This window comes from Rubripirellula tenax (assembly GCF_007860125.1).
Lineage (GTDB): Bacteria > Planctomycetota > Planctomycetia > Pirellulales > Pirellulaceae > Rubripirellula > Rubripirellula tenax.
The window spans coordinates 288,358-519,043 of the sequence record NZ_SJPW01000001.1; the positions used below are offsets into that span (position 1 = coordinate 288,358).

The following is a 230,686-nucleotide window of genomic DNA, read 5'->3' on the forward strand; positions in this document are numbered from 1 at the left end:
GAAAAATTTACACTCGAGCGTTGCAGTAATCGCTAGTGCAAGCGTCAAACACCTGAGACGTCAGTCCGATAACGCTAGTGATCACGGGGCCGGAACCAGTGATCTAACCATTTGAAAACGCACGCAAGTCCGGCTCCCGTGCATCACATTGTTATCGGGCTAATTATGGGTGCAACAAAGCAAGCACAGCTAGAGGAAATGGATTGGGAATCGTCGATCCATGTTGAGAACTTCATGCGTGCCAATGGCGTGGAAGTCGCGAAGTACGATCCGTCGCAGTTCGGGTTCTGCATCATTGACGTGGCGGGGAGCAAGGTGCAAGGCAGGTTGCAGGTCAATTTGTCTTTGACGCGGCGAGAAGCGGTTGGCTTGCTTCGCGGGCTTGGTATACCAGCTCTCGATGAAATGGCGGGCTAGTCCCGATAACGCTGGCGTTCACCGGGCCGCGGCGAACGACTTTCCATTGCCAAACCGCTCGGCTCCGCGGCTCCGTGTGCAACGCTTGGTTATGCAACTCTACATCTTGAGGCGGCCTTCGTCAGCATCAGTGCCGCGAGTATCCGGATCGGGCCAACAGTACGCACCATTGCTATGCTCGTCAATGCGCAACACGCAACTTGGTGCTAGGGGAAGACCGTCAAATACGCCTTTGTCCCGAGCCGAAAGCAATGCGTCACGTAGGGCATCGCCTATCAGTCCAGCCAACAAATTAGTGATTCGTTCTTCCGCCTCGCCGTCGTCATCGGGCTCAGAATGGGGTTCAATGACCTTTGAATCTCCATCAACGGTGGTGACAGTAACCGCACTGTGAATCTCCTCATCAAAAAGTGATTCGTAAGCATCAAGCCATTCGTCGATGTCGCAATCGCAATCCAAGCGGTTCTCTTCAATGTGTAACTGCCAATTGCCATCAAACGCTGCCGAGCCTGATGATCGAGTGTCGAAAACGAGGGCGACCCAAGCATCTTGATCGAACTGAAACCCAAGCGTTATTTGCTCAATTGGATCGCCAGCATCACCGGGACCGTCATTGGTTGACGAATCAAATTCTTCGCAACGTTTCACGATTTCCGCGGCAATTGGGGCAACGAATTTCGGGAGATCTAGGTTCATGGTTCACTTTGTTGCATAACGTGGACGATCACGTGGCCGCCGTGAGCGATTGACCACTTGAAACGACGTATCTCGGCGGCTCAGGTGCATCGTATGGTTCGTAGCGTACACGGCAGACCGCGAATTCATACGCGCCGCGTGCGTGCGGCATCGGATCATCGTATCCCGTCCCCAAAAGAGCCGCAAGCTATTTCGGGCGTTGTTCGCCAGGCGTTGGACCTCAGGCGATAGACATCAGGCGTTGGGCTTCAGGCGTTGGGATCAGAGACAGATTGAGACGTTGGGTTTGAGCACTCACTTCGGGCGTCAGATTCAAGCGTTGGGATAAGACACCGATAGAGACGTTGGGTTTGATTACTCACATCGGGCGTTAGATTCAGGCACACTTGTCAGGCGTAGCATTCGAGCAATGAACGCGAGCATGTCGAGCGAGTGGTCGGTCCAACGGGCACTACACGCTACGAACGTTAGGCATCACCGGGTGCCGGGAGAAAACATTGATTACAAAAGAAAGCGACCCACCGGCACTCCGTGTGCATGCCATTGTTATGCAGATTCTGGAGTTCATCGACGCCGAAGAATTGCACGGATTGATCTGGTGGCGAACGGACGGCGAGTATGCACCGATTACGTTTTGGACGAACAGCAACGACCTGCTGGCTTGGGGATGTGCTGACGGTGAGGAGATCAACGAAGAAACATTGCCGCTATTGAAGCGATCCGTTGAGGATTGCAAGGCGATTGATCCGGTGTGCGGAGCAATCACAGGCTGCGAGCTGTTTGCGTGCCGAATGAACAAGATGCGACCGCAAGGCGCGGCGTATCCGAAAGAACGTGAGTTGTGGCATTTGTTTGATGCGTGCGGACCGGAGCGGGAAGTTGGCACAGGCAATCCATACAAACCGGGCGAATACAAGTCTGCATAACGCTACGCGTAACCGGGCACGCGCGAAAGATTCTCAACTTCAAAGACGCCGACTCGCGTGCTCCGGTTCACGCGATGGTTACCCGCTGTCTTGGTTCGACTTGATGTCAAGCACGAGTTTGGATCCAAAAGCGGAAAAGCCGGCCGAATCAAACAGCCCGCGAGCCGCAGCGTTGAACGCCCAGACATCGAGAACCACACGAGGCAGCCCCAGTTTAGCCGAGATTAAGGTCGCGTCGTCAAGAAGACATTTTCCGACGCCGCGTCGACGATACTTGGGATCAACCTCGATCTGATGTAAATGCCCGAAACGTTGTGGATGCTTGAATATTGATTCGGGAGTTGATTCAGTAGCAAGTATGTAGTGGCCGACGATTTCGGTCGAGTCGCAAGCAACACGAATTGTGATGTCCGGCTTTGCGAGTGATGCGCTGAGGTGCGAAACTGCTTCCGCGCGGGTGAAGCGGCGGTAAATGGACGGGTACGCATCGGCGTGGAGACACTGAACGCGAACCAGCGCGTCGGCGATGCAGCCAATGTCACGGTCCGATGCGTCACGAATCATTGCGTCGGTTCTGTCGGGTAACGTTACCCGTCACCGGGCCGGGAAAGAAAAGTCAACCATTGCCAAAACGCTCGCAAGCCCGGCTCCGGTGCACGGGATGGTTCGCCGAATCATTGTTCGGAGAGGTCGGCATGTGTCGATCTCGCCGACCTAATGCAGATGTGATGCGAAGACCAAGCATACAGCGCGGTTGTTGCGATTCCAATTACGGCCATAACTTCGACTGAGAACACACCGAAACGAATCGGTTCCGTCAATCCCACGCTGTCGCGTTCGTACCAGTCGTGAGTCAGACGGTTGTAATACATCGAATATGTAACGCCGAAGCAGAATGCCCATGCGAGCGACAATGGGTAGTGCATCATAGATGCAGCAACCCAAGTCATCTGAAACCTGCGCTGCAACAATGCCGTCAGCGGAAGTGGTAACGCTAGCGCGACAATGGTCAATCCGAATTCTCGGATGGATACGAAAAACTTGGCGAAGGCAAAATGAAGTGCAACAATCAAAATCAACGCAAAGAGATCACGGGTGCCGAGCTGTCGAACGGTTGCCTTAGCCATTTCGGTAGAGATTCTTTTGTCGGCGAACGTCTCACATCACCGGGAGGCGGCGATTGACGTGATTCCAAAGAAACGTGACCACCGCCACTCCGGTGCATGTGTTGGTTATCGGCATTTATGAACGGGCGTTGGTCGAGCGCTGGGCAGTGGATAACGCGCCGCCACAGTTTAGTGGGCGATGGTTCACGCGGCAAGCAATCGGGCGTTGACCGGGTCAGCAAGTAAACGGGCATTGCATCCAACGGTCCCAGCAGACGGTATACGAAAGATCGAAAACGTTGTCGTTGGATCAGCAAACGACAACAGCGAGCAACATCAAGGATTGCGAGCGGCGTGGGTTGTGGCAATCGCCAACGGAGGATTAAGGCGTTTGAATCGGCGAGCAACTAACGCAAGAGCCGAAAGACGCGCCTAAAACCAAGCGTTGCAGCAATCGTTTGTGCAAGCAAACACGCGGAACATCTGAGGAGTCAGTCCGATAACGTTGCCCGTCACCGGGCCGGGAAAGTTGATTGACCATTCGTGAAACCCCGCAAGCCCGGCTCCGGTGCACGGGATGGTTACCCGTCGTTTTGTTGCAGCGGAGACGACCATAGGAAGCGATCCGTTCGTATGTTGCCGCCGCGAAGTCCTATCAACGTGTCGCGGACAGTATCCGCCGTCGTGTTTTCGGCGTCAAGGTAGAAGTGCGACGAACCAATGCACCGATCATTGAGATAGTCAGTGGTAAAGCAAACCCGATCGGCAATCACATCCATCACAAAGCGAGCAACGTCGTGAGCCGCAGCAAGAAGCCGCAAATCGTCCGAATCGCCGTCGTAGCTGTAGCCAGAGAAATGTGTGTGGTGCTTAGTGCCAAGTTCCAGAGTCAGTTCGTCGCCGTTGTCGTCGATGGAAAGTGGCCCAACATCGTTGTGTCGAGCGGGAAGGATTAGTGTTGGATACCGCGACCCGGCTTGCAACCAACGACTAGTGTCACCGCCAAGTTCCGCAAAGCGTTCCAGGAATGCGTTAAGTGCTGGTGTCATGCTTCGGTCGGGTAACGTCCGCCGTCACCGGGCGGCGAGAGTAAAGTGAGCCACCGGGAAACGCGATGACGCCGCTCCGGTGCACGGCATGGTTCGCCGCTATGGTGCATCATCAGTTTCCAGGTGTTCATCACTCTGTCAAAATGACTCTCCAAACAACTCAACAGAAAACATCGACTTCGGTCGAGACTTCATCACCAAACATCAACGAAGAACCCGCTCTGGCGCGTCGCCTGCCAGAGCGGGTTTTTTCGTGCGCGCACAGAACTACAGAACAATATCGGGCCACCCTACGTGGACCCGCGACTCCGCTCGCGGGATGTGAACTGCAAAGCAGTTCATGCAGAAAGCAAAGTACACCCTGCGAGCGGAGTCGCAGGGCCGCGTTGGGTGACCCAATTCAAGAATTTGACTACTTCGCTGCTACTGCGGGCGTTGATTTCGAGGCACCGTCCAGCTTGTAACACATCGCGATGGCTTGCCGTGCGTAGTCGACGGATTCGGCCAAGATGCGAGCCGCTTCCTGGCTGGCGTGGAAGCCCTTGCTGTTTTCGCTGGCGATGTAGTCGAGTCGCCACATGGCTTTCCGCTGTAGATCACGAATCGGTTTTAGCTGTTCTTCGGAAGCACCGGCCGCTTGCGCTGCGATGATGGCGTCGAACATTTCGGTCACGCCGGCAGCCGCGCGATCGATCAATGAACGCGTTCGGTTCTGGATCAAGTCGACACGGTCCTTGATCTCTTGTTCCGGGATATGGTGACACGTCTGGCACGCCTTGTTGATGTTCTGCATCGGGCTGCGAACCCAGTGGCTGCTGACCTTGGTCGCACCGACTTTTTCGAAAGGCATGTGACAATCGCTGCAACTGACGCCGGAACGAGCGTGAATGCCTTGGCTCCACAGTTCGAATTCGGGATGCTGGGCCTTGTAGACCTTTGTCCCTGTTTCTTTGTGGACATAGTCAAAGAACTCGCCGCCGCCTTCGCCTTTGGCGTCCTTGGGAAACTCGGTTTCGTTCCATTCCTTTTCCAGGTCTTCCATCCGCAGCCCGTTACTCCACGGGAACGTTAGCGTCATTTTGTTGGCACAGTAATACTCGACGTGACACTGTCCACAGACGAACGACCGCAATTCTTGCCGCGTCGCGTGGACGTTGGGGTCGTATTCGCCTTTCGATCCATCGTCTCGCCATTTTTGGATGCTGGGCAAATGGGGCACCGGATCGTCGCTCTTGGCCAGCTTGGCGATACCAAGAATGAATCCGGGGCGAGTCACACGGATCGACATTGTTTCCGGATCGTGACAATCGATGCACGATACCGGGTGTGCGTCACCTAAGTGCGGGTCGCCCTCGTTTGCATTGACGATTCCGTCGGGCGTCTTTTCCAGTTCGGCATGCACTTCTTCATAGGTCCGCTGGCTGACGGCCTTGAATCCTGCCATGACAGCTTCCTGGTTGAAGGATTCGCCCAAGGCAGCTTCGGTGGGTTCTTGTCCCAACTGTTCCATACCGATGCGTCGGTAGGTGGGAATGATGGATGCGTGGCAATGCAGGCACGCGCCCGATTGCTGGACATCGGTGACGCGTTTGGTCACCTCCTGGTCCGACAACATGTACGCATGACCACGGGCCTCGCGATAGTCGATGCTGAACGCGTATCCGGCGAACAGCCGCTTCAGCCACGGATGCTCTTCCAACTTGCTTGGTGGCAACGCGTGATTGCCACCGTAGTCAGTGTATTCGTCGTTGACTGTCTTTTGATAATCCTCGAACTGCTGGGGAAAATTCAATCCCCACGGCTTAGGGTCGGTACTGACTTCGTTGACTTCGACGACTCGCACGAAAGGCGCCCGCGCCTCTTGCTTTCGCTCGAAGATGTTGACCAATAGGGCTGCGACACCGATCGTCGCCAACGCGACCAATCCGGTAAGCACCGCCAGCAATCCGAAACCGCGTTTGTTTTTCGTACTCATCTAGCATCGCACCAATCGGGCATCGTTCAAAGGGAATTTGTGAGGGAATGACGGTTCAGCGTCCGGCGTGACCGACGCGGGCATGGCAATGCACGCACGAATGTGTGTCCTGGCCATCGACGGCGGGCAACAATGGATGAACAAAGTCTTTGTGACAGTGGATGCAGGCGTTCTGTGTCACCCGTTTGTTACGTGGCTTGATTTGGATCGGATCTTTGAATCCGCCTGTTGTGAACGCCAGCGAATGGAAAAATCCGTTGTCAGCTTTCGTGACCCACTTGCCGACGAAATCATGTGGCAAGTGACAACCGTTGCAGACGGCAACATTGTGATGGCTACTCTGCTGCCACGAATCCATGTGGCCCTGCATGACGTGGCAGTTAACGCATGTAGCGGGATTGTTGCTCAGATAGCTGGCGCCTTTGCCGTATCCGAATGTGAATGTTCCCACACCGACTAGCATTCCAACAAAAACAGCGAAAATCCACGCTCCCCAACCTTTGTGAAGGGAACGTTGCTCGCTCGTTTTGGCACCGTCTTCCGTCGTAACAGATTGCGGTTTAGGTTCCGGCATGAATGCTTCCTGCAAAAAGAATCGATGGGACAAGCGTGCGTTCGATCCGGTAACGACCAAGGCGATTCGAATCGAAGTCCAATCGAGCCCCGACGTTTCTGGCGGAATTTTGGAATGGAAGATCGGATCACCGGCGGTTGAGGACCCGAAACTTGGCGGTGTGGACACCCTTCGCATCGGCGACCAATACTCGATCAAGTTTGACACCACCGAGGTACCCAGTCTTCGCCAATGGGTGGTCGATGACTTGATGCCCGTCTGCAAAACTTGGTATCCACGGATTGTGGCGACGCTTGGCAGCGACAATTTCGAACCGCCGACCGAATTTTCAATCACGTTTCGGCGAAAGATGCGTGGCGTCGCCTACACAGCGGGCAAAGACATTTTCTGTGCTGGTGATTGGTACGAAGCGAACAAGGATGGCGAGGGTATCGGTTCAATCGTTCACGAATTGGTTCACGTCGTGCAACAGTATGCCGCGCCTCGGATCGCACCGGCGACTCCTGCGGCCGAGCGACCGCGTTGGTTGGTCGAAGGAATCGCGGACCAGATTCGATGGTTTCAATACGAGCCAACCGACCGACGTCGGAAGCTTGATCCGAAGAATGCCAAATACACCGACGGCTACTTTGCCTCAGCGATTCTGGTCGACCATGTCATTGCAGAACACGGTTCCGAATCGATGCCGCGATTGAACGAGGCGCTTCGACAAGGACGGTATCACCCCGGTCTATGGCAACAGTGGTTCGGAAAAACGGTCGATGAATTGTGGGCCGAATGCCAGAGCGATGGATCACCGCGATCGAAGTGATTCGACGATCTGCAAACGCACGGCTCGAAAGGCCGGCAAGATTCCGCCGATCAATCCCATCGCCAGCGCGAGTGCCATTCCCTGGGCCAGCACTTTGGGGCCGAATCGAAACGAGAAGGTGATCTCGCTGAACGTGGCCGCGTTCTGGGTCCCGCCGGTGATCCCGTTAAGCGGAATCGTCGCCAAGCATCCAAGCGCTCCACCCACCAGACACAGCACCAGCGATTCCAACAGGAACGATGACAGAATCGCTCTCCTTGGGAACCCCACCGCGCGAAGCGTTCCGATCTCGCGACCGCGGCTTGCGACCGCCGAATACATCGTATTGGATGCAGCGAACATTGCGCCGATCGTCAAGAATCCGGCGATCATGTAGGCAACGACCTTCAATGCGATCGATGAAGATTTTTGGCCTTCGAAGTAGTCCATTTCGCTGACGACTTTCATTTTGAATTGCTCGTCGTTGCGAACGCGTTCGACGATATCTCGACGCGCGGCTTCATCGGGGACTCGCATGTTGACCACCGATACAGCACCGTCGAATCGCTGGGCCGACGTCAGGTCGCGCAAATCGGTCCAAACTTCAGATTCGGCGGAACTGCCGTCGGCTTCGAACAGTCCGACGACCGTGAACTTGACGTTGTTGACGTCAAACGTCTCGCCCAGCCCAAGCGTTTCAAAGCGATCGGCGATGCTTCGACTGGTGATCAGTTCGTTCACGCCCGGTTGGATGTCTCGGCCCTCGACGATTTTGAAATTCGGTCGCAGTTGTCGTCCGACTTCGTCCAAACCTCGGACGATCACGTTTGCCGTGCCACCGCCGACCCGACGGGGTTTCATCAGAATCGTGATGAATTCGCGTGACGCCATCGGCACCCCGTCGGCTGTGGAAGCGATTCCCGGCAGATTCGCCAACTCGCGTGCCACATTCGGCGCCACCGTGCTGGACATTTCATCGTCGGATCCCTGCCGCATCACGATCAAGTCGTCGGGATCGCCCGACGAACCCAAGGCATGCTCGATGCCATCGATCATGCCAAAGGTCAGCACCGACGCGAACACGACGACGCCAATCGCGCCGCACGTCAACAGCGTCGTCGCCCAGCGAACGCGCAGCGAACGAATGTTGTATTTCAGTGGGATCATTTATACGACTCGGCGAAGACCATTGACCACGGACAATTGAGCGGCCATCACCGCGGGAACGACGCCGCTGATAAACCCGATCGCCGCGGCGACCAAGGCCAAACCGACCAACCACGTTCCGAACATGGACGAAATGGGAATCGGAAAAAACTGTGAGGCAATGGGGACTTTCGAGAACATGTGCAGCATCCCGAGACCGCCGGCAATGCCCAAGATCCCCCCGAGCATCGCGATCAACGTCGATTCGCCCAAGACCAAAGCCAACACACGTTGCTTAGAAAATCCGATCGCCTTCAAGACAGCTATCTCGGTTGTTCGCTCACGCATGGACATCGCCATGGCGGTGGCGGCAACCAGTGCCAGCGCGAAGACGACCGCCAACGAGATATAGCGGATGTAAGTTTGTACGTCGCCGAGCATGTCGGCGAACATTCGAGCAAACGCGGCTTCGGTGCGTGTGCGAGTCGAACTGTCGCTATTGGCAAACATCGTATCGATTTCGTCGCACACCTGTTCGACGTCCTTGTCGTCTTTGCATTTCACGTAAATCGATCCGGCACCTGGGCCGAACGCCGCCTCGCTCTTGCTGGACTCTTCGTCAAGGTATTTCCAGTCGAACCAGATCGATCCCGAATTGCGAGGCGAGTCGTAGGTGCCGACCAACTGTAAGTCCAGATCGACCTGATAGATCGTTCCTTGCAATGGGATGCGATCGCCAACCTTCCAATTCATCTGCTCCGCAAGCGCCTTGCTACAGACGGCGGCTTGGCGATTCGACTTAAACGCCGTCAATTGGTCCGTCGGAAGTTCGAATTCCTTGTAGATGTCGAACGCCACCTGCGGGTCGACGGCGAACTGGGCAAAGAGGGCTTGCTTGTTCAGGTAGTTGCCACCAAACCACGCGAACGGCATTGCGGTTTCGACGGAATCGAGAGCCTTGACTTTGCCCACGTGAGCGATCGGAAGCGGCGCGGCGAAACCCAACTTGTTCAGCACGACGACTCGGTCGTATTTTTCCGACTGCTCGGCCGCCACGGTTTGCATGGTCAAATAACCGTACAACATCGTCATCAGGGCTAACGAAAACCCGATCGATAGTACGGTTAGACTCGAACGCAGCTTGTTCCGCGTGACGTTCCGCCAGATATAGACGAGCAACTTCATACAACGGTCTCCTTAGAATCCACTTGGCTGTCGCCGACCAAACGTCCATCCAATAGCTGCAACGTCCGTTTCGCACACGCGGCGGCTCGCGGGTCGTGAGTCACCATGACGATCGTCTTTCCGAATTCTTCATTCAGTCGCCGCATCAGTTCCAAAATTTCGGCCCCCGATTTGGCGTCCAAGTCACCGGTCGGTTCGTCGGCCACGATCAGGGTCGGATCGGTCGCGATCGCACGTGCGATGGAGACTCGCTGTTCTTGACCCCCAGACAACTGAGTCGGGTAGTGGTCTTTGCGATCCGATAGCCCCACGATCTCGAGCGCCGTTTCAACCTGGGCCCGCCGTTGTTTTCGATTCAGCGGCGTCAGCGTCAACGGCAACTCGACGTTCTCGTACGCCGTCAACACGGGAATCAGATTGTACATTTGGAAGATGAAACCGACGTGACGCGACCGCCATTTCGCGAGCGCCGATTGAGAAGCCGCGGCAAGGTCTTCACCACAAACGTAGATGTGTCCCGAGGTCGGTTGGTCGAGCCCTGCAATTAGATTCAACAGTGTCGACTTCCCGCTGCCCGATGGCCCCATCAAAGCCGTGTAGTCGCCCGCTTCCAATTGCAGGTTCATGTCCTGCAACACGGGGATCACCAAATCGCCGCGGCGATACTGTTTGCAAACGTCTTGGACCAGGACGGTGGGCTGCTGGGGCGTCTCGGATGCATTCATGATCGAATAGACAGTTCAAAAAAGTGGTATCGGATTCGCCGACTCGCATGCACATCATGGGATCGACGAAGCCGCTTCAAGTCAACCGTGGCCAGCCGCCTTGCAGCCTGTTGAAAAAGGGGTCTGACCCTCTCCGACGTTTCGAATTCACAATATTTCAGCAACGTCTCCAAAGGGTCAGCCCCCTTTTTCAACAGGCTGCTAGTCGACGACTCGCACGGGCATCCCGGGTTCCAGATCCGACGGGTCGACGATGATCCGCTCGCGTCCAGACAGTCCGGCAAGGATTTCGGTGCGATCGTCTCGCGTTTCCCCGGCTTCGACCGCAATTTGCTGAGCCCGATCGTCTTCGTCCACAATCCAGACGTACGCTTCCGTATCGCCCCGCTGATCCACCGACTTTGATTCGCAAAACATTCGCGGCTCTTCGCTGACGACGACTTCGCCGCGTTCGGGTAAGAAGAAGACGGTGCCGCTCATTTCAGGAAACAGAAGCGAATCGGCGTCAACGATGCTGACACGAACTTTGATCGTCGCGCGAGCTCGGTCACCCATCGGAATGATCTTGGCAACGATGCCGTGATACTTTTTGTCGGGGACCGCGTCGACGGCAATGTCGACTTGTTGATCGGGACGCACCCGCGAGATGAAACCTTCTTGAACGTCGCATTCGATTTCCAAGTGATCCAAATCGGCGATCGTCGCAACGCTGCCGCGCCCCGAGTTTCCGCCGGTACCGCCCGGCAAGATCGATTCGCCTTCTTCGGCGTCCTTGGAAATCACCGTGCCATCGAAGGGGGCGCGGATGAACATGTTTTCGAGCAACTGTTCGCTTTGACGCATTTGCGCCTTCATCAAGTCCACGTCGGCTCGCAGTGAGTCCAGTCGAGCGACGGCCGACTCGTGCGTAAACCGAGACTGATCGTACTCCGACTCAGAGATGCTGCGCCCCTGCCGCAGTTTGACCGCACGTATCTTGTCCGCTTCGGCTTGTCGGATCAGGATCACTTGTTCGGCCAGTACCGCTTCGGCCTTGGCAACCGATGCCGCGGACGCCGCCAGCGATGCGTCCAAGTCCTTGTGATCGAGTTCGGCCAGCACGTCACCCTTCTTGACTTCGTCGCCCTCTTCGAACGTGATCACGTTGATGCGACCGGGTGTTCTCGCGCCAATGCCGGCTTGCCGGTGTGATCGTAAATAGCCGGTTGCCACGACAACGGCATCCGCGGATCGGCCCTTTTGAACTTCGATCGACGCCAAGCCGACGTCGACACGGTTCTGCATGATGTCGGGCATCCAAGTCGATCGCCCCAACTTGTCGCCGAACGGCAACGGACGCTTGGACATCACGTAGCCGGCCGCTGCACCGATTGCCAACAACAGCAACAAAAACATCGGCCAGCGTCGACGTTTTCGCGGCGCATCACGCTCGATTCTCAGCGACGCAAGGGCATCGGGCTTAGCGGTCGCCAATCGTACGTTTGCGGGCGGAGGATCTTTGACAGTCATGAGCACGCTATAAACCAAAAACACCTGAAGCGATCGAAGACTACCATCATAGTCGATGCTTCGTTTGCCCATCGTGCTTTTCGGCGCGATCTTGAATCCCGCTACACTTTGGTACTTAAGCAATGACACGTGAGGATCTGTACGGAAACAACTTCGTTAATTCATCCTCCTTTCTAAGAAGGGTCGAGCGTCAGCGAGGGGAGGATTCAGTGCTGCCCCTCCCCTCGCTAACGCTCGACCCTCCCGCTGCGCGGGCAGGGTGAAATGACGAAGTTGTTTCGGAACAACTCCTAAGCATTTCCGATTTGGCAGCGATGCCGCGTCAGGCTGGAAGCCTAACCTAAAGTTGTTAGCCCAGGTGCAACGCTGACCTTGCCAACTGCAACCAAGACGTTCCCACCGCGTCGACGTTCATGTTGTACGCCTTGGTCGGAATGTAGGCCCGTTTGTTGTCGACGATTCGGATCGGAATCTGTGTGTGTTTCTCGAGCTGTTCGATGCGACGTCGATTGGTGTAGTGCAAAACGATGAATCGATCGTTCGTCGTGATCGCCGCGATCTGCCAAGCCGCCGCGTCCATCCGCAATTCGGCCAGTTCCAACATTCGTATAGCCGACGGCGGGGGTTCGCCGAACCGATCCTCCAGTTCCTCACGAACCGCGCCGATTTCGCTCGCGTTGTTGATCTTCGCGATTCGTCGGTAAAGATCGATTTTGTGTCGAAGGTCAGGCACATAATCATCGGGCAAATAGGCTTCGACAGGCAAATCGATGTCGACGTCGGCGGATAATTTTGGCGGCAACTTTTGCAGCGTTCGCACGGCGTCTTCTAACAGCGAACAATACAACTCGTAACCGACCGCCGCGATGTGCCCGGATTGCTGGCTGCCCAACAGATTGCCGGCGCCGCGAATCTCCAAATCTCGCATCGAAATCGCGAAGCCCGCACCCATCTGGCTGAACTCTTCGATCGCCCGCAACCGCTTTGAGGACTCGGGCGAAAGGTGTTTGTGCTTGGCAACGATCAAATGGCAATACGCTTGGTGCTTGTAACGCCCGACGCGGCCGCGAAGCTGGTGCAGTTCGCTCAATCCGTATTTGTCACCGTCGTCGATGAACATGGTGTTTGCGTTGGGGATATCCAAACCGCTTTCGACGATTGTCGTGGCGACCAGCATGTCGAACTTGTGTTCGATGAAGTCGACCATGACTTGTTCGAGTTCGCCTTCGCCCATCTGTCCGTGACCGATGCCGATCCGCACTTCGGGAACGATCGACTTCAACTTCTCGACCAATTGCGGCATGTCGCCGATGCGGTTGTGGACAAAGAAGATCTGTCCGCCTCGATTGAGTTCGCGAATGATCGCCGTACGGATTAGGTTGTCGTCCCAGCGGACCACTTTGGTCTCGATCGAGCGACGTTCGGCCGGCGGTGTTTCCAAGTTGCTTATATCACGCACACCGACCAACGCCATGTGCAGCGTCCGAGGAATCGGAGTCGCCGATAGCGTCAACACATCGACGTTGCTGTGCAGCGTTTTCAGTTTTTCTTTGACGGCGACGCCGAACCGTTGTTCTTCGTCGACGACCACCAGACCCAAGTTGCTGAAGTCGACGTCTTTGCTGGCCAATCGGTGCGTGCCGACGACGATGTCGACTTTGCCGCGTTTCAAATCCTTGACCGTTTCGTTCTGTTCGGCGCGGGTGGCGAAACGCGACAGCTTCCGAATCTCGACCGGAAACTCAGCCATCCGCTCGCGAAAGTTGTGATAATGTTGTTCGGCCAACACCGTCGTCGGCACGAGTACCGCGACCTGAAACCCGCTGGTAACGGCCTTGAACGCGGCCCGCATGGCGACTTCGGTCTTTCCATAGCCCACGTCGCCACAGATCAGCCGGTCCATCGGGCGCGTCGATTCCATGTCGACCTTCAACGCGTCAATCGCGGTCAATTGGTCGGGCGTTTCCATATACGGAAAACTGGCGTCGAACTGTCGCTGCCATTCGTTGTCGAGATCGAACGAGATGCCTTGCCGGGTGGTCCGCTGGGCCTGCATTTCCAACAGTTCTTCCGCCATGTCGGTGACCGCCGACTCGGCCGCTTTTCGTTGCGACTTCCATGCTTGGCCGCCGATCTTGGCCAACCGCGGTTGTCGCGTGGTCCCGCCGACGTAACGTTGGATCAATCCGATGCGCGACGCCGGCACATAGATCTTGCTGCCCTCGTCGAACTCGATCGTCAAGTGTTCCAGATGCTGGCCGTTCTTGTTGATGTTTGTTAGTCCGCGATACAGACCGATACCGTAGGATAAGTGAACGACTAGGTCGCCCGGTTCCAACTGCATCAAACTGTTGATCGGTTTCCCGCGAGACCGCGAACGACCGCGGCGAACGGGGCTGCGGTGAAACAGTTCGGCACCGGTCAACACCAAGACCTTCGCCGCAACCAATCGGAACCCGCCCGACAACTCGGCAACCGTCAAGTGCAACCGGCCTTCACGAGTCGCGGCCGAATCGTGCAATAACTCGGTCAACCGTTCGCCGTCGGCGGGAGTGTCGCCGACCAGGATGACTTCGTGTTCGGCGGCAACCGTGTCGATCTTCACCAACGTTTCGTCCAGCGACGACGCGAACGCGTCGGCGCTGCTGGTGTTCAGGTCGACGATATTTTTCGCAGGCCCTTCGGCCAGTGATGTAGCCGTGATCACGGTGTGACCGGACAACGTCTTCATCAACTGGTCATAGGTGATCAAGTTGGCGTCGTCGCTGGTCCGCTTGATAAGGTCGTCGGCGGTTTTTCGAGTGTCTTGCGGATCGACGACGATCACGATCGCATCTTTGGGCAAGTAGTCGGCGATGGAGCCGAATGCGTCTTGGCCAGATGACTCGTCACTGCCGCTGACGCCAACGGCCGCGATCTCGATGTGATCAAGCGACTCGATGCTGCGCTGGCTGCCGGGATCGAAGCGACGAATCGATTCGATTTCGTCGCCAAACCACTCGATCCGAATCGGTTGCGGTTGATCGGCAGAGTAAACGTCTAACAATCCACCTCGCGTTGCAAATTCGCCGGGCAGCGCAACGGCGGTCGTCGCCGCGAAACCGGCTTCGGCCAACCAGCGGCGGATTTCATCGGGATCGATCTCGTCGCCGACGCTAATTCGCCGCGTCGAGTCGCGCAGCTTCTCGGGCGTCGGCACCAACTGCATCGCGCCGCCAATGAACGCCGTCACCAATAGCGGCCGCTCGGGGGACTCGTTGCGGTGCAGAAGCTGTTGCAACACTTGCAATCGATCGGCGTAGTCTTCGTCGCGGATCGACGATGCGGAAACGTCCGCGGCAGACAATGGCAATGGAACTGCGTCGGTCAATCCGAACGCGATCGCATCACCGGCAACGATATCGGCGTCGGCGGCTTGCGGCAGCAACATCAGGATATGCGGTCGCTCGATCGCAACGGCGGCCGCGAAGACTCCACGAAGGGCTCCCCAGACGCCGGAGAACGCGACCGTTTTCTTGCTCGTCAGCTTCGATAGGCGCGCGCTGATACCCGCGGCCTGGTCCATCAGACGGGGCACGTCGGCGAGCTTATGGGCGGTCGTCGCGGCGGAAGTTGCCATCAGGAGAAGCTTAGCGGATTGGCAAGCCGATGTGGCCCCGGAGTACCCTGTGTGGCCCTGCGACTCCACTCGCAGGGTGTGCTTTGTGCTTTGTAAACTGCTTTGCAGTTTACGTCCCGCGAGCGGAATCGCGGGTCCACGTAGGGTTGCCCGTTTTGGATCACCCTTCGTGGCCCTGCGACTCCGCTCGCAGGGTGTACTTTATGCTTTGTAAACTGCTTTGCAGTTTACGTCCCGCGAGCGGAGTCGCGGGTCCACATCGGGTTGCCCGTTAGTCTTGGACGGTAAGTTTTCGGCGGAACACGGTGTCTCCGTTGGTAACGTACAGGTACTGGTGATTCTGTCCCGCCAAGATGCAGCTTGTCAGCGGGTTGGCCGCGATGGGTTCGGGTAATACGCCGCATTGACGCCCCGTGGGATCGAAGATTTGCACGCCGACGTCGCTGGTCACGTAGTACCGCCCCGCCTTATCCACGGCCATGCCATCGCCACGTGATGCTTTCACGTAGGGCGGAGCTTCGTTGAACTTGAACTCTCCCTTCGCGTCGATCGGCAACCGCATTTCCATCATCGGCATTTTCGCGTCCAGCGAACCGCCCGCGCCGACTCGAAAGGTCCACGTGTGCTCGCCACCCGAATCCGAAACGGCTAGCGTACCGCCGTCGTTGGACAACGCGATACCGTTGGGACGAGTGATGCCTTCATCGACGACACTGACCTCGCCGGTCCGCGTGTCAATCCGTGTGACGCGATGGTGCTTCGTTTCCGTGATCAGCACTAAGCCATCGGCCGTCACGGCAAGGTCATTCGGTGCTAGGTCGCTGGCCAATTCCTTCACCTCACCCGTTTTCGGATCGATGGCGACGACTCGCTTCTTCGCCCCTTGGCAACCGTACAGCATCCCGTCAGGCCCAAACTCCAGTCCGCTGATCGATTCCTTTGCGATCACCGTGCGAGCCCCATCTGCCACATCGATTCGATAAACCGCCGGTGCCTTCATGTCACAAAAATAGAAGTTGCCATCCGCATCCGTACACGGCGCATCGGCGAACCCGAGTCCATCGGCAACGACTTCCCACGACTCGCCGGCGACCAACAACTTCAACAAGGTCAAGTCGCCGCGAAGATCACCATCGGTATTCAAGACGGGCGTGTGCGTTTCATTTCGCCACAACCACTTCATCGCCTCGGGGAACTTGAGCCCACCGAAGTCCGGCCCATGCTTGTACCCTTCGGCCCAATCGAAGCGAACGTCATAGCCCATGTAGCCCAACGCCGAAGCCATCAACTGGTTTGCCCACGGCCAACTACCAAACGCATTGTCGACGTCGCCGCTGGAATCGGCCATGTAGACGCGAATGGCCTTGGGTTCGGTCTTTCGCACCAGCGACGGATAAACATTGCCGCCGCGAAGATTCGTAAAGCTGCCGACGCTGCTATAAACTTTGCCGAACGATTCCGGATTTTCCCAAGCCGCCGTGAACGCACAGATGCCGCCACTGCTGGATCCGCCGATCGCTCGCATCTCGCGGTCCTTCGAAATGTTGTACTTCGATTCGACAATCGGCAGGATTTCTTCCAACAAGAATCGAGAGTATCGATCGCCCAATCCGTCGTATTCTAGACTTCGGTTCGACGGCTTTTTGTTGTTCGGCTTGGCTTTGCTGTTGCCGGGATTCACGAACACGGCAATCGTCGGCGGCATCTGCCCCGATGCGATCAAGTTGTCAAAGACGATCGGCACCCGCCATTTTTGCTTCACGTCAGCGAACCGCAATCCATCCTGGAACACCATCAAGGCGGTCGGCTTCGATGCATCGTATTGCGCCGGCACATAGATCGCCCAATCTCGCACGGTTCCGGCAAAGACTTTGGACTCGAAGGACTCCATCTTAGTGACCACACCTTTGGCAACATCCTCTCGAGCAACCGCGTCGGGATGCGGCTGCCACGCGGGGCTGGTTTCTTTGTTGACGGCCACGTCTGACTGGGACTCGCTATCCCACAACCAACGCAATGCATCGGAGAACACTTGTCCGGCGAATTGACCGCCGTGACCTCCCTCGGTCATCACAAGCTTGTGGTGATACCCGGCAAAGGCCAACGCAGCCGCCATGTCTTGATTGGCAAGCGGCCAGTTTCCGAACAGATTGTTCAGGTCGTCTTTGCCTTCTTGCAAGTAGACCTTGATCGGCTTCGCTTTGTCTTTGGTTTTTCGAATCAGTCCCGGATAGGCCCATCCACCGCGGATGTTGGTGAAGCTGCCGATGTGCGACATCACTTTGCCGAACTGGCCCGGTCGTTCCCAAGCCGCCGTGAACGCGCAAATCCCACCAGACGAGATGCCGCAAACCGCGCGGTCGGCGGGGTTGCTGGAAACATTGATTCCCTTCAGCGCCACCGGCAGGAACTCATCCAGCAGGAACGTCGCATAACGGTCGCCCATCGAATCGTATTCGAAGGATCGAGTGCTGCGATCAGCCGCGCCGGCTTGGGTCGCTTTGATGGTCCCCGGATTGACGAACACCGCGACCGTTGGCGGCATGGCACCGTCGGCGATCAGTTCATCGAACACCGCGGGGACATTGAATGAACCGCCGGCCTTCATGTAGTTCTTGCCATCCATGAAGACCATCAACGAGGCCGGCTTCGCGGCGTCATATTGAGCCGGGACGTAGACGGCATATTCGCGCGTCGTGCCCGGGAACACGCTGCTGGACGCAAAGACACCCTCGGTGACTTTGCCCTCGAGCGATTGGGCCGATGAATGAGAAACGGCCATCAACGACAGGGTGACGCAGATCGCGTTAAAGAATTTGATCACGGGGCGGGACCTGATGGGGAGAGAGGATCAACCCCAAGATCATCGTCGCCCAAGCATCACGAAGCAACCGCCTTGTTCGGCAGCCCGCCGCCGCAGGGCGTACCGTGCTCTCTCTGTTGGCTGCTTTGAAGCTGACATCCCGCGAGCGGCGTCGCGGGTCCACATCGGGTGGCCCGTTGGCTGGACTAGCGTGATCTGCGTCGGCCGGGGAATGCGCTGTCGTATTTGTGTTGCCACTGGAAATACGGATCTTGCATCAGATCGGGTGCGCGGAAGCTGCCGTAGCGGTATGGGTCGTAACCGAATCCGTCGAAGCGGTAAGGATCGGGGTACGACAGACCTCGATAGCCGCCGTATCCGTAACTGGGATACGCGACGGCCGGCGCGCCGAAACCGCGAGCGGCAAAACCCGGCTGAGCGAATCGGTCGTTGGCGAAACCGTTGGAACCGCCGATCGTGATTCCGAACGATGACGAATAACCTTGGGTTGGAAATCGCTGGGACGAGTGGCGGTGGCCGTTGTTGCCGTGGTGGTGTTGAGCCAACACGTCGGCGGCTTCCGTTGCCCACACGATGGCAGCGACGATAACGATCAGACGGAACATGCTTGAGCTTTCGTTGTGACGGTGACAAATACCGTCTGAACCCTACAACTTAAACGTCAACAGTCACTCGACAATGCCATGCGATTCGAGCGGCCCGGACAACGCCACCGTCACAACCCCATCGGTCGGCACGTTCGGCCAAGTCCGCTAGGAATTTCGCGACCGGTACTCCGTCGGCGAAGCATTCATGATGCGTCGAAAGCTTCGACTGAAGTGGGCGTGGTCGTAGAAGCCGCAGGCGAGTGCCACTTCCGAAACCGTCTTGCTGGTTTCCGACAGCATCGCCGCAGAGCGTTCGACGCGAATCCGCATCAGATACTGTCTTGGCGACGCATTGAAAGCACGCCGAAACCGTCGTTCGAATTGACTCTGTGAAAGCCCCGCCATGTCGGCCAAGTCAGCGGTCGATAAGTTCTCAGCAAAGCATTCATGTAGATGCTCGATCACATCCGCGAACGCCGCGACGGTTCCTTTCGCTTGACGAATCTGTTCGATCTGACGAGAGAAACCGGCAACGCCGATGACTCGTCCGCGGGGGTCACGCAGCGGCACCTTGCTGGTCATCACCAAACGCGGCGATCCGGCCGACTCGGGCGCGCTCTCGACGCGATTGATGATTGGTTCGCCCGACTGCAAGACAGTCAGGTCGTCGGCGCGATACTCGTCGGCCCGCTGCTTCGGAAAAAAGTCATGGTCCGTCTTCCCGAGGGCCTCGTCCTCGGATGTGACGCCGCAATATTCGCACCCACGCCGATTCAGCGCCACGAAACGGCCCTGCCGATCCTTAACGAAAAACGATAAGCCGGGCAGCAGGTCCAACAGCGAAAAGACCTGCTCATGAGAATCCAATCGGCGAAAAAATCGATCCCTCAAGTCGGTAGTTTTCATGCTCGGATTTTACACAGCCTTGTTTCCACCGTGCAAGACACCATGGTCGAAACAAGCGACAATGGGCGGACTTTGCCTATCCTCAGTGAACCTTTTGATCCGCGACGCTTTTGTCATTTGCCCGTCTTTCCACTCCAAACATTCATCGCCCATGCGATTCACGCGACTCCTAGCCTGCCTTGCGATTTTGTTTCCGATCGCGGTTGCCGACGCAGACGACATCAACTTCAACCGCGACATTCGACCGATCCTTTCGGACAAGTGTTTCTTCTGTCACGGTCCGGATGAAGCTGACCAAGAATCGGGACTGCGATTGGATTCGCGTGACGCGGCGATCGATGTGATCGAGTCCGGTGATCTGATGGAGCGGGTCGCCAGCGATGATCCCGACGTGCTGATGCCGCCTCCGGAATCGAACCTAGCGTTGACCGACGCCGATCGCGAGATGCTGAAGCGTTGGATCGAAGCCGGTGCGCCGTACCAGGGCCATTGGGCGTTCGAACCGTTGCCACAAAGTGTGGCGATTCCGACGGTGAACGACGGCGATCCGAATCGACATCCGATCGACCGATTTGTGTTGGCAAAGTTGGCCGAATCAAAATTGAAACCGGCACCGCCCGCCGATCCGCTTCGTTGGCTCCGACGTGTGACGTTGGACCTGACCGGTTTGCCACCGACGCCCACCGAGATCACGGCGTTCGAAGCGGGCATCGCGGATTTGGGCGATACGATGTACGCACAAACGGTCGACTCGCTGTTGCAGTCGCCGGCCTTTGGCGAACAGATGGCGGTTGCTTGGTTGGACGCGGCACGGTACGCCGATTCCTACGGCTATCAGTCCGACAAGCTGAACACTCAGTGGCCCTACCGCGACTGGGTCGTAAAAGCGCTGAACGACAACCTGCCCTATGACGATTTTCTGACGTGGCAGTTGGCGGGCGATCTGCTGGAAAATCCGACGCGCGAACAAATTCTCGCCACCGCATTCAACCGAATCCACCGGCTTAACAACGAAGGCGGCGCCGTCTTCGAAGAATGGCGAATCGAGAACGCGGCCGACCGAGTGCATACTTTCGGCACCGCGGTCTTAGGATTGACCATGGAGTGCTGTCGGTGTCATGACCACAAGTACGACCCGATCCCGATGCGAGACTATTACTCGCTTTCATCGTTCTTCAATTCTATCGACGAAAGTGGCGTCTACGACCGCACCGAAAAGGTACCTTGCCCGTCGCTGCTTCTGCCTACGCCTGAACAACAAACCGCCTTGGATGACACAAAGCGAGCATTAACCGCTGCGGAGGAATCCTATCGCGACGAGATTGACGCCGCAAAGACGCGATTCGACGCATGGAAGCCAACGATGCCTGAAACGATTGCGATCCCCGATCTTCGGCTCGCACTCAGTTTCGATCGTCCCTATGACAACTCGATCAAGGAAATCTATCATCCATCCGAGTCCGATCGGTCGTGGACTGCGATGCCCGCTCAAGTCGAAGTGAACGACATCGACGTTGCCCGATTGGACCCAAGTTCGGCGGCCGACAAGGGCGATGCAACGGATACGCTGCCACGACGAGCATTGAAGTTGGACGGCGAACGGGGCATCACGACCAAGGACATCGAACCGTTTGACCGATGGATGTCGCTTAGTGTTGTGGTGACGTTCCGCGAAACCAAACGAGTCGCGGCGCGAAGCCTGATCGCCCACCACACACGCGGAACCGATTGTGGATACAACGGCTGGGATTTGACGATCGAGGACGGCCACTTGGAATCGCGAATGGCCCGCGTTTGGCCGGGCAACGCAATCGCGGTTCGCACCGTTGACCCGATTCCGGTCGACCGGTGGCACCAAGTTGCCGCGACGTATGACGGTTCGTCCAGCGCGGCGGGAATGTCGCTCTATCTGAACGGTAAGCGACTGGAAACGGAAATCGTGCGTGATGAACTGAAAAAGAGTTGCAACGTCTTGGTCGACCACGGCGGACAATTCGTCGTGGGCCAACGCTTTCGTGCCCGTGGACTCGACGGTGGCCTGATCGACGACGTCCGCGTCTACTTCCGATCGCTGACCCATCCCGAGTTGGCACAGTTGGCAACCGGCATTCCTGGTTCGGTCGGCTTCGACTATTTCGTTTCCGCGATTGACGACGAAGCTCGCGGCGCGATGGCGCGTTTGACCGATGCCCGAAAGTCCTTCGTAATGGCAGAAGAAGAAATGATCGAAGTTCCGATCATGCGAGAGATGGACGAGCCGCGTGAAACGCACGTGCTGGCCCGCGGCGAATACAACGCACCGACAAGCGAGAAAACTCGTGTTGAGCGATACGCGTTGTCGGCGGTGCCGGTAGAGTTCCCCGACGATGCACCAAAGAACCGTTTGGGACTGGCCCGATGGGTCACCGACCCGAACCATCCGTTGACGTCGCGAGTGGCCGTGAACCGTTTGTGGGGAAACTTCTTCGCGTCGCCCCTGGTACGCACTCCCGAAAATTTCGGATCGCAAGGCGATTTGCCGACGCACCCCGAATTGCTCGACTGGCTGTCACGCGATTTTGTCGACAACGGCTGGGACGTCAAACGACTGTGCAAACAAATCGTTCTCTCGTCGACTTATCGACAAGATTCCAGGGCCGACGCAGCCACCATCGCGGTCGATCCCACCAATGCGCTGCTCGCACGCGGTCCTGCGTATCGCCTAGCCGCCGAACAGATTCGCGACGTGGCTTTGTCCGCATCGGGTCTTCTGGATTCGGAACCCGGTGGACCACCGGTGTCACCGTACCAACCTGGTGGCGACCTTTGGAAAGAGTCCAACAGCATGTCGCCGCCCTACCAACAGTCGGTCGGCCGTTCGCTGTACCGGCGTTCGCTGTACTCGGTGTGGAAGCGAACGGCGCCACTACCCAACATGATGGCGTTCGATTCGACGACGCGTGAGGTCTGCAGCGTCAAGCGTTTTCGCACCAATACTCCGCTGCAAGCCTTGGTCTTGCTCAATGACGTTCAGTTTGTCGAGGCCGCGCGAGTGCTGGCGGAGCAGTTGATGTCGATCGACGATTCGGACGACCGTATCGAAAACGCGTTCTTGCGATTGGCGGGCCGACGCCCCGATGGGCAAGAACGCGAAGTCTTACGCCGCCTGCTGAATGAGGAAGAAGCATTCTATTCAAAGAACGCAGAAGCCGCTAAGCAGATGCTGACGATCGGCGAAAAGCCCTCACAAAGCGACGTCGATCCGACGCAATTGGCGGCAATGACCAACCTTTGCCAAGCCATCATGAACCTCGATGCAACCGTTTGGAAACGATAAGAAACTCAACCATGAATCCATTCAACCCTATCGCCGCCAACCGACGAGTGTTTCTTCGCAACAGCGCTTCCGCCGTGGGCGTCGCCGCGCTGACGTCGATGCTGGACCGCGATGTTTCGGCCGACGAAGTCCCACGGACTCACTTCACGCCGAAGGCCAAGCGGATCATTTACTTGTTCCAGTCGGGCGGCCCGGCTCAACAGGACTTGTTCGACTACAAGCCGCTGCTTAACGAAAAGTATGGCGAAGAGCTGCCCGCCAGTGTTCGTGGCGAACAGCGGTTGACGGGAATGTCAGTGAATCAGTCATCGTTGCCATTGGCGGGATCGAAGTTCAAGTTTTCGCAGCACGGCGAATCGGGCGCCTGGCTAAGCGACCTATTGCCGTACCATCGCGACATCGCCGACGACGTGTGTTTCGTCAAATCGATGTACACCGAAGCGATCAATCACGACCCGGCCATCACAATGTTCCAGACCGGATCCCAGATCGCCGGTCGTCCGTCGCTGGGATCTTGGTTGTCGTATGGATTGGGCAGCGAGAACGAAGACTTGCCGGCTTTCATCGTGTTGGTTTCCGCTGGCCAGGGCGGCCAGCCGCTGTATTCGCGACTGTGGGGCAACGGATTCTTAGACTCGAAATACCAAGGAGTGCAATTTCGTGGCGGCAGTGATCCGGTCCTTTACCTGTCAAATCCAGAAGGCATCCCGGCCGCCCGTCGTCGCAGCCAACTGGATGCAATCAACGCATTAAACCAACACCAATTCGACAAAGAGTTTGACCCAGAGATCGAATCACGGATCGCGCAGTACGAGATGGCGTACCGCATGCAAACGAGTGTACCGGAGGTCAGTGATTTTTCGGACGAACCCGAGTCGACGTTTCAGCTATACGGCGACGACGCACGAAAGCCGGGCACGTTTGCGGCGAACTGTTTGCTTGCCCGTCGCTTGGCACAGCGGGACGTGCGTTTCATTCAACTGTATCACCAGGGCTGGGACCAACACTCCAACCTGCCGAAACAGCTTACCGAACAGGCCAAGGAAACCGATCAAGCGTCGGCGGCATTGGTCAAAGACTTGAAACAGCTCGGCTTGCTCGACGACACACTTGTGATTTGGGGCGGCGAGTTCGGGCGTACGTCGTACACGCAAGGTGTTTTGACGGCTGACAACTACGGACGTGACCACCACCCGCGATGCTTCACGACGTGGATGGCCGGGGGCGGTGTGAAGCCAGGGATCACCTACGGTGCGACCGACGAATTCGGATACAACGTCGTCGAGAATGGCGTCCACGTTCACGACTTCAACGCCACGATCATGCACCTGATGGGCATCGACCACGAACGCTTGACGTACAAGTATCAAGGGCGCCGGTTCCGATTGACCGATGTCCACGGCAACGTGCTGAACGACATACTGAGTTAGCGAGCTGGTCGAACACTCTATCGCCAACACATCAATTGAGTCTGAACGGCGCCGACCTCGGCTTGCCACCTACGAAGGTGGGCGGGCAGCGCATGCTCGTCCAAGCGAATTTCTTGTTCGATGGTGAATCCCGCGTCGGACAACAATCGCGTGATCGCGGCAACGCTGTTGCGTTGGAGGCTGTCGTCGGTTTCATGAACTTCGACGTAGATCGCTTCAATCCGAGGCAAACAGTCGGCGATCTCCTCAAGAACGCGTTGTTCGGCGCCTTCGATATCCAGTTTCAAAAAACTGACGTCACGGTCTGTCAGATATTTCGACAGCCGAACACCGGGAACCGTCGTTTCCGTTGTTCCTTCTCGCTTTGCCCACGCGGGGTCAATCGAGTTTCCGCGAGCGTCGCCGGCTGTTTTGATGTCGCCATAGAACACTACGGGGCCGTCTTGATCATCGACCGCCGCATTGATGCACTTCAGTCCTGGGATATCGTTGAATTCACAGTTCTTTTCCAGAACCTTGAAAGCGTACGGATCGGGTTCGAAGCAAAGCACATCGGCCGTCGGCCAGCGCGTCTTCCATTCCAACGCCGACACGCCAATGTTGGCACCGCAATCGACGATGAAAGGCCGTTCGCCACGCGGCGTAAAGAACGATGGAAACTCGTCGATCTGGCGCACCATCGACTCGGCCGCTTCACGGTGAAGGTGGAACAGTTGGTAGCCGCGGAACTTCATTCGTTGCATGGTCGCCCTCCCCTGGGTCGCTTCAATTCCGATAGAATCCTCGACGGGTCAACCGCAAATTTGCCGCCATCGGATCGATCGAGTCTAAATGTCTGACTTTCATCTGCACATCACGGGAACACTGGGCGTGCTGCTGGGCTTTTGCCTTGCCGCGGGAGTGTTCGCCGATCTGCTGCACCTGCCCAAGGTCACTGCGTACCTGCTGGTCGGGTTGTTGGTCGGCCCCAGCGTGCTGGATTGGATGCCGGGCGAGCACCTGGAGATCCTCGAACCGCTGTTGCTGTTGGCGATGGCGATCGTGCTGTTCAACCTGGGGTGCGAGTTCCCGTTCAAGAAATTTCGCCGCATCGGAAAGCGGTGCTTGGTCCTATCGGCCGCCGAGATTGCGACCACGTTCACGTTCGTGACAGCGGGTTTGTGGGCGTTCGGTTGTTCGCCCAGCATGTCGCTGCTGTTGGGTTGCCTGGCAGTCGCGACGGCACCGGCGACGACGATTCTGGTTTTGAAAGAGTTTCGTTCCGAGGGACCGGTGACCGAGAGCACCGGTTTCCTGGTCGCAATGAACAACTTCGCCTGCATCTTGATGTTTGAGTTCGGTTTCCTGGCCATTCAATTGTTCCAAGGAAAAGCTGAAACGTCCTTGACCGACCAAGTCGTCAACGTTGTCGCGCACTTGGCCGGATCGGCCGTATTGGGAGTCGTCGGCGGACTGATCATCAGCTACGGATGCGGGTTTCTAAACACCAAGCGATGGTTGGTGTTGCTGGTGGCAACGGCGACTTTCCTGCTGGGGCTGAACGAGTCGCTTGAAATCCCCTACATGCTGACGTTCTTTGTGATGGGTGTCACCGTCGCCAATACGTCGGACTACAAGTCGAAGATCACGGACGAGCTGGATCACATTTCCGGTCTGTTGGCCGTGCTGTTCTTTGCCGTTCACGGCACGGGCTTGGACATCCAACAGTTCATCGCGGCCGGCGTTTTGGGTTTGGTCTACATCGTCTTTCGGATCGCCGGAAAATGGGTCGGCGTCTACGTTGCCGCCAAAACGACGAAGCAACCTTTGGAGGTCCGGCATTGGTTGGGCGCCTGCTTGCTGGCACAAGCCGGCGCTGCAATCGCTCTGTCGGCAATCGCGGTTCAGCGCAATCCGGAGCTCGGCAAACCGATTCAAGACATCATCCTGGGTTCGGTTGTCGTTTTCGAAATCATCGGGCCGCTGTTCATTCGAAAATCGCTTCTGGAAACCGGCGAAGTCCCGTTGGCTCAGGCGATTCACCACACAACGCACTCGCCGATTGATCAAATCCGAAGTTTGATCGATCGTTTTCGGTCCAACGTTGACGACGATGAAATGCCGGCCAGCGGATCCAGCCGCGTGAAGGTCAGCGACTTGATTCGCAAGACACCGGGCATCCCTCAGTCGGCAAATTTCGATGACGTGGTGGATCATATCGAACATAGCCACGACAACACCTATCCCGTCGTCGATGACAAGCTAAGCGTCGTCGGCGTCATTCGTTATCCGCTGCTAAGTGACGTCATGTTCGACCACAGCGCTTCCACGCTGGTTAGGGCCGAAGACCTGGTTAGCGTGAACGACGTGGTTCTTCATCCGGACGAACCGGCATCGCGGGCTTTCGAGTTGTTTCAAAATGAAACCGACGATTGCATTCCGGTCGTCACTCGAACCGAGCCGAACGAATTGCTGGGTGTTGTCCGTCGCAGCGATGTCGTACACGCCTTGATCACCCAGCGGCGTAAGAACAAATGACATCACGGGCTCCATGTCGCATGCATGGGTAATCAGGTCGTCGCCGACAGACGCCGCAAATAGCCATCGACCCACACCCAAACGTGCTCGGCAATGCTGTGGTTATAGCGATCCGCTTGAATCCGACCTGTTGAACCCGCTGGAAGTGAATCGACACCACTGAGACGTAGCTCGGCTCGCCCCGCGAAATGTGGCTGAACCAACTCAGCCTCATTGGATGGTTCGGCGTTGTTCTCGCTTTTGGCCGGCGGCCGCACTGCTAAATCGCCGCCACCCGTTGCCGTCAATCGCGGATCCGTGACCACGTCCGCATGCGGCTGAACGACCCGCAAGGTTGCAGAGGCCTGGGTCAAGTTTGCCGTGGGAACGAACCGAACCGTCTCACCAACTCTCCCAGCAAAAGTCTCGAAATCGGTTTGCGCGATCGCAAGAACGATTTCTTTTTTGTTGACGTCAACGATCTGCATCAGCGGCGTACCCTCGCTGAGAAATCGACCTCGCTGCTGCTCGAAACGCGATTGAGAATTCATGGCAACGACCGTGCCCGACGCCGGAGCCGTCAGCACGAGTTTGCTAATCTGTTCGTTCGCTTCATCGAGCTGATCTTCGATCGCGTCACCCGTTGCAGATTCCGCTTGAGCGAGCGCAATGTCGCCGGCCAGTCGGGCACGACGCGCGCGCAAGCGAGAGATTTCCAGTTTCGCGAAAAGCTCCTTCGACCGCGATGCTAACTTAACGTTCTCAAGGACCGCCAAACGCTGCCCTGCTTCGACAGACTCGCCTTCGGCAACCAACATCTCAACAATGAAGCCGTCGGCCGCAGCACGGACCATATTTGGATTCGCGAACATCACGACACCGGGCGCCGTCACTCCCATCGGCCAGGGTACGAAAAATGCGCCAACGACGACCGCGACAGCCAACGGCATCAACCGAGTCAGCAAGTGCCTACGGCAACGGGCACCGGCCACCGACGCTTCGCCAATGACCTTGGCGACACGATACGCTGGAACGCCCCACCACAACACCAAGCTTGCGATCGCAAGGATCAATCCGAAACCGTGCAACAGATTCGACGCTGCGATTGCCAAACCCAGGCACACGACGACTCGCCATATTGCCGCCGCAACGCCGTAGCCGAATAACACGACAAACCGCCCGCGAATCTCCGGTGCAAGCCTGAGTCGCTTTCCCAGAAAGAAGCGGCTCGTCACATAGCGAACCGCTTGGGATGCCGACGCCGCCAAATTGGGCAAGTCCAGTACATCGGAAAGTAAGTAGTACCCGTCGAAACGCATCAGAAAGTTGGCGTTGAACAGAAGCGTCGTCAACGTACCCGTCAGCATGATATTGAACAAATGAAATCGAACGACCGGATCGACGCAATGTGTCCAAGCGATCGCCGCCACCGCTGCAATCGCCATTTCGACCATCATTCCCGCGGCCGACACCAACATCCGACGACGCTTGGAAACGAATCCCCAGCACGACGTCACGTCGACGTAGGGCACCGGCACAAACAGGATAAAGACAACGCCGAACTCGCGCACGCGGCCGCCGAATGCATAACAGGCGATCGCGTGACCGATTTCGTGGACCAACTTCAGTCCCACAAAAACGATCAACAGCCAAACCGCCGTGTCCGTCGACATGATCCCACGGAGCGAATCACCAATCGCGGCCGGCGATTGGGTGATCAATGCACCGGCGAATGTGAGTAGAGCAACCCATAGACCGATCGAAAGCGGATGCAGCAGGAATCTACCATGCTTGCAGGCGCGTTCGAACGACTCGCTGGGTGTTCCCCAACGCCATTTCAAAAACAGCGGATTCGAATTTCCGAGAGTGGCTGCCTGAGCCGATTTGAACCGGGCCGTTCGAATTCGGTCCACTCGATCGACGGAATTACCGTTCGCATCAACGGCACTTGCTAAACCATTGTCCAACATCCACCGGCATGTTTCCGCAGCTTCGATCATCGTGATTGCCGACGCGTTCATGCGTGTTGCAACGCGGCTGACTGCGACTTGTAATGGTGTCGAACCATCCAACACCGAAACGAGTGCGTACTGCGAAACGCCCAGTTGATAAAATCGCGATGCTACAGGATCTTCGACCACATAGATGGCTTCGCCACCCGACTGCGTCAGCGTCCATCGCAAATCATTTCGCAGCTTCAATCGAAGGTTCGCCAACTCAAACGTTTCCGCGTTCCATTCGTCGCTACGTTGCGTTGTTCGAGCATCGGTCATCGAATACTCCGATACAGGCTTTCGCAGGCATGGTGAAACATGACCCAGCCTAGACTCTTTTGGCCTGCGTCCACCTTCGTGCGACCGCGCATCCCGGGTCGCAGAAGTTTCGCTTCGTTTTCGAGTTCCACTTCCGCCAAGAAAATGTTCTGTCCATCGCGAATCTCTGACATCGGACGAATGCACTTGATGGAGGCATCAATCGATTCCAGAGGTTGCCCGTCGAGTGTCAATCGGATCGACTGGTCGATTCGGACGTAAGGCAATTCGCGTTCCGGGATTTCGATCTCGGCGCGCAAACGATCCAACGGCGCGATCTGCATCAACACATCTCCTTCTCGAATCATCGCGCCTCGTGCATCATGCCAATCGCCCTGAAGAACGACGCCGTCAACGTCGCTTGTGATGCTCAAGTGGGCCAACTGATGCTCGACCAAGTCAATCTGGGCGTCCAATTGATCGACTTCCAGTTTCGCAATTTGAGTCTCGGCGGGAAGTCGCAGCGTCCGCTGGACGTCGACTTGTTTGGAAGCCCGTTGGCGATGGGCGATCAACTCGGCTCTTCTCAGTTCCAATTCGACGCCATCCATTTCGGCGATTTGTTGGCCCGCGATGACGGCGTCGCCCGGCCGAACAAACGCTTGCTTTAGGATCCCCGAATGTGGAGCCGTTGCGAATCGCTGGGACATCGCCGAAAGAACGGTGCTGCAATCGACTCGATGAGGCACCGGAACCATCATCACCGCGCCGGCCACGACTGCGCCCAAGGCGATCGCTCGGACGCGGCTACGCGTGGTGGCGGTGACTCGGTTCCCCCAGCGCGCCAGCGGACTCTCACCCGCGCGGCGCGACATCGCCAGAGCTTCCGACAAGTACCCGCCGACGGAACTCGCGAACCGATCCTGGGAAGTATCGTCGCTAGAGTTGCCGTCGCGGATGACCATCCACGCTCCGATCACGATCCCCTTCGCCGTGATCAACGGGTAGGTATCGATCCGCGGAAGTGCAATCGAAGCGGCAAGTTGCCGATGCGCCAACTGCATCAGCCCCGATTCTACGTCGTCGCGGCGATAGCGAGTCTCGGTTTCGCCCAACGACTGAAACCGAACCAGACTCTCTGACATGGCTTCCACCATCAACCGCGTCACCTCACCGTCACGGCCGACGTCTGAAACCGACGAAATGGCTTCGATGCGGACGCGGGGAACTGCCGTCATCGACGCGTTATCGGAAATCGAGTCCATCGACCATGGAAACGGACGGCAGTGTCCGATCGCGACGAAACTTGCATCCAGATGGTCGGCAATTCGATTCGCGGCAACCAACGACGCGTCCTTCATGTCGGATGATGAAGCCAATTCGACCATCAACTCGGCGATCGCGGCCGAGTTGTCGGCCTGTTGATCGATCGCACGTAGGCTGCTTCGCTCATCGAATCGAGTGACGCATGCGGATGCAAGTTGTGCGACCAGCAGGAACGGCTCGACGTTACGCGAAGGTAACTCCATCGCCAAAGCGATCGCCTGACCCGGCGATGTTCCGATGGGAACGCAAAGTACCGTAAGAGGATCGGCGAAATCAGCTTTTTGCGTGCCGTCCTTCAAAGCCTTGCCGATGGTTGGTGTCACCGATGCGTGCGAAAGCCCTAGGTTCTGGGATGCCAGCGCGTTGTATTCGCTACGCACCGAAACCACGTCGGACGATCCCTCGGCGTAACCGACCCAGATCGCGCGGGTCAGGTTGCCCACGCTGTGTAGCAGCTCGGCGATCATCGTGGGACGATCAACCCCAGAAGTCGAGAGTCGATCGAGGTGTGCTTGGAATTCGTCAAACGAAGGGGCTGCGTGCCGATCGTGCGCTCCATCCATCCGACGATACGCATCGCCGTTGCCAGCGGAAACGAACTCGGAAGCCGACGCGCTGCGATTTCGCGATGTCGCTCTAGATGATTGAGTCGAAGTAGATGGATTCATAGTTTCTTCAATACTGCAGGTGATCGCGATGTCGAAGCGAAGACGGGCCGGGTTACCGCAGTTGCACACCACGGCGTTGTGCGATGTGACCGAACGAATCGGTGAGCATGCATCGCATGCCACTGCGAAATTCTCCGCTTCGGTTGTCGACCAGGACTTCGATGCGGACGGTTCCGCTGCCAGAATCCGTGACCGGAGAAATGAATTCCACGGTCGCCTGGGCGTCTTGATTCGTTTCTTGGAATTGCACTGCGATTCGATCACCCGCTCTCAATCGAACGGCGTCGGACGTCGGAACGTCGTAGCGCACGCGAAGCTGGTCCAAGCGAGCCAGCTTCGCGACGTACCCATCGGCGGCATTGACCCGTTCACCAACGGCGTGTGGTAACTCCAAGACGACGCCATCGAAAGGGGCGACGATCCAGTGACGGTCGATCTGTGCTTGGATCTGTGTGACCTCTTGGCCAACCACATTCAGCTTGTCTTCGGCCGACTGTTTTCCCGCTTCGGCGATCGCAACAGCCAACTCGGCGTCGATCACTTCTTGGTCACTTGCGTGTGATTTTTCTCGCAGTGAAATCAATTGTTCCAAGTGGTTACGTCGGTGGCGAAGCGTGGCTTGGGCCGCCGCAAGTTCGCCGCGGCTTCGGAAACGCACCTGTGCGGCGGCCAAGGAAGCATCCAGCACAGACGTATCGAAGCGACAAATCAATTGCCCCGCTCGCACCATGGCGCCCTCGGCCGTGGCGATTTCTGCAAGTACTCCCGAATCCGCCGCCGCCAAGTCAACCTGTTCGACGGGCCGCGCGAAACCTTCATGGACGACGTTGTCCTGCGGCGCCGCGGCAAACAAGCCGGGCGACGACGCGATAATCGCAATCGCCGTACAAACGATCGCTGATTGGATTGAGTATTTCATGGTTCACGATTCCGTTCGACAAGATCTAGGCGACGTGCTGGCGCAGTCCGTTCAGGTGAATTTCATTATTCAGGATTGACTCTCTAACTTCCGCCTGGTCCAACTCCACGGCACATTGCAAGTCTTCAATTGTCTGGTCCCAAGCCCGATTCGATGCCGCGTTTTTCAGGTTACGCATTTTCTTCGCAAGACCTGGCGTATAGCGTCGGATCAGTTCGTCATCGGGCGCGATCATGAACTGTCCCGATCCCGGTTGCCCCTGACGTCCGGCCCGGCCCAGCAATTGACGATCAACCCGCCGCGTCAGGTTGCGTTCGACGGCGATCACGTGCAGCCCACCCGCCAACAATGCGTCAGCGTCGGAAGTGATATCGGTGCCGCGACCGGCCATGTTGGTCGCGACCGTGACAGCGCCGCGGACGCCAGCGCTGGCAACGAGTTCGGATTCGCGTTGGTCCTGCAATCCGTTCAGCAAACGGTGGCCAACGCCGACGGTAGTCAACGCCGCCGATACCCTTTGCGACTGGTCGATCGAGCGAGTACCGACCAGCACCGGTTGCCCCGACCGACTGCGGCCAAGGACGTCTCGTCCGATCGCTTCCATACGAAAAACATCGGACGCAAAGTACATCGTCGCGTGCTCGATACGAAGGCATGGAAGTCGCGTCGGAATGGTCTCAACACCCATGCCGTAGTCGGCCTTCCACCGCTTCGGTTGGTTCCCAGCCGTACCCGTCATCCCCGACAGATGCACGTATCGCCGAAAATAGCTTTGCCTTGCAATCCGCGAGATCGTTACGCGTTCGTGGTTGATCGCAACACCTTCCTTCGCTTGAACCGCTTGGTGGAGTCCCTCGTTCCATTGACGATCGGGAACGATTCGACCAGTCGGGCCGTCAACGATCTGGACTTCGCCATCGCAAACGACATAGTCTTTGTTTCGAACAAGTAAATGCTTTGCACGCAGCGCCGCAGTCACGTATCCCGCCCAAGGCCGATCGAGTCGCCAACAAGCCTGAACCGACATGCGATCGCCTAGCCACTCCGCCGCCCGCCTTGCCCCCTCGGGAAGCAACCGGACAGACTCAGTATTTGGATCGATGACGAAATCGTCGTCGACGTGGAGCTCATCAACAAATTCGTTGGCCCACCGCACGACTTCGATCGCATCGTTATTGTCAAACGGCGATGCAGCACTGAGCACCAAGGGAGTCATCGCTTCATCGATCAACACGCTGTCGATTTCGTCGACGATGGCCACATGGTGCTGCCGCTGCACCCGAAGTGGTTCGCTCGCATCACCCGATAACTGGTCGCGTAAGCCACGACCGAGCCGACGAATCGGTCGATTAGCGATGCTCACCTGGTCTCGCAGGTAGTCGAAGCCAAATTGGTAACCTGTCGCGAACGTGATATCACATCCGTATGCAGCCTTTTTCGCGTCGATCGACTGCGTCGCTTCCGATAATCCGCACGTCAATCCGATCGTTTCGAAAGCCGGTGCGAGCGTCTGTTGGTCTCGTGCGGCAAGGTACGCATTGGTGGTCGCGACGTGTACTTGCCGACCCGACATGGCTAACACCATGGCGGGAATCGTACCGGCGATCGTTTTCCCTTCGCCCGTTTGCATTTCGGCGATTCCGCCGCGAATCATGGTCAACCCTGCAAGGATCTGAACGTCGTAGGGAACCACACCCAATCCGCGTCGAATGGCTTCACGTGAAATGGCCAGCGCCTCAATCAGCCAATTCGCATCTGTGACCGCAGAGTTCGAACGAGGAAGCCTCGTCGCTGAACTTCGAAACTCGCCCGCCGACCAGCGGGACATCACATCGGATCGTTCAGCCGATCGCGAGATCAAAAGCTTGTCCGCCAAGGTGTTTCCCCCGGGCCGCTTCGCCCAAGCGTTTCGCATTGCCGCGGCAATGGACTTTCTCATTCGATCAATCCCGCATCAATCAGCCCGACTTCGGTCTGATCGTTCAAGTAGTCCGAATCTGGGACAGCCATGCTTTCCGATGAAGCAACGTAGGGAAGTGATGGGGCCATGGAAGTGGATGCGATACCGTCTTTGTCAAGCATCGTCATCGGAAGCCCGCACGAGTAACCGACACCCGAGGTGATATTCTCGTGTTGCAGAAGCGTTCCCGTCGCACGCTTCAGATTCATCAACGAAAGGTTGTACGTCGTTTGCGCTTTTGCGAACTCAAATTCTGCGACGGTCAATTGCGACTGTGCGTCCAGCACGTCTTCCAAGTACAGGCCAACCGATTGGTCTACGCCTGGCAAGTGCGCCCAGCGTTCAACAACGTTGTCCAGCCGGTTGGCGGCCGCCATCATGGACACATACTTGGCAACCGAATCTCGCTCGGACGTACGGACTTCTCTGGCGGCAACCTTCGTTTCCATCAACAGCGTTTCAACCGTCGCTCGGAATTGATTTTGAAGCTGGCGTACTTCCAAGGTTCGCCGCGTCAACCGAGCACGTGCAGCACGATTGCCGATCGGCATTTCATAGGCCAAGCCCAGCGCATAGCTTGGCGTTCCCTCACTGAACTGATCCGCCCAAGCTCCGCCGAGATCGCTGCGACCCCGCAGTCCGGCGACATAGGTTTCGGCAATGAAATCGAATTGGGGCATCAATTCGTTCCGTGACATACCCAATCGAATGCACGCGGCCTTCACTTGTTTGATCGCTTGATTGACTTCGGGCCGCATCTGCAGTGCGGTCGTCAAGACATCTCCGATCTCTAGCGACTCGACGTCCTGGATCGGCATGTGAGTCGGGATCATTTCAAGATTCAAAGCTAACGCGAACTCGGGATCGTTCACCAGAGCTTGTATGCGGTCTTGCGAGTTGCGAACCGCCATTTCGGCACGCACCAGTTCCGCACGACGGTTTGCGACCGCCGCATTCACGCGAACGAGTTGACTTCCAACCACGTCAACCGAAGAACGAGCTTCCAAATTGGCGGCGATCTCGACGCCCATTTCAAGCAAACGTCTTTTCTGGATCAACGAAACGCGTTCCAGGTAGAGAGCCCAATAGGCTCGCGTGACCTCCAACAGATGAGACTGCAATTGTCGCGAAAACTCGTCATTCGCAACGCTCGTGTCAATTTTCGCAAGAACGACCAGGCTATTGTTGTAGACTTGGCCGCGACCACGCATCAGCGGCTGGACATAGCTGAGACGGATGCGTGACGTGCCCTGATCGTTGGGTTGGAAGAACGTACTGTTGGTGTTCTGGAACCCCAGATCTTGCGCGGCTTCGAAACGTCCGCCGTAGGTATTGCGACGGGCAACTCCGCCGGTTGCCGTCCATTGGTTGTTGTTGTAACGCGAGGCGCCACCTGTGGTCAGTGTGTTGCCAACGGGATCCGATGTATCGTCCCAGCGCGTGTTCATGAACGCCGACCAGTCGAACGACGCACACGCTTCGGTGATCGCGGTCTGTCGAATCAACGGCAGATCGCTGAACACCTTGACTTGAGCGGAATGCTCGAGAGTTCGAATCAACAGCGATTCGATATCGACTGGCTTAGAAGTCGCCTCGGGTTGCAGCGTCGACGTGATCGACTGATTCCACCAGGGCTGGAATCCCGTTGGTATCGAACCCACGTTCACCATGCTCGCCTGTTCTGCTGCGTCCGACATCGCGGCGGTATCAATGTGCGACTGATACGCTTCGACGTTTGCACCCCCGCTGGTGTACTGACCCATGCAATTGGAGGACAGAGCGGGAGCAACGATGGCGGCGAGAAAAAGACGACGGACCGCGGTCCCTGCTCGCACGAATTTGCGAACGCCTAAACGTAGGTGCATGGTGAATCCATTCAACAGTATGCAGGAGTGGGGCTTCGGCGAAGAAGGCACATTCCCACGCCGATGCTTCTCAATATCGGCCGCCTACATAGACATCCCTGAACATGTCACCACTATCGCCACTTGTGAACATTGCGACGATATTTTGCTTTGATCACCGTTGACGTGGTTGATCCGCAAAATCCGCTGCAGCATTCCGCACAAGCCGCATTTCTTTACTTCGATGCAGCGTTGGTGGACGCAACATTCAACTGGTACAAGTGGGCGCGGACTCCAACGCTAAGCGGATTCACGTGAGCCTGGTGCATGGCTTCGATCGTTTCGCTCGGCAATTCACGCATCACGGCTGCTACGCTGGGACGTTCCGTCATGAACAACGAATGGTGCGTCGCGGGGTGGAAGTACCGACGTAGATTGAATCCGGCATCCTTGACGTCATTTTGAATCGACGCCGTTTGCTCAATCTCCATCTTGTGGGGGTGCTTCCAAATCACCGTTCCCGGGAAGTTTGCCATCCAGTTACCACCCGCATCGGCGACGACTTGACGCTCGCCCATGATACGGCCGTTTTCGTCGTAGATCCTCAGACTGAGAGTCGTGCCGGGTTCTGCCAGACCGCTGAAGATCGGATCAACCGGAATCGGACGCAACATTCGGTCACGCGTCAAACCGGCCGGGCCATTTCCGTAAAAACCATCATCGCGAGCCGATTGAAACGGCCCCTGGCTCAGGTCGTTGAATGAATCGAATGCGAACGTGGTCAGGGGATCCAGCGTCGAAGCGACGTTGTTGTCGTACCTGGATTCCAAACCATTTGCGCCATCGTCAGCAACCACCGCAGTCGTCGCAATCGTGTCTGCCAACGGATCCGCCACAATCTTGAATACCGAAACGGTTATGACCAACGTTTGTGAATCGCCGTAGTCCAAGTCGCCGATGTTCCAAGTCAGTTCGCCAGTGATCGGATTCCAAATCGTGTTCGATGGGTCGTCGCTGATGATGGAGGCCGGATCCAAGATCCCGATCGGCAATGTGTCCGTCACGAATACGCCGGTTCCGTCACGTTGGCCCACGTTCGTTGCCGTGACCGTGTAGGTGAACGTGTCGCCGCCGCGGGCTGCCTTGGTCAACGATGACTCGTTCGTAACGGCATAGTCGACCTGACCCGGATAACCGAAGTCCACGTCGGTCGCACTCGTCCCGACCGGCAGTGTTACCAGCGTTTGATTGTCTGTGACTCCGTCACGCTCGTAGGTCGACGTCGTCACGATGCTGTTTCCCAGCATCGAGTTGTCAACGTTGACACGGTAGTCGCCCGCGATCAGATGATCGAACGAGTAGGCTCCGTTCGCATCCGTCACGGTGGTCAATTGATGATCGAAAGTTCCGTTGCCATCGAAATCAATGTCCAACGTCACGGTAACGCCACTGATTCCTCGATCGCCTTCGCCCGGATTCATGGCACCGCCGTCCCCGAGATGATCGACAAACACCGTGTCGCCGATCGAGAGTGTGCCCGTGAACGCGAAATCCTGGTCCAGGTTCAATCCGCCGTCCGACAGCGTCACGCTGGAGACACCAAGCCGTGCATCGACGCCGCCAATCGCTACCACGTCCGCTGGTAAGTCAGTGTCGGCCCCATCGACCGCGACGCGATACGATCCCGCTGGCAGCCGACCGAACGAGTACACGCCATTGGCATCGGTCGTGCGAGTCATCAAAAAATCATCCGCCGTGCCAAACGTGTTGTCGAATCCGGCAAATTCCAAGTTGACGGAAATATTTGCCAGTCCGGGTTCGCCGGATCGTCGCTGGCCTTCTCCGTTGGTGTCCAACCAAACGGTGTCGCCGATGCGGCCCGTTCCGGCGTATCCGAAATCGATCTCAAGCCGATCCCCATCCAAAACCGTCAGATGGGACGTTCCGTCGATCGCGGCGAGTGTATCGTCGGTTTCTGATGTTCCGGTTAGTCCGATGGGTAGCGTTCCGTCGCCGACAACCACGCGGTAGTTTCCGTTGAACCGTTCGGCAAACGTGTAGGTCCCATCTGCGGCGGTCGTCGTCGTCGAAGTGACATCGTCGAAATCGCCAAAGACTCCGTTGGAGCCCGCATAAATCAGCGAGACACTGACATTCCCCAATCCAGGCTCGTCCGCGTCAAAGTTGCCGTCGCCATCGGCGTCAAACCAGACTTGGTCGCCGATGTCCCACAAGGCTTCGCCAAAGTTCTGGCCGCTTAGTCCGGTCAACGGCAACGTCACGTCTAACGTATTGGCGGAGGTCGTCGTGTACAAACTCGGCTGCAACTGGACGATGCGATAATCACCCGCCGGCCGATTGACGAACAGATAGCTTCCGTCGGCGCCCGTGGTTTGAGACTCCAACAATACCGTGCCTGCCGAGTTCCACAACTGGACCGTCACGCCGGAAATTCGCGTCGACTCGCCAGCCTGCAGAACGCCATCGCGGCTGTCGTCAACAAAGACGGTGCCGCCGATACCGATTCCACGCTCGGCGAAGTTGTACTGCGTGCCGTCAACGTCCTGGTTGACGTTGATGCTGCTAATCACATTGCTGGTGGTGACATCGCCATTGGCAAGCGAGCCATCGGAATGAATGCCGTCGTTGAAACTCGTCGGTTGTGTTTCGGTGATCGTATATCCGGTCGCATTCGAAGGACGCAGGTTGTCAAACGAGTACGCACCGCTACTGGTCGTCGTCGTGACATCGACGGCGTTGCCAACATCGTCGACACCTGTCAATCGAATCGAAACGCCGTTAAGTAACTCATCGGTGCCGTTGAACAGTCCGTCGTTGTTCTTGTCGTTGAATACGATACCGGCAAGGCTGGAAGCCAACAGTTCGCCGAAGTTGTTTTCGGTACCGTTGGTGTCCGATACAATCACGCTGTCGACGCGATCATTTCCAAGTGTGCCACCTTGCGTACCAATCTTATCTTTGCCGTCCAGGTATCCGGTTGGCGTCGTTTCGGAAATCCGGTATCCAGAACCGTTGCTCGGTCGCAGATTCGCGAACTCGTAGTAGCCCTCGGATCCTGAAACCGCGGACGTCGTCGTCGTTCGATTGACAACATTTCCAAGATCGTCGGTGCCCGTCAATGTAATCGTGACACCGCCCAACCCCACTTCGCCCGTCCGTTCGCCGTCGTTGTCGGTGTCGTGGTAGACGTATCCCGAAACCGTTGATTCGACCACTTCGCCAAAGTTGTAGCTGACCGCTGTGTCGGCAGCCACCAATTCGACGGATGAGATGACGTTGTTGGCCGACGTGTCGCCGTTGGCAAGCGACCCATCCGTATCGCGACCGTCGATGTAGGCACGACCCGAGGGCGCGTTGCCCGTGGGTTGGGTTTGGGTAAGCGTGTAAGTACCCGGTCGCAGACCGTCGAACGAATACGCGCCGTCCGCCAGAGTCGTGAACGTCTGAGACGCGATTGCGCCTAAATCATCGGTGCCCGTCAACGTCACCACCACGCCGCCGATCGTAGCCTCGCCGAGATCTTTTACGCCATCGTTGTCAGCGTCGTGGTAGACGAATCCGCTGATTTCGGCTTCTTCGAGCTCGCCGAAGTTATTCGCCGTCCCGTCGACTTCGCTGTTGAGGGGAAGAACGATCGAAGTGAACGTGTCGTTGGCGGTAGCATTGCCGCCGGGTGTTCCAATCGTATCGCGTCCGTCCAGATAGTCCTTGCCCGAAACGGCCACGGTGGGTTGCGTTTGCGTGATCGAGTACGTCCCCGGTCTCAAATCAGCGAACAGATACGACCCGTTAGCTAGCGTTTGAATCGTTGTATCGACTGCTTGGTTCAAGTGATCCGTACCCTGCAGTCGGATACTCACATTTTGGATGCCCGTTTCGCCGGAATCAAAGACGCCATCATTGTCGGCATCGAAGTAGACGAAACCGGCAAGGCTGTGTTCGCGAATTCGCACCGAGTCGCTGCTGGTATCACTGCCGTCACCGTCGGGATCGGTCGAGTCTCGCTCGCCGGCGACCGTACCGCTAAGCGATGTCGCGTTCTCGATGGTGGCGGTATTCACAAGAACAGCGTCCGTTGCCACGGTATCGGTCAACTTAGCCGCGAACGTGAACGTGACGGTCTGGCCGACGCCGATCGTCCCACCCGAGTATCGCAGCAGCCCCGTCCCGGGAGTGTACGATGCGGTGAAATCCGAAGGGTATTCGCTGCCCGACGTTCCCGTTGCAATGCTGGTCAAATCGTACTGAGCCGCCAGCAGTGTGTCTTCGATGACGACGTCGTAAGCGTTGCCGAGTCCTGAATTGGTTACCGATAGAGCAATCGTCATCGTGTCGCCGGCGTTCGCCAAGGCAGCGACGATGTTCTTTGTGATCGCCAAGTTCGATTCGACGACCGACGTGTTGACCGTGTTTGAAGTGATTGGCCCAGCCCCGTCACCCGAAACGTCAAGCGTTGCGTTATTGGCAAGGGTCGTTTGACCGCTGCCATAGCCGACGTTGCCCGATACGTCGCTTACCGCAGCGGTCACCAAAATTAAAAACGCATTATTGTCGGCGACATTGTCAACGGTGGTCGTGATCGAACCGAATGTGAATGTAACATCATCGCCATCGGCGACGCCGCCGGAAACGGTGGGCGCAGTGAAGGTTCCGTTGTAATCCGACACCAACAGTCCGCCCGACGCGGCCGCGCTGGTCACGATCGAGTAGTTGCCATAGTTCAATCCGTCGGGCAACTGATCGACGACGGTCAAACCGGCTGCGGTTCCCTCTGGCATGCGAACCAGCAAGGCGTAGGTCACGTTCTCGCCGACCGTGACATTGCTGCCCGACGTTTCGATTCGATCGGTACCGAAAAGAGTCTTTGTGAAGATAGGCGGATTGACCGTGAAAGCAACAGGATCGTTAGCGACATAGTCGTGCGTTGTATCGGATGCGTTGGTGCCGTCCCGCTCGCCATCGTCCGCCGTCGTTGCCGCTGATCGTGAAACGACATCGCCGTTCATACTTGTCCAGGTCACGACGGGCGTGTTGCTAAACGATTGATTGGGGAAGACACCGCTGGCGACGGTTCCGTCAACAATCAATGTGACCACTCGTCCCGTCTGCGACTTCAACATGTCAAAGTCGACGCCACTCTTGAGCGACAACGTATATCCGGTTGCGTTGCTGCCCAACAATTCAAAGTCACTGGCTGTTAACAATCCGGCCGAGTCATTCAGCGAAAACGTCGCACCTGTGATCGCCGACGAACCGCCAGATAGCGTCGGTAACGCGTCGCTAAACCCAAGGTCAAACGCGTCGACGGGCCCCGAGTTTGCAAGCGTGATCGTGTAGCGAATCGTATCTCCGGCATCGCCGTTTGCTTGGCCGACGTTTCCATTGACGGTGATACCGGTATTGATCGCAATGACCGGCTCGACGACCGTCACATCGGCTGCGTCGACAGTCACCGCGGTTGCCGGGTTTCCGCCCCACGTAAAGGTTGCCGAGTTATCTAACGCTGTGCTGGTCTGATTTCCGGCAACGTTCAGCACCACCGCTTGATAGCGGAGCGTGACCGTCCCGTCGGTATCATTGCTCAGATTCGTGTCACTGACACTTCCAAGGTTCCACGTGACAATCCGCCCGTCACCCGTCACCGTTGGCGTCAATGAACCCGAGAAGCTTAAGTCGTTGACGCTACTGGAAACCATGCCAACGTACGCTAGACCTGAATCCAACGTATCGACCACCTGTGCCGACGGGATCGTGCCTTCGGGAAACGTCACAACGATTTCGTAAGTCACCAGTTCGCCGATCACCACATCGGATGCCCCGTTGAACGCATCGACGAATTCTGTCGAAATCAGAGTTTTGGTGACGGACGTCACACCGTCAATCGTGACCGAATGGGGATCGGTGTCCGCGTAGTCATTGGGGTTGCCCGTCGTTCCACCCGAACCGTTCCGTTCGCCACGGAACGAACCGCTGGTAGGGCTGTAAATCGTTGATCCCGTTTCTCCGGCCCCGTTGTTCGTGTTGACGCCACTGAGAGACGCCAGACTGCTGCCGGTCGCATTCGCCCCCGTGCCCAACGCACCCGGCAAGCTGGAATACGTGACCGAGGCGGTGTTCGTCAGCACTTCGTTGGGGTTGACGGACGCGTTGATCGTGGCCGTGTAGGTGATCGAAACGGTTTGTCCTTCGTTGACACGTGCGAAGGTCAAATCGATCGTGTTGCCTGCCGAGTTATTCGTTGGCGTGGCGGCGACCCCACCTACCGTGACCGAAGTGATCGAACCAAACGTCATCTTGCCAGGGATCGTATCAAGCAATCGAACATCAAACGCGTCGGAGTTGTCGACGTTGGATGTGGGCGTGAATGTGATCGTGTACGTCACCGTATCTCCGGCATCGCCCATCGTCACATCAGCGGTCTTGTTGACGTTCGTGATCAACGGCTCAACCACCGAAAGAACCGGACGATTGCCGTTGGGCAAATCGTACAACAGCGTCCCGCCGGTGTAGACATACACGTCGTTGTAAAGCAATTCGCCCGCATCGTTCCGGTTCGCTGCCGAAATGCTGTTGTTGTCCACCAGAGCGTTGAATTCAACGATCACATATTCAGCATTCGCGTCGCTTTCGGCATTCGTGACATCGCCCAATTTGAAGTAGACGTCGCTTCCTGTTTGATAGTTGTCGTTGTTGACCGAAGCGGAGATCGAGATCGCGGAATCGGTTAGCTGGTAGGTCGGAACAACCGATGACGATGTCGATGCGAGTCCGGCGCCCGACTGAGTGCTGGACGTGATCGTTCCGGAATCCGAAACGAAAGCCAGTGTCGCGGTGCCGTCATCGATAAAGGTCAAACCGGCTGGCAACACGTCGCGAATCTGCATGTTGGTGATGCTGCCCTCTGGCAACTCGACCGAGATTCGATATCGGACGATTTCACCGATGGTTACCCGTTCGATACCACTTTCAAAGGTGGTGAGAGCCTCGCTGGTCGTCACGATCGACTTGGTGGCAGCAACGTTCTTAGTCGTTACCGACGCATCATCGGTCAAATCCGTTGGTGTGTGGTCCTCACCACCTTCACGTCCGGCATAGTTGGCCAGCGTAACCGTGTTCACCAGCGTTGCATCTGGCGCAACGATCGTGCCGGCAACTGCATCGTAAAAGACGATGATCACGTTTCGACCGCTCGTGGCATTGTATCCGTCGATAGCGCCGGCGTTGGTTCCGTCAGCGGTCGCCGGAGTCGCACCCGGATCGCTCAGCTCGATTCCGTCGCCGAACAGCCCCGGATTGCCGCCGTTGACATCCGAAAACGCCACCGCGGCTCCGGTGCCATCAACGACTTGCAAACTGCCCGATACGTAGCTCATGCCGGTTGGCAACAGATCCTTCAGTTGGACGTCGAAGGCCCCGCGGCTGCTGTTTCCCGTGTTCTCAATCACAATCGCGTAACGCACGATATCGCCCGCATCGATGCCGCCTGTCAGATTGGCGTCGATCCCTGTCACCGCCAAGCGGTCCGAATGGATCACGCCGCCGCTGAACGGCGATCCAACTGTTCCGGCCGCCGCGAACGTGATTCCCGTCGGTCCGGTCGCACCGCTAAAGGTCGCTCCAGCCGCGTTCGTGCTGATCACACCTTTTTGAATATTCAGCTCTGGCTGAGTGACTTCGATCTGAATGATCCGGTCGATGACGTTCGGCGTTTGCTGCGTCGTGCCTTCTTCGACGCGAACAATGTTCGTCAAGAACAGTCCGTCTGCCGTCGGAGCATCTTGTGCCGTAACACTCAAGTACAACTCGATCGTGTCCCCACCGCTGGTCGGATCGTCGTAGTCACCGAAATACAGTTCTACACCGTTGCTGCTGTTGACGGTGATCGTTGGAACGATGTTTGAATTGGGTCCGTCGGAGTTGTAAAACGTGTCACCCGCACCGAATTCGATCACGCCGGACGCCGGAGCCGTCGCATCAAAGGATCCCCCCACGTTGAACGTCCAAGTATCGCCACCGATACCGTCGGCGTTGTGATCGTCCGCACTGAAGATCGGCAGCGGTAAATAATCGCTGATCCGCAACTGTTCAAAGTCACTCGTCGGGACGACGTAGCGAATGCGATACGTCACCACATCCCCGGCGACCAAGACCGGTAAACCGTTTTGCCCCATAGGCAGTGTCGTGTTGCCGTTGATGGCATACACTTCTTTGGTCAGTGTGCCGCTTTCTATCAGGATGCTGGCGGCGCTGGTGTCCTCTTCATTGCCGATGACTTGTGTGATGTCACCGGTCAATCCGTTTGCTTCCGCGTTCTGGCGAACGGTGCCCGTGATTTGCAACGAACTGTTCGTGATCACGTCACCTTGGTCAACGCTGCGGTCACCGGACAGGAACGAGTCCGTATAGTCCTCTTGGATCACGGTGCGGAAGCGAATCGTTCCGGTCGCTGCCCCGCGATTGATCGAGTCATTTCCGTCGATCGACAACCCGCCCTGCAAGACGCCGTCGGCGGCGCCGCTGTCTTGAAGGACTCTCGACACGTCAAACGTCAATGTTGTCGATCCATCGGAACCGTCGGGTGTGGTTCCGTCTTCCGAACCGTCGTCGGCCGTATCGATCTGAGTCTGGTCAACGACCAAGGTGGTCGTGCCGTCCACGTTGGCGACTTCGTGTACTGTGAACGTTCCAGTCACGTTGCCGTTAAAGTCGGTGATGTCGAAGGTCGCACCGTACGCGAAGTCAAAAGTTTGACCGTCTTGAAATGTATCCAAAATGACGAGGTCACCGAACGTGTAGTAGTCCGAGATTTGGAACGTCAACGTATATTCGAGCGTATCGCCTGGCGTTGCGCCCACGGATCCCGTATCCGTAACCACCGCAACCGACTTTTGGATCGCGATCGCCTTGTCATCCAGCACGTGCTCGTCACCGGCGGGGTCCGACACTGCATTGTTCGTGCCGCCCGTGTCGCGCGTGTCGATCGGTGTCCAGTCGCCCACGGCGCGAACGTTGTTGACAGATACCGATGACGCCCCATCATCTTCGCCGTTGACGGGAATGACGCGGGCAGCCGAAGCATCAAACTCCGCGACGTAGAAGCTGAACGTCACCAGCACGTCGGTGTCCGATGACGTGCCCGTTACCGCATTGGTTAGCGAAACGATCAATTCTTGGTTGGTGCCGGGCGTGGTCAGCGATCCAAGGTTATTGGTACTTGCTGCGGACGCTCCGTTGACCAATACGCTATCGACCGATGTCACCACAATGTTGTCGGGCAGCGAATCGATAATGTCCAATGCGGTGATTGTTTGGCCGTCCGCGATATCGACGGCGACGACGTACTGGTGTACGAAATTGGGACCCGTAGCGGTTTCGTCCTCAGGACCGACATACGTTTTGCCCACCGACATCAACGTCGGCGTGATCGCGATCTGCTCGGTCCAGTTTTCAGCCGCGATTGCCGGGTTGGTAACGTTCGTCCCCAAATCGCTGACCACGGACGGGTCCGTCGTCGGGTTATCCAACGCATCCTGGCCGTAGCGGAAACCACTACGTGTTTGAATGATCAAATCGCTGCCAAGGTCCGCTAAGTTGCTAACGGATGCCCTGATATTGATCGCGATTTCCGGTTGGGCCGACGTTACCGATCCGAAAGGCAACTCGACAACGACCAATTTGTCACCCGCAACACCGGTAACCTGCAATGGATTGCCAGCGGAATCGAAAGCGAACGGGTGGTCGACGGTGCCCGTTCCGCCACCATCGTCGGGAAAGATGAGTTCAACAACGTTCAGACTATGTCCGAGATACGACGCGGACACAAAGTCGATCCCGTCGGCGGTCCCTGTTCCCGCTAGTCCATCGATTCCGTTGACAGGAAATATCAAATCAACGAAGGGACCGTAGCCCGTGGTGCTGCCTGCATTGTCGAACGTGACCGTGAAATTGAAGTTTTCGCCGATCTGGACTTCTTGATCGCCCGAGATCGTAGCGGTTGGTCCGACGGCAAAGATCGATTGATACTCCGATTGCAATTGCGTCGAGAACGCGACGTTCGATTCGATCTCACCGACGTGGTATTCCAAATCCCAATCGCCGCCCTGTTCCGCAGCACCGGTATCGTCTGCGCTAACTGCGATATCGGCTGACATCAGCGCCGAAAGCGAGTTGACGAATCCTTGCCCCTCGCTCGACTGTGCGACTTCGCAACCGTAGATCAACACATCGCCACCGATCGATAGCGACGCGCCCCAATTCGCAACGTCACCGGCGTAGCCGGTCAGGCTTTCGGATGTCAACCAAGAGTTGCCAATTCGAATGGCGCCGTCTTCGCCGTGCGATATCAGATGGATCGCGTCGAGGTCGTTCCGAGTGGACAATAATTCGGTAATCTGATCGATACCGTTTCGGTCCGCATCCAAGAACACGATCTCGAGTTCACGGGACCCGGATTGCGACTGCATCAGATCGTCCACGAGTTGCTGATAGTTCGACACTTGCGTATCGATGATCAGCAGCTCTCGTCGCGTATCGAAAGCCGCGTAGCAAACCACTTCTTGGATGCCACCGGAAAGGTCGGGATACACCAAGGTCGAATCTTCAGCGAAGCTTGATGTCGGTGCGTCGAAAGACGACGCGGCAGCTTCCATGTCCATCTCTTCGGCTGCCATTTCCATTGCAGCATCGAAAAGTACGCGGTCTTCGAGTCTACGAAGTACCAGAGAAGACGCGGGAACGCGTCGGCGCGAAAAAAACGTCATGTCTAAAAACTCAGAGCGTCGTGCTACGGTCGGGTCCTACCCAACGGAAACTGATCGATCAATCCATATCGAATCAGGGGGCAATCAACCCTAGCTCGCATATTTGCCTGTGGCAAACCTTACGCATCAAAGAAGATCTCCTTTTTGCGAAACCCCGTCCGCTTTTGCGGCTCGCGCCGATTGCGCAATTCGAATCAATTGGTCGTAGCGAACTGAATCGATTTGTAACGAACCAATCCACGCCGCCCAGTCCTGCGGTACGGAACGGGCCTCAAAGATTCGATCGATGTTTGCCGTTTTCGCGTAGCGTCGCGAACTCCCGCGGACACCCGACGATCCGTTGGCCTCGATGGCGACTTGCAAACAACCAGACTGTCACGAATTGCAAACGCTAGTTCTGAATCAGCGATCGGTTTGGCCAGAAGTCGGAACACATGTTTCTGATCCTGTTCCATTTCCGTCGTTTCCAACTTCGTGTTTCCCGACATCACAACTTGAACGGTATCGGGAAAATGCTTGGCGAGCCAAGCGAGCAGGTCCATCCGGGAACGACTAGCAAGCGTACGATCCACGACGACGATGTCGAACTTGCACCGACGGAACATATCCATGGCCATTTCGGTGGAACTGGCGATGAACAAGTCGCACGGTTGGTCTCGCAGAAAACGCCGCATCGCACACAACAGGTCTCTGTCGTTGTCGAGTAAGAGAATCGCTGCCATCGAATCGTTCCCGAGGTACTAAATTGGAATGTGTTTGAACTTCACGGAAGCCGCGAAAGGCACTGCTTCAGGAAGCACTGCTCAGCGAAGCCAGATGTCGCTCTTGAAACTCGCTTCGTTGCCAACGTCCGCGGCGAAATCCCTCTAGGATCTGTCGCATCCGCTGAGAGTTTTTCCTCAGATCCGTGAAACGGGGTTCCGGGTGCGATTCACTGGCGGTGAATTCGGTCGGGTCGGTCCGAGCAAAGAAGTCGACGAAGCCCGGTAACTGTTCGATGACGTTGGGCTGATGGGCGAAACCCATGGGCCAATCGCCGAAATTCCGACTCTTGATTTTCTGACTGGACAACACGACGGTTTTGGCATGTCGTGGGTCGCTTTCAATGCGCTGGAACAGTGCGTCGACGGCGTCGACCGGTCCTTCCAATACTTGGAAAAACGTCGAGTCGCGATACAGAAGGACGCCCGTGATCGCCGCCATCTGGTTTCGATGGCGAGACCTTTCCAACAGGTGTTCAAGTTCCAATGGATCGAACGACGCGATCGCGGAACTGGTGTAGACCAGTTGCTTCAGCGGTCTGGCAGGTTGCAGATTAGATTTCATGAATAGATCGTTGGGCCAAGTACGTGTTTCCCCCGTGCTTAACTCAAACCGGCCAAAGTGCCGCCGTCATGCTAGGTGAAGCCTGTGTCAACTTCGCCTCTTAGGCAGGGAATGGCACCAGAATTCGTGTCAGGAATACCCTGACATGGTCGATTGCATCGGTTGTCCGGATTGCCAGCCGCAATCAGTCGGCCTGGTAAAGGTCGAACGTCTTCTGTGCGACGATCGTGTCACCCATCGACAAAAACAGGCACCAAAGACCGATTTTGTCGGCAACGGGTTCCCAAATCGTGTCGCCCAGATAGAAGTTCCAATCGTTCGACTTCACGTACACACTGCCGTCGAAAGGCTCGCGACGCTTGCCATCCGCATCCAGAATGCCGGGATGGTCGATACAAAAATCCAGTTCAAGATTTTTACAATTCTTGGCGTTGATGATGAAACCGAATTCCACACCCACTTTCGCTTCGACCCGCGTGGTCGCGTTCAAAAAGCGAGGTAACTCCTTTGTATCGGGATCCCAGTCCGCGTAGATGCCGAAACTTCGCATCTTGATTTCCGGTTTCCGTTTCGCCATCAGCTCTTCAGTATCTCAATCGTGAACTCCAGCACGCCACTTACGTGCTGCGAGGATGTTGCCAATCAAATTATCGCGATACGAGCGGCTCGATCCAGACACCCCAATCGCCCCCCGCTCCATCACCCCCTTCGTCGACTCGCAAGGTGAGCGTGTTGACACCGGCAACTGGAATGTCGAACGTAGCCGATTCACCGAGTTGCATTTTCTTGGCTCGCCAAAGAACTTTTCCATCACCAAGAATTTGAAATCCGACGCTACCAGGATGCTCGGCTTGCAAGCCGCATCGACCAGTCAATCGTTTCCATTCGCCGTCGAGATGATAGCCATGTTCGGCCGGCGCATGGGCATAAATCCCTCTCGCAAAATAGTCACCATCAATGGACAGCAAACGCTGCTGATCGGGGACGCAATCGTACGTTGGCTTCAACCACCCGACGGACTCGGAAAGGGGCGTCCACTCGCTCAAATACTTCCTATCGGGCGAGGCGTCGGTGTCTTCGAAACGATCGATAACGGCTTGGCCTATTTTACGCAGCGTTTCGTCGTCCCCCGACGACGCCGCTAGAAATGCCTTCGCCTCATCGAGCTTTTCGCGTCGGAGCGCCTCGATCATCGGTTCAAGCTCGACCTCCAACCGCGCCGAGGAAACGACCGGCTTCCCCGTCCCATTCACTTCGTATGAAAACACACGCTGAGTCGTGGATCCGTTGACATGACAGGTGACCAGTCGCAACTGGCCTCGGCGACCGGGCGGAAGATCGCCACATTGCAATCCGAACTCACCGCCTTCCCGGGGAACCGCTGAAGCCGTCGTTGCATCGTAGTCACCGTGGCCCTCGGGATCGAAATACGCAATGACTCCGTGTATCGCAATCGAAGACTCGACGGAGCCTCGAACCACAATCGACCGATTTGCATCCACGGACACTCGCAAATCGTTCCACTGCACACTGGATCTTGTGTCAACCGAACGTGGAACGCGAGACACCATCGCCGGATGCGCGGCCAATCGTATCGCATGCGTCTGGGTCAGAAACGTGCCCTTCCCTTCCCCACGCAACTGTTCGGCATAAGTCCGATTGCCCGATCCCATCAAGGATGTACCGCGAACCGCTTCGTCCTTTCGTTGGCGGCAATGGGGAAGCCCCAACGCGTGACCTAGTTCATGGATAACACCGCCGATAAAAATCGAAACGTGCTTTCCGATCGTGATATTTCCGTACTCTCCGTCTCGCAGCGGCGTCGTGTCTCGAAGTCGCAGCGGGTCCAGCAACTCTGAATCACACTGCCACGCGGTACCCGATAGACGATTGCCGCCGCCATAGTATGGGCTGTGATGTGAAATCGTACTTTTCGCCGCGTCGTAGTCCATCAGATTGCAAAACAACAAGAGCACGCTGCGATCCGGATCGATCTGACGCTGTCGCAAAATCGGTATCACTTCGTCACGAATTCGACCACCGTCAGGCTTTCCGTAGCTTTCATCGGCATCGTCCCCGACAACATCGATGACATCTACCTCGCCATCGGCGTTGCGCAAAACATTCATCGTGCGATCGGGGAATCCGTGGCGTTCCAATTCCGAGGAATAGAAACCGGCTGTTTCATTCACGATCCGCCGCATCCGAGCAACGTGGTCCGCCGCTGGCGTTCGATCCTTCGGGGTGAAGTAGACGACGACGACCTGACCCGGTGACGCAACACCGTCGGCGTTTGCCGAAGTCCGAATTCGGCGATCTGCGGTCGCGATCTCTGTCGCGTCAGCGCGGGGACGCGCATCAACCCCATGCACCGGAGCCGCAGCGGCAACAAAGACTGCAGTGGCGACTACAGCGAGAAAGAAATGATGAACTGACAGTCTGTTCGATCGTAAATTCATATCTGACTCAGTTCGCGGCAGCGGTGGGGAGACGTTCGCCGTAGATCGGCGGTGTCCAATTCTTGGGCAACTTGCCCTGCGGCTTCACACCCACAGCGTCGTCAGAGATCGGGTGATCCGCGGCCTGCATCAACGGCAGGTCGTCGGGCAAGTGCTTGATCATGAAGTCCTTGTATTGGATCTTCATCGCCGGTCCGACGTGAACCTGAACGGCCAAGACACCTTCGAGCGATCGGCCATTTACGTCCAAGTCGATCAAGTCAGCCGTCGGGTGACCATCGATCCAGTGTCGATGATGGTTGCCTTCGACCAAGACACGGTAGTCGTGCCACTGGTCCGCTTCGAACGATTTGACGGGGAAGTCACCAACGATCCAAGGTGATCCGTCGACGTCGACGATCACTTTTTGGCCCGTATGCGACAAAATTCGGCGACCCTTTTCTTCGTACAACATGCCGTTGTAGTTCGGGTTATCCGCGACGACATCGCATTGGTAGCCCGTCACGACGTCCAGCCCCATATCGGACCGCGACGTGCCACGGTACTGCAGTCCGCTGTTCCCACCGGCGGTCACCTTGACTTTGACTCGTAGATCAAAGTTCTGAACCGTCGACTGTTCCCAAGTGATGAAGTGGTTCATCTTCAAAGATCCGTCCGTCTTGCCCGTCATGGCTCCGTCCTCGACCGACCAATAGTCCGCGTCGGGCGAATCGGAAAGTGACGTCCAACCACGCAGCGATTTTCCGTCAAAGATTCTGACAAAACCATCTTTGTCCACTTTGGCACCCACGTTCGCAGCGGCTTCGGGATGCGGCACCGTTGAATCGGTGAACGGATCGGCCAACGGGTCCAACGGGCCCCCCAGTTCGGCAACGACAGCGGTCGTCCGATTGCGCATCGCCGTTAGCGTTTCGGCGTGATCCGGATCAGGGGCAAGGTTCACCAATTCGTCGGGATCGTTGACCAAGTCATGCAAGAACTCGTGGTTCCCGTCGTCAAAATAGCGGACATATTTGTACTTTTCGTTGCGCAGACCTTCGAAGGCGGGAATGCGATTTCGGACTGCAAAATGTTCGTGGAACGTTTCGCTTCGCCAATCGGTCGGCTTTGCGTCTTCGACAATGGGACGCAAACTGCGGCCCTGATAGCGGTTCGGTATCTCGCCGCCCGCCCAATCCACGAAGGTTGATGGAAGGTCCAAGTTGAGCGCCATGGCGTCGGTCGTCTTGCCTTGTTGGCTGGCCGGCAGCCGAGGATCGGCGATGATCATCGGGACTCGTAACGCTTCCTCGTAGTGAGACCATTTGCCCGCCAATCCGCGATTGCCCATGTAGTACCCGTTGTCCGCGGTGTAAACAACGATCGTGTTTTCCGCCAATCCGGCCTCGTCAAGTGCGTCCATGAAACGGCCGATCGCCCGGTCGATACCCGTGACCATGCGATAGTAGGCTCGCATGTTGGTCTGATATTTGGCGTCGGTATTCCAGCGCCAGAAAAAACGTTCGCGGTTGATCGTTGTTTTCAAGAAGTCGGGTAGAGCTTCGAAGATTGCCGGATCGCCCAGTCGCGGACTCGGGATCGTGATGTCGTCGTACATGCCGTCCAGTTCGCGAGGCCATGGGAAATGGCCAATCCCCGGTCGACGATCGCTGTCTTCGGCATGACATGCGTTGAACCACATGTTCAGCGCGAAAGGTTTGTCCTTGGGTTGCGATTTTACGAAGTCGATGCCTCGATCAACGATCACGTCGGTTTCGTGTCGCAGCGTTCCGTCGGCTTGTCGTTTGTAATACGGGTTGCGGCCAATCACTTCGACTTCGTCAAAATGGTCTTCGCGTTGAAACTCCTTCGGCATCTTTGCGTGCCACTTTCCGAAATAGCCCGTCCGATAACCGTTGTCTCGCAGCACGTCGGTGTAAAGTGTTTCGACGGCGTCCGCCCGCGCGAACTCTGGGTTGGCGGCGGTCCCGTAACTGCGTCCGGTTAGGCCAGTCAGAATCGTCGTACGACTGACCCAGCAGATCGACTGCGAGACGAACGCATTCTCGAACCGAGTCCCCCGTGCGGCGATGGCGTCGATGTTCGGCGTTTGTATCTGACCGTTGCCATAGCATCCAAGCGTGCTGGTCGTTTGGTCATCGGTGAAAAAGAAAACGATGTTCGGCTGCTTCGCGTCTTTCGAATCCTCCGCCAACACGTTTGTGACGGCGATCAAAACAAAAAGCATTGCAGGAAAAGCGACTCTCATGGCATCCAGGGGGCACAAAGGTGGGGGCGAAAGCAAGTTGCCAGCCGCATAGACGACGGGTGATCGGTGGCGCGGGCGATTCGGTGCGCCAGCACGCGAGGCTAGATTCTAACCCAATGCGAATAGCCCGGGTGGGCGGCACTGAGCGGGCGCATCTGAGCGACCGCATCTGAGCGACCGCAACTGAGCGACCGCAACTGGGCGGGCTACAATGGGCAACCGACCGCGAACGTCGATACTCAAAGCCCTATGAATTCAGGCGACAGATCACGATGCGTTTTCCAATTCGACCCGACCAGATATTCGCGACTGTCGCTTGCTGTCTTTTGACTCAAACGATGGCCGATGCTCAGGAACCGACATCGCCGCCGAGACAAGCGGTGATTGCCGACTTTGATCAACCGTTCTTGTTTGCCTATGGAACGTGGCAGGACAAAGCCAAGACGACCGACGGAATCGCAATCATCGCGGGCGTCACCAATCAAGGCGGCGCGGGATTGAACGTCTCGATCGATCTAACGGAAAATGAAAATGGGTCACCCGCGATGCGCGTTAGAACGGGCCCCAACAACCAAATGCAATCCGTTCGGTTGATCCTGGTATGTGAAAGCGACTACAAGCCCGTTTGGCAATTCGACTTGCCGCCTTCGGATGGCCAATGGCACTGGATCACGCCTCGCGATGGTGCTTCGCTGCAAGCGCCGAACTCCACCGAAGAACCTGTCGATGGTCCGATGGAGGTCGATCGTGTGGTGCAGTGGCAGATCACGGGCGATTGGGCCGGGAACGTTGCGGCAGATATCCAAATTGACCAAGTCGCCGTTGTAGCAGCAACGAAATCAATGCTGCAGGAACGACAACGATCCTCCGATCAAAAGTCGAAACAAGCCGAAGAAAAACTGCAAGAACAAAATCGTTTGCTGGAACAGTTCTCTGAACGAACCGAGAATTCGCCGCGCGTGGTGCGAACCAGCATGGCGGCGGCAGACGTCGTGGCGATCGAAATTCTTGCGGGGAAAATGTCGACTTGCAAGCATCAAGCATACCGATCCGAACCCGACGATACGATCGTCCAGCGCAAAGATCAGAACGGCGATGTGGTCGAGTATCAGTTGGTTCGCGGCGGCGAAACCATCGGTTCGTTGATCGGCAATGACCGAAATTGGTTGGTAACGTGGGAACGAGTCTCCGGAGATCCCTTGTTGCTGTTTGTCGCCGACGATCCCGAAAACTTCCAGATCCGAATCGACGGAAATCCTGCGTTCACGCCTGTGCGTGTTTCGCGAAAGTCACGCGTCAACGGTTGGGCACAAGGATCGCGGGAACTCTCGCTTCACCACACGCTCTATCTGCATCTTTCCGAACCGATCTCGGCGGGTTCGACGATGAATGTTGCCATGGGACGACTCAACACTCAGAAAAGCGAGGCCACGCTGACTTTCGATCCGCGTACCGTTCGTAGCGAATCGGTGCATGTGCATCAAATCGGCTTTCGGACTGACGATCCCGTCAAGCGAGCGTTCGTATCGTGCTGGTTGGGTACCGGCGGACCGCAAAAGCAACCGGAACGCTTTCCGTTTTCGATCGTCGACGATGCGACCGGACGCGTGGCTCATCGTGGAACGGGCGAGTGTCACTTCCCATCAAGCAAACCGGAAGCGATGGCTCGCTCGGCCAACTTCAATGGGACCGACGTCGCACGAATGGACTTCAGCGATTTTCGAACAGCCGGTCGTTACCGCGTTGTCGTCGACGGAGTCGGTTGTTCGTATCCGTTTACCATAGGGCAAGATGTTTGGACGTCGGCATGGCGATCGCAGTTACGTGGTCTGTACAACAATCGGTCCGGCATCGAACTCGGTCCACCGCTCACGAACTTTCGCAAGCCGCGCGACATGAATCCGGAAGACGGTTATCGCGTGACGCGTTCGACTTATCGAGCCGTCGAGGCAGGCAACGAAGCGTTCGAGCAACTGGTTGCCGGCGACACGGGCGAACCTGCGCCCGGTTGGGGCGGCTATCACGACGCGGGTGACTGGAACCCTCGCCGAGTCACTCACATGCGAGTGACGATGGCCATGTTAGAACTCTTCGATCAGTTTCCCGAGCGGCTTCGCACGTTCGACTTGAACATTCCGAAGGACGGAGATCTGCCTGACATGCTTGCCGAAGCGGTCTTTGAGTTCTCCTGCTTCCGTCGGTTACAGCTTGCAAACGGCGGTGTCGGCATGGGGCTAGAAAGTCGCGGCGATCCGAGGCCGATGGAAACCAGTTGGCACAACAGTTTTCCCAGCTATGCGTACGCGCCGGACTACTTATCCAGTTGGTGTTACGCATCTGTCGCAGCCCGCTTGTCTCGATTGATCGAACCGTTTGATGCGGGCCGAGCGGCGGACTTCCTTGAAAGTGGCAAGCGAGCCATGGCATTTGCGGAACTCGATTTTGATCGTGACGAAGCAGCGGGACTCACCAAAGATCGTCCGTCGACGTGGGAAGCCACCGACTATCGCAACCTTGCCGCACTGGAACTCTATCGCACAACACGCGACGAACGGTATCACGACGTTTTTCTCGAAAACACGGTGCTGACTGCCGATCAACCGGAGTTGTTCCGTTATGGAACGGCGATCCAGCGTGACCATGCGTTTCACTACGCGCGGCTTCCGCCGGGCATGGGCGACGATGGGATAAAAACAAAAGCCATTGCAGCAATCGAACGACTGGCCGTTCGCGGAATGGAGTATGCATCGAAGAACGCATTCAACGTGACCAGCGTTGATCCATGGAAACCGCAATTCATCGGCTTCTATTCGACTGCTGACGCGTATGACATGACACGCGCGCATGCGTTGACCGGCAAACTGGAATACCTGATCGGCGCCGTCCAAGCGACTCAGTTCCAAAGCGGGTGCAACCCCAACAATCTCGTTTACACGACCGGCGTGGGCGCCAACCCAGTCAAACATGTCTTCAAGTTGGACGCACGATTCACAGGCCAACCCGTGCCCGAAGGACTGACGCCGTACGGCAACATCGACTTCGAAAAATGGAATGACGAAGGAACCACTTGGCCGATAAAATGGGTCATCGGCAACGTCACTCAGCCCAACCCGTACGCCTGGCCGACGCACGAAGCGTACTGGGACTTGGGCGGTTGGCCGATGTTAGAAGAATTCACCGTCGACGCATGGACCCCCAACGTCCTTGTTTGGGGGTACTTGGCTTTTCGCTAGGCGGGCTCCCAAGAGTTACCGGGAGTTCCCACGAGCGACCCGTCGCGCGGTGCGAACAACAAGTGGGAGAGGCTTCCAGGTTGTCATTGAAACTCGCCTGAAATGACAGCCTGGAATGCTATCCCACGTTGTCAATCCGAACGCTTATCGCAGGTACGGTTCTGCGGTTTGTTCGCCCGCGGCTTGCTTGAATTCGCGGACCCAAATGTTGCGGAAGCGGACGGGGTTCTTGTGATCTTGGATCGAGATCGGACCCTTTTCGCCATGCGCCTTGTATTCCGGCGGACGATTGAAGGGAGTATCCCCCTTGAGTTCGAAGTGATTGTGGATCAACACACCGTTCAAGAAAACCGTCATGTAGGCCGGCGACTTCAGCGATCCATCTTCATTGAATCGTGGCGCTGTCCACGCGATGTCGTAAGTGTTCCATTCGCCCGGCTTTCGGTTGACGTTTGCCGCCGGTGGCGTTTGTTTGTAGATCGCACCCGCTTGGCCGTCGTGATAGGTTTCGTTCTCGTAAGAATCCAGCACCTGCAATTCGTATTTGCCCATCATGAAGATGCCGCTATTTCCACGACCTTGGCCGGTGCCTTCGGCGGGCAGCGGCGCCGACCACTCGACGTGAAGTTGGCAATCACCGAATTCATCTTTGCTGACGATGAATCCCTTGCCAACGATGGCCGCGCCGTCTTCGATCGTCCACGTTTCGGCGCCGTTCCAGTTCGAATAGTCCGTGCCATCGAACAGGACGACCGCGTCGGCCGGTGGCGCGTTGTCCGTTTCGCCGGGTGTCACAATCGGCGGAGTGTCCCAGGTGATGCCGTTGAGATATTCTTCCGCGCCGGAGAATCCGGCGATCGACAGGGAAAGGATGGCGGACAGGGTGAACGCAAAAGTACGTCGCATTGCAAAGAACTCACGAAAGCGAGGGAAAGTGGACGGGCACGATGTCCAACAGGATAGTCGGTAACGCGACGCTACTTTTTACCCATAGCTCGCTTTGACGCGAAAAAATCGGTCAAAATTCGTCCTGCCGCCTCGGCCATCACGCCGGACGTGACCAAACATTGATGATTCAGCCGGGTGTCTTCAAGCACTCGGTACAGACTGGTCACGGCGCCGCCTTTGGGGTCCGATGCGCCGAAAACGATGCGAGGAATTCGCGACTGCAAGATCGCGCCGGCGCACATCAGACAGGGTTCAAGGGTGACGTACAACGTGCACCGTTCCAACCGCCAATCCTCGATCGACGCGGCGGCTTGTGTGATCGCAATCATCTCGGCATGCGCGGTCGGGTCGTGAAGCGATTCGCGTTGGTTCGATGCCGACGCAATCAAGTCGCCGTCGCGGATGATCACGGCGCCGACGGGTACTTCGTCGGCCGTGGCGGCTTCATGAGCTTGCTCGAGCGCACGGGTCATCCAGTGGGCATCGAACTGAGCCAATAGGATTCCCTCGTCGCCGTCGCCACCACGATCACCTTCGTCATCCATCGGTTGGTCGCTACGCAAAATCATTCGTCTTCCGCCTTGCGTTTCTCGGCAGCCAGCTTCGCTTCCGCCAATTCGGTTTCGGTTAGCGAGCGGATACGAGGTTTCCGATATTCGACGTCGCACATGTAGGCGGCGATGCCGATCGGCATGCAGACTTCCATTTCATAACGCAAACCAAACGAGTGACCTTCGCGAGGCTGTTCGATCGACAATTTATCGTCGACCCAAGTTTGAATCTGATAGGGGTCCACACGGGCGCGGACCTTGTACCACGTACCGTTCTCGAAGGTTTGGTAATACGTTTGCGAATTCTCGCTGGCATCAAGCCCGTCAATGCTGCTGATGCCGACGACACCGCCGCCCCAACCGCCCAGCACATAGGTCACGTTCTTTTCGCCGACGGGAAAGGTCAAGCCACAGAAAAAATCGAAGCCATCGGTACGGCGCGCTTCCACTTCTATCTCGAAACTCTCTTTCGGCGCATCGCCTTCCCATCGCACGCCCGACAACGGATCACCGACCCCCAATTTGACCGAATCGCCGCTCTTTGCGTCTGGCTTGATTTCCAAAGACCCGTCGCCGCCGAATTGGCTACTGACCCACTTGCCCGTCATAGGCCGCCAATCGAATTTTGGGGCCGAGTCCGGTTTCTCGACCGTCTTCCCAGGCATATCCGCTTCAGCGACGGGGGCAGACACCGGGTCGTCACCGGTCGCTAGCGGCAAAGAAAACAGCAAAAACGAAAAAACGACGCATGTCGCAAAACGATTCACGAACGGCACCTATAAATATCGATGGAAGGAATGCGGACTCTGTCGATTTTGCCGGCCTTATGAGATGTGCCGATCGGAAATCTGGATACGACGACGGTTCCATTCCCAAACGAGTAACCACGTGCTGCAGTCTCGCCCACTCGTCCGAAAAAGTTTCCGCACGGATTGGAAACAACAGCCAGCCTACTTGATCGAAGCCTTGCCGATGCGTCCGGTCACCAAAATCTCTTTGCTAGGCGTTCGACTGGCAATCGTCGCACTCACAGTCTACTGGATCGCGATATTCACGGGTACACATTTGCCCGCAGTCCACGATTTTTCGCCGCGGGTGAACGATAAAATCAAGCATTTCAGTGCCTTCTTTGGCTTGGCGATGCTGATGTGTTACGCCACCACTTCCGAAAAGTTGGTGAAGCGATTCGGCATCATCGCGCTGGTTGCGATGGCCTATGCCGCCTTTGACGAATTGACGCAAATGCTGGTTCCGGGCCGCCAGGCGGACGTGATGGATTTCGTCGCCGATGCGGCGGGGGTACTGACCGCGATCTCGGTCTATGTCCTTGCACGCTATGTGACGGTCATGCGGAATCAGCGAATGCAGATGTTGTAGGCCGCAACTGGCGGCTGCTGCAGAGGTTCACTCGCTATTTCAGTCGATCACGTGCCGCAACGACGCGTTGCCTTGCGTCGGTCGCGTCACGACCGGTGATGGTCAGGTGGCCCATCTTGCGTCCCGGTTTGGCTTCGCGTTTTCCGTACAAGTGAAGCGACACGTCGGCGTCATCGAGTGCGCGGTCCCAAGCGGGCGACGAGGCTGCGCCGGTCCAAACATCGCCCAACAAATTCGCCATCGCCGCGGCCGGGCACTTCAGTTCCGTCGATCCCAATGGCAAGCCGCACACGGCGCGGACATGCTGCTCGAACTGGCTGGTGACGCACGCTTCGATCGTCAAGTGCGCCGAATTGTGCGGTCGCGGTGCGACTTCGTTGATCATCAGATTTTCGCCGTCGACAAAGAACTCGACGCACAACAATCCGACCACGTTCAAAGTCTCGGCCGCCGACGTGGCGATTCGTTTGGCCTCTTCGGAAACCGCCGGCGACACCGATGCGGGGACGACCGACACATCCAAAATATGGTTGGCGTGTGCATTTTCGAAAACCGGAAAGCACTTCGACACTCCGTCGGCACGTCGGGCGACGACCACTGAGACTTCGCAATCGAAAGGCACCCATTTTTCGGCGATCCATGCGTCACATGCGGTCCAATCGATTTGCTCCGCATCGGCGGCGGATTCCACTTTCGATTGCCCCTTGCCGTCGTAACCGCTGCGAGCCGTCTTCACGACCATCGGCCAACCCAGTGTCTTGCCAGCGGCGTTTAGAGATTCGGCATCGTTCACTTTCGCAAAGGGCGTGACCGGCAAGCCGGAATCTTGCAGTGTGTTTTTTTCGATCAAGCGATCTTGCGCGGTCGCCAACACGGATGCAGACGGATACGTCGACGCGAATTGCTCGCACCTCGCAATCGTTGCGGCGGGAATGTTTTCGAATTCGAGCGTGATCACATTGCACTGACTGGCGAAAGCATCCATCGCGTCCTTGTCATCTAGCTTCCCGACGACCGATCCGCTGGCGACTTGGGCAGCCGGCGTATCGACGCCCTCGCAAAAGACGACCACGTCATAGCCCATCGATGAAGCGGCGATCGCGAACATCCGTCCGAGCTGTCCGCCACCGACCATCCCGATGGTGGATCCCGGAAGAATCGTTTTCATTTTCATTTTCTTTTCATCGCGATTGTTCATGGGCTGGCTCATCAAAGTTCGGCTGATTCCAACACCGCATCGGTCTGTTGCTGGACAAACGTTTCCAAACGGATACGGAGGGCATCGTCGGAAAGTGCCAAGATGCGGGCGGCAAGGATACCCGCGTTCCGAGCACCCGACTTTCCGATCGACATCGTCGCAACCGGAATTCCGCCGGGCATCTGGACGATCGAAAGCAGCGAATCGAGTCCCTGCAGGGCGCGACTTTGCACAGGGACACCGATCACGGGCAAATTCGTCTCGGATGCAACCATCCCAGGCAAGTGAGCGGCGCCGCCGGCGCCAGCAATGATGACCTGCAAACCGCGGGACGCCGCGGAAGTGGCGTAATTGACCATCCGAGCGGGCGTACGATGGGCCGAAACGACCAATTTCTCGTGCTCGACGCCCAGTTCCGCGAGCACTTCCGACGCGTGCATCATCGTGTCCCAATCGTTGCGGCTGCCCATGATGACGCCGACGAGGGCTTTGGTGGGGCCAAATTCGGTTTCGGGCATGACGTAGTTCTTCGGAGGTGAATGAAACGTAATCGAGAGGCCGGTTTTAAGCGATGCGACGCCGGATGGCTACGGATGGAGAGCCATCAGGCCCGTGAAAAGAGCTTGCGAATCGGCTCGGCGGTAGCCGCTGCGATCGTGTCCCGGTGCGGCTGTCGCCTCTATTGTTTCCGATCGTGCCGGATATAGGTTTCGATCCGGGGCATGTCAAACAAGAGAAGCCTTTTGTTCCAGACAAAGTTTGGGTGAGGGGTAAAGTTTGCCGAACACGTAGTTCATGCGGCGGTCGAAGCGAGCTTTCCAAGCACGCTTTGAGCATCCGTGGACTTCCGATGGATCGGAGCTTTCCCATTTTTGCGCTATCGACGACGAAGGCGAGTCGTTGGTGGTGCGATAGACCCATCGAACTGGAATCATTTCCTGTGAACGTCCCCTCCACGCCTAACCCCATTTCGTCGGAAGCTGTTTGCTCGGACTACTTGCTGGTGTGCCAGGCCCAGTCCATCGAACTCAATCAAGGCAACTGGCGGTTCACGCTTGAATCGGCAAGCGGCGAATTGATCCTCGAAGCCAGCGACGACGACCTTGGCGATTTGAATCGCTTGACGTTGCTGGCCACGGTGCGAGGTCTCGAATCGATCGAGGGTGCTTCGCGAGTCACCTTGCTGAGCACGAACCGCTACTTGATCCGATCGTTGTCGGACTCGCTTCCACGTTGGCGCGAGAACAACTTCGTGTGGGAACACTTTGGTCGCCGCATCGACGTCCAACATGCCGATCTTTGGCGTCGCGTCGATCGCGCGTTGTCGATCCATCGCGTCGAAGCGTGTTTGGTTTCGTCACGGTTGGTCAGCACCGTTGCCGCACCGTCGGTTCACCGCACGCTCGAACCCAGCGAGTCGTTTGCAGGTGCTTCGAATACTGCGACCGATGGCGCAACGCACTTGCGAATCGACCAAGGACACGTCGGCGTACCGACACGGCGCGTCGATGCGGGCCCGAAAGACCAGCTTCGCCGATGGCTGCTCGGAACGGCTGCTTCATCCGAATCCAACACGGCAAGGCGACGGTTCTCGGCCGCTGACCTTTGCCAAACCTAGGACGAGACGTGGTCGCCGATGGCGCCCGCATGCTCGCGAACTCACCTGCCCCTCGAACTTCGTTACGTAAAATCGATCTCTCATGCAAACTCAAGTTTCGCTGTCAAGCATTGGACGCCTCATCAACGGGACTCACGAGAACCCTAGCAGTATCTTAGGTATCCATCCTGTGGATTATCGGGGACAAGCGGCTGTTGCGGTGCGCAGCTTCTTGCCAGATGCCAAGGCGGCGTGGATCATTGATACTACAAGCGGTACGCGTCGGCCGATGCGTCAGTTGCACCCAGGCGGCTTTTTCGAGGCAATTTGCGATATTTCCGACGATTCCAATGATGCGATCGACGCGCAACACCATGGAAGCGAAGATACTGCTAGCCTAGACGGTGAGCATGAAGCTGCGAAAAACAACACCAAGTACCGCATCCAGATTACCAACCGAGACGGTGAAATGATTGACATGCCCGATCCGCATTCTGTGCCTTCCATTCTGACGGATTTTGATCGCTATCTGATCGGGGAAGGTCGGCATCATCAACTTTACGATCGATTGGGTGCCCATCTTCGCACCGTCGATGGCACGGACGGTGTCAACTTTGCCGTCTGGGCGCCCAACGCGCAAACGGTCCAGATCGTCGGTGACTTCAACGGTTGGGACGGACGTGCTCATACAGCACAAGGCAGCGACCAAGGCATTTGGGAATTGTTCGTACCGGGCGCTCGCGTCGGCGATCGCTACAAATTCCGTGTCCGCGATGCTCACGGCCAGTGGATCGATAAAGCAGACCCGGTCGGGTTCGCGGCCGAGTTGCCGCCGTTGACCGCATCGATCGTCGCCGACCTGTCCAAGCACACGTGGTCGGACGACGAATGGATGGAGTCGCGTCGCGATTGGAATCCGATGCACGAACCGATGAACGTGTACGAAGTTCACTTGGGCAGCTGGCAACAGGGTGGCACACGTTCGCACGGATGGTTGGACTATCGCGATCTCGCCAAACGCTTGGTCGACTATTGCCATCGAATGAACTTCACGCACGTCGAACTGATGCCCATCAACGAGCATCCGTTCACGGGATCATGGGGCTACCAGGCCGTCGGATACTTTGCACCGACCAGCCGTCACGGTTCGCCCGATGACTTCATGTACTTTGTCGATTACCTGCACCAAAACAATATCGGCATCATCGTCGATTGGGTTCCCGCCCACTTCCCCAAAGACGGACACGGGTTGGCCAAATTCGACGGTACGCCGCTGTACGAACACGCCGACGTTCGCCAAGGCGAGCACCCAGATTGGGGAACGCTGATTCCCAACTATGGTCGAAACGAAGTCCGCAATTTCTTCGTCGCGAACGCTTTGTTTTGGTTGGAAAAGTATCACATCGACGGCCTGCGCGTCGACGCAGTCGCATCGATGCTGTATTTGGATTACAGCCGCGAAGAGGGCGAATGGGTACCCAATGAATACGGCGGTCGCGAAAACTTGGGCGCGATCGAATTCTTAAGAGAATTCAATTCCGTCGTTCACGAAAAATTCCCGGGCGTCGTCACCGCGGCCGAGGAATCAACCGCGTGGCCGGGCGTGTCGCGTCCGGTACACGATGGCGGATTGGGATTCACGTACAAGTGGAACATGGGTTGGATGAACGATACGCTTCGTTACTTCCACAACGAACCGATCCATCGTCAATTTCACCAAAACGAATTGACGTTCAGTTTGATATACGCCTTTACCGAAAACTTCATGCTTCCGCTGTCGCACGACGAAGTGGTCCACGGCAAAGGATCGTTGCTGTCGCAGATGCCAGGCGACATGTGGCAAAAGTTTGCAAACTTGCGACTGCTCTACGCTTACATGTGGACTCACCCCGGCAAGAATTTGCTGTTCATGGGTGGCGAACTGGGCATGTGGAACGAATGGAATCACGACGACGGACCGCAATGGGAGTTGCTTGATTTCGCAACTCACCGAGGCATCCAACAGTGCGTCGCTGACTTGAATCAAATCGTGATCGATAACAAATCGCTGCACGACTTGGACTTTTCGCACGAAGGGTTCGAGTGGGTCGATGCGATGAACCACCAGGACAGTGTTCTGGTCTATCTGCGAAAAAGCAGCGACGGTTCAACGCCGATCTTGGTCTGCTGTAACTTCACGCCCGTCGTACGCCAACAGTATCGCGTCGGCGTGCCTGCAGCGGGTTTCTGGAAAGAAATTTTCAATAGCGACTCGGAAGCCTACGGCGGCACGAATGTCGGCAACTATCCCGGCGTGAAGTCGATCGGCGTCGGGCATCACGACCGTCCTGACAGCATCGAAATCACGATGCCACCGCTGGGCGTATCGATCTTTCGCCTAGAATCCTAGAAGACGGGCAACCCTACGTGGACCCGCGACGCCGTTCGCGGGAAGTAAGCTGCAAAGCCGTGTCCAAAACCACGCACCCTGCGAATGGCTTCGCAGGGCCACAAACAGTCAACAAGGGTCCGTCCGGGGGCGACACGTACGCTATACTACGGCCTGCGTTGTCATCTCCTTCTCAACCTTTTGGCGAATCAACCGACATGCCCGTCAAAATGCAACTTGCGCGGATTATCATTTCCGAGCTCACCGAGAATCAGGTCATCTACTTGCAAGAAGTCGACGGCCAGCGCGAGTTCCCGATTCTGATCGGCATCTTCGAAGCCACCAACATCGACCGTCGCGTCAAAGAAGACTACGAACCGCCGCGACCGCTGACGCATGACCTGATCGTGACCATCGCGGATTCGCTCGGTGCGACGATCGAAAGCGTCATCATCAGCGACCTGAACAAGAGCACGTATTTCGCCAAACTCGTGTTGAGGAAACAGGACGGTACATCCATCGAAATCGACTCACGTCCCAGTGACGCGATCGCCGTTGCCGTTACGTTTTCACCGCCGCTGCCGATTTACGTGAGCGAAAATGTGTTGGACGAAGCGACGTCGACGATCTGATTCCTTCCATGCAAATCTTGTCTACGGGCGACCAAGCCCGCCAATGGGTATCGTCCATTCGCCGCCGCTCTGAAACGGTTGGACTCGTGCCGACGATGGGCGCCCTTCACGACGGCCACGTGTCGCTGGTTCGACAGAGTGCCAGCCTGTGTGACCACACAATCGTTACCATCTTCGTGAACCCAACTCAGTTTGCACCGGGCGAAGATCTCGACAAATACCCGCGGACTTTTGATGCCGATTCCCGGGCCGTCGAAGCGGCTGGCGCAACCGCAATATTCGCACCGTCGAACAATGAAATGTATCCGGACGGGTACAGCACGTTTGTCGAACCACCGGCCGTTGCCCAACCGCTCGATGGCGTTTTTCGCCCGGGTCATTTTCGCGGAGTCGCAACCGTCGTCGCCAAACTGTTCCATTTGATTCCCGCCACGCATGCCATCTTTGGCAGCAAGGACTATCAGCAATGGAAAGTCATCGAAGCAATGGTCCGCGACTTGAATTTCGGTATCCAGATCATTGCCGGCGAAACGGTTCGCGATCCCGACGGGTTGGCGATGAGCAGTCGAAATCGCTATCTGTCATCCGACGAACGTCAAGCAGCACTTACGTTATCCAAGGCTCTGCGAACGGCAAAACAAATGGCCGATCACGGCGACCAGAGCATTGCGAACATCGAATCGGCCATGCGAGAAGTCTTGAAACCGGTCGACGAACTGCAATATGCCGAAGTCGTCGACGCACACACGTTGCAACGCATCGACGACTTGAGTCGACCGGCACAGGCTTTGATCGCCGCACGTATCGGGACGACCCGATTGATCGACAACTGCCGGTTGAATTGACATGTTTCGACTTTTCTTTCCACGGCCTCCGTTGTCAACGTTCGCACGCGTCGATATCGAGTTGTTGCTGCGTCGCAACGTGGAAGTGCTAGGCCGTCATCGAGCCATTCGATCAGACATCGTCACCGACATCAGCGAACTGGGATTGGATCGCGATGGCAGCAATGGATTTGTGGATGCGGCGGTAGCAGAACTGTCCGAGCGATTACAAATCAATGGGCGTGACCTGCAATGGACAGTCCGCGACGACGACGAGTTTTCGTTTGCGTCAAAGTACAGCGACGACGAGGTGGAAATTCATCGCGATGCGGCCGCCGATCCGCTTCGAACGACGATCGAAGTCGCCAATCAGTTGGCGCACCACTTTTGGATCGGGCAGGCCGCCCCACGTCCGCTCGACCATCACCCGCGGACAACAACGCTGTTGCCCATCGCGATGGGTTTGGGCGTCCTGGCCAGCACGGCGTCGTTGCAAGAGTCACATTGGACGGCGGCGGGTTACTCGGGATGGTCGATGTCGCGAAGCGGTTACTACAGCGCCATGGAAATCGGATACGCGTTGGCGCTGATGGCACGGCTTCGCGGGGAAACGTCGCCCCGTTGGATGCAGTCACTGAGACCCGATGCGAAGAAGACGGCCGATGCGGCGACAAAGTTTTTTGCAAAGCATAAGGCGGGCGGCGGGCAACTTCTGTTCGACGCCGAGCGTATTCCCGGCACCGATCGAAGTACGTCGGACCTCACGACTTGGTTAGCCGGCGACGATCCCGCATTCGCAATGGCGGCAGCCTATGCGCTCGCCAAAGAGGACGCGCTGCCCGAGGTGGCAGTTGAGCCAGCGAAGCGTCTCGCGCAGTCTAAAGATCGTGAGATCGCCGTACTGGCCATTCGGTTACTCGGCCGATCCCCGGCGGGCGACACCGTGATCGATTCGACGATCCGCTCGCTGATTGGAAATCGAGTCAACGCCATCGCCTTAGCGGCGCTGCATTCCGCCAGCCAGCGGTCGATGCCCATTGGGCCGTTTCAACGACGCATCGAGAAACTGCTGAACGACCCTTCGTTCGACCTGATTCCGGTTGTCGAGTTGATCCAGCGGCATGCCGCCGACCTTGCGCCGCTATCGCCGTCCGTTTGCCGACAAGTCGAACTGGCGATCAAATTCGAAGATACCGAAGCGACGTCGGCGCTGTTGTCGGTGCTTGCAAAAATGAGTTCGGATCCGGTTTCGGAAGTTGAAAGGTGCGTTCGCAACCCCGATACTCGTAAGATCGCGACCGAACACCTGATGCGGCAAATGGCTGATGACAAACCCAACGACGACTCAGGCGATTGAATCAGAACCGGGCGGTGAATCCAAATTGACGCCAGACCAGATCGCCGTCGCAGCATATTTCGCTTCGGACCAATACAAACAATCGCGATCAAAATCCGACGAAAGCGACGAAGCGATTGCCGATCCAGGCAGCGGCCGCGTGCTTCGCGCGTACACCTTGGAATTGGAGAAGGAAGACGGACTTAGCATCGCGATGGCGTTCTATGGCTTGGGCGCGTTCTGGATCCTTTCAGCCATGGCGGCGGCCTACGGCATCTGGATCCTGGGCGGATTCATGAACCTGACGTTTGCGTTTTGGATCGCGATGGTGCAGTTCACGTTCGCACCGATCTTCGTTTGCTTGTCCATGATTGCGGTGACCAGTTCCATGTGGTACGTGTCGCTGGCCAAACGTTTTTTCGTCGCCGTGATGATGCTTACCCCAGGCGTCATGATGCTGATGTTCGGGCTCGAACCTCTAGCATTTTTGGATGCCGGCGATGTGTGGCCGAAGGTTGCGTTGCAAGTCCTTGCCTATGCCGTCGCCTGTGCGGTCGTATCCCTGCCGATGCAATTGTGGGGCGGATGGTCGCTGTCGCAGGCTCGCGAGACACCCCGCCAACTGCCGCGCCTCGGTACTTACGAAATTCTAGAGCTGATCACGATCGCATCGATACTCTTTGCCATCGCCGTGCTGGTTCGCAATCGGGACACCTGGCGGGAAATCGTTGTGGCGTCGGTTGTCGCGATCGTCACCACGGTTGGTGTCATCGCAGTCATTGCATCACGACTGAATCCGGATGGCCCACGGTGGTTCGGGACCTTCGTCGGATTCGTGTGCGGTTACATCGCGATGCTGATTGCCAGTATGTACGCGTTTTCGCGTTTTGATGAAACGATTTATTCGCTCAATCAAGACCAGCAATGGAACATCGTGATGATCGCAAGCGTCGTCGGCACGGCGTTGTTCATGCTAACGCTCACACTCGGTCAATGGTGGTTGCGGGCGTGCGGTTGGCAGTGCGTGATTCGGCGGGGCGGCGATCAAAATGGAGAACAACCGAGTGAGTGATTCGACGGATGATCCGAAATCCCTGTTGTCCGATTTGTCCGACGACCAAATCGCGATCTCGCAATACATGAGTTCGCGTTCGTATCGACGGTCGCTGCTTCAATCGGGCGGCCGCACGATGTACGCGCGCGAAAGTATCGTCGGCGGCGTTCTTTCGATCACGATGCTGGTGGTCGCGATCGGACTAACGGTCGCGTTGATGATCGCGTGGACGCAAGAATGGTTGGGATCGCTGGGAACATTCCTGCCGATGATGATGGCGATTCAAACCGTTTTGGTACCGCCGATGGTCGCCATTTCGTTCGCCGTCGCGATGGCAATGTTCTGGCATCGGCCCGTGATGTTGCGAGTTCTGGTGGCGATCGTGATGACGGTGCCCGGTAGCGCCACGTTTATCCTGGTTCTTTCGGCGGCGCTGGGCGAACCGTTGAATCGAGACTTTTGGATACCGCCGTTCGCTTGCTTGTTCGCGCACTTTCTTGCCGCCGGCACCGTCGCCGTTTTTGTCCAGTTGTTTACGCCTTGGACGCTATCGCACCAGAGCGGCCCGCGCGCCGTGTCGATCGCGCCGACGAATCTTTTGTCGTTGTTCGAGTTGACGGTGTTTTTCGCGATCGGATTCGCGGTGCTGTTGGCGATAAGCACCGAAGAAATGATTCTTGGCTTGGCGTTCTTTGCGATCTGGGGATCGCTATCGACGGCCGCCATCATCTACATCATGACCGTGACGTTGACGCCGGAGACGGAATCCAGCGACAGCCTCAGGCATCGGCGCTGGATTGCGATCGTCTTTATCTTTCTATGCGTCGTCGCGACGAACGTGTTTTTCGCGATGTCGATGTACAATTGGCAACTTTCGTTACCCAACCTGCCACGGATCGCCGCGTCATCGTTGTACGGAACCGCTCTCGGATCCGGCACGTGCGAGATTATGGTTTCGATGCTTCGCAGTTCGCGTTGGACCGTCGTCAATCGGCGTTCGTCGCCGGATGACCGATCGGCTACACGATGAAGCATGACCGTACCAGCATTCGCGCTAGGCCATTTCTCGCAAGAATGAAGGCATCGCACCGACATAACATTTGCAGTGACCACACACCGCAACGGCTTCCGAGATCGCGACGGAACACTTCGGACACGGACGTGTCTTGATGCGATGTTGCACCGGTGCCGGTGGCAACGGATCGGCATCGCCCAGAATCCGCATGATGCTGGATTCTGTCACGGACGACGATTTCGATGAAACGACGACGGCGCGGTCTGGTGGCGCGAATACGAAGGCGACGTCGCAATGCGGACAACGAACCTTACGGCCAGCCATCGATACGTCGCCACGAACATGGTGACCCGACGGGCAACAGCCTTTGATTTTGTCTGATCGAGCTTCCATCTTATTCTTCCCCAGTTCAAGTTTTGTCAGCACGTGTGTTTGAACACTGTCTCTATTGGCAAGTATCGAACGAAATCAAGGCGCGAAAAAAGAATCTCTGCCACACCCGTTTGGCGGAATTTTGACCAGGCGGCGCAAGAATCACCCAGCCGCGTCCGTTAGTCTTTGCAGACGGGCGTAGGCTTGCCCCCAAAAACGTTTCACGACAGCCGTTTTGCGCGCTGTCGCCGCGAAAAATATTACGCAATTTTGATGAGTGGACTGAAAATCCAGCCGACGACCCGCCCGAGCCTGTTGGTTCGACTGAAAAATGCGCGCGATCACGAGGCCTGGACAGATTTCCACTCAGTGTACGAACCGGTCATTTACGCGATGTGCCGGCGGCGAGGATTTCAGGACGCGGATGCTCGCGAGATTGTGCAAGAAGTTTTGATTTCCGTTTCTCGATCGATCGCACTTTTTCAAATCGACCAGGACGGAACGTTTCGAGGTTGGCTTGGTCGCATCACCCGCAACGCAACGATCGACCGATTGCGTAAATCTGCCTCGCGTCGCGAGACGATCGATGCGGTGGGTGTCGCCAACCATCTGGACCTCGTCGCCGTCGATGAGGCTGCGAGCGCCGAATTTGACACGGATCGCCGACGTCAGTTGTTTCGATGGGCGGCGGCGGAAGTTCGCCAACGTACCGGCGAGACGAACTGGATCGCGTTTTGGCGATCGTCGATCGATGGACACCCCATTGCCGACGTTGCCAAAGAACTTTGCATCGAAGAAGGTGCTGTTTACGTCGCCCGTTGTCGCATCATCAAAAGAATCCGCGAATTGGTCGACGACCGATCGAACGAGTGAACCGTCCCATGATTGCTCCGACTGAAAAACACTTCGACGATGAACTGCTGCGTCAGTTGTTGGACGAGACCTTGCCGCCGGATCGCAGCGAGGTCGTCCAGTCGCATTTGTCTCACTGCGAAAAATGCTGCCAGTCTCTGCAACGTCTGGCCGCAAGCGATCCGTTGTGGGATGAAACGATCGACGTGCTGCGACAATGTAATACCACTTCGGGTGAGACGGACGAATCGAGTGCAAATCGCATCGACGTTGATTGGCTGGTTCCGATCCTGCAGCCGACTGGATCGGGCATGGGAATGCTGGATCGGTATCCCGTTACCGAAGTCATCGGGCAAGGCGGCATGGGTGTCGTGTTGAAAGCGCACGACCGTGAACTCAATCGTCCCGTCGCGGTTAAAGTGCTGTCGCCGCATCTCGCCGGCGTCGGCGCAGCGAGGGCAAGGTTCATGCGAGAGGCCCAAGCTGCCGCCGCGATCGTACATCCGTCGATCGTGCCGATTTATAGCGTTGTGCCGACGGGTCGATTGCCGTATTTGGTGATGCCGCTGATCAAGGGCGGTAACCTTCAACAGCGGATCGATCGCGAAGGGCCGATTGATCTGATCGAAATCATTCGCATCGCTGCACAAGTCGCCGACGGGTTGGCCGCCGCGCATCGCAATGGTGTCATCCACCGCGACATCAAGCCGGCGAACGTGTTGATCGAGGAAACGGGCGGACGAATTTTGATCAGCGATTTCGGGTTGGCCCGAGCACTGAACGATGCGTCGCTGACGTGCAGCGGCATGATCGCCGGCACGCCGCAATACATGAGTCCCGAGCAGGCGCGCGGTGACGCCGTCGATGCTCGCAGCGATCTGTTTTCGCTCGGCAGTTTGATGTACGCGCTGTCCACCGGCCGACCGCCCTTCCGCGCCGACAACCCTTTGGCGATCCTGAAGAAAATTACCGAGTCATCGCCGACGCCGATTCATCAGGTCAACGAACGGATGCCGGCTTGGTTGAACACGTTGGTCGGCCGACTGATGACGATCCAACCGAATCACCGGATCGCCACCGCCGAAGATGCCGGTACTCTGCTGCGATCGGTACACGCTCACTTGCAGAACCCTTCGGTCAACCGATTGCCAAGCGAATTGACGACACAGCGAACGGGATTGCGGCGCGGCGCCGCCGTCGCCGCGATCGCCGTCATCGCGACGACGACTTGGTGGGGGTGGCCTGTCGAGAAAGTCCATCAAGCAACGGTTACCCGTCCACCGAAAGCGATCGCATTTGCACCCACGGTTCCGGATGAACTGCAATGGATTGATCCGCGAATTGATGCGCAACTGGACCAGATCATGGGCGACCTCGCCATTCTAGAATCCCAACTCAACTCTTCTCCCCAGTACCAAGGAAGTGAATGATGAAGTTATCACGCAATGTGAAGCTTGCAGCCGCTGCGACCGCGGCGTTTGCGATTCCCATGTCAGTGACGCGATGGATCAACGCGGACGAAAATGGTTTCCGAGGCACAGAGCAGTCTTTGCCTGCCGATTCGAATCCAGGATTTCGGACGGAAACTCGCTACGAGGAAGTGCGTGACACAAGAACTGGCACAGTGAGCCGAGTTCCCGTCACTGTGCAGACCTATCGTCCCGTTGACAATCAAAATGCGATTTTTGTGCCGGCAAGGGTCGCTGAAGCGTCCGAGACCGATCGGTTGAGGACCCAGTATCAACAGGTATCCACGGACGCCGAACGAGAGCCGATCAGACAGCAGCTCGTCGAAGTCCTGGAAAAACAGTTCGACACGATGCACGCCCAGCAAGCCGAATCGATTCGCCAAACCAGAGAACGATTGGAAACGGTCGAGGCTTTACACGAAAAACGAACCGCCAATCGCGATGCCATCGTTCAGCGCCGCATCGAAGATCTGCTGGGTGCTCCCGAGGATTTGCGTTGGCAGGTTTCACCAACACCGGTGGCAATGCAGTTAGATAACTACGTCCCCAGAACCTCGGCGGCGTTGTCCCAACCAGGATTCGGACCGCCTCCGGCAACCAGGATCAATCCACAGTCCAACCCGTCATTCGGGCAATCCCCAGGATATGAAACGTCGACGATTGAGTGGTTGCCTGTTAACCCGCCAACCATTCAAGGGTTGCCGACGTTACGAGAGAACGAGAATCCGCAGACTTACGACGCAACGGCGCAACTGCATCCGGGTCGCGCCGTCTGGCCCAGCCAGTCGGGACGTCGTCCGGCTTCGGATGTTTCGGCGGCGGAATCAGCGAACCGTTACTTCGAGATCCAACGGAACCTTGCTCTTCGATTGAGCCAGTTGGAAGTGGCCGAAACCAACCTCGACGCGTCGATTCAACTACGGGAAAAAGGAGCGATCCCGCCGGCGGAACTCGAAAAGATCAAAGCCGAAGTCAAGGGACTGAAGGGCCAGATCGAAGTCGACGAACGTCAATTCGAATGGTTGCGAGAAAGCGGTGAAAAGGAAATCGCGCGTTTGAAACAATCGCTCGAAAAGGTTCGCGACGAAGACGAGCGATCCAAAATGGAATCGGAAATCCAGAGCCGCGAGCGACTGCAACAGATGATGCGGCGTGACAACGACGAAGTCGACGGGGACAGGGAGCCGGAATTTTAAGTCGCGGCCAATCCTACGCGCCGGCGGTCGGCACTTGTTGGGTGACACAGTGGACACCGCCACCGCCCTTGCCCAGCACTTCCGCGTTGACGCCGATGACTTCGTAACGGTCGCCAAAGACATCTTCTAGCACGCCCATCGGGCGTTCGTCTTGGTCTGGGTCTTCGGTGATTGGCACCAAGACGACTCCATTGCCGATGTAGAAGTTCAAGTTCGAAACCACGCCGTCAAGCGGTACTTCGATGACTTCCAATTTACGACCCTTCGCATCGGTCGCTTCGCTCAATCGTCGCAGCGCGTCTTGCGAACTCTTGAAACTCGGATCACTCCGATTGTCGGTCGTGTGAACCAGGACCGTGCCCGGCGCCGCAAACGCTGCGATGCCATCGACGTGACCGTCGGTGACCGGATCCGGCTCCACTCCCTTCGCCAGCCAGATCACTTTTTCGGTGCCGAGCGAATCGTTGAGAATCTTTTCGACGGTCGCTTGGTCCAGACCCGGGTTGCGATTCTTGTTTAACAAACTAGAGAGCGTCGCGATACACGTGCCCTCGCCATCGACCGCAAGCGCACCGCCTTCGGTCACGAAATCGATCGCGTACATGTCGGCGCCGAAATGCTTGCTCAAACGAGCCTTTAACATCGCGTCGTCGTCGAACGGTGGAAACTTTGCACCCCAACCATTGAACGTGAATCCTGCGACGCGTCGGTTGCCCTTCCCATCGATGACGAACGACGGCCCGATGTCGCGGGACCAACCGTCGTTGATGGGCATTTCGATCAGTTCGATTTCGCTGCTGAAAATATTTTTTGCGGCCTTTCGGTCTTCGGGACGGATCACCATCAACACGTCTTCGAACGCCGCCAGTGCGTTGGCCACATCGGCCCATTGGATCCGAACCTTGTCCATCGAAATCCCATAGCCACTCCAGTTCTGAGGCGATGGCAGCACCATGATGGTCTTGTCGTGCGGGTGCCATTCGGCCGGGAAATAAAACCCGTCGGCCTTGGGGGTGGAATCTTCGATCAGGTTGACACCGGATTGCGAATAGTCGGGCATCGCGTCGGTCATCGAATGGCAGCTTTCAACGGCGGTAGATCGGACGAATCAATCCCGGGAAAGGGATGGGCTCGTGTAGGAAAAACGAACCGCTTTTTTAACGGATTCATTTCGATCTTGGCGAGACGTGATAAGTGCCGAGCGACGAAAATTTCGACCAAATTGAGTCTGCGGATCTATCGAAACGCTTCAAAGAACGCGTCTGGGCGGAACAATCGCGTTCGAAACCAACAAACCGCCCACCAAACTGAGTCCGATCACAACCATCGAAAAGCCCAGTTGCACGCCTTCCAGAGTCTCGCGTTCCAGCAGAGCAGCCAGCGACCGATACCCCAGCGATCCGGGCAACAGAATCAGCATTCCAGGCGTCAGCAGCACCATCGCCGGGATGTCGCGGACACGAGCATACAGATTGCTGACGCACCCGATCGTCAGCGCCCCCAAGAAAGCGCCGACTTCGACGCCGAATCGAAGTTCCATCGACCGGCTGACCAGCACGCCCAAGTACGAAACCAGCATGATGATCGGCCACTGCTTCGGACCGGCGCGAAAGACGATGGCGAAAGCGATCGGGGCAACGGCCAGTGCAATCCAAAACGCGCGTACGTTCAGATCCGCTCCTGCGTCGTCGGCGACCCGCAGCGGATCGATCATTCGCCATACGAATGCTACGCCGATGAACAAAGTCGCAAGGGAGACCATTGCCCCGGCCAAGCGGGCAACCCCGGCCGATAGATGCCCGACGGCCAGTTCGGTCAACGCGACGGTCAAACGCAGCCCGGGAATCAACAAGATCAATCCGGCCAGTGTCACCAACCGATCGTCCATCCCGACGAACGAGCGAGCAATCAAAATCGACGATAGCGATGCAACGACACCGGCGATTGGTTCGAGCAATCCCTTTTCCAGTTTCCATCGCGCGTGCAGCAATTCCATCACCGTCACCAAAATTCCGACGACGGCCGCAGCGATCCATTCTTGGACGGTTCCGCCAAAGAAGACAGCAACGGCCGCACAAGCCGTCGCGCAAGCCAACCCGTACGTCCATGGCCCATACATGCTCGGGGCCACGTCGATCCGATGAATGATGGGCATCGCTTCGTCGGCGGTCACTTCGCCTCGTGCGACTTGGCCCAGCACGCGCCCCAATTCGATCACCTTCCCGACATCAACGGAACCCGAATCGACGCGTCGGATGACCGTCATCTCACTGGCGGCCGAGTCTTCGTCCAACGAGATCACCAGCGCTGTTGGTGTATATAAAAAAGCGCTGTGGACATTCAATCCTTGCGACACTTCGTCCATCACTCGTTCGAGTCTGTGCGACGGCGTGCCGTAGCGATGCAGCATGATCGCCGCGTCGATCAGGAACTGTTGCTTCAGAGGTCGCTTGGCTGCTGTCGTCATTCGACCGGTTGCTCAACGAGAATGCAAAGGAGTTGGAATTCGAGTACGCTTGCAGTGTTTTATCCTCGAACTCGATCTTATGAGACTGCCGTGCGACCGAAATTTTGCATTCCGACCTTCCGCTTGACCGCGATCACGTTGACATCGGTGCTCCTGCTAAGCATCGCGACATCGTCGGCTCAAAATTTCTCCGGCAACGGCAACTTTCAAGTCGGGCCAGACTATGAAATCGATCCAGACCTGACGGACTTGGGCAAACGCAAAGGGCGATCGTTCGAGTTTTCGATGCCGCTTGCGGACAGCAACATCTTTCGAGGCGACGACAAGACGCTCGACCCGACGAAGAAGGTTCGCAGCGAAAGGAAAATCTTTGTCTACGTTCCTGCTGCCTATCGCGATGGAACCGAGGCACCGATTTTGGTGACGCTGGACGGGCCCAGCCGATTGGACTTGGTCAAGAATGCCCTCGACAATCTGACGATTTCTCGAAAGCCGAACCGCAAACTGCCGGCGTTCATTGCGATCGCCGTCGAAAACGGTGGCGACGACAGTAAGGGCAGCCAACGAGGACTGGAGTACGACACGATGTCGGATCGCTTTGCCCGGTTCATCAATGACGAAGTCCTGCCGGCTGTGTTGAACGATCCCCAAATCAAAGCCGCCTACCCCAAAATTGCTTTCACGTCGGACCCCTGGGGCAAAGCCGTCATGGGATGCAGCAGCGGCGGCGCCGCGGCGCTAACGATGGGATGGTTCCGCCCCGATTTGTTTCGTCGCCTGATCACATACTCGGGTACGTTCGTTGACCAACAAGACGACGACGCACCCGAGGAAGCCGAGTTCCCGCTCGGCGCGTGGGAATATCACTCCAGCATGAAGCTGATCGAAAACAGCGAGACAAAGCCGTTGCGGATCTTCACCCATGTTGCCCAGCACGACAACCGCGCCAACGACCCCGAAGAAACGTATCACAACTGGGTCATGGCAAATGAGCGGACGGCCGAAGCACTGAAAGCCAAGGGCTATGACTATCGCTTCGTTTTCAGCAAGGCGACCAAGCACTGCGATCGTCGTGTCTTTGAAAAGACGTTGGCCGACACACTGGTTTGGATGTGGAAGGACTATAAGCCTGCGTCGAAGCCGAAAGGCTGATCAAAACAGCTGCCATGCCTTGGCGTCTAGCTTGGCTTCCAGTTCGGCGTCGTTGGCACGCGAAATCAGATCGTAGTAGGCATACGGATATTTGAAGACGTGTCCGATGCCGAGTGTCTTGTCACCACGCGCTTGCCAGTATTTTGCGTCGTTGGGTCTCAAGTCGCTTACGGAATGATCCTTGATTTTGCGTTCGCCCGACTGCGGCCCTTTTCGCGTCACGGTCACGTACTTGCGAAACGCGGTCCGACAACTTTCGGCCCACTCGACGTCGCCCATTGCCGCCATCTCGACCAACGACTGGCCGAACGTCAACATGTGTCCGGCGAACCCTTGGCCGTAGCCGCTGAATCGATCGATCGCGTCGCTGGCCTCATTGAGCACGAATCGCGACGCCGCGACCGTGTCGGCGAAGGGCGGCGGGTCGACGTCGGCCGATGGTTCTTCGTCTCGCCACGGCTTGATCGCACGAATCAACCGACAAACGCCGTCGACACGATCGGCCGTTGCCGTTTCGGGCATCATCCGAAATCCTTTGATGGCGTGCATCGCAAAAATCGCGTCGTGCCCTACCTCGCGTAGCACACCGTTGCTTTCGGCAAGCGCCTTGCCGACCCGTTCGGCCGCATCCTCGATCGGGTCCGCAGACGGAAAGGGCTTGCACAGCTTCGACGAAGCCCAGTTCAAATCGAACAGCTCGACGATCCTTGCCGCGGTCACATCGTCCAACGAATTATCAGCGCACATCATGTGGGCCGAAATCATCGACGCGCCGCGGTGTCCGTCCGAAAAATAGCTCTGGTCGGGCGCCCGAGCCAGCGCGTTGAGTCCGAGTTCGACGAGTCGCTTCTCTGACAAGCTGCGTGATTCGGCAAGCGCAACTTGATCCAAATGGGTCAACGTCGAACCCAGTAGAGTCGTGCTGGCAACGGCAAACTGTCGGCGATTGATCATAGCGTTCTCGGCATCCAAAACGACCAAAGCGATTTCTTTGACCTCGCTATGCAGTATACCGCCTTCCGCCGCCCAATCGGGGACTGCACTGCCAACTCGGGCCAGATCGCTACTGCTGCAGAGTTCCGAACTGCTGTTTGAATGCGACTTGCGTGGCTTGTTGCAGCTGCTGCCCTTCGGCGAGAAGTCGCTCTGCTTCTTCTTCCTTGCTTTGGCCTTTGGCGATCAGCTTTTCGGATTCCGTTTTCAGCTTCGTACCCTTTTTGACCATTGCTTGCCCACGACTCCAATCGTCGCCCAATCCATCAGCGACTTTTCCATGGCTACTCATCATGTCACCAAGAGTGGGTGTCGAACTGCAACCGGCGCACGCAAACGCGGCCATGAGAACGGCGGTCGATCCAACAACAGTTTTCAAGTTCCATGACATCATTTCGTATCTCCAGACAAGCGTTCGACATATCGGAGTGGCCGCGTCAGTGAGACCCACTGAACGGTTCTTTCGCGCCATCCAATCACTATGATCGGCACTTCAGTCAGGAACGAACACGAATAGCATGAACGAAAACCAATTAGACTCTACGAATTGCGTTAAAGATGTTGCGATTCGTTGGACTCAATCGCATTGGATCGCGACCGGTTCGGTGGTCATCAGGACTTCTTGATGTCGCGGACGGGTCGCACCGCGCGGATCTCGTTGACAACCGATTTTACGCCCGGTGTCACTCGGGCGATCGCCAACGCCATCGCCTTATCATCTGGGTGCTTGGAGTCCCCCGTCAGCCGTACGTCGCGTCCCCCAGTTTCGCTGACCTCTGAAGCTTGATCGTCGACTTGATCGATCGGAGCCACGGCTTCGATGTGCGACATCCCCATTCGGTCGAGCCCTTGCTGGACTCGCTCGACGATTGACAGGGCATGTTCATTCTTATTCATGATGCAGTTCATTCTAGTTGTTGATAAATGTTCGTGCTGACAAAAACCGCGGGCGGCCAGAACCGGCGCGCCACGCGTGACTCAAATCGATCTTTAGCTCTCAAGCGTCATCCCACCCGCGCTATCCACCATGATGACGCGGGGCAGATCACCGGCGAGCAATTCGAGTGAATGATACATCGCTGCTTCTTGCCCTTCCTCGGGCGTTTGGAATCCCAACAACACAAGCGAGGCATTTCGCGACGTTGCGTGAATCACTTTGGGTACGGGTTCGTCGGAGATGACCACTTCGGTATCAAAATGTATCCGGGCGGACGCCGCGATTTCTTGCATGTGCTTGATGATCTCTGCTTTTGCTTGTTCGTTCTGAACGACGCGAAGCACGCGGACCGAGTTGGCTCGCCATTCGGGGTTTCGGTGCAATAGGTGAGCCAACAGCAACATCAGTTCGCCGTTCTCCATTCCTCGCCACCAAACATCAATGGTTCCGCGGGGCACGGTCCAATGTTCTGCGGTGCTGGTTGCCGTCGATTTTTCGCTGTCCTCGTCGTCTTCACGATGCGACAAGAATCGCGCCGCCAGAATGCTGCGTTTGGTTCTTGCGATCAAACGAACGGTCGCTCCGAACGAGTCGGCTTTGGATTCGTCGCGCGGCCAGCCTAGCAGCACCGTATTGGGCCGCAACCCGCCAATGCCGTGGCACTGGATCAAGGACTCGATGCCGTCGGACACATATTCGGCACAGGCGACGGCCGGAAACGCATCGATCTCCTCTCGCTTGATGAAACTTCGCAACAGCTTTTCGTATCGATCGCGAAGCACCGATTGTTCTTCAAGGTCGCCGGTGACGACGTGGGCCAACGACAGGATTCCGTGGCCCGAAGTCAACCAATGACCGTAAATCGGAATGTGTGGTCGCGTCCAACCGCTGCCACTAAGCGCCATCACAATCGGTCGCCAGTTCTTGGGGTGGTAAACCTCGTCTTCCAATTTCAGAAGCGCCTTGCGTGCGCGTTCAAAGATCACACCGCTTTGCAAGTTGCCCCAACGCGCCTCGACCTCCTTCGACCGGATGAACCAATAGATCGCTCCGATGAACAACAGCGACATAGTTGCCCACACTCCATTGATCAAGAACATCACACCGAAGCATCCGATCATTCCTAGCAGCGACGTGATCCAGTGCGAATACTTGAACGTCGGTCGATAGCTGGGGTTTCGTGTGACGGACTCATAGAACGTCGCAAGGTTCAATAGCCCGTAGGTGATCATGAAGAACATTGTGATGATCGGTGCGATCGCGTTCAGGTCACCGAACACGATACACACTTGCGCAATCGCAAACGTCAGCACCGTCGCCCGGCGCGGTTCGTTACTCAACCCGCTGCCGGCACCGAAAAACTTCAGCGACGTAAAGATCTCATCGCGGGCGAACGCTTGAAGGATCCGAGGTGCCCCCATCATGCTGCCCAGCGCCGACGATAGGGTCGCCGCAAATACGCCCGCGGTGATCAACATCGGCCAGACCGCGATGTCGCGGATCACCATATTGTTGCCGATCAACTCTTCGGCCGGCCGTGCGCAGCCGAGCAAAAATGCTTGCGAAAGATAAACCACACCCGTGACGACGACCGCCGCCAGGGTTCCGCGGGGAATCGATTTGGATGGGTTGGCAAGGTCACCCGACATATTAGCGCCCGCCATGATGCCAGTTACCGCCGGGAAGAACAACGCAAACATCGTGAACGTGTTTTCGCCTTCCAAGAACGAAGGCTGTAGATTCGTTTGCAAGTACTCAGGGTTGAAGTCCGCGATCGCACCGGCGTAAAACGAGCCCAGCGCCGCGGCCAGGATAGCCAGAATGAAGTACTGGACCTTGATCGTCCAACCGGCACCGATGTAGACGCAAACAAACGTGATCAGATTCACAAGCGTCGAGATTGCCATCGCGTTGTCAGCCATCGATGGAAACGTCGCCGCAAGTGCTTCGGTGAAACCGATGATGTACATCGCCACCGAGATCGCTTGAGCGGCGAAGAACAGCACGCCGATCGCGCCGCCAAACTCCACACCCAACGAACGAGAAATCAAATAGTATGCGCCGCCGCCTTTGACGCGCGTGTTGCTAGCGATCGCGGACAGCGACAGCGTGGTCAGCGTCGTGATGGTTTTGGCTGCTAACACGATCAAGACAGCGGTATAGATTCCCGATTGCCCGACCACTTGGCCGAACCTCAGAAACATGATCACGCCCAGGATCGTCAGCGTGCATGGTGTGAACACACCACCGAACGTGCCGAATTTCGTCGAACCGGTAAGATCGTTCTTGGAACTACCTGACATGAACTGCGTCCGTGATCGAAAGGACGGTTCGCGACATACGATCCGTTGTTTGGTTAGGAGTGATGATGGAAGCCACCCGTCGATGGGGGGTGCCGAATCGGGACGACGAAACTCATGGCGCGTTTCGCGGCTGAAACATCGAAGCTGGTGCAATTACAAGCTTGCCGTGCCTCCATAGCAATGGGGAACGAAAAAGATGGGTGCGTCGCGTTTTCGGCTATGACCGAATCCCTAGACGGGGCTGCTAAGCCGCTTTGAACGCCGAATCGGAACTGCTTGGATCGGACGCCACCAAGCGGAAATCGATCGGGCGAGGCGTTTGGATGTACAAATCCCGCTGGGGAAATGCGATCACGATTTGGGCTTCGCGGAACATCGCATCAATTTTCAGCCGAACGCCGGTTTCGATCATCCGCACCTGCGACATGTTCTTGGCTTGGACCCAAAAGTGCACCTGGAAAACGAGCGAGTTGTCGCCAAAGTCGTTGAACCAAACCATTGGTTTGGGTCGGTCCAGCACTCCGCTCTGCTCAGATTCCGCCCGCGCCAGCAACCGCAAAACCGCATCCAAGTCTGACCCATAGGCAACGCCGATGGTGATCGACGTTCGCAACCGGTCGTCACGGCGAGTCAAGTTGGTGACTTCGTTTTCAAGAAAGCTGCTGTTGGGAACAATGATGTCTTGATTGTCGCCGGTACGAATTTGCGTGCTGCGTGCACCAATCTTGGTAACGTTGCCGTGCGTTTCACCGATCTTGATCAGGTCGCCGACTTTGATCGGTCGTTCGGCCAGCAGAATCAAACCGCTGATGAAGTTGTTCAAAATGTTCTGGCTACCGAAACCGATTCCGATCGCAATCGCACCACCTAAGAAAGTGAACACGGTCAAAGGAACGTTCGCGTACCGAAGCGCCGTCAACCCCAGCGTCACCAACAGCGCGTAAAAGGTAAGCGACTCGATTGCGTCGGCGGCTGCTTCATCGACGCCCCATTTCGGAAGCCGGCGCCCTAGCCACATGCTCAACCATCGTGCCAACATGAAGCCAAAGAACAGCATCAGGATACTGCTGCAGACTTTCCCCACGGTCAACGATGTGTCGTCGATCGCGGCCAGTTCATAGTTCCAAAGCCGCTTGGCATGTGCCCAAGTGTCCTCAGCGATTTCACCCGCCGATCGCCCCGGTTCACCTTCGATTTGTGTCTTCAGCCGTTCAAGCGTTCGCTTTGAATTGTCCAGCGTCAACAGACTCTTGCTGTACACTTCGGCCTGTTTGTCAAAGGAGTCTCGTTTGGCCGCCAACCATCGCTTTTCTTCTGCGTTGTTGCTTGCCGCATCGATCTTCGCATCGACGGTCGACTGGCTGACGCGAAGCTCGTCGAGCTTGAAGCGTCGCGCCTGCCGATCTTGTGTGATTTGCTCGATTTGCTTGTTCGTGTCACTCGCCCATTCGTTTCGCTCTTTGCGCAGAACTTGGTTGGTGATCACCAAGTAGCGTCGTTCCCACGCTTTCTTCAGAACGGGAATCCGTTGAAGTTGTTGATTGGTGAGCGTCATTTCTTCCTGAATCGCCATTTGAGCGACTTTCAGCGAGTCGACGCGCTCGGTCAACTCGACCCCAGCATTGGATGTCGTGTCGGCTTCCTGCCGTGCCGCCAACCAACGTCGCTCGGCAAACTGCAGTTCGGATTGCAAACGGTACGCTCGCTGCTTCAACTCGATATCGGTCTTGTCCAGATCCGCGAGTTTCTCCGCCAAGTCATCTTTGGTGAAGACGATTCGATCGCCGACGATCGCAACCTTCCTCTCGTCGATTTCCAATTGCAGTTTCGCGATCGCTTGGTTCGCTTCGGCTATCGAGAGCTCTTGTCGCCGAAGGACGAAGATTTCCTCGGCCAATTTTTGCTCCAACTCGGCCAGTTGTATTTCGCCTTCCTTTGCGGTTCCGGATTTTTCCTTGAGCTGCCGCAGCGACTTGGCACGTTCTTCGGAATTGAGTTTCGCGGTCTCTGCCGAACTGCGAGCGGACACGACCGACGATTCTGAAGAAAGCAGTTTCGTCTTTGCGTTCCGAACGGACTCTTTCAACCCATCAAGGAAGATCACCGAATAGGGCGGCTTCTCGTCCAGCTCTCCGTCGGCCAATCGGGTCAGAATCGACTTTAGGTTGGCTACCTGTGCGTCGTGGTCTTCGTTCGACGAACTGGCCGACTGTTGTTGGGCAATGACAACGTCGATTTGTTTCAACAGGTCAACGCGACTGGCATCGGCCGTGGGCTGCGCCGAATCGCTTCCGCTGATGGCTGCTTCTTGCTTCTCCTCCAACATGGCGATACGAAGTTCCGCAGCAACCTCTTCTTGCTTCTCGTCTAATTCGGCCGCCGCCACTTCCGCCTTCAATTCCTCCTCGGCCGAAACCAGCACGATGTCGACGGATTCATTTCTCGCCGGCTGAGCCGCACCGACGGGAATCTCGTCGACTTGGAATTCGGCGGTGTGAACCGACGAAAGGTCCGGTGTTGTGACCGCGGCGCGCAGCAAACCACCCCGGGTGGATGAATCGGCATCACTCGCATGAGCCGCTGCTCGATCGCCTGTCGAATCGGATACGCCCGTTTCGCCCGCAAAAACGGACGCGATCGCGAAAAACCCTGATAAGGCGACGAAGCAACGATTAGCGTTCAATGGCATCCGAGCGTCCTTGCTGCTGAAATTAGTTTCATGCAGGAATACGCATTGGCGCGAATCACCGTCAAGACCGCAAAAAACGTTCCATCCGATGTGAATCCCGGTGCCGATGTTTCATGGAGTCGGAATGTCCGTTCACGAACTTCGTATTCGCAAGATCGCGGTCAAAGACCGCCGAATTATGGGCGTGGGCCGGGAATCCAGGTCAGACCAAAGTGGGCACGATCGTTGCGACCGACTCCATCGATATCCTCGATTCCGAAACCATAGTCGAATCGGGCGATGAACCGATCGCTGATCTGGTATCGACATCCGACGCCGGTGCTGAGTGCAAAGGTGGACGCGTCTTCGCCTTCAAGCGGATCGGCAATGTAGCCGTTGCCCATGTCCATGAATGTGTAGGCGCGAAAGGTACGAGCATCTTGCTCGCATCCGAAACGATAGGTTTTGGGTCCGAATTCAAAGTTCGCGATCCAGCCATGGTCGGCATTGTAAGACCGCTGATCCGTCCCACGAATCGTGTCAAAGCCGCCCAGCCCGAGCGTTTCGCTGAACAAAAGTCGCTCGGACGCGACCTGGCCCGTAAATTTGCTGGACAACAACCATCGTCCGCTCAGCAAATCAGCCCTGGCATAGTTCATCCGTGCATAGATGTAGTCGGGCGACGTGCCCGGACGAATCGTGTTGAACGCGGCTGCGGAATGCGATCCCGACATCCCGCCCCCGGGGCCGATGAAGGTGTCGAATCGAAACGATGCGAATTGATCGATGTCATGACGCACGTAGTCGTCGATGCCGAAACGTAATTGAAACAAGTCCGCCGTCGAACCGCTGATCGTGGTACCGTCGAACTCCAAGCTATTGTCCGTTGACTTGAAGTCGTAGCCGAAATTGAAGTTCTGTTGTCGAGTCCGATTGCGAATCAAATGGCGACTCAGCGTCGACCCAAGTTGATAGCTGCTTCCGTCCTGCAGCAGCCCCTGTGAGAGCTTCGGTTGCACGGTGGCATAGCTGCCGAACCCGTTGAAAGACCAGTCGCGGTTGAACGGTTGGTTGTAGCTAAGCGAGTGCGCATGAAGCAGTTGGAACTGTTCGTCGGTGGTGTATTGATACCCCAGTGTGCCGCCACGCCCGAGGACGTTTCCGTATTGAGCGCCCGCGAAAAAGCGACCGAAGTTAAGCGTCTCGACGCCGCTATCGTCGATCCCGACATAGCCACGGATCGGCACTACGTCTCGCATTTTGTATGTAACATCGGTACTTCCGTCGGCTTCGCCTTTGTCGAAATCAACGGTAACGCGGCGGAACGTATTTTGGTTCAGCCAGAACAAGTCGTCTTCGATATTGGGCTCGTAGATGCGGCAACCGGGCCGAGTGGACTCGATCCATTTTGCGGTCGATTCGAAATCGAAATAGCAACCGGGTTGAACTTTGACTTTGCCGATGCGCGACTCAGTGACTACCAAATGCAGGGTGCCACTGGTGATTCGTTGTTCGGGAATCACGACGTCGACAATCGGTTGTTTGCAGTCGCGATATTTCTTGATGATATCGCGAGACAACTCGTTCACACTGCGAAGCGTGATCGGACGACCAAGGTGTCCATGCACGATCGCGCAGATCGCAGACTTGTAAACCAACGAATCGGCTTCGTCAAAGTCATAGTGGACGCCCTCGAGCGAATCAATCGACTCGTCGGTGACGATCTTGCCGGCGTCGTCCACGATTCTGACGGCTTGAAGCGACTCGACCAAAACACGATCGTCTTCGACTCGCTCTGGCAAAATCGCTGTCGACCGACAGACTCGGCGCTTTCAAATCGCGAGAGTTGAGATCGAGCGGCTTGTATCGCTCGTAGTTCTGTGCAGATAGATCGGTCAAGCCGATTGCAAGAACGAAGTACGCTGCGAGCGCACCCTTAGCCGCATGGGAATCAAACATGTCGTCGCTTCCGTGCCCCTTTCTTCCGCTCGTGTCCGGCAATCCATTGCGAGACACATTTTCGTTACGACTTGTTTCGTCGTTCGCCGTATCGGGAAGCCACGCTCGGGTTCAAAACCGCGTTACTCTGTGCGCGCGCGGTCTGCTGGTGCGTTCTGTAACGGATGTAGGTGTACCTTCACGCCGAGGGTTCGCAGACGAAGTGGGACGAACGTCAGAACGTGCACCGATCGCGGATCGGAAGACTTTTCCCAGACGGGAACACTGATCCAAGCCGACGCAAAGACCGAACACGCAGTGCCCCCGCGATCGACACAACTTGCCAACCCGGGCGAAACCGCCGAAAGAGACGACGCCAAAGAAAAACACCCTTAAAAACAAAGGTTTTTAAGGGTGTCTTGACAACAGCGGAGGACACGGGACTCGAACCCGCAGCCCCTTACGGGGTACCTCAGTTCCAGTGAGGCCGCTCACCAACTCGCTTATCCTCCGAGTGGTTCTTGAGGAACATATCTTGGAGTCTGGGACAGAATATTACAAGGTCGGGTTAACGATTACGAAAACATGCCCAATGGCGTGCCGCTGGCACCGGTGCTGTAGAACTTTCGAATGTTCGGCAGAATCGTTTCTAGATCGGCATTGTTGCCAATCCCGAACCACATCGACAATTCCGCAGCATATTGATCGACCGAAACGGTCGGAATCAGTCGGCCGCGGCCGACGTCTAGCGGACTTCCGGGCGCCAACGAGAGTGGATAGTCGCCGTAGATTCGGCCGCCATTGACGCCGCCGCCCATCACGATTTGGTTGCCGCCCCAACCGTGATCGGAACCCTGACCGTTGCCGGCCAATGTTCGCCCGAAATCCGACGCCGTGAAGGTCGTCACGCAATCGGCCAAACCGAGCTCGACCATGCTGGCGTAGAACGCGGCCAATGCGGCATCCACTTCCGCCAAGTTTGCCGCGTGGGGCCCCAACAGGTCGCCGTGCAGGTCCCAGTTTCCATAGTTGACAAAAAACGTCTGGCGGTTGTGGTCCAGCGACTCATGTGCCGCGATTGTCCGGGCGATGCGTTCCATTTGCTGGCCCAAGTACGTTTCGGGAAACACGGTCGCCAGCGTGACGTTGGCCGTGGCCGCGTTGTAAGTCAGGGCCGCTTCAATCGCTTGCTTTGTCATCAGCGAATGGGTGCGTTTGACCAAGTTTTGTTCGTTTCGAGCCAGCATCTTTTCGTGCGCGGCGCGAAAGATTCGATCGCGACTCCATTCACTGAAGTATCCGTCGCGTTCTTCGGTACCACCGGCACCGACAATATAAGGATTGGCGTACGTCGCAGCTTGAAACAGATTGGTCGAATCGATCGCGATGCTCAATGCGATCGGATCGAAACGCCGCGACGGATCCGTCAAAATGTCGGCCATCCGGCCGCCCCAACCCGTGATGTCGTCACGCGATCGCGGCATCGCCGTTTGCCATTGCCGTGCCAAGTCGGCGTGGGAGAACAAACCGAGCGGCAGCCGGTTGTCGTAGGCTTCGAAAATGGCTTTATCGACAGGCTCGACGAGGCTGCCGACGTTGGCCACAAAGGCGACTTCGCCCGCGTTGTACAACGTTCGCAATTGAGTCATCGACGGGTGAAGGCCGAACGACCGACCCGTCACGTCACCAATGGGCAACAAATTGGATTGCGGGATTGCCAAGCCACCGGCGCCCGTGCCACCTCGCGCCGTCGAATAGTCCGTGTACTCGGACGTTTCATTGGGCATCAGCATGTTGAACGAATCGTTGCCACCGCCTAAGAACAGGCACACCAACGCACGGTAACCCTCGCCCGGACCGGCAGCGACAAGTGACTCCGCCATTTCTAGCTGCAACCACGCGGATGATGCCGATGCGCCAGCCATCGCGAGGCATCGCTTCGCAAATTGCCGTCTCGACGTGCCCGGTTTTCGACTGTGATTCGAATCTGAAAAATCGTTGGTGAACATGGCGAATGCCTTTGGGGAGATGAGTTAGGCCGCGGCACCGGGGCGTTATCGGGCCGGTGAATCCTGAACGTCTGCTTTTGACCTACGGTAGAACCCAACAGTCCGGCGAACTGATCACCAAGTACAGCATCGCCGTCAGCCGATCCATCGCGTCGGTGTATTCCAATTCGATGCTGATCGATTCGACGGCATCAAGAATGTCCTGGCGAGTCTCGTCAGGCATCGTGCCGCGGCAGAACTGCAAATCCAATCTTTCTAGCAAGCCTTCGCGATCGGCATCGACATCGATCAGCATTTGCGAATAGTCGAACACCAACCGCGACGTTCGCGTCGGGATAACCGGTTCCCACATCCAGTACTTCGCCTCGCCTTGGTACAAATCCCACTTGTATCGATTGCCCATTCGGTTGTTCAACACCGGCGTCAACAACGTGAACTCCGGCGCCGTGATCCGGTTTTCGGCCAGACGCCGCGATGGCACCACCGTCGCCAGCGGTCCCGGCGGCTGGTAATCGGGCAGATAGAAATTGAACACGTTCGGGGAACCGAACGGAGATTGCGCCAAGTCCCACTGCATGCGTGGCATGATCGCGTACGACGTCGGTTCATCATTGTGGTACATGTCGCCCACCAACCCGCGAATCATCGCCAAATAATGCAGTTGAGGTTCCTGCATCCGCGAGTACTCGGTGCCGCGATCGATCACGGTGTACTCACCACCGCCACCGGGCAAGCGCTTCGATCGCCCCCGCGTCGAACGCCACGCTTCCGGATCGATCAAAATCGCTTTGATCATCGCACCGATGTCGCCAACGTTACCGTTACCGCCTTCGTTGAATGCCGTGACGACGCGACGGATGTAGCCGCGCGATGGGTTCGATCGGACCAGACGCTGAATCAAACGCCGCGCCAAAAACGGTCCCACGTTGGGATGATCGGCAAGGTTGTCTAGCGTCGCGTTGATGTCCGCCATCCCCGACCCCGGTGCGCCGGAGTGCGCCGGCAACACGGTGCCGCCGAGCAACTCCTTCGCCGCTGTTTCGTGATAATCGTCCCACATTTCCATCGGATTGAGGTAGTCACGTGGTTCGCCCCAGTGGAAATACTCGGCACCCTTGAACGTTAGTCCCGTGAAGACGCTGGCCAACGATTGGATCGTGTCCATGCCATACGTTGGGATCAGATCGCCCCCGACGTCGTTTTTCGCCCGACCATCGGGATGCAGTTCGTACAAACCGATCGAAAACAACTGCATGATTTCACGAGCATAGTTTTCATCGGGGTAGTAATTGTTCGCCGGATCGGCTTTTGCGTTGCGAAGATGCGACAAGTAGTTGCCCATCATCGGGTGAAACGTCACCTCGCCCAACAACGGTCGGTAGTTTCCAAACGCGCCGCTGACAAACTTTTCATAGAAGTTCGTGGGGCCGTACCAATGCGGATTGCCGTCGGCGTTCTTCAGCGTTTCGCCAAACCCGTCTTCAATATCGCTGATGACAAAGATCTGGCTCAACGCCCACGCGACGCGCTGGCGAAGCTGATCCGGTGCACGCAGCGCACAGTGATAGAACGCGTGGTACCGGTATTGGCCCAAATACCTCGCATCGGAATCGTCGTTTGCGGCCCCATGCTCGGCAAGTAACGCATTGAGCGTGTCTTGGTGCAGTGTGGGCGGAAGCGCCATTTGGGCATCGATCCACTCGACACACGCCTGCCGGGTCCCAACTTGAACCATCCGCGTGGCCAACTCTTCGATCTCGTCGATCGTGGGACCAAACGTGGTTCGCGACAGAAACTGGGCCGCTTGAATCCGCTGTCTTACCAACCGCAAATCGCGGTAGGTTTCGGAAGTGAACGTGCCCGCCGAAACAACAGACAAACCGACGCACAGGCCCAACACGGCCACGACGAAGCGCAACATTCGACCGCCCTCCTAAGAAAGCGCACAGATGACGGCATCCTGCCCGAATAGATAAGGTCGAAGAACATCCGTCTCCGATGATCTTGAAGCTATCGGTGAATCGCGGATGCGTCAATCGAATTCTCTGGCGCTGCCGAACCTTTTTCGGGGGGAACCCGGCGTCCATGTATAGGAACATGGACGCAAGATCGAATCAGCCTAAAGCGATGTTTTCGCACCACTGATCAGCTTGATGAACTCGTCGTTGCTAACGAATCGCCCCAATTGCTTGGTCAGCTGTTCCATGGCGTCGCACGGGTGCATGCTCGAAAGCGTCCGCCGCAACATCGTGACGGCCTCGTAAGTCTCTTCGTCGTGCAAAAGTTCTTCGCGACGTGTTCCACTTTGCGAGATGTCGATCGATGGCCAAACGCGGCGATCGGCCAACTTGCGGTCGAGGACCAATTCCATGTTTCCGGTTCCCTTGAACTCTTGAAAAATGGCTTCGTCCATCCGACTGTTCGTGTCGACCAAGCAAGTCCCGACAATGGTCAGCGAACCGCCTTCTTGGAAAGCACGTGCGGTTGCGAACAACTTCTTGGGAATGTCCATCGCCTTGATGTCCAAACCGCCCGACATGGTTGCGCCGCCGCGACCACCGCGACCGACCCATTTATTGAATGCACGAGCCAGTCGTGTGATGGAATCCAGCATCAAGAAGACGTCTTGGCCCATCTCGGCAAGGCGTTTAGCTCGATCAATCACCAATTGGCTCAATCGAACATGGCTTTCGACATCCATGTCCAACGAACTTGCGATCACTTCGCCACCGACGATGTTTCGCTTCATGTCGGTCACCTCTTCGGGCCGTTCGTCGATCAGCAGCACCATCAATTTGACACCAGGGTGATTTTCGGCAATACCGCTGGCAATGTCTTGCAACATGATCGTCTTGCCGCTTCGTGGCGGTGCGACGATCAATGCTCGTTGTCCCAACCCCATCGGCGCCAAAAGGTCGATGACGCGGTTGGTCACCGGGCGTTGGCCCCGTTCCAGCCGCAACCACTTCTCTGGGTTGATGGCCGTTAAGGTGTCGAAGTTGGGGACTTGGGGATAGTCATCAGGCTTGACACCGTCGACATCCAGAATTTCGCGAACACGAGGCCCCTGTTGTCGACGGGCTTCTTGGACCATTGCCTTGATCTGAACACCCTGACGCAATCCGAACTTTTCGATCATCGTGCCGGGAACGAACGGATCCGACCGTTCGCGAGAATAATTATTGTCAACGGTACGCAGGAATCCGTATCCGTTGGGATGCAATTCGAGGATCCCCTCTCCCTCGAGCAGGGGTGCATCATTGTTGATTTCAGGTTCGCGATCGACTCCGCCATTGGCCGAACCGTTTCCGCCGCCGCCGTTCCCACCGCCTCCGCCTCCGCCGCCACGTCGCCGTCGCCGAACACGAGGTTTACCGTTCTGGCCACCGCCCGACGGTCCACCGCCGCCATTGCCGCCGTAACCCCCTCCTCCGCCGCCGCCGTTACCGTTGCCACCGGAGTTGCCATTACCAGAATTACCGGAACCGTTCCGATTGCGATTGGTGCGTTTCTTTGCCATTTGTCATCCAGAAGACTGAGCATTTTTGCTGGTCAGGACCAAGCGATCATTCGATCGATTGCGCGGGATAACCGCGTGCGCCAGCAGTGAGTTCAGCGAGATTTGAAGAAGTACCGCATCGTTAGAAAAACAGGAGTGAAGCTCCGAGTCGGGAAAGTGCGGTGCATTCCCATCGAAGAAACGGTGTGGCCTATCGCCGACCTGAGAGCGAACGGTGACCGCGGAATCAACATCCGCAACCCCCACCATCGCTATGCACCCGAAGGGCACATGCCGAACCAAAACCGGGTCGAAATCAAGTTTTCAAAGGAGTTTCAAAAGCTAGCCATCTTCGGCCGGCGGAAACAACTGAACCAAGCAAATCGGTGGAAGACTTTCTTCACCAAAGAGCATCCATCGTTGAAGCGCGGCAAACTGAGCCGCTTCCCATGCTTCAAGTTGATCGGACCTGGCCGGCGGTCTCAATTTCGATCTCCTGCCGTTTTCCTCAGCAGACTCTTCACAAATTCGTGAGATCGTGCGGTCGCGTCAAAATCCAGGTCGCGGGGTCGCGTATTGAGAGGGACGTTGCCAGGTCGTCCGGGGAGAGGCATCGGTCGAGATTTTTACGCGACGTCGATGTCAACGAGCTTCCAATCTCGAAGGAGTACCTTCATGACTTTGTTGAAATATACCCGTTTGCGGACACATGTCAAGTCGAAGGGTGGTTCGGGGGGGAAGTTCTCGATTTTGTGCCCGAGCAACGCATCGCCGGAGTCCATTGCTGTGCCCATCCCAACAGTTAACGACGAAACCGGCAAATGCAAGCATTTCATGATCGCCGCTTGGGACACCTGGTAATCGTCAAAGTCAACTTAATCTGCACTTTCGACAGAATCGTGTGAAGTGTTACCAGCGGGATGGCCGAAACGAAAGAAGCGGAAAGTGTTTTCGCCTCCCAAAACATTCTCACGATGCCGATGGCCGATTAGGAAGTAGATTTCATGAAAGCGGTAGCCCTCACACTGTTGACCACCTTGGCGATCACGCTTGTGGTTTCCAGCCCCGCCAACGCCGAAATCGCTTGGCAGACCAACCTTCGCACCGCACACGCCCAGGCGCAAGCGGAAGGCAAGTTGTTGCTGATGCACTTCTTCACTGACAATTGCAGTTGGTGCGACAAGCTGGAAGCAGGTGCCTTCAAGGACGCAAGCGTCGGTGGCGCGATCAGCCAGAACTTCGTCGCAGTCAAGGTCCACGCCGGCCAGAGCCCCAAGCTCGCCGAAATGTTCAAGGTCACGAAGTTTCCCACGGACGTGATCGTGACGACGGAAGGCAAAACGCTGGCTCACGGCGTCAGCCCCCAAGAACCATCACGTTACGTCGCAATGCTCGCCAGCACGCTGCCGAACTTGCCAACCCAAAATCCGGCTGCGTCCAATTCGATGATGGCATCGAACCCCATGCCGAATCCGCATGTTCAAAGTGCTCCGGGTTACGCATTGGCACCAGCCGCCGCGCCGACTCAACAAGTTGCCGCCGAATCGAATACGGGCTGGGAACTTCCAAGCGGACCCGCGTCGATTGCAGAAGCCGGCAAGCTGGCCAGCTCACGTACCGAGAACCTGTCGCTTTCGTTGCCCGAGCAAGTTTCGGCTCCCACTCAAAAGCAAACCACTGCACCTGAGATCAACGTCTCGGTCCCCAATGTGACTGCGGCTGCTGAGAAAGCGGTTGCCACGACGAAGCAGAAAACCGCCGATGCGGCCGCCAATGCAAAGAAAGCGGCTGCGGCTGCTGTCGCCAGCGTTGCAGGTGCCGTCGCTGGTGTACCGGCTGAGCCTGAACTTGCAATGGACGGATATTGTGCGGTCACCGTTGTCGACGATGCCAAGTGGGTCGAAGGCAGCCCCGAGTTTGGCGTCATCCACTTGGGCAAACTGTACTTGTTTTCGACTCAGGACAAGATGAAAAAGTTCTTGGCTGAACCGATCCCATACACTCCCGTGCTGAACGAAATCGACGTGGTTCGATTCTTCGAAGAACGCGTGATCGTTCCTGGCAAGCGTGAATACGCCATGCAGGATCCGACCAACCGTCGCATGTTCTTCTTTGCCGACGAAGCCGCCATGCTGCACTTCGAAAACACCTATGACCGCTACGTCGACGCGTCGCTAAAGGTCATGGCCGAAGCCGTACAAGAATCCAACCCACAGGGTTGAGACTAGGTTACAGGTGCCAGAGTACTGACGCTCGCGACAAAAACGAAGCCTCGTGGATCACGGTCCACGAGGCTTTTTTCGTTTTACGGTTTGCTGCTGCCTGTCACTTGTAACATATTTCCCGGTTACCTATTCCCGACTTGCTGTTCGGCATAGCTGGGTCGGATGCCGCCCAGGATGGCGACTCCGGATGAGAATGCGGCGACTGCGATTGCGATCCACACGCCTCTTGCGACCGGCTTGCCGTACCGAGCGCGAACGGCTCGGATGCTTCTCAAATCGTAGGGCTGGTCCCACGGGCCGACCGCAATGAATGTGGCAATCATCGAAAGGGCAATGGACAAGCCACCAACGAGAGGTTCGTCATAACTCATGGAAGATTTCCTCTAGGCTGTCAGGAAACAGGTCTTGTCCAAGATTTCGAACGGACGGCCTTTTCAGGAATCGTTGGCCTGACGCAACTTACGTTCGATGATGCGAATTTGGGCTCGCGCGTTTTCCAGATCCGGACAGATTTCCAGTCCACGCCGCAGCGCCGAAATCGCCGCCTCGCCGTCGCCAAGCATCAACCGACAACGGGCCAAACCCTGCCACGCCGGATAGTGATAGCGGCAATGCCAAAGGCATGCACTGTAGGCGGCTTCGGCCTGATAGAAGTTTTCCAGCCCATGCCAACAGATTGCCAACTGATGATGTGCTTCGGCGTACAAAGGTGCCTGGTCAACCAAAATCATGGTCGGCGCCAAAGCGCCGGCATGCTCGCCGCCGTCGTTGAGGTGCATGACCTTCAACAATTGCTGATGGTGCAACGGGGCAGCATCGCGAACCAAAAGGGCGCGAAAGGAATCGTCCGCGGCCAAGCGTACTCCACGATCGGAATCACTTAGCGCCCGACCGAGTGGCTCGATCGCAGAATGATCGCCCAACGTTCCCAACGACAACGCAGCCGCGCGTCGCAGTTCCACGTCGCCTCGACGAAGCAACGACGTCAGTGTTGATCCGCAGTAGTGCTCGTCGACATCGGCGGCAAACGAAGGAGAATCGGCGGAATCCAAATAGCGGCGATAGGCGGACGCTAGGCGGGTGGTACGAACCAAGGGTGAAGTCACAGTCTCTCCGTCTTTTTGTTTACGCATCGTCTCGCACGTTTGACCGTCGCGAATCCGAACCTGTCGGACAAGCACCGTTCAAAACGACTCTGGTGATTCACTGACGATGGGCATCGTATTCGCGTGCAAGCGGTCGGCAAGCCTGCACCCCCTGTTCCGCCTGAGGGATGCCGATCGGCTGCTGCCAAAAAATGCAGATCTTACGGACATTAAAAACGTTTAGCGGCATCGAACACGCCATCGCGATTTTCGTCCGTCACAACCCCACCTGGTTCGATGATTGTTTTGCCGAACCCGTTAGCCGATCCCAAGGGACGCCGCAGCCATCGATTTTCGTGAGCTATACTGGGCGAGCATAATCACGCCCGATGCGTCCGGCAAGCGAAGGAATGCGACGAAACAGGGGATTTTGGCTTCGTTTTTGAAGTTACGAATCGCCAAGCTGGTTTCGATGACAACACCGACGCCGCCCGGCCGACGAATAGTCGAGGCATCGGACGGTGGAACGAAGACGCGATCTAACTCGCCCCACTTTGCCTATCTATGCATGGATGGGCGTTGCTCTCTAGCAAAGATGAGAAAGTGGTCATGAAAAAACAAAATTGCCAACGAAAAAGACCTTCGATGCGGCATTTCTTTGTCGGACTATTGGTCACCATCGCCACTTCGGGTGCCGTACCGACGATCGCGGACGACACGCTTTTGAGTGCATTGGTCACGAAAGTATCGATCCAGGACCCCATCGCGGCCCGCTTGTCGGCTCCGATGACAGCGATCGTCGACGGGTTGCCGTTGCGGGCGGCGATCGATCGCTTGACCGGCCCAGCTCAGGTGAACGTTTGTCTCAGCCGTGATGTTGACCCGACCACCCCAATCCAGCTGGGTCCGGTCGGCCCGACCAGCTTCGCCGCAATCCGGCAAGTTGCTCAGTCGGTTGGTTGCGAAGTCGATTTTGTCGCCGGTGTCGTCGTGATTGGAAAAGCCACGTGGATCGACGGAGTCGCGAGCCGGTTGAGTGCCTTACCCACCGCGTCGCCGAACGCTGGCCGAAACAAGAAAACGGACTTCCGTGACATCGGGTGGGACCGGCTCGCGACGCCGACCGAAGCGATTGCCTTGGCATCGGGCGAAACGTCAACTAACGAACTGATTCATGACCTCTGGCCGGAAACGCGTTGGATTCGAATCGACCGTAGCGTCGCCGTTACGTTGGTCCGCAGTCAGATCGAGCCGCCGCCGCCGGCAGCTTCCTTAACGCGAAGTTATCAGTCATCGGCACCGGGCGAACTTCGGGCGTCGGTGGAATCGGTTGATTCGCGAGCGAAGGCGCGAATGGTCGACGGCAACCTTGTGGTGCAAGCGTCGCCGGCGGCCCACCGCGCCGCAGTCTTCCAATTGCTGGGCCAACCGCCGGCCGGGCGCGAGTCCAACGATGCACCGTATTCGCTGAAGTCGACAACATCGGCGCGGAACGCACTGACTCAGCTAAGCCAAGCCGCCGGCCGAACGTGCGTGATCGAACCTTCCGCGGCTGATGCGTGCGAAGCGATCATCTCGATCGAAGAAAAGGACGTGACCCTTAAGGTCCTGATCGAACGAGTCGCAATCCTGGCCGGCGTGACAATCCAATGGAACGACAAGACCGTCGTCGTGACTCGGGAAGGTAATTAGCCAGCCCCTCCCTGCGACGGCTCCTTTTACGCTGGCACGATTGCGTTGTGATAGACGTCTTGGACGTCGTCACAGTCGTTCAACATCGATAGGAATTTTTCGAAGTTGGGCAGGTCGTCGGCTGAGATTTCCGATCGAGTCTGAGGGATGAACGTGATTTCATCGACTTCCAATTCTACGTCCGGCATCGTTTCCATCAGTGCGCCGCGAGCCTTGGCGTACTCGGTGCTGGGGGCGAACACGATCACTTGTCCATTTTCGGATTCCACATCGGTCACGTCGACTTCCGCCGAAAGCAATGCTTCCAGGATCTCGTCGCCGTTGTCGCCCTTGAACGACAGCACCGCTAAGTGGTCGAACGAATGGGCGACCGACCCCGGTGCTCCAAATTTCGAACTGGTTTTGGTGAAGCAATTTCGGACGTCGGTGATGGTTCGATTGTTGTTGTCGGTCAGACAATCGATAATGACCGCACAACCGCCGGGTCCGAATCCTTCGTACCGGGCCGAAACGTAGTCTTCGCCGCCCGCACCGCTGGCTTTTTCGAGAGCCCGGTCAATCACGTGGGCCGGAACTTGATCGCGTTTGGCTTTCTCGATCAGCGCCCGCAGCGAGGAATTGCTGGCCGGATCGGCGCCGCTGTTTTTGGCCATCACATAGATCTGTTTCCCGTACTTGGAATAGACCTTCGTTTTCTGGGCCGCGGTTTTGGCCATCGAGACTTTGCGAACTTCGAAACTGCGGCCCATGGCGGGTACTCAGATAAGGGTGCTGGGGAGAAAGGAGTAACGAGTATCCTACTTTCAAACGAAAAACGGGACAGAGCCCTTTTTTCAAAGTGCTCTGTCCCGAATCGTTTTTCGCTCACGTCCAGCGAACCGTTTCGATTATGTCTCGCTCTCGTCGGCGAACCGCCGAGAGCGAGTGTTCTTCATCACTGGTCAAGTTGACCGGGTGATTAGCAACCGCAACCGCATGCTGGTGCAACGTCGCAGCCGCTGTCGCAACCGCAGTTGTTGCCGTTGAAAACCTTCTTCAACATGCTCTTGATTGGGCCGTCGCAGCGAGGTGCTGCACAACCGCAACCGCAATCCGATGCAGCAGCGCCGCATCCGCAATCGCTGCCCATGCCCGAAGCCGAGCAAGGATCGCAGCAAGTTGGTGCTGGTGCACAAACTTGAACTGGAACTTGCTTGCAGACAACTCGTGGTACGCACTTGGTGACGGTGTAAGGTTCGCAAACCTTACGGCACTTGGCGACTTTGATCGTCTTTGTGAAGCACTCGGTGCGGCACTTGGTTTCGCAAACAGTCTTGGTGCGGCATTCTGGGATCATCTTGCACACTTTGTAGCAGATGGTCTTGGTGCGGCATTCAGGAACCATTTTGCAAGTCGTGTAGTTAACAACTTTGCTGCGTTGTTCGCAAACAGTGTTGCAAACGGTGTAGTTGCAAGTCTTGGTACGGCATTCGGGAACCATCTTGCAAGTCGTGTAGTTGACAACCTTGCTGCGGTTTTCGCAAACAGTGCTGCAAACGGTGTAGTTCACAACTTTGCTACGGCACTCGGGAACCATCTTGCAAGTCGTCCAGTTGACGACTTTGCTACGGCACTCGGGAACCATCTTGCAAACGGTGTAGTTAACAACCTTGGTACGGCATTCGGGAACCTTACGGCAAACGGTGTAAGGAATTTCACGAGTGCGGCACTCACGAGTGTAGGAAGTGCAGCACACTTCTTTTTGCTCGCAGGTCGGGACCCAAACCTTCTTGCAGACAGTCGTTGGGCAACCTTGAACGCATTCTGTGCGGCACGAGCCGGGGCAGTAAACGTTCTTGCAGGTCGACGGATCGAACGTCCAAGTGCCTGGTTCACGCACGGTGCGCTTCATCATCTTGCCAGGAACTTCTTCGGTGATCGTTTCCCAATTTCCACCCTTGACGGTGACCATCTTGGTCGTCGTCACGGGAACCACAACGCTGTAGTTCTCGGTACGAGTCTTTTGTTCTTGAACCGTGTTGTAGACCGTGTAGTTGATCGTACGCGACTTTTGTTCTTGAACAGGCACCATGACGGTGTAGTTGACCGTCTTGCTGTGGTTCTCGCGAACCGGGTTCATGACGGTGTAGTTGATCGTCTTTTGGCGAGTTTCCGATACTGGAACCTTGACCGTGTAGTTGATCGTCTTTTGGTGAGTCTCGTACACCGGCTTGTTGACGGTGTAGTTGATCACGCGAGTCTTGGTTTCGTAAGTCGGAACCTTGACCGTGTAGTTGATCGTCTTGGAATGGTTTTCCATGACTTTGTTCATCACGGTGTAGTTCACTTCGCGAGTCTTGGTTTCATACGAGGGAACCATGACCGTGTACTGAACTTCACGCGATTCGGTGTAAGGAACGTTTCGCGTTCCCGACACTTCTTTGTCTTCGTAGTAAACTTCGTTACGTGAACGGTAACGAGTTTCTTCGACTTGATCGTAGACAGTCTCTTGGACCGATCGCATGACGGTGTAAGTGCCGCCGGCAACCGGTGCACCCATCGAGCCGCCATCAGCCATCATGCCGCCGTCGGCAATGCCGCCGTCAACAATCACGCCTTCGCCGGCAGCCATGCCACCGTCAACAACGTTCGAACCACAAGAGCTACAGCCTTGATAGCTGATTGCGCCGCAATAAGCAGCGCTAGCGGACTTGGCCCCCGTAACGATCGCGATGATCGCAACGGCAGGCAACAACCACAGCCTTTTCATATTCAATTCTCCACAGGAAGCAACCGTTAGGTTGCATTGGACGTAGCAAAAAACTTCCGATGCTCCGGCATCGGTGACACACATCGCTGTTTCCCCTGGTGCAAGTGGCACGCTGATCGTTGGCGACTGAGTGTTCTCACTCACGACGCTTCGCTGATCCGGCATCCCAACCCGGCAGTTGCACTTCAACACGGGCATACCGACCGCGTAATCTGTGCTCACTAGCAAAGAGGAACTCGATGCACTGGATTCATCGGCTGGGCATGCCTGGATAAGCACGCAAAACACAACGCCAGGGAAATTTGCGACGTCTACGCAGTTTCAGAGGGCCGACGACATCGCCTTTGACGGTTGTAGGAGCTGCCGACCGAGCTCTCGCCGAGCAGTGACTCGTCAACACCGCCGAACGGCTGTTTTCACCGGTCCCAGCGACCCTCTGGCGCGGCCCCAAAACAATCTTAAATCCTACCAATCGGACCTTACGCACACCCCCACTAGCGGTACAATGCAGGCCGGCGAAGGGATTCCGTTACGTCATGCTTGCCGAAAGCGGCCTGAGGCCCTTCGGCGGCGAATCGTTGAGCACGGCACGATGGTTGAACTTGCAATGGTTGAACTTGCAATGGTTGAACTAGCATTGAAACGCTTGGGGCGAATCCCAAGACGGATGACTTTGCAAACAACGGGCCTTTCGTTCTTCCGCATGCTGACCAAGATTCGGCTGCGTCGCCAAGAAACCTGGTTGCTCGGATTCTGGATCTCTGCATTGATCAGCATGGTGGTCTTCGTCGTTGCCGACAGGCTCGTGCTCACCAACACCACAACCGTTTTGATCCAAATCACGCTGTTGGGTGCAATCGAAGTTGTTTTCAACTGCGTCCGCCACAGATCCTTCATCCAAACGGTTGAATCCAACCAACCAGATCCACACCACGACGCATGCGCGGCGGAGTTCGCACATGGCAACGTACTGGGTGTCGCAACTGGCGAAGGTCCGCTCATCTCCTTTGACGTGCCGCCTAACGATTTGCCGATCAACAAGCCGATCGAAAACGAAACGATCCAACTGGATTCTGACGTTGACGAGGACTCGGGTCTGGATTGTGAAAGCCTTGCCGACATCGGGTCGATCTTTATGGCCGAACCGGTCCCCCCGGCGATGGAACGACTGCGACGAAGCCAATCGTTTTCGGCGTATCAGTTAACGATGATCGAAGAAGAATTGAACGACTTGATGCGAGTACGAATCCATCCGACGGCGTCACTGGATATTATCCCCGGCACACGACTGGGCGATTCAGTGATTGAAAAAGCGATCGGCCGCGGCGGCGAAGCACACGTGTTCGCGGGATCGATTGTCGACACCGGCTGTCCCGTCGCCATCAAAGTACTTACCAATCCGAAGCTGGCGGATCGTTTTCGCCGTGAAATGCGGTTGATGCAGTGGATCGATCACCCCAATATCGTGGCCTCGTATGAATCAGGGGAATTTCATGGATTACCGTTCATCACCTTGGAACGGATGGAGGGGCCCGATCTTTGCAAGCTGGTCCGTACGTCTGGAACTCTGTCGGCCGAACGATCGCTTCGGTTCATCCACTTGACTGCGGTCGCGTTGTCTTACGTCCACGATCGAGGACTTGTGCACCGCGATGTGAAACCGTCCAACATTTTGTTTGACGGAAAAGAGGGCGTAAAATTGGCCGACCTGGGGTTGGCGTCTTGGGTCGACGATCGAACGTGTCGCCGTGTCGACCCCGACGGATACAAAACCATCACCGCACAAGACCTATCGGATCGCAAAGTCGACCCGACGCATTCGCCAACCGCAGACGGGTTCTTGGCGGGCACGTTGCCGTTCATGGCTCCCGAACAAGCCTGGTCACTGAACGCAGCCACCGAGCAATCCGATATTTATGCGCTGGGTGCGACGTGGCACTATTTGGTGTCCGGTCGATCCCGACTTGCTGGAAAAGGGTTCGAGGAACAACTAAAGAATCTGCTGATCCATCGCAAGTTCACCGATCGGAGCGCGACCACGCTTCCGCCCGCCATGCATGCCATCTATCGACGCATGACTGCCTACGAAGCGGGTGACCGATACCGATCGTGCGAGGTGCTGATCCGAGACCTGGAAAAGGAACTGGGACCGATAGCGCACTTTTCCCATTCTGGCAATTCAGACCGCTGCCAAACCGTGCCGCGACGCCCTCAGACGCCATAATCACTACCTCGCATGTTCCGCAATACTGATTCTTGACAATTCCTCCCTGAATTCACTTTTTTCCGGTTGCCTAACCTTACCTGATGGGTAGGTTAGTAACGTTGGGGGAATTTCAGGATGGAATGATTGGATTCCAAACACAGTGTTGCCGCCGATCGGCGGTGACCAACATCCTTGGCTGGGCATCGCGATTTAGGCCTGGCCAGCTCTCAACGAGCGTCGATTTCCGACGATTGGCCTCGAATGTTACCGTTCGAGTGATTCGCAAGTCTTGAGCTACCTACCCTTTTCTGCGACCAAGAAGAACATGATTCGTCATCTCGCTTTCGCTATTACTGCATTTGCTTGCTTCACGTCGGTTTCGCAAGCGACGGATTGGAGCGACATTGCGTTCCCCGTCAAAACTCACGATTTTGGCACGGTCGCGGTCGGCGCGAAGACGGAGTTCCCGTTTTCGGTCGTGAACACGATGAGCAGCGGTATCCACATTCAATCGGTTCGTGCGAGCTGTGGATGTACGACGCCGATCGTCGTCGATCAGTACGTCGCACCAGGCGCAACCGGTACCATCTTGGCCCGGTTCAACACCAGCACGTTCAAAGGCAAAAAGGGCGCGACGTTGACGGTTGTCATCGACCAGCCGTTTTACAGCGAAGTTCGCTTGCGAGTCGACGGCTACATCCGCAGCGACATGGTGTTCTATCCCGGCTCGATCGATTTCGGAAAGATCGCGCAAGGCGAAGCCACTTCGAAATCAACCAAGGTGCTTTACGCCGGCCGCAGTGATTGGCAGATCGTCGACATTCGCAGTAACAAGCCGTGGCTGATGCCGGTGATCAAAGAAACGGTTCGCGAAGGCGGGCGAGTGAATTACGAATTGAGCGTCGACCTGCGTGAAGATGCACCGACGGGTTCGTTCTTGGATGAACTGGTGGTCGTCACGAACGATCGATCGATGCCCAACGTCCCGCTGAAGGTTTCTGGGCAAGTCGATTCCGCATTGTCGATTTCACCCCAAGCAATCGCTTTCGGTTCGATCAAGACGGGCGAAGCATTTACCAAATCGTTGGTTCTGATGGGACGTGAACCGTTCCAAGTCGAGTCGATCACGGCCGAAGGCTGGCAAATCGACTTCCAACCGACCACCGAATTGAAGAAGATGCAGATGGTCAGTGCGACCTTCAAGTATGTTGGCAACGGATCGGGCCCGCAAAAAGCCTCGTTCGAAATCAAGACGTCCGGTGCAAACTCGGTCACGGCCAAAGGCTTGGTGACCGCGGACATCCGCGTCCAGTAGTTCGGGAATCACCGGACAACGTAAATCTTCTCCAAAGCCCCGCGAAACCATTCGCGGGGCTTTTTTTTTGCCAATGAGCAATATCGGGCAACCTCACGTGGCCCCGCGACTCCGCTCGCAGGGTGTACGGTATCTCGTTAACTGCTTTGCAGTTAACGTCCCGCGAGCGGAGTCGCGGGGCCACGCAAGGTTGCCCGTTTGAGTCCCGGTGAACCGATCATTCCGTGATCTCGTAACGTCCGCTATATTCCCACTGCTGCTATGAACCCCGTCCTTGGATCGAACAGGAAACGAATGACCGAGACCCAAACGCCCCGTCGCCCAATGATCGAAGCGGTGGGATTGAGCAAGTTTTATGGTCCATTCGCGGCAGCTCGTGACGTCACCTTCTCGGTGGGCGAAGGCGAGTTGGTCGCTTTTCTAGGACCCAACGGTGCTGGCAAAAGCACCACGATGAAGATGTTGACCGGCTACATCGCCGCCAGCGAGGGTACCGCCCGGATCGCCGGCCACAACATGATGGAAGACCGCATCGAAGGATCGCGTCACCTTGGCTATCTACCCGAAAACGGGCCGCTTTATCCCGAAATGACGCCGCTGACGATGCTGGAGTTCTTTGCCGACGCCCGTGGCATGTCCAAGGCGATGAAGAAAGACCGGATCGAAAAGGTCGTCGACATCTGTGACCTGTCCAGCGTGCTGTACAAAGCGATCAGCAAACTGTCCAAAGGGTTCAAGCAACGCGTCGGCATGAGTCAGGCTTTGTTGCACGAACCCGATGTGCTGATCCTTGACGAGCCGACGGCCGGTCTGGATCCGAACCAGATCCGTGGCGTGCGGGCGACGATGAAGCGACTGAGCGAGACGAAAACGATCCTGCTTAGCACCCACATCTTGCAAGAAGTCGAAGCGATGGCTGACCGCGTCGTGATGATCAACGAAGGCCGAGTGGTCTACGACGGCGATGTTTCGAAACTTCGCGAAATCGGCACCGGCGACCTCGACAACGCGTTCCATACGCTGACGACTCCCTAGTCGTGAAAACGTGCTGAGACGCTGACAACGTCCGAACACACTAGCGACAACGTAAGCCGCGCGGCGCGTCCCCGCGCCCTCGGCTTTTTCCCTGACACTTGTAACCTGTTACCTGAAGCCTTCTTCCATGGCGCTCAATAACGTCACCACCGCATTGCTAAGTCTGCTGGTTTACGACCTGATCTTTTTGTTGATTTTGGTCGCGATCGTTGCAATTCTTGCTGGCACGAAGCGGGCCGCCTTCGCGGTCATGAAACGCAACTTCGTCGGCTACTTCAGCAACCCGACCGGCTACGTGTTCCTGTGTATCTTCGTCTTCCTGACGTCGGTCGCCGCGTTCTGGCCCTACGAGTTCTTTAACCAGAACTTGGCCACGCTGGACCAACTCAACTATTGGTTCCCACTGATCATGCTGGTATTCATCCCGGCGATCACGATGAGCATCTGGGCAGAGGAAAAACGCCAAGGCACCGACGAATTGTTGCTGACGCTGCCCGCCGACGACTTTGACATCGTGATCGGCAAATACATGGCCGCCGCGGCGATTTTCACCGCTTCGCTTCTGTTCAGCCAAATCAGTACGTTCGTCACGCTGGCGATTTTGACCGAAGGCCAGCTCGACACGGGGCTGATTTTCACCAGCTATCTGGGATACTACTTCGTCGGCCTGGCCATGATCGCGATCGGCATGATTGCATCGTTCTTGACCGGCAACCTGACCGTCGGCTTCATTCTGGGTGCACTATTCAATGCACCGTTGGCTTTCGCGTCGCTGGCCGAATCGGTCTCGCCGAACCAAGAAATCGCGTCTTGGTTGGCCGAAAGCGGGATCGCTCGCCCCTTCGATGACTTCGGCCGCGGCGTGGTCAGTTCATCATCGGTGGTGTACTTCGTCTTGGTCGCAACGGTCGCCCTTTACGTTTGCATGGTGCTGATCGGACGACGGCACTGGACCGGCGGCAAAGACGGCAACACGATGGCGTGGCACTACATCGCTCGCGTTTTAGCACTGATCGTGATCACCACAGCTGCGGTGACCTTGTTCCGTAACAAAGACGTGTACCGGCATGACTTTACCGAAGGCAAGGTATCGTCGCTGGCACCGGCGACAAAGAAACTGATCCGCGAACTGGACGCCAATCGCCCGATCGTGATCGACGCGTTCATCAGCAAAGACATTCCGGAAGTCTACGCCAAGACGCGATACGAGCTGATCAACCTGTTGAAGGAGTTCCGTAGCGAAGCCGGTGCTCGCGGCCGAGAAATCGAAGTCAACTTGTATGACGACATCGAACTGTTTTCGGACGAAGCCGCGTTGGCCGAGGAACGATTTGGCATCGCCCCACAAACGCGTCTCGTCAAAGAACGCGGATCGTCCCAGCAAAAGCAATTGATCATGGGCGCGGCGTTCAAGTCGGGACTCGAAAAAGTCACCGTGCCGATCTTTGAGTACGGAATTCCCGTTGAATACGAACTGGTCCGCTCGATCAACACGGTCGCATCGGGAGCCCGGAAGCGTCTCGGCATCGTGTCCACCGACGCTCGATTGATGGGCGGTTCGGTGATGAGCGGAATGTCGATGCAACAGGTGCCGCGACACATGCTGATGGACGAACTGGGCAAACAATACGACGTCGAGGAAGTCGATTTGAATTCGCCTGTCTCGCCCGACGTTTACGCGGCGTTGCTGTGCGTGCAACCATCGTCGTTGGGTCCGCCGCAATTTGAGCGACTGCTCGAAGCCGTTCGCGCAGGCGTTCCGGTCGCGGTGTTCGAAGACCCCGCGCCGGTCGGAGCCGGATACATCACGCCGACAGGCCAACCCAAGGAAGCGCCGGGCGGAATGTTCGGCGGCGGTGGGCAAGCCCCGAAAGCCGACATTCGCCAATTGTGGGACCTGCTGGAATTGGATGTCCCCGGTCGCGCAGGCATGCAAGGCATGTTCTCGCCCGATGTGGTTTGGCAACAACACAACCCGTACCCCACGCTGGACGACCAAGCCAACGAATTGTGGATCTTCATCGACGAAGAATCACCCGGTGCCGGCGAAGGTCAAGCGTTGAGCAACGACAACGTGATCACGTCCGGGTTGAAAGAAGTTTTGGCGATCGTCAGCGGTGCCGTCATGGCAAAGGGCGATGCCACGATGACCCACACGCCGCTACTGCAAACAGGCGGGCTGAGCGGGTTGATCGGCGGTGACAAGATGCGAGAAATCATGACTCGCCAGACCACCGTCGCTCGCGAAACGCAAGGATTGAAACCGTCGGTCCCAATCGCGATGGCGATCGAGGGCAAAGCCGTCGCCGCCGAAGAAGCGAAAACGGAAACGCCCGCCGAAGGGGAAGCCGCGCCGCCTGCGGCGAAGCCGATCAAGGCCGTGTATATCGCCGACACGGACATGATGTTGCCCGAGTTTCTGATGATTCGTGCCGACCCCAACACGGTTACCGAAGCCCGTTTCCAATTCCAGAACGTAACGTTTGTCTTGAACGTGATCGACTGGCTGACTGGCCAATATGACTTCATCGAAGTTCGCAAGCATGAGCCGATCTTTGCATCGCTGCGCATGATCGATTCGGTCAAAGAAGAAGCTCGCACGGCCGTTCGGGAAGGAAGCAAGGAGTTCCAGACGGAATACGACGCAGCGATTCGCGAAGCCGAGGAAGCGCAGCAGTCGCGAATGAAGGAACTGCAAGAAGAAGTTGAGAAACTTCAGAAGCAAAACGCCGACGGCAAGGTCTCGCGAGCCGAGTTGCAAGCGAAGCTGCAAACGTTCCAAACCCAGCAGGAGCTCGAACAACGAAAACTCGACGTTCGACAAACCAAACTGCAACGCGATCGTGAGTTGAAGGTTCGCGACATCGAACGAACGGCTGCGGATGAGGTGACCAAGATTCAAAACAAGGTCAAAGCCGCCGCCGTGACGCTGCCATGCATTCCGCCACTGGTTGTCGGCGTGATCGTGTTCGCAGCCCGACGACTGCGTGAACGCGAAAACATCTCGAAGAGCCGCCTGAAGTAGGCAACAGGTTTCAGGCGACAGGCAACAGGAAAGAATGCTCGATCCTGTTGCCGACGACCTGATCCGCGATGCTACTTTCGAATTCCTGAAACCTATAACCTGTAACCTGATATCTATTCCCATGAACGAAGGCAAGAAAACTGGACTCTTTTGGGTCATTGCTGCTGCGACGGCAACCGTCGCTACGTTTGTTTCTTGGCCCCGCGCGGTCGTGCAAACGGACAACGGTGCCGGCCAGATGCTGTTCGAAAAGTTTACCGATCCGTTGGCCGCGGCCAGCATGAAAATCGTGACGTTCGACGAAGCTCAGGGGACGCTCGATACGTTCGAAGTACGCAAGGACAAAGAGTCGGGACAGTGGACGATCCCGTCGCGTGAAGGCTACCCAGCCGATGCGATTGAACAGATGAAGGACGCCGCTAACTCGCTGGTAGGCGTAAAGATCCTTGATATCCAGACGTCCAACGCGGAAGATCACGACGATTTGGGCGTGGCGGAACCGGCGCTCGAAGATTTGGAGGTCGGTGATGACGGCGTCGGCCGCTTGGTGACGTTCAAAAACGACGCTCAAGAAACGCTGGCGTCGCTGATCATCGGAGATCCGCTGAAGGATGATCCGACCAAACGGTATGTGCGAATTCCCAACCAGGACCCGGTCTACGTCATCAAGTTCGATGAAGCGCCGCTGACGACGAACTTCCGTGACTGGATCGAAGACGATTTGCTGCAGATGAGCAGCATCGACATCGACACGCTTGAGATCAAAGACTACACGGCGACGCTAGGCCAGGGCGGCATCTCGCTGAGCCGAAAGTACACAGCCGACGTTGCTGTCGAAGGCGCCCAATACAGCCTGACTTCAATGCTGGAGTTCGACCCCAACGACCCTCGTGTTGAAGCGAAGAAAGTCGACGCGCCGGCCGGGCAAACGTTGAACAAGACCAAGCTGAACGAAATGAAGAACGCGCTCGACGATCTGAAAATCGTCAATGTGTATCGCAAGCCCGAGGGTGTCAGCGCGACGTTGAAGGCCAGCAAAGACTTGCTTTCCGACCAGGACGCAATCACTTCGTTGGCACAGCGAGGCTTTTACCCCATCGATGTCGGCCCCGATGGCGAAGCAGAAATCTTGTCGGCCAACGGCGAATTGAGCGTCTCGCTGAAGGATGGTGTCAAGTATCTGATTCGCTTCGGAAACATTGCCGGCGTCAGCGAAAGTGGCGGGAGTGACGAATCGACCGAAGGCGAGGAAAAATCGACGGGTGGTGTGAACCGCTACTTGTTCGTCACGACGATGGTCGACGAGTCGAAATTCCCGGTGCCCAACTTGCGTGCCATTCCGCAAACGCTGGAAGAACTTGACGCGATGCTCAATCCACCCAAAGTGGAAGAGCCGAAGGCAGAAGAACCACCGGTCGGCGAGATCAAAGAAAATGACGCCGCACAATCCGATGAACCGGAGATGAAGGAAGAGGAAACATCTGACGAGTCGCCTGCGGAGGAATCAGAAGCCAAATCGGAAACTACGGAATCCGACGAGGCCGATGAAGCAGAAATGAAGGAAGAGTCCAAAGAGTCGAGCGAGACCGAAGCCACCGAAGACACGGCGGCGGAAGAGTCCGGCGAAGTGGAAACGGAAGGCGAGGGTGAAGCGACAGGGAAGGGCGAGGCTCAAGAAGAAGGCGATGCCGCGGCCGAAGTGGAAACGGAAACGAAGACTGACGTCGAAGCGAAACCGGCTGATGAAAAGTTGACCGACGAAGAATTGCAAGAACGCTTGGAAGCCGAGCAGGAGAAGATCACCAAGGAAAACCAACGCAAGTTGGATGCCCGCAAGGATCAACTCGAGGCGGCACAGCGGAAGGTTCGTGAGCTGAACGAACGCTTCTCGGATTGGTACTACGTCATCGCCGAGGATACGTACTCGAAGCTGACGATCAAACGAGACGACTTGTTCGAATCCGAAAACGCAGCCGCGGCGGCAGAAGCGCCGGGCCAGGGCGGACCACAGTTCAACATTCCAGGCTTCCCCGGCAATTAGCGCGACGAAATGCAAAGCCCCGCATCAGCGACCAACGTTGCCGACGCGGGGCTTTTTTCATGCGCGGCCGGAAAAAACGCTTGACACCGCACCCGTACACGCGTACTATCACACCAGTACACGCACCTGCCTGAACCGGGCAACACTATGTGGCCCGGCGCCGCCGTTCTCGGGAAAGGAACTGCTTTGCAATTCCTATCCCGCCACGGCGCACCTCGGGAACACCGTACCCCTTGTATCCCTGTCACGGCGTGCCAGGGGCACACCGTACCTCTCACCTCACCTTGGGTGTGACTATGTTCTTTTCGATTGACCCATCGGGCGATACGCCGATCTACGAACAGATTGTTCGTCAGGTCAAGTTGGGCGTGGCTGACGGAGTGCTGGTTGGCGGCCAAATGGTGCCAAGTGTCCGTCAACTTGCGAATGACCTAGCGATCAACCCCAACACGATCGCGCGGGCGTACACGGAACTTCAAAACGATCACGTTTTGGAACCGCTGCGTGGCCGAGGCATGGTGGTACGCCGCGACGCGATCAGTCGTTGCACGAAAGCTCGCAACGCTTTGGTGGCCGATGCGGTACGCCGTGCTCTGGCCGACGCGATTGCCGGCGGAATGACGTCGGACGAGCTTCGCACGCTCTTCGAGCTTGAACTTGCAAAACAATCCACTGCACCGGAGTCATGAAGCATGGGAAATTCAGTCATTTCGCTGGAAAGCGTTTCGAAGCGATACGGTCGCACTCAAGCGCTCGATCACGTTTCGTTGGAAGTTCCCGAGGGTGTCGTGTTCGCATTATTGGGCGAAAACGGTGCTGGGAAAACAACCATGATTCGGATTCTGACCGGATTCGAAAATCCCGATTCGGGTCACGCACGCGTGCTAGGTCATTCCACGACCGATGCGGCGATGGAAATACGCCGAGCGGTCGGGTACGTGTCCGACGCACCCGCCCTGTACGACTGGATGCAGGCCGAAGAGATCGGATGGTTCACGGCGGCGTTCTATGACGACGCGTTTCCGATGCGTTACTTAGAACTATTGGCCGCGTTCGATGTTCCGGCTGGCGTCAAAATCAAGAACATGAGCAAAGGCCAGCGGGCAAAAATCGCATTGGCGTTGGCGACGGCTCATGACCCGAAGCTGTTGATTCTGGATGAACCGACCAGCGGACTGGATCCGATGGTTCGTCGACAGTTTTTGGAATCGATGGTCGATCGTGCGGCACTGGGGCGAACGGTGCTGTTGTCGAGTCACCAGATCAGCGAGGTGGAACGTGTGGCGGACTGGGTCGCGATCGTTCACAAGGGCAAGCTGAAAGTGTGCGAGCCGCTGGAAGCACTGCGAGCCAAAACATTCATCGTCACCATGACGCTGGATCACTCCGATTCGACGGTCGCGGTACCGCACGGCAAGGTTTATTCCGAGGTCCAAAACGGCCGGCAATTGCGGTTCGTCGTATCGGACCTTCCCGAGGATTGGCGATCACAGTTTGGACCCGAAAGCGGCGTGAACGACGTGGTGGCCGTGCCGGCGTCGTTGGAAGAAATTTTTGTCGCTGTATGCACTGATGACAAGGCGATCGCTTAGCCGATTTCGGCAGCCTACTTTTCTATCTATCGATCGGCGAGAACGATGAATCTATCACAGGTTTGGCAACGACTGATTTGGAAGGACGCGACCATGATCCGTCCTTTGTTGCTGGCGATCGGCGTGGCAATAATGGCGATGCCGTTTTTGGCGGCACTGATCGCTGCGGTGGCAGATGATCGTGGTCGCAGTGCGGCGACGTTGTCGGTGATGATGTGGATTTTGCTGCCCAATTTGATGGCGATCGGGCTGCCTCCGATGTTGGTCGGCACCGAAGAAGAGAACGGGACGCTGGGATGGCTTCGTACGTTGCCGGTACGTTGGCAGTCGATCGCGGATGCAAAGTTTGTGTTGGCCGCGATCAGTGTTGTGGCAGCATGGTTGTTGGGTTCGCTGGCGTTTTGGCTGGCGTCGTGGGTTTGGCACGGTGCGTCGCCGACCCGCGACTTCACGGGATTGCTGACCGCGCAAGGCATCGGCCAGGCGTTCTTCTTCACGTGTTTGTTGTTGATGCTCGGGTTCGTAACGACCTACGCGATTAAGTCGCCGGTGGCGGCATTGGTCGCTTTGTTGCCGACCGCCGCGATCGGCTGGTGGCTGGTGTATTCGATGATTGTCTACTTGCTCGATCATCGCTATGCGACATCGATTGCATCGATCGACGCGACCGCTGCCCAGTGGACGCAAGCGATCACCGCGGGCTTTATGGTCTTGTTGGGTTTGTTTGCTCTACAGCGTTGGTTGGCGAAACGCCGTTTGTCAGACGCCAAGTGGAATCTAAAGAACTCGACCGAAGCGATGATGGTTCGCCACGCGTACCAACCGCCACCGCGAGTGACGGTCGGCCTGGATCGACCAACGCCCGTTTTCGCACTGTTGTGGCAACAATGGCGTCAGGTTCGCGCCGTGGTTTTGTCGTTGTTTGCGATCACAACGCTGTTCATCATGCTGTTCGCCGCGACGGACTTTCAAAACCAAGGCTCGATCAACCAAGGGACGGTCGGATTGATCATCCCGGTCGCCACGTTTGCGTTCTTGTGGATGGGCGCGACGACGTTCTACGGGGATTCGGTTCGCCGACGATGTGCATACTTCGCCGATCGAGGAATTAGACCTCGCCGGGTTTGGTGGACGCGAGTACTGCCGACATTGGTTCCGGCGTTGGTGCTGTTGTTGATGCTAGTGTTTTTCGCGCCGGGGATCGATCGGAATGCTGATTCGACCGTCATTCGTGTTGCGGTAGCCGTCTACTTAACGTGCTGTTACGGGTTCGGCCAATTCGTATCGATGTGGGTGAAGCGACCGACGCTATCGTTCTTTGCTGCTCCGGCTTACGGGATGGTCGCGACGTTTGCCTGGGGATGGTTTTTCGTTCCCTACTATCGTTATCTGGCAGCCGCCTTGGTGCTGGCGCCGATGCTGTTGATGGCGACGCGCACAATGACGGATCGATGGCTGGACGGCCGGATCGACCGAGCGTTCCATTGGCGAATGGTCGGCTGGACGGTCATGGCAATCGCAATTCCGATGCTGTTGGTGCTGTCGATTCGCTACGCAACAACGCCCGCCGAAATGACCGATTGGCGGAAACAGATGATGGCGGTTTCGCTACCGAAACTCGAGCGATCGTCGACCCGCTGGGAAGGTGTCCCCAGTTCTAGGCTGGTTTCGCCCGAGGCGATGGAGCCGAAATATGTGAGCAATGTCGCTTTGCGTCCGAAAATCGGCGAGCGATTGATGCTAGAGCTCAACGAAAAAGAGACGGTCGGCAAACATGTTTCGTTCGCGGAACTTCGATCGCTCGTTCAAGGGCAGTTTCTCGGAAACGACATGGACGGCGAATGGACGGAACAGGAGGGCGAGCCGATCTTCGACGACCAAACCAATACCACGGGCCAGGACGCATTGATCGCGCGGCGACAACGTACACTCGCAATCGAAGTACTTTTGAAGTGGGCCAGACAAGTTCGCCAAAATGTGGCGGATGGGGAAGAAGGCTTGATCGGGCTGATCCGCATCGCCGCGCCGGCGGAAGGGCTAGCGGTCGCTTGGGTGGAAGCCTACCGGGATTTGAAGTCGGAAGTCTCGGGCGAATTTCTGATCGATAAAATTCCATCGGAAGATGTGCGGAAGAGGTCGCGCAGGATTGGGGTCATCGGCGAATGGCAACGATTCAACGAACGAGGCTGGTTCAGTCGTGGCTCGAACCCCATGAATGAGTTCGCGGGTGCATGGATGCTGTCGGGGAGGACTCACAAGTTCGCGATCGAACGTCGTCGCGCCGAACGTCACATCGATATGTTTACACGCCGGTTGTTAGAAATGATTGACACCGACGCATACGGAAGTTCGTCCGCGATTGCGGCCTTGAGTGCAGACCTGGGCCGAGCCGTGAATGGGGCTTCTTTCGATCCCAAAAACAATCACGTCGAAAACGATCTGATCATGAACTGGATCAGGACCATCCGCAAATAGTAGCCATCCGCGTGATGGCTACTTTTCACGCACCAATTCGATCGCACCAAGGCTGATCATTTTCTCGGTGATTCGGCTGGCAAGTTCCAGCGCCGCCGACACGTCGTCCTTGAAAGCAATCTCGTCTGATTCGTCGATGCGTTGTTTGCCGTCGGGGCTGAGTGCGACGGCTGACATTTTCAGTTGGCTGCCTTCGACGTTTGCGTATGCGGCGATCGGCGCTAAGCAACCGCCGTGCAATCGCGACAGTAGCGTTCGCTCGGCCGTCACTGACGCTCGTGTTGGCAGATGGTTTAGCTGGTTGATCGCATCGAAAGATCGCTGGTCATCGGCGCGGACTTCGATGCCCAACGCGCCTTGGCCCGGCGCGGGCAACATTTCATCCATGGTGAAGTGGTAGCGCGGCAAGTCCACCATTTCCAGTCGAACCAAACCCGCATCGGCCAGGACGACGGCGTCGAAGCCTTCGTCTAGTTTGCTAAGCCGCGTCTGCACATTCCCTCGAATCGATTCAATCTGTAAATCTGGTCTTCGGCTCAGCAATTGGGCCGCGCGGCGACGGCTGCCGGTGCCCACGCGAGCTTCAGCGGGCAGATCGGCAAACGCGATTCCCGATTTCGAGACCAGGCAATCGGCCACCGTTTCACGCTCGGGCACCGCCGCAAGCGCCAGCGACTCGATCACTTCGGTCGGCAAATCCTTGAGCGAATGCACGGCTACGTCGGCTTCGTCGTCTAAAAGGGCCTGCTGGATCCGTTTGGTGAACAGCCCGACTTGGCGGGTCCCGTCGATGGGCCGCATGTCGGTGTCACCGCTGCTGACCATGGGGACCAATACGGTCTCGATACCCAACATTGCCAAGCGAGCGGCGACATGTTCGGCTTGCCAGAGTGCCAGGGGGCTCTGGCGAGTCGCAATTCGGAGGGGCATGAATAGCTTTTAGGTGCTAGATATTTGGGATAAGGTTCGCATTCCGGTCGGCTATCATAGGTGTCGACGGCATTTTCTAAAACCTAACACCCCAAACCTGTGCTGCTTCGTTGTCCTCATCCAGCGACAATTTGCCGATTGCCGACGAACCGACGCGGGACGACGCCGGGTTTGACCATGACGTCGACAGTCTGGGCTTCTCGTCATCTTCGGATCAGGATTCCGATTGGACCAGCAACGACGTTCCCGATCGCATCGGCGGATACTCGATTCGCGAGCTGATCGGTTCCGGCGGCATGGGAAATGTCTATCTGGCCGAACACACTCGGATGCAGCGGATCGTCGCGATCAAGATGCTGCCGATCGATCGGATGAAGGACGAATCAGCGGTTCAGCGGTTTTACGACGAAGTGCGTGCGGCTTCGCGGTTGATGCACCCCAATATCGTGACGGCATTCGACGCCGGCGAATCGGACGACGGCATTCACTATCTGGCGATGGAGTATGTCGACGGCGTTACGCTGACGCGTTTGGTTGCGATGCGAGGTCCGTTGCCCGTCGGTGAAGCTGCTGCGATTATCCAGCAGGCAGCGCTGGGGCTATTGCACGCACATCGCGCGGGCATCATCCACCGCGACGTCAAACCGGGCAACTTGATGCGAGCGAGCGACGGCACGATCAAGGTGCTCGACCTTGGCTTGGCACGAATCAGTGAAGCCGATCTGAGCACATCGCGCAGTTCCAGCAAAATCGATCACGAAGACCCACTCAAAAGCTCGAAAGGCAGATTGGTCGGGACGTTGCCATTCATGTCGCCGGAACAGTTGGAAGACCCGGATCAAGCCGACGCTCGGAGCGATATCTACTCGCTTGGCGCGACGATGTATTTTCTGTTGACCGCCAGTCCGCCTTTCGTCGGCGAGTACCTTGACCAAGTGTACGGCCACCGCCATGGCGAGATTCCGGACTTGATGCAAGTTCGCAGCGATGTGGATCTGCACTTCGCCAACATTTTCTCTCGAATGATGGCGAAGAAACCGGACCAACGGTACGTCTCGCTCGATGAAGTCATCGACGACTTGAGTGCTTACACCAGCCAAGTTGACGCGCCGGTTTGGTTGGCCGAGTTCGCGCAGCGCCGCGGCTCTGTCGACTCGCCTTCGGCGGGAAGCAGTTCGACGTTCGCGGGCGGATCAACTTCCACGGCCGCATCAAAAGTCTTCGCGATTGACTTTGGCATGTTTTACTCGGCCACCGCTTCCGCATCGCCAATCGGCGGGGTTGAGTCGTTGGAATCGGGCGGCCCCAAGCGACCGCTGTTTCGCATGGCAATTGCGTCCGATGAAGACCGGTTGCTGTACGGACAGGACGCGATCGATCGACGCAGCCAGTTTCCGCAAAGTCTGTTGCATTGTTTGCCCATGTACATCGGCAAACCTGTGGTAGATCGCAAGGTGGCGGGTCGCGCGTGTCCACCCGAAGTCCTGATGGCGATGCTGATTCGGCAAATCCATAAGAACGCTTGGTCCGGTCGCAGCCAACCTTTGGCGACAGCAATCACAGTACCAGCAAGTTACGACCAATTGCACCGGAGAAGTATTCTGCAGGCCGCCAAAATGGCCGGGCTTGAATCGGTTCGGCTGGTCGACCGTTCGCTGGCAGCGGTGCAGTCGCTGTGGATCGAGTCCGAATCCGCCATCGCGGGTGAATCGCTGCGGGAATCGAGCCTGTGTGATATTGAAACCGATCATGACCAAACGGTCCTGTTCGTCGGAGTGTCGGGCCAGGCGTCCGAGATTGCATTGATTCGCCGAAACGGCGCGCGACTGAATCAACTCGCCAGCGGCGGACACTGGCACCAGGGAACGTTGCCCTGGCTGCACAGGCTGGTCGACTTGGCGGCAGCTCGGTTCTCGGTGAAGCATCATTTCGATCCGCGCGAGAGCCTGCGGACGGCGGCACGTTTGCAAATCGCTTGCGAAAAAGCCATGAACACGATGTTGCTGGCCCAATCCGCACTCATCAAGATCGAAACTCGCGACGGACTGAAAACGGTTTCGATTGATCGCGATGACTGGGTCGACGCTTGCGACGATCTCGTTGTGGCGATGGTTTCGGCCGTCCGTCGAACCTGCGCGGATGCGTCCGTTCAACTCTCCGACGTCGACGTTTGCGTCACGATGGGCGCGATCATGCGAATCGGTCGTGTCCGCGACGCGGTGACCGAAGGCTTGTCGGCGGATGTACTTCGCCGTGTGACGGACCGGTCCGATGTGGCTCGTGGCGCGGCCGCTTGCCTAGCCGCGGAATTACCCGGTCGCGGCGACGTCGCGATGCCGCCACGCAGCGTCAGTGGTCAATCGATCGGAATCGTGATCGAAGACGCGAAGGGGCGGCGCCGGATTCTGCCCATCATTCCGAAAGGCACCTCGCTTCCCGCGCGAACGAACCGACGTCTGACGATCGGAAAAGGGCGTTCGTCAATGACGCTATCGTTGGTCGAGTCGTCGGGAGTCGTCGGCGATGATTGGCATTCGCTGGGTCGCTACGAATTCGGCGGCTCGAACGCGAAAGGCGGCGACAACGATCGCCCCATTGCGGCTCAGACGATTGGCTTTGAAGTCAACGTGAACGGTCTACTGACCGTCCGCACGCGATTGCCCGGCACGGCATCGAGCACGAAGTTGCCGCCATTGCCAACGCCCGTCATCACCGATGAATCCATGAAAGAATGGACCAAGTGGATCGACGGTTTGCGTTGACCAGAACCGACCGAAGTGGACCGGTTCAGAGTCAGCCGATTCAAATCGTTATTTCGTTGCCTTTGATACTCAGCGATCCGCCGACTCGGCAGAACGTTCGTCCAAGAATTCGCAGCACGATGCAGGTTCCCGCGGTTCGTCGAATGAACGGTGCGTGAGCCGCGATCGATGCTTTATTGGTCGGATTGATGGATGCAAAGAGTGTTTGCTTCTGACTGGCAACGACGTGCCATAGCAGTCGTCGATAGATTCGCCGGCGCCGGTGAGCCTTGGCCACCATCGCTGCGAAAATCCACGATTGGTTCTCGGTCAGCAAAATGCGCACTCCCAATTCGGTTTCATCAAAGTAATCGTCGCCGATCCATACGCCGCCGATCGTTTGGGTCCCCATCGGTTCGTCGGTATCAATCGCTAAACATGCTCGCTTGGGAGACTCGGGGCCCTCGCCGCCGGATTCCGATTGGAAATACGTCAACGATCGAGCCTGGGCAAAATCCTCGTCGGTCTCGCACCAGCGGAAGGTGATGCCGTCTGGAGCCGGAATCTCGATCGCTTTTTCGGTCGGCAATCCGATCTCGAAAATGCGGAAGATTCGGAAACGAAAAATACGCTCGGGAACGACTCGATTGAAGACGATTCCGAGCGAATACAGCAGTCCTCTAGACTTTAAGCGGTTGAGCACGTTTCCATTCACCTTTCGCAAAACATCGTCGCGGGCAACACTATATCGATTCAAAATGCCAGAATAGGATCCAAGGCGCCTCGAAACGCCTGCTCCCGAAGACTTACCGAACCCCCTGTTGGAATCAAGCCCAGTGTCTTTATTTGTTGGCGTCGATGTCGGTGGAACCACCAGCACCGTTGCGATCGGCGATTCCGATCGTCGCGTTTTACGGATTTCAAAACAGTTTCCGACGCGTTCCATCGACGGGCCGGATGCGACCATCGCCGATATCGTGAACCAAATTCGTTTGGAATTGGACGGGATGGGGCGGTCGGCCGATGAGGTTACCGCGATCAACCTGGCGACGCCGGGGCCGGCAACCAAAGAGGGAGTCCTGTTGTCGACGCCGAACTTGGATTCACGGTTGTGGAATCGTTGTCCGATCCGCCAGATGCTGCAGACGGCGTGGAAGACAGCAGGATTCGATGCGCCCGTTTCCTATGTCGGTGACGGTCAAGCGGCTGCGGTTGGCGAATCAGCGATCATGACAGGGTTGCTGCACTGGGACGAATCGCCGGTGGGCGATACCAGCGATACATTCGATTCGCTGTTCTTCATTGCTGTGGGAACGGGCCTGGGCGGTGGCGAGGTACGCTTAGGCGTGCCGGTGCAAGGCAGCCGCGGCCGGGCCGGTCACGTCGGACACTTGATGTTGCCGATCCACGCGTTCCGTTTCGAACATGATCGCAATTTGAAGGTCGGCAACGCTTACTGCACTTCCGAAAGTGCGATTTCGTTGACTGCCTTGACGCATCAATTGGCCTATCGATTGACGCTCGATGCCCATGCAAGTCACCCGTTGAATAAACAGACCTGCAGCATGAAGGACAAGGCAAAGCAGTTGCGAGAGTTGGCCGCCGACGGCGATGAATTGGCGGTCGAATTGTTGGATGATCAAGCCAAAGCACTGGGGATCACCATTTTGATGGCGAACTACTTGGGCGATTTCGATCGCATGGTGATCGGTGGCGGCGTCTGCGATTTGTCGCCGGCACTGCGAGATCGCTACCTGTCGCTGGTCCGCGAATCGTATTTCGAGAACGCTTTGGACGGATTTCGAGACTTCGACCAAATCAGCTTTTCGGTCTGCGGCGACCAAGCGTCCGTGATTGGTTCGCTTGCATGCGCGATGGACGAAGGATCAAGCGGGAAATAGCAAGCGCATTTTTTCGCTGACGGCGGGGGCCAGTCCCGCGTTGAGGGCGGAGACGGCACGGCAGATCAGTTCATCTCGGCACCCAGCCACGGCCTGGCAGCGGTAAATCCATGCTTGAAACGGATTTTGCCGTTCGGAGCCACCTCGTCTCGCCAGCGGCTAAACTGATGGGCCCACAACCCATTGCTCTGTCGCGAGATCCCGCCCGTGAAACGCTTCGTCCTCTGCCTTGCCTCGTTTCTGATGTTGATTGGCCTGACCGACGCCAAACAGCCCAACATTCTGTTCGTATTTTCCGACGATCACGCGCCGCAGGCCATCGGAGCTTACGGTTCAAAGATCAACCAGACTCCGAATTTGGATCGGATCGCCAACGAAGGCGCCATCTTCCGCAATTCGTTTTGTGCCAATTCGATCTGCGGCCCCTCGCGAGCCTGCATTTTGACCGGCAAGCATTCGCACAAAAACGGATTTCTGCATAACGGAAACCGCTTCGACGGGTCGCAGATGACGTTCCCCAAGCTGATGCAGGAGGCCGGCTACCAAACTGCGATCATCGGAAAGTGGCATCTCGGCACCGATCCCGTGGGCTTCGATCACTGGGAAGTCCTGCCCGGACAAGGCAGCTACTACAACCCTGACTTTTTGCAAATGGACGGCAAGAAGAAACGCTACGACGGTTACTGTACCGACATCATCACGGAAAACACGTTGAAGTGGTTGAAGGAAGATCGCGATCCCGAAAAACCGTTCATCATGATGTGCCAACACAAGGCGCCGCACCGCAACTGGTCTCCGCCGCCTCGGTACTACTCGCTTTACAACGACGTCACCATTGCCGAGCCCGACACCTTGTTCGACGACTGGTCCGGTCGCAGCGAACTGCTGAAGCAAAATGAAATGTCGATCGCCAATCACCTTAGTTGGTCGCACGACATGAAGTTCCACGGCGAAAACTATTTCCCCGCGCACTTCTCTGGCGCTCACAACAACGGCGAATACAACCGGATGACGGATGCCCAAAAGGCGGCCTGGGACGAAGCGTACGAACCGCAAAACCAAGACTTCATCACGCGAATGAAAGCGGGCGAGTACACCGACAAGCAGGTCATCCAATGGAAATACCAACGCTATATCAAGGACTACCTGCGCTGCATTCAAGCCGTCGATGATTCCGTGGGCAGTCTACTGGGCTACCTGGACGAAACGGGATTGGCCAAAGACACGATCGTTATCTACAGCAGCGACCAAGGTTTTTACTTGGGCGAACACGGCTGGTACGACAAGCGTTGGATGTTCGAAGAATCGCTGCGGATGCCGTTCCTGGTCCGCTGGCCCGGCATCATCGATGCCGGAGTCGACTCGACGGCGATGATCCAAAATATTGACTACGGTCCGACGTTCTTGGATGTTGCGGGAGCCCAGGTGCCAGCCGAGATGCAAGGTCGCAGCATGGTTGAGCTACTGAAAAACCAGGGCAAACCGTCGGCGAATTGGCGTGACGCGATTTACTACGCGTACTACGAAAACGCCGCAGTCCACAACGTTCCCCTGCACGACGGCGTGCGAAACGATCGCTACAAACTGATGTTCTTCCCGCGAACGAGAGAGTGGAACCTGTTCGATCTGCAAACCGACCCACAGGAAATGACCAGCGTCCATAAAGACCCGAACTATGCGAGCATCCTTGCAGGATTGCAAAAGCGTTACCGCGACTTGCGCCAGTTCTATGACGTCAACACGGCTGTGATCCCGGGAACTCGAGGCGATGAACCCAATTGGGCGAAGCGTGATCGCGAAATGACGCAAAAAGCCAAGCAAGGCAATGTTGATTTAGCGTTCATCGGCGACTCAATCACTCAGGGATGGGAAGGTGCTGGGAAGGACGTTTGGGAGAAGTATTACGGCAAACGCAAAACGATCAATCTCGGCATCGGTGGTGACCGGACCGAGCACATCATTTGGCGTTTGACGCACGGCAATCTTGGCAAGATTCAACCCAAAGTTGCTGTGCTGATGATCGGGACCAACAACACGGGTCACTTCGATCAGGATCCTGCACAAGTCGCCGCGGGCGTTCAAGAGATTCTGAACATCTTGGCGGATAAGTTGCCGGACACGAAAGTCGTTTTGCAGGGGATCTTCCCGCGAGGCGATGGGCCGCTGGATGCCAAACGATTGAACAACATCGCGATCAATCAGATGATCCGCCGAATGGCCGATGGTTCTCGCGTGCATTTCCTAGAAATAGGCGACCAGTTCTTGGAAGCCGATGGCACGATCAGCAAGAAGATCATGCCGGACAAGCTGCACTTATCGCCCGAGGGCTATGAACGGTGGGCAAAGGCACTGGAGCCAAGCTTGGTAGAGCTAGGCCTGTAACGGGCAACCCCATGTTGCCCTGCGACTCCGTCGCAGGGTGTTCCGTGTTTACTCAGTGGACTAACCGGCCAACCGTGAGATGCGGTTATGGGGCTCGGCCAATTCTTCGGCGCTTGCTTGATAGCGGTATTGCATCAGGTAGGCGTCTTCGTCGGTGTCTTCATAGAAGTCACGTAGAACCGACACAGCGCGGAAGCCAATCTTTTTGAAAAACAATTGCGCTTCGAGGTTCGTTTCACGGACCTCCAACATGATCCGGTTTCGTCGCTCTTGCGACAGCTTGCCGAGCAACTTGCCGATCATCGCCAAGCCGACACCGTTGCGGCGTTGATCTTCGGCGACGGCGAAATTGAGAATATGGAGCCGATTCTTGTGCAGCTCGTAAATCATGAAGCCGACCACTTTGTCGCCTTCTTCGGCCACCATGCCGATGCAGTTCCGTTGGCGAAGGCAGCGGATGAAATCATCCTCCGTCCAATTGAATTCGAAACTACTGTTTTCGATCCCCAATACGGCCGGCATATCCCGACGGATCATCCAACGAATGTGAACACAAGTACGTGTTTGTTCGGTTTCCACCCTGGGACTCCTTTCCAGCGAAACAACCTGCGAACGAAAAACCTGAACCGTTTTTCGAGCTGCCCCTAGCCATCATGGCTGAGCGATTCGGAGATTAGCAGATGACCGAATCGGGACCAAGATTAAAAAGCGAAGTTGTTGCGAATGCCGTGAAACGTGCATGAAACCGCACCTTGGCCAACGATACAGAGACGAGATCTAGACGCGACAAAGACGCGAATACCAATAAAAAAGCCCGGGCTGCTGGTCGCAGTCCGGGCTTTCGCGATTCAATTTCTTTGCGGCCTTGTTAGCCAGCGATTCGTAAGTTGGGCTTCGCTGCGACGCAAAGGATATCCTTCAAACGATCGAACTCGTCCGCATCCGTAAAGTGGATCGTGATCTTGCCGCGACTGCGGGCCGACGATTTGATCTCCACTTTTGTACCGAAGATCATCCGCATCTCTTGCTGCATCGCTTCGATTTGCGGTGACACCGGACGACGCTTTTGACGCGACGCGTTGACGACCTTCTTGCCGGTATCTTCGTCTTCTTCTTTCTTGAGAAGTTCAGCGATGTGCGTCTCCGTCGCCCGTACGCTCCAGCGATCGTCCATGATCTTGCGAGCGATGTTGACTTGGATTTCTTCGTCACCGACAGGCAAGAGGGCTCGTGCGTGGCCTGCGCTGATTTCGCCGGCGGTCAGCCAATCGAGGATCTGTTGAGGCAGCTCGAGCAGTCGCATCAGGTTGGCGATCGTACTGCGATCGATACTCAAACGACGAGCCAGGTCGTCTTGTTTGCACTTGTGTTCGGTGATGTAGCGTTTGAACGACATCGCTTTTTCGATCGGATTCAAATCCTTGCGTTGCAAGTTTTCGATGATCGCCAATTCGGCAACCAAGCGATCGTCGGCTTCGCGAACTTCCGCGCGGATCTTGGTCAGACCGGCGTGGATGGTCGCCCGCAGTCGGCGTTCGCCGCTGATCAGTTGGTACTTGCCGTCAACGATGCGAACCAGGATCGGTTGCAATTGTTGGTGGCTCTTGATCGACTCGGCAAGCGACGCGATTTCGTCGGTATTGAATTCGCGGCGAGGTTGGAACGGATTGTTCTCAACCTCGTTGACGTTCAATTCGATCGACTCGATCCCGTGGGACGCGCCGGATGAGGCGCCTGCACCGTCGCTGCCGCGAGGTGCATCGTCATCCATCGAATCACCAAGAAGAGCGGCAAGTCCTTTGCCTAGTCTCCGGTCTTTATTGGTCGTTGCACTAGTCACGTTGGAGCACCTCCATGCACAGCTGGGTATAAGCGAACGCGCCACGCGATCGCGGGGCGTATTGGAACACGGTCTTGCCGTGACTCGGTGCTTCGCATAGCGAAACGTCCCGAGGCACGACGTTATCAAAAACAATGTCTCCGAAGAAATCCCGAACTTCTTCGTCAACTTCGTGAGTGAGTTCTAAATGCGGGTCGTACATCGTCAGCAGGATGCCACCGAGCGTGAGTCGCCCGTCGGTGGAGACCATCACCTTCTTGATGGTCTGGATCAACTGCACGACGCCTTCCATCGCAAAGTACTCGCACTGGATCGGCATCAACACTTCCGTGGATGCGTTCAGGGCGGTTTGAGTCAAAGCACCGACGCTGGGCGGGCAATCGATCAGCACGAAGTCATAGTCGCTGATCGCGGCGTCGAAGTGGCGGCGAACGAGAAGCGATTGCTTGTCGTCGCTGTTGGCCATCTTGTCGACGTCGTGGAAGGTCCGGCTGCCGGGCACGAGCGAAAGGTTGTTTTGGCGTGTATCGAGTATGTGGGTCGCCAGGTCATCGTCGCTGACCAATGCGTGTCCGTCGGAAGGTGAAATGCCCAGGGACGACGTCGCATTGCACTGGGGGTCCATATCGACCAGCAGCGTCCGCTGGCCGGCAAGAGCCAGCGCGGCAGAAAGATTGACGGCAGTGGTGGTTTTGCCCACGCCTCCTTTCTGATTGACCACGCAAAGTATCCTTCCCACCAGGGATGTTCTCGTTCTTGAGAATCTGACAATTGGCGAGATCCGAACCGGACTCGCTCGACAGGTGGCAAAGTAGGGAAAAGGTTCCCCATGAAACAAGACTGGTTTCACAAGAAACTACTCTTGACAGAGATGGGCGGTTCTGTGGTCGGGAAGTGTTAGGCCACCCTACGTGGCCCTGCGACGGCGTCGCGGGTCCACGCGGGGTGGCTGGTTAAACGCCGACGATTTCGGGCAAGTCCATGGCATATTGGCCGGAACGCAGATTCGGTTTTGCTGGATTCGAAGCGATGTAGTTTCGTTATTTTCGGAAATGCTGCTCGTCGCGAACGAGACGATCGAAGCTGTCGGCTTGAAACAAGTGGCCCAAGCGCCCTAGAAGCGAATGGACCTGAACCGCCTGATCGTGCTTCCACCGACAGCATTGATCGAGCATTGTTCGGTCCGGGCTGATGCGGACCAAAAGATGAGCATCATTTGGCATCACGACGAATCCGCCTAGGATGTCGTGGTCCCCGTCGAAGTGCCGCAGGTTGTCTGCCACCACGTCGGCAAGCTCCGGCCCGTCACGCGAAAATCAGCGTCCGGATCAAAGAACGAGAAGTCCGATATCCACAACATTTCGGGTCACCCGGCTTGGCCCGATTTTAGACTGCTTTGCAGTCTACGTCCCGCGAGCGGAGTCGCGGGTCCACTTGGGGTTGCCCGCTAGGCCAGTGGGTTGAAGGTTAGACCGCTTAGCAGCTTGGGGTAGAAGTACGTGCTCTTGGCCGGCATTCGTTCTTTGTGCAGGCTGATCTTTTCGACGTGCTCTAACTTCGCGGGCATCACGAGCGCCGCCAGCGTGTAGGGCTCGTCGGAGTCACTCTCGGCTTGACTGCCCTGCCCTTTCAATCCATCAATCACTTCCGCGACGTCGTGCACGTAGGTCGGCTTGGGATGCCCCTTCGCGAACAGCAAATCGTCGATCACCAAACGATGCAGCAGGCTGACCCCAAGCCCTTGCCAATCCTGGCTCTGGCTGGCAGCGATCTCGGCCATTTTCGCCGCAGCCTTTTCCGTGGCCTTGCACAGCAACCACGTGTCGTCCTTGACCGCGTACAAGCCGATCCATCCCTGCTCGTCCGCTTCGTCCATCAATCCCCAAACCGTGCCCGCCACATCGATACCGCCCATCACGACTTCACAATCGAAGTAGCCCGCCAGTGCCGCGGTGATCTCGGCGGACGAGAACCGCTTGGTACCACGCAGCAGCCGGTGCGTCGGCAGAACAATCATGCCCGGGTCACTCATCCCCACCAGCATCGTCATGACGAAATTCGCGGGGAGATCCTGGGGCATCGAACCACCCTGCTCTGCCGCCACTTGATCCTTGTAGTTACAGCTCGTCTCGTATCGATGGTGCCCGTCGGCGACGAACATCGGCCGATCAGCCATCAGCGCGTCGACCTTGGCAATCACCGCCTCGTCGGAAACCGGCCAAAGCGTGTGCCGCACGCCCAAGTGATCGGTGGCTTCGATGGGCGTGACGCCTGCGGTCGCGGCGTCCAGCAGGTTGATCACTTCGTTGTCGGCGTCGGGATAGAGCCCGAAAATCTGACTGTTGTTTTGCTTGGTCGCCGTCGTCAGCTTCAGCCGATCAACCTTCGCTTTGGGGTGCGTTTCTTCGTGAGGGTAGATGTTGCCTTCGCCGAAGGGAGTCGTCCGAACGCGGCCCTGAAAGCCTCGACGCGTGACCGCGACTCCGTCGACTTCGAACGTCTGATGATAGACGTAGTAGGCAGGCTTTTCTTCACGGATCAGCACCCCTTCGCTCTTCCACTGAGCGACGAATTTCGCCGCCCGAGCATACTTCTCGTCACCCGTGGTATCGCCCGGTTCGGTGCGATTGAGGATGATGCGAATGACGTTCGCGGGATGCTTCTTGTAGAGCGCGTCCTGCAGCGCCGGGTCGATAACGTCGTACGGTGGGGCGATGACGTCGGAGAGGGCGCCGACGTGATCGAGGTTGTAACGGAGAGCGGCAAAGGGCGAAATTTGAGGCATTTTTGCGAAGCCGGGTATTTTTTGCTGAAGTGACCGTGAAACCGCCACGGTAACAAATTGGAACAGCCCGATGTAACACGCTTCGGGCAACCCGATGTGGACCCGCGACGCCGTCGCAGGGCGTAACCTGTTCCTAACAGCCTGTTGAAACAGGCTGCTAACCCTCTGCTGCTTTGCAGCCGACGGCCCGCGATGGCGTCGCGGGTCCACGTGGGTGGCCCGCTTGGCTACGAAAAAACCCGAGCATTGTTTCCAACGCCCGGGTTTTCGTTTATTCGCGATTCACTTTCGGCCTAGTACCGATAGTGGTCTGGCTTGTACGGGCCTTCGACTGGCACGCCCAGGTAATCGGCTTGCTCTTGTGTCAGCTTGGTCAGCTTCACGCCAACAGCCGACAAGTGCAAACGCGCGACTTCTTCGTCCAAAGCCTTCGGCATCAGGTAGACCTGAACCTTGTACTTGTCGTTGTCGCGGTTTTCCCACAATTCCAATTGAGCCAACACCTGGTTGGTGAAGCTGGTGCTCATCACAAAGCTGGGGTGACCCGTTGCACAACCCAAGTTCACCAAGCGGCCCTTGGCCAACACGATGATACTGCGTCCGGTGTCATTGAACGTGTAACGGTCGACCGCACCGACGTCCGAAGGCTTGATTTCGCTGACGCTTGCTTTGCCAGCGCCAACTTGCTTGTCGATCCAGGCGATGTCGATCTCGGTATCAAAGTGACCGATGTTGCAAAGGATCGCATCGTTGGGCATTTGCGAAATGTGGTTGCCCAGGATGATGTCCTTGTTGCCCGTCGTGGTGACGAACAAACGACCTTCTTTGCAAGCTTCGTCCATCGTCGTGACTTCGAAACCTTCCATCGCCGCTTGCAGTGCGTTGATGGGGTCGATTTCAGTAACGATCACTCGGCAACCGTAGCTCTTCAGGCTGTGCGCACAACCCTTGCCCACGTCGCCGTAACCGCAAACGACGGCAACCTTGCCGGCCAACATTACGTCGGTCGCTCGCTTGACACCGTCCGCCAACGATTCGCGGCAACCGTACAAGTTGTCGAACTTCGACTTCGTCGCCGAGTCGTTGATGTTGATCGCCGGCACTTGCAGACGTTTTGTCTTATTTAGAACTTCCAGGCGGTGGACGCCCGCCGTGGTTTCTTCGCTGATGCCGGCGATGTCGGTCAACAGTTCGGGGAACTTGTCGTGAACCATGGCGGTCAAGTCACCGCCGTCGTCCAGGATCATGTTCAGCTTCTTACCGTCGGCGAAATCAAGCGTTTGCTCGATGCACCAATCGAACTCTTCGTTCGACATGCCCTTCCAAGCAAAGACGGGGATACCGGCGGCGGCGATCGCGGCAGCGGCATGATCTTGGGTGCTGAAAATGTTGCACGACGACCAGGTGACTTCGGCACCCAGTTCAACCAGCGTCTCGATCAAGACGGCGGTTTGGATGGTCATGTGCAAACAACCGGCGATGCGGGCACCGCTCAGTGGTTTGGTCTTGCCGTACTTCTTACGAAGAGCCATCAGGCCGGGCATTTCGTTTTCAGCGAGTTCGATTTCTTTGCGGCCGAATTCGGCCAGCGAGATGTCTTTGACCTTGTACGGTAGTCGGTCCGTTTCGACTTGTGACACGTGTGTCTCTCAATCTGTGGGGTACGAAAATGGGGAACGTCAAACCTGGTCTCTTTGACGTGACGGACCGAACACAGGGACTCCCGCTGATTCGCACTTCGTTTTCCAGGCCACCTCATGATAGCGGACGATCAAGGTTTTTACAGTGCTTTGTCGCTCACTTCCCGTGGGTAGATCCCGGCCAAGCCCGCATAACGCGGGAAAAACGGCGAATCAGATCCGTTGACTTCGTCCCTTTGGGAGATTCGACGCCGCTGGCCGTATCGACACTCTGTGCGGAACTGGCACGAATTGCTTCCGACACATTGTCGGGCGTTAAACCACCCGCCAGCGTCCAGGAGGCCGACGGGCTTCGCGCCGCCCAAGAAGCGATCGACGGCCAATCGAGCGTCTTGCCGCTGCCTCCATGAGCGGCGCCGGCGTCGGCGTCAAACAGCACGTGATAGCCAGCATCGATCCACGGTCGACAGGCAGCATCGATTTGGGTTACCGACAACGTCCCGGTGGGCAATTTGATCGCACGCAGCTTGCGACCCGAAACTCCGGCCGCGGACTCGATCGTCTCGTCACCATGCAACTGGACCGCGTCCAACCCGACGTTGGCGACGACTTCCGCGATCTTCAAAGGCGTTTCATTCACAAACACACCGATCCGAATCAGCCCCAACGATCGTGCGAGTTCCGACAACTCGCGCGTCGCCGCTTCGGCCGGATCGACGTAGCGAATGCTGGGCGGAAAGAAGTTCAATCCGATCGCATCAGCACCCGACTGACCGACGGCTTCGACGTCTGACTTCAGCCGAACGCCACAGATTTTGACTCGAAACACGATTGCGGTCCTCGCGACCTGAAAAATTAGACTATTCCGAACCACCCGGGCATTCCGATATCTAGGCGTACAGGTAGATAACGTCACAGGAAAACCGAAGATGGCCAAAAAGACTTCTTGGATGCCGCGACTCGACATCGCGTTCGTATTCACGACCGCATTCGTAATCGTGCTAGCAAACTTGCCAGCGCCGATTCCGCACCAAGTCGTCGAGGTCGAATCGCTCACCGATTCGGCACTGCCTCAACAGTACTCTCTTGCCGTCAACGACCCAAGGCTGCGGAAACTTTCCCGACACATCGAAAGGTACGGCAAAACCAAGCCGAACCAGGCCGTGGGCAAAGCAAAATGGATGGCCGAAACAGCCGCCATCTACGCCGAACGGACCCAAGAAGATGTTGCCAAAGTGGCTGCCGCTTCGAAACGCACCACACCGATCATGATGGTTTCCTATGTGCCGTCCGGCGACGTGAAGCCCACGAAGACCGACTTGGTTCAATACTGGTCCGGGTTTAGCCAGAAAAGTGAGCAATCGATCGAGTCGATCCAACATAACTGGCAAGCTCGCATCGACTCGCTCGGCCCGCCCCCAGTGGCGTTGACGCGAACCGTTCCCGGCGTCGTATCGGGCGCGACGCTTTACGTAGCCTCGATTCTGGCATTGTTTGCGACCGTTGTGATGACGGTTTGGCGATCGTCGTACCCGACGCGGCGCCTCAACCATCCCGTGGGCTTGTCGGCTGGCGACGAAGAACCGCAATCCCATTCGGATCTCGCCATCGTTTTGCCCGCCGACTCGGTACGGCTGCATCAGCCGATGATGGTGCACTTGCGCCGCCTGACCTACGTCGCGATGCTGGCCTTGGCGATCACCAGCTTGGTCTAAAAACCGTGGGATAGGCTTCCAGCCTGTCAAGCCGTCGGCGAAGGATCCGCCAAGCGCGAAGCTGTTCCCGTCTCAGTGATGAAGCAGACGCTTGCCGTCGGCTTGCGTGATTCGGCCAAAGATGTCTCGCAGGATGACTTGTTCCAGCGATGCGTCGCGGCCCAGCGGGATCCAGCCCAACGTTTGCGGGCTGTCGTCGTAGCCGTCTTCTCGACGTACAACGGTTCCATCGTGGCGAACCGCGGCCGTGGATTCGGTTGAGTATTGGCTGCGATCGGTGTCTTCCAAGTCCTTTTGGACGATGACTTCGATCGTGTAGGCGGCCCCGCGAGGACGAACGGTCACGGTGGCCCGACGACGGATCGATTGCAACGTACTTTGCAACCGTTCAAAGCCCGCCGTGCTGTCTTTTCGCCACGGTTCCAAAAGCGAAGCTCCGATCCGGTACGACGTTTCCAGGCTGCCATCCAGGATGATGCCGTCGGAGTTTTGGACGGGCTGCTCACGGACGATGCGAAAATAGTCGTCGACCGAGTCAATGACCTGTGACCAAACGAATGCGTCGTTCGCCGGCGGCAACTCTAACGGGTTGGGCACAAACGTGTCAGGAACATCGTTCTGCAACCGATACGCAAGCTGCCCACACCCTCCGGTGCAAGCGATCGTCATCAACGACAACATCATCGTGCGTCGCGAGATCGAACGGCGGAACTGATTTGGCAACATGCGAATGGGTGTAGATCCAGGCTTACTGGAGGCGGGCGACTCTGATGGGCAGCGGCTGGGCTCCCGGAACATCGTCAGGAAAAATCGACCAGATAGCGATCCGGTGTTGCATCGATTCGAGAACATCCCGCTGTGACTTGCTGATCTTTTCCTCGCGAATTTTCCCGCGAATTTCGTCCTGTACTTCGCTAAGCGTCACCACACCGGCTTCTTCGCGATCCAGCACTCGAATGATGTGATAGCCATCGTCGTCCTCGATCACTTCGCTCATCGCGTTCGTCGGGATCGAGAAAATTTGGTCCTCCAGCTTCGTCGATGCCAACGAACCTTTGGTCGTCCAATCGTGCAGTCCGCCTTGGCTAGCGAACGGTTCTTGGCTCTTTTCGCGAGCCACGGCTTGCAAGTTGCCGCCAAAGTACGCTTCGCGGCCCATTTCCCAAATCGCTTGTTTGGCTTCTTCGCGGCTGGGATAGCGGTCGAACATCACCGACATTTGTTCCCACCGCGCACGCGTCGGCTTGTAGAACGCTTCTCGGTTGGTTTGGTAGTACTCGTTGATTTCGGCGATAGAGACCTTCGGTTCTCGATCGACTTTGCTGCGAATGTAGAGGTGCCCGAGCATCTGGTCGACGAACTCGCGTTGCCGCGACGCCAACGACGTGCCCTTCTCGCGAAGCAGACGGTCCAGTTCGGCGCGGTCTTCGGTTTTGTACTGTTTGGCGAGTTCGGGATACTCAGACTCGAAGAACATCATCCGGGCTTTGGAGGTCAGCGTCGCATCGGCTTCCGCTCGCTTGTCCGCCGCCTGAGTACCGACTTGGTCGATCAAGAAGGCTTCTCGCATCATTTTGTTTTGGATCGCCGACGCCAACAGCGGTCGCATCATGTTCACTTTCGCAGCCTTCACGTACTCTTCGGGGATCTCTTGCCCCGTCTTTTCGCTCACTTCCGCGATCTTTGCGTCGATCCGAGGCATCAAATCGCCAAGCAAGATCGGCGTCTGTCCCACAACCGCAATGATGGCCGCAGGGTCTTCGGGCAATTCCATGTTGGCGCCACCACCGGCACCCGGTGCTTGCGCACCAGTACCCTGGGCCGACACCGTGGATGCGACGGAAACGAATAGAACGAGCAAGAATTGACGCGGCGACATTCCGTATCCTGCGATAAGGCGACGGGTAAACAACGAGATTGAACTGGCTTTTAGGCCGACAACTGACTCAAAGGCAATAGAGAATTCAATGAAACGGCTAAGTCGTTCGGGTAACCCAACGTGGCCCTGCGACGGCGCCGCGGGTCCACGCGGGGTCTCAGCTTTCGGGGTTGCCCGTTTTCAAGCTTTGCTTGACTTGGCTAGCGTTTTTTTCCTACCACCCGCGTATGGTCCGTTCGCGAATTCTCGTTGCTGCCGTTCTTCTGTTCACATCCGGTTGTCGGATGGGAGCCCAGGTCGTCGTTTGGCAGCCACCGCAGATGGAATCCGCCGTTGGAAAGCGAATCGCTGTTCCACCCATCGTTGGCCCGAACGAGATCACCGAACCGATTCGCGAGAAAATGCTGACACTAGCTCCGCGCGATGCCGGCCGCCAACTGGTTGCGGTCGCACCCGAAACGTTGAACGCATCCGAAAGCATCCGTTTGGTTTCCGGAACTGATGACGTCAACGATATCGCTCTGGCCTCCGTCGCTGAACAAGCAGACATCGACTACGTCATGAGGGGACGGATTCTGACGGCGCAAACGGGACAACAAGCGGGCGAGAGCCGAGCGTTTGACCCCAATGTGCCACTCGCCGTTTCATGGCGGCTGACGTCGGCAAGCGATCATCGCCTTGTCGGTGGCGCGCCGGTTGTCGTGGATTTGAAGTCCGCGATCGAAACGTACCCAGACTTGGCATTGGTCGCTGACCCGAACGAAGCGTTGGCGACGGCGGCAGTGCGCGAAGCCTATCGGCTGATCGCTCCATCGTTCACGCTTCAAGACGTCGAACTTGCGGCCCCCTACGCCCTGCCGGGAAGCAAGGCGATTCGTCGCGGCAATGCGCTGGCAAAGTCGGGACGCTGGGGCGATGCCCAGGCGATCTGGGAAACCACGCTCGAGAAACACCCGACACAAACGGCCGCGATCCACAACTTGGCCATCGCCGCAGCGGCCGGGCAGGACTTTTCCAAAGCCAAGGCACTGATCCGGCGCGCGATTCGGCGCCAGCCAACAGGTTTGTCCAAGCGATCGATGGCGTGGATCGAAACGATGCAGCGGCAATACCACAAGGCATTCGATCTGCCCGACCCGCCCGAAGGTTGGTTCATCACCAACGAAGACGGATCGTAAAAGGCCGCGTTACTTGGCGACCATGAAGAAGTAGATCAAGCCCGAAATCGCTGCCACCAACATAGCGACACCGCCCAAGACAGCCATAAAGATCAAGACTCGCAAAGGCGCCGCACCGTCGCCACCACGGTTGATGGAAAGCTCGGGCGTGAACTCGGCCGCCGATGTGACTTCTTGTGCCGGCCCTAACCAAACCGGCGGTTCGGCGATCAGATGATTGGCATGAGCGGCGATGGAGTTCGCAGCCGGCGGCGCCAACAAACCTTCGCTGCGAGCATCGGCCATCGAACGCCACGATGCATTCAATCCCGGACGCAGCTGGTCTTTGTCAAACAACCGCCCCTCGTTGTACCAGCCGACGATGGTGACTTGGTCATAGGGTCCGGCGACGTTACTGCCCCGGGCGACATACCAAGGCTCGCGAGAAAACCGGCGCATTTCGATTTCGGGTTCGACAACAGACGTCGTCGCGCCAGCGATCTCGTGCGCGTCAAAGACCTGTCGCTGGCGTACCAAGTTCGCTTGACCGATTCTGGGAAACAACGAATCCACATCACCCGCCGAAAACCACACCAGCCCGTCTTCGGATAGTTCGTCGTGCCGCGCCAGCACAAAGTCGCGGACCATTTGCCCCAATCGATGTCCAGCGACGGCTGGTCGTTCGACGCCCCGTGACCGAATTCGGTACATCGTGTCGTCATCAATTTGGAAACTCATCGCGTCTCGACTCCCGATTCCACCGCCAACCAAGCCGGTCGACCGACGCGAAACGCTGCGTCAGGAATGCTGTCGTTCAGAATCACCGTCCCCTCGCGGACCGAACCAATCGTCACCATTTCGCTCTCACTCGCATCTTCGGTGCGTGCACTTGTAGCGCGAGGCATTCGGACAAGCAGTTTCCCCGAGCGTCCTGATGAAGTGATTCGATCGGGCGATCGCACGATCCAACGTCCCGACGCTTGGTCGATCCATCCGTAGGGAACATAGTTGATCGAGAAATCGAGCGAGGACTGCATCGCAGAGACCGTCGACGATGGGTTCGTCAAAGGCAACTGGGCGAGTTTTTCCAATGACGTGGCCGCGAAATCGCGAGTGGTGGTAGCTTCGGAATCCGCCGGAGCGATCCAATTGACTTCCCGGCTGATCGCCTCCTGTTCAATGATCTGCAAGTGATCGGCGAAAATCGTCGCCAGTCGCCAACTACCTTTTGCGCCAATTTGCAACAATCCAGTCGCCAAGTAATACCGCACGATCGGATCAACCGACGTCGCTGCCATCACATCGCGATAGGCATTGCCGAAAACCGAATCCCAGCGATCCGGATTGTCGGGCAGCGTTTCCAATTGTCCGGTGATCGCGTGTGCGATCGGGACGTGAGGCGCCCACATCGGTTTTTCGCCCGTCAGATAGGCTTCGCGATTGCTTGCGAAATCGGACGGCAACGCAATCTTCGACGCAGACACCGAATCAGCCCGTTCTCGGGTCAACGCCAAGTCCGTCAACGCATCGATCCGCAGCAGCCCGGTGCTGCTTTCCGACACGGAATCTGCCGCGGTCCCATTGGCGGCGACCTTGAAGTAATACCAGACCGCGTACTGATCCGATTGAGCCTTCAAGCGGATGGCCCCGATATTATTCATCTTGGCGGACTTGAGCTGTGCCAACAAAATGTCCAGCGTCCGTCGGTTGCGCGCTACCATCGGCGTCGCCACTTCGGCGGCGGCCAAGAATTTTTGCGCCGCCGGCAGATCCGACAAACCTGCGTTCTTGATCGCGTATGCGGCCTTTTTGACTTCCGCAGCCGATTCGACGTTGGCATCCAACAATTGACCGAGCTTCCATTGGCTGGCGATTCGATTCCATTGATCCAATCCCTCCCACAGCGACCGTTCTTCGTCGACAACCCTGGCCAGCGACAAGAACTTACCTGTCACAGCCGGGTCCATTCGGTCAGCCGCGTTGCCCAGAGCCGCCCATGCCTTCCAATCGCCGACCGAATCGGTGATTCGCTCGATCGATTTCTCGACCGTCGATCGTTGGGCGACTAAGTCACGCTGGTCGGCCACTTGGTTGCTGGTGATCGACAACTCCGACACCAATTGCGACTCACTTCGAACCCAACGATCGGAGAGGGCCGTTTGCAGTTCGATGTTCCAGTCACGCAGTTTTCGGTTCGCATTGCTGTCGGGCGCGAACGATTTCAACTCGCCAAGAATGCGTGCGTTCATGGTGCGCGCCGCGGCGATCACGGCATCCAAGCGGTTCGTTCGCGACGTCGCTAAATCTTCCACCAACTTTGCGGCCACCGATTCTTCGTCCGCCGTCTTGGCCCGATCGGCGACGTCGCCGACTTGGGTCCTCAAACGGTCGAACTCCGACACGTCATCGGACGTCGCGAACTGAGCTCGCAGGGATTCGACGTCCGACGTGAAGGCAGCCGCCCGCGTTCGCTCGACCAATTCCAACTCGTCTAACCGTTGCCTCAGCGGCGCGAACCGATCGTCCGAAACCGGCGCGTTGCGGAGGATCTGGGCCAAGTCTTTGAGGTCTCCTTTTTTCAGCGCGTCTTCCGCCGCGTCGACCTGCAACTTCACCGCCGCTTCCGCCCGCAGACTGCGATAGATCATTGCCGCAACCGTTACCGTCACCAGCATCGCTGCCGCCGCGGCGCCCGAAATCAGCATCGCCCGCGTCCGTTTCGCCTTCGCGTCCGACTTGACTTTTTCGACGTAGACCGATCGCACGTCTTCGGGGACATCCGCCCCCGTTGCCGCAATCTTTTCCATCACCTCGCGGATCTCGCCGGCTTCGGATTGGTCGGACAAGTGGTTGACCTTCGACAGCGCTTGTTCCTGGGCTGCGGCAACTTTCTGTTGTGCCAGATCGTTCTCGTGCCACTGAACCACCGACATCATCGGCCCCATCGCATCGCCGACCGAAGCGGCATCGACGTGCTTTTCGATTTCTCGAAACCGTCGCACCAGCGGCCCGATCCGCGTCGCATCGCCGCTGGCATAGGCGTCCTGCAAATGCTCGGCAATGACGACGGCTTCGGTCGTCGAATCGCGATTCTGCAGCTTTCCAATCGCACCGGTCACGGTATCGACCAACGACTTTGGGACCGGCATCACCCAGCGGGTACCCTGCAATTCCGACATCAATTGGTTCAAACATCGCAGGTCCGCCGCCCGGGTCGCCACACTGGCGCGTGCGACCAACTGCTCGATGCGGATCGCCTGGCATTCGCCCAGCGACTTGGTCCATTGCAAACTGGACGGGTCCGCAGCTGCTAACTGCGAAAGCGTTGCGATCCGTTGACGCAAGTTGGCACGGCCGATCGAGAGCGTGCGGTGACGACGCAGCAGGTGTTCGAGTTGATTCTCGGCGGTGTAGGCACCGTTAAGCAGCGATGCCAAATCGGTTCGAAGCGGCACGAAACGTGGCAATCCGAATTGACCGGTGTAATGTTCCCAGTCTCGGATGATCGCCGAATCCAAACTTGCGATCTCATCCAGAACGTGAGGTGGCCCCTCGGCGATCTCGATCGCTTCAGCCCTTCGCCCGCCCGCGATCAATTGGTGTGCCTGAGTCAAACGTTCATTGACGCGGCGAATGGCGCTGGAGGCTTGCGTGTGCGCTGCCTCGACCTCGGCGCGGGTCGGCTCGGCCGTTTGCGTCAGCAAGGCTTCCAGATGCGAGAGCAACTGCAAAGAATTTGGTCCGTTTCGCATCGCACTCACTGGCCCGCTCCCACCTGGTTTTCATTTCCAGACGCCTTACCAACGTCTGCACCTGAATCCGCCTGTGTCTGCGGATCCACTGCCCTGCCCCAAAGAATTTTCCGTTCACCGACCGTCGCGTAAAACTCGATCTCGCAACGAATCGACGCTTTCCATTTCGCGATCGCTTCCCGTCGATCGCTGGCGTTTAACAATCGCCGCTCGGTCTGCTTTTTGCCCTGCTGGCCCTTGTTGTGCTTGGAAGTATGTTCATCGATGACGTCGCGGACGTTTTGCCAGGGTTGGTCCTGTTTTCCGCACTTGAGCATCAGATTCGATTGAAAGACTAGTTTCCAATCGCCGACCGGTCCAATCGTTTCGGCAGCCACAAAGAACTCGGCCTCTTTGATCAGCGGATCGTTGACCTGTTCGATTCGTACCTTTGCACTCTTGGGCTTGACTTCGTTGCCGCGAGGCAGCGCGGCGACATCGTTCAACACGACCGGCTTCTTAAAGAATTCCGAAGAGTACGTCACCTTCATCGTCATCGGGTACTCGCGCGACAACCACACGGGCATTTCATAGTCCTTGGGCCGCGTCGGCACCGGCGGGGCGTCGTAGAGGACCGGCGCATCGACATCGAACATCAGCGTCGTTTCGGCCACGTCGTCGACGATCAGCATCGCATGGGCCAGCGTAAAAGCTCGAGCCCGGTTTTCGTTCTTCTCGATCCAAGCAAAGCGAACCTGATCTTCCTCGGTCTCGACGCTGGCCAAGATCGATGGCTCACCCGCCGTGTCTTTCCAAACGATGTCGTAGAACCCCGACGCATCGGGCGTGCTAACCGTATACTCGCTCGGGTCCGCCGACTCGGCGACTCGGATCAAATCGATGCGATTGACGTTGTCAGCCTGATGGATGGCTTGCCAATCGTGATCGAGCCCGAAAGTGGCCCGCGGCAACCGGAGCTTTTCCGACGCCGTTACCGGTTTCGGTGGAGCCTTGGGTTTCTCGGGTTCTTTCTTTGGCGGCGACTTTTTCTCGGGCGGCTTGTCAGGCTTTGGACGGTCTTTGCGTGGTTTGCGAGGCGTCTCGACCTCGACCTTTTCCACGGGCGGCGGCACGTCCGGCTGGACCGACTTTTCCTGCTCGATCTCGTAGTTGCGAACCGCTGCAACCGGCTCGGGTTCTCTCGCCGCTAAATAGATGATCAGACCGCAAAGGGGGATCATCAGCGACACTGTACCGATCATCGCCCATGTGACCATCGACGCCGAATCGTTGGTCGGCGGCGGAGGCGGAAGAGCAGTCGCAACACTCGTCGGAGAACCGAAATCGACGCCCGACGTTTGCGAGTCCATCGAAGCTTGGCGCGGCGCCGGTGCTGCGGGCTTCGGCGAACCCGAGGGAGAAGACGCCGCGCGGACCGATCGCCCGACGACGGTGCCTCGACGTGCGGCATCCACGAGCGCGTGGAACTCGTTGCCGGCGCCGGCCAGAATTTCGGCGCCGCCGCGGCGCAGGTCGATCATCACGTCGCTGCCCATCCGTTGGACCTGTTCGCACAACGGACTGTCATCCAGCACCCAACGAAGTTGGCAATCGATACTCTGCGGCATCGAGTGCGCGTAGGTTGCGAAGGTGAAGCTCCACCGATCTGCACCCGGCATCAACGCCAACATTTCGTCCGTCATCGCCAGCGCGTCCATCGCCGCGGTCCGAATGACGTACAAGGGTCGGCCCGGTGATTTCTGCAATCGCCCCAGAACCACGCCCGCCAAACCGGCGTCACCCGACGCGGCTGACCATGACGCACAGACTCGCGGCATCGACGGTGTTCGCAAACGCCCCGGCGACGACGACGCGGGTAACTTTGCGACTTTGCCCGACCAATCGCTGCGCAGCGGTCCGCCGTTGCCCAGCAGCATCATCGGTCCCTGGACCGGCAATTCATTCGGCGCCAAACACACGTGACTGGCCAATTTGTTCGATCGCCCCGAGAACTCGCCCCGCATCGGCGAAACTCGCGACAAGACGTGCCGCGAACCACGGATCGTTTGGATCCTCAGGTGCATCCAGTTGATTGTCCCCGAAGCGTTTTGGTCGTACGCCGACAACGACTCCAGCGTGTCCATCGTCTCGGTGGGCATTCCGTCCGTCATCTCGACCGTGCAAAAGCCGCTCGAGCCCGGCATCAACCCCTGCGGCGCCGACGTGTATACGAGTTCTTCCATTGGACTATGCCTTCCGTGCTGGCAACAGTTTGGGAGCCGCGTAGTGCATCGCCAGCAACAGCGGCGCGTCGGCCCATCGAGGTGCAATCGTAGACGGCCGCACCTTCAACAGATTCGACGCCGTGTCCCATTCGGGGCTGATTCCCTGGCTGCTGGTGGGCACATAGAACACCTTTTCGGCTTGACTTTCCGCCGCGTGAATCATCTCGGGACACGACGACTTCAACCACGCCCGCACGCGATCGGACACCATCTGGAAGGCGTGCAAGTCGATGCCAGGGCGGCCGTTGATGTCAACGATTCCCAAATCATCCGGCAACGGATGACCCTCCAGCGACTGTACCCAAACGTCCGCCTTGGTGACCGCGACAATCAAAGGGAACGAGATTCGGTCGACGCCCGCGACACCCCGGCGACGGCGGACTCGTTCCAAGACTTCGTCCAAGACTTCGGCCTGCGAGTAGTTTCGTCCGCTGGCGGACAACTGGGGATCGTCGGAGACTTCTTTCAATTTCGGTCGCAGCGGCGCGTGCTGGGTCGGATCGAATAAGAACAACAACGCATTGGACCGCCGCAAATGGTCGGTCGCAAAGCTGCCGGTTCGGTTGCTGCCGGGCAAAAAATGTTCGCCGGCGTTGTCATACAAACACACAACGCGTCCCATCGACGCCCGCTCGGCATAGGCCGGATGGTCCATCGCCGGCAACCAACGGAAAGTGAACGGTTTGGGAAACCAAACGTCTCGCCCGCTCAGGTGCACCGATTGGTAAAGATTGCCCTGCGGTTCGGTTTTCGGCAACGCGACGGGCGAATCCGGTTGATCGCTCCAAAACAGCAACCGCCGGTAACCCGAAAGCACCGTATTCAAGTCCACCTGAGCATCGCGAAACATCATGTCGTGTTCGGCCAACCGGTGACAGATTCGCTCGACCGCCGACGCCAAAAAATAACTCTTCCCACTGCCCGGCGCGCCGACGACGCTGATGAACGTCGGCTGCAATTCGATGATGGCACGAGGGATCTCCAAGTGGCATTGCGGGCAAGCCAATTGCGAACACGAATCACCCGCCGCATCAATCGCGTCGCCCTCGGCGGTGAAAGCCGATGCCACGAACCGCCGCATCGCTTCGGCGCCCATCACCGAATCGCCACGCAGACTGGTGTGTGCCGCGATCCAGCGGACCTCGTCGGGCGGAAACATTTTCCAACAATGCGGACAACGACACTTCGCCTGGATCGGTTGTCCGGCCGATTCGGGGGGCACGATGGTCGGTCGCGGCATGTCCCACGATTCGAATGCATCGGCCGACCGGAACGTTCCGTTTCGACCGCTGCGAACGACGACGCTGGACAGCGAGTTCGATGCAGCCAGTCGCCGCATTTTCTCGGTCGTAAACGGGCCACCCTTCTCGTCGCCATTCACGCTTTGGACGTACCAACCGTTTTGAATCAAATTCAAGAATTGGCGCCGCACGTCATCGGATGACGTCCAAGGACCGCTTTGCGACGTTGCAACGCGAGCTCCGTTGCCCCAGCGGCTGACAATCAAACCCTCTCGCAATTCGAACTCGGTCATCGGCCCAATCAGCAGATCGTTCGAATCGGTTACGAACCACGGTGTCGCCGTGATGGTGGAATCGGTCACAGGTTCATCAAGAAAAGGCGGGGGGATACTGGATGCCTATTGCGGGAGTCCCCTACGGTACTCCGACGCGATGTCCACCGCAACGCTGGCGAACGGCTACTGTATCGATACCCAGCCTAATCCAAATTCTGACAGAACCGCCTTGAACCACCCCCTGAATCACCTCGATTCACTCCCCCGCGGATCGCTGCTCAAGCTCGATCCAGCATCTCTTGGACCCGCTTTTCGATCTCGGCGGTGATCGTGGTCGTTTGCCCTTTGATTTTCTTGTCACCCACCACCTCGACAGCTTCGCCAAATTCGACTTTGACGGATCGACGGGCTTTGATGGTCGCGGTGAATTTCATCAGAACGTCTTCTTCGAACTTATCGATCGTTTCCGCCATCCGCCCGATCGACGGTTTGTCGACGACATAGTCGCCCGGATAACTGAACGATTGGACGACCAGGAACAGATCTTCCAAGTCGTTGTCGAGAGTCGACTTTACGGTATCGGTCGCATCGTCGGCCGTTCGTTTCTCGATGATCACTTTCCGCGCCGCCTTCACTCGCTCGGGAATCGACTTCGTACCCTGGCTCAGCTCGTGCCTTGCTTCGACTCCGTCCAAGATGAAGTCGCCAAGACCACGAATCCGCTCGGGAAGACGGCCGGACTTGGTCTCGCCGAAATACTCCAGTTCCTTCACCGCCAAAAGGGCTTCGGCGAACCGATAGATCCGTTCTTCCAACGGCCGCTCGGTTTGGCGGCGCCAAAAGATTGACTCTTCCAATTCGCCCATCGTCGACAACAGCGCCGGCGTGGGGTCGTCGACGTAGCTGTACGAGATTGCGCAGGGAACGCAAACGATCGGCCGATCGGACTTGCGCGCCGCAGCCACCGCAATCGCCGCAGCGCCTTCGCGAAACGGAGTCACTCGATCGCTGCAGTGATAGATTTCGCCCTCTGGAAAGATGACCAGCGGTTCCGGTTTCTCTTGCAGCAAGCTGGTCGCCATCTTGAACGCGCCGATATCGTTGGCTTCACGATCGACGCTGAAACAACCGTGCTTTCGAAGCAGCCATTGAACCAACCGCGACTTGTCATGAAAGACGTGCCACGTCGCCATCAGGTAGAGGGCTGTCCCGATGCGATCGGCGGCTGCGTAAATGACGTACGGATCGGCATGCGAAGAATGGTTTGGCATGATCATGACGCCATGACCGGCGTCCAGATGACCGCGCACATGAGAATCGCCGATGATGTCGATCGACGAGATCTTTACTTCGCGATCACATTGCCGATGTCGTAGCGTACGAAGCCAGTTGACCAACGTCGGGCTGAGCGAAGGTGTCCAGACTTGCGGCGCGAACCGCATGCGGTATCGATTCATGGTCAGTCACTCTTGTTGCGCGAAACATGACACTCGATGTGTCACCCTATGTGGACCCGCGACGCCGTCGCGGAACGTTAGCTGCAAAGCAGCTAACGCAGCAGAAAACCGTACACCCTGCGACGGCGTCGCAGGGCCACGTAGGGTGCTCCAAATAGGCTAACCTGCTAGCTGTTTAGTTTCTTGAGTGCCAACAGCAACGCTTGCGTGCCGCTTTTGGCGTGCCCCTGCGCCGCCACGGCCTGGTAGAGCTGGTGTGCCAGTGCCAACCCAGGCAGACTCAAGTGCATCCGCGCGGCTTCCTCCAACGCGATGCCCATGTCTTTGATGAAATGTTCGACATAGAAACCCGGCGCAAAATCACCGCCGACCATGCGCGGTGCCAAGTTCGTCAGCGACCAGCTGCCCGCCGCTCCACTGCTGACACTCTTCAGGACCGTTTCGACGTCAAGCCCCACCTTTTCGGCATACAGCAACCCTTCACAGACCGCGACCATCCCCGATGCGATCAATGTCTGGTTCACCATCTTGGTGTGTTGGCCCGATCCGGCTGGCCCCTGGTGGACGATCGTTTTCCCCATCAACTGCAGCAGTGGATCGATCGCTTGCACCGCCGCCGCTTCGCCGCCAATCATGATCGACAAAGCCGCGTTGCGTGCGCCCATGTCGCCGCCACTGACCGGTGCGTCAATGGAATGAACGCCTTGTTCCGCGGCACGTCGAGCGATTTCGACCGCCAGTGATGGCTTGCTTGTCGTCATGTCGACGATCACCGTGCCTTCGTTTGCACCGGCGAGCACTCCGTCGTCACCCAAGATCACCGATTCGACGTCGGACGGGAAACCGACGATCGTGAATACCACGTCGCTAGCCGCGGCGACTTCCCGCGGCGAACGGACCAGCGTCGCACCGGCGTCGACCAAGTCAGATGCCTTTTCAGGTGAACGATTGAAGACGGTCGCACGATAGCCGGCCGCGATTAGGTGGCCGCACATGCTGCGGCCCATCACCCCCGTGCCGATCCAACCGATTCGAGTTTCTGGTCCTACGGAGCGAGGCGGCGGGAGAGCGGTCATTTTTATTGATCGGCGGAAGGGATCGAATTATCGCCCAGCGAAATTGCCGTCGCCCAAGGCGGAAGCGGTTGGCGGTTGTCACACAACCCGATCACCAATTCAGACCTTGCTCGCGACGACGAACCATCGGGCCGACCGATCGACGAACTCAGTTCGATCGAGTGGGATGCTGGGGTGTCGCCACGAAGCATCCGAGTGATCTTCGCCGCTTGGCGGGCCGCCATTCTATCACCAATGACCGCCGAAATGCCGCGTCCGGTACGAAGCCAATCGATCCGCACGGTTCGGTCCGTCCGCGAAGCCACGGCCGAAACGAATTGCCGAAAGAACTCTGGCCGAAATGAAAGGTACGACGGCGTCACCAGGACCGGCGTGGTGCCGCCGTGGACGGAAAGTCGAACAATTTCTCGAGCCAACAGATCAAGCGACATGATCAACGTGTGGGTAAGGGGATGTTCCTAACGAATGTGTCCGATGCCTTGCGACCGCTGCCTAAGTACCGGTTCGCATGCGTGACAACATCGATTGGAAATCGATCGTGACGTTTCGTGGCGACGCGTCCGACTTCTTGGGCGAATCCGCTCGCATCAGTTCCATTTCGTCTTCGATCACCAACAAGTCGCTATCGTCGTCGTTCAAACGCAGCGACTGGGCCTCTTCCGACTGGGTTTCTTCCGCGTCTTCCTCGACCCGCAACAGATGAAGTCGCTCTTCTTCCATCTTCGCTTCCGCCAACTCTGCTGCAGCTAGCTTTGATTGGGGCGCGGTCGGTTCGGGCAGAATCGTGACGGTCTGGTCATAGGTCGTCATACCAACGATTTCTTGGTGCAACATTGCTTCAAAGTTGTACCGTGGCGCCGCGACCGCTTCGGAAGCCGCTTTCGCAACCACCTCAGCCACCGCTACCTTTGCGGCGACTTCTGGCTTAGCGATTTCCTTTTTCGCGACCACTTGTTTTGTCGAGCCGTCCAGCTCGACGTCTTCTTCGATTTCGAAATCGCCGAAGAGTGCCGATGGCAACGCCGCTGCCGAGACACTCTTGAAGGCTTCGTCGGATTCGTCCATCCACATTGCCGAACCGATTTCGGCATCGTTGCTTGACTGACCGCAGCCGCCTTGGCCGTGGCTTCCCAGATCAACGTCGGCCAGGTTTTCCAACTCGATGGCCGGCTCTTCGAGATCCCATTCGCTCTCGGAATCTTCGTCCGCGAAGCCCAGCAATTCGTCGTCGGCTGCCTTCGATCGATTCGGTTTTTTCGCGGCGACCGGAGCGGCATCCAATTCGCCGAATTCGATCGACGAACCGCCGGACGACTTCAACGAAGGTTCGTCCAACATCGGACCAGGCAATTGTTGCAGCGTTGCCCATGCCAAATCGACGATCTGTTCGGTGACCATCGTCTCGCCCGCTTCTTCGGCCGAGTCGATCGCTTGCGTCATCATTTGGTTGACCAATCGCGGCACACCGCTGGCGGCATGATGGATCGCGGCAATCGCTTCGTCGGTGATCGCGTCGGACGGATCGGCTCCGCAACCACGAATCGTTTCTTCGATGAAGTAGCGCGTTTCGTGACCGTTCATCGGATGCAAGTAACAACGTGTCGAAACACGCTGGGTGAATGGTTCTAGCGACGAGTCTATCAACAATTCGTCCAACTTCATCGCACCGCATACGACGGCCGAAACTCGCGGCTTACCCTTCTGCATGATGTTGGTGACCATGCGAATGGACTCCAGCACCTCCGCCGACAACGCTTGCGCTTCGTCGAGGATGATCAACAAACCGCCGTCAGGACCGTTGGCCCGACAAACTCGGTCGACCAATGCGAGATGCAAGTCGTTTTCGGGAGCTTCAAAGAAATTGACGCCCAGGTGATGCAACAGGTGTCGCAGGAACGCCGCCCGGTTCTCGATCGTGGTGTCGCCCAAGACGACAACGTCGTGCGTCTCTTTGTACTGTTCGACCAACAGACCGCAAATCAGACTCTTGCCCGTCCCGGGTGGTCCGATGATCAACGAAATTGCTTCCTGAGCATCGATACTTCGGCTGACTCGCGTCAACGCGTCTTCGACGCTGCCCAGCGCGACATAACGCGTGACGGCGGGGAACGCGGGAAACGGAGGAACGGTGTAGGCGTTGACGGGTTTGGTTGTGGTTTGCATCGTATAGCCCGCAAGCGGTGGGGGGGAGATCGTGTTTCGCTACAATCGGAGTAATCGGCACATCTTGCCGAGGCCTTGAGCGGAATCGAATTCCCGGCGACGTTTCTTTCACGCGTCGTGGGCTGGCTGCTGTGCGGATGGGCCCCATAGCGGCGCCGGCGTATCGATGCCGCGACGGCTGAATTGGCGAGAATGAAAGTTGCTCCCTTACGTCAAACGGCACAATCGGCATCGCTTGCCGATGGAGTCGCCGCGATTCCTTCACTCTTTTTTCCGTGCTAACGTCCCACGGTTTCCGCGCCGATACCGACCACTGCCCGGCGGTCATCAACGGTTGGTGAACGGTTGCCATGGGCACTTCATACTCTGTCGCCCCCTAGGAAGTTTATGATCGGTTTAACGCCTCGGCGGATCGATTTTCCGACGCTTTGCGAGACCATCGAAAAGCGATTGTGCGATCTCGGCCACTTGGTTCCGAATCAGTTCCCGATGACCCAGCGTGAAGTCGTGCGATCCAACAAGGTCGTCGGTGTGTACTTTTGCGTTCACGGACCACGTAGCGTGAAACTGACTGCAATCTGTGACTTCACCAAGAAACAAGTCATCTTCTACGGCAGCGACGGTATCCGTCGCGAAAGCATGCCTGTCGCGGTGCAAGCCCCGGCCGCGATCGCCGTTTGAGTTCCAAGGTACGGCGTGTCGCCGATACGCCGTCACATTTCTAGCACGGCGTGTCCCCGGCACGCCGCCGCAACGCGTCGATCCGCCTTGCCGGTTTTTTTTCGCTGGAGTGATCGGGGTGACTGTGCCGATTATTCCGAATGGAAGGCGCCCATGGGTGCGTTCTTCCTCCAATCACTGCGAATGATTCCCGGACGGACACCGCCATGCGATTCTCGATAACTCGATACCTGACCGCGGCCGCCACCGTGGCAATTGTCACTTCCACAATCGCCAATGCTGCGGAACCGATCCCGCGTGGTGCTCGTCCCGTCGTTCCCGGCACCGGCAGCGAAATCGTGGGTGTCGCCGATGACTTTGAGGATCCGAATTGGGGCTACGTTCCCCGTGATCCCAAAAGCACCGAAGACATCGACGAAAACCAACGAAGCCCCATGGGGCGAAGCACCAATGGTCGCTGGTACGAGGGCATCAAACGGGGCCACCCCGACATTGTCAAACGCGTGTCCACACCGTCGGGCGGATTGCCCGGCAGCACCGGATCGCTGTTGATGAAGAGCCTGCAAACCGGCATTCCCGGTCAGCCGTCCAACACCATGCACCAGGACGACTTTGTCGCCAACGTTCAATACCGATTGAAGCGAACGATCAACGTTTCGGAAGCTCCCAGCGTCACGACGCGAGTCTATTTGCCGCCGGTGGATAGTTGGGAAAACCGCAGCGGGCCACACTTCGGATTCCGCTTGGCGCTGGAAACCACCGCCATGGTCGACAAAGAAGTCGGCATCGGGATCTTCAAACGCACCAAGAAAGAAATGGGCAACGAAGTCTACTGGCCCGGACTGTTCGTCGAATTTGAAAGCCGCAGTGAATCGGGCAAAGATTCCGACTATGCGTACTTGCGAGTTCGCAGCAATTCACGCGGCGGCGATTTCCGCGGTCCTCAGATCACCACCACCGGATGGTGGACGATGGGCATGAGCGTGACGCCGGACGGCATGGTCCACTACTACGCTTCACCGGGCGTCGATGAGTTGACCGAAGCCGACTACATCACCAGCCAATTCCCCTACGATTATCGCTGTGAACGCTTCCGAACGTTCTTCTATAACATCTGCAGCGCCGACGACGGCCGACGTTGGAGCACCGCATTCATCGTCGACGATCCGAAGGTCTACGTGCTGCGTCCCCAAGGACAAATGGCAACACGCGACAGCAACTCGCGCCGCTAACGATTGCCCGTGGATCTGTGCGTCAAACTTCGCGCAGCGTCGCCTCGATCGCCTGTTCATACTCGCGGTCGGTCAGATCCAATAACTTCTGCATCTTTGCGAGCGTCTTGATTTTCACGTCGCTCGGCTTGCCTTCGGCGGTCGCGGCCAGAAACATGGCCTGCAACGCCTGCACCCGCTGCGGCTGGTTCCACCGCTTCGAAACGGTCAGCACGTAATTGCAGGCCTCGATTTTGTTTTGGCCGGCGATCGAGCAGAGCCGTCCGATCTCATCGCGTTCGACTTCTCGGCCCAGCAATCCCGCTGCGATATCCTGCAACGTCTCGATTTCGAGCTGGCTAATGATCCCATCCACTAGCGCGACCAAAACGGCCGCTCGGATCGCCTCGTCGATGAATTTCTCCTGCGCCGCAGCCTCGTGAGTCGCCTGGTCCATCTCCAAGACGCTCGGATCCCACGTTTGCTTGCATTGGTCGCATTGAACGAACAGTTCGGGATTCCCGATTGGGATGGTGGGAATGAGATAGAGCGTCAACCACGGCCGGCGGGCTCGCAAGCGGTACGTTTGCGGAACCCCGCATTGGGGGCAAAAACAGTTCCCCCGATCGCGAGTTCGTGTCAGATTCATGGTGCCGATAAGGATCATGCTCCGATTATATCCGCTGGTCACCCTTTGTAGCGTGGGTGATTTGATTTGGCGAATGTTGGTGAAACATTGCGTCGATAACAGACGACATGCCTCTATTGCCAATCTCGACGACGCGAACCAGCACACCGCTGACCACCCAGCGGTTGTTGTTTCAATTGAACAACGACCAGTTGGCGATTCAGCGTCAGTACGACCAATTGAGTACTGGCCAGCGAGTCTTGCGATTGGGCGACGATCCGGCTGCGGCAAACCGCGCGATCTCGCTGCACCGTGGCATCGACCAATCCAACCAACTGGTCCGTAACGCGACCAGTACCCGCAGCTTTTACCAGGCCGCCGATGATTCGTTGGCCAATATCGATGACGCCCTGATCCAGGCCCGTGCCGTTGCCGTTCAAGGTGCCCAGAACGTCATCTCGGATGACGAACGTGCTGCCCTCGCCGCATCGATCCAACAATCGATCAACGCAGTCTTCTCGGCGGGAAACTCGATGTTTCGCGACCACGAGCTGACCGGTGGCTTCTTGAACCCCGGCGAATCATTCAACTTCGACGGCAACGACATTGTCTTTTCCGGAAAAGGTGCCATCGGCCGTACCGATATCGGCTTCGGAAAACCCGTCGACATCAACGTCAACGCCAACGGCACCCTTGGCGCCAACGCAGTCTTGGTCGAAGGCAAACCGCTGAACGCGTCACTGGACCATGAAACTCGCTTGGTCGACCTGCGGAAGGGTCTCGGCGTCGTGCCGGGACAGATCAAGTTGTCCGGCGGCGGCAATTTTGTTGACGTGGACCTGCGTTCGGCCGCCACGATTGGTGACGTTGCGGACGTGCTTTCAACGGTGGTTCTGGACGGGCGAAAACTATCGGCCACCTTAACCGACGACGGCATTCGCATCGAATATAGCGATGGTTTGGCGGGCACGTTGGCCATCGAAGACGGCATCGGCAGCACGATGGCCCGCGACCTTTCGATCAAGAACCCAGGCGGTGTAATCGCGCCGCCGGTGATCGGGGATCGATTGTCGCCACGAGTCACGAAGGCGACCAAAATTTCCGACCTCGCCGGCGGTTTGGGCGTGGACCTTTCGGCCGGTTTGCAGATCAAACAGGGTGACCGAACTTTCACCATCAATTTTGATGGCGCCGAGGACCTGAGCGACGTGCTGATCGCGATCAACCGCAGCGACGCTGACGTGAAGGCTGAATTGGACGAATCGGGCGGACGGATCGTACTGCGTTCGCTTCGCAGCGGCGTCGACTACTCGATCGGCGAAAACGGTGGCCAAACGGCCGCCGCATTGGGGATCCGCTCGGCCGACGGCGACACCAAACTAACGTCGATCGGACGCGGTCGCGGAATGACGCTCAATTCCAACGGCCCCGACCTGACCATTTCTCGTCCGGACGGAAGAGTCATCCAGCTAGACCTCGACGGTACAGAGACGATCAATGACGTCATCAATCGGATCCGAAATCACCCTGACAACCAAGATACTCGTCGCATCCTTGTCAACCTGAACGATATCGGCAACGGCATCCAGTTGAAAGCGCCGCCCGGTGCCAACAAGCTGACGGTGCGACAAATCGGGATTTCCGATGCCGGAACCCGACTGGGTCTGATCCCGACCGGCAAGAGCGAAAATACCGGCGGTGTAGTCGGTTCGGTGGATACCATCATTGGCACGGATTACGCGACTCGCGACGCCGGCGGTGCCCTCGACACGCTGCTGAGGTTGAAAAGTGCGGTCGCGACGGGTGACGGCAACGAAATCGAGCGACTGCAAGCCAAAATTGACGTCGACCTGGACCGTGCCAGCCGGACCCGGGGGCAAGTCGGCGTGTGGACGCAAACGCTCGACCAGTTAAAAGCAACCACCGAGAGCCGCGTCATCCAATTGAAGGGCCAGCTATCGGATGAAGTCGACGCCGATTTGACGACCGTCATCAGCGAATTGAGCCAGCGACAGGTCGCTTTAGAAGCATCAATGCGAGTGATCGGCCAGACGTCGCAGATGACGGTGCTGAACTACTTGTAACGATTTTGCCGATTCTGTCGATTCGGATGCCCGAAACGTCGATAAGTGAGATATCAGAGTGTCTCCACTTTGATTCTTTTGAACGGTATCGAATCTAGACCATCGGGTAGACATCATGCGGATCGACACGCAACGCTTTGGCACCTTGCGGCTCAACGCGAACCAATTGTTCCTGTTTCCGCAGGGGCTGATCGGCATGGAGACGCTGCGGCAATGGGCGCTGCTTCCCGATCCTCAAAACGAATCCGTGGCTTGGTTGCAAAGTGCTTCACGTGGCGACCGTGCGATCGCTCTGATCAGCCCTCGCGCGTTCTTTGAAGATTACCGCGTCCATGTGACGCGCCGCGAATTGGCGTGTTTGCACATGCAACCCGGTGCCGAGATGTACGTGATGACCACGGTGTCTGGACACGTCGGCAAGTTGACGACGAACCTGCGTTCACCGCTCCTGTTGAACCTGAGCCGCCGTCTAGGTTGCCAAGTCATCACCAGTGACGACCAACCCATCCAAAAGGCGTTACCCTTGGTCAGTGCCGCAGCCGCATCCATGGTTGAAACGCTTCGCGCTGCTTAAAAGCCGTCCAACCGTTGCATCCCAATCGGAACAACGATGCCCGCGCCGCGACATGAACCGCGGCCAATGGAATCCCGACGTTCGCTAAAACCGTATTGAGTATTTTTCAATACAATAATCGCGTATTGACGTCGATTCTTTGTGATCGGGTCGTCGGGTAAACGGCACGATCGACACCAGCGGACTTCGGTGCTAGCGTTTCAATTTCGCACACTGTGTGGTCGATCAATCCCTTGTCGAGATGTTGTTGCTCTGGGTTCCTAAAACGTTGCTGCTAAGTCAGCTTCGCATTAGAGATGACGAGTCGGCGATCGAAGACGACCATCATTCTCGGGGCGAACGTGCGCTTCCCGAACCAAGTCCCCATTCCCATATAGATCACCACGAGGACACCATGCTCGTCCTTTCCAGGCACCGCGACGAAAGCATCATGATTGGCGACGATGTCGTGGTGACGATCGTCGATATTCGAGGCGACAAAGTTCGTCTGGGTATCGAAGCACCACAATCGATCCCGGTCCACCGGCAAGAAGTCTACGACGCGATTCAACGTGAAAATCGTCGTGCAACGCAAACTGGCACCGGCGCCACCAAAGATGTTCAACCGCCAAAGAATTAGCGTTCGAACGTAACTTCGCTATCTCCCGTCCGGGGACGTAGCGATTCGATCGGCAGGCTCTGACTCACCGTCGAGCGGCCGCACATCAGATACTCGGAACGAGTGACCGTCCTCGCCCGTTCCGAAACGGTAAGGCAGTTCGATCTTTGTCGACACCGCCACGACCTGGTCAATCGACCGGTCCATCGCTTCGGCCATTCGATAGAGTGGCCAATCGGCATCGCCGTCATTGACGCGGTCGACAACCAGCAGCACGCGATGCTGTGTTTCATCTTTTGCCGACACCCGCGATCGGTAATCCCGAACGGTCACAACGGGAATCGCAGGCAAGTGAGCCTTTAAATTCCCAGCTGTACGCACGTCCGTCGCCACAATCATCGCTGGCCGCTGCGGTATCAATTCCAGCCGCTCGGCCAATCCGCTGTACGGCACATTCAACCACGAGTAGTCGCCTCGCATCGATGCCGAGATCGGTCGCCCGACCATCACTGACAAGACAACCGCGCCAAACACGCCCGCCGTCGTCAAAATCCTCGCGCCGCCGATCTCGTCCATCGCCACGAATCGTTTCAAACGCAGCACCAAATAGATGGGCAGCAAAAACAAGTACGGTTGCAACCAGTGGTTCTTTGTTTCAACCGCATTGCCCGACACGGCCAGCATCACAAGCAGTAACGTGACACCGATGATCGTCCGTTCGATCAACTCAGTCGCCCGGCCTTCATCGATCGTATACATCGCCAGCTCGCTGCGTCGCGATTGGCTCCACCACACTCGCCCAAGATCGCGAAACGCGATCGCGAAAATGACGATCGTCACCGCGCAACAGGAAAGCGTGGACCAGACCAACCGAATCAATCCCGTCGTGATCCGCTCGCCCATCGGCATCCATTCGCTGGGCACCAATTGGGTCAGTGCCTTCGACGATGCCGTTTCCCAGTGATGGATCGCCCACCAGTAGTGAGGCCCGATGCAGATCACTGCCAACACGATGCTGACGATGATGCGGCGATCGTAAAGCCGCCGGCGAAAGCTCTCAATCGACAGCGCTGCCGCAATGAAAGCGACCAAAACGATCGCGAAGTTGTACTTGAACAGTAGTCCGGCGGCTGTCGCCAATCCGATCGCCACATAGTTCACCATCGTGGGTCGCTGGTGCACATTGATGATCGCTAGCAACAACCACGACGCCGCGAATACGGCCGCAACGGTGTGCGATAGGTCGCGGTGACTTTCCCACGCAATCTGTGGCATCGTCAACATTGCCGCAGACGCAACCATCCCGGCGGACCGGCTTTGGCAAATCCGCGTTACCGCCGAATAGACGCAAAGGTACGTTAGGAACAAGAACGCATTCTTGACCAACGGCAATGCGATCGATGCGCGGCCGATCACTTCCAAAAGGGGAGTTTGAACCCACGTGTATAAGGGAGGTTGGCCGTTGTATCCGATCTCCCACCACTGGGACAAATAGACTTGTTCGGCTTCATCGAAAGTCAACGACGACGACAACATGCCGCGAACCAGCACGTGCAATCCGAAATAGACCAACAACAGAATCGGGAACCGATACTCCGTCGCCGCTAACCAACGCAAGAATCTCATGCTGCGGCATTTCGTTGGACAGGAGCTGGAAACGGCGTCAAATTCACCGGCAGGCCTGAATCGCGATAGCCACCATTTTCAAAATCCTTGCGGATGACGTAGTTCCCTTGACCGGGAAGTTCCAAGTAAATTCGCGAAACCATCTCGGCCAAAATGCCGATCGCGATCAATTGAACTGCCGTGCAAAGCGCAAAGGCACCCACGATCAACATCGGCCGATTCCCAATGTCCTGGCCCAGCCCGAACTTCGCGAAGCCGACGATCGATAACATCGCCATGCCGATCCCAGCAAGCACCAATCCGACGGAGCCGAAAAAGTGTCCCGGCCGCGCCCGGTAACGCATAAAAAACAGCACCGACAACAGATCCAGCACCACGCGAAAGGTCCGCGAAATACCGTATTTTGATTGACCGAATTGTCGAGCGTGGTGCCGCACGCCGATCTCGCCGATCCGATCGGGTGAAGTGATCTTGGCGACCCAAGCGGGGATGAACCGGTGCATTTCTCCGACAAGTTTGACGTCACGGATGACTTCGCCGCGATAGATTTTTAAGCTGCACCCGTAATCGTGAATTTTGACGCCGGTCACGCGAGAAATCAAACGATTGGCGATCCACGACGGGATCTTTCGCAGCACCACCGCGTCTTGGCGTCGCTCGCGGCGGCCGCACAACAAATCGAGGTCATTATTTTCCAAGTGCCGAACCATCCGTGGAATGTCTGCCGGGTCGTTCTGTAGATCACCGTCAATGGTGGCAACAATACGGCCGCGGGATGCGTCGATACCAGCTTGCATCGCAGCGGTTTGACCAAAGTTACGACGAAGCGCAATCACGTGGGTCGGCGTCGTGACGGATTGGCAAACTTGGACGGCGGCATCGTAGGTCCCGTCATGACTGCCGTCATCGACCAGAACAATCTCGCACATCCCAACCGACGGCTCAGCATCTCGCAACGCCGTTTCGATCTGAGCCACCAACGGGCCCACCGATTCAGATTCGTTGTAAAGCGGAACGACAATGGAAAGATCCACGATCCCAGTTTCGGAAGACATTCGCGGGGCTCGGGTACTTGTAGACGGGAAAGGCAGTTTGCAACCCGTCCGATATCAAAACCGCGTTTCACGCAGCAAGAGGAATCAAGCACACCCATCGAGTGTGCTCCACCCCATGTGGTTATGCGACGCCGTCGCAAGGTGGACGGTGCCCTTCCCCGTCTGCTGCTTTGCAGCAAACGTCCCGCGAGCGGAGTCGTGGGTCCACATGGGCTCTTTGGATTCCGGTTGCCCGCTACCTTGGGAACACCGACGACAGTACCGAACCGTTGTCCTTCATATCGGTGTCGCCGATGAAGATGTAGCCTGCATTCGGACACGCATCGCGGTCGGCGGGCGAGAAGTTTTCGACGGCGGTTGTGATCACCAACTTCAATCCGCCTTCGAATGAAACCAGCGCTGGGCACGTGTTCTGTGGCGAACCCGGCGTTTGCCACGTGCACTTCAGCTCGCCCGACTCCCGATCGTACAACCGGGTTTGACCAAAGTCCGCGACTCCCGGGTGGAACATCGCCACGATGATTCCGGTTCCGTCGGGCGTCAGGATCATGCCGTCCGGAACGGCCGGGTCACCGTCGAAGTCGATGACTGTCATCGGGCTGCCCAGTTTCCCTGCTGCGATATCGATAGGATATCGAACGATCTTACGCGTCGGCGAGTCGATGTCGAACAGCGTTAGGTTTCCATCGTCGCCTTGAATGATCGCCTTCCCGTTGCTGCAGATCTGGTCGTCGCGCAGCCGAATCAGCTTCGAATCGCTGCCGCGGTACAGATACAGCCCCGCCTTCTTGGTCGCAAATTCCAGATCCTTGGTGCCGAAGATCAAGTTGTCTTCATACACCAGACCGTCGTTGATGATTGTGTTGGTCACATCGTCGTCGACACCTTCGCAAAACGGCATCCAGTCGTTCGTCAGCGTGTCGAAAATCCCTAGCGTCCGTTCGCAGCCCACGACGAACGATCCGTTGGTGCGACACGGCAAGGCAAAACCGGGACGCCCTGGCAACTCAAACGATCGATTGTTCCGTGTTGCGAAATCGTACAGGTTCAGACTTCCGACCTTCGAATCGCCACCGTGTTGGATGCCGACCCAGCTGAATTTACCGGGCCCGATCGGAATCGGTCCCTCGGGCAGAAACCGAAGCGAGTCGGTGGTCGGGAATCGCAGTGATCGGGCTTGGCGTATTTCGGTCATCGAACTTGAAATCGGAAACTTGAGATTTGGATGAGATGCGATGCCCGTTTTAGAGCGTTTGGCAGCAATGAGGTAGCCGCTATGCTACCGTTTTGTTGATAGTTCTCAACTCGTTCCCCGAAACCCAACAGGCACTCTGCCCGATGACGTCCCTCTCCATCATGCGACGCTTCTCGTTTTGCGCTGGCCACCGATTGGTCGGCCATGAAGGCAAATGCCAGAACCTACACGGCCACAACTACGTCGTCGAAATTTACGTTACTGGACAAGAACAGGACTCCGTCGGCCGCATCCTGGATTTCAAGCAACTGAAGCAATCGATCAACGGATGGTTGGACGAGAACTGGGATCACACGTTCATCTTGTGGGACCAGGACGAAAACGGGCTGGCGGCGATCCGTTCGTCGACGCCTCACCGAGTCTACGAATTGGATTGCAACCCGACCGCCGAGAACATGGCGATCCATTTGCTGGATGTCGTTTGCCCCAAGGTGCTCGGCGGCAGCGGCGCGACCGCGTTCAAGGTCCGGCTTTGGGAGAGCGAAGAAACATGTGCCGAGGTTTCCAGATAGGCCCACACGATGAAAGTATTGCAACTCAACCACGTCGCGCTGCACGTCGCCGATGTCCCTCGCAGCGTCGAATTCTATCGTGACACGCTGCGGTTACCCGTCATGCCACGGCCCGACTTTGACTTTCCCGGTGCCTGGTTTCGATTGGGCGTCGACCAAGAATTGCACCTGATCGGCGATCGCATGGATCCCGTCTATTCACACCACCGGGGCGGTCATCTGGCACTGATCGTGGATGACCTGGATCCTTGGGAAACGCACCTCGACGCGAAAGGTGCGACGCGATTGCCTCGCAAGACGCGGCCAGACGGCGCCCTGCAAACGTTCGTCCAGGACCCCGACGGTCACTGGATCGAACTCTGTAAACCGGCTTCCGCAGGCGAATAGTCGGAGCCTAACGGTTGTGCCTACTTGTGAGGCGTGTGGCAGGCTTTGCAGTTGGCGCCTTTGGACAGCATTTCGCCAGCGCCGTCGGTGCCGTCGACCGCTGCCTTACTGGCCTTGACCAACGCGGCCGTCATCTTGTCCCAGCTCTCTTGTTCGCCTTTTTTGGGCGTGTTTTTCGACAGCGCAACCATCATCGCGTGAAGCTCTTTCTTCTCTTCGTCCGAAGCACCGCCTTCGGCGACCTTCTTCAGCAGAGGGCCCTTCATCGCCTTCTTCATGATTTCTTTGGTCTTATATTTCGGCGCGGCATCATCTTCATCGGCCGCACGCGAGGGCATCGCGGTCGTTGCTGTTAACATGCCAGCGACGGTCATCAGGGTCCAAAACTTTTTCGACATCAATGGGCTCTTTTTAAAGGGAGGCAAAACAGGAAAACAAAAAAGATTTTCTGGCAATCAACTGGCAATCCACGAACGCAACGTTTCGAGGTCCGACTTCATCGCGGCCAAATGCTGAGGCACCAATTCAGGCTTCTTGTGGTCCAGGTATTCTTCGTGCAACGAAATCGGGCCGTCAAACGCACTCAGGTGCAACGACTTGACCGCTTCCCGATCCACGCGACCTTCGCCCAAGGGGACATTGACCAAGTCGTCCCCGTCCCAGCGAAAGTCTTTGATATACATCGCAGCGATCTTTGGTCGAATCAATTCTAGCGAAACCGGCCACGACATGCCTGCTTCGGCCATCGCGTGACGCAGATCATAGGCGACACCGATGGCCGACGGGTCGATGCCGTCCAAACCGAGGTGAAGATCCCAAATCGCGGAGCCGAAATACTGGTTCCCGGCATGGTTCTGGTACAGCCCCTGAACGCCAAAGTCGTGATTCATCGCCGCCAAATCGCGAAGCTGCGGTTTCCAGGCCTCGATTTGGCCGACAACATCTGCCTTGCGATCGTATCTCAGATACTGCATCCGGTATTTCGTGACCCCCAACGTCGCGGCCGTTCGCAGCACTCGCTCGGTCAGCGGATCTGATGCGTCGTTGATGTCGGTGGTAAGCATTGCAACGGTCATGCCGTGTTTGGCCAGGGCTTCGACCAGTCGGGGCAGGTCGTCCTCGACCGTTTCCGGTTCGACGTTGCCGCCCTTTCGCACCGGTGCTTCGATTGCGTCAAAGCCAGCCTCGGCAAGGGCGTCGGCCATCGCGTCGAAGGTCATCGAATTGAGCGGCTTGGTGAAAACGCAAATTTTTTTCTGATCAGAATTTTTTTCTTGCGGTTCACCTTCATCGGCGAAAGAGATCGTCGAGCTTGCGACGGCGACACAGCTGAGCGAAGCGGCAAAAAAATCACGGCGAGACGGATTCGATGACATGGTGTTGGTAGCAGTGGGGCAGGGGTCGGAGGAACTTTGCCGCCCATGATAACGTGGCCGGCTTGAGACAAAATTTACGAAACGAACAACTTTTAGGGAACTTTCGATAATTCGGGTCGTTCTTACTTACCTGAGCAACCGTGCCGGAGCAGTACCTATTGGGGGATCACAACAGAATGCCAAGCCGACCGATCGTTGGACTTTTGATCCTCGGTTTCGTCGAGTTGCTTTGGCATACCCGTTGGCACACCCCCTGCTGCTGCCCCCTCTTTCGGTGGACAGGGACTTTTGATCAGCCGTTATTTTCGGCATCTTTGGCTCCACCCACTTTTGCTTTTGTGGGGTTGCCCAATTACCCTCAATACCCGGCGAGCGTCCACCCCTGCGCCGTTGGGGGCTGGCTCATCCAGCGTTTGCATTCTTTCCTAAATTTCTATCCGCAGAGCTATCCCACCCATGGTCCAACCCCGACCAACCGCGAAAACGCGGCGCCAGCTTCGTACCGAGAAACGACGTTTGCAGTTGGAGTCGCTTGAGCGACGCGAGCTATTGGCGGCTCAGCTAATGAGTTCCGACGACGTCGCCCACGCAATTTTCGCGCCCGACACGCCTCAGGATTACATCGACCAGTGGGAAAATGATCACCAGCAGGGCACGACGTCTCTGGGATCCGAATTTATCGGTCCGATCAACTTGGGGGGATCTCGGTGGACCAGCCCGACCGGCGGCGCGGGCCCCGATTTCGGCGACGGAGCAACGATTTCGTGGAGCTTCATTCCCGACGGTTCCGAAGTCGCGGGTGGCGCGGCGCCTGCCAACAGCGATTTGGTCGCGTTCCTTGATGGAATTTACGGCGGCAGCGGCAACTCGATCCAATCCCGGCCTTGGTTCCCGTTGTTCCAAGGCGTGTTCGACGAATGGGAAGCCAATTCGGGTTTGACGTTCGTTTATGAACCAAACGATGATGGCGCGCCGCAAGGCGGCGGCAATGTCGGCGTCACTGGCGTACGCGGCGACATCCGTATCGGTGGTGCGAACATCGACGGTAACTTCAACACGTTGGCGTATAACTTCCTGCCCACCGGCGGTGGAAACGCGGGCGCCGATGGCGACATGGTCATCGACACCAACGATTCGTTCTATCAATTGAATTCGAACGGTGCCAATGGCGAGAACCGCGCCTTGCACAACGTGCTGATGCACGAAGTCGGTCACGGTTTGGGACTGCGACACGTCACGCCCGTCAATCGCACCAAGCTGATGGAACCCACCGTCACGCAGGCGTACTTTGGCGCCCAGCACGACGATTTGTTGGCGATCCAAAGTCTGTACGGCGACCGTTTCACCGATAACGACACCATCGATGTCGCGACCGACCTGGGTATTCTGGCCGACACGGCGATCCAAGTTTCCGACGTTTCGATCGACAGCAACACTGACATCGACTGGTACAGCGTTGATCTGGACGCTGGCCAAGTCTTGACACTTGCGCTGTCGCCTCAGGGTCAAACCTATGTCGTCGGTCCCGACGATGGAAACAACGGCGTCAACGATCGCACCGTCAACACGCGTCGCAACAGCGACTTGAGTCTGGAGTTGTATGATCCGTCGGGCGTTTTGGTGCTCTCACGCAACGCTGGCGGACTTGGCGAAAACGAAGTCGCCGCGGCGGTTGCGATCACCGAAGCCGGAACGTACAAGGTCGCCATCATGGGCAACTCGCCCAACGGCATGATCGCCGGCGACGTGACCCAGACCCAGTTCTATACATTGACGGCCCAGCGGTCGGAATTGGCCGACCCCCGACTGATCGCGGTTGCGACCAATGGTGGCGACCTGTTTGACTTGGATCCGCCCGATCAATTTGAAAACGTTCGCCAAGTCGCGCCGAACGAATTGACGCTAACCTTTGGCGGTACGCACGCGATCGATCCGGCGTCGTTGGGTGCGATGAGCGTCCAGTACAGCGAATCAGGCAATTTCGCCGTCGACTCTGTGGAAGTACCGATCGGCTACGTCGGGCTGGACAGTGCCGGCCGAAACGCCGTGCTGCGTTTTGCCGAAAACTTGAAGGACGGCTTTTATCAGCTTTCGATCACCACCGAATTGACCAGCTCCTTCGGCGTTCCGTTCTTGCCGTCGTCACCGGAACCCGTGCCGGGCAACCCGCTGCTGACTCGCGAAGTGATCGCGTTCGAAGTCGAATTGGGTGCGAAGGTCATCGCCGTCGTTCCGCAACCCATCGTCGGCAGCACGCCGACCGCGAACCAGATCGAAGTTTACTTCGACGACGCCGATTTGTTCCGCGCCGGTTCAACGATTGGTACACGGGCGTTCTATCAGCTCGTCGACACTCAAAACACCGCAACGACCGAAGACGACTCCATCGTGATCCCGACGACGGTCGCCGTCGACGCGGCCGCGCGCAAGGTCACGTTGACCTATCCCAACAACTTGAACACGTACGTCACCGATGGCGACTCGCTGCGATTGCGCGTCGGTGACAATTCCGACTTCACGACGATCAACGTGAACCAGCAAACGATCAGCGGCGCCGAACCGGGACTGACCAAAACCACCGCTCGCGTCGTGACCTCGGCCGCTACGGGAAATTGGTCGACCGTCGTCGTCGGGCAACAGATCAATAACGTCGGCGCGGTCCAAGTCACTCCGATGGTCGACAACGCGGGCGGCATTCTGGAACCCGGCCACCGTGATATCGAAGTCGAAGACCACTACATCAGCCCCGGATCACGCGACAGCAACAACGCGATCACTACGATCCCTTACACGTTCTTGCGTAACACTTCGTATGGCGTGAACAGCCAAGGCGACGCGCTATTCAACCAGATGAACGCGGAACAAGAAAAACGTTTCCTCGAGATTCTGGACATCTACAGCGCTCGCTTGGGCATCGATTTCTACGAAACTGAGGACACCGGTCTGAAGCTGATCGTCGGTGACTTGTCGACAGCCGACCCGACGACCGTCAGCGGTCCCGGTGGAACCGCCGGTTTGGGCGGACCGGGTGGCGTGACGATGGACGCGCTTGACTTCACCACTTCGCAATCGAATCAGTTCGGTCAGAGTTTCTTTGACGTCGCGCTGCACGAGATCGGCCACGCGATCGGACTGGGTCACTCCTACGACCTGGTGTCCGGAACGGTCCAGGGTTCCAATGGCAATTACCCCGATTCGACACGTCCCGGCCCGGGAACCGAGTGGGAATTCCCAGGCGAAGCGGACATCATTCACGGCACGTACTTGCACCAACTCGAATCGCTCGATGTTGACCTGTACCGTATCAACGTTACTGAAAACGGTGTCTTGAAGGTCCAAACGATGGCCCAACGTTTGGCCGACGCCAGCTTGCTGGATACGCGTTTGGCACTGTATCGCGAAGACGCCGCGGGTAAGTTGCAACTCGTTTCGTCCAACGAAGACTACTTCGGCAGCGATTCGTTCATCGATATCTCGGTGACCCCCGGCAACTACTTTGTCGGTGTTTCGTCGGAAGGCAACTCGCTTTACGATCCCAATTCGGGTCTGACGTCGGCCGGTGGTACCAGCCAAGGTGCCTATGAATTGCGAGTCGATTTCAAGAGCGAATCGGCCACGACGATGACCGACGTCGACGGCAGCCTGATCGACGGCGACCGCGACGGCATTCAGGGCGGCATCTACGACTTCTGGTTCGAACCGATCGATTCGTCGACCATCTATGTCAACAAAGCCGGCGGAGCGGGCGGCGGTGCGCTCGGATCGTTGACCAATCCGTTCACCAACATTCCCGACGCTTTGGCGGCGGCCGAAATTGCGGTTGCCGCAAATGGTGGCGACGGCGTTGTGGTGCGGCTGTTGCCCAACGGCGGCGCCGACAGCGACATCACAACGGCGGCGGACAACTTGGCCTTTGAAATCGGCATCATCCAATCGCTTAACCAAACGCTGGATGACGGCCGAAATTTGATTCTGCCCGGCGGAGTTCACTTGGTGATCGACGCGGGTGTGGTGATGAAGTTCTTGGACAGCCGCATCTCCGTCGGCAGCGACGACGACGGCAACGACCGCAGCGAAGGATCGATCTCGGTCCAGGGTACGCCCGAAGTCCCGGTCTACTTCACCAGCTACAACGATCGCACGCTCGGATCGAACAGCAACATTTTGAACACGACGTCCGGCCCCGGCGATTGGGGCGGTATCGAAATCCGCAGCGACGTCGACCGCTTGCAAGGTCGCAACGATTTGTCGCGTCAAGGGATTTTCCAAAACTACATCAACCACGCCGTCTTCTCGTTCGGCGGTGGTACCGTTTCGACAATCTCGCGCGGGATCGACCCGATTTATTTGTCAGAAGCACGTCCCGAGTTGTCGTACAACGTGGTCACCAACAGCAGCGGTGCGGCGATTTCGGCCGACCCGAACACGTTCGAAGTCACGACTTTCACCGAACCGCGATTCCAACGTTCGTCCGTTTCGGGCAACGGATTCGCATCGGACTATGAACGCCTAGGTCCAAGCATTTTCGGCAACACGCTTGTCGATAATTCGACCAACGGCTTGTTCGTTCGCATCGACACGCCCGCCGGTGGCGAGTTGGAAACGTTGACCTTGACGGCTCGTTTCAATGACACGGACATCGTTCACGTGTTGGGCGAAAACGTCTTGATCGACGGCAACGCGGGCGGTCCGATCGAAGAGTCGCGTCGTCCCAGCCCGATCATCGGTGTATCGCCGACAACGGGCGGATCGATGGCTGCGGGAACGTATCAGTACAGCTATACCTTCGTTGACCCGTTCGGTTACGAGAGCCCCGGTTCGGTACCGCAAACGGCCGTCGTCGCCGCCGGCGGCGCGGTCGCGTTGACCAACATCCCGGCTGCCAGCGGTCGATACGTCGCTCGACGATTGTATCGCAGCACCGGTGGTGCTCCGTTCCAACTGGTCGCGGATCTCGACAAGTCAGGCCGTGATTACAGCGACACGGTCGCCGCAGCAATCGCATCGGCACCGGTTCTGAACACTGCCGATCCGGCCGTCGTTCACGGCCGCCCCGACGGAACGTTGGTGATCGATCCCGGTACGTTGATCAAGAACCAGGGTGCCCGAATCGAGCTCGGTTTCGGCGCGACATTGATCGCCGAAGGCGTCGAAGGTCGCGAGATCGTGATGACGGGGCGCAGCGACGATCGCTACGGAGCCGGTGGGACATTCGACACCAACGGCAACGGCACCAGCACGGGATCGCCGGGCGAATGGGCGGGCATCTACGGTGCACCGACCAGCCGTTTGAGTATCGACAACGCATACATCGCTTTCGCCGGTGGAGTCACGGGCGTCAACGGTGGTACGGCATCGTTCAATACGGTTCAAGTTCATCAGGGCGAAGTTCGTATCGCCAATTCGATCTTCGAAGACAACGCCGACGGCGTCGGTTCGATCCAAGGGAACGCGCGTCGCGACTTTGCACCCAACGATCCTGGCACGCTGTACTTCACCAGCACCCAGCCGTCCATCGTTGGCAACACGTTCATCAACAACGAAGGTTCGGCGATCAGCATCAACGTCAACTCGATGACGTCAAACTTCAAGACTGATCCCGGTCGCCAAACCGGCCCCGCCGATATCTATGAAATTCCGCCGGCCAACAACGGACCGGTATTCCGCGGCAACACCCTATCGGGCAATGACGTCAACGGGCTGACCGTCCGCGGCGAAGTTCTGACGACCGAAATCGTCTGGGACGATACCGACATTGTCCACGTGCTGCGGAACGATATCGAGATTGGCGACTTGCACACGTTCGGCGGCATGCGGTTGGAAAGCAGCTCGACCGAATCGTTGGTCGTCAAAGCCGAAAACGCCGAAATCTTGGCGACTGGTCGCTCGCTCGACATCGACGATCGCATCGGCGGTCGCTTGATTGTGCTGGGACAACCGGGTTTCCCCGTTGTGATCACGTCTCTGCAGGACGACACGATCGGAGCCGGGTTCACACCCAGCGGAGCGCCGCAAACCGAAACCGTCCCGACCACCAGCGGTGCCCAGTCAGGCGATTGGCAAGGACTTCGTTTTGATGAATACAGCAACGATCGCAACGTTGCGACGGCGACCGAACGCGAAGGCCTGATCACGGGCTTTGGTGACGCCAACGCTGAAATCGGCGCCCACCAAGAACTCGGCTTACTGGCGGCGGACGAAAAATCGGGCGACGAAAACGTCCGCTTGGGATTCACCGTTCATGGTGCTATCGCGGCCGATACGGATAAGGACCTGTACAGCTTCGAAGGCGTCGCAGGCACCGCGGTTTGGTTGGACATCGATTTGACCGATCCGCGTTTGGACACGGTCTTGGAATTGATCGACGGCAACGGACGAGTGCTGGCGCTGAGCCAAAACTCGCGAACCGAAGCTGCCGCTGGCGCGTTGACTTATACCAACACGACGTTGATGCGGGCCGGATCGGCGCTGCCGATGCAGAAAGCCCTTGGCGCATTGACCAGCGCGACCGGTGACTACTTGGACCTGTATTCGACCAACGACGGCGACTCGGGCATGCGAGTGATCCTGCCCGGTACGACCGGAACGCGCAACACGTTCTATGTCCGTGTTCGCAGTGCCAACCCGGCATCCAGCTATTCGACGTTGGCGGGCATCAACAGCAGCCTAGTTGCCGGTGGTAAGACGTCCGGTGGCTATCAACTGCAATTGCGACTGCGTGAGACCGACGAGTTCTCGGGAAGCGTCGTTCGTTATGCCGATCTGCGCTATGCGACCACCGCAATCGTCGCGACGGGATTGCCCGCCCACTCACCGATCGCAGGCGAACTGAACCATCCCGGCGGCTTGTTGGATCTTGGCAGTTTTGCCAATACCGACCGCGGGGCGATATCGGTTGCCGGTTCGTTGTCGACCGGTGCAGGCGGCGTATCGCCGCCCGACGTTTACGCGTTCACCGTCGATCGCGACGGCCTGCAAGGACTGGTTCCGACGACCAACAATGTATCGTTGATGATCGACGTCGACTTTGCCGACGGGCTGACGCGCCCGAACACCAGTGCTTACCTGTTCAACGGGACCACGTTGATCGCGATCGGTACCGATTCGAATATCTCGGACGACCGACTGACGCCGATCATTCCTGGCCAGCTTTCGACGGCGAAGGATTCTTCGCGTGGGTCGTTTGGCGGACGCGATGCCTACATTGGCCCGCTCGAATTGAACCCCAACGGTGATTACCAGTTGCTGCTGGCCGGTCCGGAACAAGTTCCGGCCGACATGGCTCAGTTCTTCAATGCCAACGCGCCCAACACGCTGGCTCGCCTGGAACCGATCGACTCGACCGTCCGAATCATCGACGACCGTTTCGACTACAGCCCGGGCAACGGAGCCAATGACACGCCAGTACCAAGTGCGGTACAAGGTCCCGAAGCGTTGCAAGTTGGTTTTGCCGACGACGGCAGCAACGTCGCTCCTTGGCAGTTCGGCGACATTCCGTTGATCGCCATCCGCGAAGATGCGAACGCCGCCGGCGAAGCACGGATTTCGATCTACAACCCGATGACGGGTCGTCACGACGCGGTCATCGAGGACTTCACCTCGGGCGCGGCCTTAGGCGCTGTCGCACAAACCACCGACGGAAGCATCATCGGAATCCGTAACCGTGGAAACGCGGCAACCCAAAACGATGCCAACACATCAACGACGTATTCGATTTCGAACGAAGGCGTTGTCACAGCGCTTGGCAATACCGGAATCGGTACGTTCGAGTTCTTCCGCACGACGGGTGCGAACCCGGCCAACACCAACCGCTCGGACAACGAGGGGATGGAGTTCGTCAGTTTGGCGTTCTATGAAAGCCCGTTAAACGAAAACCGATTCTTGTACGGGGTTGCCAACCGAGGGCCGTTCGACGGCATGACCGTCGGCACCGATCCGGCCAACGGCAACAACGTCAATGGGCCCGGCGAACTGCGTGACGGCGACAACCTGATCTATCTGTTGAACGCCGATACCGGGGCCGCGATCAGTCGCCGCGGTCGCAATATGATTGGCGGATTCGAATCGTCCGATCCGTTGGACGCCGATTTGCTTAACGATTTCAACGGCAATAACTCGGGCAACGCTTACTTCCCCGACGAAACGCCGTGGGCCGGGACAGATGTCGTCGCGCAGATCCAGATTCCAAAAATCTCGCCTGCGACGGGACTTCCCACCGGGAATGTCACGACGATCACCACCGCGGTCGGCAACGCCAGCACGTTGTATGCATTTACCGATTTGGGTGCCGTCTGGGAAATGGCGATCACGACTAACGCGAGCAACCAGTACAGCCTGGGCGATATCAACGGCGCGGCGGCGTTGACGTTCGATCCAACCTTGGGCCAAATCATCGCGGACACCCAAGGCAACGCGATCCAGTTCGAACAGATCACGCGCGGCCCGGCCAACTTTGTCGATGTGACGAATGATCCGATCGGAATCAGCGGACTGCTGTATGGTGTCGGACGACAAGTCGGTGAAGCAGACGCCGTTCGTCGCTTCTATGCGATCGACATCGCGACCGGCGCGACTCAGCCGATCTTCGCCTTCGGTGGCGACAATGTCACGGTTGACGACAACCAAGCAGCCGGTGAATTCGCCGGTCTGTTCTTCAGCCCGCTGGATCAATCGCTGTGGCACATCAGCGACACCGAACGCACCACGGCCGGCCACGGTTACGGCGCACTCGACGATCGTCCCGCGGTCATCGGTGGCGGATCGCTGCGATTCGGTTTCGACGCGCTCAATGACGACTTCAACCACTTGTCCAATGACATCGTCAGCGGTGATTCGGACGGCAACAACGACTTGGACGCCGACGATCTGCAAGGCTTCACCGGATACAACTTCATCGGTGGTGCGCACGGCAGCGTGCGAAGCAACACGTTGGACTTGAGCGGTTTCTCGTCCGACGATTTGCCGACGTTGTACTTCACGTATCTGCTCAATTCTGAAAACGTCAACGCCGACGATAACCCACAAGGCAATTTCAATGCCGCCGGACTCGACGACGTGATGCGAGATTCGCTACGCGTGATGGTGGCGGGTGAGGACGGCATTTGGCGGTTGGTTGCAACCAATAACATGGACGACAACATCAACAACCGTGTCTGGGATGACAGCCGTGGCAACGTCCACGAATACGATCCCGTCGGCAGCAACGGTTATACCGACGTCGGTGACCAACGGTTCGTTCAAGAACTGTTCGATGGTGACACGTTCCGCCAAGCCCGCATCGATTTGGGTTTTTGGGCCGGACAAGAAAACGTTCAGATTCGATTTGAGTTCTCGACGGCCGGCGAAGCCCGCCCGGACCAAAGTGAGATCCAAGCGTTGCCCGGTGATCAGATCGTCAACGGTCACATTCTGACGTTGACAGGACTCATGCCCGACTCGGCCGTCACCAATCAAGGCGATGCGTTGACGGCGGGAATTCGCAACTTCGAATTCAACCAAGGTCTTGTCGTGCAAATGCCGACCGGTGCCCAGGTGATCGCCGCAGGCGGCGCCGGTGTCGAATTGACACGTCCCGGTGGTTCGCGAATCGTGATCCTGTCCCAGACCGCGCAAGCCAACGGCGTCGTCGTTCTGGCGACCGATTCGGCCGAACAAGTTGCGACCAAAGTTGAGACTTTCTTGGGTGCTTCGGCCGCTCGTAGCTCGTCAAATCCGGCTTGGGTTGGTTTTGGAAACGAAACAGGTACCGGCACTTACGCGTTTGGCGCACTGAACCAGTTCGTGCTAAGCACGCCAAACGTTTCGGGTGGGGCCGATGCGATCATTCCGATCACCATCGAGATGACCGAGATCGAAGTTCGCGATGCCATCCAAAATACGATCGCAAACAACATCAAGTACGCCGACGCGCCGGCAAGTCTGGCTGCTTTCCCCGTCGTCGGAAACACCAACGCGATTCGCGTGTACGACTTGGCGGTCTCACAGAATTCGACGACGAATCCCGTGTCGAATCCAGGCAATGACACGATCGCCACCGCCCAAAGCTTGGACGGAAATCGCTGGACGCTGCAGAACAATCCTCAGATCAATAGCAGCACTTCGCGGCCTCACCAAACGATCAATGGAATTGGCGATGGCACTTACGACTATTTCTCGTTTACGGTGCAAAACGCCGGGGACGTCGCGACGTTCGACATTGACGCGGGTGCGTTCGATACCGAACTGCACCTTTATGATGCCGCGGGAAATCCGCTCAATGGAAATGATGATGCGGGCGGTGATCCCGGTTCGACCAGCAATCTGGATTCGTTCGTCACGCACACTTTTACCGCTCCGGGAACGTACGTGATTGGCGTCGCGGCATTCTCTTCGGATACGACCCCTGGCGGAATTACCGGTGCCACCGTTCCCGCGGGTGGTTTCTATCGCTTGCACGTCTCGCTCGATGGCGCTCCCGTCACCGGCAATACGTCGGGACGCTCGTTGACACTGATCAACGGCGAGAACTCGGGAGGTTCGAACTTGCCCGGTGCCCAGTTCGGTGTCTACACCGGCGGCAACTCCCTTGCCGAATTGCTACGCGCAGGTGAACGGTCGCGCGGACTCGGTGGCGCCATGGGTGTCTATCTGGACGACATCGTGATCGGATTGGCAGACCGTGGCGAAAGCTTCACCAACAGCTCGCAGGGAACGACGCTTGTCGATAGTCCGTACTTCGAACCGTTGTTCTATGATGCGCTCAGTGACACTGTGCGACCCATTACCGTCGAAACGACCGAAGGTGCGTATCAGGTCGAATTCCGACTCGGCCGCGAATACCTGGGCAACGACAACACGGGCAAAGATGCTCGAGTTCAAATCAACGAACGACTGGCCGAAGGGTTCAACATTGTCGTCGAACACACCGGCGCCGAAATTGTTGACGGCGACACGTTCACGCTGTCCAACGGTTCGGAAACGTTGACATTCGAGTTCAACGATGTGACCGTCGCCACGCTGACGTCGGCGCCACTGTCAAGCAACGTTCCGATCAATTTTACCTCGTCGGACTCGGCCGGGGACGTCGCCGATAAAATTCGCAATGCGATCAACAACTCGTCGATACAGTCGGTCTTGAATGCCATCGCAACTTCAAGCAGCGGCGATAATAATGACCCGACCGACCCGACGATTTTTATTCACGGTTACCTGGCCGCAAATGTGTTGGGCGGAATCAACCTAACGTCGCCGCAAAGTGGTCAGACTCACTTGACCGGTGTGATTACGGGTGGCAACGTTGTTCGCGGCGTCGACAACGGCGATAGCAACCGAACTCGCGATCAAGGCGTCTTCATCGTCGACTCGAACGTGATCAGTTTCTCCTCGGGCACGGCGATCGACATCACAGCCGGCGATTTCGGTCCGGGTGTCAAGGTTCCTGACGAAGGCAACCGTCCCAAACCGGGCGCGGTCGCCAACTTGCCGACCCTTTCGTCGGAAGACTTGGTTCACGGCGCAGTCGTGCAAAACAACTTGCTGATCAGCAACGGTAGCGGCATCAATTTGGCGGGTAATGCAACCGGCGGCGGCCCGAACGTCTACTCGCGAATCCTGAACAACACGATCTTCAATTCCAACGTCGGAATCGATATCGGTAATCGCGCAGCACCGACGCTCCTGAACAACGTTCTGGTCGACAACAACATCGGACTGCGTGGAATTAACGAAGGGCCAACCGTCATTCGTGCGACGGTCTACAGCGGCAACGGTCAAAACTCGACCGGATTGGGCGGCAACGGTACCGAAGCGATCGTGAATCCCGCCGGCCCGTTGTTCGTCAACCCGAGCGACGCCAACTTTGGTTTGGCCGCCGGCAGACCGAACTTCTATCCCGCCGCCGGCAGCGTCTTGATCGATAGCAGCATCGGCAGCCAATTGGACCGCACGTCGATCATTGACGTGAAGGATTCGCTAAACATTCCGCGCAGCCCGATCGTGGTGACCCAGCGTGACTTGGCGGGCCAGATCCGCGGTGATGGTAACACCACATCGGGCCAAGGCAGCAACGTCAACATTGACCGCGGTGCGCTGGACCGTTCCGACAATATCGGCCCAACCGCAACGATCATCGTTCCCGGCGATAATGACTCGGCCATGATCGACATCGATCGCACCGACACGTTCTTGCAATTGAGCGAAGGCGTTTACAACTTCTTTGAAGTACTGATCAACGACGTTTCCGGTATGGGCCCCAACGCGGGCACGATCACGCCGGACCAAGTCGTGCTGATCGAAAACGGCCGTCGCCTGATCGCTGGAACGGAATTCACATTCGCATACAACGTCGCCAACCGAACGATGCGTTTGACACCGGCCGCCGGCATTTGGCGACCCGATGCGGTCTACGAAATCGTGATGTTGAACGAACTGCTGACGCAAACCGACGGCAGCACGGTCAACCCAGTCGCCGACTTGGCGGGCAACCGACTACAGCCCAACCGGGCCGACGGTCAAACTCGATTCACGATCGTGATGCCCGACGTCGAACTGGACTTCGCCGACTCAACATCGCCGACCGATACCTATCGATCACTGTTCACGAACAATGGTGCTCGTCACGCGTTGGTCAACGAAAACTCGCCACGACTGGGCAAGTACGTTGATGCCGAAACCGATCCGACGGCCGTCGATTCCGATGACATCGCTGCGGTGCTGTCGGTCGACGGCAATGTTCGCGAAGCCGGAAACGGTCCGTTCACGGTCACCAGTGCATCCCCAGATGTGACAATCACTTTGGTTTCGCTGCCTGCGGTCGGCGATAACATTTCGATCACTGCGAACGGGTTCACCGCGACGTTTGAATTGGTCGAAGAAGGCGGCACGGTCGCCGTCGGCCGTATTCCGGTCGCCTACCCGACCGGTGCGACCATTGGCGAAATCACGGATCTGCTGGCTGCGAAGATGGAGACGGAACTGCTTGCACGAAACGTGCAGGCCGTCCCCGAGCATATTGCCGGCACCGCCGCAATCACCTTGATCGCCCAAGGCGACGAAGACGGCGCGTACATCGGATCGTTCGACGTTCCCGGATCGGGCACGATCAACGGTGTGTTCTTGGATCCGATCACGGGCGAAGTGATCAGCTTCCTGAACCCACTGGCACCCGGCGGATCCGAATTGTTTGTCGAAGTCATTGGCGAAGGCCTGCTTGATGCTTGGGTCGACTTCAACGGCGACGGTGATTTCAATGACCTCGGCGAACGTGTCTTGGCCAACGAACCGGTTGTCAACGGCCTGAACTCGGTCACGCTGTTCACGCCTTTCAACGCCGGTGTTTCGAACAACACCGACCTGTCGGGCTTCACCCGTGCTCGATTCCGACTCAGCACCGACGGCAACTTGGCCGCAAACGGCTTGGCGGTCGACGGAGAAGTCGAAGACTACACCGTCGTGGTGACGCAGGCGGCATTGCCGATCACCACCAACGACGCGTACACGTTCGACGAAGACGTGTTGTTGGACCAATCGGGCGCTGGCCAGGGCGTTGCGATTAACGACAACGACGCCGGTGCGACTGGCATCGTCTACGACGTCGTCGAAAACCCGATGTTTGGAACGTTGACGCTGGATCCTGCAACGGGCCAGTTCACCTATCAGCCCGATCCGGATTTCTACGGCGATGATTCGTTCACCTATCGAATCGAAGGCTTGCAAACGGTTGGCACCGGCGCCTACCCCGTACGCAGCGAAATCGCGACCGTCTCGTTGACAGTCACGCCGCTAAACGATGTTCCTTTCGCGACCGACAAGGCCTATGTCACGACGGAACTGAGTGATACCAACACGCCAGCGCCGATCACGATCAGCAAGGCGGATCTGTTGGTCGGCGCCTTGCCGCAAGACGACGCGCTGCTGCGAACGACGCCTTGGGACGAACAAGAACAAACGTTGACGGTGATCCAAATCAATGTTTTGGATGCGACCGGTGCGAGTGTTGAAATCGTCCCCATGGTCAGCACCTTTGTGCCGAAGGACGGTATCCACGAAGGCACGTCCTACGTCGCCGACGGCGTCGGCGGGTTCATCGAAGCGGGCAATTTGTCGGTCAACGTGGTCAACAACGAAATCGTTTCGGTCGAATACATCCCCGCGGCTCAATACAACGAAGACAACCCGCAAACCGGCGGTGTCCCGTCGCTCGACGCGTTCACGTTCACCGTGGCCGACGACGGCAAAACGACGCTTCCCAACGGGAACCCGGCTGCCCCAGCCTTGTCGCCTGAGATCACCACCGCGGTCGTGACCATTCAGGTCCGTCCGCAAAACGATTCGCCGGTCGCCAACGACGACACGATTCCGTCGACGACGTTGACTCCCGGCCCGGTCGAAGACATCGACTTTGTCATCCCGGTTGCGTTCCTTTTGTCCAACGACACCGCGGGTCCGACCGGTTCAAGTGGTACCGGCGCCGATGACGAGAACCTTCCCGTTAACGGCAACGATGCAGCCGTCCAGTTGGTCACCGATGCTCCCGTCGGTACACCACCGGCGAACTTCCCGGTCGGCTTCCAAGCCTTCCCATTGACGACAACAACCGGTGCAACGGTCTCGTTCGATTCATCGACCAACACGCTGATCTATTCACGCAATGACGATTTCTATGGCGTCGATTCGTTCGAGTACACGATCGTCGACAATGGTTTCGACGTCGCGATCGATGGAACGCGCACCAGCAATCCGAAGTACCACACCGCGACCGTCACATTAACGGTCGACCCGGTCAACGACGCTCCCCTAGCGGTCGATTACTCGGCTCAAACGTTTGAAGACACGCCGATCACGATCACTAAGACTCAATTGATCGGATCCGCTGTCGCGGATGCTTCGACGGTACAAACAACGTCGCCGCTGGACGAAACGAATCAAGTTCTCGAGATCACCTCGCTGGACATCGATGGCGTCGTCGTGACGGCGGCCAACGTGGTTGTCGGACAATCGTACGATACACCGAACGGTTCGATCGTTCCCAGTTTCGGTGCCGACGGTTTCTTGATCGATGTGGTCTACACACCCGTCGCCGATTTCAACGCCGACAACCCGTTGGATGCGGGCAACCGACGCTTGGACTTCTTCGGATTCACTGTTACCGACGACGGCATTTCGCCGTTGCCGCAAGGCGGCCCCGATGCGACCAACGCACCCGAGTCGTCCAGCGCGACGGCTCGCATTTTGGTTCGACCGATCAACGACGCGCCGGTCGCGGTCGACGATTTGGTCAGCGGCACCAGTTCGGACTGGTTGGCATATTTTGCCGGCTTGCCGACGCCGACTGTCGCTCCCGTTCCGACCGAAGACATCCCGTTTGTGATCCCACGCGACTTTGTCTTGGCCAACGATCGCAATTCGCGATTGGCCGGCGACGACCTTGTCGATGGCACCAACGACGAACGCGACGGAACGAACGACAGCACCGATTTGGCAATCACCCAAACGCCGATCACCACGGCTCTGGGCAGCACGGTTACGTTCCTGGCCAACGGTGATTTGCAGTACACGCCGGCGCTGGATGTCTTTGGCATCGACACGTTCGTTTACACGATCACCGACTCGGGGATCAACGAAGACGCAGCGGGCAACCAGACTGCCGCACCGCTGACCCACTTTGCGACGATCACCGTCAACTTGGCGGCCGTCAACGACACGCCGCTGCTGGATCCGATCAACGACGTTGTGACAATCGAAGACACGGCATCGTTAACGGTTGTCCTATCAGGTATCGATTCGGGCGGTGGCCCGGGTGAAATCCAAGACTTGCGCGTGATCGCGACCAGCAGCAACACGGCGCTGATCAATGATCCCGCGGTCACCTACACGTCGGCCGATACGGCCGGCACTTTGACGGTTGTCCCCAACTTGAACGCGGCCGGAACGGTCACGATCAGCGTCACGGTGGAAGACGCAGGACTGGACGGCGATTTTGCAACGACGGCGGACAACTTGACCGTCACGCAAACGTTCGAGGTTCGCATCCTCGCTCGCAACGACGCTCCGATCGCGGCCGATGATACGATCAGTTCGACGTCAACGCGCTGGAACGACTTCTTCGGTGGCGTTGGCCCGGTTCCGACCGAGGACGTGCCGCTGGATATTCCTCGTGACTTCTTGTTCGGCACAAACTTGGATCCGAACAACGACACCAACGGACCGCTAACGGCGACCGACGAATTGACCGGCATCAACGACGGACCGATGACGATCCTGCAAGTGCCGATCACGACGACGCTTGGCGGCAACGTGATCTTCTTGCCCAACGGCGACCTGCGATATCTGCCACCGGCGAACTTGTCGGGTGTGGACACGTTCACGTACACCGTGATCGATCAAGGCATCGACGAAGCCATCGACGGAACACGGACCCTGGTTCCGATGATGTCGACGGCGACCGTGACATTGACCGTTCTGCCGGTCAACGATCCGCCAACGATCTCGCCGATCGGCAACTTGGTGATACCCGAAGACACGCTCAGCCGTGTCGTTCCGTTCGCCGGTGTCAGTGCCGGTGGCAACGAATCGCAACCGCTTCGCGTCACCACGCTTAGCAGCAACCCGACGCTGATCAACAACCCGGCGGTCACTTACACGTCGGCCAATGCAACAGGATCGATCAACGTCGTTCCGAATCCGAACCAAACCGGAACGGCACAGATCACCGTCTTGGTCGAAGATGGTGGACTTGACGGCGATTTGGCAACGGCCGCCGACAACCAGATTTCGTCGACCGTGTTCACGTTGACTGTCACGGCGCTGAACGATGCTCCGATCGCAAACGACGACGCGTTGGACGCGACCGAAGACACGACGCTGACGATCACCGCGGCGTCGCTGATCGCCAACGACTTCAACGCGCCGGCCGATGCAACCGACGAGTTGACGTTGATCAATGACGGTGGATTGACGATCCAACAGCAACCGATCACGACGACCCTTGGCGGCACGGTAACGTTTGTGGCGGGCGGTAATCTGCTTTACACGCCGCCAGCCGACGCGTCGGGTATCGATACATTCACGTACACGATCTTTGACGAAGGTGTCCAGCAGGACGAGAACCTGAACAAGACGGTCTCGCCGCTTAGCGATACAGCGACCGTGACGATCACAATTGCTCCGGTCAACGATGTGCCGACGCTGAACCAGCCCAATGCGGTGACGATGTTGGAAGACACCGTCCGACCCGTCGTCTTGACGGGCATCACGGCCGGTGGTGGTGAAGTTCAACCCGCCCGCGTTTCGGTAACCAGCAGCAACACCACGCTGTTGCCAAACCCTGTCGTCAACTACACGTCGCCCAACGATACCGCTGCGTTCGACTTGGTCCCCAACGCGGACCAATTCGGCGTCGCCGTGTTGACGGTTGTCGTCGAAGACGCCGGTTTGGATAACGACTTTGACACGGCCGCCGATAACTTGTCGGTCACGAAAACGTTCATCGTGCGTGTCAATGCGGTCAATGACGTTCCGTTGCTCGACACGATTGCCGACCAACAGATCGATGAAGACGCCGTGGGAGAAACGGTTACCTTGACCGGCATTGCGGCTGGCGGTGGCGAGTCGCAAGCTCTTCGCGTCTTGGCAACCAGCGGCGACGCAACGTTGGTCGCCAACCCAACCGTGACCTATACGTCGGCGGAATCGACCGCCACGTTGACGTTCCAACCGGTCGCCGATCGATTCGGACAAACGCCGATCACGGTGACCGTCGAGGATGCAGGTCTGGATGGTGACTTCACCACGGCCGCCGACAATCGAACGACCACTCAGACGTTCAACTTGACGATCAATCCGATCAACGACGCTCCGTCCCTCGACGCGATCAACTCGGTCACGCTTGACGAAGACGCTGATCAACAAATCGTTGCTTTGACCGGCATCACGGCCGGTCCAAGTGAAACGCAAACGCTTCGGGTTCGTGCAACCAGCGACAACACGTCACTGGTTCCCAACCCGTCGGTTGACTACCAGTCGCCGCTGAGCACCGGCACCCTGAACTTTGTTCTTGGCCCCGACCAATTCGGTACCGCTACCATCACGGTTACGGTCGAAGACGGCGGCGAAGACAACGACTTAGTAACGCTGGCCGACAACTTGACATCGTTCCAGACCTTCGTCATCACGGTCAACCCGATCAACGACGTACCGACGATCACTGCGGTTGCGGATGTGACGGTGGCCGAAGACGCCGGACCGCAATCGGTTGCCCTAACTGGCATCTCCGCGGGTGGCGGCGAGACTCAACCGCTGCGTGTCAGCGTGACCAGCGACAACATCAACGTCGTCCCAACACCGACGCTGACCTATATCGATGGTGCAACAACAGGAACGTTGGATTTCACGTCGGCCAGCAACGCATTCGGTGCCGCGACCATCGTGGTCACGATCGAAGACGGCGGCTTGGACTTGGATCTGGCCACGGCAGCGGACAACGGGATCACCACCGAAACGTTTGTGATCAACGTCACACCCGACAACGATGCACCAACGCTCGACGCGATCGCCGACCAAACGATTGCCGAAGACGCGATCGATCAGTCCGTCACACTGTCGGGTATCAGCAACGGTCCTGGCGAATCGGGTCCGATCCGAGTCACCGCGACCAGCGCGAACCCGACTTTGATTCCAACAATCAACGTTGCGTACACGTCGCCTGAGGCGGGTGCCGTTCTGAGTTATGTATCGGGTACCGATCAATTCGGTACAACGACGATCACCGTAACGGTCGAAGACGGTGGCGTTGACGGCGATTTGGCAACGACGGCTGATAACGGCACATTCTCGCAATCCTTCGATGTCACGGTCACTCCGGTCAACGATGCACCAACGATCGATGCGATCACCGACCTTTCGATTGACGAAGATTCACCCGAGCAAGCGGTGTCGCTTTCGGGCATCACCGCCGGCGGTGGTGAATCGGGACCCCTTCGAGTGACGGCGACCAGCGACAACACGTCGCTGATTCCGAATCCGTCGGTGGTTTACACTTCACCCGCGGCAACCGGCACACTCGCATTCACGCCTGTGACCAACGCATTCGGCAGTGTCACGATCACCGTCACCGTCGAGGACGGAGGGCTGGACGGCGATTTGGCGACGACCGGCGACAATGCAACGACGACGCAGTCGTTCGTAGTCAACTTGGCGAATATCGATGATTCGCCGGTCGCAGAGGACGATTTCCTGAACGTCGACGAGAACACCGACATCCGCATTCCTGCGGCCGCACTGTTGGCCAACGATACCGATCCTGACATTGGCCCGGGTACGGGTGAACAATTGTCGGTGGTGCCGATCACGGAAATGACGTCAACGCAGGGCGCGATTGTTACGTTCAACACGTCAACCAATGAGTTCACTTACGATCCGCGACCGGCGTCCGCATTGCAAGCTCTTGCACCGGGCGAAACACTGGTCGATTCGTTTACCTATGCGATCACCGACGTCGATGGTGAAGACCCCAATCCGATCGGCACCGTGTTCTTGACCGTATCGGGTTTGAACGATGCTCCCGTCGTCGTTGACGATATCGTTCCAACGCCTGCATTGGTCAACGCAACCAATCCGATCATCATCTATCCGCTACGAAACGATTTCGATCCTGATGGCACGCTGGTCTTGGATTCGTTGATCATCACGCTGGATCCCATGTTCGGCTCTCTGGCGAAACGAGTTAACAGTTCGGGCGAAGTCGAATTGGCGTACTCGCCGTTTAGCACCTTCACCGGCAGCGATTCGTTCCGCTACACGATCAGCGATAACTTGGGCCAACAGAGTGCTCAAGCGACCGTGACGATCGCGCCGAATTCGACGCCGGTTACCGGCACCGATGCAGCGGGTGGCGTTCCCGGCGACTTGATCAATGTGGACGTTTTGGCCAATGACGTGCCAGTGGTCGGCGAACTCGATCGTTCATCACTGACGATTTCGGCGCAAGCCGGCAACGGTGTGGCAACGGTTCAATCCGACGGTACGATCACGTATGTGCCCAACGACGGTTTCTTTGGCATCGACACGTTCCAGTACATCGTGACGGACACCGAAGGAAACACCAGCGATCCGCAAACGGTGACGGTCAACATCGTCGCCAGCGGACGTGAGAATCCGCTGCTGTTCGGCGACGTCAATGCGGACGGTCGCGTCACAGCGTTCGACGCTCTATTGGTCATCAACCGACTCGGACGCGGTGGTGGAGCATCGCAAATCCCCGTCGTGGCCAGTGAACGCGGTCCGAACTTCTACGACGTCAGCGGAGACCAAACGATCACAGCTCGCGATGCTTTGCTGGTCATCAACCACATCGGATCCCAAGCCCCGATCATCAGCGGTGAACAAGTCGATGGTGACTTGATGGGCCAACCGATCGTTGCCGATTTGGCGTCGACGCGAGGCGGCACGCTGGTGCCTTCGATCATCGAAGCTCCGTCAGCCATCAACGACGCGTTCCAAACGTGGGATGATTTCGACGCTCCGGTCATCGGAACGCCAGCACCCAAGTTCGCCGGATTCGCAACGTATGATGCCGACGAAGCGGTGGACGCCGACCTGATCGATCTGATCTCGCAAGAGGTTGCCGATGACGACGATGGTGAGTCCGCCAACTTCGACCTGGCGATCCTGGGGCTGATCTAAACGTCGCAACAAGCTAGGGCAGGCTTTCGGCCTGCCCTAGTGACCGCGGAAATTCCTTGGATTTTCTTGTACGGATTTCGGGCCGGGTTGTCACTAATTTAGATAGACAACTGCGGACCGAATTTTGGCGAGAGAAAATCGATGCGACTGACACTGCGAACACTGCTGGCTTACCTGGACAACACGCTCGAGCCTCAGGATGCGGAGATTCTTCGCACGAAGCTGGCTGAGAGCGGTTTTGCAACGCAATTGGTCCAGCGTCTTCGGGCCGGACTGATCAACCCGTCGCTGGGAGCACCTCGCCCAGACGCAGTCGGCCCCAATGACGATGCCAACGTGATTGCCGAGTATCTGGACAGCACGTTGCCGACCGAACAGGTCGCCGAGATCGAGCGTGCTTGTTTGGAATCAGATTCGCGTTTGGCGGAGGCTGCTGCTTGTCACCAGATTCTGACGATGGTGTTGGGCAAGTCGGCCGACGTGCCTCCGGCGTTGCGGAGTCGGATTTACGAATTGCCCGAACGAGAAATCGAGCGGATCGCAGCATCGAGCACACGATTTTCTTCGCTGACCATGGACGGGCCACCGCCCGTGACCGTCGACGCGCTCGGCGGAGCGCTGAAGAGCGGTTTGGCGCCTTTGACGGACGTGAGTGAGTTGCCGACGATGGATTCGCCCCTGACGCATACCGGCGATCCAGTCACACCGGTGGGCCCGGCTGACTCAGGTGTTTCCGATGCGCCGACACGACTGCGCGAAGCCGGCGTGACAGCGACGGTTGCCTCGAGCGGCGGAAAAGGACCGGCGATGGCCGGATCCAAGAAACGCGATCCTAACGACACAGCGATCTACGGCGGTTTGGTACGAACGTCGCGAATCACGCCATGGTTGGTGTCGCTGGCCTTGGCGGGCGTGCTGCTGTTCGCCCTTTCGCGGATCTTTGCACCGCTGCTGAACCGCGACGACTCGGTGGCACAACTCGACGGTACGAAGACCCTTGACCCCAGTGGACTTGACCCCAGTGGACTTGACCCCAGTGGACTTGACCCCGCTGGATTTGACCCCAGCGAGATCGATGCACCCATCGACATGACGCCCCCGATGGAATCAATTCCGACGCCCGAAAACGCGATCGACGACGAAGCGTTTAGCGACGCCGAAATGCTGCCGCCACCTGCTCCATCGCGAGACGTCGACTCAGAACCCAACCTCGGTCGCGAGAGGGCCGCGCAGCCTGAGGCGGAATTCGAGATGACGGACGATTTCGATGACGCTGAGTTCATGCCACCACCGAAGCCTTCGGTTCTGGCAAGCCCCACAGCCGACGGTGTTGGCGACGACGAAGCGATGGAAGTTGAACTGCCCGGCCCTGCGGCGTTACCGCCCCCGGAAGCAATGGCAAGCATCGCTGCGGATCCCCCCATGGCCGACGAACTGCCTTTGGCAACGGATCCCCCGCGACTTGCCCAACCGGCGACCGAAGTAGCGACGATCACGACCGAAAACTCATTGATCGCGACCAACAAAGGCGTTGGGGGCGGAGCCCCGAAATGGGTGCGATTGAAGAAAGGCATGACGGTCGTCCCAGGCTATCCCGTCGTTTGCCCACCGACATTCCGCGCAACCATGACGTCGGTATCTGGCTTTGATGTAACGTTGGTCGGACCGGCCGAAGCTGTTTGGGTGGCGGACGAAGAAGGCGAGTCGGCAATCGCAATCGTAAGCGGGCGCGTCTTGATCAAGTCGAATCGCCCGAATGCGCGTATCGACATCGCATTGGGCAACGAGCTGGTCACGTTGTCGTTTGCGGAATCAGCATCGGTCGTGGCGGCAAGCATCAAGCACTTTCGCGCGCCGGGGTTGGACCCGTTGGAGGCGGATAATCGGATCGAGTTGGCGGGCGTGTTGGCGGTCCAAGGTGCCGTCGGATTGAGTTCGGACAATGACCAATCCGAGCTGACCACGCGACAACAATGGGTCAAACGCAGCGGCGGCAAACCCATGGTCTCACCCGTCGATGGCGTTCCGCCATGGGTCGACCCGGCCGATCCGGCGGCGACGTCGATCGAAGCCGGTGCACGGGAAGGCTTGTTGGAACTGATTGCGTCCGACCAACCGCTCGAAATCACGCTCCGCGAAGCCACGCTGTTTCGACGCAGCGAAGTGGCTTCCTTGGCCGCTCAGACTCTGCTGCACATGGGCCAAGGCGACGTTTACTTCGGCAGCGACGGGATCTTGTCGGAAACGAAACAACGGGCGTACTGGCCACAGCATTATTTGGAACTGCTTTCCGTCGTTGACCGCAGCGCCGCGTCGGCAAGCCAGCTCGAAAAATCGATCGTTCGAATGGACGCAGCCAATGCGGTACCGATGTTTCGTCTGTTGACGGGCTACTCGCAAAAACAACTGATCGAAGGCGGTGACGAAGAACTGGTTCGGTTACTCGATTCCGAAGCGATGGCGGTACGCGTGTTGGCGCTTGAAAATCTGCACAAGATGACGGGCACCACGTTGTACTTCCGCGCCGAACAGGACAACGCCGTCCGCCGAGAACCGGGCATCAAAAAGTGGGTGGCGCGACAACGCAAAGGCGACATCCGATGGAACGAAGGTGGCCAGTGAGCTGACACGAGTGTGACAGCCGGCGCCAGCCCTTCTGGGTGAAACGGACGACTGCGTTAGGGGCCGTAACTTCCCACAGTCTCGGAATCATGTTAACTTCCGCCCCCGTTTCTTCCCAAAACCCAGAAAACGATCGTCTTTTGCTTTGACCTTGCCGAATCAGGGTGTAAACGAGTAGATGGACGCCAATGTTTCGTCACTTGGCTAAAAAAATGGCCAGGGTGACTCCCACCAACATTCCCACCCTCATTCACGATTTTGGCGCTTTGTCGCTGTCACTTCGTGGGAGATGCAATTTCATGACGACGACCGAAATTCAGTGCCGTGACCAACGGATGCTTCAACGGATCGATGGTGTATTGCGATTCGACAGCGAACTGTCGCTTCACGCTGCCGACGTGCAAGTGTCGATCGAATCGTCACGCGTGGTTCTGAGCGGCTCACTTCCGTCGGCCTCGCTGATTGATCAGTTGGTGCCGGCGATTCGCAAAGCGGGCGTGCTGAACCAGATTTGCAACAACGTTCGCGTTGCCTAGCATTTTGTCGTGTCTCGGCACGGGACATTGACGCGGTTAACGCCTTTGTGTAACCGACCGGCCAAGATTAAGCTGACGCATTCGGTTCCTATTCCGCTTGCGTGACGGTAACGACGTGCCCAACTCTCTGCCTAACTCGATGAAAAAATCCGTGCCTGCGGACCTCGAGGTGAAAGATGCCCAGCTGATCTTCAACTCGGTTTGGAAGGAGATGGAAGACGAGCGCGGCCGCAGCAATATGCGGTTTCCCAAAGAGCTGATCCTGCTCGGTGGTGCGCCCGGGGCCGGTAAGGGCACCAACACCGACTTCATCCGCAAAGTCCGCGATATCTCGACCAAACCGATCGTGGTAAGCGAGCTTCTAAACAGCCCCGAAGCCCAATCGATCAAGGCCCAGGGCGGGATGGTCGGCGACCGCGAAGCCGTCAGGATCGTTTTTCGCGAACTGCTGAATCCACAGTATCAATCGGGCGCGATTCTGGACGGGTTTCCGCGGACCAAAGTTCAGGTCGAGTGCCTGAAACTGCTTTACGACGCGATGATCGGGTTGCGACGCGAATTCCAGGACACCCCCGACGTCGTCCATTTCAAGCAACCCATCTTTCATATCATCCTGCTGTTCGTCGACGAAGCCGAAAGCGTCGCTCGACAAATCAAACGTGGCCGACAAACGATCGCGCACAACGTCGCCGCCGAAGGGGACGACCAAGCGTCGAAGGTCGAAGAACGACCGACCGACTTCAACGAGGAACTGGCACGGAACCGATACCGTGTCTTCAAGGAGCGAACCTACGACGCGCTCGTCTCGCTGAAACAGATCTTTCACTACCACTTCATCAACGCCCAAGCGCCGTTGGATGTGGTGCAAGAGAACATTCTGCGCGAACTGGAATACCAGAGTTCGCTGGAATTGGACCCGCGGACCTTTCACACCCTGCGCCGGATTCCGCTGGCCAGCGAGATCATCAGCCACGCGCGACGCGATTTGGTCACGCGGCTGGATACCTATGAAATCGAGCAACCTGATTTGTTCCACCGTGTCGTGGACCAAATCGAAGCCAAGATGATGCCGATTATTCTGCGGCACGCGATCTCGGGCCGCGCTAGTATCAATTCCGACGACGCGATTTGGGAAGCCACCGATTCGTTACCGATGTTGATCGACGTGTTTTCCGAACGAGGCTTCCACGCTACCGTCGATATCACCAAGCACAGCACGCCGACGCGATTCGATCTGCAAACGGGCGAAATCGAGTACCAACAACGGAAGGTCTACCACATCGCCGTTCGATTCAAAGGATCAGAAATCCGCCGCGGCTAACCGGTCCGCTAAGTGGAACCGATTGACCCAGTGGAACCGATTGACCCAGTGGAACCGGTTGACCAAGTGGAACCGTTCAACGGAACCTAATCGACAAAACCGTCATCTTTTTCCTGGCCGCGCCGTCGGAATGTGGCATCTTTGACTTGGGCGCATTTTGCCCTGTCACTGCAATTCCACTTTCCTGCGTCATCGCCATGATCAAGCGTTTCACCCTGGCCGCCCTGCTGGTTTCCGTCTCTGTCGCGCAAGCCAACGCCCAAGACCACACCAACCGACGCCGCGGGGCGATTCTGGGCGGTCTCGCCGGTGCGGCCATCGGTGTCGCAATCGGCGATAAGGGCAACAACGAAACCGCCGGCGCGTTGATCGGCGGCGCCGTCGGCGCTGTTGCTGGCGGAACAATCGGCGATGCTCGCGACCAACGGATCGACCACGATCGGCGTTACCACTCGGGTTATCCGACTTACCCGTCGCAGATCCCCGCCTATGGTCCACCCACCCACGCTCAACCGGGATATCCCGCCTATCGCGACGGCCAACACCGACAAGACTACTACGCGCCCCGCGTCTACGATGCGCCGCCGGTAGTCTACGGTGAACCGACCATGGCAGCTCTGCCGGCGCAACCTACCTTATCGACCGAAGATGTCGTCGCGATGGTTCGAAGTGGTCTGAGCGAGCCGATGATCGTCCGCCAAATCCAACTTCGTGGCGTATCACGGCATCTGGCCGTTTCGGAAATCATCGCGTTGCACCAACAAGGCGTTAGCGAGTTGATCATTGACGCGATGCAGGGCGTTTTCGCAGAACCTACCGTGTCGTCGCCCAGTGATTTTGACCGCAATGGAACGTACCGCAGCAATGCGACGCCCACAGTCGAAGGACGCTCGTACCGATACCCGACCGAATCGCCCGATTTGTACGGTCCCAGCCTGCTGGCACCGCGAAACTGAGCCTGCTGGCACCGCGAAACTGAGCCGATGCTTGGCGACGGTCCGCCCGTTTCGACGGATGCTGGCCAGCCGGAAGACCTAGCAATCGACGTGGACCTCCCATGCGACGTCCCACTCGACACCACTAACGGCCACAAACGAACCACCCCACGGAGCCGCGATTCGGGCTTTTAGGTGTACATGCGTAGCGTTCTTTTGGCAGAATTTCGACTTTATTTGGCTTGAAGTGAGCCAACACCCAGTTTGCCCAGTTGCTGCATTCTTCTTGACCCTTAGAATCCCGCACTTCTCAACCCCTTGTTCAGCCCCTAGGAGGCAGAAATGAAGTCGATTGTTTTGTTTGCGATGTTCGCTTTGGTCGGATCGATCGTGGCTCCGAATTCGGACGCAGGTTGCTTCGGCAAGTTGTTCGGACGTTGCAAGGCTGACGCTTGTGCGCCAGCTTGTGCTCCCACATGTGCTCCCGAACCGGTTTGCTGCGAAGCACCGGCTCCTGTTTGCGCTCCCGAACCAGTTTGCTGCGAACCAGCACCTGTTTGCGCTCCAGCACCCGTTTGCGCACCAGCACCAGTTTGCTGCCCTGAACCGGCACCGACCTGCTGCGAAGCTCCTCGCCGCGGTTGCAAGCTGATCCAAAAGCTTCGCGCTCGTCGTGCAGCAAAGAACTGCTGTGCACCAGCGTGCGATCCTTGCGGTTGCTAAACTAGTCAATAGCACGGACTAAAACACAAGAGGCGACCCGCAACCGATGCGGGCCGCCTCTTTTTTTATGCAATTGCCGTCTCTCGGAGCGGAAAATAAGTGCCTGCCCCCTTTTGTGCGAAGCACCCGAAGGGCCGGTTCCCGGCAAAAGGGGTCGGACACTTTATTCTCGCCACTTTTTCTACACGTTCCCTACATCGATTCAACGATCGAGCGGCGCAGCCACAACAATTCGCTGGCGATGTCTTCGGCCAATCCTCGTTTTCGCATCGGCTCGGGTAAGACCGACCACGCGTACGTTTCGATTTCCAGGTGACCAGAAAACTGAACCTGGTCGTTCGACACCAACGCCCTCAGGCAGTCCAGCACATCCGCATGCGTCGTCGTCAGGTGCCCGAATCGTTCCAAGAAAATCGGCACATGGAAGTGAACGACCCAGCGATCGTCGCCCCATACCGGATCACCGTCTTTAGCGATCTTGGCGATCAGCTCCGGCAAGTCTTCGGTCAACGTCGTTTGCCCCGTCGCACTCAGCCGCATCGTTTGATGCAGATAGCGATCCTCGGCAAAGTGCTTCAGTTGCTCAATCGCCTCGCGACGTCGACCAATGGCCATCGATTGCCAATCCGCGACGACGGCGCTGCTGACCTGGACCTTCCCCACCATGATGCCCGCGTCGGCATATTGAGCGATCACGTCGGCTTGACCTTCCATCATCACAGCCGAGTGGCACACGTCATGGCACACGGTCAGATACCGGCGGTGGTCGGCTTCGGGCAGTTCCTTGGCAAAGAACGCTACGATGTCCGTTGCCGTGTCCAGCAAACAACCCGGCTCCGGCTCGATGGCGACGACGATTCGCCGACCGGTTCGCGATTCCAAGTCCTTCAAGTAGTTCGCCAATTGGCGAAACTGTTTTCCGGCTGCGGCCCAACGATGTGCCGGATCGGCGGCTATCCCATCCGCACCGGTCGTCGGCCAACCGATCGGCAACGTGCTGATCGATCCGATCGCTTCCGCATCGCCGTCCCCACCATCACTGGGCGGCAAAATGGCCGCCAGGATCTCTGCCAATTGTTGGGTGTATTCCAGCCGAGACACGTCTTCCCACGTCGGTTCGTAAACAGCGTGTTTGACGACATTTTGGTGGAAATTGTCGTACGGAAAACCGTTGATCGTGTACGGACGCAGATTCAATTTCCCCAAGAATGCGGCGAAGTCACTCGCTTGACCGGCCAACTGGGCCGCCGCCGTCGCGGGCAACCACAGACCGACCCCGATTTCGTCCATCCCCGCTTCGATCCGAGCCGGCACGGCGAATCGTTCAAGGTTCTGCTGGATCGACTTCATGTCGGTCCCCGCATGCACATTGGTGCAATAGCCGATGGTCCACTTCGTTGGGTCTATATTCGTCACAATACGTCGTTGCTGACTGAGGATGATGCGAAACAAGTCGTTCATCTTACGCGCTGACACGTGTTTGCCGCGACCCGATTAAGCTGAACAATTCTGAACCCCTTACGTTCGGTTCCCCTTAAGAATCCCACGCCCCACTATGCCAAAATTCTGCCTGACGATTTTGTTTGTTTTTGCTGCCCTACAACCCGCCTGGGCTCAACCGCTGGACAATCGCAAGCACGCCGATTCGGCGGACCGCTTCTATCAGATCGACCAATGGTTGCCGACGCCCAACGCGTTCCGCACCGCGTCGGGTGCACCCGGTCCAGAATATTGGCAACAGCGTGCCGACTATGACATCGACGTCACGCTTGACGACGCGAACCAGCGAATCCTGGGCACCGTCCGAATCCACTACCACAACCTTTCGCCCGATCCGTTGAACTACGTTTGGGTGCAATTGGACCAGAACCGATTTCGACCCGACTCGGATTCCAACAACGCTTCGCCCTCACCATCGCTATCGCCAAAGATCACCTTCGACGCGATCAGCGGAATCTTGGCGTCGATGACATTCGACGGCGGCTTCGACATCGAATCGGTCACCAAGTGGAATCCTTCGTCGCAGCCGAATCCGGATCCGACGACAAAACGAGTATCCGACGACGACGTTGCCCTGCGTCACACGATCAACAAAACGATGATGCGGATCGACTTGAACGAACCGCTCGCCCCCGGCGATTCGATGGGCTTTGCGATCAAGTACCAATACAACATCGTCGACGCAAAAGTCATCCGCGCCCGCGGCGGCAGCGAGTACTTCGACAAGGACGACAACTACATCTACGAAATCTCTCAGTGGTATCCGCGCGTCGCCGCCTACACCGACTATGCCGGATGGCAGCACAAACAGTTTCTCGGTCGCGGCGAGTTCACGTTGGAACTGGGCGACTATGACGTTCGCATCACTGCGCCGGCCGAAATGGTTGTCGCGGCGACCGGAGAACTTCAAAATGCCGACGATGTGTTGAAGGACCCGTGGAAGCAACGCTTGGCAGAAGCCGCGAATGCCAAGAAGCCCGTTTTTGTGATCACGCCCGACGAGGCAAAAGAGAACCAGTCGCAACGGACGGACAAGACCACGACGTGGCAGTTCCATGCCGACAACGTTCGCGACTTTGCCTTTGCCGCCAGCCGAAAGTTCATCTGGGACGCGATGGGTGTCGACGTCGGTGACAACAAAGTCATGGCGATGTCGTATTACCCCAACGAAGCCGAACCGCTGTGGAGCCAATATTCGACCGAAGCGATCGCCCACACGTTGGAAGTCTACGGCCGTTATTCGTTCGAATACCCCTATCCGGTCGCGATCAGCGTCAACGGACCGGTGTACGGGATGGAGTACCCGATGATTTGTTTCAACGGACCGCGCCCCGAAGAAGACGGGACCTACACGCGCGACACCAAGTACGGATTGATCTCGGTCATCATCCACGAAGTCGGGCACAATTTTTATCCGATGATCGTCAACAGCGACGAGCGTCAATGGACGTGGATGGACGAGGGACTCAATACGTTTCTGCAATACTTGACTGAACAAGAATGGGAAACCGATTACCCGTCGCGGCGCGGCGCCCCCGAGAAAATCGTTCCCTACATGCGAGGCGGAAACCAACGACCGATCATGTCGGGCAGCGAAGAAATCCTGCAATTCGGTAACAACGCCTACGCGAAACCCGCCACGGCGCTGAACATCTTGCGAGAAACGATCCTGGGCCGCGAACTGTTTGATTTTGCGTTCGCCGAGTACGCCCGGCGATGGAAATTCAAACGACCAACGCCAAGCGATTTCTTCCGCACCATGGAAGACGCATCGGGCACCGATTTGGATTGGTTCTGGCGAGGCTGGTTTTACAGCACCGATCACGTCGATATCGCGATCGAAAACCTGAAACTGTTCCAGATCGACAGCGGCGATCCTGACACCGGCGCCGAACGGAAACGCAAAGAACGTGACGACGAAGAACCGACGTTAAGTGAGGAACGAAACAAACAACTGCGGAAACGGATCGAGTGGCAGGCGGGCTTAAAGGACTTCTACAACAGCGACGACTTTGACGAACACGCCGTCGAAGAATCGGCGCGCAAGGCATTCACCAAGTTTGTCGATGGGCTGACCGAAAAAGAGCGAGCGATGTTGCGCCGCTCGACCAATTTCTATATCGCTTCCTTCCGCAACGTCGGCGGGTTGGTGATGCCGATCATCGTTCGGATCCACTACACCGACAACACGAACGAATTGGTAACGATTCCAGTCGACATTTGGCGAGCCAACGGTAACCGGGTCGACAAGCTGTTCGTGACCGACAAAGAAATTTCGCGTCTCGAATTGGACCCGCGCCGCGAACTCGCCGACACCGAAACGTCGAACAACGATTGGCCACCCAAGATCGTCCCCAGCCGTTTCAAGCTTTACAAGGACGAAAAGAAGCCCAACCCGATGCAGAAGCTAAGGGATAAAAAATCCGGCAAGGACACCGATGAAGATGACGTTGCCGAGGAAGAAATCACGGAAGCAGAGTGAAACGAAGTCGAACGAACCGATCCGGCTACTGCATCGGTGGTCGCGGATCGTTCGCAAACTTTTCCTGGTCCGCTTTGGCGACTTCCTCGTCCAGTCCACCGTCGTGCAGGATGACGCGATAGTTTAGTCGCATGTGTTTCCCGGCCGGCAGCACCACGCCCCGGGTTTTCTCTTCGCCGGTGAAATGAGAAACGCCGAACGGGTTGGCCGCGAACAGGCCGTAGGTGCGTACGTGCCAGCGGCACGGATAACCGTAACTGCTGGGATGATCGTGAATCGTGATGCCGGCCGTCTTATTGTTGACCGGTCCCGAGTAATCGACCCACGGCGCCGCCTTGCCCCACGCTTTGCCGTTCGTATCGCCGTCGGCGGTAGTGATGACGCCGCCCAACTTCGCGTCGACCTTCATCGTGCCCGCAACACGGACACCGAACGTGCCTTCTTTGGTATCACCAAAGTGAACGTCACCGTCGGTCGCTTTCAGAATCACGTCGCAATCGATCACACGCCGATCGCCCGATCGAAAGAACGTGAATCGACGCGTGTCGGACATCACGCGTTCGCCTTTCGGTGACATCCAATCGTTCTTGGTCATGATGAAAGCGGCGCCGTCGTCCGTCACACCCGTCGATGCGGATCGGTGGACCGTGTCGCCTTCGTTCTTTTCGTCGGCCCAAAAATCAAAGTCGTTGACTTCCCCATGCGTCATCCACATCGACCGATGATGTTGATGATCCTTCGCCTCGGTCGCCAGCGCGTCCTCGATGGGATACTGGCGTGTCATCGCTTGGCCGCTGGGACCGATGACGGGATAGACGACGGGCTTACCGTGGCTGTCGATCAAGTAGCCGGCGACCAGGGTATCGCCGTCGTAGATCTTCCACCCAATGGCTTGGCCCGCGTCGTCATTGTCGGCTTCGATCCGCATTGTCGATGTCGCCGGCTTGTCGCCGAGTAGAGTCGTCGAAGCGGACGTCAAAACCCCCAAACTCATTACGGTCGTTAAAAGGGGACGACACATACGGTCAAACCAGCGGGGGATGGCACGGTTCACGGCAGGACTTTCGGGTCGGAGGGCGGGAATGGTGGCGTCGGTAAGGGAGAATCGACTATCATAGTTTGATATCGGCGGCGTGACGTGTCCCCTACTGGCCGGCGAATTCTCTTCTTTTCTGAGTTGCGTGCAAATGCGTTTCCTTCGTCGAACTGCTGTTGCGAATCTATTGATCATCGCTGCGAGCATTTTTGTCAGCATGCCGACGGCCGCGATCGCCCAGAATCGCAATGCGAAATCCAACCGTCCCGCCGCCAAGCCGCCCAAGATCAACTTACCGGCCAGCGTCACCAGCAAGCCGACGTTGAAAATGGACGTCGCCGCAGTGAACGCGAACTCACGCTCATCCGTCGCGTCCGCCGCCGATCGTTTGGACTCTTTGGTCGAAGACAAGTTGCGAGAAAAAAACGTCGCACCCAATCCGATCGCAAGTGACGAAGTCTTTTTGCGAAGGGTCTACTTGGACGTTGCCGGTCGCATTCCCACGCTCGGTGAAGCAAACGCGTTCTTGGAATCGTCGGATTCCGAAAAACGCGAACAATTGATCGATGACCTGTTAGGCAGCCCCGACTACGTCAGCAACTTTTACAACTTTTGGGCCGACGTGCTTCGCTTGGTCGAGCGCCCCACAGTCAATAATGTCGCCGACCCCTATTTGGGTTACGTGAAGGATTCGATCCGTACTAACAAGAAGTACAACGCCTGGGTGTACGAAATGTTGACGGCCGACGGAAAGGTTTGGGAAAACCCGGCGACCGGATTTCAACTGCGCGATGATGGGATGCCGCTGCCGTACATCGACAATACGGTTCGCGTTTTCCTGGGAACGCAAATCGGATGCGCCCAATGTCACGACCATCCGTTCGATCAATGGTCGCAGTACCAGTTCTATCAATTGGCGGCGTTCACAGCCGGCACACGCACGCGACTTCGTAAGGGCGACCCTGGATTCGAGAAGACGAATCCGGCAGCCACGCTGATCAAAGAGGCTCGCGGAAAATTCGAAAACGGTCGCGTTCCCGGTCCCTTCCAACGTCTCGCCCAAGCCAACATGTACGTGGTATCGGAAGTCCCGGCCAAGCTGCGATTGCCGCACGATTACGCCTACGAAGATGCAAAGCCGAAAGACATCGTCACGCCCGAGGTGTTGTGGGGCGAGATCCCGACGTCCGCGTCGAAATCCAGTCCACGGGAACAGTTTGCGGCATGGTTGACCAGTGCCGACAACCCGCAATTCACGCGAACGATTGCGAACCGACTTTGGAAGCGATTCTTGGGAGTTGGTTTGGTCGAACCGATCGACGACTTCCGCGACGAGAACGCTTGTGTCAACGAACCGCTGCTGGATTACCTGGCCGAAGAAGTCGCGCGCAGCGATTTCGACATCAAGGAATTCATGCGGATGATTCTTTACAGCAAGACCTATCAACACGTGTCGACGGACTACGAATTGACCAGTGGCGAGGAATACTATTTTCCAGGACCGGTGGTTCGGCGGATGTCGGCGGAACAGGTTTGGGATTCGATTCTGACGTTGGCCGTCAACAATCCGTGGCCGTTCGAGCGACCAACCGCCAAGGATTTGGCACCGGTGATGGACGTCGACTTCAAGAAAACGAATTACGAAGCATTCAAGAAACAAAGCGAACGCTACGGCGAAACTTACTTTGACAACACGTACAAGCGGTCGCTGAACAAGCATGCGTATCAGGGCAATGTCCTAGCGCGGGCCAGCGAGTTGCCATCGCCGGTTAGCGCCGATCACTTCTTGCGGCAATTCGGCCAAGGGGATCGCGAAACCATCAATGGCTCGCAAACCGATCCGACCGTGCCTCAGATTTTGGCGATGTTCAACGGCCCGATCACGCACGTCATGCTGGAAGCTGGTTCCGCAATCGTCGACGACGTTTTGGCGATCGATTCGACACGTGACCGCATTGACGCAATCTTCTTGAGCGTGCTGGCACGGAATCCGGATGCGTCGGACCGCAAGGTCGCTGCGATGGAACTTGGCCGAGTCCGACAAGACGGTGTTGGATACGGCAATATCATTTGGGCACTCCTGAACACACGCGAATTTCTGTTCGTTCAATAACACTCTCTTCTCGCCGTTAGAATCGAATCACTATGGCTCGACCAGATTTTTCGCCCGCCGATCGCCGGCAATTCATGCAAAATATCGCCAAGCAAACGCTGGGCGTTTCGTTCGCGGGTACCGTGCTGACACCGGGCCTATTCGGCGAAACGTCCGCCCACGCCGCCGCCACGCCGGTCGGCAAGGCCAAGCACGTCATCTACATGTTCATGGATGGTGCGATGACGCACCTGGACACGTTCGATCCGAAAGTCGGTGTCGAAGAAGCGGGCGAAACCAAACCGATCCAGACTCGGGTTCCCGGCATGATGTTCGGTGACCGGTTTCCCAAATTGGCGTACTTGGCCGGCGCGATTGCCGTTGTCCGTTCGCTCAGCACCGAAACGGGTGCACACGACCAGGGCAAGTACCTGATGCGAACCTCCTACAAACAACTCAACAGCATCCAGCATCCAGCGATGGGCGCATGGATGGTTGCCGAACAAGGTCGCCTTAACAAAGAATTGCCGGGCAACTATGTGATCGGATCGGGCAATCGCCACCCGGGGGCCGGTTTCTTGGAAGCCGCCCATTCGCCGGTACCGATTCCGAACCCGGCAGCCGGATTGCAGAACACGTCGCTTCCGAACTACTTACCGGCTGAATTGTTCAGCCGCCGTTTGACGCTGGCCGGAAAGTTCGACGAAGCGTTTCAATCGAAACGAGAAAACACAGTCGTTGCCGCTTACAACCAACTCTACAGCGAGGCCCGTCGTTTGATGGGCAGCGAACACTTGAAGGTGTTCGACATCAAGCAGGAACCCGAGAAGGTTCGTGAAGCCTACGGCAACAATTCGCTGGGCCAGGCATGTCTGTTGGCGCGTCGACTGGTGCAAGGCGGCGCTCGATTCGTCGAAGTGAATTCCGGCGGATGGGACATGCACACCGAACTGTATTCGTCGATGGACACGAAAGCCGAACAGTTGGACACGGCGCTGGGCAGTCTGCTGCGCGACCTTCACCAGTGTGGTCTGCTGGGCGAAACGTTGATTGTGTTGACCACCGAATTCGGTCGCTCGCCCAAGATGAACGTCAACGGCGGACGCGATCATCACCCCGGCGCCTTTTGCAGCCTGTTGGCGGGTGCGGGAATCAACGGTGGCCAAGTGTACGGCGAATCCGACGCGAAAGGATTTTCGGTCGCTAAAGACCAAGTCTCTGTATCCGATTTCAATCGAACGATTGCCGCCGCCGCCGGTTTGCCGCTCGACGAAGAACGGTTCGCCCCCAACGGTCGCCCTTTTAAAATCGGTGGCGACGGTGACCCGATTGCCGCTCTCTTGGCTTAATAAATTCACGGGCTTTCAAACGGGCCGGGTCCATTCAACACCTGCCGCCACACTATCCCTCCCCGGACACTCACGTTGACGCTCAAACAACTCGTGCTGTCTTTGACCATCGCCGGCGTGTCGTCCAGTTCGGTTGTCGCCGAGAAACCGACTACGATGCAGCCGTATTCCGATCGACTGGAACACACCGACTTGGCGATCGAGATGGTGCCGATCCCCGGCGGCAGTTTCAAAATGGGCTCGCCCGAATCGGAAGCCGATCGGAAAGACGATGAGGGCCCGCAAGCGGAAGTCACCGTGTCGCCGTTTTGGATAGGCAAGTTCGAAATCACGTGGGATCAATACGATACCTGGGGTGAACAAACGGACCAACTGCGTCGCAAGATGATGTCCGTTGACCCGAGCGAGCGTGACATCCTGGTCGACGGAATCTCGAAGCCGACTGAACCGTATACCGACATGAGTTTCGGAATGGGCAAGGGTGACTTCCCAGCGATCTGCATGACCCAGCATGCCGCGCGAACGTTCTGTGAATGGTTGTCGGCCAAAACGGGACACTACTATCGATTGCCCACCGAAGCCGAATGGGAATACGCCGCTCGCGCGGGCACCACGACGGCATACTCGTTCGGCGATGACCCAGCCGATCTGGACGATCACGCGTGGTACTTCGACAACAGCGACGATACCTATCACGAAGTCGGCGAAAAAGAACCGAACCCGTGGGGGCTATATGACATGCACGGCAACGTCGCCGAGTGGGTGCTCGATCAATACGATCCGTCAGCGTACCAATCGGTCGCCGGCGCGGTGGACCCGCTGAGCGTCCCCAAGACTTTGTATCCTCGCATCGTTCGCGGTGGCGGTTGGGACGATGACCCGGACATGCTGCGCAGTGCCGCCCGCGAAGGTTCCAGCGACGCCTGGAAAGAACAAGATCCACAGTTACCGAAGAGCATTTGGTATCACACCGATGCGCTGGGCGTCGGTTTTCGTGTCGTTCGACCGTTTATCGAACCCACGGCCGACGAACGAGCCCTAAAGTGGGACAAGTGCGAACCGAAACAAGTGGATTCCGATTGAACTGATTTCCTTTCCCGCCCCAATGCTCCCGCCCGCCCACGAAGGCCGACCCATGACCCAAACTCCATCACGTCGTCAATTCTTACAAACCACCGGACGCGTCGCCGCGGCAACGACGCTGGTTTCCGCCGCGACATCCAACGTTCACGCGGCGCAAGATTCGACCATCCGCATCGCGCTAGTGGGCTGCGGCGGACGCGGAACGGGCGCGGCCTTGAATGCGCTTTCCGTCGATAACGGGCCGATTGAGTTGGTGGCACTTGCGGACGTCTTTGAAAACAACATCAAGAGCACCCATGCCGCATTGTCAGGTCACGCGAAAGTTGGATCCAAAGTCGACGTTCCCGACGAGCGACGCTTCCTCGGATTCGATGCCTACCGCCAAGCGATGGACGCGTTACGACCGGGCGACGTTGTGATCTTGGCCACTCCACCCGGATTCCGCTGGGTGCACTACACCTATGCGATTGAAAAGGGTTTGAATGTCTTCATGGAAAAACCTGTCACGATCGACGCGCCCACGTCGGTTCGCATGCTGGAATTGAACAACCGCGCGATCGAAAAGAACTTGAAGGTCGCCGTCGGCTTGATGTGTCGCCATTGCCGCGGACGGATGGAGTTGTTTGATCGAATCCAAAGCGGCGAAATCGGTGAAGTCAACATGCTGCGTGCCTACCGCATGGCCGGACGTACCGCGTCGGCGGCAGTACCGCCCAACGACGGTTCGATGAGCGACTTGGATCACCAGATCAAAAACTTCCACGGCTTCCTATGGCTCAGCGGCGGCGCCGTCAGTGACTTCCTGATCCACAACATCGACGAATCGTGCTGGATGAAAAATGCTTGGCCCGAAAAGGCGATCGCGGTCGGCGGCCGTCACTACCGCGACGGTTGCGTGGACCAGAACTTCGACAACTACGCGATCGAATATACGTTTGCCGATGGTGCCAAGTTGTTTGTCGATGGCCGAACCGTGCCAGGATGCAAACAAGAGTTCGCAAGCTACGCGCACGGTTCCAAAGGAACGGCGATCATCTCGACCGCTTCCCACACGCCGGCAAAGAGTCGATTGTTCACTGACCAATCGATGAGCAAAGACAAGATGACGTGGGCGTTCCCGCAACCGGAACCCAATCCGTATGACTTGGAATGGGCGGACCTGATCGACGCGATCCGCGAAGATCGCCCCTACAACGAAGTCGAACGTGGTGTGATGGCAAGCGCGGTCACGTCGATGGGTCGCATGGCGGCCCACACCGGCCAAGAAATCACGCTGACCAAATTCATGAAGCATGACCACGAATTCGCGCCGGGCATCGACCAGTTGACGATGGGCGGCGATTCACCGCTGATGCCCGACGACCAGGGCCGGTACCCCGTACCCATGCCGGGCTTGGTGAAGAAACGCGAGTACATGGACGCAAGCTAACGACTCGCCGATCGTCGCGTCGACTTATCGGCGAAACGCGACGGGAAAAGTCATCGCTCTGGATGCACTCCGGGCTTGCGATCAGTTACCGAACGGGTCGGCACCGAATGGGTCGGCCATGGCGTCGCCGCCACCACCGAATGGATCACCCGAAGCGCCACCGGCACCGAACGGATCGCCACCGGCGCCGAACGGATTCATCCCACCGGCATCGAATGGGCTGGACGATTCCTTCTCTTCCACCTTTTCTTCTTCGGCTTCGACGATCGGTTTCGGATCCGGTGTTGTATTGAACTTCGGCAACTTCGAATTGAGCGGCCGCAGACATTGAACAGCCCCGGAATCACTGACCAGATAAAGCCGATTGGTTTCGCGATTGGTCAGTTCCCGGGCTGGTCGAACTTCCGTGAAAGTCGACACCGTGTTTCCTGTTTTACGATCGAGAACCGTTAGCGAACCGCCCATGGTGACGGCATAAACATGGTCACCGAAACCACCGATAAGACGTGCGATGTTGGTCGCCGGCGCGTCCCAAGATAGGTCGCCTGTCTCGACGTTCATCGAAAATACACGGCCATACGTTGACACCAACATGACCTGGTCTTCTACAACCAGCGGTTCGGCATAGAAGGGCTCGCCGAATGGAGTCACCCACGACACGATACCGCTGCGGGTGGCGCGAATCGCGTAGACTTGGCCGGCATCCGACCCGAAGAAAAAACGATCGTTCGAGGCAGCAGCGATTCGACCCGTGATCATCCCGTCGGTGTCCAGTCGAAACAAAGTCGATGGCTTGCCCAACAACTCCATCACGTAAACCAAACTTCGGTCGGTCGCCCATGCAGTTCGCGATGACGAAGGTGACTTCGTCGGCGACGCCAGCGCACGACCGTCAACAATCTCGCGGAACGGATCCAGCGACGGATCGGTAAGCGGGTAACATTCCAGGCCACCGCCGATGGTAACCACCATCGCGAAGTCGCCCGAGTTGATGGCGCCGAACTGGGGCGCGTTCAGCGTTCTCATTTCCGTCGTCGTATCGCCGTTCGCCGCATTGACTTGAATCAGGTTCGCACCGTTCATGACGGTCACAAATTCTTCGCTGACGCCCAACTGTCCAAAATGCAAACCTCGTTGACCGACGTGAGTATTCCAAATCGCCCGGCCGGTTTCTGCGTCCCTTGCCTCGAGACCACCGTCGTCGGCGATCGAGTAAATCACAACTCGCGGGACTTCCGTCGTTCGCATCGTTGCCGTGACACCACGACGTTTGAGTCGTCGAATTTCGTTTGAGGCAAGACGCTCGGCTTCTTTCAGGTCGATCGAGTTGCCTGCCGCATCAGCCGTATTGACGGTGATTCGCATCAGCACGTCATCCTGGGCCGCCGCCGCCGCCGCGGTCGCCGTGTCGCCGGCGTCAGCACTGGTTGCTGCTTCCGCATCCGCTGGTTTCTTGGTATCCGCTGGGGCTTTCCCAGCCGTCACGATTTCGACGTAAACCTGGGGATTGTTGCGGTGCACGAAAATCTGCTGGTCCGCAATCGATACAGCTCCATTGGGCGCCGAAATGCCCCGCTGCCAAGCTTCCACCAGACCCAGTCGTTTGGCGACACGGTCGGGCATCAGGGTTTCGTCGGCAGAGACGGTTTCGCAACGGAATGTGATGGCCGAAACGACGCAAGCCAGGGCGAGAAAGCGATGCATGAAGGTTCGCGGGTGCTCGAGTAGCGAAAGAAAGAGGTCCAGCCTTAGTCTAACTAACCGCCCAGGCTTCCGCGAAGGAAAGAAACGTCGATTCTCGGACTTCCGTGGTGAATGTGCCGAGTGTCCGGATTTTGGCGATTTGCCCACGCAAAGGTCCACGTCGGGCCCCAGCTTTCGGGCAACCCTACGTGGTATACCCTGTTCATAACCCTGAACGGCTTCGCAGCTGACATCCCGCGAGCGGCGTCGCGGGTCTACGCGGGTCTAAGCGGGGCTCAGCTATCGAGTCACCCGCTTTTCGCTACGGTCGCTAAATTAGTCACTACTGACCTCTCGTCCCGTCCCTCCACATTCCTCCTTCCCGCAATCCGTTTTGCCATGAAAAAGATCTTGATGCTCGTTGGCGACTTCGTTGAAGACTACGAAGCGATGGTGCCCTACCAAATCCTGCTGTGCGCCGGCCACTCGGTCGACACGGTTTGCCCCGGAAAGTCGGCTGGCGACACAGTCGCCACCGCGATCCATGATTTCGAAGGCCATCAAACGTACAGTGAAAAACCGGGACACCGATTCGCCGTGACGGCGGATTTCGCAAGCACCGATCCGGCCGGATACGACGCATTGGTGATCCCCGGCGGCCGGGCGCCGGAGTACCTGCGGCTGAACGAAGAAGTATTGGCGATGGTGCGGCACTTCGCGAGCGCCAAAAAACCGATCGCCGCAATCTGCCACGGACCTCAAATCCTAGCTGCCGCCGGGGTTCTCAACGACCGTCACTGCAGTTGCTATCCGGCGGTCGCGCCCGAGATCAAGGCCGGAGGCGGAACCTACGTCGAACCTGCCGCGACGATGGACTCAGCTCACGTCGACGGCAATCTGGTCACCGCACCGGCTTGGCCGGCACACCCGGCATGGATGCGAGAATTCATGCGAGTGCTGGGCTAACAGCCTATTGAAAAAGGGGTCTGACCCTTTGGAGACTGACCCTTTGGAGACGTTGCTGAAACATTGAGAACTCGAAACGCCGGAGAGGGTCAGACTCCTTTTTCAACGGGCTGCTAACCGTCCCCCCGCGAATCCGGTGCGTTATTTGATTTCGAACTTCTTGTAGTTGTCTTCAAACAGCTTCGCCAACTTGGCCGCGGCGATGTCATAGGTGTCACCCGACGCCCATGCGTCGCGTGGCCAAAGGATTTCGGATGGCACGCCCACGCACTTCGTCGGCACTTCCAAACCGAACGTCGGGTCCGTTCGCGTTTCCGCATCGGCAAGCGATCCATCGTGGATCGCGTCAATGATCGCCCGTGTGTGCTTCAGACTCATTCGCTTGCCGACGCCGTGTGGACCACCGGCCCAACCCGTGTTGACCAACCATGCCTGGGCATGATGGGCGCGGATCTGGTTCGCCAACAACTCGGCATACTTCAACGGATGCCACATCAAGAACGCGGCCCCGAAACAGGCGCTGAACGTTGCCGTGGGTTCGTTGACGTTCATTTCCGTGCCCGCCGTCTTGGCCGTATAGCCGCTGACGAAATGGTACATCGCCTGTTCAGTCGTCAACTTCGACACCGGTGGCAGAACGCCAAACGCGTCGCACGTCAAAAAGATGATGTTCTTGGGGTGAGGACCGACGCAAGGAATCTTCGCGTTCTTGATGAACTCAATCGGGTAGGCGACGCGAGTATTTTCGGTGATCGACGCGTCGTCGTAATTGACCTCATGCGTCGTCTCGTCGAAGACCACGTTCTCTAGCACCGCGCCGTAGCGAATCGCGTCAAAGATTTCCGGCTCGCTGTCCTTGCTCAAATGGATGACCTTCGCGTAACAGCCGCCTTCGATATTGAAGACGCCGTTTTCCGACCAACAATGCTCGTCATCGCCGATCAATTGCCGCGCCGGATCGGTCGACAACGTCGTCTTGCCCGTTCCCGACAAACCGAAGAACAACGTCAAGTCACCGGCGGCGGATTGATTGGCGCTGCAGTGCATGCTCAGCACGCCCCGCTTAGGCATCAAGTAATTCATCACCGTGAAGACACCCTTCTTCATTTCGCCGGCGTACTGGGTGCCCAAGATGACGAATTCGCCCTGCTCGATCGACAAATCGATGCTTGTCGTGCTGGTCATCTGCGCGGTGTAGGGATTGGCGGGGAAAGCACCCGCGTTGAAGATCACGACATCGGGTTCGCCAAAGTTGGCCAATTGATCGGCGTCGGGACGGATCAACATATTGTTCATGAAAAGAGCGTGATAAGCACTCTCGGCGATCACACGCACCTTGATCCGGTGATCGGGATCCCAGCCGGCAAAACCGTCGAACACGTAAATCTGGTCGCGAGTATTCAGATAGTCGATCGCCCGTTGGCGGTTGATCGCGAACGATCGATCCGTCAATCGCATGTTGATATCGCCCCACCAAATATCGGCTGACGAATCGGGATGATCAACGATACGTTTGTCTTTGGGGCTGCGGCCCGTTTTGTCACCGCTGCGCGTGGCAAGCGCACCCGACGCAGAAATCACCGCGTGTTGGCCAGTGATCGCGAACTCGTACAACCGGGCCGGCGTTGCGTTGTGGATGATGTCGGTTACATGAATTCCGTATCCGGACAAATCAATGGGATTGACGCTCATCGGGGGCACCAAAAAACAGACGAAGATGGGGGAAATGTGATTCGTCTGAGTCTAGCGCTGTTATCAAACGCTGGCGACCCGGCGTCGACGTTTGCAAGCGATTGCCCCGCAAAATAAAAGTGCAATCCACGTCGACGGCTCCGGAACCGCTTGGACGGGCGTGGCAAACGTTGCGAACATGCGGGGTGCAGGAACCGAGGGTGAACCGGCCGCAAGAAACGAGGTTTGCGATGTGAATCCCGTGTTGGTCAAGTGGACGTTGCTGTCCGTGCCGGTGGTCAACAAGTTGCCATTGACGTCGATATCGATGTCGTACAAATCGTTCGCACCGATGATGCTTAAAGAACCAACAACTGCGCCGCTGGCGTCCAGCCTCAAAACCGAGCCGGTGCCGATCACGGCAAACATGTTACCAGTCCCATCGGCCGCGACGCCGCGAAGGCTCATCGCTTGCGTCGCGCTGGGCAAAACGATTTGGTCAACCCTGGCCAAACTGTTGGGATCGTAAACGTTGATGTGCCCCGGTGACGCCGTTGCGGCCGGCGATTCGGTACCGAGCGCATACAGTCGACCATCGGCGCCAAAGGTCAAATCGTTGGCAATGAAATCCGTTCCGAAACGAGTGGTCGCGAACCCATTGCCCGCCTCGAACCGAATGATCCCCTTCTCGTTGCGTGCACCGATCGGCGCATCGGCAACAAAGACGTTGGACCCGATCGCTGCGATACCGCCTCGATTGGTCGCATTGGCCGACGCGAAACCCGTGCCGGGTCCATTTCGGTCGACTTGAGCACTGGTGACCTGATTGATGGTCGACAACGACGGAGTGAACGTGCCGTTGAAGACGTGCATGTTGCCGATCGTATCGACGACAAGATCGCGAGGTACGTCGGACGACCCTGCGCCCGCGGCCGGCGACACGGCAAAACTCTGCACGAACACGCCGCTGGTCGAGAATTCGCGAATGCTGCTGGTCGTTTGGTCCATCACCAGGATGTTGCCGGGCGTTACCACCGCAGCCGTTGCAGGCCCTGCAAGCGACGCAATTGTCAACAAACAAGCGAAATATCGAGCAATCATCGGCGTGACTCGGGGTGGGCGGGGACACAAGCGAGGCCCCATTCTACTCCGTCACGACACCCACGGGGGCGATTCAGGGCGAGACCGTGCCCGTCACGATGCACGTGGCCGACTTGCCGCCCGACAGACTGGTGACGATCCGAATTTCTTGAGAAATCGGCTCGGTCGAGCCGTCACCGGTGTAAACCAATTTGACCATATGTAGCTTCTTGGAACCGACAGGCACCTCGAACTGGAACCGCTCGTCGGCGCATTCCACGTCACTGATTTCGAACGGCTCGTCACCGCGAACGATCAACTTCTTTTCCGCCGAACCTTCGGCCGTTGTCGTGCCCAGACTTACCGCCTCGGGCGAGATGCTGACCGTCGGACGAACTCGGCCCGAGATCGCCATTTCGGTCGTTGGAAAGCTGCGATCGTTGCTGATCAACGTCAAGCGTTCGCGAATGTCGCCCTCGGACATGTCGCCGTTCATCCGGACCGCCATGCGATAACGGACTTGGCCCGATGTTCGCTCGGCGGGCTCCAGCCGGACGCGAAGATCGCTGCAGTGGCTGCGGACGTCTAGGATTTCCCAGTCGGTGTTTCCGTTGTGGGTGATCATCACCTCACGCTCCCGTTCTTCCCCGGACGGAACTTCGCCAAAGGCAACTTCCGGCGGGTCGAACGTGATGTCCGTGCGAATGAAACCACTGACCTTCAATTGGACTTCCGCGTACTTCGGACGATCGAAAACGACCGTGATCGTCGCCGCTTTTTGACCGATGAACGTGCTGGTATTAAACGTCGCCACGACTGACGCTTTTTCATGCGTCTTCAAGGTATCGGCCGACAACGTCGGTGTCGTGCATCCACAGCTGGTGCGGACGGCCGCGACGTGGACTTCTTCGTTGTAGATGTTCGTGAAATCGAAGTGATATTCGCACTTCGTGCCCCGGCCCACGGTTCGAAAATCGTGGGTTTTGACTTCGAACATCTTGTCCGCGTAGTTATCGGCCGTTGCAATGTTTGCGAACCCGACGATGCCTAGGACCATCGTCGCAGCAATCAACCAAGCGGGTGAGATTCGAAAACAACAAGAACGCACCATCATTCCATACCGGTGTTAGTGGAGGGAAAACTTCATCACGCAACAGACTTGAGCGTCTGGGTAAGACAGGTTAGCAAATTTGACCAAAATTACCCAGGCGGTTCGGTTATTCCGGTAATAACGGTTTCGGCAATTGAGTCGAACTTTTCCAGTAATTCTGCCAAACGCTCCATCGGCAGGCCCACCACGTTGCTCTCGCTGCCCTCACCGACGATCGACAACCAATCGTTGCCGTCCTGATACCCGAACGCGCCGGCCTTGCCCTCCCAAAGCATCGAATCCAGATAGCCCTCCAGCATCGAATCGCTCAGCGGTTGCATCATCAGCTCCGTTCGCACGACGTCAACGGTGCACTTTTGAAGTTTCACGGACCAGATACAGACGCCCGTATAGACATCGTGGCGACGCCCACTCAACAACCGCAACGTCGCCTCGGCGTGATCCTGGTCGCGCGGCTTGCCCAAAATCTGGCCCACGCACGACGCGACCGTGTCCGCCGCAATGATCAATCCATTGTCAACTTTTGTGGCCACATCGGCGGCTTTCCGGTACGCATAACGGGCAACCATTTCGGGCGCCGTTTCGCGGCTGCACATCCCACACTCGGCTTCGTCGGATGCAACGATCACCGAAAAATCGTAGCCCGCCGCTTTCATCAATTGCGCACGTCGCGGCGACCCGCTGGCCAAAATGATCGGCTCGTCGGTGGGAAGCGTCGCGTGAGGCAAATCACGCATCAATGGCAAGTCTTCAGAAGCAGACATAGAGCGGAAACTACTTGAGATCACACAGGTCAACGAGCGAACCGATCACGCCGTCGGAGGCGTGGGCGGCGGCGGATCATCACCGGGCGGCGGCGGCAGAGGCGATTCACCGGGCGGTGAATTTGGACCCTGATTATTCGGATCCTGTGTATTCGGATCCTGTGCGTTGGGCAAATTCGGTGGCGGATTTTGTCCTCCGCCGTGTTGCCGTTGTTCCAACTGCTTGACCGCGCCGCGCAGCGAATCGAGCAACCGTGGCACTTGCCCGGCCGCAACGAAGACTCGTGCACTGACGGCGGACTGCGGAAAGAAACTGGTCAAGAAATCCAAACCAAATTCGCTGGCACCGTGACCGATCATCACTCCGTTGGCATACACGCCGCTTAGAACTTCATCGGGCAACTTCAAGTCGTCGTAAATTTCTTGCGGCGACGGACGACGCTGATTCGGATCGGGCGGAACAACCGGCGGCGCCGATGGTGCCCCGAAGCGCTGTTTGTACAGTTCCAAATTCGTATTCAACGCCTCGATGAATTGTGGCATCACCGGATGCGGAATCACGACGCGTTTGGCCACCTTATGAGGACGTCCGATCGTTTGCAAAAAATCGACCACGTACTCACTGGGCCCCGTCATCACGATCGCGCCGGTGCTGAAACATCCATCCGCAACGCCGTCCGGCACACGTGCTCGAACGGCCGGATTGTTGTCACCCGATTCGGGTCGCCCAGGAGACGGCAGGTTGGAATCCGATGTCATGCGGTAAAGTTGGGAAAGAGAAGACGGTCGGCAAGGGTCTGGCCCCATTCTAGGCGCTCGGTCCAAACGTCTACACCCCGCCTAGCATTCCGAGGCAGCTTGGTTTTTCGAGATGCCTCACAAACGGGCCACCCTACATGGCCCCGCGACTCTGCGAGCGGGACGTAAGCTGCAAAATAGCTTTTGGATCAAAGTACACCCTGCGAACGGAGTCGCAGTGCCACGTAGGGTTGCCCGTGAAATCCTGAGCTTGATTTTCAAGAAGGCGACGTCGACGGTTTTTCCAATTCTTGTTTCACCCGCTCTGGCATCGCCGTGCGACGAGGCATCACGATCCCCGGTGACGCCATGACGGTGGCGAAGAACCCGATCGTAACAAACACCAAAATCGTTTCAACGATGTAGTTCGTGTTGGATCGATCAAGAATCTGGCCCAACGTCCACACCCAATTCGTGATCTGCCACGGCGAGTATGCATATGAACGATAGTCGTTGTAGTGCAGACCGATCGAATACGGCACGAGCGCCGCCAACATCGCCACGGCAATCATGGCTGCCAAACCGACTTCGACACGCGGGTGGTTGCGTATGCGAACCGCCGCGACCACCCAACGAACGATCGTCAAAAAACCGACCAAGTATGCCGAGTAGGCGACGCACAACCGGCTGAGCATCGAAATTGCGGACCGGGGCGCAAACGAGTTAAAAACGGCTTGCTCAGCGGCCAACTGAATCACCAAAGCTATGGCGATGTTGACGATAAAAATCGTCACGACCGAAAACACCAATCCGCTGACGGGCCCGGGCGTTAACCAAGTCAAAAACATCCGAGCCAACAAACTGCTAGGCAATTCTCGTCGAATGCGCGGAGTGATGGTCGACGACTCGGCCACCATCATGCTGCCTGTGACCGTCCAAAGCCCGGCCAAGAACAACGCCAACATGAACGACAAACCGATACCGACTTCTTCCAGCATCCGAATGCCCAACACCGCCACACCTAGAACCACCGTCGTTAAAAACAGCAACGAGACTCGCAAATGAGTCGATCGGTTTTCGCTCTCGGGAGTCAACTGGGCCGCCGTTGCGGTCAGCAACAAATGGCCGATCGCGAAAGCAACCAACAACGTCGCGATGACGGCAAACAACATGCCGTTGGCTGACATCGGATTGCCTTCCAAGATCATGCTGATGACCATGTAAGCTAATCCCCATTCCGCACCTAGCAACAACATCATCACCGCCAACAGCGTCGTGATGCGTCCCGTCCGCGTTCGCGCAAGTGGCGCAAAAAATAACGCCACGATCGTCAACACGATCCCGGCAACCAATAAGATCCCCATGATCAAAAGCGTCGTCGGCAGATCGACGCCTCGCAGCGTGTACGCGTACGCGACGCACGGAAATAGCGCGACGAAGTAAAGCAACATCTGCAACATCGCGCTGGCCAACTTCCCAAGCACAATTTGCCACGGACTTAGCACCGTGATCGAAAGCAACTCCAACGTGCCATCATCGATCTCGCCCTCAAGCGATCGGTAAGCCGCCAGGGGAACGACGACCAACATCGGCAATGCCAACACCAAGTAGTATCCGATCAGCATCCGGGGAGCCGACGGCGACGTGTAGATCTGCGGCATCATCGAAAGGCTGCCGATAATCGTCCACGCAAGCGCCGCAACCAACAACACCGAAAACGTGCCGACAAACTGACGACTCTTCAACGCTTGCCGCGTCTCTTTCACCAAAATCGGATTCAACGAATCGCCGATCCGTTCGCACCACGCGTCCAGCCGATCCAGTCGGCTAGGCGTCGGCGGGACCGGAATTTCCGTGGCAAGAGTTGTCATGGGAGATGCCATTCGAGAACGCGACTATCCAAATTCGATCAACGGTGGTTGATTGTGCCACGCCCCAAGCCGCTGTGCCACTACGGAGACCAGCCGTCCAGGGTAGACCCCCGCATGGTTCGGCTCTCGGATGCCAAATCACACATTCAACGACGGGAATCGTCGCAGCGGCAAACCCATCCGGCTACAATCGGGGTGCAACGACCCATCCGGGACCGCGCTCCCCCAATCCCCCAACTCGCGGCGACCGCGAGCCGACAACCTCAAAGGCTTCCATGAAGACTCGACTGACTTTCGCATTGTGTATCGCCTTGGCGAACGCCTCATTCTCGATCGCCCAAGACGCTGCGCCCGTTGCCGATGCGCCCGTTGCCGATGCGCCCGTTGCCGATAAGACTGCTGCCGTCGCAACCGCCAATGATTCCAGCGCCGACGCGCCGCAAGATTCACATGCCGCCGCGATCGAAGAATTCTTGGTCACGATGCGAATGGAAGAAACCACGCGCCGCAGCATTGACCAAATGCTGGCCATGCAGATTCAGCAGAACCCGCAGATGGAAATGTTTGCCGATGTGATGAAGGCGTTTCTGCAAAAACACCTTTCGTTTGACAAAATCAAAGGCGAGATGATCACCATCTATCGCGACACGTTTACCGAAGATGAAATCCGTCAACTGACCGCGTTCTATCAAACGCCCGTCGGTCGAAAAGCCGCCGAACGCTTGCCAGCCCTGGCCGCCGCCAGCGCCCAAATCGGTGGCAAGCGAGTCCAAGCCAACATGGCCGAACTGCAAGCAGCCATGGCCAAAAAGCAAGCCGAAATGCAAGCCGAAGGCATTAAAGAAATCGCGCCCGAATAGTCGCCAAGAGGCGAGAAAAAAGTGCCCGACCCCTTTTGTGCAAAGCAACGGAACGGCCGGTTCCCGGCCAAAGGGGTCGGACACTTTTTCTCGCCGGCGTTTCGCCTTTCATGCTGACCTTCCCCAGTGTCAAAACGTTTGCAAAATCTGAGCGACGGATTGGCGAGTATCCCAACCGATCGCTCAAGATGAAACTTCTTTGCTTCCTCGCGTTCCTGGTCACACTGGCTTTTGGCGCGTCCCATCGCGTATTCGCCCAATCTCCAGGGAACGCGGCGCCGATGAACGTGGTGTTCGTCCTTTGTGACGACCATCGGTTCGATTGCTTTGGCGCCGCCGGCCATCCGTTCTTGGAAACGCCACACATCGATTCGCTGGCCCGCGACGGAGCGATGTTGACGCGTGCCTACGTGACCACGTCGCTGTGTTCGCCCAGTCGTGCGTCGATTCTGACCGGTCAATACGCGCACAACCACCGCGTCGTCGACAACTACCACCCCGTCGATCCGACTCTAGTGTTCTTCCCCCAACGACTGCAAGCATCGGGCTACCAAACCGCATTCGTGGGCAAATGGCACATGGGTGGCGAAGTCGACGATCCCCAGCGAGGGTTCGACCACTGGATATCGTTCAAGGGCCAAGGCACCTATTGGCCCGACGGACACGGGACCACGCGTGAAGTGCCTCAAACCACGTACGACGGGTTGAACGTGAATGGGAAACGCGTCGAACAAAAGGGCTACATCACCGACGATTTGACCGACGAAGCGATCGACTGGATCGATAAAACCGATCGATCGAAGCCTTTCTTTTTGTACGTCAGCCACAAAGCCGTCCATGCCGATTTCGTTCCGGCCGATCGCCACCGCGGTCGCTACGAGAACGAAAAACTGCCAATCGAAATCCCAACCGTCGCAGCGATGGACGCCGGGAACATGCCGATGTGGGTCCGCAACCAACGCAATTCGCGTCACGGCGTTGACTTCGGTTACAACCTGAAGGACTTTTCGCCGGAAGTCTATTACCGCCGCTACTGCGAATCTTTGTTGGCAGTCGATGACGGTGTCGGCCGTTTACGCAAGCACTTGTCCGATCGGGGTTTGGCCGAAAACACTTTGTTCATTTACATGGGTGACAACGGGTTCCAGTTCGGCGACCACGGCCTGATCGACAAGCGAGTCGCCTATGAAGCCAGCGCAAAGGTGCCGCTTTTGATGGTCGCGCCCGGACGAGTTCCCGCGGGAACCGTCTTCAACGACCTGGTCGGGAACATCGACATCGCACCCACCATCTTGGATGCCACGGGAACCGATCGACTTGAAAACGTCGACGGCCAAAGCTTTTGGAATTCGCTATGCGGCAACGCGGACAAATCCACGTCACGAGAATCGTTGCTCTACGAATACTACTGGGAACGCAACTATCCCCACACGCCGACGCTGCACGCAATCATCGGCGGTCGATGGAAATACATCCGCTGTCACGGACTGTGGGATCGCGACGAACTGTACGACCTGGAAGCGGACCCCGGCGAAATGAACAACCTGATCGATGCACCGGAGCACGCACAGCGTATCGCCAGCATGAACGAAGAACTGTGGTCGATGATTCAGTCCACCAACGGCAACGAAATGCCGCTGTTGGAAGATCGCGGACCCCTGTTCCCGCTGCGCGATTCAAGAAAGTCGAAACAGGCGGCGTTCCCCGCCGAATTCATCGATTAGCGAATTCATTGACGAAGAAACCCCACGGACGCCCGCGGGCGTAAGGCCCGGTGGTCTCTCAACTATCGACGCACGTTTCCAAGAAACGAGCCAGTCGGTGAAAATCGCTGTCCGTTTCGATGTAGCGGACCTTCGTGACCAGCGTTTTGGGGTCAACCAGTTCTTCGAAGGGAACGTAGTGCAGGTTGAATTGACCCGATACCGAAACCATCACGCCGTTTAGCTTTTCCTCGACCAGGGCTCGGTAGGCGCCGACGCCCAATTGCGATCCAAGCATCACGTCGTAGGCGTGCGGTGGTGCGCAACGTGCTTCGTAGCCCATTTGCAAGCCGTTGACCTTGCGGACTTTGCCCGAACGTTCCTTGTAGCGATCCTTGACCAGCCCCGCCATCATCGCACAGAAGTTGATCGACGCGATGTTGATGTGACCGTGATCATCGCGACTGATGCCTTCCAGATACTTCGACGGCAAGAACTCCGCCATGCCTTCGGCGACGACGATCGTGCCGTACTGGCGCCCCTCGCGTTCGCGTGCCAACATCATGTCGACCATCTTGTCGACGACGCGGTCCATCGCCATGACCTTGCGAGTCTGGCCGGTTTCGACGTTGATGACTTCGGTGTCGGCAAGGCTGCCCGTGATGTCTTCGACCGACATCACCATCGACGCTTCGCCCGCGATTGCGGCGCCGTACGCCAACCAACCGGCACTGCGTCCCATCGCTTCGCACAAAAAGTACGCGCGTCCCGCGGCCGCATCGTAGTTCAGGTTGCGAATTTCTTCGGCCAACGTTTCAACGGCCGTGAAGAAACCGAACGTAAAATCGATCCCTGAGTAGTCGTTGTCGATCGTCTTGGGCAAGTGAATGACCGGGAACTTACGCGCACCGGCGGGTAAGTTGTCCTGAAACATCTTGATCTTGTTAGCGGTCTTGAGCGTATCGTCGCCACCGATCGAGATCAGTGCATCGACTTCCAACGAACACAGCCCTTCGTAGACACGTCGCAGCGGAGCGACCAACTCGGGATCCTTTAAGTGCTCCGGTGCACTGACATGTTTCCCGGGGTTCGTCCGAGCTGTTCCGATCATGATGCCGCGACTGCAACGTGCGTTGGTCAGCGTTTCGTGAGTGAATCGGATGTAGTCGGTGCCTTCCTGCAACGGACCGGCGGCGGTGTACTCGGCCAATCGGCTGTAACCGTGCTTGATGCCAAAGACCTGGGCGCCCTCTTCCAAGAACGAATGAGCGGCCGTGGAGATGACGGCGTTGGCGGCAGGTGCCGGTCCTCCGGCGAACAGGATCGCGACGCGTTTGATATCGAAATTGGGCAGGTTGGGCATATCGTCGTGAAAACAAAGGGAAGTCAGAGGAAATCATTCACCGGCCCCGATTTTACGCCCCCACGGCGTTTCCCGAAAGGATCCCGCAAGGCTACCGTCCGTCCCGCAAGACTGACCCAAGGGAATCTGGGCAATCCGTCGCGGTCAGGAGGTTCAGAACACCAGACTTTCGCCAAATCCAGCCATCTCCCACCTCCCCCAGAACCTGACACCCAACGTGGACCCGCGACGCCGTCGCGGGACGTCAGCTGCAAAGCAGCAGACAAAGAACAACGTACACCCTGCGACGGCGTCGCACGGCCACATAGGGTCACCCAAAACCTAACACCCACTCCCCAGCGTCAGATCGGTTCACTGAACGTCCGATGACTTCATGAACTCCCAGACGCCGGCGCGGTTTTCAAAGCGAAAGAATTGCCGCCGAGGCACCTCGGATGTGACAACAGAATCGACGACGTCATCACCGATCCAGGCGCCGCGCTGCAGTACCAGAGGTAACAAATCGGGCGCCATAGCGTATTGATCCGCCGTCATCACGACGAAGCGATCATCACTTCCGGTCGCGCCCAATTCGACCGGGTTATCGACAACCCCATCGAAGCCATCGTCGACGTTGGCAATGCCTGGCAGCCTATCCGCCCCCGCATCGACGCCAACGTAAGCATCAGTTTCAAAATGTTGCGAATGAACCAAGTCCCCCGACTCAACGGGGGTTGTCGCTGTTCCCAACGCCAAACATCTCCAGCCGGCCACCGCAACGAGCGCTACGACCGAAACGGCGGACGTGCAACGATGGTAACGATTGCCGTTGAACATCATTTCCCGAAGTGGTGAACGATTTCCGAGGTTGAAACTTGCTTTGTCGTCGGATCGTAGTTCTCAACGGTGATCTTGATCGCAGGAAGCTTGACCTCGATCGGCGGCAACGTGTCTCGGCTGACGCTACCGTTGTCAAAGACGGTCGCGTTGGTTTGCGGGTCTGTGAAATCAAATGGCAAGGCGGGCGCCGGTGGTGGCGGAATGGCTACCGGCGGCCCCACGGTGGGTGATATCGTCGCCGCACTTCCGTTGAAGACCCAATAGGTCGCACCGACATCTAAGGAGTTGATGTCATTCACATTCCCGACCGTAACCGGTGAAGGCCGCCACGTGGTGTCGTAAGAAACTTGGTTCAACGCATCGGTCTCGTAACCATTCGTCCACGAATCAAAGGTGGGTTGGATGACGAATTGGGCGTTTCGACGGAACAGGCATTTACCACTGCGACGTAGCCCGGGCCAAATTTCCAAGTATCGGTTGTTTGGGAAACCGGGTGCCGCCGCCGGCGGCGGCGGAACAAGCGAGGTGTAACGCATACCCGAGAACGCGTTACTGCAGAGCGTTCCATACTCGTTCATCAAGAACGTGCCGCTTCCCGAGTAACTCCCTTCACCACGAACATTTCCACCGGTTTGGAAAAAGTATCCGAGGTCGACAAACGTGCCCCGCGACATCGGACGCGAGATTGGCCCAGGGATCGTTGCCGTCCGCGAATCAAGGTTGCGAAGCCCGAAGAAGAAATAGGGATCATCGGGCGCAATGGCTCGGTCATCCGACAGGATGGCCCCCATCTCGTCCAAGTCGTCGACTGTACCGTTCAGGTCATCGTCAATTCCGGATCGGCCCGGATCCAAGTCAGCACCACCGCTTACAAAAACGGGTGCGCCTGTATCAAAGGCTTGAACATCAAACGAAACAATGTTGGTGGCAACCATATCCTCACCCTCCCGGCTTCCGCCGAGGGCGAACTCGGGTCGCAAGTATCCGTTCAATGTGAACTTGTCGGCAACGCCGCCGCCAAAAAGCGAGGTCGTCGTCGCGGGGGTTCGCACGACACCAGTCGTTAAGAATCGGTTGGGTGGCGATAGCGCCAACAATGGCATCGAGCAAGCAAGACTGCCCCCGCTGGCACCAAAGCTTGCCGCCGCGGGAACCGATAACGATCCGGGCATCATCACGTGCGCGAAGCGGCGATGCGGATCACGAAGTTGTTCAAGGTTGTTGGCCGAAAAGTTTACTGACGGACGCCCCGTATTTACGACCGGTATACCACCACTTGTCGCCGACGGTGCCAGGACAAAATCGCGTGCAACGGACAGGTCCATTTGCTGGCTAACCGCAGCCATCCCGACAAGCCAATTGGGTTGATCGATCCCCGCGTTGTATTCCCAAATCCCGCCCGAAGTTGCCGCTGCTGCCGTGTAGTCAGGCGTGATGAACCGGTCTGCGCGATCGATTTCAAACGCCGACGTCGTCTGCCTCAACATACATAGGGTCGGTTGATCAGCCCGCATGGTTGTGATCGAGTTTAGCGGGACCGTCGTCGGAGTGTTTTGGAACGAAGCGGCGCGAATCGACGCCGGGATATCGTTGAACGATACATTCAGGTCAGGTCGAATCAGCAGCGTGCGGCGATAAAGAACCAATTCGTCGGGATAGCCATCGGAATCGGTGTTCGCGGTGCCCGTGGGCAGTCCGTTGGAATCCACATCGATGTAGTTCGGCATGCCATCTTCGTTCATCCCGTCCGTTGCAACACCGTTGTCGGTTGCGAAAGGCGTCCCCGTCGAAATTCGCGGTGCCACCCAGTACACGACTTCGGCATAATCGCTCGTAATCGTTACCGGCTGGAATGCATCGTATCCTGCCGGAACGGTATAGGCGCCGCCCGCGCTGACGATCGCTACGGCCCGTTGAGCCTCCAAAACGCCCCACGGTACGACGCCCGAGAACGGGTTGCCCTCATCCGCCTTTGCGGTGAACGCAAGGTAGTCATCGTTATCGCCCCAACGACTGAGCGGCAAATATCCCTGGGCCGTATTTTCCGTAACGTTGGCAAATCCATAGCCAAAGAAAGATGCCGTCGTCGCTTTCGCTAACGGTCCTTCTTGATACATGAAGTACCCGACACCGTCGTCCGGACGAGTCGGATCCGTCGACGCGGTCACGGCGTTCAAATCGTTCCGCAATCGGAAATTGATGTCACGCGTATCGCTGCTTAACGAGACGGCCGCACGACTATCACGAACCGTGATCCCGATCAAGCTGAACGCACGCGTCAAGCTTGCCATGATCAACAGCGTTGCTGCTGTGGCGATCAACAATTCAAGCAGTGTGAATCCCGATCGCTTAGCCGTTATTTTTTCAGTCATCGTTTTCTTCGTCGGAAAGCGGTTTGGATGGTAAGTCATCATTTCAGGTTTACTCCAATCCACTCTTGTAGATCACAGCGTTCTCGGTGTTTCCAGGTTTGCCGCGTTCGTAGGAAACTGGAATCGAACGGTCAAGGATCGCAGTGCCACGATAGCGAACAGCTTGATTCGTATCGAAACCGTATTCCTGCCCAACCTCGCCCGATTGTGCATCCAAGCGGAAGTACCCGACCGTGAACCGCATCAAGAACACGTTGCTATGGTTGGTGGTCAGGTTCGCCAACTTCGCAGCGTTTTGATAGCGGAACAGATCGATGTGATCATGCAGCCGATCTTCGCGGTGCAGTTCCGACTGCGGACGCTCAAACAGCGGCGTGTTCAAGAATCGCGAACGCCACTCGGGATTACCCCCTAGAGCTGGTTCGGTGCGAATGTTGAATTCGTTGGGCAATGGCAACGTGCCGCCAACAAACTCGCGATCGTCCATGTCGGGGTGCGGACGAAACAGGCTCAGATCGATCCGATGCTTGTCGTGCTGGCTCGCTAGTCCCTTGTTCGCCTGCAGGTAGCTGTTGAACGACGTCACACCCGCAGCGTTGGGAACCAACGGAAATCCTTGAGCCGACATCGGCGCGAACACTCCGACAAATCGCGACGGATAGCGAGGGTCCACTTGGCGATTTTGCAACTCGATTCGAGGTGACGACAACGAACCAAGCGGTGTCGTTTGCGTGAATCCCGTTCGCGACTCGATGAAGCCTTTGAAGTTGTAACCGTACGGTGAATCCTGAGTGCTCGCGTACAGGTTCGATTCCGTTTCGATCGTCGGCAACGTTGACAAGTTGTCAATTTCCGCAAACGTCGAGAAGCCCCAAGCAAGCGATTGATAGACGGAACCATCGCCGCCAAAACCTGCCGCACCCGATGCCGAGTAGCGAGATGCGTTGGCAGTCCCGTTGTCAGGATCCGCTGGATTTTCGAGCCGGTCGAAATTCGTCACACTGACGTTCGTGCCACCGGCAACCGCCGCATAATCGGGCGTCGTGTTGGGGTTGATTTTCCCGGGGACACGATGCAGCGAAATGCTGTTGAAGGGCGGACGAAGCGTTTCGGTGATCCGATTGAAGTCGACCGATCGGAAACCGGGCGGCGGCGCGCTGACGAAGTCAACCTGCGTCGGCTCCACCCACTTTTCACCGTCCGCGTAAATGGGTCCCGTATCGGCAAAGTCAAAGATTTGCTCGAACAGCGGACGCGCCACCAACGGGTTGTAACCGGTGTCGAAGCCTAGCAAGTGCGGGAATTGAACCGTCGATTCATTCACCGTTGTTGCGGTGGACGGATTCGCGTCCAACACCGTGCCGGGGCCGTATTCCATGCCAAAGCGAACCGTGCTGGATGCCGATACCGAAGCAATCTCGATCGGCGAACTGTAATCACGGTCTAGCCAAGGTTGAATCGCGAACAACGTATTGTCTGGCAAACCAACCAGCGAAACCAGGGCCGGCGGAATGCCCGACGATGCTCGCGGCATTCCCCATTCGCGGTTCAAGTACCCAAACGTTTCGGGGAACGGGGTCGCCGAAAGGTCCAAATTCGCGCCGGGGCCGGTTTCGTAGGTGGCCGCAGTACCGAGTCCGGTTTGGAATTGATACGAAAAGTGTGCCGCGTTGGGTCCCAACGGTGGTACCAGCGTGCCAGTTTGCAGCACGTTTTGACGGTATCCCAACATCGAACGATTGACCAACGCCGTTGGTGTTCCGGCAACCGCGATGTGTGCGTATCGATCATTGGAAGTATCCGGAATCTTGCGACGCGTGTCCATGCGCATCGTGTCGGTGTAAGCAAGGGTCAACGGGTCGACCGGTTCCGGGTTTCCGGCGACCGTGACCGTGCTGCCCAGATCTTCATGTCCGCTATACACCGTCAAGTCCATCGAGTGAACATCGACGGTGATGTAGGGATTCGTCGTCGCATCATAGATACGTGTCGGATCCGCCAACCGTTGCAAGAACAACGTCGCGGCGTCTTGGTGAGTACCACCACCACGCCACCCGCGCGCCAGCAACGGTGCACCGGGCAATTCATCGACCGGTTGGTCAAGCGGATTGCCCGCCATCCCTTCGGCGTCGTAGTAAGAATCGAAAAGCGGATACGCCAAGTTGCCCGCCCCCGGATTGAGCGTGTCGTTGAGCGTTTCGTCGAACAACGGTGCCGGGTAATAGGTGATATTCGGATTCGGTGCTGAAATGTTGAAACCGAAATCCACTTGACGATCGGGCTGTGCGGCCAATTGCGTGAAGTATTGGTTCCAGTCCGGTCGCACCGGGCGTTGTGCCTGGGCGACAATGGGAAGGATACCGCGGTATCGGAAGTTACCCGGGGCGTCTTCGAAGTACTCGTTCGACGTTGTCGTGTCGTTCAGGTTGTAATACTTGAACGTCCAAGTGTTGTTTCCGTTGCCGTCAAATTCCAGCTCGAAGCGTTGATCCGACGGGTCATAGAGGAAAGCGTTCGTTTCGACTACCGATGCCTTCTCGCCAAGACGCGTAACCGTACGCGGCGCGATCACGGCGAACTGTCCCGGCGCCAAAGCGGGCGGCGCGTTCGGATTGCTGGCCAGGATGTTGCGATAGACTTGCTCGACCGCAACGCCACCCAGCGCCGCAGGGTTCAGTGCGGAAGGATCCAGGTCAGTGAACCAAACCACACGGTCCAGTACCAAAGAATGGTTATCCATTGGGTCGTTGTCTTCGAATGCCAAGAGATCGCCACCGAGTTCAAAGTCCGCCGTGTGTCGATAGCGTTCGGTTGCCTTGGCAATATCATCGGGCGTAACGATCGGAGCGGTCGCTGCAGACGGCGGCCAAGGTGAGACCGGTGCTTCGGCGAACGGATCATTCACCAAGTCCTTCAAACGACCGGCATCCATCAACCAACGCGGCACGTCATACGGAGACGCTGGCCCCGCCGGTACACCGACGGCCAGTCGCCAAACCGGAGTACGTGCGGTTCCAGTTCCAACCGTTCGCGCCAAGTGAAGCGATTCGGTGTTGATCAGCGGCGTCGTCGCATCATTGTCGTGGTCGTAACCGTAAAGCTCGTTCGGATACCGAATCGAAAGACTTCCCGTCGGAACCGGAGTTCGCGTATTGAGAAGTTCCACGAACGAACTCGCTTGCGGGATCCGCAACTGGTCAACGTCCGCATCGGGCGTCGCAGCAGCGGCGGTTCCGTCACGTTCCTTTTCTTCGGGACCCATGTCATTGGCGCCATCGTCGACGCTGGTATCCGCCGTTCGCATATCGTGGAAACTGGATGCTTCGGTGATTTGGATATCTGAAGTTTCCTTGCCCCAAACGGTTTGGAACACGCCGGTGTTGTCGGCCCAACCGTCGGCGTCGAATGGATCTTCGTCGTAACGGAACCGGGTCATGATCGCGTCATGGTCACGAAAATCGACGACGTTGACCGCCCACTGAGCCAGTCGGCGTGCCGCGTATCGGTTGGCACGCTGGATTTCGCCGCCAATCGACGCACCCGTTGCCGTAGCAATCGCGCGTGGATTCCCCGCATCAAAACGAAACTGTGGTGGATACGGGAAGTTGGGAATCAATAGCTCCATCGTAGGATCCAATGCCGCAGGGTCACGAACCAATGCGAACATCAGCGAATAGATGTTACGTGCCAACAATTCTTGAGCCGTTAAATCGGTGAAGTCATTGGTTTGACTTTCCGGTGCCACCGTCGAATCGCCAAGTGTGGGAACGTAATCCGCGATCGCAGTCGAACTGGGTGCATTGAACCCGGGGAAAGCTGCTTCGCTGGCCGTTTCCGCCGGCTCGTCGATGAACTCGGGATAGGTTCCCGCCGTCGCATCCGCACCGTTACCCAGCGGACGGTTCAGGTTCAGCTTCGTTCCCTTGCGAATCTCGATCGCAAGCATTCGCTTGACCGCCAATTCGGCGGCGTTGCGTTGTGCGGTCGACGCACCAGCCCAACGTGATGCGTAGCCCGGCATCTGTCGAAGCAAGTCGGCGATGAAGTCCGTCGCGTTTGCGAATCCCATGAATTCAGGATTGCGTTGGCTTCGGCTCTCTGTCGTGATCTTGGTTTCAAGTTCGTTGTTGCCGTTGATCAAATCGCTTTCCAGCAATTCCAGCAGGCGTGTCCGAACCGCGCCCGCGCCGGGTCGTTTGTAGTTCAGTACCGACACGAGTTCCGACAACGTGAACGGATCATCGTTGCCAAGCGACGAGCCCTTGGTCGCAATTTCATACGGGTCATTGATCGTTTCATTCATGATCAACGGAGTCGTGCCGGGAACGTTGGCATCCAGATTCTGGACGACCAAGTTACCGTTGACGTTGATGTCCAAACGGCTACGACCGTGCATGTCCATCGGAATCCCCATCGGCGCATTCTGGTCATGCAACGGGCGGCGAACCGGGTGAATCGTTTGACTGACCAAGTCGTCGTCAAACACCGTCAACACGGGCGACGTCGACGTCTCGTCAACACCGGGTGCCGAAATCGTTTGGCCTCCGCCACCGCTGCGAGCGGACAGAACCTGGAACATCAGGTTTCGATTGTTCATTCCCAGGAAGAACGGGTTCGGTTCGGTCGTTGGCGTTGCCGTGCTCCACACGAAGTGGTTGGCGCGATAGGGGTCCAGCAACAAACGTGGATTGATTTCGGCGGGACCGACACCCAACCCACGACGCATCAAACGCGGCGTTGATGCTGTCGGCGCCGCCTTGTTATCGGCGGTAAAACCTGAGAAGTGACTCGGATCGAGATCGAAAAAGTTGTAGGCCAACTGAGAGAACGAACCCGCCGTGTTGATGTTGATTCGACCATCAAGGTCTTCCATCAAAGGAGCCACCATCGGCTTGACCAAAGTACCGTCCGCCGCAGTGAATGATGGAAGTTGGAAGTCGACCCAAATGCTGTCGGGAACTCCGTCGCCGTCGTTGTCCACATCCCAAGGACCGTTCACCAACCATCGGGCCAGACGCAAAATTTGATTCGCATCGCCGTCGGGGTCCAAGGATTCGTTCAAAATTAAAGTCGGATTCGATCCGCTGAAATAGGGCGTGCCGTCGACCTGTTCGCCGTCGCCATCAAGGTCTTCGGTATTCCCCGAGAACGGCAGCGGACGCATACAAGCGCGTCGCAGTCGCCGTACCAAACGCGCCAACCGCTGAGCGTCTTGGGGTTGCGACATCGCCAACATTTCGCCGAACGTTCGTGGATTGGCGCCGTTGTTATCGGTTACGGGTTCGTTCATCAGATAGTTGAACAATGCCGGACGGTGATACGACGGCACAATCGCTTGATTGATCAGCGCGTTGACGGTCGGTTCACCCGGATGCAGGTTGTTCACGCCAACGGGACGCTCGCTAGGCTGCCAAGCCAGAAACAAGTTTTCCAGGTCGGCCGCATCGTAGGGTTCGTCCGGTTCGGATCCGATCAGTGGCCCCAAGAAACGTGAGTTCGGTTGAACCGCGTAGGATTCATCGTTTTCTACCCAACCCGAATACGGGATCACTGACGCACTTGAACCAGGAATCGGATGACGCGTGTTGCCGAACGAGTCACGAGGAATGACGGCCGTTAACTGTGAAGTCAACGGATAGGGAGGCACCGCAGCAAAGCCGGCATCGACTCCGCGACCGTTGAAGATTTGTCCGTTGATGACGAACTGGTATCCCACGTCATCGGAATCCGAAGTTCCCAATTCAAGCAGATCATCGACCGCACCGATCGTGTTGTACGGTGTTCGTTGGGTTACTCCGTCGTTTCGATCGACTTCGCCGGGCGCATTGTCCGGGCCCGGACCATACAGCAGTGCCATCGGGAATTCTCGTGCGACCGTCCATAGGTCATACGAGGTTCCATCGATCTGGATTTCATCCGTCGGCAATTCCGACAAGTCGATCACAAGGTTGTACTGAAGCATGGACTCGTCGTTCAACGTACCGGCATAGTTCGCCGGCGGTGTCGCGCTGCTGTCTTCACCGAACGATCGCACAATGTGGAACGAATGCCCCTTCAACGGGCCTTCCAAGAACGTGCAAATCCGCCCCACATACGCGTCATCGAACTGCTCGATCGTCCATGGGTCGGACGCTACGGTCGCATTGGGATACACGATCGGACCGTCGTAACCGGCCTGGTTTTCAGGCAATTGCTGCTCGAACGCGGCGTTTCCGTCATGGTTCCAACGGCTAAATCGCATCGGAAATCGAAACAGCGTCGATTCCAATTCGGGCGTCGTGGCCACGTCATAAAGTTGCCCACGAACCAGCGGTGCAATCTGGACGTTCGGTGCTCCGGTGCGTCGGTGTGCTACGCGTGTTCGCAATGAGTCGTAACCGTAGAGGTCACCCATCATGTCGTTGCCGTACGTCACCGAGTTGGGATCCGGGCTGCCGACCAGGACTTGCGTCAGGATTTCCTCCATCAAGTCGTTCGGGCGGCTTGGGGACGTCGCTTGTCGACTGATCGAAGCCGACGCTTGCCGAGCCTGGCTTGTGAACACGACATAGGTCACAACCAGGATGCTGAACAATCCTAGCATGCCCAGGGCAATCAGCAGGACGATGCCTCGATCGGGACGCCGGCGGGTTAGAGAACCGGTTCGTAGGAAGCGATAGTTTTGTGGAGTAGAAACGTTCATCGAACGCCCTCGGGAGATGAGGTTACGCGGCTGAGAAAAGTTTGTAAACGAAGCGTTCATCGCCTCGGGGTCGTGTGTCAGTTATTCAAGGTTCACTGTGATCGTGCGATCAAACACCGCGACGGCTTGTGGCATGTAAACCGCGAACGTGTCGTCGGCGACGATCGTAAAGTCCGGCGTCACATTGCCACTGTTTTGTCGGGCACTGTCGTCAAAGATCCACGGCGGTCCCTTCAATTCGAGCTGAGTTCGCCACACGTCACGGTTGACCGTTGTATGCACCGGATCAGGTATATTGACGGCTTCGGGTTCCTTGCGGACTTCGACGATTTCGAACCAAGCAAAGTTCAGTTGCTGTGGAGGCGTTGGCGTGAGGGAGGCCAGTGCGGTGGTTTGATAGGGCAGATATTGGTTTCGAATCAGCATCAGCAATTGACCTCGTTTGAATCCGGGCGGATCTTGCTCGATGTCACCGGTTGGCACGATCGCACGGTGGGTCACGACTTCCACGGTTCCACCAAGGCCTTCGGCGAATGAGTTTCCGCTATCGACGCCGCTGACATAAAGCAATTGCTCGCCCAAGTAATAAGGACGATCTCGGTAGTCAAAAGTAAACTGCCGCATATCGAAACTTGCTTCGCCGTCCAAGGGAGTGTTCGGCGCGGGTTCGGTGTAGTCGTGAGCGCCCGGATTGGTCAGCAGTTCACGACGATCGAAGACGACCGTAGTGATTCGCACATTCGTCGCATCAAACGCGTCCGACTTGACGAACGACATGGCCGAAAAGCGACCGCTGTCCAAGTCTTTGATCAGGTTGCCGGCGCTGTCCTTGGCATAGAATCGACCGGCATCCAGCGTGTCGTCTTCGGCGATGACCAAGGATGGATCCGACGACTGGCTGGCACGGTCTCGCTCGATCAAATACTTCGGCGATGTTGGCACGTTGATCGTTACGGCCGATCCCGTCGGACGGTACGAAAATCCCGAGTGACCGATCGCCACACGCGGCATCCGCGGTCCACCCAATATCCCCGTAGCGTTTGTATTGAACCACCTTTGGTTCGCATTCGTCGTGCCGGGGCCATTGGGCGACGTTAAAGGGTTGAAAAGCGGCGTGAAGCATGGGAACAAGGATCGATCGTGCGGTGTTCCGCCCGGCTGAGTTGCTGTGAAGTCAAACCGATTGTCGGCGGCCGTCAAGAAATACGGATCGACACAGAAACCGTTTCGCAACATCGTTCGCGTCACGTTGACATTGAAATAGCTTTGTCGATCGGCAGTAGTTGCCGTATTGGGTGACAAGAAACCGCTGCGCGTACCTGCCTCCACACGAGCAACCGTTTCGTCGATCAGGTTCTGCACCGCGACGCTGGACTTGTCGAACTTGACCGCATCGGACGATTGGTTCGCCCCGACCGGGATCACCGAAGCGAGCCCCAGGATTCCGATCAGCAGCACGCCGATGGCAAACAGGACTTCCATGATGGAAAGGCCCGTTCTTGAAAATCGTTTGCCAGAACTGTTCATGTTAATTGTCATTTCACGCTTCTCCCGGATCGAGCCAGACGGCGTCCGTCGATAACGCGCTGAGTGAGGATGTCCACCTGTGATTGACGCAACGCGCAATCGACACCGCTAGGCGGACTGAGGGTTCGGGCGGTGTAGTAGGATGCTTTGTCTTCGACCGCCGGTGGTTGTGGGCTCATGCCCACCGCGCCGCTGTTCCCACGTACGGTGACCCAAATGGTTTCGGGGTTCGCATAGTTGGGCAGTTGGCCCTTGTACAACTCGGCCGTGTCAAACGTGTCAACGTTTTCGAGTTCTTCCACGCCATCGGCCCGACCGATGGCAACGTAGATCGTTCCGATCGACTGACGACCGACCATGCGATAGATCGATGCGGTGGTGTCTCGTTGTTCATAGATGACTTCGTCGAGATCGCCTTGACCATCGAACATGATCATCACTTGATCGAAACCGGCATCGGCATAAGGAGTGGTCGTTCCATCGCATCCGATGATCTCGCGGTTGAATTGCAAACCAGCGGTACCGATTCCGGAAACCGAAAGGTCAACAACCGCGTCACCCGACAGGTTCACCGAGGGCAAAAATGATTGCTGTGGAAAACCTTTGATTTCGAACGGGACCGATGAATAGTTCGGTCCTGCCGTCAACGGTAAACTCTTGTTCAACGGCGGCGAATTCGGCCACGGATAGGCGACGTCCATGAACGTGCCATCCAAGTTTGTTCCGCCCACGTTCAACGTCCCCGTTCGAATCCGCCCGACTTGCATCGGCCCAAAATCCTCGTCCAACGTGATCAACGCACCATCGCGAATCACGACACGGTTTCGTTGTTCGGCGGTCAGCGAGGCATCGTTGAATGACGTAGCGTCGCGATGCATCCGCGCCGACAGATTCGGCCCCGTGGACGGAAAGAACAACACGTAAACATTCGTCGATGCCGTGTAGCTGACGACATAGGCGACCGACGAAACCGAATCGCCCGAGTATGTGGGGACACCGGTTGCGAACGACATTTGTTTGCAATAGTTCGCACCCACCCCATCGGTCGCGGTGCGTTTGAGCACAACACCGAAAGGTCGGTTTTGGCGAATGGCTTGGGCACGCGCGTTCAAAAAGTACTGGCGTACCACTTCCGCGTTTCGCGTCACCGTATGTTGGCGCAGCGCTTCCTTCGCCGCCGGTAGGGCCACCAGCGTCAGGATGGACGCAATCATCAATGCGACCATCAACTCGATCAGCGTGAAGCCGCTTGGTTTGTGAAGTCGCATCAACGAGCCTTCAAGTTAGTGATGTTGTCTTTTGTCTCTTCCAGCTTCCCGGTCAGAATCGAACCGAATCCGCCGCCCTGGGGCGTGGACCGGCTGGCGTTGTAACGCGATCCGCCCGACGGGTCGTCAATGAAGTAGTTGTCGTTGGACGCGACTGCATCGCCGCCGAGATTGTGATAGGGATCGGGATAGCGATAGTTCGCGTCCGTCGGATCTTGGACGTCGGCGTACGCAAAGTCAGTTGTCGTTGTGTCATCGAACGAGGCGGGACTCGAATACAATCCGAACTCTTCGTCTGGGCCACCGCTGGCAATCAGCATCGTGGTGCGGAACGGACGATTCGAAACGACCGGGTTCGAGAATCGAGGATCCACTTGCGTGAAATCGAAAGGATCCGCTTCCGTTGACGTTTGACTCACGTGCCCGACCGGCCACCGAATGAACAGCAATGGCTTGCCCCACGGATCAATGATCTCCGGAACGAGATCACCGTCAGTGTTGCCGACCATGTCGTTCCCCATCAACTCAAGCGCCGGAGTGCCGTTGAACTCGATCACTGACAAAATCAGATACAAGCACTCGGCCGACTCGTGTTGGCGTGTCCAATAATTCTCAACATCCACTGGCGTATTGTCGTTCGCCGGTGTTGGGATGATGCTGGACGTGCTGTCCGCAAACGCACGCCGCGTCAGCATTGGCGGCGTGAAAGTGAACCCGCCGGTCCAAGTAGGACCGGTACCGATTCCATAGATGTTCTCCAGAGACATCGCGGCGGTCGCAAACGGCGGCAAAGTAACAGTGCCATCCAGACTCAACCGTGAACGCATCCGAAACCACAGATTCGGTGGTCGAATCTTCGACGGCGAGGCCGCTCCGGAAACCCCAACCATCAACCGTGCGGGTGGCATCAGCAAGTCGCCGCGACGATCGGGAAACGCCATCCGAAAACGATCGCGGTTTCCGATCATCAACGTTCGAGCCGTATTCGTCGTGCTGGGTGCCCGCACCAATGCGACGGGCGCGAAACTCATTTCGTTGAGCTCCGACAGCAAGATCTGCTCGATCGTTTCGATCTGACGCTTCGCCTTCTTCTCTTTCGCGTCTGCTTTCGCACCGGTAAGCATCATGCCCGTCATGCCGGACAGAATGCCCAACAGAACGATCACCACCATAAGTTCAACTAAGGTGAATGCCGATCGAGGATGATGAATGTGGTTTGACATAAAAGATAAGCCTTGGAAAACGCGAATGAGCAAAACGACCTACTTGAGCGCGGCTTCGAGCGTGGACTCCGTGAAGTTGGAAATGTTGTCGATCAGCGGGTTTTCAATGTCACCGTTAATCGAATCGATTTGATACTTGTCGACGCCGCTGTAGATGCATCCCGCCGGTGCGATCGCGTCTTCGTTTGGAGCGATCAGTTTTCCTGTGGGGTACTGGAAGTATGCCGGCTCCGGCGTACCGTCCGTGTTGATGTCAACGGTAGCAACCGATCCAAAAGTGTTGTCCAATCCTCCTGACATGATTTGGAATGACTTGTCATTCATGAAACGGAAAGCGGCCAACGCCGCCGTCTGCGAACCGTATGGCGTGGTCACCGAACGCGGATTGGGAAGATCGGCCATCATCGGACGCACAATCCCACCGGCACCTGCGTAACCATTGAAGTCACCAACGCCGGCGTCGAAGAGGTCGTAAGTACGCGAATCGAAGTACACGAACGGAGTACTCGTCTCGTCGCGACTGAGGTAGGTCATGAAGAGGTCAGCCGCAAGACCCGGTGAAAACGTGTTACGCGACTCATCGGTTGACACATACCGGTTAGTGAGCGAGAGGGTCGCTGCTGAATCAACGGTGCCAAGGGTGTACTGACCCGGCTTGAAGTTGAATAGCCCGTTCGTTCGCCCTGAATTGATTTGGTAGATCGTCGATGTCGGCGTGGCGGTCCCAACAAGACTCAGAGGCCCTCCGTTCCCAGTAAAGGGAAGCTCCGGATCGCTGCTGAATCCGCCCAACGCCCAAACCAATGCTTCGGCGCGATCCATTCTCGTTGGGTTGTGAACCGGATCGATTGCAACGGTAAAGTCAGTGTCATTCGGCGGTGTATCGTCGTCCGTCAAACGACGCAACAAGTCCAACTCCGATTGAGCGATGTTGGGAAACGCGCGTCGGTAGTGCTTCTCCGCGATTGTCCAGCTCGAAAAATCAGGCGGATAATCGCCGTACTTCAACTTGTACGATTCGATCGCCTGGGACATGCCCTCGATTTCAACACGGATAGCCGCGTTACGAGCGTTACGCAAAGCTCCCGTGATCGCAGGGATACTGATCCCCGCCAAGATGCCGATGATCACGATCACCGTTAGGATTTCGACGAGCGTGAAGGCGGCTCGCTTTCGGATGAGGTTTGTGTTCATGACAGGCTAGGGAGTAGGGGAAAAATAGGTGACAGGTTTCAGGTGACAGGGAAATCGTCGTCGATTAGTCGGTGATCGTGTTGGGGAAGTTGGGGCAAAGCGTTGAGGTTGGTTTGGGGTCGTTGGGCAATGATTTTTCGTAGTAGCTCATGCGGCCGTCTTCGTCGCATGTCCAGCACTCTTGGGCGCCGGCGTCGAAGTACAAGCGAAACTTGTTTTGGATTTCTTCATCACTGTTGGATGGGCTGAGAATCTCGACGCAAATTTCGGGTGACGTTTCCAATACGTTCTGATCGCCAAGGTCCGAAAAACGTTCTGGCGACAACCAAACCACATCGACCACTTTCACTCCGTCGCCCGTGATCAACCCACACTCCGTCGCCGAATAGCCACGCATGGCCACTTCCAGTTGACTGGCAATCTTTGACTGACGGCGACTGTGAATGAATCGTGCCGGTGGTGTCATGACGATCTGTCCCCAAGCATTGGTTTCAATCCGTTGCCCCAGTCGGGCCAGATCGCGATCACGCACGACTTCATCCCATCGCCGGCGATGAAAATCCATCGTTTGCTCGCGACTGGGTAGGTTGATGATCAATTGCATGGGAGTAGGTAACAGGTTTCAGGTAACAGGAAAATGGTCGGTGATTAGTCGGTGATCGTGTTGGGGAAGTTGGGGCAGAGCGTTGAAGTTGGTTTGGGGTCGTTGGGCAATGATTTTTCGTAGTAGCTCATGCGGCCGTCTTCGTCGCATGTCCAGCACTCTTGGGCACCAGCCTCGAAGTACAGGTTTCGTTTGTGTTGCATTTCCGCTTCCGTGTTGCTGGGGCTGATCACTTCGACGCAAATCTCGGGAGCTGTCTGGATCGTGACTCGGCCTCGGGCAAGTTGATACCGTTCATCCGAAAACCAAGCCGCGTCTGGTACTTTGATTCCGTCCAGCGTTTCAAGCGGCACGTCCGTTCGGCCAGCCCCACCCAACAACTTCTCAATCAACGCCGCAATCCGAAATGCGCGGTCGTTGTGAAAAAAAGTCGGTGGCGGATTCACAATCAATTGTCCAAACGAATTCGTTTCAAACTTCCCTTCCACCCCACTGAGCCTCGCGTCGGCAATCGCTCGCCCCCAACAGTCGCGAGCAAACGCAACGGTCTCTTCGCGACTGGGTAGGTTGATGATCAATTGCATGGGAGTAGGTGACAGGTGATAGGTGACAGGTGATAGGTGATAGGTGACAGGTGACAGGTGACAGGTGACAGGCCTTTTTCTGTGACCTGTCACCTGTTCCCTGTAACCTACTCCTACGTCAATCCGGAGATCAGTTCGACCAACGGCATGAATAGGCTGATGACGATGAAGCCGACCGCGACCCCTAGGAACACGATCATCAACGGTTCCATCAGGGCGGTCAGGCCGTCCGTCATGACTCGCACTTCTTCGTCGTACGTATCGGCGACCTTGTACAACATCGTGTCCAATTCGCCGGTCTCTTCGCCGACGTCGACCATGTTGACGACCAAGTCATCGACGACGCGTGATTTTGCTTTCGTTGCGCCGAACAACGCGGCCAGCACGGCGCCACCGACGGTCGCTTGCACGCCCAGCATCGTCAGCGTTTGGACCATCGTGCCGTCGTCCAACTTGGTGCCCTTGGCAGTCAACGCGACCGACAACAGGATCATGCCGGGGAACGAACCGAACAGTGCCCAGAACACCAGCGACATCGGGTTCAAACCCATCAACGAGTGTTCACGCAGCGGTTTGCTGATCACTTCACCTTCGCGAATCGCTTCGTTGGTCTTCTGAAACAACCGTTCGAACATGCCGTTGCCGGATGTTTCTTTGGTGATGTTGATGGCTTCCAAAATCGGTACACCCGATGCGACCAGGGTGCCCAACGTCCGCGTCGTTCGAGCCAGAATATTCTTTTCGATCAGGCTGCCGAAAATCGGCACCTTGATGATGAACATGTCAAAGCCCATCCGACCGTGCCGGAACTTGCGCATCAATTTGACCAGGATCAACAAGCACACCGGCATCGCGATCAACAGGAACCAATACCCGGCGATGTAGTTACTCATCGCGATCAACAACAGCGTCGGCGCGGGCAACGTCAAACCGAATTCTTCGAACATCGTTTCGAACGTCGGCACGATGAACAACATGATGAACGTCAAAATCGACGCGGCCACCATGACGACGATGACCGGATAGATCAACGCACCTTTGACTTTACGCTTTAGCGATTCGGCCCGTTCCAAGAAGTCGGCGAGCCGTTGCAGAATCGTTTCCAACGCACCGCCGGCCTCACCGGCCTTGATCATGTTGACGTACAGTCGACTGAACACTTTGGGTGATTTCGACATCGCTTCGGACAGCGTTGAACCGCCTTCGATTTCCTCGCAGGTGTCCATCAACGCGTTCTTCAGCTTGCCCGGCTTCTGGTTGTTTTCCAGAATCTTCAAGCTGCGAAGAATCGGCAGACCGGCGTCTTGCAGAATCGACAACTGACGTGTGAATGCGCAGATGTGTTTGGTCTTGGCGCCACCGATCGCGAAGGCACGTTTCTTGCCGGACTTGCCGCCACCCTTTTGCCCGGCCGCCTGTTTCTTGACGGAGATCTTCGTAACGAAGTATCCCATCTGGCGTATGGTGGTTTGCGCCTCTTCTTCGTTGGCGGCATCGATCTCGTCCCGGATCTCTTGTCCGGTCGCGTCCATCGCTTCAAATTGATAAACAGGCATTTGAATAGGCTTCAGGTAACAGGTTTCAGGTTACAGGTCTTGGGTATCAGGATCATTGATCCGAACGTGAACGGACGGCCGAGGTAAAACCGGACAGCATCCGCTTGACTTCTAACAATTGGTCTTCGAGTTGTCGGTGTAGTTCCGTGTCGATGTAGTCGAGGTCTTTTGCGAGGATGAGCTGATACTCAGATTCGCATGCGGACCCCATCGCGATGTCACAAAAATGGGCAAGGTCTCTATCTGTTCTGCGTCCACAGCCTTCGGCAAGGTTTGACGGAACCGAAGCCGACGATCGGCGGACCTGAGATGTCAAGCCATAACGTTCGTCGTCGGGGAACCGGCGAGTCGCACGGTAAACGCCCAGGACGAATGCATGTGCTTTCTCCCAAACCTTCAACTCTCGAAAATTTCGCATGACCGTGACGCCTCCTTATTACCTTTTTGATTCGTGCTACTCTGCTTTGCGTTTCCTGATGCCTGTAACCTGACACCTGTAACCTATTTCAGTCTTCCACGGTTTCTCGGATGACTTCGTCCAGTGTCGTGATGCCGTCGGCGGCGACGGCCATGCCGAAGTCTCGCAGCGACACCATGCCGGCTCGTTCGGCTTCTTCTCGCAATTCGTCCGTCGACGCGTTGGCCAGCACCATCTCGCGTAATTTGTCGTTCAGCAACATCAGCTCGAACAGTGCGATGCGGCCCTTGTATCCGGTGTTGTTGCAGGCGTCACAGCCGGTGCCCTTGAAGAACTTCTTGCCCGCGATCGCTGACTTTTCGATCCCCAGATCGAACATCATTGCCGAACTGACTTTTGATTCTTCGCGGCACTTGGTACAGATCCGGCGAACCAATCGTTGAGCCAAAATGGCTTCGACGGTCGCGCAGATCATGAACGGCTGGATGCCCATGTCTTTCAACCGCGTGACGGTCGCCGCGGCGCTGTTGGTGTGCAACGTGCTGAACACCAAGTGCCCTGTCAGCGCGGCTTGAATCGCGATCTCGGCCGTTTCCAGGTCGCGAATCTCACCGACCAGGATGGTGTCCGGGTCCTGTCGCAGAATCGCTCGCAAGCAACTGGCGAACGTGACGCCGACGTCCGAGTCGATGGGGATCTGGATGATGCCGTCGATGTCGTATTCGACCGGGTCTTCCGTTGTGATCAGCTTGTCGGCGATGTCGTTCAATTCCGACAGCGACGAATACAACGTCGTCGTCTTGCCCGACCCCGTCGGCCCCGTCACCAACACGATGCCGTTGGGTCGGTCGATGGCTGCACGAAAGCGGGCCATCATGTCTTCGTCCATGCCGACGTTTTCTAGCGACAGGTTGACCACCGATCGGTCGAGAACTCGCATAACGACCGATTCGCCAAAGATCGTCGGCAACACCGAAACGCGAAGGTCGACCGGGTGACCACCGACCATCAATTCGATCCGACCGTCTTGCGGCATCCGTCGTTCGGCGATGTCCAAGTCGGCCATGACCTTGATACGTGTCGTGATCGCGAACGCCAAGTGACGCGGCGGCGGAACCATTTCGTAAAGCACGCCTTCGGCTTTGATGCGGATCCGGAACTCGTCTTCGAATGGTTCGAAGTGGATGTCGGACGCGTGGTCCTTAATCGCCAGCAATAACACCATGTTCAGCAGCTTGCGGACGGGCGCCGAGTCGGCCAGTGCGGCGGCGTCGGTGATGCTGAACTTTTCTTTTTCGAGAGCCGAGACCATCGTCTTGAGCTCTTCGTCGTCGGCCAGCGATTGAACAAGCTTTTCGACGCTCTCGGCTTCGCTGTCATAGTGACGCGTGATGGTTTGCAACAGGTCACGCTCGGTGGCGATGACCATGTGAATTTCGTAGCCCAAGAAGGTACGCAATTCGTCTTGGATCGAAAGGTTTTGCGGATCGCACGTGGCAACGGTCAGCGTGTTGGTCTTTTCGTCGAAAGCGAGCGGAACGATGCGGTACAGCTGTGCCATCGTTTCGGAGATCTTCTCCAGAACACCTTCTTCGAACTTCGCCTCCTCCAGCGACACCGTTTGCATCGACATCTGTTCGGCGAGCGCCTGGATCAACTGCTCGTCCGTGATCAGCGTCATGTCCTCGGCGATCTTGCCCAGCAACGTCCCCGGCTGCTGTTCTTGTTCTTCCAAAACAATCACGAGCTGCTCGTCGGTCAAAAAACCGAGGTCGACCAAGATCTGTCCGATGCGTCGTGTTGCCATGAGAGTAGGTTACAGGTAGCAGGTTTTAGGTGACAGGAAAAAGCAATCAGTGTGTGGCGGGGATCAGCTATCGAAAAAACAGTCGCAAGGGCGAGGCTCTGATGCAGGAACTTGTCTTTCCTGTTGCCTGACCCCTGTTACCTATTCCTCTACTTCTCTTCTGGGATTGGGATCTGCTCGTCACCTTCGCCTCGACGACTGCTGACGATTCGCTTGGCCAAGTCGTCGGGGCGGTGCGCCTTGCCGAGCACTTCTTCGACGGTGACCATCTCTTTCTTCCACAAGTCGAACAGTGTGTCGTCCATCAACTGCATTCCGAACTTCGCTCCGGTTTGCATGGCACTGTTGATACGGAAGGTTTTATTTTCGCGGATCAGGTTCGAAATACCGGGCGTCACCACCAACACTTCGTAGGCCGCCACTCGACCGCCACCGATCTTTGGCAACAGCGTTTGAGCGACCACGCCGATCAACGTCGACGCCAATTGGGTTCGAATTTGGTCCTGCAGGTTACCGGGGAACGCGTCGATGATCCGGTTGACCGTGCCCTGAGCACTGTTGGTGTGCAGGGTGCCGAACACGACGTGACCGGTTTCCGCAGCACTGATGGCCGCCTCGATCGTTTCCAAGTCACGAAGCTCGCCGACCAGGATGACGTCAGGGTCCTGCCGCAACGCCCGGCGAATTGCTTCACTAAAGCTGGGCACGTCGACGCCGACCTCGCGTTGGTTGATCGTCGATTCTTTGTGGTCGTGATAAAACTCGATCGGGTCTTCGATCGTGATGATGTGGTGGTCAATGGTTTCGTTTAGCAGATTGATCAGCGATGCCAGCGTCGTCGACTTACCCGACCCCGTCGGTCCGGTAACCAGAAACAGCCCCCGCGGACGGTGAACCATTTTGACCACCGCATCGGGCAACCCCAACTGCTCGGGCGTCAGTTTGTCGTTGGGGATCTGACGCAGCACCATCGAGATGAAGCCACGCTGTTTGAATACCGAGACCCGGAACCGGGCCAGGTCGCCGAACGCGAACCCGAAGTCCGTCGAACCGGCTTCCTGCAATTCTCGCTGGCACCGTTCGGGGGTGATCGACTTCATCAACTGGACGGCATCTTCGCCCTCCAGCGTCTTCGTTTCCAGCTTGCGCATCCGACCGTGCAGTCGGAAGACCGGCGGTTGCCCAACGACGATGTGAATATCGCTGACGCCTTGCTTGATCGCAGCCTGAAGCAGTTTGTCGATCAGGACGGTTGCCATGGGAGTTGCCTTCCGCGGAGAGAACAGGTTTCAGGCATCAGGTTTCAGATGACAGGTCGAAACGCTGAATGATTGCAATTTGAGATAAGAGCCGAGTTCGGTGAGCCATCGTGGCCTCCGCTCGACATTGCCATTATTGCTATGAAACCCGCTGAGGCCAGAAAAACTGCCTTTGAACGGCAAGAAGGCACGAAAATTCGTCCGGTGACGGGAAACGTCGCCAGACGACGGGGGCACCCTACGTGGCCCAGCGACTCCGCTCGAGGGGTGCATGCACCCGCCGGAAAATTACAGGCACTGAGCAAACCCCGCGACGGCGGCGCGGGACCACGTCGGGTTGCGCGCAGAGCAGACACGACGGGACGAAAACCTGTCCTTAAAGCGAGTCCAGGTCCTTGACGATGTGGCCGAACGCCAGATGCTCTTGCTCGGTTTTTTTGGCCACCCGATAGACCTCTTCGAAGCTGGTGATTCCGCGCGTTGCTTTCAACATGCCGTCGGCGTAAAGCGTTGACATACCGTTCTTTATGGCTTCAATCCGCAACTGTTTGGTGTCGGCGTTCTTGAACATCAGCTCACGCAATTTGCCGTTGATCAACATCAACTCGTAAATGCCGATTCGACCCCGGTAACCCGACCGGCCACAGTACGCACATCCCTTGCCCCGCATAAAGGTCGCACCCTTGATCATCTCGGGCGGAAGCCCCGTCTCCTCCAACACCGCAGCAGACGGCTTGAAGGGCACCTTGCAGCGGGGGCAAATCGTCCGCACCAACCGCTGGGCCAGGATCGCGATCACCGAACTTGCTACCATATAGGATGGTACACCTATGTCCACCATTCGAGAAACAGAACTGGGCGCGTCGTTCGTGTGCAGCGTACTGAATACCAGGTGTCCAGTGAGTGAAGCCTGGATTCCCATCGATGCGGTCTCGTGATCCCGCATCTCACCCACCAGGATGATGTTGGGGGCCTGACGCAACATCGCGCGAATGATCAGAGCAAAGTCGAGCCCGATTCCGTGCTTCACTTCGACCTGATTGATGCCGGGCAAGTAATACTCGACCGGGTCCTCGGCTGTGATCACTTTGCGGTCAGGACGGTTCAGCGCGTTCAGTGCGGCGTACAGCGTTGTGGTCTTTCCCGAACCCGTCGGACCGGTGACCAGAATGATGCCGTTGGGGCGGCGGATCAGCGAGTTGAAGTTCCGGAAGTCACGTTCGGACAAACCGAGCTGGCGAACACCGACCTTGATATTGTCCTTATCCAGTAGACGCATGACCACCGACGAACCGTGGTTGGTCGGGATGATGCTGACCCGCAAATCCAGCTGCTTGTCGCCGACGGTGATCTTGATCCGGCCGTCCGTGGGTCGCCGCTTCTCGGAAATGTCGATCTTGGCCAGAATCTTGATGCGGGCCACGATCGCGGACAGCATCCGGCGGGGGGCGTTTTCCCGCTCGACACAAACGCCGTCAATTCGATAACGGATCCGGACGCGATCCTCGAAGGGTTCGACGTGGATGTCGGACGCCCGCAACTGGACGGCTTCGGCGATCATCAAATTGACCAGCCTGATGACGGGGGCCGAGTTGTCGTCGACTTCCTCAGACATCCCTCCATCGGCGTCGGAATCGGTTTCGGTGAAGTCGATGGCCGTGTCGGTGAACTCTTGCAGCATCGAGTCGGCGGACTCACCCTCGACCTGTCCGTAGTACTTGTTGATTGCCCCCAGAATGGCGGACTTGGGCGCCAGCGCGGTCTCGATCTTTCGGTTCAGGATGAATCGAAGTTTTTCGATCGTTTCGAGGTCAAAAGGGTCGGCAATCAGGACCCTAAGGGCTCCGTCGGCCTCACTGAACGGAATCACGTTGTTTTCGCGGGCGACCGATTCGGGCACCAATTCGATGACGTCGTCCGGGATCGAAACGCTGCGCAGATCGACGTAGGGAATCTTGTGATGCTTCGCCATCGCCTTGGCGACTTCTTCGGGCGTGCAATACTCCATCTGGATCAGCACGTCACCGACGTTCGCGTTGGTGGTCTTGGCGACGCCTTCGGCCTCGGTGAGCTGGTCGAGGCTGATGATTCCCGCCTTCAGCAACAGGTCGGTGAAGTCTTGCAT

Annotated in this window: 147 protein-coding genes, 1 tRNA gene and 1 pseudogene (1 of these 149 cut by a window edge); 54 read left to right on the top strand and 95 right to left on the bottom strand. The window is 57.2% G+C overall.

Going from position 1 to position 230,686, the window contains the following annotated elements; genetic code table 11:
* Positions 1-138: 138 nt before the first annotated feature.
* On the top strand, positions 139-417 hold the full coding sequence (locus tag Poly51_RS01135; RefSeq protein ID WP_146453516.1) for a hypothetical protein: 279 nt from the start codon (positions 139-141) through the stop codon (positions 415-417).
* 99 nt (positions 418-516) lie between these two features.
* On the opposite strand, the gene Poly51_RS01140 is transcribed toward Poly51_RS01135, so the two are convergent.
* A complete protein-coding gene (locus tag Poly51_RS01140) occupies positions 517-1,113 on the bottom strand; it encodes a hypothetical protein (protein WP_146453517.1) in 597 nt (198 codons plus the stop codon).
* Between the two features lie 497 nt (positions 1,114-1,610).
* Here Poly51_RS01140 and Poly51_RS01145 point away from each other — a divergent pair, with 497 nt between their 5' ends.
* Positions 1,611-2,039 carry a hypothetical protein gene (locus Poly51_RS01145; protein ID WP_146453518.1) on the top strand — a complete coding sequence of 143 codons (429 nt, stop codon included), beginning with the start codon at positions 1,611-1,613 and terminating at the stop codon, positions 2,037-2,039.
* Between the two features lie 78 nt (positions 2,040-2,117).
* Here the strand turns inward: Poly51_RS01145 and Poly51_RS01150 are convergent, their stop codons facing one another.
* From Poly51_RS01150 to nrfH, 4 genes are all read right to left on the bottom strand, one after another.
* Entirely contained in the window at positions 2,118-2,603 is a 486-nt protein-coding gene (locus Poly51_RS01150; RefSeq protein WP_146453519.1) for a GNAT family N-acetyltransferase, read from the bottom strand.
* Positions 2,604-3,726: 1,123 nt separating this feature from the next.
* Complete coding sequence (locus Poly51_RS01155) at positions 3,727-4,194, bottom strand: hypothetical protein (RefSeq protein ID WP_146453520.1); 468 nt, start codon at positions 4,192-4,194, stop codon at positions 3,727-3,729.
* A 412-nt stretch (positions 4,195-4,606) separates the two neighbouring features.
* Positions 4,607-6,169: an ammonia-forming cytochrome c nitrite reductase subunit c552 gene (locus tag Poly51_RS01160; protein WP_146453521.1), complete on the bottom strand. Its 1,563-nt coding sequence runs from the start codon at positions 6,167-6,169 to the stop codon at positions 4,607-4,609.
* 55 nt (positions 6,170-6,224) lie between these two features.
* A complete protein-coding gene (gene nrfH, locus Poly51_RS01165) occupies positions 6,225-6,743 on the bottom strand; it encodes a cytochrome c nitrite reductase small subunit (protein ID WP_146453522.1) in 519 nt (172 codons plus the stop codon).
* On the opposite strand from nrfH, the gene Poly51_RS01170 reads away from it, so the two are divergent.
* Positions 6,742-7,554 carry a basic secretory protein-like protein gene (locus tag Poly51_RS01170; RefSeq protein WP_146453523.1) on the top strand — a complete coding sequence of 271 codons (813 nt, stop codon included), beginning with the start codon at positions 6,742-6,744 and terminating at the stop codon, positions 7,552-7,554. The two genes, nrfH and Poly51_RS01170, sit on opposite strands and share 2 nt — an antisense overlap.
* On the opposite strand, the gene Poly51_RS01175 is transcribed toward Poly51_RS01170, so the two are convergent.
* From Poly51_RS01175 to Poly51_RS01210, 8 genes and pseudogenes are all read right to left on the bottom strand, one after another.
* On the bottom strand, positions 7,537-8,700 hold the full coding sequence (locus Poly51_RS01175; RefSeq protein WP_146453524.1) for an ABC transporter permease: 1,164 nt from the start codon (positions 8,698-8,700) through the stop codon (positions 7,537-7,539). The genes Poly51_RS01170 and Poly51_RS01175 overlap by 18 nt on opposite strands.
* Positions 8,701-9,864, bottom strand: a complete 1,164-nt coding sequence (locus Poly51_RS01180; RefSeq protein ID WP_146453525.1) for an ABC transporter permease — start codon at positions 9,862-9,864, stop codon at positions 8,701-8,703.
* A pseudogene (locus tag Poly51_RS01185) lies at positions 9,861-10,469 on the bottom strand (ABC transporter ATP-binding protein); the annotation flags it as partial. The pseudogene Poly51_RS01185 and the gene Poly51_RS01180, both read right to left, overlap by 4 nt.
* 321 nt (positions 10,470-10,790) lie before the next feature.
* Positions 10,791-12,098, bottom strand: a complete 1,308-nt coding sequence (locus Poly51_RS01190; RefSeq protein ID WP_186775265.1) for an efflux RND transporter periplasmic adaptor subunit — start codon at positions 12,096-12,098, stop codon at positions 10,791-10,793.
* Positions 12,099-12,447: 349 nt separating this feature from the next.
* Positions 12,448-15,717 (bottom strand): transcription-repair coupling factor, encoded by a 3,270-nt coding sequence (gene mfd / locus Poly51_RS01195; RefSeq protein WP_146453528.1) that lies wholly within the window; start codon positions 15,715-15,717, stop codon positions 12,448-12,450.
* Positions 15,718-15,988: 271 nt separating this feature from the next.
* The gene (locus tag Poly51_RS01200) at positions 15,989-18,499 is read right to left on the bottom strand and encodes an alpha/beta hydrolase-fold protein (RefSeq protein WP_146455057.1); all 2,511 of its coding nucleotides are present in this window, start codon (positions 18,497-18,499) and stop codon (positions 15,989-15,991) included.
* A gap of 227 nt (positions 18,500-18,726) precedes the next feature.
* Entirely contained in the window at positions 18,727-19,146 is a 420-nt protein-coding gene (locus Poly51_RS01205; RefSeq protein ID WP_146453529.1) for a hypothetical protein, read from the bottom strand.
* Positions 19,147-19,293: 147 nt separating this feature from the next.
* Positions 19,294-20,034, bottom strand: coding sequence for an AraC family transcriptional regulator (locus Poly51_RS01210; protein WP_146453530.1), 741 nt, complete (start codon positions 20,032-20,034; stop codon positions 19,294-19,296).
* 151 nt (positions 20,035-20,185) lie between these two features.
* Here Poly51_RS01210 and Poly51_RS01215 point away from each other — a divergent pair, with 151 nt between their 5' ends.
* Positions 20,186-23,350, top strand: coding sequence for a DUF1553 domain-containing protein (locus Poly51_RS01215; protein ID WP_146453531.1), 3,165 nt, complete (start codon positions 20,186-20,188; stop codon positions 23,348-23,350).
* An 11-nt stretch (positions 23,351-23,361) separates the two neighbouring features.
* Complete coding sequence (locus tag Poly51_RS01220; protein WP_146453532.1) at positions 23,362-24,780, top strand: DUF1501 domain-containing protein; 1,419 nt, start codon at positions 23,362-23,364, stop codon at positions 24,778-24,780.
* A gap of 17 nt (positions 24,781-24,797) precedes the next feature.
* Here Poly51_RS01220 and Poly51_RS01225 read toward each other — a convergent pair whose 3' ends face one another.
* Positions 24,798-25,523: an FkbM family methyltransferase gene (locus tag Poly51_RS01225; protein ID WP_146453533.1), complete on the bottom strand. Its 726-nt coding sequence runs from the start codon at positions 25,521-25,523 to the stop codon at positions 24,798-24,800.
* 88 nt (positions 25,524-25,611) lie between these two features.
* Here Poly51_RS01225 and Poly51_RS01230 point away from each other — a divergent pair, with 88 nt between their 5' ends.
* A complete protein-coding gene (locus Poly51_RS01230; RefSeq protein WP_146453534.1) occupies positions 25,612-27,297 on the top strand; it encodes a cation:proton antiporter domain-containing protein in 1,686 nt (561 codons plus the stop codon).
* Between the two features lie 32 nt (positions 27,298-27,329).
* Here the strand turns inward: Poly51_RS01230 and Poly51_RS01235 are convergent, their stop codons facing one another.
* The 11 genes from Poly51_RS01235 to Poly51_RS01285 form a co-directional block, all read right to left on the bottom strand.
* The gene (locus Poly51_RS01235; RefSeq protein ID WP_146453535.1) at positions 27,330-29,549 is read right to left on the bottom strand and encodes an HlyD family efflux transporter periplasmic adaptor subunit; all 2,220 of its coding nucleotides are present in this window, start codon (positions 29,547-29,549) and stop codon (positions 27,330-27,332) included.
* On the bottom strand, positions 29,546-31,522 hold the full coding sequence (locus tag Poly51_RS01240) for an efflux RND transporter periplasmic adaptor subunit (protein WP_146453536.1): 1,977 nt from the start codon (positions 31,520-31,522) through the stop codon (positions 29,546-29,548). Before Poly51_RS01240 ends, Poly51_RS01235 begins: the two co-directional genes overlap by 4 nt.
* A gap of 52 nt (positions 31,523-31,574) precedes the next feature.
* On the bottom strand, positions 31,575-32,441 hold the full coding sequence (locus Poly51_RS01245) for an efflux RND transporter periplasmic adaptor subunit (RefSeq protein ID WP_146453537.1): 867 nt from the start codon (positions 32,439-32,441) through the stop codon (positions 31,575-31,577).
* 25 nt (positions 32,442-32,466) lie between these two features.
* Positions 32,467-34,380, bottom strand: a complete 1,914-nt coding sequence (locus Poly51_RS01250; protein ID WP_146453538.1) for a preprotein translocase subunit SecA — start codon at positions 34,378-34,380, stop codon at positions 32,467-32,469.
* Complete coding sequence (locus Poly51_RS01255) at positions 34,377-36,266, bottom strand: TolC family protein (protein ID WP_146453539.1); 1,890 nt, start codon at positions 36,264-36,266, stop codon at positions 34,377-34,379. Before Poly51_RS01255 ends, Poly51_RS01250 begins: the two co-directional genes overlap by 4 nt.
* A gap of 215 nt (positions 36,267-36,481) precedes the next feature.
* Positions 36,482-47,026, bottom strand: a complete 10,545-nt coding sequence (locus tag Poly51_RS01260; protein WP_146453540.1) for an SdrD B-like domain-containing protein — start codon at positions 47,024-47,026, stop codon at positions 36,482-36,484.
* A 194-nt stretch (positions 47,027-47,220) separates the two neighbouring features.
* Entirely contained in the window at positions 47,221-47,748 is a 528-nt protein-coding gene (locus Poly51_RS01265; RefSeq protein ID WP_146453541.1) for a response regulator, read from the bottom strand.
* Between the two features lie 67 nt (positions 47,749-47,815).
* The gene (locus Poly51_RS01270) at positions 47,816-48,352 is read right to left on the bottom strand and encodes a BLUF domain-containing protein (RefSeq protein WP_146453542.1); all 537 of its coding nucleotides are present in this window, start codon (positions 48,350-48,352) and stop codon (positions 47,816-47,818) included.
* 184 nt (positions 48,353-48,536) lie between these two features.
* Positions 48,537-48,929, bottom strand: coding sequence for a DUF3859 domain-containing protein (locus tag Poly51_RS01275; RefSeq protein ID WP_146453543.1), 393 nt, complete (start codon positions 48,927-48,929; stop codon positions 48,537-48,539).
* Positions 48,930-48,999: 70 nt separating this feature from the next.
* Complete coding sequence (locus Poly51_RS01280) at positions 49,000-50,811, bottom strand: NPCBM/NEW2 domain-containing protein (protein ID WP_146453544.1); 1,812 nt, start codon at positions 50,809-50,811, stop codon at positions 49,000-49,002.
* 7 nt (positions 50,812-50,818) lie between these two features.
* Positions 50,819-53,038: a sulfatase-like hydrolase/transferase gene (locus tag Poly51_RS01285; RefSeq protein WP_146455060.1), complete on the bottom strand. Its 2,220-nt coding sequence runs from the start codon at positions 53,036-53,038 to the stop codon at positions 50,819-50,821.
* A 293-nt stretch (positions 53,039-53,331) separates the two neighbouring features.
* Here Poly51_RS01285 and Poly51_RS01290 point away from each other — a divergent pair, with 293 nt between their 5' ends.
* Positions 53,332-56,292, top strand: coding sequence for a glycoside hydrolase family 9 protein (locus Poly51_RS01290; RefSeq protein WP_146453545.1), 2,961 nt, complete (start codon positions 53,332-53,334; stop codon positions 56,290-56,292).
* A gap of 144 nt (positions 56,293-56,436) precedes the next feature.
* Here the strand turns inward: Poly51_RS01290 and Poly51_RS01295 are convergent, their stop codons facing one another.
* The 3 genes from Poly51_RS01295 to Poly51_RS01305 all read right to left on the bottom strand — a co-directional run bounded on the left by Poly51_RS01295 (position 56,437) and on the right by Poly51_RS01305 (position 58,558).
* Complete coding sequence (locus tag Poly51_RS01295) at positions 56,437-57,198, bottom strand: 3-keto-disaccharide hydrolase (protein WP_146453546.1); 762 nt, start codon at positions 57,196-57,198, stop codon at positions 56,437-56,439.
* A 71-nt stretch (positions 57,199-57,269) separates the two neighbouring features.
* Positions 57,270-57,785, bottom strand: a complete 516-nt coding sequence (gene tadA, locus Poly51_RS01300; protein WP_146455062.1) for a tRNA adenosine(34) deaminase TadA — start codon at positions 57,783-57,785, stop codon at positions 57,270-57,272.
* A 20-nt stretch (positions 57,786-57,805) separates the two neighbouring features.
* On the bottom strand, positions 57,806-58,558 hold the full coding sequence (locus tag Poly51_RS01305) for a hypothetical protein (RefSeq protein ID WP_146453547.1): 753 nt from the start codon (positions 58,556-58,558) through the stop codon (positions 57,806-57,808).
* A 121-nt stretch (positions 58,559-58,679) separates the two neighbouring features.
* Between Poly51_RS01305 and Poly51_RS01310 the strand changes: the two genes are divergently transcribed.
* Positions 58,680-59,168 (top strand): VanZ family protein, encoded by a 489-nt coding sequence (locus Poly51_RS01310; protein ID WP_246114193.1) that lies wholly within the window; start codon positions 58,680-58,682, stop codon positions 59,166-59,168.
* Between the two features lie 34 nt (positions 59,169-59,202).
* Here Poly51_RS01310 and Poly51_RS01315 read toward each other — a convergent pair whose 3' ends face one another.
* Together Poly51_RS01315 and purE are read right to left on the bottom strand one after the other, a co-directional pair.
* Positions 59,203-60,366: a 5-(carboxyamino)imidazole ribonucleotide synthase gene (locus Poly51_RS01315; RefSeq protein WP_246114194.1), complete on the bottom strand. Its 1,164-nt coding sequence runs from the start codon at positions 60,364-60,366 to the stop codon at positions 59,203-59,205.
* Between the two features lie 11 nt (positions 60,367-60,377).
* Positions 60,378-60,884 carry a 5-(carboxyamino)imidazole ribonucleotide mutase gene (gene purE / locus Poly51_RS01320; protein WP_146453549.1) on the bottom strand — a complete coding sequence of 169 codons (507 nt, stop codon included), beginning with the start codon at positions 60,882-60,884 and terminating at the stop codon, positions 60,378-60,380.
* A gap of 422 nt (positions 60,885-61,306) precedes the next feature.
* Here purE and Poly51_RS01325 point away from each other — a divergent pair, with 422 nt between their 5' ends.
* The 7 genes from Poly51_RS01325 to Poly51_RS01355 all read left to right on the top strand — a co-directional run bounded on the left by Poly51_RS01325 (position 61,307) and on the right by Poly51_RS01355 (position 69,207).
* Positions 61,307-61,984: a ribonuclease HI gene (locus Poly51_RS01325; protein ID WP_146453550.1), complete on the top strand. Its 678-nt coding sequence runs from the start codon at positions 61,307-61,309 to the stop codon at positions 61,982-61,984.
* 82 nt (positions 61,985-62,066) lie between these two features.
* Complete coding sequence (glgB, locus tag Poly51_RS01330) at positions 62,067-64,352, top strand: 1,4-alpha-glucan branching protein GlgB (RefSeq protein WP_146453551.1); 2,286 nt, start codon at positions 62,067-62,069, stop codon at positions 64,350-64,352.
* A gap of 197 nt (positions 64,353-64,549) precedes the next feature.
* Complete coding sequence (locus Poly51_RS01335) at positions 64,550-64,963, top strand: bifunctional nuclease family protein (RefSeq protein ID WP_146453552.1); 414 nt, start codon at positions 64,550-64,552, stop codon at positions 64,961-64,963.
* Between the two features lie 8 nt (positions 64,964-64,971).
* On the top strand, positions 64,972-65,808 hold the full coding sequence (gene panC / locus Poly51_RS01340) for a pantoate--beta-alanine ligase (protein WP_146453553.1): 837 nt from the start codon (positions 64,972-64,974) through the stop codon (positions 65,806-65,808).
* Between the two features lies 1 nt (position 65,809).
* Positions 65,810-67,144 (top strand): hypothetical protein, encoded by a 1,335-nt coding sequence (locus Poly51_RS01345; RefSeq protein ID WP_146453554.1) that lies wholly within the window; start codon positions 65,810-65,812, stop codon positions 67,142-67,144.
* The gene (locus Poly51_RS01350) at positions 67,113-68,195 is read left to right on the top strand and encodes a hypothetical protein (RefSeq protein WP_146453555.1); all 1,083 of its coding nucleotides are present in this window, start codon (positions 67,113-67,115) and stop codon (positions 68,193-68,195) included. The genes Poly51_RS01345 and Poly51_RS01350 overlap by 32 nt, the downstream gene beginning before the upstream one ends.
* On the top strand, positions 68,188-69,207 hold the full coding sequence (locus tag Poly51_RS01355; RefSeq protein ID WP_146453556.1) for a hypothetical protein: 1,020 nt from the start codon (positions 68,188-68,190) through the stop codon (positions 69,205-69,207). Before Poly51_RS01350 ends, Poly51_RS01355 begins: the two co-directional genes overlap by 8 nt.
* 24 nt (positions 69,208-69,231) lie before the next feature.
* Here Poly51_RS01355 and Poly51_RS01360 read toward each other — a convergent pair whose 3' ends face one another.
* On the bottom strand, positions 69,232-69,585 hold the full coding sequence (locus Poly51_RS01360; protein ID WP_146453557.1) for a hypothetical protein: 354 nt from the start codon (positions 69,583-69,585) through the stop codon (positions 69,232-69,234).
* A gap of 252 nt (positions 69,586-69,837) precedes the next feature.
* On the opposite strand from Poly51_RS01360, the gene Poly51_RS01365 reads away from it, so the two are divergent.
* From Poly51_RS01365 to Poly51_RS01375, 3 genes are read left to right on the top strand one after another with little or no spacing between them, the layout of a single operon-like run.
* On the top strand, positions 69,838-70,437 hold the full coding sequence (locus Poly51_RS01365) for an RNA polymerase sigma factor (protein ID WP_146453558.1): 600 nt from the start codon (positions 69,838-69,840) through the stop codon (positions 70,435-70,437).
* 8 nt (positions 70,438-70,445) lie between these two features.
* Positions 70,446-71,846, top strand: coding sequence for a serine/threonine-protein kinase (locus tag Poly51_RS01370; protein WP_146453559.1), 1,401 nt, complete (start codon positions 70,446-70,448; stop codon positions 71,844-71,846).
* Positions 71,843-73,081 carry a hypothetical protein gene (locus Poly51_RS01375; RefSeq protein ID WP_186775266.1) on the top strand — a complete coding sequence of 413 codons (1,239 nt, stop codon included), beginning with the start codon at positions 71,843-71,845 and terminating at the stop codon, positions 73,079-73,081. Before Poly51_RS01370 ends, Poly51_RS01375 begins: the two co-directional genes overlap by 4 nt.
* Before the next feature lie 13 nt (positions 73,082-73,094).
* Here the strand turns inward: Poly51_RS01375 and Poly51_RS01380 are convergent, their stop codons facing one another.
* Both Poly51_RS01380 and Poly51_RS01385 read right to left on the bottom strand, forming a co-directional pair.
* Positions 73,095-74,153 carry an agmatine deiminase family protein gene (locus tag Poly51_RS01380; protein ID WP_222435764.1) on the bottom strand — a complete coding sequence of 353 codons (1,059 nt, stop codon included), beginning with the start codon at positions 74,151-74,153 and terminating at the stop codon, positions 73,095-73,097.
* A 177-nt stretch (positions 74,154-74,330) separates the two neighbouring features.
* Positions 74,331-75,548: a threonine/serine exporter family protein gene (locus Poly51_RS01385; RefSeq protein ID WP_146453561.1), complete on the bottom strand. Its 1,218-nt coding sequence runs from the start codon at positions 75,546-75,548 to the stop codon at positions 74,331-74,333.
* 153 nt (positions 75,549-75,701) lie between these two features.
* Here Poly51_RS01385 and Poly51_RS01390 point away from each other — a divergent pair, with 153 nt between their 5' ends.
* Complete coding sequence (locus tag Poly51_RS01390; protein WP_246114281.1) at positions 75,702-76,700, top strand: alpha/beta hydrolase; 999 nt, start codon at positions 75,702-75,704, stop codon at positions 76,698-76,700.
* Here the strand turns inward: Poly51_RS01390 and Poly51_RS01395 are convergent, their stop codons facing one another.
* The 10 genes from Poly51_RS01395 to rho form a co-directional block, all read right to left on the bottom strand.
* Positions 76,701-77,654 (bottom strand): hypothetical protein, encoded by a 954-nt coding sequence (locus Poly51_RS01395; RefSeq protein ID WP_146453563.1) that lies wholly within the window; start codon positions 77,652-77,654, stop codon positions 76,701-76,703.
* A 109-nt stretch (positions 77,655-77,763) separates the two neighbouring features.
* Complete coding sequence (locus Poly51_RS01400) at positions 77,764-78,087, bottom strand: hypothetical protein (RefSeq protein ID WP_186775268.1); 324 nt, start codon at positions 78,085-78,087, stop codon at positions 77,764-77,766.
* A gap of 218 nt (positions 78,088-78,305) precedes the next feature.
* Complete coding sequence (locus tag Poly51_RS01405; RefSeq protein WP_186775269.1) at positions 78,306-78,590, bottom strand: BON domain-containing protein; 285 nt, start codon at positions 78,588-78,590, stop codon at positions 78,306-78,308.
* Positions 78,591-78,683: 93 nt separating this feature from the next.
* The gene (locus tag Poly51_RS01410; RefSeq protein WP_146453566.1) at positions 78,684-80,933 is read right to left on the bottom strand and encodes an amino acid permease; all 2,250 of its coding nucleotides are present in this window, start codon (positions 80,931-80,933) and stop codon (positions 78,684-78,686) included.
* 244 nt (positions 80,934-81,177) lie between these two features.
* On the bottom strand, positions 81,178-83,622 hold the full coding sequence (locus Poly51_RS01415; RefSeq protein ID WP_146453567.1) for a mechanosensitive ion channel domain-containing protein: 2,445 nt from the start codon (positions 83,620-83,622) through the stop codon (positions 81,178-81,180).
* Between the two features lie 176 nt (positions 83,623-83,798).
* The gene (locus tag Poly51_RS01420; protein WP_246114195.1) at positions 83,799-85,403 is read right to left on the bottom strand and encodes a ShlB/FhaC/HecB family hemolysin secretion/activation protein; all 1,605 of its coding nucleotides are present in this window, start codon (positions 85,401-85,403) and stop codon (positions 83,799-83,801) included.
* Between the two features lie 565 nt (positions 85,404-85,968).
* A tRNA-Ser gene (locus Poly51_RS01425) sits at positions 85,969-86,051 on the bottom strand.
* A 63-nt stretch (positions 86,052-86,114) separates the two neighbouring features.
* Positions 86,115-87,464, bottom strand: a complete 1,350-nt coding sequence (locus tag Poly51_RS01430; RefSeq protein ID WP_186775270.1) for a DUF1501 domain-containing protein — start codon at positions 87,462-87,464, stop codon at positions 86,115-86,117.
* A gap of 166 nt (positions 87,465-87,630) precedes the next feature.
* Positions 87,631-89,469, bottom strand: a complete 1,839-nt coding sequence (locus Poly51_RS01435; protein ID WP_146453570.1) for a DUF1800 domain-containing protein — start codon at positions 89,467-89,469, stop codon at positions 87,631-87,633.
* 198 nt (positions 89,470-89,667) lie between these two features.
* Positions 89,668-91,068 carry a transcription termination factor Rho gene (gene rho, locus Poly51_RS01440; protein ID WP_146453571.1) on the bottom strand — a complete coding sequence of 467 codons (1,401 nt, stop codon included), beginning with the start codon at positions 91,066-91,068 and terminating at the stop codon, positions 89,668-89,670.
* A gap of 983 nt (positions 91,069-92,051) precedes the next feature.
* Here rho and Poly51_RS01445 point away from each other — a divergent pair.
* Positions 92,052-93,269, top strand: coding sequence for a thioredoxin family protein (locus tag Poly51_RS01445; protein WP_146453572.1), 1,218 nt, complete (start codon positions 92,052-92,054; stop codon positions 93,267-93,269).
* Positions 93,270-93,394: 125 nt separating this feature from the next.
* Here Poly51_RS01445 and Poly51_RS01450 read toward each other — a convergent pair whose 3' ends face one another.
* Both Poly51_RS01450 and Poly51_RS01455 read right to left on the bottom strand, forming a co-directional pair.
* Entirely contained in the window at positions 93,395-93,643 is a 249-nt protein-coding gene (locus Poly51_RS01450) for a hypothetical protein (protein ID WP_146453573.1), read from the bottom strand.
* A 63-nt stretch (positions 93,644-93,706) separates the two neighbouring features.
* Positions 93,707-94,405, bottom strand: a complete 699-nt coding sequence (locus Poly51_RS01455; protein WP_146453574.1) for a HEAT repeat domain-containing protein — start codon at positions 94,403-94,405, stop codon at positions 93,707-93,709.
* A 597-nt stretch (positions 94,406-95,002) separates the two neighbouring features.
* Here Poly51_RS01455 and Poly51_RS01460 point away from each other — a divergent pair.
* Complete coding sequence (locus Poly51_RS01460) at positions 95,003-96,049, top strand: hypothetical protein (protein WP_146453575.1); 1,047 nt, start codon at positions 95,003-95,005, stop codon at positions 96,047-96,049.
* Positions 96,050-96,075: 26 nt separating this feature from the next.
* On the opposite strand, the gene Poly51_RS01465 is transcribed toward Poly51_RS01460, so the two are convergent.
* The gene (locus Poly51_RS01465; protein ID WP_146453576.1) at positions 96,076-96,798 is read right to left on the bottom strand and encodes a YebC/PmpR family DNA-binding transcriptional regulator; all 723 of its coding nucleotides are present in this window, start codon (positions 96,796-96,798) and stop codon (positions 96,076-96,078) included.
* 209 nt (positions 96,799-97,007) lie between these two features.
* Positions 97,008-98,942: a hypothetical protein gene (locus tag Poly51_RS01470; RefSeq protein ID WP_246114196.1), complete on the bottom strand. Its 1,935-nt coding sequence runs from the start codon at positions 98,940-98,942 to the stop codon at positions 97,008-97,010.
* 448 nt (positions 98,943-99,390) lie between these two features.
* On the opposite strand from Poly51_RS01470, the gene Poly51_RS01475 reads away from it, so the two are divergent.
* From Poly51_RS01475 to Poly51_RS01510, 8 genes are all read left to right on the top strand, one after another.
* Positions 99,391-101,022: a serine/threonine-protein kinase gene (locus tag Poly51_RS01475; RefSeq protein ID WP_222435765.1), complete on the top strand. Its 1,632-nt coding sequence runs from the start codon at positions 99,391-99,393 to the stop codon at positions 101,020-101,022.
* 307 nt (positions 101,023-101,329) lie between these two features.
* Positions 101,330-102,319, top strand: coding sequence for a DUF1573 domain-containing protein (locus tag Poly51_RS01480; protein ID WP_146453578.1), 990 nt, complete (start codon positions 101,330-101,332; stop codon positions 102,317-102,319).
* A gap of 294 nt (positions 102,320-102,613) precedes the next feature.
* Positions 102,614-103,354 carry an ABC transporter ATP-binding protein gene (locus Poly51_RS01485; RefSeq protein ID WP_246114197.1) on the top strand — a complete coding sequence of 247 codons (741 nt, stop codon included), beginning with the start codon at positions 102,614-102,616 and terminating at the stop codon, positions 103,352-103,354.
* A gap of 127 nt (positions 103,355-103,481) precedes the next feature.
* Entirely contained in the window at positions 103,482-106,379 is a 2,898-nt protein-coding gene (locus Poly51_RS01490) for a Gldg family protein (protein ID WP_146453580.1), read from the top strand.
* A gap of 121 nt (positions 106,380-106,500) precedes the next feature.
* Positions 106,501-108,420 carry a DUF4340 domain-containing protein gene (locus Poly51_RS01495; protein ID WP_186775272.1) on the top strand — a complete coding sequence of 640 codons (1,920 nt, stop codon included), beginning with the start codon at positions 106,501-106,503 and terminating at the stop codon, positions 108,418-108,420.
* Between the two features lie 296 nt (positions 108,421-108,716).
* Complete coding sequence (locus Poly51_RS01500) at positions 108,717-109,109, top strand: GntR family transcriptional regulator (RefSeq protein ID WP_146453582.1); 393 nt, start codon at positions 108,717-108,719, stop codon at positions 109,107-109,109.
* Between the two features lie 3 nt (positions 109,110-109,112).
* Positions 109,113-110,012 (top strand): ABC transporter ATP-binding protein, encoded by a 900-nt coding sequence (locus tag Poly51_RS01505; RefSeq protein WP_146453583.1) that lies wholly within the window; start codon positions 109,113-109,115, stop codon positions 110,010-110,012.
* Positions 110,013-110,105: 93 nt separating this feature from the next.
* On the top strand, positions 110,106-112,487 hold the full coding sequence (locus Poly51_RS01510) for an ABC transporter permease (RefSeq protein WP_186775273.1): 2,382 nt from the start codon (positions 110,106-110,108) through the stop codon (positions 112,485-112,487).
* An 18-nt stretch (positions 112,488-112,505) separates the two neighbouring features.
* Here Poly51_RS01510 and hemC read toward each other — a convergent pair whose 3' ends face one another.
* Positions 112,506-113,417: a hydroxymethylbilane synthase gene (gene hemC / locus Poly51_RS01515; protein ID WP_146453585.1), complete on the bottom strand. Its 912-nt coding sequence runs from the start codon at positions 113,415-113,417 to the stop codon at positions 112,506-112,508.
* A 110-nt stretch (positions 113,418-113,527) separates the two neighbouring features.
* Here hemC and Poly51_RS01520 point away from each other — a divergent pair, with 110 nt between their 5' ends.
* On the top strand, positions 113,528-116,179 hold the full coding sequence (locus tag Poly51_RS01520) for a protein kinase domain-containing protein (protein WP_146453586.1): 2,652 nt from the start codon (positions 113,528-113,530) through the stop codon (positions 116,177-116,179).
* A gap of 40 nt (positions 116,180-116,219) precedes the next feature.
* On the opposite strand, the gene Poly51_RS01525 is transcribed toward Poly51_RS01520, so the two are convergent.
* Positions 116,220-116,861, bottom strand: coding sequence for a hypothetical protein (locus Poly51_RS01525; RefSeq protein ID WP_222435766.1), 642 nt, complete (start codon positions 116,859-116,861; stop codon positions 116,220-116,222).
* Positions 116,862-116,994: 133 nt separating this feature from the next.
* Here Poly51_RS01525 and Poly51_RS01530 point away from each other — a divergent pair, with 133 nt between their 5' ends.
* The gene (locus Poly51_RS01530; RefSeq protein WP_146453588.1) at positions 116,995-118,059 is read left to right on the top strand and encodes an ROK family protein; all 1,065 of its coding nucleotides are present in this window, start codon (positions 116,995-116,997) and stop codon (positions 118,057-118,059) included.
* A gap of 207 nt (positions 118,060-118,266) precedes the next feature.
* Positions 118,267-120,441, top strand: a complete 2,175-nt coding sequence (locus Poly51_RS01535) for a sulfatase/phosphatase domain-containing protein (RefSeq protein WP_246114198.1) — start codon at positions 118,267-118,269, stop codon at positions 120,439-120,441.
* Positions 120,442-120,501: 60 nt separating this feature from the next.
* Here the strand turns inward: Poly51_RS01535 and rimI are convergent, their stop codons facing one another.
* The 6 genes from rimI to Poly51_RS01565 all read right to left on the bottom strand — a co-directional run bounded on the left by rimI (position 120,502) and on the right by Poly51_RS01565 (position 127,535).
* Complete coding sequence (gene rimI / locus Poly51_RS01540) at positions 120,502-120,978, bottom strand: ribosomal protein S18-alanine N-acetyltransferase (RefSeq protein ID WP_146455072.1); 477 nt, start codon at positions 120,976-120,978, stop codon at positions 120,502-120,504.
* Positions 120,979-121,309: 331 nt separating this feature from the next.
* Entirely contained in the window at positions 121,310-122,281 is a 972-nt protein-coding gene (locus Poly51_RS01545; RefSeq protein WP_390621732.1) for a ParB/RepB/Spo0J family partition protein, read from the bottom strand.
* Positions 122,274-123,020, bottom strand: coding sequence for a ParA family protein (locus Poly51_RS01550; RefSeq protein ID WP_146453589.1), 747 nt, complete (start codon positions 123,018-123,020; stop codon positions 122,274-122,276). Before Poly51_RS01550 ends, Poly51_RS01545 begins: the two co-directional genes overlap by 8 nt.
* A 708-nt stretch (positions 123,021-123,728) precedes the next feature.
* Positions 123,729-125,066 carry a DUF1015 domain-containing protein gene (locus tag Poly51_RS01555; protein ID WP_146453590.1) on the bottom strand — a complete coding sequence of 446 codons (1,338 nt, stop codon included), beginning with the start codon at positions 125,064-125,066 and terminating at the stop codon, positions 123,729-123,731.
* A 293-nt stretch (positions 125,067-125,359) separates the two neighbouring features.
* Complete coding sequence (ahcY, locus tag Poly51_RS01560; RefSeq protein WP_146453591.1) at positions 125,360-126,706, bottom strand: adenosylhomocysteinase; 1,347 nt, start codon at positions 126,704-126,706, stop codon at positions 125,360-125,362.
* Between the two features lie 157 nt (positions 126,707-126,863).
* Entirely contained in the window at positions 126,864-127,535 is a 672-nt protein-coding gene (locus tag Poly51_RS01565) for a phosphoribosylanthranilate isomerase (protein ID WP_246114200.1), read from the bottom strand.
* A 100-nt stretch (positions 127,536-127,635) separates the two neighbouring features.
* On the opposite strand from Poly51_RS01565, the gene Poly51_RS01570 reads away from it, so the two are divergent.
* Complete coding sequence (locus Poly51_RS01570; protein ID WP_146453593.1) at positions 127,636-128,421, top strand: hypothetical protein; 786 nt, start codon at positions 127,636-127,638, stop codon at positions 128,419-128,421.
* A gap of 72 nt (positions 128,422-128,493) precedes the next feature.
* Here Poly51_RS01570 and Poly51_RS01575 read toward each other — a convergent pair whose 3' ends face one another.
* Both Poly51_RS01575 and Poly51_RS01580 read right to left on the bottom strand, forming a co-directional pair.
* A complete protein-coding gene (locus tag Poly51_RS01575; RefSeq protein WP_315853650.1) occupies positions 128,494-129,147 on the bottom strand; it encodes a hypothetical protein in 654 nt (217 codons plus the stop codon).
* A 22-nt stretch (positions 129,148-129,169) separates the two neighbouring features.
* Positions 129,170-130,300, bottom strand: a complete 1,131-nt coding sequence (locus Poly51_RS01580) for a peptidylprolyl isomerase (protein WP_186775274.1) — start codon at positions 130,298-130,300, stop codon at positions 129,170-129,172.
* A 227-nt stretch (positions 130,301-130,527) separates the two neighbouring features.
* Here Poly51_RS01580 and Poly51_RS01585 point away from each other — a divergent pair, with 227 nt between their 5' ends.
* The gene (locus Poly51_RS01585; RefSeq protein WP_222435767.1) at positions 130,528-131,478 is read left to right on the top strand and encodes a hypothetical protein; all 951 of its coding nucleotides are present in this window, start codon (positions 130,528-130,530) and stop codon (positions 131,476-131,478) included.
* Positions 131,479-131,487: 9 nt separating this feature from the next.
* Here Poly51_RS01585 and Poly51_RS01590 read toward each other — a convergent pair whose 3' ends face one another.
* The 8 genes from Poly51_RS01590 to Poly51_RS01625 form a co-directional block, all read right to left on the bottom strand.
* The gene (locus Poly51_RS01590; RefSeq protein ID WP_146453595.1) at positions 131,488-132,195 is read right to left on the bottom strand and encodes a hypothetical protein; all 708 of its coding nucleotides are present in this window, start codon (positions 132,193-132,195) and stop codon (positions 131,488-131,490) included.
* A complete protein-coding gene (locus tag Poly51_RS01595) occupies positions 132,192-135,209 on the bottom strand; it encodes a hypothetical protein (RefSeq protein ID WP_222435768.1) in 3,018 nt (1,005 codons plus the stop codon). Before Poly51_RS01595 ends, Poly51_RS01590 begins: the two co-directional genes overlap by 4 nt.
* 5 nt (positions 135,210-135,214) lie before the next feature.
* Positions 135,215-137,431 (bottom strand): GAP1-N2 domain-containing protein, encoded by a 2,217-nt coding sequence (locus Poly51_RS01600; RefSeq protein WP_146453597.1) that lies wholly within the window; start codon positions 137,429-137,431, stop codon positions 135,215-135,217.
* 4 nt (positions 137,432-137,435) lie between these two features.
* Positions 137,436-139,076 carry a hypothetical protein gene (locus Poly51_RS01605; protein ID WP_146453598.1) on the bottom strand — a complete coding sequence of 547 codons (1,641 nt, stop codon included), beginning with the start codon at positions 139,074-139,076 and terminating at the stop codon, positions 137,436-137,438.
* Between the two features lie 191 nt (positions 139,077-139,267).
* Positions 139,268-140,446: a lysophospholipid acyltransferase family protein gene (locus Poly51_RS01610; protein WP_146453599.1), complete on the bottom strand. Its 1,179-nt coding sequence runs from the start codon at positions 140,444-140,446 to the stop codon at positions 139,268-139,270.
* A gap of 167 nt (positions 140,447-140,613) precedes the next feature.
* Entirely contained in the window at positions 140,614-141,522 is a 909-nt protein-coding gene (locus tag Poly51_RS01615; protein ID WP_146453600.1) for an NAD(P)-dependent oxidoreductase, read from the bottom strand.
* 2 nt (positions 141,523-141,524) lie between these two features.
* Complete coding sequence (locus tag Poly51_RS01620; RefSeq protein WP_222435769.1) at positions 141,525-141,959, bottom strand: hypothetical protein; 435 nt, start codon at positions 141,957-141,959, stop codon at positions 141,525-141,527.
* A gap of 55 nt (positions 141,960-142,014) precedes the next feature.
* On the bottom strand, positions 142,015-143,685 hold the full coding sequence (locus Poly51_RS01625; protein WP_146453602.1) for an ExeA family protein: 1,671 nt from the start codon (positions 143,683-143,685) through the stop codon (positions 142,015-142,017).
* A gap of 387 nt (positions 143,686-144,072) precedes the next feature.
* On the opposite strand from Poly51_RS01625, the gene Poly51_RS01630 reads away from it, so the two are divergent.
* Together Poly51_RS01630 and Poly51_RS01635 are read left to right on the top strand one after the other, a co-directional pair.
* Positions 144,073-144,366, top strand: coding sequence for a hypothetical protein (locus Poly51_RS01630; protein ID WP_146453603.1), 294 nt, complete (start codon positions 144,073-144,075; stop codon positions 144,364-144,366).
* Between the two features lie 206 nt (positions 144,367-144,572).
* Positions 144,573-145,598 carry a hypothetical protein gene (locus tag Poly51_RS01635; RefSeq protein ID WP_246114201.1) on the top strand — a complete coding sequence of 342 codons (1,026 nt, stop codon included), beginning with the start codon at positions 144,573-144,575 and terminating at the stop codon, positions 145,596-145,598.
* Between the two features lie 22 nt (positions 145,599-145,620).
* Here Poly51_RS01635 and Poly51_RS01640 read toward each other — a convergent pair whose 3' ends face one another.
* Positions 145,621-146,034 carry a TerB family tellurite resistance protein gene (locus Poly51_RS01640; protein ID WP_246114202.1) on the bottom strand — a complete coding sequence of 138 codons (414 nt, stop codon included), beginning with the start codon at positions 146,032-146,034 and terminating at the stop codon, positions 145,621-145,623.
* Positions 146,035-146,333: 299 nt separating this feature from the next.
* Here Poly51_RS01640 and Poly51_RS01645 point away from each other — a divergent pair, with 299 nt between their 5' ends.
* From Poly51_RS01645 to csrA, 3 genes are all read left to right on the top strand, one after another.
* Entirely contained in the window at positions 146,334-148,289 is a 1,956-nt protein-coding gene (locus tag Poly51_RS01645; RefSeq protein ID WP_146453605.1) for a flagellin N-terminal helical domain-containing protein, read from the top strand.
* A gap of 115 nt (positions 148,290-148,404) precedes the next feature.
* Positions 148,405-148,863, top strand: coding sequence for a flagellar assembly protein FliW (gene fliW / locus Poly51_RS01650; protein ID WP_146453606.1), 459 nt, complete (start codon positions 148,405-148,407; stop codon positions 148,861-148,863).
* Positions 148,864-149,257: 394 nt separating this feature from the next.
* Complete coding sequence (csrA, locus tag Poly51_RS01655) at positions 149,258-149,482, top strand: carbon storage regulator CsrA (RefSeq protein ID WP_146453607.1); 225 nt, start codon at positions 149,258-149,260, stop codon at positions 149,480-149,482.
* An 18-nt stretch (positions 149,483-149,500) separates the two neighbouring features.
* On the opposite strand, the gene Poly51_RS01660 is transcribed toward csrA, so the two are convergent.
* From Poly51_RS01660 to Poly51_RS01670, 3 genes are all read right to left on the bottom strand, one after another.
* Positions 149,501-151,087 (bottom strand): ArnT family glycosyltransferase, encoded by a 1,587-nt coding sequence (locus Poly51_RS01660; RefSeq protein WP_146453608.1) that lies wholly within the window; start codon positions 151,085-151,087, stop codon positions 149,501-149,503.
* Positions 151,084-152,142 carry a glycosyltransferase family 2 protein gene (locus Poly51_RS01665; RefSeq protein WP_146453609.1) on the bottom strand — a complete coding sequence of 353 codons (1,059 nt, stop codon included), beginning with the start codon at positions 152,140-152,142 and terminating at the stop codon, positions 151,084-151,086. Before Poly51_RS01665 ends, Poly51_RS01660 begins: the two co-directional genes overlap by 4 nt.
* 235 nt (positions 152,143-152,377) lie before the next feature.
* A complete protein-coding gene (locus Poly51_RS01670) occupies positions 152,378-153,337 on the bottom strand; it encodes an SMP-30/gluconolactonase/LRE family protein (protein WP_146453610.1) in 960 nt (319 codons plus the stop codon).
* Between the two features lie 161 nt (positions 153,338-153,498).
* On the opposite strand from Poly51_RS01670, the gene Poly51_RS01675 reads away from it, so the two are divergent.
* Both Poly51_RS01675 and Poly51_RS01680 read left to right on the top strand, forming a co-directional pair.
* On the top strand, positions 153,499-153,909 hold the full coding sequence (locus tag Poly51_RS01675; RefSeq protein ID WP_146455084.1) for a 6-pyruvoyl trahydropterin synthase family protein: 411 nt from the start codon (positions 153,499-153,501) through the stop codon (positions 153,907-153,909).
* Between the two features lie 9 nt (positions 153,910-153,918).
* A complete protein-coding gene (locus Poly51_RS01680) occupies positions 153,919-154,296 on the top strand; it encodes a VOC family protein (protein WP_146453611.1) in 378 nt (125 codons plus the stop codon).
* A gap of 20 nt (positions 154,297-154,316) precedes the next feature.
* On the opposite strand, the gene Poly51_RS01685 is transcribed toward Poly51_RS01680, so the two are convergent.
* Together Poly51_RS01685 and Poly51_RS01690 are read right to left on the bottom strand one after the other, a co-directional pair.
* The gene (locus Poly51_RS01685; RefSeq protein WP_146453612.1) at positions 154,317-154,694 is read right to left on the bottom strand and encodes a hypothetical protein; all 378 of its coding nucleotides are present in this window, start codon (positions 154,692-154,694) and stop codon (positions 154,317-154,319) included.
* 57 nt (positions 154,695-154,751) lie between these two features.
* The gene (locus Poly51_RS01690) at positions 154,752-155,672 is read right to left on the bottom strand and encodes a sugar phosphate isomerase/epimerase family protein (RefSeq protein WP_146453613.1); all 921 of its coding nucleotides are present in this window, start codon (positions 155,670-155,672) and stop codon (positions 154,752-154,754) included.
* A gap of 456 nt (positions 155,673-156,128) precedes the next feature.
* Here Poly51_RS01690 and Poly51_RS01695 point away from each other — a divergent pair, with 456 nt between their 5' ends.
* The 5 genes from Poly51_RS01695 (at position 156,129) to Poly51_RS01715 (ending at position 181,765) form a co-directional block, all read left to right on the top strand.
* On the top strand, positions 156,129-176,330 hold the full coding sequence (locus Poly51_RS01695) for a tandem-95 repeat protein (protein WP_146453614.1): 20,202 nt from the start codon (positions 156,129-156,131) through the stop codon (positions 176,328-176,330).
* Positions 176,331-176,471: 141 nt separating this feature from the next.
* Positions 176,472-178,952 carry a hypothetical protein gene (locus tag Poly51_RS01700; RefSeq protein ID WP_146453615.1) on the top strand — a complete coding sequence of 827 codons (2,481 nt, stop codon included), beginning with the start codon at positions 176,472-176,474 and terminating at the stop codon, positions 178,950-178,952.
* Between the two features lie 299 nt (positions 178,953-179,251).
* Positions 179,252-179,488, top strand: a complete 237-nt coding sequence (locus Poly51_RS01705) for a hypothetical protein (RefSeq protein WP_146453616.1) — start codon at positions 179,252-179,254, stop codon at positions 179,486-179,488.
* A 139-nt stretch (positions 179,489-179,627) separates the two neighbouring features.
* On the top strand, positions 179,628-180,809 hold the full coding sequence (locus Poly51_RS01710) for a nucleoside monophosphate kinase (protein WP_146453617.1): 1,182 nt from the start codon (positions 179,628-179,630) through the stop codon (positions 180,807-180,809).
* 197 nt (positions 180,810-181,006) lie between these two features.
* Positions 181,007-181,765, top strand: a complete 759-nt coding sequence (locus tag Poly51_RS01715) for a glycine zipper domain-containing protein (RefSeq protein WP_146453618.1) — start codon at positions 181,007-181,009, stop codon at positions 181,763-181,765.
* Positions 181,766-182,659: 894 nt separating this feature from the next.
* Here Poly51_RS01715 and eboE read toward each other — a convergent pair.
* Positions 182,660-183,928, bottom strand: a complete 1,269-nt coding sequence (eboE, locus tag Poly51_RS01725) for a metabolite traffic protein EboE (protein WP_146453620.1) — start codon at positions 183,926-183,928, stop codon at positions 182,660-182,662.
* A 94-nt stretch (positions 183,929-184,022) separates the two neighbouring features.
* Here eboE and Poly51_RS01730 point away from each other — a divergent pair, with 94 nt between their 5' ends.
* Complete coding sequence (locus Poly51_RS01730; protein ID WP_146453621.1) at positions 184,023-186,449, top strand: M1 family metallopeptidase; 2,427 nt, start codon at positions 184,023-184,025, stop codon at positions 186,447-186,449.
* Positions 186,450-186,474: 25 nt separating this feature from the next.
* On the opposite strand, the gene Poly51_RS01735 is transcribed toward Poly51_RS01730, so the two are convergent.
* A complete protein-coding gene (locus tag Poly51_RS01735) occupies positions 186,475-187,443 on the bottom strand; it encodes a DUF6807 domain-containing protein (RefSeq protein WP_186775275.1) in 969 nt (322 codons plus the stop codon).
* A 193-nt stretch (positions 187,444-187,636) separates the two neighbouring features.
* Here Poly51_RS01735 and Poly51_RS01740 point away from each other — a divergent pair, with 193 nt between their 5' ends.
* The 4 genes from Poly51_RS01740 to Poly51_RS01755 all read left to right on the top strand — a co-directional run bounded on the left by Poly51_RS01740 (position 187,637) and on the right by Poly51_RS01755 (position 193,438).
* Positions 187,637-189,598: a DUF1549 and DUF1553 domain-containing protein gene (locus tag Poly51_RS01740; RefSeq protein ID WP_146453623.1), complete on the top strand. Its 1,962-nt coding sequence runs from the start codon at positions 187,637-187,639 to the stop codon at positions 189,596-189,598.
* 32 nt (positions 189,599-189,630) lie between these two features.
* Positions 189,631-190,926: a DUF1501 domain-containing protein gene (locus Poly51_RS01745; RefSeq protein ID WP_146453624.1), complete on the top strand. Its 1,296-nt coding sequence runs from the start codon at positions 189,631-189,633 to the stop codon at positions 190,924-190,926.
* A 75-nt stretch (positions 190,927-191,001) separates the two neighbouring features.
* Positions 191,002-192,009 carry a formylglycine-generating enzyme family protein gene (locus tag Poly51_RS01750; protein ID WP_246114204.1) on the top strand — a complete coding sequence of 336 codons (1,008 nt, stop codon included), beginning with the start codon at positions 191,002-191,004 and terminating at the stop codon, positions 192,007-192,009.
* Positions 192,010-192,061: 52 nt separating this feature from the next.
* On the top strand, positions 192,062-193,438 hold the full coding sequence (locus Poly51_RS01755; RefSeq protein WP_146453625.1) for a Gfo/Idh/MocA family protein: 1,377 nt from the start codon (positions 192,062-192,064) through the stop codon (positions 193,436-193,438).
* A gap of 81 nt (positions 193,439-193,519) precedes the next feature.
* On the opposite strand, the gene Poly51_RS01760 is transcribed toward Poly51_RS01755, so the two are convergent.
* A complete protein-coding gene (locus Poly51_RS01760; protein ID WP_146453626.1) occupies positions 193,520-195,142 on the bottom strand; it encodes an outer membrane protein assembly factor BamB family protein in 1,623 nt (540 codons plus the stop codon).
* 378 nt (positions 195,143-195,520) lie between these two features.
* Between Poly51_RS01760 and Poly51_RS01765 the strand changes: the two genes are divergently transcribed.
* A complete protein-coding gene (locus tag Poly51_RS01765) occupies positions 195,521-196,087 on the top strand; it encodes a DJ-1/PfpI family protein (protein WP_146453627.1) in 567 nt (188 codons plus the stop codon).
* Between the two features lie 141 nt (positions 196,088-196,228).
* Here the strand turns inward: Poly51_RS01765 and pckA are convergent, their stop codons facing one another.
* The 6 genes from pckA to Poly51_RS01795 form a co-directional block, all read right to left on the bottom strand.
* Positions 196,229-197,779 carry a phosphoenolpyruvate carboxykinase (ATP) gene (pckA, locus tag Poly51_RS01770; RefSeq protein WP_146453628.1) on the bottom strand — a complete coding sequence of 517 codons (1,551 nt, stop codon included), beginning with the start codon at positions 197,777-197,779 and terminating at the stop codon, positions 196,229-196,231.
* Positions 197,780-197,842: 63 nt separating this feature from the next.
* Positions 197,843-198,859, bottom strand: coding sequence for a PEP-CTERM sorting domain-containing protein (locus Poly51_RS01775; protein WP_186775276.1), 1,017 nt, complete (start codon positions 198,857-198,859; stop codon positions 197,843-197,845).
* Between the two features lie 73 nt (positions 198,860-198,932).
* A complete protein-coding gene (locus tag Poly51_RS01780) occupies positions 198,933-199,895 on the bottom strand; it encodes a DUF1573 domain-containing protein (RefSeq protein ID WP_186775277.1) in 963 nt (320 codons plus the stop codon).
* A 143-nt stretch (positions 199,896-200,038) separates the two neighbouring features.
* Positions 200,039-200,686 (bottom strand): Maf family protein, encoded by a 648-nt coding sequence (locus Poly51_RS01785; RefSeq protein ID WP_146455090.1) that lies wholly within the window; start codon positions 200,684-200,686, stop codon positions 200,039-200,041.
* Between the two features lie 72 nt (positions 200,687-200,758).
* The gene (locus Poly51_RS01790) at positions 200,759-201,472 is read right to left on the bottom strand and encodes a DUF3467 domain-containing protein (protein WP_146453630.1); all 714 of its coding nucleotides are present in this window, start codon (positions 201,470-201,472) and stop codon (positions 200,759-200,761) included.
* A gap of 257 nt (positions 201,473-201,729) precedes the next feature.
* Entirely contained in the window at positions 201,730-203,322 is a 1,593-nt protein-coding gene (locus tag Poly51_RS01795; protein WP_146453631.1) for an ABC transporter permease, read from the bottom strand.
* Between the two features lie 275 nt (positions 203,323-203,597).
* Between Poly51_RS01795 and Poly51_RS01800 the strand changes: the two genes are divergently transcribed.
* On the top strand, positions 203,598-204,182 hold the full coding sequence (locus Poly51_RS01800) for a DUF2059 domain-containing protein (RefSeq protein WP_186775278.1): 585 nt from the start codon (positions 203,598-203,600) through the stop codon (positions 204,180-204,182).
* Positions 204,183-204,370: 188 nt separating this feature from the next.
* Complete coding sequence (locus Poly51_RS01805; RefSeq protein WP_146453633.1) at positions 204,371-205,906, top strand: sulfatase family protein; 1,536 nt, start codon at positions 204,371-204,373, stop codon at positions 205,904-205,906.
* 58 nt (positions 205,907-205,964) lie between these two features.
* On the opposite strand, the gene Poly51_RS01810 is transcribed toward Poly51_RS01805, so the two are convergent.
* From Poly51_RS01810 to Poly51_RS01880, 15 genes are all read right to left on the bottom strand, one after another.
* On the bottom strand, positions 205,965-207,248 hold the full coding sequence (locus Poly51_RS01810) for a 6-phosphofructokinase (protein WP_146453634.1): 1,284 nt from the start codon (positions 207,246-207,248) through the stop codon (positions 205,965-205,967).
* A 351-nt stretch (positions 207,249-207,599) separates the two neighbouring features.
* Positions 207,600-207,941 carry a hypothetical protein gene (locus Poly51_RS01815; protein ID WP_146453635.1) on the bottom strand — a complete coding sequence of 114 codons (342 nt, stop codon included), beginning with the start codon at positions 207,939-207,941 and terminating at the stop codon, positions 207,600-207,602.
* A gap of 122 nt (positions 207,942-208,063) precedes the next feature.
* Positions 208,064-210,439 (bottom strand): PulJ/GspJ family protein, encoded by a 2,376-nt coding sequence (locus tag Poly51_RS01820; RefSeq protein ID WP_146453636.1) that lies wholly within the window; start codon positions 210,437-210,439, stop codon positions 208,064-208,066.
* Between the two features lie 49 nt (positions 210,440-210,488).
* Positions 210,489-217,121 carry a hypothetical protein gene (locus tag Poly51_RS01825; RefSeq protein ID WP_146453637.1) on the bottom strand — a complete coding sequence of 2,211 codons (6,633 nt, stop codon included), beginning with the start codon at positions 217,119-217,121 and terminating at the stop codon, positions 210,489-210,491.
* A gap of 81 nt (positions 217,122-217,202) precedes the next feature.
* The gene (locus Poly51_RS01830; RefSeq protein WP_146453638.1) at positions 217,203-218,660 is read right to left on the bottom strand and encodes a type IV pilus modification PilV family protein; all 1,458 of its coding nucleotides are present in this window, start codon (positions 218,658-218,660) and stop codon (positions 217,203-217,205) included.
* A complete protein-coding gene (locus Poly51_RS01835; protein WP_146453639.1) occupies positions 218,657-219,916 on the bottom strand; it encodes a pilus assembly FimT family protein in 1,260 nt (419 codons plus the stop codon). The genes Poly51_RS01830 and Poly51_RS01835 overlap by 4 nt, the downstream gene beginning before the upstream one ends.
* Positions 219,916-221,139, bottom strand: a complete 1,224-nt coding sequence (locus tag Poly51_RS01840) for a type II secretion system protein (RefSeq protein WP_146453640.1) — start codon at positions 221,137-221,139, stop codon at positions 219,916-219,918. The genes Poly51_RS01835 and Poly51_RS01840 overlap by 1 nt, the downstream gene beginning before the upstream one ends.
* Before the next feature lie 39 nt (positions 221,140-221,178).
* A complete protein-coding gene (locus Poly51_RS01845; RefSeq protein ID WP_146453641.1) occupies positions 221,179-222,333 on the bottom strand; it encodes a type II secretion system protein in 1,155 nt (384 codons plus the stop codon).
* Positions 222,334-222,397: 64 nt separating this feature from the next.
* A complete protein-coding gene (locus Poly51_RS01850) occupies positions 222,398-222,937 on the bottom strand; it encodes a Uma2 family endonuclease (RefSeq protein WP_146453642.1) in 540 nt (179 codons plus the stop codon).
* Between the two features lie 44 nt (positions 222,938-222,981).
* Positions 222,982-223,521 carry a Uma2 family endonuclease gene (locus Poly51_RS01855; protein WP_146453643.1) on the bottom strand — a complete coding sequence of 180 codons (540 nt, stop codon included), beginning with the start codon at positions 223,519-223,521 and terminating at the stop codon, positions 222,982-222,984.
* A gap of 113 nt (positions 223,522-223,634) precedes the next feature.
* Positions 223,635-225,077 (bottom strand): type II secretion system F family protein, encoded by a 1,443-nt coding sequence (locus Poly51_RS01860; protein WP_146453644.1) that lies wholly within the window; start codon positions 225,075-225,077, stop codon positions 223,635-223,637.
* 52 nt (positions 225,078-225,129) lie between these two features.
* Positions 225,130-225,495, bottom strand: a complete 366-nt coding sequence (locus Poly51_RS01865) for a four helix bundle protein (protein WP_146453645.1) — start codon at positions 225,493-225,495, stop codon at positions 225,130-225,132.
* Between the two features lie 88 nt (positions 225,496-225,583).
* Positions 225,584-227,302: a GspE/PulE family protein gene (locus Poly51_RS01870; protein ID WP_146453647.1), complete on the bottom strand. Its 1,719-nt coding sequence runs from the start codon at positions 227,300-227,302 to the stop codon at positions 225,584-225,586.
* Between the two features lie 149 nt (positions 227,303-227,451).
* On the bottom strand, positions 227,452-228,561 hold the full coding sequence (locus Poly51_RS01875) for a type IV pilus twitching motility protein PilT (protein WP_146453649.1): 1,110 nt from the start codon (positions 228,559-228,561) through the stop codon (positions 227,452-227,454).
* 376 nt (positions 228,562-228,937) lie between these two features.
* Positions 228,938-230,686 carry the 3' portion of a GspE/PulE family protein gene (locus Poly51_RS01880; RefSeq protein ID WP_146453651.1) on the bottom strand. The gene runs 12 nt beyond the window's last position, so 1,749 of the gene's 1,761 nt are visible here — the last part of the coding sequence; the start codon falls outside the window, past its right edge; its stop codon occupies positions 228,938-228,940.

Coding starts and splice junctions, on each gene's coding strand:
- Poly51_RS01395 (WP_146453563.1), bottom strand. CDS start 77,654: ATGATCAATCGCCGACAGTTTGCCGTTGCCAGCACGACTCTACTGGGT.
- Poly51_RS01570 (WP_146453593.1), top strand. CDS start 127,636: ATGGCCAAAAAGACTTCTTGGATGCCGCGACTCGACATCGCGTTCGTA.
- Poly51_RS01285 (WP_146455060.1), bottom strand. CDS start 53,038: ATGCTTTTTGTTTTGATCGCCGTCACAAACGTGTTGGCGGAGGATTCG.
- Poly51_RS01795 (WP_146453631.1), bottom strand. CDS start 203,322: ATGACAACTCTTGCCACGGAAATTCCGGTCCCGCCGACGCCTAGCCGA.
- Poly51_RS01715 (WP_146453618.1), top strand. CDS start 181,007: ATGATCAAGCGTTTCACCCTGGCCGCCCTGCTGGTTTCCGTCTCTGTC.
- Poly51_RS01445 (WP_146453572.1), top strand. CDS start 92,052: ATGAAAGCGGTAGCCCTCACACTGTTGACCACCTTGGCGATCACGCTT.
- Poly51_RS01685 (WP_146453612.1), bottom strand. CDS start 154,694: ATGTCGAAAAAGTTTTGGACCCTGATGACCGTCGCTGGCATGTTAACA.
- Poly51_RS01155 (WP_146453520.1), bottom strand. CDS start 4,194: ATGACACCAGCACTTAACGCATTCCTGGAACGCTTTGCGGAACTTGGC.
- Poly51_RS01660 (WP_146453608.1), bottom strand. CDS start 151,087: ATGAGATTCTTGCGTTGGTTAGCGGCGACGGAGTATCGGTTCCCGATT.
- nrfH (WP_146453522.1), bottom strand. CDS start 6,743: ATGCCGGAACCTAAACCGCAATCTGTTACGACGGAAGACGGTGCCAAA.
- Poly51_RS01850 (WP_146453642.1), bottom strand. CDS start 222,937: ATGCAATTGATCATCAACCTACCCAGTCGCGAGCAAACGATGGATTTT.
- Poly51_RS01830 (WP_146453638.1), bottom strand. CDS start 218,660: ATGACAATTAACATGAACAGTTCTGGCAAACGATTTTCAAGAACGGGC.
- Poly51_RS01280 (WP_146453544.1), bottom strand. CDS start 50,811: ATGAATTTACGATCGAACAGACTGTCAGTTCATCATTTCTTTCTCGCT.
- Poly51_RS01200 (WP_146455057.1), bottom strand. CDS start 18,499: ATGGCCGTTTCTCATTCATCGGCCCAATCGCTCGAGGGCAAAGTCACC.
- Poly51_RS01710 (WP_146453617.1), top strand. CDS start 179,628: ATGAAAAAATCCGTGCCTGCGGACCTCGAGGTGAAAGATGCCCAGCTG.
- Poly51_RS01600 (WP_146453597.1), bottom strand. CDS start 137,431: ATGGAAGAACTCGTATACACGTCGGCGCCGCAGGGGTTGATGCCGGGC.
- Poly51_RS01230 (WP_146453534.1), top strand. CDS start 25,612: ATGTCTGACTTTCATCTGCACATCACGGGAACACTGGGCGTGCTGCTG.
- Poly51_RS01415 (WP_146453567.1), bottom strand. CDS start 83,622: ATGCCATTGAACGCTAATCGTTGCTTCGTCGCCTTATCAGGGTTTTTC.
- Poly51_RS01790 (WP_146453630.1), bottom strand. CDS start 201,472: ATGACATCGGATTCCAACCTGCCGTCTCCTGGGCGACCCGAATCGGGT.
- Poly51_RS01800 (WP_186775278.1), top strand. CDS start 203,598: ATGAAGACTCGACTGACTTTCGCATTGTGTATCGCCTTGGCGAACGCC.
- Poly51_RS01670 (WP_146453610.1), bottom strand. CDS start 153,337: ATGACCGAAATACGCCAAGCCCGATCACTGCGATTCCCGACCACCGAC.
- Poly51_RS01265 (WP_146453541.1), bottom strand. CDS start 47,748: ATGGCAGCGATTCTCTTACTCGACAACGACAGAGACCTGTTGTGTGCG.
- Poly51_RS01405 (WP_186775269.1), bottom strand. CDS start 78,590: ATGAATAAGAATGAACATGCCCTGTCAATCGTCGAGCGAGTCCAGCAA.
- Poly51_RS01645 (WP_146453605.1), top strand. CDS start 146,334: ATGCCTCTATTGCCAATCTCGACGACGCGAACCAGCACACCGCTGACC.
- Poly51_RS01775 (WP_186775276.1), bottom strand. CDS start 198,859: ATGATTGCTCGATATTTCGCTTGTTTGTTGACAATTGCGTCGCTTGCA.
- Poly51_RS01585 (WP_222435767.1), top strand. CDS start 130,528: ATGGTCCGTTCGCGAATTCTCGTTGCTGCCGTTCTTCTGTTCACATCC.
- Poly51_RS01215 (WP_146453531.1), top strand. CDS start 20,186: ATGCGATTCACGCGACTCCTAGCCTGCCTTGCGATTTTGTTTCCGATC.
- Poly51_RS01380 (WP_222435764.1), bottom strand. CDS start 74,153: ATGACCGACGCGATGCCCGACTATTCGCAATCCGGTGTCAACCTGATC.
- Poly51_RS01730 (WP_146453621.1), top strand. CDS start 184,023: ATGCCAAAATTCTGCCTGACGATTTTGTTTGTTTTTGCTGCCCTACAA.
- Poly51_RS01240 (WP_146453536.1), bottom strand. CDS start 31,522: ATGAATCCATCTACTTCGACTCAATCATCTAGAGCGACATCGCGAAAT.
- Poly51_RS01335 (WP_146453552.1), top strand. CDS start 64,550: ATGCCCGTCAAAATGCAACTTGCGCGGATTATCATTTCCGAGCTCACC.
- pckA (WP_146453628.1), bottom strand. CDS start 197,779: ATGAGCGTCAATCCCATTGATTTGTCCGGATACGGAATTCATGTAACC.
- Poly51_RS01370 (WP_146453559.1), top strand. CDS start 70,446: ATGATTGCTCCGACTGAAAAACACTTCGACGATGAACTGCTGCGTCAG.
- Poly51_RS01160 (WP_146453521.1), bottom strand. CDS start 6,169: ATGAGTACGAAAAACAAACGCGGTTTCGGATTGCTGGCGGTGCTTACC.
- Poly51_RS01140 (WP_146453517.1), bottom strand. CDS start 1,113: ATGAACCTAGATCTCCCGAAATTCGTTGCCCCAATTGCCGCGGAAATC.
- Poly51_RS01255 (WP_146453539.1), bottom strand. CDS start 36,266: ATGCACCTACGTTTAGGCGTTCGCAAATTCGTGCGAGCAGGGACCGCG.
- Poly51_RS01825 (WP_146453637.1), bottom strand. CDS start 217,121: ATGAACGTTTCTACTCCACAAAACTATCGCTTCCTACGAACCGGTTCT.
- tadA (WP_146455062.1), bottom strand. CDS start 57,785: ATGGATGACGAAGGTGATCGTGGTGGCGACGGCGACGAGGGAATCCTA.
- Poly51_RS01575 (WP_315853650.1), bottom strand. CDS start 129,147: ATGTTGCCAAATCAGTTCCGCCGTTCGATCTCGCGACGCACGATGATG.
- Poly51_RS01495 (WP_186775272.1), top strand. CDS start 106,501: ATGAACGAAGGCAAGAAAACTGGACTCTTTTGGGTCATTGCTGCTGCG.
- Poly51_RS01235 (WP_146453535.1), bottom strand. CDS start 29,549: ATGACCGATGCTCGAACAACGCAACGTAGCGACGAATGGAACGCGGAA.
- Poly51_RS01680 (WP_146453611.1), top strand. CDS start 153,919: ATGAAAGTATTGCAACTCAACCACGTCGCGCTGCACGTCGCCGATGTC.
- Poly51_RS01745 (WP_146453624.1), top strand. CDS start 189,631: ATGGCTCGACCAGATTTTTCGCCCGCCGATCGCCGGCAATTCATGCAA.
- glgB (WP_146453551.1), top strand. CDS start 62,067: ATGCAAACTCAAGTTTCGCTGTCAAGCATTGGACGCCTCATCAACGGG.
- Poly51_RS01555 (WP_146453590.1), bottom strand. CDS start 125,066: ATGCCTCAAATTTCGCCCTTTGCCGCTCTCCGTTACAACCTCGATCAC.
- Poly51_RS01190 (WP_186775265.1), bottom strand. CDS start 12,098: ATGACTGTCAAAGATCCTCCGCCCGCAAACGTACGATTGGCGACCGCT.
- Poly51_RS01175 (WP_146453524.1), bottom strand. CDS start 8,700: ATGATCCCACTGAAATACAACATTCGTTCGCTGCGCGTTCGCTGGGCG.
- Poly51_RS01475 (WP_222435765.1), top strand. CDS start 99,391: ATGGTTGAACTTGCAATGGTTGAACTTGCAATGGTTGAACTAGCATTG.
- Poly51_RS01700 (WP_146453615.1), top strand. CDS start 176,472: ATGCGACTGACACTGCGAACACTGCTGGCTTACCTGGACAACACGCTC.
- rho (WP_146453571.1), bottom strand. CDS start 91,068: ATGGCAAAGAAACGCACCAATCGCAATCGGAACGGTTCCGGTAATTCT.
- Poly51_RS01385 (WP_146453561.1), bottom strand. CDS start 75,548: ATGACGACAGCAGCCAAGCGACCTCTGAAGCAACAGTTCCTGATCGAC.
- Poly51_RS01270 (WP_146453542.1), bottom strand. CDS start 48,352: ATGAAATCTAATCTGCAACCTGCCAGACCGCTGAAGCAACTGGTCTAC.
- Poly51_RS01450 (WP_146453573.1), bottom strand. CDS start 93,643: ATGAGTTATGACGAACCTCTCGTTGGTGGCTTGTCCATTGCCCTTTCG.
- Poly51_RS01735 (WP_186775275.1), bottom strand. CDS start 187,443: ATGAGTTTGGGGGTTTTGACGTCCGCTTCGACGACTCTACTCGGCGAC.
- Poly51_RS01805 (WP_146453633.1), top strand. CDS start 204,371: ATGAAACTTCTTTGCTTCCTCGCGTTCCTGGTCACACTGGCTTTTGGC.
- Poly51_RS01250 (WP_146453538.1), bottom strand. CDS start 34,380: ATGAGAAAGTCCATTGCCGCGGCAATGCGAAACGCTTGGGCGAAGCGG.
- Poly51_RS01705 (WP_146453616.1), top strand. CDS start 179,252: ATGACGACGACCGAAATTCAGTGCCGTGACCAACGGATGCTTCAACGG.
- Poly51_RS01690 (WP_146453613.1), bottom strand. CDS start 155,672: ATGTCATCGAATCCGTCTCGCCGTGATTTTTTTGCCGCTTCGCTCAGC.
- Poly51_RS01460 (WP_146453575.1), top strand. CDS start 95,003: ATGCGGCATTTCTTTGTCGGACTATTGGTCACCATCGCCACTTCGGGT.
- Poly51_RS01485 (WP_246114197.1), top strand. CDS start 102,614: ATGACCGAGACCCAAACGCCCCGTCGCCCAATGATCGAAGCGGTGGGA.
- Poly51_RS01835 (WP_146453639.1), bottom strand. CDS start 219,916: ATGCGACTTCACAAACCAAGCGGCTTCACGCTGATCGAGTTGATGGTC.
- Poly51_RS01500 (WP_146453582.1), top strand. CDS start 108,717: ATGTTCTTTTCGATTGACCCATCGGGCGATACGCCGATCTACGAACAG.
- Poly51_RS01430 (WP_186775270.1), bottom strand. CDS start 87,464: ATGGCTGGCGCATCGGCATCATCCGCGTGGTTGCAGCTAGAAATGGCG.
- Poly51_RS01845 (WP_146453641.1), bottom strand. CDS start 222,333: ATGAACACAAACCTCATCCGAAAGCGAGCCGCCTTCACGCTCGTCGAA.
- rimI (WP_146455072.1), bottom strand. CDS start 120,978: ATGATCCGTCGGGATATGCCGGCCGTATTGGGGATCGAAAACAGTAGT.
- Poly51_RS01465 (WP_146453576.1), bottom strand. CDS start 96,798: ATGGGCCGCAGTTTCGAAGTTCGCAAAGTCTCGATGGCCAAAACCGCG.
- Poly51_RS01860 (WP_146453644.1), bottom strand. CDS start 225,077: ATGCCTGTTTATCAATTTGAAGCGATGGACGCGACCGGACAAGAGATC.
- Poly51_RS01480 (WP_146453578.1), top strand. CDS start 101,330: ATGATTCGTCATCTCGCTTTCGCTATTACTGCATTTGCTTGCTTCACG.
- Poly51_RS01785 (WP_146455090.1), bottom strand. CDS start 200,686: ATGCGTGATTTGCCTCACGCGACGCTTCCCACCGACGAGCCGATCATT.
- Poly51_RS01610 (WP_146453599.1), bottom strand. CDS start 140,446: ATGAATCGATACCGCATGCGGTTCGCGCCGCAAGTCTGGACACCTTCG.
- Poly51_RS01870 (WP_146453647.1), bottom strand. CDS start 227,302: ATGGCAACACGACGCATCGGACAGATCTTGGTCGACCTCGGTTTTTTG.
- Poly51_RS01505 (WP_146453583.1), top strand. CDS start 109,113: ATGGGAAATTCAGTCATTTCGCTGGAAAGCGTTTCGAAGCGATACGGT.
- Poly51_RS01345 (WP_146453554.1), top strand. CDS start 65,810: ATGTTTCGACTTTTCTTTCCACGGCCTCCGTTGTCAACGTTCGCACGC.
- Poly51_RS01150 (WP_146453519.1), bottom strand. CDS start 2,603: ATGATTCGTGACGCATCGGACCGTGACATTGGCTGCATCGCCGACGCG.
- Poly51_RS01640 (WP_246114202.1), bottom strand. CDS start 146,034: ATGGACCAGGCGACTCACGAGGCTGCGGCGCAGGAGAAATTCATCGAC.
- Poly51_RS01375 (WP_186775266.1), top strand. CDS start 71,843: ATGATGAAGTTATCACGCAATGTGAAGCTTGCAGCCGCTGCGACCGCG.
- Poly51_RS01410 (WP_146453566.1), bottom strand. CDS start 80,933: ATGTCAGGTAGTTCCAAGAACGATCTTACCGGTTCGACGAAATTCGGC.
- Poly51_RS01400 (WP_186775268.1), bottom strand. CDS start 78,087: ATGATGTCATGGAACTTGAAAACTGTTGTTGGATCGACCGCCGTTCTC.
- Poly51_RS01360 (WP_146453557.1), bottom strand. CDS start 69,585: ATGGAAGCTCGATCAGACAAAATCAAAGGCTGTTGCCCGTCGGGTCAC.
- Poly51_RS01225 (WP_146453533.1), bottom strand. CDS start 25,523: ATGCAACGAATGAAGTTCCGCGGCTACCAACTGTTCCACCTTCACCGT.
- panC (WP_146453553.1), top strand. CDS start 64,972: ATGCAAATCTTGTCTACGGGCGACCAAGCCCGCCAATGGGTATCGTCC.
- Poly51_RS01765 (WP_146453627.1), top strand. CDS start 195,521: ATGAAAAAGATCTTGATGCTCGTTGGCGACTTCGTTGAAGACTACGAA.
- Poly51_RS01350 (WP_146453555.1), top strand. CDS start 67,113: ATGACAAACCCAACGACGACTCAGGCGATTGAATCAGAACCGGGCGGT.
- Poly51_RS01595 (WP_222435768.1), bottom strand. CDS start 135,209: ATGCGAAACGGACCAAATTCTTTGCAGTTGCTCTCGCATCTGGAAGCC.
- Poly51_RS01170 (WP_146453523.1), top strand. CDS start 6,742: ATGAATGCTTCCTGCAAAAAGAATCGATGGGACAAGCGTGCGTTCGAT.
- Poly51_RS01590 (WP_146453595.1), bottom strand. CDS start 132,195: ATGAGTTTCCAAATTGATGACGACACGATGTACCGAATTCGGTCACGG.
- Poly51_RS01260 (WP_146453540.1), bottom strand. CDS start 47,026: ATGACGTTTTTTTCGCGCCGACGCGTTCCCGCGTCTTCTCTGGTACTT.
- Poly51_RS01315 (WP_246114194.1), bottom strand. CDS start 60,366: ATGAACAATCGCGATGAAAAGAAAATGAAAATGAAAACGATTCTTCCG.
- Poly51_RS01740 (WP_146453623.1), top strand. CDS start 187,637: ATGCGTTTCCTTCGTCGAACTGCTGTTGCGAATCTATTGATCATCGCT.
- Poly51_RS01625 (WP_146453602.1), bottom strand. CDS start 143,685: ATGCAAACCACAACCAAACCCGTCAACGCCTACACCGTTCCTCCGTTT.
- mfd (WP_146453528.1), bottom strand. CDS start 15,717: ATGGCAACTTCCGCCGCGACGACCGCCCATAAGCTCGCCGACGTGCCC.
- hemC (WP_146453585.1), bottom strand. CDS start 113,417: ATGCCCCTCCGAATTGCGACTCGCCAGAGCCCCCTGGCACTCTGGCAA.
- Poly51_RS01855 (WP_146453643.1), bottom strand. CDS start 223,521: ATGCAATTGATCATCAACCTACCCAGTCGCGAAGAGACCGTTGCGTTT.
- Poly51_RS01275 (WP_146453543.1), bottom strand. CDS start 48,929: ATGGCGAAACGGAAACCGGAAATCAAGATGCGAAGTTTCGGCATCTAC.
- Poly51_RS01635 (WP_246114201.1), top strand. CDS start 144,573: ATGCGATTCTCGATAACTCGATACCTGACCGCGGCCGCCACCGTGGCA.
- Poly51_RS01435 (WP_146453570.1), bottom strand. CDS start 89,469: ATGTTGCGCTTCGTCGTGGCCGTGTTGGGCCTGTGCGTCGGTTTGTCT.
- Poly51_RS01365 (WP_146453558.1), top strand. CDS start 69,838: ATGAGTGGACTGAAAATCCAGCCGACGACCCGCCCGAGCCTGTTGGTT.
- Poly51_RS01780 (WP_186775277.1), bottom strand. CDS start 199,895: ATGGTCCTAGGCATCGTCGGGTTCGCAAACATTGCAACGGCCGATAAC.
- Poly51_RS01290 (WP_146453545.1), top strand. CDS start 53,332: ATGCGTTTTCCAATTCGACCCGACCAGATATTCGCGACTGTCGCTTGC.
- Poly51_RS01695 (WP_146453614.1), top strand. CDS start 156,129: ATGGTCCAACCCCGACCAACCGCGAAAACGCGGCGCCAGCTTCGTACC.
- Poly51_RS01205 (WP_146453529.1), bottom strand. CDS start 19,146: ATGTTCCGTCTGATCGTTATCGTCGCTGCCATCGTGTGGGCAACGGAA.
- Poly51_RS01755 (WP_146453625.1), top strand. CDS start 192,062: ATGACCCAAACTCCATCACGTCGTCAATTCTTACAAACCACCGGACGC.
- Poly51_RS01665 (WP_146453609.1), bottom strand. CDS start 152,142: ATGTCTTCCGAAACTGGGATCGTGGATCTTTCCATTGTCGTTCCGCTT.
- eboE (WP_146453620.1), bottom strand. CDS start 183,928: ATGAACGACTTGTTTCGCATCATCCTCAGTCAGCAACGACGTATTGTG.
- Poly51_RS01875 (WP_146453649.1), bottom strand. CDS start 228,561: ATGGCAACCGTCCTGATCGACAAACTGCTTCAGGCTGCGATCAAGCAA.
- fliW (WP_146453606.1), top strand. CDS start 148,405: ATGCGGATCGACACGCAACGCTTTGGCACCTTGCGGCTCAACGCGAAC.
- purE (WP_146453549.1), bottom strand. CDS start 60,884: ATGCCCGAAACCGAATTTGGCCCCACCAAAGCCCTCGTCGGCGTCATC.
- Poly51_RS01865 (WP_146453645.1), bottom strand. CDS start 225,495: ATGCGAAATTTTCGAGAGTTGAAGGTTTGGGAGAAAGCACATGCATTC.
- csrA (WP_146453607.1), top strand. CDS start 149,258: ATGCTCGTCCTTTCCAGGCACCGCGACGAAAGCATCATGATTGGCGAC.
- Poly51_RS01760 (WP_146453626.1), bottom strand. CDS start 195,142: ATGCATCGCTTTCTCGCCCTGGCTTGCGTCGTTTCGGCCATCACATTC.
- Poly51_RS01810 (WP_146453634.1), bottom strand. CDS start 207,248: ATGCCCAACCTGCCCAATTTCGATATCAAACGCGTCGCGATCCTGTTC.
- Poly51_RS01245 (WP_146453537.1), bottom strand. CDS start 32,441: ATGAAATACTCAATCCAATCAGCGATCGTTTGTACGGCGATTGCGATT.
- Poly51_RS01220 (WP_146453532.1), top strand. CDS start 23,362: ATGAATCCATTCAACCCTATCGCCGCCAACCGACGAGTGTTTCTTCGC.
- Poly51_RS01510 (WP_186775273.1), top strand. CDS start 110,106: ATGATCCGTCCTTTGTTGCTGGCGATCGGCGTGGCAATAATGGCGATG.
- Poly51_RS01180 (WP_146453525.1), bottom strand. CDS start 9,864: ATGAAGTTGCTCGTCTATATCTGGCGGAACGTCACGCGGAACAAGCTG.
- Poly51_RS01675 (WP_146455084.1), top strand. CDS start 153,499: ATGCGACGCTTCTCGTTTTGCGCTGGCCACCGATTGGTCGGCCATGAA.
- Poly51_RS01630 (WP_146453603.1), top strand. CDS start 144,073: ATGATCGGTTTAACGCCTCGGCGGATCGATTTTCCGACGCTTTGCGAG.
- Poly51_RS01455 (WP_146453574.1), bottom strand. CDS start 94,405: ATGCGTAAACAAAAAGACGGAGAGACTGTGACTTCACCCTTGGTTCGT.
- Poly51_RS01580 (WP_186775274.1), bottom strand. CDS start 130,300: ATGTCGCCGCGTCAATTCTTGCTCGTTCTATTCGTTTCCGTCGCATCC.
- Poly51_RS01295 (WP_146453546.1), bottom strand. CDS start 57,198: ATGCGACGTACTTTTGCGTTCACCCTGTCCGCCATCCTTTCCCTGTCG.
- Poly51_RS01820 (WP_146453636.1), bottom strand. CDS start 210,439: ATGACTGAAAAAATAACGGCTAAGCGATCGGGATTCACACTGCTTGAA.
- Poly51_RS01210 (WP_146453530.1), bottom strand. CDS start 20,034: ATGAAAACTACCGACTTGAGGGATCGATTTTTTCGCCGATTGGATTCT.
- Poly51_RS01615 (WP_146453600.1), bottom strand. CDS start 141,522: ATGACCGCTCTCCCGCCGCCTCGCTCCGTAGGACCAGAAACTCGAATC.
- Poly51_RS01490 (WP_146453580.1), top strand. CDS start 103,482: ATGGCGCTCAATAACGTCACCACCGCATTGCTAAGTCTGCTGGTTTAC.
- Poly51_RS01840 (WP_146453640.1), bottom strand. CDS start 221,139: ATGTCAAACCACATTCATCATCCTCGATCGGCATTCACCTTAGTTGAA.